Annotated in this window: 203 protein-coding genes, 3 tRNA genes, 3 rRNA genes and 4 pseudogenes (1 of these 213 running past the window's edge); 112 read left to right on the top strand and 101 right to left on the bottom strand. The window is 61.8% G+C overall.

Annotated elements, in window-relative coordinates:
- The 4 genes in view from K3F44_RS13850 to K3F44_RS13865 are tightly spaced (at most 54 nt apart) and all read left to right on the top strand, a layout consistent with a single transcriptional unit that may run on beyond the window.
- A protein-coding gene (locus K3F44_RS13850; protein ID WP_181089951.1) for a TRAP transporter small permease crosses the window boundary here: on the top strand, positions 1-63 show its final stretch. Its footprint begins 465 nt before the window's first position; the window shows 63 of its 528 coding nt (coding positions 466-528); its start codon lies beyond the left edge, outside the window; it ends in the stop codon at positions 61-63.
- Positions 64-1,344: a TRAP transporter large permease gene (locus tag K3F44_RS13855; protein ID WP_101321779.1), complete on the top strand. Its 1,281-nt coding sequence runs from the start codon at positions 64-66 to the stop codon at positions 1,342-1,344.
- A 54-nt stretch (positions 1,345-1,398) separates the two neighbouring features.
- Positions 1,399-2,325: an EamA family transporter gene (locus K3F44_RS13860; protein WP_101321780.1), complete on the top strand. Its 927-nt coding sequence runs from the start codon at positions 1,399-1,401 to the stop codon at positions 2,323-2,325.
- Positions 2,326-2,354: 29 nt separating this feature from the next.
- Entirely contained in the window at positions 2,355-3,227 is an 873-nt protein-coding gene (locus K3F44_RS13865; protein WP_220632439.1) for an aldose 1-epimerase, read from the top strand.
- Here K3F44_RS13865 and K3F44_RS13870 read toward each other — a convergent pair.
- The 10 genes from K3F44_RS13870 to K3F44_RS13915 all read right to left on the bottom strand — a co-directional run bounded on the left by K3F44_RS13870 (position 3,220) and on the right by K3F44_RS13915 (position 14,861).
- A complete protein-coding gene (locus K3F44_RS13870; RefSeq protein WP_220632440.1) occupies positions 3,220-4,119 on the bottom strand; it encodes a LysR family transcriptional regulator in 900 nt (299 codons plus the stop codon). The genes K3F44_RS13865 and K3F44_RS13870 overlap by 8 nt on opposite strands.
- A 69-nt stretch (positions 4,120-4,188) precedes the next feature.
- Positions 4,189-6,219, bottom strand: coding sequence for a pyridoxamine 5'-phosphate oxidase family protein (locus tag K3F44_RS13875; protein ID WP_220632441.1), 2,031 nt, complete (start codon positions 6,217-6,219; stop codon positions 4,189-4,191).
- Positions 6,220-6,249: 30 nt separating this feature from the next.
- Positions 6,250-6,879: a glutathione S-transferase family protein gene (locus K3F44_RS13880; RefSeq protein ID WP_150570956.1), complete on the bottom strand. Its 630-nt coding sequence runs from the start codon at positions 6,877-6,879 to the stop codon at positions 6,250-6,252.
- Positions 6,880-7,023: 144 nt separating this feature from the next.
- Positions 7,024-7,578 carry a UPF0149 family protein gene (locus tag K3F44_RS13885; protein WP_150570957.1) on the bottom strand — a complete coding sequence of 185 codons (555 nt, stop codon included), beginning with the start codon at positions 7,576-7,578 and terminating at the stop codon, positions 7,024-7,026.
- 182 nt (positions 7,579-7,760) lie between these two features.
- Complete coding sequence (locus tag K3F44_RS13890; RefSeq protein ID WP_101321786.1) at positions 7,761-9,404, bottom strand: acetolactate synthase large subunit; 1,644 nt, start codon at positions 9,402-9,404, stop codon at positions 7,761-7,763.
- 293 nt (positions 9,405-9,697) lie between these two features.
- Positions 9,698-9,813 (bottom strand): 5S ribosomal RNA (gene rrf / locus K3F44_RS13895).
- Positions 9,814-9,939: 126 nt separating this feature from the next.
- Positions 9,940-12,832: ribosomal RNA gene (locus tag K3F44_RS13900) — 23S ribosomal RNA — on the bottom strand.
- Between the two features lie 240 nt (positions 12,833-13,072).
- Positions 13,073-13,148, bottom strand: a tRNA-Ala gene (locus K3F44_RS13905).
- Positions 13,149-13,160: 12 nt separating this feature from the next.
- A tRNA-Ile gene (locus K3F44_RS13910) sits at positions 13,161-13,237 on the bottom strand.
- A gap of 87 nt (positions 13,238-13,324) precedes the next feature.
- Positions 13,325-14,861 (bottom strand): 16S ribosomal RNA (locus K3F44_RS13915).
- Together the 16S, 23S and 5S rRNA genes with 2 tRNA genes alongside form the textbook arrangement of a ribosomal RNA operon.
- Before the next feature lie 540 nt (positions 14,862-15,401).
- On the opposite strand from K3F44_RS13915, the gene K3F44_RS13920 reads away from it, so the two are divergent.
- Complete coding sequence (locus K3F44_RS13920) at positions 15,402-16,295, top strand: formate/nitrite transporter family protein (RefSeq protein WP_220632442.1); 894 nt, start codon at positions 15,402-15,404, stop codon at positions 16,293-16,295.
- 3 nt (positions 16,296-16,298) lie between these two features.
- Here K3F44_RS13920 and K3F44_RS13925 read toward each other — a convergent pair whose 3' ends face one another.
- Entirely contained in the window at positions 16,299-17,393 is a 1,095-nt protein-coding gene (locus K3F44_RS13925; RefSeq protein WP_220632443.1) for an MBL fold metallo-hydrolase, read from the bottom strand.
- 125 nt (positions 17,394-17,518) lie between these two features.
- Between K3F44_RS13925 and K3F44_RS13930 the strand changes: the two genes are divergently transcribed.
- Positions 17,519-18,595 carry a diguanylate cyclase gene (locus K3F44_RS13930; protein WP_220632444.1) on the top strand — a complete coding sequence of 359 codons (1,077 nt, stop codon included), beginning with the start codon at positions 17,519-17,521 and terminating at the stop codon, positions 18,593-18,595.
- A gap of 12 nt (positions 18,596-18,607) precedes the next feature.
- Here K3F44_RS13930 and K3F44_RS13935 read toward each other — a convergent pair whose 3' ends face one another.
- The gene (locus K3F44_RS13935; RefSeq protein ID WP_101321790.1) at positions 18,608-18,928 is read right to left on the bottom strand and encodes a DUF2025 family protein; all 321 of its coding nucleotides are present in this window, start codon (positions 18,926-18,928) and stop codon (positions 18,608-18,610) included.
- A gap of 185 nt (positions 18,929-19,113) precedes the next feature.
- On the opposite strand from K3F44_RS13935, the gene K3F44_RS13940 reads away from it, so the two are divergent.
- Entirely contained in the window at positions 19,114-20,331 is a 1,218-nt protein-coding gene (locus K3F44_RS13940; protein ID WP_220632445.1) for an ATP-binding protein, read from the top strand.
- Positions 20,332-20,420: 89 nt separating this feature from the next.
- Here the strand turns inward: K3F44_RS13940 and ccoM are convergent, their stop codons facing one another.
- From ccoM to K3F44_RS13955, 4 genes are all read right to left on the bottom strand, one after another.
- Positions 20,421-20,537, bottom strand: coding sequence for a cytochrome c oxidase subunit CcoM (gene ccoM, locus K3F44_RS24975; RefSeq protein WP_275967712.1), 117 nt, complete (start codon positions 20,535-20,537; stop codon positions 20,421-20,423).
- Between the two features lie 136 nt (positions 20,538-20,673).
- Positions 20,674-20,835 (bottom strand): hypothetical protein, encoded by a 162-nt coding sequence (locus tag K3F44_RS13945; RefSeq protein ID WP_188035409.1) that lies wholly within the window; start codon positions 20,833-20,835, stop codon positions 20,674-20,676.
- A 60-nt stretch (positions 20,836-20,895) separates the two neighbouring features.
- The gene (locus K3F44_RS13950; RefSeq protein ID WP_101321792.1) at positions 20,896-21,222 is read right to left on the bottom strand and encodes an aspartate-semialdehyde dehydrogenase; all 327 of its coding nucleotides are present in this window, start codon (positions 21,220-21,222) and stop codon (positions 20,896-20,898) included.
- Between the two features lie 89 nt (positions 21,223-21,311).
- Positions 21,312-22,007: a M949_RS01915 family surface polysaccharide biosynthesis protein gene (locus tag K3F44_RS13955; protein WP_101321793.1), complete on the bottom strand. Its 696-nt coding sequence runs from the start codon at positions 22,005-22,007 to the stop codon at positions 21,312-21,314.
- A 122-nt stretch (positions 22,008-22,129) separates the two neighbouring features.
- On the opposite strand from K3F44_RS13955, the gene rapA reads away from it, so the two are divergent.
- Together rapA and K3F44_RS13965 are read left to right on the top strand one after the other, a co-directional pair.
- On the top strand, positions 22,130-24,976 hold the full coding sequence (gene rapA, locus K3F44_RS13960; protein ID WP_101321794.1) for an RNA polymerase-associated protein RapA: 2,847 nt from the start codon (positions 22,130-22,132) through the stop codon (positions 24,974-24,976).
- A gap of 199 nt (positions 24,977-25,175) precedes the next feature.
- Entirely contained in the window at positions 25,176-27,440 is a 2,265-nt protein-coding gene (locus K3F44_RS13965) for a bifunctional diguanylate cyclase/phosphodiesterase (protein ID WP_220632446.1), read from the top strand.
- On the opposite strand, the gene K3F44_RS13970 is transcribed toward K3F44_RS13965, so the two are convergent.
- Together K3F44_RS13970 and K3F44_RS13975 are read right to left on the bottom strand one after the other, a co-directional pair.
- Positions 27,340-28,227: an NAD(P)-dependent oxidoreductase gene (locus K3F44_RS13970; protein WP_220632447.1), complete on the bottom strand. Its 888-nt coding sequence runs from the start codon at positions 28,225-28,227 to the stop codon at positions 27,340-27,342. The two genes, K3F44_RS13965 and K3F44_RS13970, sit on opposite strands and share 101 nt — an antisense overlap.
- Positions 28,228-28,449: 222 nt before the next feature.
- Positions 28,450-28,761: a DUF2288 domain-containing protein gene (locus K3F44_RS13975; protein ID WP_101321797.1), complete on the bottom strand. Its 312-nt coding sequence runs from the start codon at positions 28,759-28,761 to the stop codon at positions 28,450-28,452.
- Positions 28,762-29,117: 356 nt separating this feature from the next.
- Between K3F44_RS13975 and K3F44_RS13980 the strand changes: the two genes are divergently transcribed.
- The 7 genes from K3F44_RS13980 (at position 29,118) to K3F44_RS14010 (ending at position 36,609) form a co-directional block, all read left to right on the top strand.
- Positions 29,118-30,233 (top strand): branched-chain amino acid ABC transporter substrate-binding protein, encoded by a 1,116-nt coding sequence (locus K3F44_RS13980; RefSeq protein ID WP_101321799.1) that lies wholly within the window; start codon positions 29,118-29,120, stop codon positions 30,231-30,233.
- A gap of 224 nt (positions 30,234-30,457) precedes the next feature.
- The gene (livH, locus tag K3F44_RS13985) at positions 30,458-31,381 is read left to right on the top strand and encodes a high-affinity branched-chain amino acid ABC transporter permease LivH (RefSeq protein ID WP_101321800.1); all 924 of its coding nucleotides are present in this window, start codon (positions 30,458-30,460) and stop codon (positions 31,379-31,381) included.
- Positions 31,378-32,634 (top strand): high-affinity branched-chain amino acid ABC transporter permease LivM, encoded by a 1,257-nt coding sequence (locus K3F44_RS13990; RefSeq protein ID WP_101321801.1) that lies wholly within the window; start codon positions 31,378-31,380, stop codon positions 32,632-32,634. The genes livH and K3F44_RS13990 overlap by 4 nt, the downstream gene beginning before the upstream one ends.
- Complete coding sequence (gene livG / locus K3F44_RS13995) at positions 32,631-33,398, top strand: high-affinity branched-chain amino acid ABC transporter ATP-binding protein LivG (RefSeq protein WP_101321802.1); 768 nt, start codon at positions 32,631-32,633, stop codon at positions 33,396-33,398. Before K3F44_RS13990 ends, livG begins: the two co-directional genes overlap by 4 nt.
- The gene (locus K3F44_RS14000; protein ID WP_101321803.1) at positions 33,398-34,099 is read left to right on the top strand and encodes an ABC transporter ATP-binding protein; all 702 of its coding nucleotides are present in this window, start codon (positions 33,398-33,400) and stop codon (positions 34,097-34,099) included. Before livG ends, K3F44_RS14000 begins: the two co-directional genes overlap by 1 nt.
- A 120-nt stretch (positions 34,100-34,219) precedes the next feature.
- Positions 34,220-34,894, top strand: coding sequence for a COG3650 family protein (locus tag K3F44_RS14005; protein WP_101321804.1), 675 nt, complete (start codon positions 34,220-34,222; stop codon positions 34,892-34,894).
- Positions 34,895-34,998: 104 nt separating this feature from the next.
- A complete protein-coding gene (locus tag K3F44_RS14010; RefSeq protein WP_101321805.1) occupies positions 34,999-36,609 on the top strand; it encodes an NAD(P)/FAD-dependent oxidoreductase in 1,611 nt (536 codons plus the stop codon).
- A gap of 69 nt (positions 36,610-36,678) precedes the next feature.
- On the opposite strand, the gene K3F44_RS14015 is transcribed toward K3F44_RS14010, so the two are convergent.
- The 6 genes from K3F44_RS14015 to dinG form a co-directional block, all read right to left on the bottom strand.
- Entirely contained in the window at positions 36,679-37,140 is a 462-nt protein-coding gene (locus K3F44_RS14015) for a glycine zipper 2TM domain-containing protein (RefSeq protein WP_150573613.1), read from the bottom strand.
- Between the two features lie 933 nt (positions 37,141-38,073).
- Positions 38,074-38,721: a pyridoxamine 5'-phosphate oxidase gene (gene pdxH / locus K3F44_RS14020; RefSeq protein WP_150570554.1), complete on the bottom strand. Its 648-nt coding sequence runs from the start codon at positions 38,719-38,721 to the stop codon at positions 38,074-38,076.
- Between the two features lie 19 nt (positions 38,722-38,740).
- Positions 38,741-39,730, bottom strand: coding sequence for an OmpA family protein (locus K3F44_RS14025; RefSeq protein ID WP_150570555.1), 990 nt, complete (start codon positions 39,728-39,730; stop codon positions 38,741-38,743).
- 98 nt (positions 39,731-39,828) lie between these two features.
- Positions 39,829-40,974, bottom strand: a complete 1,146-nt coding sequence (locus K3F44_RS14030; protein ID WP_101321809.1) for a serine hydrolase domain-containing protein — start codon at positions 40,972-40,974, stop codon at positions 39,829-39,831.
- A gap of 133 nt (positions 40,975-41,107) precedes the next feature.
- Complete coding sequence (locus K3F44_RS14035; RefSeq protein ID WP_220632448.1) at positions 41,108-43,345, bottom strand: beta-agarase; 2,238 nt, start codon at positions 43,343-43,345, stop codon at positions 41,108-41,110.
- Between the two features lie 81 nt (positions 43,346-43,426).
- Positions 43,427-45,571 (bottom strand): ATP-dependent DNA helicase DinG, encoded by a 2,145-nt coding sequence (gene dinG, locus K3F44_RS14040; protein WP_101321811.1) that lies wholly within the window; start codon positions 45,569-45,571, stop codon positions 43,427-43,429.
- Positions 45,572-45,668: 97 nt separating this feature from the next.
- On the opposite strand from dinG, the gene K3F44_RS14045 reads away from it, so the two are divergent.
- Positions 45,669-46,133, top strand: a complete 465-nt coding sequence (locus K3F44_RS14045; protein WP_101321812.1) for a CopD family protein — start codon at positions 45,669-45,671, stop codon at positions 46,131-46,133.
- Between the two features lie 41 nt (positions 46,134-46,174).
- Here the strand turns inward: K3F44_RS14045 and K3F44_RS14050 are convergent, their stop codons facing one another.
- The 3 genes from K3F44_RS14050 to K3F44_RS14060 all read right to left on the bottom strand — a co-directional run bounded on the left by K3F44_RS14050 (position 46,175) and on the right by K3F44_RS14060 (position 48,122).
- A complete protein-coding gene (locus K3F44_RS14050; RefSeq protein ID WP_150572242.1) occupies positions 46,175-46,933 on the bottom strand; it encodes a collagen-like protein in 759 nt (252 codons plus the stop codon).
- Positions 46,926-47,201 (bottom strand): DUF1145 domain-containing protein, encoded by a 276-nt coding sequence (locus K3F44_RS14055; protein WP_101321814.1) that lies wholly within the window; start codon positions 47,199-47,201, stop codon positions 46,926-46,928. The genes K3F44_RS14050 and K3F44_RS14055 overlap by 8 nt, the downstream gene beginning before the upstream one ends.
- A 228-nt stretch (positions 47,202-47,429) precedes the next feature.
- A complete protein-coding gene (locus K3F44_RS14060; RefSeq protein ID WP_101321815.1) occupies positions 47,430-48,122 on the bottom strand; it encodes an OmpA family protein in 693 nt (230 codons plus the stop codon).
- A gap of 158 nt (positions 48,123-48,280) precedes the next feature.
- Between K3F44_RS14060 and K3F44_RS14065 the strand changes: the two genes are divergently transcribed.
- The 10 genes from K3F44_RS14065 (at position 48,281) to pdeM (ending at position 59,717) form a co-directional block, all read left to right on the top strand.
- On the top strand, positions 48,281-48,775 hold the full coding sequence (locus K3F44_RS14065) for a DUF6231 family protein (RefSeq protein WP_101321816.1): 495 nt from the start codon (positions 48,281-48,283) through the stop codon (positions 48,773-48,775).
- A gap of 4 nt (positions 48,776-48,779) precedes the next feature.
- Complete coding sequence (locus tag K3F44_RS14070; protein ID WP_101321817.1) at positions 48,780-49,256, top strand: YchJ family protein; 477 nt, start codon at positions 48,780-48,782, stop codon at positions 49,254-49,256.
- Between the two features lie 2 nt (positions 49,257-49,258).
- A complete protein-coding gene (locus tag K3F44_RS14075; protein WP_259406995.1) occupies positions 49,259-49,732 on the top strand; it encodes an LEA type 2 family protein in 474 nt (157 codons plus the stop codon).
- Positions 49,733-49,738: 6 nt separating this feature from the next.
- Complete coding sequence (locus tag K3F44_RS14080) at positions 49,739-49,942, top strand: SEC-C metal-binding domain-containing protein (RefSeq protein ID WP_101321819.1); 204 nt, start codon at positions 49,739-49,741, stop codon at positions 49,940-49,942.
- Between the two features lie 118 nt (positions 49,943-50,060).
- Positions 50,061-52,499 (top strand): penicillin acylase family protein, encoded by a 2,439-nt coding sequence (locus K3F44_RS14085; RefSeq protein WP_220632450.1) that lies wholly within the window; start codon positions 50,061-50,063, stop codon positions 52,497-52,499.
- A 115-nt stretch (positions 52,500-52,614) separates the two neighbouring features.
- The gene (locus K3F44_RS14090; protein ID WP_103438348.1) at positions 52,615-53,625 is read left to right on the top strand and encodes a ligase-associated DNA damage response exonuclease; all 1,011 of its coding nucleotides are present in this window, start codon (positions 52,615-52,617) and stop codon (positions 53,623-53,625) included.
- Entirely contained in the window at positions 53,622-55,280 is a 1,659-nt protein-coding gene (locus K3F44_RS14095; RefSeq protein ID WP_150570559.1) for an ATP-dependent DNA ligase, read from the top strand. Before K3F44_RS14090 ends, K3F44_RS14095 begins: the two co-directional genes overlap by 4 nt.
- A gap of 99 nt (positions 55,281-55,379) precedes the next feature.
- A complete protein-coding gene (locus K3F44_RS14100) occupies positions 55,380-56,495 on the top strand; it encodes a succinylglutamate desuccinylase/aspartoacylase family protein (RefSeq protein ID WP_220632451.1) in 1,116 nt (371 codons plus the stop codon).
- Between the two features lie 61 nt (positions 56,496-56,556).
- Positions 56,557-59,034: a ligase-associated DNA damage response DEXH box helicase gene (locus tag K3F44_RS14105; RefSeq protein ID WP_150570561.1), complete on the top strand. Its 2,478-nt coding sequence runs from the start codon at positions 56,557-56,559 to the stop codon at positions 59,032-59,034.
- 26 nt (positions 59,035-59,060) lie between these two features.
- Entirely contained in the window at positions 59,061-59,717 is a 657-nt protein-coding gene (gene pdeM / locus K3F44_RS14110; RefSeq protein WP_150572235.1) for a ligase-associated DNA damage response endonuclease PdeM, read from the top strand.
- Here the strand turns inward: pdeM and K3F44_RS14115 are convergent, their stop codons facing one another.
- Complete coding sequence (locus K3F44_RS14115; protein ID WP_101321826.1) at positions 59,718-59,948, bottom strand: hypothetical protein; 231 nt, start codon at positions 59,946-59,948, stop codon at positions 59,718-59,720. It lies immediately after the preceding gene.
- 97 nt (positions 59,949-60,045) lie between these two features.
- A complete protein-coding gene (gene dcd / locus K3F44_RS14120; RefSeq protein ID WP_101321827.1) occupies positions 60,046-60,612 on the bottom strand; it encodes a dCTP deaminase in 567 nt (188 codons plus the stop codon).
- Between the two features lie 325 nt (positions 60,613-60,937).
- Here dcd and K3F44_RS14125 point away from each other — a divergent pair, with 325 nt between their 5' ends.
- Positions 60,938-61,147, top strand: coding sequence for a cold-shock protein (locus tag K3F44_RS14125; protein WP_101321828.1), 210 nt, complete (start codon positions 60,938-60,940; stop codon positions 61,145-61,147).
- Positions 61,148-61,255: 108 nt separating this feature from the next.
- Here K3F44_RS14125 and apbC read toward each other — a convergent pair whose 3' ends face one another.
- A complete protein-coding gene (apbC, locus tag K3F44_RS14130; protein WP_220632452.1) occupies positions 61,256-62,350 on the bottom strand; it encodes an iron-sulfur cluster carrier protein ApbC in 1,095 nt (364 codons plus the stop codon).
- A gap of 230 nt (positions 62,351-62,580) precedes the next feature.
- Between apbC and metG the strand changes: the two are divergent.
- From metG to K3F44_RS14145, 3 genes and pseudogenes are all read left to right on the top strand, one after another.
- Positions 62,581-64,550 (top strand): annotated as a pseudogene (gene metG, locus K3F44_RS14135) (methionine--tRNA ligase).
- 97 nt (positions 64,551-64,647) lie between these two features.
- Complete coding sequence (gene nth, locus K3F44_RS14140; protein ID WP_220632453.1) at positions 64,648-65,286, top strand: endonuclease III; 639 nt, start codon at positions 64,648-64,650, stop codon at positions 65,284-65,286.
- A gap of 104 nt (positions 65,287-65,390) precedes the next feature.
- Complete coding sequence (locus K3F44_RS14145) at positions 65,391-65,570, top strand: PA3496 family putative envelope integrity protein (protein ID WP_101321832.1); 180 nt, start codon at positions 65,391-65,393, stop codon at positions 65,568-65,570.
- A 36-nt stretch (positions 65,571-65,606) separates the two neighbouring features.
- On the opposite strand, the gene K3F44_RS14150 is transcribed toward K3F44_RS14145, so the two are convergent.
- Positions 65,607-66,233 carry a response regulator transcription factor gene (locus tag K3F44_RS14150; RefSeq protein ID WP_101321833.1) on the bottom strand — a complete coding sequence of 209 codons (627 nt, stop codon included), beginning with the start codon at positions 66,231-66,233 and terminating at the stop codon, positions 65,607-65,609.
- A 371-nt stretch (positions 66,234-66,604) separates the two neighbouring features.
- On the opposite strand from K3F44_RS14150, the gene K3F44_RS14155 reads away from it, so the two are divergent.
- Entirely contained in the window at positions 66,605-67,087 is a 483-nt protein-coding gene (locus K3F44_RS14155; RefSeq protein ID WP_150572233.1) for a hypothetical protein, read from the top strand.
- Positions 67,088-67,118: 31 nt separating this feature from the next.
- Here the strand turns inward: K3F44_RS14155 and K3F44_RS14160 are convergent, their stop codons facing one another.
- Positions 67,119-68,336 carry an argininosuccinate synthase gene (locus tag K3F44_RS14160; protein WP_220632454.1) on the bottom strand — a complete coding sequence of 406 codons (1,218 nt, stop codon included), beginning with the start codon at positions 68,334-68,336 and terminating at the stop codon, positions 67,119-67,121.
- A gap of 137 nt (positions 68,337-68,473) precedes the next feature.
- Positions 68,474-69,409, bottom strand: a complete 936-nt coding sequence (locus K3F44_RS14165) for an OmpA family protein (protein ID WP_220632455.1) — start codon at positions 69,407-69,409, stop codon at positions 68,474-68,476.
- 130 nt (positions 69,410-69,539) lie between these two features.
- Between K3F44_RS14165 and pyrC the strand changes: the two genes are divergently transcribed.
- Positions 69,540-70,586: a dihydroorotase gene (pyrC, locus tag K3F44_RS14170; RefSeq protein ID WP_101321837.1), complete on the top strand. Its 1,047-nt coding sequence runs from the start codon at positions 69,540-69,542 to the stop codon at positions 70,584-70,586.
- Positions 70,587-70,642: 56 nt separating this feature from the next.
- Entirely contained in the window at positions 70,643-71,245 is a 603-nt protein-coding gene (gene rnt, locus K3F44_RS14175; RefSeq protein WP_189691781.1) for a ribonuclease T, read from the top strand.
- 86 nt (positions 71,246-71,331) lie between these two features.
- On the opposite strand, the gene K3F44_RS14180 is transcribed toward rnt, so the two are convergent.
- On the bottom strand, positions 71,332-71,934 hold the full coding sequence (locus K3F44_RS14180; RefSeq protein ID WP_101321839.1) for a peroxiredoxin: 603 nt from the start codon (positions 71,932-71,934) through the stop codon (positions 71,332-71,334).
- Between the two features lie 210 nt (positions 71,935-72,144).
- On the opposite strand from K3F44_RS14180, the gene K3F44_RS14185 reads away from it, so the two are divergent.
- Positions 72,145-72,366, top strand: a complete 222-nt coding sequence (locus K3F44_RS14185) for a bacterioferritin-associated ferredoxin (protein ID WP_101321840.1) — start codon at positions 72,145-72,147, stop codon at positions 72,364-72,366.
- 202 nt (positions 72,367-72,568) lie between these two features.
- On the top strand, positions 72,569-73,042 hold the full coding sequence (bfr, locus tag K3F44_RS14190) for a bacterioferritin (RefSeq protein WP_103438360.1): 474 nt from the start codon (positions 72,569-72,571) through the stop codon (positions 73,040-73,042).
- A gap of 89 nt (positions 73,043-73,131) precedes the next feature.
- Here the strand turns inward: bfr and grxD are convergent, their stop codons facing one another.
- Positions 73,132-73,470, bottom strand: a complete 339-nt coding sequence (gene grxD, locus K3F44_RS14195) for a Grx4 family monothiol glutaredoxin (protein WP_101321842.1) — start codon at positions 73,468-73,470, stop codon at positions 73,132-73,134.
- 108 nt (positions 73,471-73,578) lie between these two features.
- Positions 73,579-75,687, bottom strand: coding sequence for a molybdopterin oxidoreductase family protein (locus K3F44_RS14200; RefSeq protein WP_150570566.1), 2,109 nt, complete (start codon positions 75,685-75,687; stop codon positions 73,579-73,581).
- A gap of 360 nt (positions 75,688-76,047) precedes the next feature.
- On the opposite strand from K3F44_RS14200, the gene argF reads away from it, so the two are divergent.
- Positions 76,048-76,968 carry an ornithine carbamoyltransferase gene (gene argF, locus K3F44_RS14205; protein WP_101321844.1) on the top strand — a complete coding sequence of 307 codons (921 nt, stop codon included), beginning with the start codon at positions 76,048-76,050 and terminating at the stop codon, positions 76,966-76,968.
- Positions 76,965-78,074, top strand: a complete 1,110-nt coding sequence (locus K3F44_RS14210; RefSeq protein ID WP_220632456.1) for an ABC transporter ATP-binding protein — start codon at positions 76,965-76,967, stop codon at positions 78,072-78,074. The genes argF and K3F44_RS14210 overlap by 4 nt, the downstream gene beginning before the upstream one ends.
- Positions 78,075-78,123: 49 nt before the next feature.
- On the opposite strand, the gene ybaK is transcribed toward K3F44_RS14210, so the two are convergent.
- Entirely contained in the window at positions 78,124-78,594 is a 471-nt protein-coding gene (gene ybaK, locus K3F44_RS14215; RefSeq protein WP_101321846.1) for a Cys-tRNA(Pro) deacylase, read from the bottom strand.
- A gap of 304 nt (positions 78,595-78,898) precedes the next feature.
- On the opposite strand from ybaK, the gene K3F44_RS14220 reads away from it, so the two are divergent.
- From K3F44_RS14220 to K3F44_RS14270, 11 genes are all read left to right on the top strand, one after another.
- The gene (locus K3F44_RS14220; RefSeq protein ID WP_220632457.1) at positions 78,899-79,750 is read left to right on the top strand and encodes an MIP/aquaporin family protein; all 852 of its coding nucleotides are present in this window, start codon (positions 78,899-78,901) and stop codon (positions 79,748-79,750) included.
- A gap of 68 nt (positions 79,751-79,818) precedes the next feature.
- Positions 79,819-81,318 carry a glycerol kinase GlpK gene (glpK, locus tag K3F44_RS14225; protein WP_181107674.1) on the top strand — a complete coding sequence of 500 codons (1,500 nt, stop codon included), beginning with the start codon at positions 79,819-79,821 and terminating at the stop codon, positions 81,316-81,318.
- 147 nt (positions 81,319-81,465) lie between these two features.
- Entirely contained in the window at positions 81,466-82,221 is a 756-nt protein-coding gene (gene glpR, locus K3F44_RS14230) for a DNA-binding transcriptional repressor GlpR (protein WP_101321849.1), read from the top strand.
- A 175-nt stretch (positions 82,222-82,396) separates the two neighbouring features.
- Positions 82,397-83,935 (top strand): glycerol-3-phosphate dehydrogenase, encoded by a 1,539-nt coding sequence (gene glpD / locus K3F44_RS14235; protein WP_150570568.1) that lies wholly within the window; start codon positions 82,397-82,399, stop codon positions 83,933-83,935.
- Between the two features lie 391 nt (positions 83,936-84,326).
- Entirely contained in the window at positions 84,327-85,241 is a 915-nt protein-coding gene (locus tag K3F44_RS14240; RefSeq protein ID WP_101321852.1) for a glutamate/aspartate ABC transporter substrate-binding protein, read from the top strand.
- A 97-nt stretch (positions 85,242-85,338) separates the two neighbouring features.
- Positions 85,339-86,085 carry an amino acid ABC transporter permease gene (locus K3F44_RS14245; RefSeq protein WP_101321853.1) on the top strand — a complete coding sequence of 249 codons (747 nt, stop codon included), beginning with the start codon at positions 85,339-85,341 and terminating at the stop codon, positions 86,083-86,085.
- On the top strand, positions 86,085-86,756 hold the full coding sequence (locus tag K3F44_RS14250; protein WP_101321854.1) for an amino acid ABC transporter permease: 672 nt from the start codon (positions 86,085-86,087) through the stop codon (positions 86,754-86,756). The genes K3F44_RS14245 and K3F44_RS14250 overlap by 1 nt, the downstream gene beginning before the upstream one ends.
- Positions 86,753-87,487 (top strand): amino acid ABC transporter ATP-binding protein, encoded by a 735-nt coding sequence (locus K3F44_RS14255; RefSeq protein WP_101321855.1) that lies wholly within the window; start codon positions 86,753-86,755, stop codon positions 87,485-87,487. The genes K3F44_RS14250 and K3F44_RS14255 overlap by 4 nt, the downstream gene beginning before the upstream one ends.
- Before the next feature lie 68 nt (positions 87,488-87,555).
- Complete coding sequence (locus K3F44_RS14260; RefSeq protein ID WP_101321856.1) at positions 87,556-89,460, top strand: ATP-binding protein; 1,905 nt, start codon at positions 87,556-87,558, stop codon at positions 89,458-89,460.
- 13 nt (positions 89,461-89,473) lie between these two features.
- Positions 89,474-90,802, top strand: a complete 1,329-nt coding sequence (locus tag K3F44_RS14265) for a sigma-54 dependent transcriptional regulator (protein WP_101321857.1) — start codon at positions 89,474-89,476, stop codon at positions 90,800-90,802.
- Positions 90,803-90,835: 33 nt separating this feature from the next.
- Positions 90,836-91,162: a GlpM family protein gene (locus K3F44_RS14270; protein ID WP_178080841.1), complete on the top strand. Its 327-nt coding sequence runs from the start codon at positions 90,836-90,838 to the stop codon at positions 91,160-91,162.
- 13 nt (positions 91,163-91,175) lie between these two features.
- Here K3F44_RS14270 and K3F44_RS14275 read toward each other — a convergent pair whose 3' ends face one another.
- Complete coding sequence (locus K3F44_RS14275) at positions 91,176-92,174, bottom strand: alpha/beta fold hydrolase (protein ID WP_150570569.1); 999 nt, start codon at positions 92,172-92,174, stop codon at positions 91,176-91,178.
- 207 nt (positions 92,175-92,381) lie between these two features.
- Here K3F44_RS14275 and metR point away from each other — a divergent pair, with 207 nt between their 5' ends.
- A complete protein-coding gene (metR, locus tag K3F44_RS14280; protein WP_101321860.1) occupies positions 92,382-93,299 on the top strand; it encodes a transcriptional regulator MetR in 918 nt (305 codons plus the stop codon).
- Here metR and K3F44_RS14285 read toward each other — a convergent pair.
- Positions 93,283-93,696, bottom strand: a complete 414-nt coding sequence (locus K3F44_RS14285; protein WP_101321861.1) for an NUDIX domain-containing protein — start codon at positions 93,694-93,696, stop codon at positions 93,283-93,285. The two genes, metR and K3F44_RS14285, sit on opposite strands and share 17 nt — an antisense overlap.
- Before the next feature lie 122 nt (positions 93,697-93,818).
- On the opposite strand from K3F44_RS14285, the gene K3F44_RS14290 reads away from it, so the two are divergent.
- The 5 genes from K3F44_RS14290 to K3F44_RS14310 all read left to right on the top strand — a co-directional run bounded on the left by K3F44_RS14290 (position 93,819) and on the right by K3F44_RS14310 (position 104,484).
- Positions 93,819-98,099, top strand: coding sequence for a DEAD/DEAH box helicase (locus K3F44_RS14290; RefSeq protein ID WP_220632458.1), 4,281 nt, complete (start codon positions 93,819-93,821; stop codon positions 98,097-98,099).
- A gap of 87 nt (positions 98,100-98,186) precedes the next feature.
- Positions 98,187-99,806: an FMN-binding glutamate synthase family protein gene (locus K3F44_RS14295; protein ID WP_101321863.1), complete on the top strand. Its 1,620-nt coding sequence runs from the start codon at positions 98,187-98,189 to the stop codon at positions 99,804-99,806.
- Between the two features lie 130 nt (positions 99,807-99,936).
- Entirely contained in the window at positions 99,937-103,056 is a 3,120-nt protein-coding gene (locus K3F44_RS14300) for a transglycosylase domain-containing protein (RefSeq protein WP_220632459.1), read from the top strand.
- A gap of 136 nt (positions 103,057-103,192) precedes the next feature.
- Positions 103,193-103,723: a PadR family transcriptional regulator gene (locus K3F44_RS14305; RefSeq protein WP_150570572.1), complete on the top strand. Its 531-nt coding sequence runs from the start codon at positions 103,193-103,195 to the stop codon at positions 103,721-103,723.
- Complete coding sequence (locus K3F44_RS14310; protein WP_220632460.1) at positions 103,723-104,484, top strand: siderophore-interacting protein; 762 nt, start codon at positions 103,723-103,725, stop codon at positions 104,482-104,484. The genes K3F44_RS14305 and K3F44_RS14310 overlap by 1 nt, the downstream gene beginning before the upstream one ends.
- Positions 104,485-104,659: 175 nt before the next feature.
- On the opposite strand, the gene K3F44_RS14315 is transcribed toward K3F44_RS14310, so the two are convergent.
- On the bottom strand, positions 104,660-105,304 hold the full coding sequence (locus tag K3F44_RS14315) for a Pr6Pr family membrane protein (RefSeq protein WP_101321867.1): 645 nt from the start codon (positions 105,302-105,304) through the stop codon (positions 104,660-104,662).
- Positions 105,305-105,526: a VF530 family DNA-binding protein gene (locus K3F44_RS14320; protein ID WP_101321868.1), complete on the bottom strand. Its 222-nt coding sequence runs from the start codon at positions 105,524-105,526 to the stop codon at positions 105,305-105,307.
- Between the two features lie 128 nt (positions 105,527-105,654).
- Here K3F44_RS14320 and K3F44_RS14325 point away from each other — a divergent pair, with 128 nt between their 5' ends.
- The 5 genes from K3F44_RS14325 (at position 105,655) to K3F44_RS14345 (ending at position 114,826) form a co-directional block, all read left to right on the top strand.
- Positions 105,655-107,691 (top strand): TonB-dependent receptor, encoded by a 2,037-nt coding sequence (locus K3F44_RS14325; protein ID WP_220632461.1) that lies wholly within the window; start codon positions 105,655-105,657, stop codon positions 107,689-107,691.
- A 253-nt stretch (positions 107,692-107,944) separates the two neighbouring features.
- Positions 107,945-109,291, top strand: a complete 1,347-nt coding sequence (locus K3F44_RS14330; RefSeq protein WP_150570576.1) for a carbohydrate porin — start codon at positions 107,945-107,947, stop codon at positions 109,289-109,291.
- A gap of 25 nt (positions 109,292-109,316) precedes the next feature.
- A complete protein-coding gene (locus K3F44_RS14335; RefSeq protein ID WP_220632462.1) occupies positions 109,317-111,728 on the top strand; it encodes a glucose/quinate/shikimate family membrane-bound PQQ-dependent dehydrogenase in 2,412 nt (803 codons plus the stop codon).
- Between the two features lie 163 nt (positions 111,729-111,891).
- Positions 111,892-114,312 (top strand): endopeptidase La, encoded by a 2,421-nt coding sequence (lon, locus tag K3F44_RS14340; RefSeq protein ID WP_188036576.1) that lies wholly within the window; start codon positions 111,892-111,894, stop codon positions 114,310-114,312.
- 121 nt (positions 114,313-114,433) lie between these two features.
- Positions 114,434-114,826: a protease inhibitor I42 family protein gene (locus K3F44_RS14345; protein WP_220632463.1), complete on the top strand. Its 393-nt coding sequence runs from the start codon at positions 114,434-114,436 to the stop codon at positions 114,824-114,826.
- 6 nt (positions 114,827-114,832) lie between these two features.
- On the opposite strand, the gene K3F44_RS14350 is transcribed toward K3F44_RS14345, so the two are convergent.
- Together K3F44_RS14350 and K3F44_RS14355 are read right to left on the bottom strand one after the other, a co-directional pair.
- Complete coding sequence (locus K3F44_RS14350; RefSeq protein WP_220632464.1) at positions 114,833-115,771, bottom strand: alpha-xenorhabdolysin family binary toxin subunit B; 939 nt, start codon at positions 115,769-115,771, stop codon at positions 114,833-114,835.
- Between the two features lie 14 nt (positions 115,772-115,785).
- On the bottom strand, positions 115,786-116,982 hold the full coding sequence (locus tag K3F44_RS14355; protein WP_220632465.1) for an alpha-xenorhabdolysin family binary toxin subunit A: 1,197 nt from the start codon (positions 116,980-116,982) through the stop codon (positions 115,786-115,788).
- Positions 116,983-117,240: 258 nt separating this feature from the next.
- Between K3F44_RS14355 and cmoA the strand changes: the two genes are divergently transcribed.
- From cmoA to K3F44_RS14375, 4 genes are all read left to right on the top strand, one after another.
- Positions 117,241-117,984 carry a carboxy-S-adenosyl-L-methionine synthase CmoA gene (gene cmoA, locus K3F44_RS14360; RefSeq protein WP_220632466.1) on the top strand — a complete coding sequence of 248 codons (744 nt, stop codon included), beginning with the start codon at positions 117,241-117,243 and terminating at the stop codon, positions 117,982-117,984.
- Positions 117,981-118,937, top strand: coding sequence for a tRNA 5-methoxyuridine(34)/uridine 5-oxyacetic acid(34) synthase CmoB (gene cmoB / locus K3F44_RS14365; protein ID WP_150570582.1), 957 nt, complete (start codon positions 117,981-117,983; stop codon positions 118,935-118,937). Before cmoA ends, cmoB begins: the two co-directional genes overlap by 4 nt.
- A 180-nt stretch (positions 118,938-119,117) precedes the next feature.
- On the top strand, positions 119,118-119,792 hold the full coding sequence (locus K3F44_RS14370) for a heavy metal response regulator transcription factor (protein WP_101321878.1): 675 nt from the start codon (positions 119,118-119,120) through the stop codon (positions 119,790-119,792).
- On the top strand, positions 119,789-121,174 hold the full coding sequence (locus K3F44_RS14375; protein ID WP_220632467.1) for a heavy metal sensor histidine kinase: 1,386 nt from the start codon (positions 119,789-119,791) through the stop codon (positions 121,172-121,174). Before K3F44_RS14370 ends, K3F44_RS14375 begins: the two co-directional genes overlap by 4 nt.
- Positions 121,175-121,180: 6 nt before the next feature.
- On the opposite strand, the gene pdxJ is transcribed toward K3F44_RS14375, so the two are convergent.
- From pdxJ to rpoE, 10 genes are all read right to left on the bottom strand, one after another.
- A complete protein-coding gene (pdxJ, locus tag K3F44_RS14380) occupies positions 121,181-121,903 on the bottom strand; it encodes a pyridoxine 5'-phosphate synthase (RefSeq protein WP_219855757.1) in 723 nt (240 codons plus the stop codon).
- Between the two features lie 61 nt (positions 121,904-121,964).
- Positions 121,965-122,648 (bottom strand): DNA repair protein RecO, encoded by a 684-nt coding sequence (gene recO / locus K3F44_RS14385; protein ID WP_101321881.1) that lies wholly within the window; start codon positions 122,646-122,648, stop codon positions 121,965-121,967.
- Between the two features lie 54 nt (positions 122,649-122,702).
- Positions 122,703-123,605: a GTPase Era gene (era, locus tag K3F44_RS14390; RefSeq protein ID WP_101321882.1), complete on the bottom strand. Its 903-nt coding sequence runs from the start codon at positions 123,603-123,605 to the stop codon at positions 122,703-122,705.
- A complete protein-coding gene (rnc, locus tag K3F44_RS14395; protein WP_101321883.1) occupies positions 123,598-124,287 on the bottom strand; it encodes a ribonuclease III in 690 nt (229 codons plus the stop codon). The genes era and rnc overlap by 8 nt, the downstream gene beginning before the upstream one ends.
- A 176-nt stretch (positions 124,288-124,463) precedes the next feature.
- Complete coding sequence (gene lepB, locus K3F44_RS14400; protein ID WP_101321884.1) at positions 124,464-125,318, bottom strand: signal peptidase I; 855 nt, start codon at positions 125,316-125,318, stop codon at positions 124,464-124,466.
- Between the two features lie 5 nt (positions 125,319-125,323).
- Entirely contained in the window at positions 125,324-127,123 is a 1,800-nt protein-coding gene (gene lepA, locus K3F44_RS14405; RefSeq protein ID WP_103438390.1) for a translation elongation factor 4, read from the bottom strand.
- A gap of 192 nt (positions 127,124-127,315) precedes the next feature.
- Positions 127,316-128,716, bottom strand: a complete 1,401-nt coding sequence (locus K3F44_RS14410; protein ID WP_371918946.1) for a DegQ family serine endoprotease — start codon at positions 128,714-128,716, stop codon at positions 127,316-127,318.
- A 202-nt stretch (positions 128,717-128,918) separates the two neighbouring features.
- The gene (locus K3F44_RS14415; RefSeq protein WP_101321887.1) at positions 128,919-129,884 is read right to left on the bottom strand and encodes a MucB/RseB C-terminal domain-containing protein; all 966 of its coding nucleotides are present in this window, start codon (positions 129,882-129,884) and stop codon (positions 128,919-128,921) included.
- A gap of 12 nt (positions 129,885-129,896) precedes the next feature.
- Complete coding sequence (locus K3F44_RS14420; RefSeq protein ID WP_101321888.1) at positions 129,897-130,487, bottom strand: RseA family anti-sigma factor; 591 nt, start codon at positions 130,485-130,487, stop codon at positions 129,897-129,899.
- Positions 130,488-130,518: 31 nt separating this feature from the next.
- Positions 130,519-131,100: an RNA polymerase sigma factor RpoE gene (rpoE, locus tag K3F44_RS14425; protein WP_011535354.1), complete on the bottom strand. Its 582-nt coding sequence runs from the start codon at positions 131,098-131,100 to the stop codon at positions 130,519-130,521.
- Positions 131,101-131,538: 438 nt separating this feature from the next.
- On the opposite strand from rpoE, the gene nadB reads away from it, so the two are divergent.
- Complete coding sequence (gene nadB, locus K3F44_RS14430) at positions 131,539-133,143, top strand: L-aspartate oxidase (protein WP_220632468.1); 1,605 nt, start codon at positions 131,539-131,541, stop codon at positions 133,141-133,143.
- 6 nt (positions 133,144-133,149) lie between these two features.
- Here the strand turns inward: nadB and K3F44_RS14435 are convergent, their stop codons facing one another.
- Both K3F44_RS14435 and K3F44_RS14440 read right to left on the bottom strand, forming a co-directional pair.
- Positions 133,150-133,599 carry a protein YgfX gene (locus K3F44_RS14435; RefSeq protein WP_220632469.1) on the bottom strand — a complete coding sequence of 150 codons (450 nt, stop codon included), beginning with the start codon at positions 133,597-133,599 and terminating at the stop codon, positions 133,150-133,152.
- The gene (locus tag K3F44_RS14440; protein WP_101321895.1) at positions 133,583-133,837 is read right to left on the bottom strand and encodes a succinate dehydrogenase assembly factor 2; all 255 of its coding nucleotides are present in this window, start codon (positions 133,835-133,837) and stop codon (positions 133,583-133,585) included. Before K3F44_RS14440 ends, K3F44_RS14435 begins: the two co-directional genes overlap by 17 nt.
- Before the next feature lie 133 nt (positions 133,838-133,970).
- Here K3F44_RS14440 and K3F44_RS14445 point away from each other — a divergent pair, with 133 nt between their 5' ends.
- Positions 133,971-134,912 carry a folate-binding protein YgfZ gene (locus K3F44_RS14445; RefSeq protein WP_220632470.1) on the top strand — a complete coding sequence of 314 codons (942 nt, stop codon included), beginning with the start codon at positions 133,971-133,973 and terminating at the stop codon, positions 134,910-134,912.
- 51 nt (positions 134,913-134,963) lie between these two features.
- Complete coding sequence (locus tag K3F44_RS14450) at positions 134,964-135,770, top strand: HDOD domain-containing protein (RefSeq protein ID WP_220632471.1); 807 nt, start codon at positions 134,964-134,966, stop codon at positions 135,768-135,770.
- Between the two features lie 21 nt (positions 135,771-135,791).
- On the opposite strand, the gene K3F44_RS14455 is transcribed toward K3F44_RS14450, so the two are convergent.
- Positions 135,792-137,195 carry a sensor histidine kinase gene (locus tag K3F44_RS14455; protein ID WP_188036584.1) on the bottom strand — a complete coding sequence of 468 codons (1,404 nt, stop codon included), beginning with the start codon at positions 137,193-137,195 and terminating at the stop codon, positions 135,792-135,794.
- Positions 137,188-137,859, bottom strand: coding sequence for a response regulator (locus tag K3F44_RS14460; RefSeq protein ID WP_101321899.1), 672 nt, complete (start codon positions 137,857-137,859; stop codon positions 137,188-137,190). The genes K3F44_RS14455 and K3F44_RS14460 overlap by 8 nt, the downstream gene beginning before the upstream one ends.
- Positions 137,860-138,069: 210 nt before the next feature.
- Here K3F44_RS14460 and K3F44_RS14465 point away from each other — a divergent pair, with 210 nt between their 5' ends.
- From K3F44_RS14465 to K3F44_RS14485, 5 genes are all read left to right on the top strand, one after another.
- On the top strand, positions 138,070-139,359 hold the full coding sequence (locus K3F44_RS14465; protein WP_101321900.1) for an OprD family porin: 1,290 nt from the start codon (positions 138,070-138,072) through the stop codon (positions 139,357-139,359).
- Between the two features lie 31 nt (positions 139,360-139,390).
- Positions 139,391-140,371, top strand: a complete 981-nt coding sequence (locus K3F44_RS14470; protein WP_150570590.1) for a tripartite tricarboxylate transporter substrate binding protein — start codon at positions 139,391-139,393, stop codon at positions 140,369-140,371.
- Between the two features lie 130 nt (positions 140,372-140,501).
- On the top strand, positions 140,502-140,960 hold the full coding sequence (locus tag K3F44_RS14475) for a tripartite tricarboxylate transporter TctB family protein (protein WP_101321902.1): 459 nt from the start codon (positions 140,502-140,504) through the stop codon (positions 140,958-140,960).
- 3 nt (positions 140,961-140,963) lie between these two features.
- On the top strand, positions 140,964-142,478 hold the full coding sequence (locus K3F44_RS14480; protein WP_101321903.1) for a tripartite tricarboxylate transporter permease: 1,515 nt from the start codon (positions 140,964-140,966) through the stop codon (positions 142,476-142,478).
- Positions 142,471-143,508 (top strand): AbrB family transcriptional regulator, encoded by a 1,038-nt coding sequence (locus K3F44_RS14485; RefSeq protein ID WP_220632472.1) that lies wholly within the window; start codon positions 142,471-142,473, stop codon positions 143,506-143,508. The genes K3F44_RS14480 and K3F44_RS14485 overlap by 8 nt, the downstream gene beginning before the upstream one ends.
- Before the next feature lie 42 nt (positions 143,509-143,550).
- Here the strand turns inward: K3F44_RS14485 and ung are convergent, their stop codons facing one another.
- On the bottom strand, positions 143,551-144,240 hold the full coding sequence (ung, locus tag K3F44_RS14490; protein WP_220632473.1) for a uracil-DNA glycosylase: 690 nt from the start codon (positions 144,238-144,240) through the stop codon (positions 143,551-143,553).
- A 130-nt stretch (positions 144,241-144,370) separates the two neighbouring features.
- Here ung and K3F44_RS14495 point away from each other — a divergent pair, with 130 nt between their 5' ends.
- A complete protein-coding gene (locus tag K3F44_RS14495) occupies positions 144,371-145,477 on the top strand; it encodes an enoyl-CoA hydratase/isomerase family protein (RefSeq protein ID WP_220632474.1) in 1,107 nt (368 codons plus the stop codon).
- A gap of 9 nt (positions 145,478-145,486) precedes the next feature.
- Here the strand turns inward: K3F44_RS14495 and K3F44_RS14500 are convergent, their stop codons facing one another.
- Positions 145,487-145,930: a hypothetical protein gene (locus K3F44_RS14500; RefSeq protein WP_220632475.1), complete on the bottom strand. Its 444-nt coding sequence runs from the start codon at positions 145,928-145,930 to the stop codon at positions 145,487-145,489.
- A gap of 212 nt (positions 145,931-146,142) precedes the next feature.
- Between K3F44_RS14500 and K3F44_RS14505 the strand changes: the two genes are divergently transcribed.
- The 5 genes from K3F44_RS14505 to K3F44_RS14525 all read left to right on the top strand — a co-directional run bounded on the left by K3F44_RS14505 (position 146,143) and on the right by K3F44_RS14525 (position 150,017).
- Positions 146,143-147,633: a diguanylate cyclase gene (locus tag K3F44_RS14505; protein ID WP_220632476.1), complete on the top strand. Its 1,491-nt coding sequence runs from the start codon at positions 146,143-146,145 to the stop codon at positions 147,631-147,633.
- On the top strand, positions 147,626-147,847 hold the full coding sequence (locus K3F44_RS14510; RefSeq protein ID WP_188036588.1) for a cysteine-rich CWC family protein: 222 nt from the start codon (positions 147,626-147,628) through the stop codon (positions 147,845-147,847). Before K3F44_RS14505 ends, K3F44_RS14510 begins: the two co-directional genes overlap by 8 nt.
- A 32-nt stretch (positions 147,848-147,879) precedes the next feature.
- Entirely contained in the window at positions 147,880-148,569 is a 690-nt protein-coding gene (locus tag K3F44_RS14515) for a pseudouridine synthase (protein ID WP_150572206.1), read from the top strand.
- 335 nt (positions 148,570-148,904) lie between these two features.
- The gene (locus tag K3F44_RS14520; RefSeq protein WP_220632477.1) at positions 148,905-149,789 is read left to right on the top strand and encodes an alpha/beta fold hydrolase; all 885 of its coding nucleotides are present in this window, start codon (positions 148,905-148,907) and stop codon (positions 149,787-149,789) included.
- Between the two features lie 154 nt (positions 149,790-149,943).
- Positions 149,944-150,017, top strand: a tRNA-Gly gene (locus K3F44_RS14525).
- A 49-nt stretch (positions 150,018-150,066) separates the two neighbouring features.
- On the opposite strand, the gene K3F44_RS14530 is transcribed toward K3F44_RS14525, so the two are convergent.
- The gene (locus K3F44_RS14530) at positions 150,067-150,234 is read right to left on the bottom strand and encodes a hypothetical protein (RefSeq protein WP_220632478.1); all 168 of its coding nucleotides are present in this window, start codon (positions 150,232-150,234) and stop codon (positions 150,067-150,069) included.
- Here K3F44_RS14530 and K3F44_RS14535 point away from each other — a divergent pair.
- The 3 genes from K3F44_RS14535 to K3F44_RS14545 all read left to right on the top strand — a co-directional run bounded on the left by K3F44_RS14535 (position 150,233) and on the right by K3F44_RS14545 (position 153,524).
- Entirely contained in the window at positions 150,233-151,936 is a 1,704-nt protein-coding gene (locus K3F44_RS14535) for a SulP family inorganic anion transporter (protein ID WP_101321912.1), read from the top strand. The two genes, K3F44_RS14530 and K3F44_RS14535, sit on opposite strands and share 2 nt — an antisense overlap.
- A gap of 154 nt (positions 151,937-152,090) precedes the next feature.
- Positions 152,091-153,107: a DUF4917 family protein gene (locus tag K3F44_RS14540; protein ID WP_101321913.1), complete on the top strand. Its 1,017-nt coding sequence runs from the start codon at positions 152,091-152,093 to the stop codon at positions 153,105-153,107.
- A 51-nt stretch (positions 153,108-153,158) separates the two neighbouring features.
- Entirely contained in the window at positions 153,159-153,524 is a 366-nt protein-coding gene (locus K3F44_RS14545; protein WP_150572204.1) for a DUF4880 domain-containing protein, read from the top strand.
- A 10-nt stretch (positions 153,525-153,534) separates the two neighbouring features.
- On the opposite strand, the pseudogene K3F44_RS14550 reads toward K3F44_RS14545, so the two are convergent.
- The 4 genes and pseudogenes from K3F44_RS14550 to K3F44_RS14565 form a co-directional block, all read right to left on the bottom strand.
- Positions 153,535-153,774: pseudogene (locus tag K3F44_RS14550) on the bottom strand (hypothetical protein); the annotation flags it as partial.
- A 314-nt stretch (positions 153,775-154,088) separates the two neighbouring features.
- A complete protein-coding gene (locus K3F44_RS14555) occupies positions 154,089-155,315 on the bottom strand; it encodes an SAM-dependent methyltransferase (RefSeq protein ID WP_220632479.1) in 1,227 nt (408 codons plus the stop codon).
- Between the two features lie 97 nt (positions 155,316-155,412).
- Entirely contained in the window at positions 155,413-156,030 is a 618-nt protein-coding gene (locus tag K3F44_RS14560; RefSeq protein ID WP_188036595.1) for a hypothetical protein, read from the bottom strand.
- Positions 156,031-156,110: 80 nt separating this feature from the next.
- Positions 156,111-156,266, bottom strand: coding sequence for a hypothetical protein (locus K3F44_RS14565; RefSeq protein ID WP_220634220.1), 156 nt, complete (start codon positions 156,264-156,266; stop codon positions 156,111-156,113).
- Here K3F44_RS14565 and bglX point away from each other — a divergent pair.
- From bglX to K3F44_RS14595, 6 genes and pseudogenes are all read left to right on the top strand, one after another.
- On the top strand, positions 156,250-158,541 hold the full coding sequence (gene bglX, locus K3F44_RS14570; protein WP_220634190.1) for a beta-glucosidase BglX: 2,292 nt from the start codon (positions 156,250-156,252) through the stop codon (positions 158,539-158,541). The genes K3F44_RS14565 and bglX overlap by 17 nt on opposite strands.
- 102 nt (positions 158,542-158,643) lie before the next feature.
- Entirely contained in the window at positions 158,644-160,401 is a 1,758-nt protein-coding gene (locus K3F44_RS14575; protein WP_220632480.1) for an ATP-binding protein, read from the top strand.
- Positions 160,395-161,729: a sigma-54 dependent transcriptional regulator gene (locus K3F44_RS14580; RefSeq protein ID WP_220632481.1), complete on the top strand. Its 1,335-nt coding sequence runs from the start codon at positions 160,395-160,397 to the stop codon at positions 161,727-161,729. The genes K3F44_RS14575 and K3F44_RS14580 overlap by 7 nt, the downstream gene beginning before the upstream one ends.
- Before the next feature lie 269 nt (positions 161,730-161,998).
- Positions 161,999-163,318, top strand: a complete 1,320-nt coding sequence (locus K3F44_RS14585; RefSeq protein ID WP_150570604.1) for an MFS transporter — start codon at positions 161,999-162,001, stop codon at positions 163,316-163,318.
- A gap of 310 nt (positions 163,319-163,628) precedes the next feature.
- Positions 163,629-163,952 (top strand): annotated as a pseudogene (locus K3F44_RS14590) (heme utilization protein); the annotation flags it as partial.
- 266 nt (positions 163,953-164,218) lie between these two features.
- Positions 164,219-164,830, top strand: coding sequence for a flavin reductase family protein (locus tag K3F44_RS14595; RefSeq protein WP_101321922.1), 612 nt, complete (start codon positions 164,219-164,221; stop codon positions 164,828-164,830).
- Here the strand turns inward: K3F44_RS14595 and K3F44_RS14600 are convergent, their stop codons facing one another.
- Positions 164,831-165,064 (bottom strand): hypothetical protein, encoded by a 234-nt coding sequence (locus K3F44_RS14600; protein WP_188036598.1) that lies wholly within the window; start codon positions 165,062-165,064, stop codon positions 164,831-164,833.
- A 42-nt stretch (positions 165,065-165,106) separates the two neighbouring features.
- Entirely contained in the window at positions 165,107-165,403 is a 297-nt protein-coding gene (locus K3F44_RS14605) for an antibiotic biosynthesis monooxygenase family protein (RefSeq protein ID WP_101321924.1), read from the bottom strand.
- Between the two features lie 202 nt (positions 165,404-165,605).
- On the opposite strand from K3F44_RS14605, the gene K3F44_RS14610 reads away from it, so the two are divergent.
- The gene (locus K3F44_RS14610) at positions 165,606-166,517 is read left to right on the top strand and encodes an AraC family transcriptional regulator (RefSeq protein WP_220632483.1); all 912 of its coding nucleotides are present in this window, start codon (positions 165,606-165,608) and stop codon (positions 166,515-166,517) included.
- Positions 166,518-166,529: 12 nt separating this feature from the next.
- Here K3F44_RS14610 and K3F44_RS14615 read toward each other — a convergent pair whose 3' ends face one another.
- Complete coding sequence (locus K3F44_RS14615; protein WP_220632484.1) at positions 166,530-168,167, bottom strand: 5-guanidino-2-oxopentanoate decarboxylase; 1,638 nt, start codon at positions 168,165-168,167, stop codon at positions 166,530-166,532.
- Positions 168,168-168,281: 114 nt separating this feature from the next.
- On the opposite strand from K3F44_RS14615, the gene K3F44_RS14620 reads away from it, so the two are divergent.
- Positions 168,282-169,154, top strand: a complete 873-nt coding sequence (locus K3F44_RS14620) for a LysR substrate-binding domain-containing protein (RefSeq protein WP_220632485.1) — start codon at positions 168,282-168,284, stop codon at positions 169,152-169,154.
- Between the two features lie 6 nt (positions 169,155-169,160).
- On the opposite strand, the gene K3F44_RS14625 is transcribed toward K3F44_RS14620, so the two are convergent.
- A complete protein-coding gene (locus K3F44_RS14625) occupies positions 169,161-170,030 on the bottom strand; it encodes an oxaloacetate decarboxylase (protein ID WP_101321928.1) in 870 nt (289 codons plus the stop codon).
- Between the two features lie 368 nt (positions 170,031-170,398).
- Between K3F44_RS14625 and K3F44_RS14630 the strand changes: the two genes are divergently transcribed.
- Positions 170,399-171,850, top strand: coding sequence for an MDR family MFS transporter (locus K3F44_RS14630; protein ID WP_220632486.1), 1,452 nt, complete (start codon positions 170,399-170,401; stop codon positions 171,848-171,850).
- Positions 171,851-171,920: 70 nt separating this feature from the next.
- Here the strand turns inward: K3F44_RS14630 and K3F44_RS14635 are convergent, their stop codons facing one another.
- Positions 171,921-172,553 (bottom strand): TetR family transcriptional regulator, encoded by a 633-nt coding sequence (locus K3F44_RS14635; protein WP_101321929.1) that lies wholly within the window; start codon positions 172,551-172,553, stop codon positions 171,921-171,923.
- 256 nt (positions 172,554-172,809) lie between these two features.
- Between K3F44_RS14635 and K3F44_RS14640 the strand changes: the two genes are divergently transcribed.
- The 6 genes from K3F44_RS14640 (at position 172,810) to K3F44_RS14665 (ending at position 181,799) form a co-directional block, all read left to right on the top strand.
- The gene (locus K3F44_RS14640) at positions 172,810-173,964 is read left to right on the top strand and encodes an efflux RND transporter periplasmic adaptor subunit (protein WP_150570609.1); all 1,155 of its coding nucleotides are present in this window, start codon (positions 172,810-172,812) and stop codon (positions 173,962-173,964) included.
- Between the two features lie 3 nt (positions 173,965-173,967).
- Positions 173,968-177,120: a multidrug efflux RND transporter permease subunit TtgB gene (ttgB, locus tag K3F44_RS14645; RefSeq protein WP_150570610.1), complete on the top strand. Its 3,153-nt coding sequence runs from the start codon at positions 173,968-173,970 to the stop codon at positions 177,118-177,120.
- On the top strand, positions 177,117-178,571 hold the full coding sequence (locus K3F44_RS14650; RefSeq protein WP_101321932.1) for an AdeC/AdeK/OprM family multidrug efflux complex outer membrane factor: 1,455 nt from the start codon (positions 177,117-177,119) through the stop codon (positions 178,569-178,571). The genes ttgB and K3F44_RS14650 overlap by 4 nt, the downstream gene beginning before the upstream one ends.
- 233 nt (positions 178,572-178,804) lie before the next feature.
- On the top strand, positions 178,805-180,058 hold the full coding sequence (locus K3F44_RS14655; protein ID WP_220632487.1) for an OprD family porin: 1,254 nt from the start codon (positions 178,805-178,807) through the stop codon (positions 180,056-180,058).
- Between the two features lie 154 nt (positions 180,059-180,212).
- Positions 180,213-181,172 (top strand): LysR family transcriptional regulator, encoded by a 960-nt coding sequence (locus K3F44_RS14660; RefSeq protein ID WP_220632488.1) that lies wholly within the window; start codon positions 180,213-180,215, stop codon positions 181,170-181,172.
- A gap of 102 nt (positions 181,173-181,274) precedes the next feature.
- Complete coding sequence (locus K3F44_RS14665) at positions 181,275-181,799, top strand: DUF962 domain-containing protein (protein WP_220632489.1); 525 nt, start codon at positions 181,275-181,277, stop codon at positions 181,797-181,799.
- A gap of 51 nt (positions 181,800-181,850) precedes the next feature.
- Here K3F44_RS14665 and pcaC read toward each other — a convergent pair whose 3' ends face one another.
- The 9 genes from pcaC to pcaR all read right to left on the bottom strand — a co-directional run bounded on the left by pcaC (position 181,851) and on the right by pcaR (position 191,434).
- Positions 181,851-182,243 carry a 4-carboxymuconolactone decarboxylase gene (pcaC, locus tag K3F44_RS14670; protein WP_101321936.1) on the bottom strand — a complete coding sequence of 131 codons (393 nt, stop codon included), beginning with the start codon at positions 182,241-182,243 and terminating at the stop codon, positions 181,851-181,853.
- Between the two features lie 10 nt (positions 182,244-182,253).
- A complete protein-coding gene (gene pcaD, locus K3F44_RS14675; protein WP_220632490.1) occupies positions 182,254-183,045 on the bottom strand; it encodes a 3-oxoadipate enol-lactonase in 792 nt (263 codons plus the stop codon).
- A gap of 10 nt (positions 183,046-183,055) precedes the next feature.
- Positions 183,056-184,420: a 3-carboxy-cis,cis-muconate cycloisomerase gene (locus K3F44_RS14680; RefSeq protein ID WP_150570612.1), complete on the bottom strand. Its 1,365-nt coding sequence runs from the start codon at positions 184,418-184,420 to the stop codon at positions 183,056-183,058.
- 9 nt (positions 184,421-184,429) lie between these two features.
- Entirely contained in the window at positions 184,430-185,719 is a 1,290-nt protein-coding gene (locus tag K3F44_RS14685; RefSeq protein WP_101321939.1) for an MFS family transporter, read from the bottom strand.
- 196 nt (positions 185,720-185,915) lie between these two features.
- Positions 185,916-187,121 carry a 3-oxoadipyl-CoA thiolase gene (pcaF, locus tag K3F44_RS14690; protein ID WP_181107725.1) on the bottom strand — a complete coding sequence of 402 codons (1,206 nt, stop codon included), beginning with the start codon at positions 187,119-187,121 and terminating at the stop codon, positions 185,916-185,918.
- Positions 187,118-187,897, bottom strand: coding sequence for a CoA-transferase subunit beta (locus tag K3F44_RS14695; protein WP_101321941.1), 780 nt, complete (start codon positions 187,895-187,897; stop codon positions 187,118-187,120). The genes pcaF and K3F44_RS14695 overlap by 4 nt, the downstream gene beginning before the upstream one ends.
- A complete protein-coding gene (locus K3F44_RS14700) occupies positions 187,894-188,754 on the bottom strand; it encodes a CoA transferase subunit A (protein ID WP_101321942.1) in 861 nt (286 codons plus the stop codon). The genes K3F44_RS14695 and K3F44_RS14700 overlap by 4 nt, the downstream gene beginning before the upstream one ends.
- A gap of 177 nt (positions 188,755-188,931) precedes the next feature.
- Entirely contained in the window at positions 188,932-190,278 is a 1,347-nt protein-coding gene (locus K3F44_RS14705) for an MFS transporter (protein WP_101321943.1), read from the bottom strand.
- A gap of 286 nt (positions 190,279-190,564) precedes the next feature.
- Positions 190,565-191,434 (bottom strand): pca regulon transcriptional regulator PcaR, encoded by an 870-nt coding sequence (pcaR, locus tag K3F44_RS14710; protein ID WP_101321944.1) that lies wholly within the window; start codon positions 191,432-191,434, stop codon positions 190,565-190,567.
- Positions 191,435-191,987: 553 nt separating this feature from the next.
- Between pcaR and K3F44_RS14715 the strand changes: the two genes are divergently transcribed.
- Both K3F44_RS14715 and K3F44_RS14720 read left to right on the top strand, forming a co-directional pair.
- Positions 191,988-192,188: a hypothetical protein gene (locus K3F44_RS14715; RefSeq protein WP_101321945.1), complete on the top strand. Its 201-nt coding sequence runs from the start codon at positions 191,988-191,990 to the stop codon at positions 192,186-192,188.
- Between the two features lie 299 nt (positions 192,189-192,487).
- Positions 192,488-193,960, top strand: a complete 1,473-nt coding sequence (locus K3F44_RS14720; RefSeq protein WP_101321946.1) for an inorganic phosphate transporter — start codon at positions 192,488-192,490, stop codon at positions 193,958-193,960.
- A 70-nt stretch (positions 193,961-194,030) separates the two neighbouring features.
- On the opposite strand, the gene K3F44_RS14725 is transcribed toward K3F44_RS14720, so the two are convergent.
- Positions 194,031-195,506: a helicase HerA-like domain-containing protein gene (locus K3F44_RS14725; protein WP_220632491.1), complete on the bottom strand. Its 1,476-nt coding sequence runs from the start codon at positions 195,504-195,506 to the stop codon at positions 194,031-194,033.
- Positions 195,507-195,672: 166 nt separating this feature from the next.
- Here K3F44_RS14725 and K3F44_RS25130 point away from each other — a divergent pair.
- From K3F44_RS25130 to K3F44_RS14745, 5 genes and pseudogenes are all read left to right on the top strand, one after another.
- Positions 195,673-196,689, top strand: a pseudogene (locus tag K3F44_RS25130) (cache domain-containing protein); the annotation flags it as partial.
- Between the two features lie 93 nt (positions 196,690-196,782).
- Complete coding sequence (locus K3F44_RS25135; RefSeq protein ID WP_371411621.1) at positions 196,783-197,547, top strand: methyl-accepting chemotaxis protein; 765 nt, start codon at positions 196,783-196,785, stop codon at positions 197,545-197,547.
- Positions 197,548-197,744: 197 nt separating this feature from the next.
- Entirely contained in the window at positions 197,745-198,866 is a 1,122-nt protein-coding gene (locus tag K3F44_RS14735) for a glycosyltransferase family 1 protein (protein ID WP_220634191.1), read from the top strand.
- Positions 198,859-199,623 carry a DUF2334 domain-containing protein gene (locus K3F44_RS14740; protein WP_220632493.1) on the top strand — a complete coding sequence of 255 codons (765 nt, stop codon included), beginning with the start codon at positions 198,859-198,861 and terminating at the stop codon, positions 199,621-199,623. The genes K3F44_RS14735 and K3F44_RS14740 overlap by 8 nt, the downstream gene beginning before the upstream one ends.
- Positions 199,620-200,615 carry a lysylphosphatidylglycerol synthase transmembrane domain-containing protein gene (locus tag K3F44_RS14745; protein WP_101321951.1) on the top strand — a complete coding sequence of 332 codons (996 nt, stop codon included), beginning with the start codon at positions 199,620-199,622 and terminating at the stop codon, positions 200,613-200,615. The genes K3F44_RS14740 and K3F44_RS14745 overlap by 4 nt, the downstream gene beginning before the upstream one ends.
- Here the strand turns inward: K3F44_RS14745 and K3F44_RS24845 are convergent.
- Both K3F44_RS24845 and purU read right to left on the bottom strand, forming a co-directional pair.
- A complete protein-coding gene (locus K3F44_RS24845) occupies positions 200,518-200,757 on the bottom strand; it encodes a hypothetical protein (RefSeq protein ID WP_101321952.1) in 240 nt (79 codons plus the stop codon). The genes K3F44_RS14745 and K3F44_RS24845 overlap by 98 nt on opposite strands.
- Before the next feature lie 15 nt (positions 200,758-200,772).
- Positions 200,773-201,624, bottom strand: coding sequence for a formyltetrahydrofolate deformylase (gene purU, locus K3F44_RS14750; protein WP_101321953.1), 852 nt, complete (start codon positions 201,622-201,624; stop codon positions 200,773-200,775).
- 300 nt (positions 201,625-201,924) lie between these two features.
- On the opposite strand from purU, the gene mvaT reads away from it, so the two are divergent.
- Positions 201,925-202,302, top strand: coding sequence for a histone-like nucleoid-structuring protein MvaT (mvaT, locus tag K3F44_RS14755; RefSeq protein ID WP_101321954.1), 378 nt, complete (start codon positions 201,925-201,927; stop codon positions 202,300-202,302).
- 66 nt (positions 202,303-202,368) lie between these two features.
- Here the strand turns inward: mvaT and sbcB are convergent, their stop codons facing one another.
- From sbcB to K3F44_RS14770, 3 genes are all read right to left on the bottom strand, one after another.
- The gene (sbcB, locus tag K3F44_RS14760; protein ID WP_220632494.1) at positions 202,369-203,799 is read right to left on the bottom strand and encodes an exodeoxyribonuclease I; all 1,431 of its coding nucleotides are present in this window, start codon (positions 203,797-203,799) and stop codon (positions 202,369-202,371) included.
- An 89-nt stretch (positions 203,800-203,888) separates the two neighbouring features.
- On the bottom strand, positions 203,889-204,251 hold the full coding sequence (locus tag K3F44_RS14765) for a PilZ domain-containing protein (RefSeq protein WP_101321956.1): 363 nt from the start codon (positions 204,249-204,251) through the stop codon (positions 203,889-203,891).
- A 124-nt stretch (positions 204,252-204,375) separates the two neighbouring features.
- Positions 204,376-204,756, bottom strand: a complete 381-nt coding sequence (locus K3F44_RS14770) for a hypothetical protein (protein WP_101321957.1) — start codon at positions 204,754-204,756, stop codon at positions 204,376-204,378.
- A gap of 181 nt (positions 204,757-204,937) precedes the next feature.
- Here K3F44_RS14770 and pyk point away from each other — a divergent pair, with 181 nt between their 5' ends.
- A complete protein-coding gene (gene pyk / locus K3F44_RS14775) occupies positions 204,938-206,392 on the top strand; it encodes a pyruvate kinase (RefSeq protein WP_101321958.1) in 1,455 nt (484 codons plus the stop codon).
- 298 nt (positions 206,393-206,690) lie between these two features.
- Here the strand turns inward: pyk and K3F44_RS14780 are convergent, their stop codons facing one another.
- Positions 206,691-207,611, bottom strand: a complete 921-nt coding sequence (locus K3F44_RS14780) for an iron-sulfur-binding ferredoxin reductase (protein WP_220632495.1) — start codon at positions 207,609-207,611, stop codon at positions 206,691-206,693.
- 236 nt (positions 207,612-207,847) lie between these two features.
- Here K3F44_RS14780 and K3F44_RS14785 point away from each other — a divergent pair, with 236 nt between their 5' ends.
- Positions 207,848-209,371 (top strand): fumarate hydratase, encoded by a 1,524-nt coding sequence (locus K3F44_RS14785; RefSeq protein WP_220632496.1) that lies wholly within the window; start codon positions 207,848-207,850, stop codon positions 209,369-209,371.
- 123 nt (positions 209,372-209,494) lie between these two features.
- On the opposite strand, the gene K3F44_RS14790 is transcribed toward K3F44_RS14785, so the two are convergent.
- The 6 genes from K3F44_RS14790 to colR form a co-directional block, all read right to left on the bottom strand.
- Entirely contained in the window at positions 209,495-210,085 is a 591-nt protein-coding gene (locus tag K3F44_RS14790; RefSeq protein WP_150570620.1) for a GNAT family acetyltransferase, read from the bottom strand.
- Positions 210,086-210,216: 131 nt separating this feature from the next.
- On the bottom strand, positions 210,217-210,444 hold the full coding sequence (locus K3F44_RS14795; RefSeq protein ID WP_101321962.1) for a hypothetical protein: 228 nt from the start codon (positions 210,442-210,444) through the stop codon (positions 210,217-210,219).
- Entirely contained in the window at positions 210,444-211,142 is a 699-nt protein-coding gene (locus K3F44_RS14800; RefSeq protein ID WP_150570621.1) for a lipopolysaccharide kinase InaA family protein, read from the bottom strand. Before K3F44_RS14800 ends, K3F44_RS14795 begins: the two co-directional genes overlap by 1 nt.
- A gap of 5 nt (positions 211,143-211,147) precedes the next feature.
- Positions 211,148-211,828, bottom strand: a complete 681-nt coding sequence (locus K3F44_RS14805; RefSeq protein ID WP_220632497.1) for a class I SAM-dependent methyltransferase — start codon at positions 211,826-211,828, stop codon at positions 211,148-211,150.
- A 115-nt stretch (positions 211,829-211,943) separates the two neighbouring features.
- A complete protein-coding gene (locus K3F44_RS14810; protein ID WP_101321965.1) occupies positions 211,944-213,251 on the bottom strand; it encodes a HAMP domain-containing sensor histidine kinase in 1,308 nt (435 codons plus the stop codon).
- On the bottom strand, positions 213,241-213,924 hold the full coding sequence (gene colR, locus K3F44_RS14815; RefSeq protein ID WP_101321966.1) for a two-component system response regulator ColR: 684 nt from the start codon (positions 213,922-213,924) through the stop codon (positions 213,241-213,243). Before colR ends, K3F44_RS14810 begins: the two co-directional genes overlap by 11 nt.
- 178 nt (positions 213,925-214,102) lie before the next feature.
- On the opposite strand from colR, the gene K3F44_RS14820 reads away from it, so the two are divergent.
- Positions 214,103-214,819 (top strand): phosphatase PAP2 family protein, encoded by a 717-nt coding sequence (locus K3F44_RS14820; RefSeq protein WP_220632498.1) that lies wholly within the window; start codon positions 214,103-214,105, stop codon positions 214,817-214,819.
- A 191-nt stretch (positions 214,820-215,010) separates the two neighbouring features.
- Here the strand turns inward: K3F44_RS14820 and groL are convergent, their stop codons facing one another.
- The 5 genes from groL to K3F44_RS14845 all read right to left on the bottom strand — a co-directional run bounded on the left by groL (position 215,011) and on the right by K3F44_RS14845 (position 219,627).
- Complete coding sequence (gene groL, locus K3F44_RS14825; protein ID WP_101321968.1) at positions 215,011-216,654, bottom strand: chaperonin GroEL; 1,644 nt, start codon at positions 216,652-216,654, stop codon at positions 215,011-215,013.
- Positions 216,655-216,702: 48 nt separating this feature from the next.
- A complete protein-coding gene (locus tag K3F44_RS14830) occupies positions 216,703-216,996 on the bottom strand; it encodes a co-chaperone GroES (protein ID WP_053280666.1) in 294 nt (97 codons plus the stop codon).
- A 263-nt stretch (positions 216,997-217,259) separates the two neighbouring features.
- Positions 217,260-217,721 (bottom strand): FxsA family protein, encoded by a 462-nt coding sequence (locus tag K3F44_RS14835; protein WP_101321969.1) that lies wholly within the window; start codon positions 217,719-217,721, stop codon positions 217,260-217,262.
- A gap of 65 nt (positions 217,722-217,786) precedes the next feature.
- Complete coding sequence (locus K3F44_RS14840) at positions 217,787-218,530, bottom strand: HugZ family protein (RefSeq protein WP_220632499.1); 744 nt, start codon at positions 218,528-218,530, stop codon at positions 217,787-217,789.
- Positions 218,531-218,619: 89 nt separating this feature from the next.
- Entirely contained in the window at positions 218,620-219,627 is a 1,008-nt protein-coding gene (locus tag K3F44_RS14845) for a DUF481 domain-containing protein (RefSeq protein WP_150570625.1), read from the bottom strand.
- Between the two features lie 153 nt (positions 219,628-219,780).
- On the opposite strand from K3F44_RS14845, the gene K3F44_RS14850 reads away from it, so the two are divergent.
- Together K3F44_RS14850 and K3F44_RS14855 are read left to right on the top strand one after the other, a co-directional pair.
- Positions 219,781-220,134 (top strand): MGMT family protein, encoded by a 354-nt coding sequence (locus tag K3F44_RS14850; RefSeq protein ID WP_101321972.1) that lies wholly within the window; start codon positions 219,781-219,783, stop codon positions 220,132-220,134.
- A gap of 43 nt (positions 220,135-220,177) precedes the next feature.
- Positions 220,178-221,725, top strand: coding sequence for an AmpG family muropeptide MFS transporter (locus K3F44_RS14855; RefSeq protein WP_101321973.1), 1,548 nt, complete (start codon positions 220,178-220,180; stop codon positions 221,723-221,725).
- Between the two features lie 47 nt (positions 221,726-221,772).
- On the opposite strand, the gene K3F44_RS14860 is transcribed toward K3F44_RS14855, so the two are convergent.
- From K3F44_RS14860 to K3F44_RS14870, 3 genes are all read right to left on the bottom strand, one after another.
- Entirely contained in the window at positions 221,773-223,017 is a 1,245-nt protein-coding gene (locus K3F44_RS14860) for an MFS transporter (protein ID WP_150570626.1), read from the bottom strand.
- A 183-nt stretch (positions 223,018-223,200) separates the two neighbouring features.
- Positions 223,201-224,043 (bottom strand): mechanosensitive ion channel family protein, encoded by an 843-nt coding sequence (locus tag K3F44_RS14865; RefSeq protein WP_150570627.1) that lies wholly within the window; start codon positions 224,041-224,043, stop codon positions 223,201-223,203.
- A 109-nt stretch (positions 224,044-224,152) separates the two neighbouring features.
- On the bottom strand, positions 224,153-224,638 hold the full coding sequence (locus K3F44_RS14870; RefSeq protein WP_101321976.1) for a YajQ family cyclic di-GMP-binding protein: 486 nt from the start codon (positions 224,636-224,638) through the stop codon (positions 224,153-224,155).
- 103 nt (positions 224,639-224,741) lie between these two features.
- On the opposite strand from K3F44_RS14870, the gene K3F44_RS14875 reads away from it, so the two are divergent.
- The 3 genes from K3F44_RS14875 to K3F44_RS14885 are packed head-to-tail and all read left to right on the top strand — an operon-like array spanning position 224,742 to position 228,297.
- Complete coding sequence (locus tag K3F44_RS14875) at positions 224,742-225,659, top strand: putative 2-dehydropantoate 2-reductase (protein WP_220632500.1); 918 nt, start codon at positions 224,742-224,744, stop codon at positions 225,657-225,659.
- Between the two features lie 39 nt (positions 225,660-225,698).
- Entirely contained in the window at positions 225,699-227,729 is a 2,031-nt protein-coding gene (locus tag K3F44_RS14880) for an ATP-binding protein (RefSeq protein WP_101321978.1), read from the top strand.
- Between the two features lies 1 nt (position 227,730).
- Positions 227,731-228,297, top strand: a complete 567-nt coding sequence (locus tag K3F44_RS14885; RefSeq protein WP_150570629.1) for a cob(I)yrinic acid a,c-diamide adenosyltransferase — start codon at positions 227,731-227,733, stop codon at positions 228,295-228,297.
- Positions 228,298-228,413: 116 nt separating this feature from the next.
- On the opposite strand, the gene K3F44_RS14890 is transcribed toward K3F44_RS14885, so the two are convergent.
- Positions 228,414-229,358, bottom strand: a complete 945-nt coding sequence (locus K3F44_RS14890) for a Nudix family hydrolase (RefSeq protein ID WP_101321980.1) — start codon at positions 229,356-229,358, stop codon at positions 228,414-228,416.
- 65 nt (positions 229,359-229,423) lie between these two features.
- Positions 229,424-230,641: a bifunctional glutamate N-acetyltransferase/amino-acid acetyltransferase ArgJ gene (gene argJ, locus K3F44_RS14895; protein ID WP_101321981.1), complete on the bottom strand. Its 1,218-nt coding sequence runs from the start codon at positions 230,639-230,641 to the stop codon at positions 229,424-229,426.
- Positions 230,642-230,686: the final 45 nt, after the last annotated feature.

Here is a 230,686-nt window from a genome sequence, read left to right on the forward strand (position 1 = left end):
GATCAGAGCCATCGCCAGGTGATGCGCTTCGATGTCGTCGAAGAAAGCGAAGGAGCTGCATAAATGGATGCGTTCATTTTGTTGGGCAGCTTCATCGCCCTGATCCTGCTGGGCATGCCGGTGGCGTATGCGTTGGGCCTGGCCGCTCTGGTCGGGGCCTGGTGGATAGATATTCCACTGCAGGCAATGATGATTCAGGTTGCCAGCGGGGTTAACAAGTTCTCGCTGCTGGCGATTCCGTTCTTCGTGCTGGCCGGCGCAATCATGGCCGAGGGTGGCATGTCGCGGCGGCTGGTGGCGTTTGCCGGGGTGCTGGTGGGGTTTGTCCGTGGCGGCCTGTCGCTGGTCAATATCACCGCCTCGACCTTCTTTGGCGCGATCTCCGGTTCGTCGGTGGCCGACACCGCATCGGTCGGTTCGGTGCTGATCCCGGAAATGGAGCGCAAGGGCTATCCGCGTGAATTTTCCACGGCGGTGACCATCAGTGGCTCGGTGCAGGCACTGCTGACTCCGCCCAGCCACAACTCGGTGCTGTACTCGCTGGCGGCCGGCGGCACGGTATCGATTGCCTCGCTGTTCATGGCCGGGGTCATGCCAGGGCTGTTGATGAGCGCGGTGTTGATGGGCCTGTGCCTGATCTTCGCCAAGCGCCGCAACTACCCCAAGGGTGAGGTGATCCCGCTGCGCCAGGCGCTGAAAATCGCCGGTGAAGCGCTGTGGGGCCTGATGGCGATGGTGATCATCCTCGGCGGCATTCTGTCCGGGGTGTTCACCGCGACCGAGTCGGCGGCGATTGCCGTGGTCTGGTCGTTCTTCGTGACCATGTTCATCTACCGCGATTACAAGTGGCGCGACCTGCCGAAGTTGATGCACCGCACGGTGCGGACCATCTCGATCGTGATGATCCTGATCGGCTTTGCCGCAAGCTTTGGCTACGTGATGACGCTGATGCAGATCCCGTCGAAGATCACCACGCTGTTCCTGACCCTGTCGGACAACCGTTACGTGATCCTCATGTGCATCAACTTCATGCTGCTGCTGTTGGGCACGGTGATGGACATGGCGCCGTTGATTCTGATCCTGACGCCGATCTTGCTGCCGGTGATCACTGGCATCGGCGTCGACCCAGTGCATTTCGGCATGATCATGCTGGTCAATCTGGGCATTGGTTTGATCACGCCGCCGGTGGGCGCGGTGCTGTTCGTTGGCTCGGCCATCGGCAAGGTTAGCATCGAGGCGACGGTCAAGGCACTGCTGCCGTTCTATGTGGCACTGTTCCTGGTGCTGATGGCAGTGACCTACATCCCGGCTATCTCGCTGTGGCTGCCGAGCGTGGTGCTGTAACTGTGACAGGCGGGCCTGCGGGCCCGCCCTCCCCCTGCAAATGGATTTGTGCACATGGCTGTCGCCTCCTCTTCGAATACCTCACTCTTCCCGCGCAAGCTGGCGGTGGCGCTGTTAGCGCTGCTGGCTTGTGCCTTTGCCGGCAACCACATCGCCGCGCGGATCGCCTTTGATAACGACACCGGCGTGCTGCTGGCGATTCTGTGTCGCTCGGGCATCACCCTGCTGGCGTTGGCGGCGCTGGTGCTGTGGCAGCGCCAGTCGCTAGGCCTGCCCGCAGGTTCGCGACGCTGGCAACTGCTGCTGGGCCTGCTGATTGCTACCCAGAGCCTGTGCCTGTACTCGGCGGTGGCGCGGATCCCGGTGGCGCTGGCGCTGCTGGTCGGCAACACCTTCCCGATTCTGTTGGCACTGCTCAGCTGGGCCCTCGGCGGGCCGCGACCGACGCGGCGCACCGTGCTGCTGATGGGGCTGATTCTGCTCGGTCTGGTGCTGGCGCTGGATGTGCCGTCACGCCTGGCCGACAGCGCTGAGGCCAACCCGGACTGGACCCTCGGCGTGAGCCTCGCCTTCTGCGCTGCCTGTGTGTTTGCCTGTGCGTTGTGGATCACCGATCACAAGCTGGCCGGCGTACGCGGGCCGGTGCGTAGCTTGCTGACCTTGATGATCGTGTTCGCCAGCATGCTGGTAGCCGGGGTCGGCGGCTGGGTGCCGGCGGGCTTGTCGCTGCCCAGCAGCAGCGCTGGCTGGATCGCTCTGGCCAGCCTGGTGGTGCTGTATGGCGTGGCGTTTACTCTGCTGTTCGTCTGCGTGCCGCGGCTGAACATGGCGCAGAACGCGCCGGTAATGAATATCGAGCCGATTGCCACGCTGTTGCTGGCCTGGGCCTTGCTCGATCAACGCCTGAGCGGCATGCAGTTGATCGGTGGCGCGGTGGTGGTCTGCGGGATTGTACTGCTGACCTATCGGCGCTCGGCCTGATCATCGTGTTTGCACCTGGAGCTTGCTGAATGGCTTTATTCGAACTGCATCTTGAAGACCGTCTGACACGCCTGAGCCTGGCCCCGGAGCTGGGCGCCAGCCTGGTCAACTGGCAGGTCAAGGACAGTGGCCAGGCGTTGCTGCGCCATAGCGATCAAGCGGCGCTGGACAGCGCTACGCCAAGGCGCCTGGGTTGTTATCCGCTGGTGCCGTGGTCCAATCGCATCGACAGCGGTGGCTTTGCCCGCCCTGATGGCTGGCTGGCATTGGCCGCGAACACCGAGCACTCGCCCTACGCGATCCATGGCAGTGCCTGGCAGCAACCTTGGGTGGTGACTCATCAAGGCACTGATCATGCTTGCCTGACGCTGGACAGCGAGCTGCCTTTTGCCTATCGGGCGGTAATGCATGTCAGCCTCGACGAGGGCTGCCTGAGCCTGGATCTGCAGGTTACGCATCTGGATGAATTGCCCTGCTGGCATGGGCTTGGACTACACCCGTACTTGCCTCGCCATGCTGATACCTTGCTGCTGGCACCGGCGCGTCAGGTATGGGTAGGCGACGAGGGTTGCTTGCCATCGCGTCAGGTTGAAATCCCGCCCGAATGGCGCTTCGGGCAGTTGAGTGAGCTGCCAACGACAGTTGTCGATCACGCCTTCAGCGGCTGGCAGGGGGAGTGCACGATTGTCCAGCCGGCAGACGGCTATCAATTACGCTGCAGCGCCAGCGGAGCCGACCATTACCTGTTGTTCTGTCCGCAGGACCAGCCGTTCTTCTGCTTCGAGCCGGTCAGCCATCCGATCAATGCGCACCATTTGCCTGGGCGCCCAGGCTTGCGCCTGCTGCACAAAGGCGAGCACGTCAGCCTGGGTTTCAGAATGCAGTATCAAGCGCTCAATTGAGGTAGTGGTGCGCGCGAAGGTTACTCGCCAGCCGGTCGATGAACGCCCGCACCTTGGTCGAGCCGTATTTGCTTTCGCGGTGCAGCACATGGATCGGCCACGGCACTTGCTCGTAATCCTCGAGCACCACCTGCAAGCGCCCCGCCGCCAGCTCCGCTGCCACTTGATACGACAGCAGCCGGGCGATGCCCAGACCTGCCGTGGCGGCGACGATTGCCGCGTCGTTGCTGGTCACCGTCAGCCGGGGCTTGATCCGCACCTGCACAGGCGCCTGCTCAGGGCCAAACGTCCAGTCCAATCGCGGTGACACGCCGCTGGCTGCGATCATCGTATGCTCGGCCAGCTCGGCGGGATGCTGCGGTTTGCCGTGGCGCTGTAGATAGTCAGGCGAAGCGCACAACAACCGGCGCACCTGGCCGACGCGCACAGCCTTCAGCCCCGAATCGGGTAATGGCCCGATGCGCACGGCAACGTCCATGCCCTCCTCCACCAGATTGACTACCCGATCGAGAAAGTAGGCGGACACGTCCACCTCAGGGTAAGCCTGCAAGTAGTCAACGATGCACGGCATGACAAAGGCTTTACCGAACAGCAGTGGCGCGGTCACCGACAGATTGCCTTTGGGTGCGGCGTTGATCCCGGCCGCCGCCTCGTTGGCCTCGTGGATACTGGCGAGGATATTGCGACTGTCTTCCAGGTAGCGGCTGCCGGCCTCGGTCAGGCGCACATTGCGCGTGGTGCGCTGCAGCAGCTTGACCCCGAGCGCCTCTTCCAGGGCACTGACCGCCCGCGTCACTGCCGCCGGCGACAGGCCGAGCTTGCGCGCCGCTGCGGCAAAGCTTTCCAGCTCACCCACCGCAATCAGCACCTTCATCAGATGGATCTGATCCATGCCCCGCCCCCGTATCAATCCTGCTGCGATTATTCCCGGGGCGGGCGGCTGATCACAAGGGCGCATCGATCAAAGATCCAGCACCAGCGGCTGGCCGCCGTCATCTGCCGGTACAGCGCAGCAGATCAGCACGCTGCCGCTCTCGGGCAGCTCGGCGGGCGGCTGCGGGTAATGCACCTGGCCGCTGACAATGCGCGTCTTGCAGGTGCCGCAGGAACCGCCACGGCAGCTGAACTCAGGCGTCAGCCCGCGGCGCTCGGCCAGTTCCAACAGGCTGCCGGAGCCAGGCGTCCAGCGCGCCTCCTTGGCCGAGCCGGCAAAATTCACCGGTACCGGCTGATTGGCTGCAGGTGGCTGCTGCAGCGCAGGCTGAGCACCGTCGCCGTGACGAGTCAGCGTCGACGGGCCAAAGGCCTCGGCATGGATGCGCGCGTCCGTCACGCTCAACCGGCGCAGGCCGTCATAAATATCCTGGGTGAAGCTGGCCGGGCCGCAAACGTAGAAGTCGTAGTCATCCAGCGCCAGGCGCGCTTTGATCTGCTCGATGCCCAGCCGACCGGCCATCTCGAAGTCCTGGCCTAGTACCGCTTGAGCTTCGGGCTGGCTGAGCGCTCGGTACAGGTGCAGGCGATCGCCGGCCTGCTGTTGCAATGCACTCAGTTCCTGGCCAAATGGCAGCTCGGCCAGGCTACGGGCGCCCTGGAACAGATAGATCGACCGCCTTGCACTGAGCGCCAGCTGCTCGCGCAGCATCGCCAGCAGCGGTGTAATGCCGACCCCTGCCGCGATCAGCACCAATGGTCGCTCGCTACTGCTGTCGAGCTTGAAGCTGCCCATCGGCTGGCGCACGTGCAGCACATCGCCGACGCCCACCTGCTCATGTAGGTAGCGCGACGCTGCGCCCTGCTGCTTGACGCTGATGCGCAGGTAGCCGTCCGAGGGCGCGCTGGACAGGCTGTAGGTGCGGATCACGGAGGATTGCGCATCAAGCGGCAAGCGCAGTGGGATGTGCTGCCCAGGCGCGAAAGTTATTGCTGAGCCATCTGCGGGTTGCAAATAGAACGAGCGGATATCACGACTCTCCTGCTCGACCCTGCTCACCCGCCAGCCGAGCCAGTCCTGCTGGCGCTGGGCCTGTTGCAGGCGTTGCTGCGCTTCAGCCCAGGTGCCAGTGGCCAGGCTGGTTGGCGCATAGGCCTCGAAGTCCCAGCGCAGCGACACTGCCGCGGGGCGTCGTACTACCTGCTCGACCTCAAGTACCCACAGCCGCTCGGCGCCTTCGAATGCCTCGGTCAGCGGGCTGTCCAGCAGCAACTCGGTGCGCCCTGACAGCTGCAGCACGTCGCCACTGGCATAATCCACGAACAGCAAGCCGGCGCGTGGATTGACCAGTAGATTGCCCAGGGTATTGAAGTGCAGGTTGCCAGCGTAGTCCGGGATGGTCAGGCGATTGCCCTCGACCTTGACGAAGCCGGCCCGCCCGCCACGGTGGGAAACATCCACCGAACGCTGACCGTCGGCATGCTCGACATAGCTGGCGACGAACAAGGTGTCGGCGGCTTCGATCAGTGCTGTGGCCCATGCGTCCAGCGAGGTCGCGTCCTCGCGGGGCTGCGCGGCCCCTTCGACACGCCGATAGTTGCGCAGCTGGATATATTGTGGGCAATTGCCGAAGGCGTGCTCGACCTGCACGTCAATTTGACCAGCTAGCGCCGTTTGAATCACGCCATTGATACGGTTGCGCCGACGCGTGTGCAGCTCGATGCCGAGCATGCCAACCGCCTGCCCGGCGGCCAGCCCAGCGGCGGCTGGATCATCCTTGGCAAGCTTGGCGGCCAGGCGCAGCTGACGCGGATCAGGCGAACTGACAAAGCCGTCCGCTCCTTCGATCAAGGTCGCCCAGGGCCGGCCCTGAGGGTCAACGCTGGCGGCAATCATGAACGGCAGTTGCTGGTAGAACTGGCGGTGCTGGTCGGGCATGTAGTCACGAATGACCTTCTGCCCGAACACTGCCATCCGCTCGGCGACGCCGGCCTTTTCTTGCAGGGCTCTCTCGCCGGCGTGCCAGGGCGAGCTCGGCTCATTGGATTGCGTATGCATGACGGCGTCCCTCGGAGGGCTTGGGCCAGATCAGTCGGCGCTGTGCAGGCCGGCGGCAGTGCGCGGCATGGCGACAAAGCCGGGCAGCGCTTCGATGCGGGCCAGCCAGGCGCGGACGTTGCCGTACGGCTCCAGCGACACATTGCCCTCGGGGGCGTGGGCGATGTAGGAGTAGTTGGCGACGTCGGCGATGGTCGGGCTGGTGCCAGTCAGGAAGGGTTGGGTGGCCAACTCCTGGTCGATCACGGCGAGCAGGTTGTGTGCGCGGCCGATCACTTCCTCCGCATTGAAGGAAGCGCCGAAGACGGTAATCAACCGCGCCGCAGCGGGGCCAAAGGCCAAGGGGCCGGCGGCAACCGACAGCCAGCGCTGCACCTTCGCCGCGGCCAGAGGTTGCTCAGGCAGCCAGTTACCCTGATCGTAGGTCTTGGCCAGGTACACGAGGATGGCGTTGGAGTCGGCGATGACCGTACCGTTATCGTCGATCACCGGGACCTGGCCGAACGGGTTGATGGCGAGAAACGCGGGCTGCTTGTGCTCGCCCTTGGCCAGGTCGACGAAGATCAGTTCAGTCGGCAGGCCGAGCAACGACAGCATCAGCTCGATGCGGTGGGCATGGCCGGACTTGGGGAAGTTGTAGAGCTTGATAGGGGCTGGCATGGTCCTGACTCCGTGGTGGGTTGATGACGCAGACAATCCTGCGCCCATCCGCCAGCCAATAGAATCAGTGCCCGTGACAATCCATAATTTCGCCAGGCGAAATAATCGTTCAGTTGATCACGGGCCTGCCGCACACCATGGGCATTAGTGGCGATGTTGCTTCTGATAGCGATACAAGCCACGCGCGGCGTCGATCACCAGTGGCACGCAGGCCTGAAGTTCATCGAAACTCATCGAGTCGAGCAGTTCGAAGTTGTCCTCCAGGCCATGCAAGGAAATGGCCTTGAGCAAGGCGTCCTGCTCTGGGGGCAGCTCGCCCCACTGCGCGACTTGCGTGCCGCGCATGTAGCCGAAGCACCACTCTTCCAGAATGATCGCTACGCCCTCTTCGCCTTCACTCTCTTCGAACAACGGCTCGAAGTCATCCAGCTGCTCGGCCAACTCCGCAGCCACGTCGTTGCAATAGCGCAACATCAGCGCGGTGTAGGCTTCTTCATGGGCTGGACGCTTGAACTTCGGCACCTTGCCGCCGCTGACTGCCGGCAACCACTGCTCAGGGTTGACCTTGACCGGGGAACTGGCCAGTGCGGTGAAAAAGCCATTGAGCTCGGCCAGGTTCAGCACCGAGAAATCGTTGCCGTAGGTGATCAGCAAATCTTCGAGGCGGGCGAGTTCTTTTTCTTCAAGACGGGGCAGCATGGTTCGGTGGATTCCTGCACTACGGGATATGCAGGCACCCTAGCATAGCTAGCCGGCTTTGGTGGCAGGTTGCGGCATGTGCCGCAGGCTGATCAGGACCACTGCGCAGTGGAAGAAGGGCATATGCACCTTCTTCCACGTGTCAGCGCTGTTTACTGATAAGCGTGGATTTGACCCAGCCCTTACACCGCCAGCGCGCGCTCACGCAGCTCGCTGTTGAGGATGCGGTCGTTCTCGCTGTAGTCGACCGGGCAGTCGATCACGTGCACGCCTGGGGTCTTGATGCAGTGCTCGAGCAGCGGCAGGAAGCCTTCGGCGCTTTCTACGCGGTGGCCATTGGCACCATAGGCTTCGGCGTATTTGACGAAGTCGGGATTGCCGTAGTCCAGGCCGTAGTCGGTGAAGCCCATGTTGGCCTGCTTCCAGCGGATCATGCCGTAGCCGTCGTCACGCAGGATCACCACGGTGATGTGCATGCCCAGGCGTACCGCGGTTTCCAGTTCCTGGCTGTTCATCATGAAGCCGCCGTCGCCGCACACGGAAATCACCGGGCGGTCCGGGTAGACCAGGTGCGAGGCCATCGCCGATGGCAGGCCGGCACCCATGGTTGCCAGGGCATTGTCGAGCAAGACGGTGTTGGGCTTATGCGCCTTGTAGTTGCGGGCAAACCAGATCTTGTAGATGCCGTTGTCGAGGGCAACGATCCCTTCGGACGGCAGCGCGCGGCGGATGTCGGCGACCAGGCGCTGCGGGTATACCGGGAAGCGGTCGTCGTCGGCGCCTTCGGCGATCTGGGCTTCGTTGGCCTCGCGAATGGTCAGCAGACGGGTGAAGTCCCAGTGGCTGGTATCGGTCAAGGCTTCGCCGATCTGCCAGACGGCGTTGGCGATGTCACCGATCACTTCGATCTGCGGGAAGTACACCGCATCGACTTCGGCAGAGCGGAAGTTGATGTGGATGACCTCGGTGCCGCCACGGACCATGAAGAACGGTGGCTTCTCAATGACGTCGTGGCCGATGTTGATGATCAGGTCGGCGGCTTCGACGGCGCGATGGACAAAGTCTCCCGACGACAGCGCGGCGTTGCCGAGGAAGCGTGGGTGGCGCTCGTCGACCACGCCTTTGCCCATCTGAGTGGTGATGAAAGGAATGCCGGTCTTGTCGATCAGTTGCTTGAGGACCTTGGCGGTCATCTTGCGGTTGGCACCGGCGCCGATCACCAGGATCGGGCTGCGCGCGTTCTGCAGCTTCTCGACAGCGGCTTCAACGGCCTTGTGCTCGGCCAGCGGACGGCGGCTCAGGCTTGGCGGGATCGGCATGCTGTCGGTTTGCTCGGCAGCGATGTCTTCAGGCAGCTCGAGGTGCACAGCGCCGGGCTTTTCTTCTTCCGCCAGACGGAAGGCTTCGCGCATGCGTGCTGGGATGTTGTCGGCCGAGGCGAACTGATGGGTGTACTTGGTGATGGGTGCCATCATGCCGCACACATCGATGATCTGGAAGCGACCCTGCTTGGACTTCTTGATCGGCTTTTGGCCGGTGATCATCATCATCGGCATACCGCCCAGGTAGGCGTAGGCACTGGCGGTCACCAGGTTGGTCGCGCCAGGGCCGAGGGTCGACAGGCTGACGCCGGTCTTGCCGGTCAGACGGCCATAGGTGGCGGCCATGAAGCCTGCGGATTGCTCGTGGCGAGTCAGTACCAGCTTGATCTTCGACTTGCGCAGGGATTCGAGCAGGTCGAGGTTTTCCTCACCAGGGATGCCGAATACATACTCGACACCTTCATTTTCCAGGCATTGCACAACGACATCGGCGGCCTTAGCCATCTTGCTTGTTACCTCAAGTAATTGGACGCCGGGGACGTCCAGGACGGTCAGCACAGGGGTGCTGAAAGAGTCTTTGCACAGGCGCAAGGTGCCCGTGGGTTAAGTCTTGACGTTGAGGGTGCAGGAGAAAGTCACGTCATCAAAGTGCAATATTGTCGCACCTTCGAGGTGGGGTATGTCGAGGCGTTTGGCAGGGAGGTAGATTTGGGTGCCAGATGCAGCCGCAGTTTTCCGAATCGCAGAAAAGACAAAACCCCTACCTGCTCGCGCAGATAGGGGTTTTGCGAAATGAATCTTGACGATGACCTACTCTCACATGGGGAGACCCCACACTACCATCGGCGATGCATCGTTTCACTACTGAGTTCGGGATGGGATCAGGTGGTTCCAATGCTCTATTGTCGTCAAGAAATTCTGTAGCCAGAACGTCCAGATGAACGGCCCAGCAAATTCGGATATGTGATGTTTGTGTACGAATCTTCAGCGTTTCGTCTTCACCACCGCAATCTTCATGAGCAAATTGCTTGGGTGTTATATGGTCAAGCCTCACGGGCAATTAGTATTGGTTAGCTCAACGCCTCACAGCGCTTACACACCCAACCTATCAACGTCGTAGTCTTCGACGGCCCTTCAGGGGATTCTAGATCCCAGTGAGATCTCATCTTGAGGCAAGTTTCCCGCTTAGATGCTTTCAGCGGTTATCTCTTCCGAACATAGCTACCCGGCAATGCCACTGGCGTGACAACCGGAACACCAGAGGTTCGTCCACTCCGGTCCTCTCGTACTAGGAGCAGCCCCTCTCAAATCTCAAACGTCCACGGCAGATAGGGACCGAACTGTCTCACGACGTTCTAAACCCAGCTCGCGTACCACTTTAAATGGCGAACAGCCATACCCTTGGGACCGGCTTCAGCCCCAGGATGTGATGAGCCGACATCGAGGTGCCAAACACCGCCGTCGATATGAACTCTTGGGCGGTATCAGCCTGTTATCCCCGGAGTACCTTTTATCCGTTGAGCGATGGCCCTTCCATACAGAACCACCGGATCACTAAGACCTACTTTCGTACCTGCTCGACGTGTGGGTCTCGCAGTCAAGCGCGCTTTTGCCTTTATACTCTACGACCGATTTCCGACCGGTCTGAGCGCACCTTCGTACTCCTCCGTTACTCTTTGGGAGGAGACCGCCCCAGTCAAACTACCCACCATACACTGTCCTCGATCCGGATAACGGACCTGAGTTAGAACCTCAAAGTTGCCAGGGTGGTATTTCAAGGATGGCTCCATGAGAACTGGCGTCCCCACTTCAAAGCCTCCCACCTATCCTACACAAGCAAATTCAAAGTCCAGTGCAAAGCTATAGTAAAGGTTCACGGGGTCTTTCCGTCTAGCCGCGGATACACTGCATCTTCACAGCGATTTCAATTTCACTGAGTCTCGGGTGGAGACAGCGCCGCCATCGTTACGCCATTCGTGCAGGTCGGAACTTACCCGACAAGGAATTTCGCTACCTTAGGACCGTTATAGTTACGGCCGCCGTTTACCGGGGCTTCGATCAAGAGCTTCGCTTGCGCTAACCCCATCAATTAACCTTCCGGCACCGGGCAGGCGTCACACCCTATACGTCCACTTTCGTGTTTGCAGAGTGCTGTGTTTTTAATAAACAGTCGCAGCGGCCTGGTATCTTCGACCGGCAAAAGCTTACGGGGTAAACCCTTCACCTTCGCCGGCGCACCTTCTCCCGAAGTTACGGTGCCATTTTGCCTAGTTCCTTCACCCGAGTTCTCTCAAGCGCCTTGGTATTCTCTACCTAACCACCTGTGTCGGTTTGGGGTACGGTTCCCGATTGTCTGAAGCTTAGGAGCTTTTCTTGGAAGCATGGCATCAACCACTTCGTCGCCTAAAGGCAACTCGTCATCAGCTCTCGGCCTTGGGATCCCGGATTTGCCTAAGATCCCAGCCTACCACCTTAAACTTGGACTACCAACGCCAAGCTGGCCTAGCCTTCTCCGTCCCTCCATCGCAACAATCGGAAGTACAGGAATATTAACCTGTTTTCCATCGACTACGCTTTTCAGCCTCGCCTTAGGGACCGACTAACCCTGCGTCGATTAACGTTGCGCAGGAAACCTTGGTCTTTCGGCGTGCAAGTTTTTCACTCGCATTGTCGTTACTCATGTCAGCATTCGCACTTCTGATACCTCCAGCAAGCTTCTCAACTCACCTTCACAGGCTTACAGAACGCTCCTCTACCGCATCACCAGAAGGTGATACCCGTAGCTTCGGTGCATGGTTTGAGCCCCGTTACATCTTCCGCGCAGGCCGACTCGACTAGTGAGCTATTACGCTTTCTTTAAAGGGTGGCTGCTTCTAAGCCAACCTCCTAGCTGTCTAAGCCTTCCCACATCGTTTCCCACTTAACCATGACTTTGGGACCTTAGCTGACGGTCTGGGTTGTTTCCCTTTTCACGACGGACGTTAGCACCCGCCGTGTGTCTCCCATGCTCGGCACTTGTAGGTATTCGGAGTTTGCATCGGTTTGGTAAGTCGGGATGACCCCCTAGCCGAAACAGTGCTCTACCCCCTACAGTGATACATGAGGCGCTACCTAAATAGCTTTCGAGGAGAACCAGCTATCTCCGAGCTTGATTAGCCTTTCACTCCGATCCACAGGTCATCCGCTAACTTTTCAACGGTAGTCGGTTCGGTCCTCCAGTTAGTGTTACCCAACCTTCAACCTGCCCATGGATAGATCGCCCGGTTTCGGGTCTATACCCAGCGACTAAACGCCCTATTAAGACTCGCTTTCGCTACGCCTCCCCTATTCGGTTAAGCTCGCCACTGAATATAAGTCGCTGACCCATTATACAAAAGGTACGCAGTCACCTAACAAAGTAGGCTCCCACTGCTTGTACGCATACGGTTTCAGGATCTATTTCACTCCCCTCTCCGGGGTTCTTTTCGCCTTTCCCTCACGGTACTGGTTCACTATCGGTCAGTCAGTAGTATTTAGCCTTGGAGGATGGTCCCCCCATGTTCAGACAAAGTTTCTCGTGCTCCGTCCTACTCGATTTCATTGATAAGAGATTTTCGTGTACGGGGCTATCACCCACTACGGCCGCACTTTCCAGAGCGTTCCACTAATCTCAAACCAACTTAAGGGCTGGTCCCCGTTCGCTCGCCACTACTAAGGGAATCTCGGTTGATTTCTTTTCCTCAGGGTACTTAGATGTTTCAGTTCCCCTGGTTCGCCTCTTGCACCTATGTATTCAGTACAAGATACTCAGCTTATGCTGAGTGGGTTCCCCCATTCAGAGATCTCTGGATCACAGTCTGTTTGCCGACTCCCCAAAGCTTATCGCAGGCTACCACGTCTTTCATCGCCTCTGACTGCCAAGGCATCCACCGTATGCGCTTCTTCACTTGACCATATAACCCCAAGCAATCTGGTTATACTGTGAAGACGACATTCGCCGAAAATTCGTACTGCCCTTTCGAGCATTCACAAATTTTACCTTAGCCTGATCACACACCAGTGAAAGTGCATGTCAGTCTATTTCTATCACATATCCGAATTTTTAAAGAACGATCTGACAAAAGTCAGAAATCAACATTCATCAACGAATGTTCATTTCTAAGTTCTGACAAGCTGTGAAGCATGAAGCAAAATGGTGGAGCCAAGCGGGATCGAACCGCTGACCTCCTGCGTGCAAGGCAGGCGCTCTCCCAGCTGAGCTATGGCCCCGTGTATCTGCAATGGTAGGTCTGGGCAGATTTGAACTGCCGACCTCACCCTTATCAGGGGTGCGCTCTAACCAACTGAGCTACAGACCTATAACAGGGTCACGTTACAGCATCGTCTTTATACAAGTGAATCAAGCAATTCGTGTGGGAGCTCATCAGCAGGCTGATGTCTTCGATTAAGGAGGTGATCCAGCCGCAGGTTCCCCTACGGCTACCTTGTTACGACTTCACCCCAGTCATGAATCACACCGTGGTAACCGTCCTCCCGAAGGTTAGACTAGCTACTTCTGGTGCAACCCACTCCCATGGTGTGACGGGCGGTGTGTACAAGGCCCGGGAACGTATTCACCGCGACATTCTGATTCGCGATTACTAGCGATTCCGACTTCACGCAGTCGAGTTGCAGACTGCGATCCGGACTACGATCGGTTTTGTGAGATTAGCTCCACCTCGCGGCTTGGCGACCCTCTGTACCGACCATTGTAGCACGTGTGTAGCCCAGGCCGTAAGGGCCATGATGACTTGACGTCATCCCCACCTTCCTCCGGTTTGTCACCGGCAGTCTCCTTAGAGTGCCCACCATAACGTGCTGGTAACTAAGGACAAGGGTTGCGCTCGTTACGGGACTTAACCCAACATCTCACGACACGAGCTGACGACAGCCATGCAGCACCTGTGTCAGAGTTCCCGAAGGCACCAATCCATCTCTGGAAAGTTCTCTGCATGTCAAGGCCTGGTAAGGTTCTTCGCGTTGCTTCGAATTAAACCACATGCTCCACCGCTTGTGCGGGCCCCCGTCAATTCATTTGAGTTTTAACCTTGCGGCCGTACTCCCCAGGCGGTCAACTTAATGCGTTAGCTGCGCCACTAAAATCTCAAGGATTCCAACGGCTAGTTGACATCGTTTACGGCGTGGACTACCAGGGTATCTAATCCTGTTTGCTCCCCACGCTTTCGCACCTCAGTGTCAGTATCAGTCCAGGTGGTCGCCTTCGCCACTGGTGTTCCTTCCTATATCTACGCATTTCACCGCTACACAGGAAATTCCACCACCCTCTACTGTACTCTAGCTTGCCAGTTTTGGATGCAGTTCCCAGGTTGAGCCCGGGGCTTTCACATCCAACTTAACAAACCACCTACGCGCGCTTTACGCCCAGTAATTCCGATTAACGCTTGCACCCTCTGTATTACCGCGGCTGCTGGCACAGAGTTAGCCGGTGCTTATTCTGTCGGTAACGTCAAAACAGCAAGGTATTCGCTTACTGCCCTTCCTCCCAACTTAAAGTGCTTTACAATCCGAAGACCTTCTTCACACACGCGGCATGGCTGGATCAGGCTTTCGCCCATTGTCCAATATTCCCCACTGCTGCCTCCCGTAGGAGTCTGGACCGTGTCTCAGTTCCAGTGTGACTGATCATCCTCTCAGACCAGTTACGGATCGTCGCCTTGGTGAGCCATTACCCCACCAACTAGCTAATCCGACCTAGGCTCATCTGATAGCGCAAGGCCCGAAGGTCCCCTGCTTTCTCCCGTAGGACGTATGCGGTATTAGCGTTCCTTTCGAAACGTTGTCCCCCACTACCAGGCAGATTCCTAGGCATTACTCACCCGTCCGCCGCTGAATCGAAGAGCAAGCTCTTCTCATCCGCTCGACTTGCATGTGTTAGGCCTGCCGCCAGCGTTCAATCTGAGCCATGATCAAACTCTTCAGTTCAATACTGCTTGGATTTTTAAGAAACCCTAAACTTGGCTCAGCAATCTCAAATGACTACTATGATTTCTCATGTGGCCACTTGTGATGCTGATAATCTTGGCGACTATCAAACCATACTCACAAGCACCCACACGAATTGCTTGATTCAATTTGTTAAAGAGCGGTTGGTTGAGCGTTTCGTCTCAACCGAGGCGCGCATTCTACGCTTTCCTCTGCGTCTGTCAAGCGTTTATTTCGAAGTATTTTGCGAGAAACTCGTTCAACTTCAAACACTTGACTCGCTTGCGATCTCTCGTAGCGGGAGGCGAATTCTACAGCGTTACAACCTGCTGTCAACTGCCCTTTTGCTACTAACAACCTCAAGCGTTTAACACTTGCCTCGCTGCGACTGCATCGCTGCGAGGTGGCGAATAATACGCGATCTGAATTTGGAGTCAACACCTTGATCTGAAAAAACTTTCGCGCTGATAACGGCCTTCCCGGCAACTAAACGGCAGCGCAATTGATCTGTAGAGAAACACCCTGAGGAGCACAGCGGTAATGAGCGATGCGCACAGCGACAAAACCCCTGGCCTGTCGGCGGATGAAGAACAGGAAATCAGCCATAACCAACCGCCCCGGGCCGCGGTGCTGCACGAGATCATCCGCGCCCAAGGCGATCAGGAGCTGGAGCGAACCCTCGCCGCGCTGTGGTGGTCGGCACTAGCCGCCGGCCTGAGCATGGGCCTGTCGTTGATGGCTATGGGCTTGTTCTATGCCCGCCTGCCAGAGGGTGACAGTGCACAGGTCATCGCCAGCCTTGGCTACTGCGCCGGGTTTCTCGCTGTGATCCTGGCGCGGCAGCAGTTGTTTACCGAAAACACGCTCACTGCCGTGCTGCCAGTGATGACTACCCCGACCTTGGGCAACCTCGGCCGCTTGTTGCGTTTATGGAGCGTGGTGCTGCTGGGCAATATGGCCGGCACGCTGCTGGTGTCCTGGGTCATGCTCGAGCTGCCGATTTTCGACAGCAAGGCAGACGTGGCATTCCTGGAGATAGGCCGCAAGGTCATGCACAACGACATCAGCCAGATGTTTGCCAAAGGCATCATATCGGGCTGGATGATCGCAACCATGGTCTGGATGATCCCGGCAATGGAGAACGCCAAGATCTGGATCATCCTCCTGATCACCTACATGATGGCCCTCGGCGACTTCACCCATATCGTGGTGGGCTCGGTTGAGGTTTCCTACCTGGTCTGGGCTGGCGATGAAACCTGGCAGGCTTTTGTGTTCGAGTTTGCCCTGCCTACCTTGGCCGGCAACATCATCGGTGGCAGCTTCATCTTTGCCTTGATCAGCCACGCCCAGGTGCGCAGCGACAGCGGCAAGCCACCGTCCAAGCTGTTAAAAGAAGCCAACCCAAATAACGATCGCCAAGAGCCGCGTCTTTAATAGCTAACGCGAGACAACTGAACTGGGTTGCGCCCTGCCCTGCTGACGCAGGGGGCGCGGTTGCCACCAGTTCTGCCCGGCGTGGGGTGAGTCGAGGCTGACACGCTCGCCCATCTGCGGCGTGCTCAGCTTGACGTGAGCAGCGCCGGCCAGCGCGAGAATACGTTCGAACGGCTCCTGCCAGGTATGGGTAGACAAATCAAAGGTGCCATTGTGGATAGGCAGCATCCAACGCCCACGCAGATCCAGGTGTGCTTGCAAGCTTTGCTCGGGCTGCATGTGCACGCTGGGCCAGGCCAGGTTGTAGGCGCCGGTTTCAATCAGCGTGAGGTCGAACGGACCGTAGCGCTCGCCTATCTGACGAAAGCCATCGAAGTAACCGGTATCGCCACTGAAAAACAGCCGCAGCCCGTCATCGATAATCACCCAGGACGCCCACAACGTCTGATTGCTGTCGAACAGACCGCGCCCGGAGAAGTGCTGCGCAGGTGTGGCGGCAAAGCGCACGCCCGCCACCTCCGCCTCCTGCCACCAATCGAGTTGGCGCACCTTGCCAGCTGGCACTCCCCACCCGATCAGGCGGTCACCAACTCCTAGCGGCACCAGGAAAACATCCGTGCGCGGCGCCAACTGGCGAATGGCATGCTCGTCGAGGTGATCGAAGTGATCATGGGACAGGATCACGGCTGCCAACGGCGGAATCTCGTTGGTCGCCAACGGCGAAGGGTGAAAGCGCTGCGGCCCGGCCCACTGCACCGGCGAGGCGCGCTCGGCAAACACCGGGTCGGTGAGGAAAAAGCACCCACGCAGCTTGAGCAGTATCGTCGAATGCCCCAGCCGCCACAGACTGTGGTCTGGCGAATCAAGCAACTGCTGCCGGCTCATCGGCTGCAAGGTAATAGCCGTCGCAGGCCGCGTTTGCGGTGGTTTGCGCAAGAACAGGTATTTGAGACCAATGCGCAGTTTTTTCAGCATGCCGTCCTGTGGCAGGGCCGCCTGGTTGTGGAAGCGCCCATCCTGATAACGCGCCGGTTCACCGGCAGGGGAGTCCGTGGGCAGCATGAACAGGAGCGCTCCGTAGAGAAACAAGGCCTTCATATTACCCCACAGCGTCGGATCAACCGTGAAATGGCTTGTAAGGTCATTTTTCGCTGAGGTGAGTCTGTTGAACAATATTCACCCGATTTATGCGATAAACGGCGCCCCACGGAAGAACCACGATCATGATCGACAACAGAAGCGGCAAGGGACTCTCATTCGCCAGGCGCATCTACCTGCCCAGGATTCTCGGCATGGGCATCGGCCTGTTCAGCGTGATGGCCGCCATGGCACCGCTGCATCCTCCCGGCTGGATCTGGGCGTTGATGCTGGTTAATGGCTTGCTGTGGCCACACGTTGCTTATCTATGGGCCAAGCATTCCACTGCGCCCTACCGCGCCGAACAACGTAACCTGCTGCTGGACTCACTGATGGGCGGCTTCTGGGTGGCGGCCATGCACTTCAATCCTCTGCCCACGGTGACCATCCTGTCGATGATGACCATGAACAATGTTGCCGCCGGCGGCAAATCCCTGCTGGCGCGAGGGCTGCTCGGGCAATTAGCCGGGATGCTGCTCGCCAGCGCGATGCTGGGCAGCGGCCTGCAGTTGCAGACCAGCGCCCTGCAGGTCTGGGCATGCCTGCCAATGCTGGCCCTGTATCCCGTAGCACTTGGATGGGTGTGTTATCGCCTGGCGATCAACCTGGCCGACCATAAACGTCAGCTCAGCGCACTGAGCCGTACCGACAGCCTGACTGGTTTGCTCAATCACGGTTCATGGAAGGACCTGCTCCTGCTCAAGTTCCAGATCAGCCGCCAACAGCGCCTGCCGGCAATGATCGCCCTGATCGACATCGACCATTTCAAGGCCATCAATGACACTTATGGTCACGTCGTCGGCGACTGCGTGCTGCGCCACTTGAGCCAGGAACTGCAGCGCAGCCTTGGCCCGGATGATCAGGCCGGGCGCTACGGTGGCGACGAGTTCTGCGTGATATTCCCAGGGGCTGACCAAGCCCGGGCTGGGCTGGCGATGGAAGCGCTGCGTGAGCGGGTCAATGCCTACCGCAACCCGCAACTACCCATGTTACGGATCAGTCTGAGCATTGGTCTGGCAGCCTATGATGAGCTTTTGAAGTCGCCGGAGCACTGGCTGGAACACGCCGACAAAGCACTATATGCCGCCAAACATCAGGGCCGCGACCAGGTCAGCTTCAATCATGGGCCTGCTGCCCCGCTCAGGCTGGCATACCCAGACTGAGCGGGGCCACATTCAACGCAGACGGCGCTCGGCAACGATCTCCGGCAGATCGCTGCGCTGCAGATAGATGCGCAACGGCTCGGCGATATTCAGGCGGTCGTCCACATGCTGGCCGAGCAGCAGGGCCAGGCGCTCACGGCACAACGCCATGCGCTGCCCGGACTCGGCCCGCCAGACGAATTCGCTACACGGTGTAATGCTGTCGTCCGCTACATCCATGCCAAACGCATCTTCGGAAAAGCGCACGATATGACTGCCGCGCTTGGCGTGATAACCGACAAAGCCATTGAGCTGGTCGGCGGCGCTGCAGATGTCTTGAGAAGTAATGGCCATGGCGTACCTCGCTAGTTAAGAGAGTGACGCACGCAAAGCCTGCGGCGGCCTCTGGCGGGCCACGCGCAGCTTTCAGCCTAGCGCAACTGGCCAGCGCTTCGCCAAGCTTTTTGATCTGCTCCTGGCAAGCCCGCTAGAATACCCGGCAAATCATTGATGTGGCCCAAGGGGCCGTGGAACCCTGCATGAACAACGCGGTAAGTTCCGACATCGCCACTATTGGTCGCATCAGTGCCGTGCCGGCGATTCTTCAGGTTATCTGCCAGAGCACCGGTATGCGCTTTGCTGCAGTGGCGCGGGTCACCGAGCACAGCTGGACCGCCTGTGCGGTGCTGGACGGCCTCGGGTTCGGCATGGATGTAGGCGGCGAGCTGGACATCGCCACTACCTTTTGCAATGTAATCCGCAGCTCACATCAGGCGATCGTGATCGACAAGGCCAGTGAAGACCAGCTCTACTGCCAGCACCCCACCCCCAAGCAATACAAGTTCGAGAGTTACATCTCTGTGCCGGTGTACCGGCAGGACGGCAGTTTCTTCGGCACCATCTGCGCGCTTGATCCCGAGCCATTTGCGCTGAAAAACAGCGCAGTACAGCCAATGGTCGAGGGCTTTGCCCGCCTGCTGTCGGTGCAGATAGAACATGAAGAACAGGCGCAGCGTACCGAACACGCCCTGCAGCAGGAGCGAGCGATGGCAGAGGTGCGCGAGCAGTTCATTGCCGTGCTGGGCCACGACCTGCGCAACCCGCTGTTTGCCATCACCGCCGGCGCAGAGCTGCTGGTGCAGCGCCTGACCGAGCAAAAACACCAGGCACTGGCCAAGCACATCCTCACCTGCGGTCAACGGGCGAGCAATCTTGTGCGTGATGTGCTGGACTTCGCCCGCGGCCGCCTGGGCAGCGGTATCGCCCTTGCGCAGCAACCGTGCCATGACCTGGCCGAGGTACTGCGGCACGTTGCCTCGGAACTGCAACGCGTCCATCCACAGCGCCTATTGCAGCTGCAACTGGGCGAGATCGACGGTTTGTATTGTGACCCTGAGCGGATTGCCCAGTTGTTATCCAACCTGATCGCCAACGCCCTGGTGCATGGTGACCCGCAGGGTGTGGTGACGGTTGGTGCAAGCATTCATGACGGCCACTTCCTGCTGAGCGTACATAACCTGGGCGAACCGATCCCCGCGCAGACCCTCGCTCAGCTGTTTCAGCCCTTTACCCGAACACGCGCCACAGCCCATCAACAAGGCCTGGGCCTCGGCCTGTACATTGCCAACCAGATCGCCCTCGCCCACGGCGGGCACATGCAAGTGGCATCAAGCCTTGCGGGCGGAACTGTGTTCAGCTTTCACCTGGCCGTTGATCGGCCTGAGACGGCTGTTCAAGCACTGTTGCCGGAACAGTAAGCCGCGCTGCGCCAGCAAGAAAATCCAGACAAAAAAATGGGCGACCGAAGTCGCCCTAAATGCCTTGCGTGCTCATGAATCGGGAAGGATCAGCGCTGTTTGCGCTTGTGCGAATCCTTCCAGATGAAAATGCCCAGACCGGCGAAGAAGACCAGCATCAATCCGACCGTCACAACACCTGCGATAACCACATTGTCGAAGAACATGTCGGCGCTCCCTGTTTATCTGCCGTCGTCCGATGGATGTAAGGTAGCGAATAGGAGCAGGGAGGAAATTGACCGGGGTCAATAGTGCCCGGGACCGGGCACTGGAGGCGGGCGCAGGGTTGACCTGCGTCAAGTTTCAGCGCTTTTTGGGTTTGTTCTTGGGCTTTTTCTTTTTACCAGCCGTCAGCGGCATGGCTTGCTCGAAGGCCTGGCGCATTTCATCGAGGCGCTTGTCCTTGAGGTCATGGATACGTTTGGCGCGCTCGGCGCCGAAGTCGATCAGGTTGTCTTCACTCATGGGCGGGCCCGGCTGTCAGCAGATAAGTGCATGATGCCGCCAGGCGTCGATGTTGGCCAGTCAGACTTCGATATCGACCAGCAAACCCTGGCGCGGACGTTCGCCCAGGGGCGCTACAGGCACGGTGTTGTCGGCATTGAGTTCCTCACCGGCGAGTGCCTCGTAACGCTCGTCATCCTCATCGTGGCGGCGCTGATGCTGGCGGCGCTGCTCTTCACGCAGGAGCAAGGCCTGCTCGTTAGGGTCGCGCTGCTGCTTGAGGTTGATCGAGCTGTCGTCGGGAGCTGGCTGCGCAGGGACAACCGGGCGGATGTCCGGTGTCTGTTTGACCGGATCGTGCTGGGTGGTCACGGGCATGGCACTGAGTGGAATGATCGGCGGCAGCATTGAGGTTCTCCTGTCACTACTGTATCGGCCGGTGTGAACCGGCCTTGAGTGCCTCACTACGGGAAGCGAGCGCCGCCAGCCAGGCTTGCTTAATCGGGTAGATCGTCATCTGCATCATCCGGCTCGGGGCTGACTTCGCTCCACGGCCGTTTGTAGACCTTCTGCCACACCGCATCCAGATGATCACGCAGGACCTGCGCGGCATTCTTCAGTGAGGCGCTATCAACCCGCTCACCGCCGATAGGTTGTTCTCCTGCCGGGCTGATCAAGGACTGACCGGTGATGCTGTAGACCGAAGCACCTTCACGCAGTTCGATTGCAATGTCGTGCGGGTCAATACCACCGCCGCAGAATGCGTGGCTGGCCACTGTCACTTCGGCGACACCGTCGCCATTCAGATCGCTGACGTCACTGACATCGGTATAGAAGTCGACATCCAGGTCCAGCCCCGGGCAGGTGGTCTCTTGCTCGATCTGCCAGCGCGGCTTGAACGCTTCGCTGCCGGCAGTGCGCCCGTACAGGGTGGCTTTGAGCACCACCTTGTCGACTTCCTGCTCGCTCTCGGGGTCACTGGCCTGGCCATCGGTACGGCTCAACACCAACAGCCCCTCGCCGTCGCGGTCGCGAAAATGCACGCTCTTGATCGGTGTACGCACACCAAGCACCTCGAGCTGCTCGGCGGCGATCGGCGCCAAGGACTGGAAATTGTTCTGCTCGCAACCGGCCATCAGCAGCAAGCTGCCCAGGCCCATGGAAGCGGTCAACCAACGGTACTTGGCAGGCATTGGGCTGGGTATCCTCGTCGCTGCGGGTGGGCGTCGATGAAACGGCTAGTCTGTTAACTCTTTGGTCTGCCCGGTCTATCCGTTAACATAGCCGGCTTTTCATCGGCGGGAGTTCAGGCAGTATGGCGCAGCAGTATCAACCGGGGCAACGCTGGATCAGCGACAGCGAAGCCGAGCTCGGCCTGGGTACCATCCTGGCACAGGATGGCCGCTTGCTGACCGTGCTGTACCCGGCCACTGGCGACACCCGTCAATATTCCCTGCGCAATGCGCCGCTGACCCGCGTGCGCTTCTCGCCGGGCGACCAGATCACTCATTTCGAAGGCTGGAAGCTGACCGTGCGCGAGGTCGATGACGTCGACGGCTTGATGGTCTACCACGGCCTCGACGCACAGAACCAGCCGCGCACCCTGCCGGAAACCCAGCTGTCCAACTTCATCCAGTTCCGCCTGGCCAGCGACCGCCTGTTCGCCGGGCAGATCGACCAGCTGGCGTGGTTCTCGCTGCGTTACAACACCCTGCAGCACAACAGCAAACAGATGCTGTCGAGCCTGTGGGGGCTGGGCGGCTGCCGCGCGCAACCGATCGCGCACCAGCTGCATATCGCCCGTGAGGTCGCTGACCGGATCGCCCCGCGCGTTCTGCTGGCCGATGAAGTAGGCCTGGGCAAGACCATCGAAGCAGGCCTGGTGATTCACCGCCAACTGCTCACCGGCCGCGCCAACCGGGTGCTGATCCTCGTTCCAGAAAATCTCCAGCACCAGTGGCTGGTAGAGATGCGCCGGCGCTTCAACCTGCAGGTAGCGCTGTTCGACGCCGAACGTTTCATTGAGAGCGATGCCAGCAACCCATTCGAAGACGCCCAGCTGGCGTTGGTCGCGCTGGAGTGGCTGGTCGAAGACGAGAAGGCTCAGGACGCGCTGTTCGCCGCCGGCTGGGACCTGATGGTGGTCGATGAAGCGCATCACCTGGTCTGGCACGAAGAAAACGCCAGCGCGGAATATTCCCTGGTCGAGCAACTTGCCGAGGTCATCCCTGGCGTGCTGCTGCTGACCGCGACCCCCGAGCAACTTGGCCAGGACAGCCACTTCGCGCGCCTGCGTCTGCTCGACCCGCATCGTTTCCACGACCTGGCAGCCTTCCGCGCCGAGAGCGAGAACTACCGCCCGGTCGCCGAAGCAGTGCAGGAGCTGCTCGAACAAGGCCGCCTGTCGCCCAAGGCCCACGCCACTATCCACGGTTTCCTCGGTGCCGAAGGCGAAGCCTTGTTGACTGCGGTCAACGATGGCGACAGCGAAGCCAGCGCACGCTTGATCCGCGAGCTGCTCGATCGCCACGGTACCGGCCGCGTGCTGTTCCGTAACACCCGTGCTGCCGTGCAAGGCTTCCCCGAGCGTCATCTGCATCCCTACCCGCTGCCTAACCCTGAGCAGTACAGCGCACTGCCGGCTGGCGAGCGCGCCGAGCTGTATCCGGAAGTGGCCTTCCAGGCCCAGGGCCCAGGCGATGACGAGCAACGCTGGTGGCGCTTCGACCCACGGGTCGACTGGCTGATCGACACGCTGAAAATGCTCAAGCGCACCAAGGTCCTGGTGATCTGCGCCCACGCCGAGACCGCGATGGACCTGGAAGACGCCCTGCGCGTGCGCTCCGGCATCCCAACCACGGTATTCCATGAAGGAATGAGCATCCTCGAACGGGATCGCGCGGCAGCCTACTTCGCCGATGAAGAGTTCGGCGCTCAAGTACTGATCTGCTCGGAAATCGGCAGTGAGGGCCGCAACTTCCAGTTCGCTCATCACCTGGTGATGTTCGACCTGCCAGCCCACCCCGACCTGCTCGAGCAGCGCATTGGCCGTCTCGACCGGATCGGCCAGAAGCACACCATCGAGCTGCATATCCCGTACCTGCAGGACAGCCCGCAAGAGCGCCTGTTCCAGTGGTACCACCTGGCACTGAATGCGTTCCTCGCCACTTGCCCGACCGGCAACGCCCTGCAACATCGCCACGGTTCGCGCTTGCTTTCGCTGCTCGGCGATGGCGAAGCCAGCGCCTGGAATACCCTGGTGGACGAAGCCCGCGCTGACCGCGAGCGCCTCGAGTCCGAACTGCACAGCGGCCGCGACCGCTTGCTCGAGCTCAACTCCGGCGGTGCTGGCGAAGGTCAGGCACTGGTCGAGGCGATCTTGGAGCAGGACGACCAGTTCGCCCTGCCTATTTATATGGAAACCCTGTTCGATGCCTTTGGTATCGACAGCGAGGACCACTCGGAAAACGCCCTGATCCTCAAGCCGAGCGAAAAGATGCTCGACGCCAGCTTCCCGTTGGGTGACGACGAAGGCGTGACCATCACCTACGACCGGGCCCAGGCATTGTCGCGCGAAGACATGCAGTTCCTCACCTGGGAACACCCAATGGTACAGGGCGGCATGGACCTGGTGCTGTCCGGGTCGATGGGCAACACCGCCGTAGCGTTGATCAAGAACAAGGCGCTCAAGCCAGGCACCGTCCTGCTCGAACTGCTCTACGTAAGTGAAGTGGTCGCGCCTCGCAGCCTGCAACTTGGCCGTTACCTGCCGACCGCTGCCCTGCGCTGTTTGCTCGATGCCAACGGCAACGACCTCGCCGCACGGGTGGCCTTCGAGACGCTCAACGAGCAGCTCGAAAGCGTGCCGCGGGCCAGCGCCAACAAGTTCATCCAGGCGCAGCGCGATGTATTGGCCCAGCGCATCAGTGGTGCCGAAGCCAAGATCGAGCCGGTGCACGTCGAGCGCGTGGCCGAGGCGCAGCGTCGCCTGGCTGCCGAAGCGGATGAGGAGTTGGCACGCCTGACCGCACTCAAGGCCGTCAACCCGACGGTACGTGACAGCGAAATCGATGCGCTGCGTGCACAGCGTGAGCAGGGCTTGGCCATGCTCGACAAGGCGGCTTTGCGTCTGGAAGCGATTCGGGTGCTGGTCGCGGGCTGAGTAGTCCAAGCACGACTCGCAAGCAGTAAAAACCAGGGCGCCTTACGGCGCCCTTTTTTATTTCCGCCCGCTATCAGCCTGATAACCAAATCGTAGCAACCAAATAGCCATTAATCAGGAAGGCTTAACTACCTTTTCCTATACTGCGTGTTCATGAGTCCCCGTTGGGGACGGATGCAGGGCACCACGGAGAGGCGCGATGGAGTGGCTGGGACTGCAATTGTTCGCCGAGCTACCGGCAACCGGACAGATCGTTATCGACTGCCGTCACGAGCCATTGCTGATCATTCTGGCCTATATCGTCGTCAGCGCTGCGGCGTTTGCCACCCTGGATATGGCTGAGCGCCAATGCCACAGCGAGAACGACAATGCTCGCCGGCAATGGCGGATCCTCGGCGCATGCTGCCTGGCAGGCGGTATCTGGGCCTTGCATTTCATCAGCATGCTGGCCTTTCACGCGCCGCTGGAAACCCACTATGACGCCGCGCTGACAGGGTTGTCGTTGCTGCTTGCCCTACTCGCCTCGTGGTTCGCCATGCACAGCCTTGAGCGCCATGTGATGAGCCCGCTTCATTACCTGCAAGCAGCCACATTCATCGGCCTCGGTGTGACCTTGATGCACTACGTCGGCATGGCGGCAATGAAGACCAGCGCCGTGCAGTACTACCAGACCAGCCTGCTGCTGGCCTCGTTGCTGATTGCCATTGTCGCCAGCCTGCTGGCGCTGGTCATGGCGCGTTACTTTCGCAACGGCAGCGGCACCCTGCATCTGGCCATGAAGTACGGCGCCAGCCTGCTGATGGCCGGCGGTATCGTGGCTACCCATTTTACCGGCATGGCGGCCATGACCCTGGTGATCCCGGCAGACGCTGCGCTGAGCCTGCCATCCACTGACAACAGCCTGCAGTTGGGCCTGACCGTTGCCTGCATCACCCTGCTGATCAGCGCCAGCAGCATCAGCGCGGCGCTGGCCGACAAAAAACTGCAAAGCAAGGAGCACGACCTGCGCCGGGTCAGTGTGCTGCTCAGCCAGCTTGACCAGGCCCGGGTGTCGCTGCAGCAGGCCGCGCACTACGATGCACTGACCAACCTGATCAACCGCCGCGGTTTCAACCAGGTGTTTGCCGAACGTCTCGCCGAGCACGCCGCAAATGAAGGCATGCTGGCGGTGATGTTCCTCGACATCGACCACTTCAAGCGGATCAACGACAGCCTCGGCCACGCCGCCGGCGATGATCTGCTCAAGGTCATCGCCGACCACATCAAAGCCGCAACCCGCAGCCAGGATCTGGTGGCGCGGTTTGGCGGCGACGAATTCTGCATCGTCACCAGCCTGCACAGCCGCGACGAGGCCCGTCACCTGGCGCAGCGGATCATGCAGCGGATGAAAGAGCCGATCGACCTGGGCGGACGGCGTATGGTCATGACCACCAGCATCGGCATCAGCATCTATCCGGACGACGGCCGCAATGCCGAAGAATTGCTGAAAAACGCCGACTTGGCGCTTTATCAGTCCAAAGGCTGCGGACGCAACAACCTCAACTTCTTCAATAGCAGTCTGCGTGTTCGCGCGACCCTGGAACTGCAGTTGGAGGAAGAGCTGCGGGTTGCCTTGCTCGAAGAACGCGGCCTGTGCGTGCACTACCAACCGATTTTCGACGTACGCAGCGGTCAAGTGGCCAAGCTGGAAGCGCTGGTGCGCTGGCAACACCCGCAGCACGGTCTGCTCGGGCCGGACCGCTTCATCGGCATCGCCGAAGCCAACGGGCTGATCGCCGAGCTGGATCTGTGGGTGCTGCGCCGCGCCTGCGCCGACCTTGCCCGGCTCAATCAGCATGGTTACGCCAGCCTCAAGGTCACGGTCAATTGCTCGGCGCTGACCCTGGCCCGCGAAGAGCTCCCAGATGACGTCCAACAGGCCTTGTTCCAGGCTGGCCTGGCGCCGCGACAACTGGAACTGGAGGTCACCGAAAACGCCCTGATGGGCGACATTCAGCAGGTCATCAACCTGCTCAAGCGGATTCGCGGGCAAGGCGTGGCGCTGTCGATCGATGACTTCGGCACTGGCTATTCGTCGCTGGCTTACCTCAAACGCCTGCCGCTGGACGTACTGAAGATCGATCGTTCATTTATCCAGGAAGTCCCGGTCAGCCAGAAAGACCGTGAGATCGTCCAGGCAATCATCATGATGGCCCACACCCTGCACCTGCAGGTAGTCACCGAAGGCGTCGAAACCGTGGAGCAGCAGCAGTTTCTGGTCAGCCATAGCTGTGATTACCTGCAAGGCTACCTGCTCAGCCGACCGGTGCCGTTGACCGAGCTGTACCCGGTACTGCAGCGCCTCGACCGCCAGCAACCGGCGCTCACGGCAGATGCCGATACAGCTCAACCAGAGTTGCCGGATCTTTTTCCAGGCAGCCCTGGCTACCGTGCAAGCGCATCAGTTGCGCGGCGAGGCCACTGATCGGTGCGGCCGAGCCCTGCTCGTGGGACAGTTTGACGGCGCCATCGAGGTCCTTGAGCAGCGTGCGTACATGCCACTTGACCGGTTCGAACTCGCTCGCTGCCATCTGCGGCGCAAGTATCTGCAGCGGCTTGGAATCGGCAAAGCCACCGGCCAGCGCTTCGGCGATCAAACTGGCATCGACGCCGGAGCGCTCGGCGAGGGCGACCACTTCGGCAATCACCAAGGCATTGCAGGCAACGATCATCTGGTTGCAGGCTTTGGTGACCTGGCCCGCGCCTACCGCGCCCATGTGAGTCACGCGCTGACCGAGCTGCATCAGCACCGGCCGTGCCCGGGCCAGATCCTGCGCTGCGCCGCCAACCATGATTGCCAGGCTACCGGCGGTAGCCCCGGCTGTGCCGCCCGACACTGGCGCATCCAGCCAGGCCATGCCACAACGCGCTGCCAGCTCGGCTGCCATTGCCCGCGTCGCACTGGGCTCAAGGCTGGACAGGTCGACCAACAACTGCCCGTGCCGACCGCCTGCGGCCACCCCCTGTTCACCAAACACCACCTCGCGGACCACGCGGGTGTCCGCCAGGCACAACAGCACCATATCGCTGTACTGGCTCAGCTCTGCAGGGCTCGCCGCCAGCCGGGCGCCGGCAGCGACCAACTCGGCGCACTTGTGCGGGCTGCGGTTCCATACCGTCAATGGATAACCGGCAGCCAACAGGCGACGGCACATCGGTAGGCCCATCAAGCCAATCCCAGCGAAACCCAACGCAGGCAATGCAGTACTCATAGCAACTCCATCAACGGTGTGTGCAACAGCAACCAGCAAGTGACAGTGCCACCCTGGCCTCGACTTGAGCGCAGTGGCGAGCGCCCTGCACCTTTATTACGCATTCCGTAAACTGTTACCGCTGTGCCGAACGAGGCTCGCGGTGTTACTTACTTCTACCTTACGTGCACGTCAACGCGCACCATAAGCAGCCGCCTGCCTGTTTCTACGCACCAAAAAAGCTCACTGATTTGTAGCGGGCTTTGTCTGCATGAGCACGAATGGCGAAACCACCACAGCCCAGATTTGCGGATCACGGGCCTGCATGTCTAGCGCCTGCTCTGCCGATACCGGGCCGACAGTGCCATCCGCCCGCCATTTGGCGAACATTTCACCTTGGTTTTCGGCCATCGCCGCAGCAACGGTAATCAGGTCCAGATCGGGATCGACCCAAATCAGGTCACCCTTTGCCCAGAAACGCTCCAGCGCCTTCCACTCAATGATTGCAGTCTCACCAAGCAATTTGGCATAGAGGGTGCTTGTTTGATCAGTCATGGGTTCCTACCAGCAAGAATCGGCCAACTTAAAGGCCGCTATTTTTGCAGAAAAACCCGGTTGCAAATATGTAATTTGCTCGACGGCTCCCGAGTATGGGGGATGCATCGCTGAATAGAGGCTATTTGATGGCGCTATTCTGTATGTTTATGTCGATCACGCGACACCCCGCGAAACAGACGCTTTTTGATGGCTTTTCAAGCGTCGAGCCAGCGCTCTACACTGTACCGGTACAGTTCCGGGACATGTTCCGGGGGAAGGTGGGCGTGCATATGGCGTGGCCATTGCACATCCCGCCCGGTCTGTAGCCCTGACCGCCAGGACTATAAGAATTACAACAGAATGAGTGGAGCACTATGATCAAGATTTCCAAGCTGTTCGCTGCAATGGTACTGGCCGGCGTAGCCAGCCATTCGTTTGCTGCCGATACCATCAAGATCGGTATCGCCGGCCCGAAAACCGGTCCCGTCACCCAGTACGGCGACATGCAGTTCATCGGCGCCAAGCAAGCTATCAAGGACATCAACGCCAAGGGCGGCGTCGATGGCAAGATGCTTGAGGCCAAGGAATATGACGACGCTTGCGACCCTAAACAAGCAGTGGCCGTAGCCAACAAAGTGGTCAACGATGGCGTCAAGTACGTAATCGGTCACCTGTGCTCCAGCTCCACCCAGCCTGCATCCGACATCTACGAAGACGAAGGCGTGATCATGATCACCCCGGCTGCCACCAGCCCGGAAATCACCGCCCGTGGCTACAAGATGATCTTCCGCACCATCGGCCTGGACAGCGCGCAAGGCCCGGCTGCTGGCAACTACATCGCCGACCACGTCAAGCCTAAGGTCGTTGCAGTACTGCACGACAAGCAGCAATACGGTGAAGGCATCGCTACCGCGGTCAAACAGACCCTGGAAAGCAAAGGCACCAAAGTTGCCGTGTTCGAAGGCCTGAACGCGGGTGACAAGGACTTCTCCTCGATCATCCAGAAGCTCAAGCAGAACAACGTCGACTTCGTTTACTACGGCGGCTACCACCCAGAACTGGGCCTGATCCTGCGCCAGGCGCAAGAAAAGGGCCTGAAAGCCAAGTTCATGGGCCCGGAAGGTGTCGGCAACGACTCCATCTCGCAGATCGCCCAAGGCGCTTCGGAAGGCCTGCTGGTGACCCTGCCGAAGTCGTTCGACGCTGACCCTGCGAACAAGGCCATTGCCGATGCCATCAAGGCTGACGGCAAGGACCCAAGCGGCCCGTTCGTGTTCCCGGCCTACTCCGCTGTGCAGTTGATCGCTGACGGTATCGTTGCGGCCAAGTCCGAAGACGCCGAGAAAGTGGCTGCAGCGATCCACGCTGGCACCTTCAAGACCCCGACCGGCGACCTGTCGTATGACGCCAAGGGCGACCTGAAAGACTTCAAGTTCGTGGTTTACGAATGGCACTTCGGCAAGCCGAAGACTGAAGTCTCCCCGCAGTAACTGCGTGATCAATAGCTGACCGAAAAGCCCACTGTGCGAGCAGTGGGCTTTGTTTTACGAGGTTCATGAGAACGATTGCCGTGATCCGGCAGCCGCCTCACCTGAAAATCTTAAAACCGTCACCCGCGGTTCACTGGCCGAGCCCTGCCATCGTCGCACAGACCACGAGGCGCGCCGGGTTACCCCCCGCCAGCGAATGCAATCAGGTTTTTAGGAGCGCTGTAATGCCTGAGATCTACCATTTCTTCCAACAACTGGTTAATGGATTGACCATCGGCAGCACCTATGCCTTGATCGCCATCGGTTACACGATGGTGTACGGCATCATTGGCATGATCAACTTCGCCCACGGCGAGGTGTACATGATCGGGTCCTACGTGGCATTCATTGCACTCGCCGGGCTGGCCATGATGGGCATCCATTCCCTGCCGATACTGATGACCGTGGCCTTTATCGCCACGATCTGCGTAACCAGTGCCTACGGCTACAGCATCGAGCGCGTTGCCTACCGCCCGTTGCGCAACAGTAACCGTCTGATCCCGCTGATCTCTGCCATCGGCATGTCGATCTTCCTGCAGAACACTGTGCTGCTGTCACAGGATTCCAAGGACAAGTCGATCCCCAACCTGATCCCTGGGAGCTTCTCCTTCGGCCCGGGCGGCGCAGAGGAGGTGCTGATTTCCTACATGCAGGTACTGGTGTTCGTCGTCACCCTGGTGGCCATGACCCTGTTGACCCTGTTCATCTCCCGTTCCCGCCTGGGCCGCGCCTGCCGCGCCTGTGCCGAGGACATCAAGATGGCCAACCTGCTCGGTATCAACACCAACAACATCATTGCCCTGACCTTCGTCATTGGCGCCGCACTGGCGGCAGTGGCAGCCGTGTTGCTGAGCATGCAATACGGGGTGATCAACCCCAACGCCGGCTTCCTGGTGGGCTTGAAAGCCTTCACCGCGGCAGTCCTGGGCGGCATCGGCAGTATTCCGGGCGCCATGCTCGGTGGCCTGGTGCTGGGTGTGGCCGAAGCCTTTGGCGCCGATATCTTCGGTGACCAGTACAAGGACGTCGTGGCGTTCGGGCTGTTGGTTCTGGTGCTGTTGTTCCGGCCGACCGGCATTCTGGGCCGTCCGGAGGTTGAGAAAGTATGAACAAGAATATCAAACAAGCGTTTTTCAGCGCCCTGCTGGTCTGGGCTGTGGCCTTCCCGGTACTTGGTCTGAAGCTGAGCATAGACGGCATCAACCTGATCGTGCATAGCCAGGGGCCGTTCACCATCACCGTGATTGCGGTGTGTTCGGTGTTGATGTTCCTGCGGGTGTTGTTTGACAAGCAGTGGAGCGCAGTCACTGCCCGTGGCTCGGACCGCAAGTTGATCTCGCCAGCGGTGAGCAACTTCCTGACCTTGCCCAAGACCCAGCGCTGGATCATCCTCGGCCTGATCGTGGTGGCATTGGTCTGGCCGTTCTTCGGCTCGCGCGGCGCGGTCGACATTGCTACGTTGATCCTGATCTACGTGATGCTCGGTCTGGGGCTGAACATCGTCGTCGGCCTGGCCGGCCTGCTCGACCTGGGTTATGTCGGCTTTTACGCAGTGGGTGCCTACAGTTACGCCATGCTGTCGCACTACTACGGGCTGAGCTTCTGGATCTGCCTGCCGATTGCCGGCTTGATGGCAGCCACCTTCGGCTTCTTGCTGGGCTTCCCGGTATTGCGCTTGCGCGGTGATTATCTGGCGATCGTGACCCTCGGTTTCGGTGAGATCATTCGGCTGTTCCTGCGTAACCTGACCGACCTCACCGGCGGCCCCAACGGCATCAGCAACATCCCCAAGCCAACCTTCTTCGGGCTGTCGTTCGAGCGTCGCGCGGCTGAAGGCATGCAAACCTTCCACGAGTACTTCGGCATCGAGTACAACTCGATCAACAAGGTCATCTTCCTCTACTTGGTAGCGTTGTTGCTGGCCTTGCTGGCCTTGTTCGTGATCAACCGGCTGCTGCGCATGCCAATCGGGCGGGCGTGGGAGGCACTGCGTGAAGACGAGATCGCCTGCCGTGCGTTGGGCCTCAACCCCACCGTGATCAAGCTCTCGGCATTTACTCTGGGCGCCTGCTTCGCCGGTTTTGCCGGCAGCTTCTTCGCCGCACGGCAAGGGCTGGTGACACCGGAGTCGTTCACCTTCATCGAGTCGGCAATCATCCTCGCCATCGTTGTGCTGGGCGGTATGGGTTCGCAGTTGGGCGTGATTCTCGCGGCCATCGTGATGATCCTGCTGCCGGAGCTGATGCGTGAATTCAGCGAGTACCGCATGTTGATGTTCGGTGCGCTGATGGTGTTGATGATGATCTGGCGTCCGCAGGGCTTGCTGCCTATGCAACGACCACATATGGAGCTGCGTCGATGAGCCGCGAAATTCTGCAAGTCAGCGGCCTGAGCATGCGCTTCGGCGGCTTGTTGGCGGTCAACGGCGTGGCCCTGACCGTCAAGGAAAAACAAGTGGTGGCGCTGATCGGCCCGAACGGCGCCGGCAAGACCACGGTGTTCAACTGCCTGACCGGCTTCTACAAGCCAAGTGGCGGCACCATTCTGCTCGACGGCCAGCCGATTCAGGGCCTGGCCGGCCATCAGATCGCCCGCAAGGGTGTGGTGCGGACCTTCCAAAACGTGCGTCTGTTCAAAGAGATGACCGCGCTGGAAAACCTCCTGATCGCCCAGCACCGGCACTTGAACACCAACTTCTTTGCCGGCCTGTTCAAGACCCCGAGCTTTCGCCGCAGCGAACACGAAGCCATGGAGCGCGCGCAGTACTGGCTGGACAAGGTCAACCTGACCGAGTTCGCCAACCGCACTGCCGGCACCCTCGCTTACGGCCAGCAGCGCCGCCTGGAGATCGCCCGCTGCATGATGACCCAACCGCGGATCATCATGCTCGACGAACCTGCCGCCGGCTTGAACCCCAAGGAAACCGAAGACCTCAAGGCATTGATCGGCTACCTGCGCGAATCCCACAACGTGACTGTGCTGCTGATCGAGCACGACATGAAACTGGTGATGAGCATCTCCGACCATATCGTCGTGATCAACCAGGGCACGCCCCTGGCCGATGGTACCCCGGAGCAGATCCGTGACAATCCTGATGTGATCAAGGCCTATTTGGGGGAAGCGTAATGCTCAAGTTCGAAAACGTTTCCACTTTCTACGGCAAGATCCAGGCGCTGCATGGCGTCAATGTCGAGATCAACCAGGGCGAGATCGTCACCTTGATCGGCGCCAACGGTGCCGGCAAGTCGACCTTGCTGATGACCCTGTGCGGCTCGCCGCAGGCGCACAGCGGCAGCATCAAATACCTTGGGGAAGAGCTGGTCGGCCAGCCGTCTTCGCACATCATGCGCAAGAGCATCGCCGTGGTACCCGAAGGCCGCCGCGTGTTTGCCCGTCTGACTGTCGAAGAGAACCTGGCCATGGGCGGTTTCTTCACCGACAAGGGCGATTACCAGGAACAACTGGACAAGGTCCTGCAGCTGTTTCCGCGCTTGAAAGAGCGCTACTCACAGCGTGGCGGGACCATGTCCGGTGGCGAACAGCAGATGCTGGCGATTGGTCGTGCGCTGATGAGCAAGCCCAAGTTGCTGCTGCTCGACGAACCGTCGCTGGGGCTGGCGCCGATCATCATCCAGCAGATCTTCGACATCATCGAACAACTGCGCCGTGATGGTGTGACGGTATTCCTGGTCGAGCAAAACGCCAACCAGGCACTCAAGATCGCTGACCGTGCCTATGTATTGGAGAACGGTCACGTGGTCATGCAGGGCACTGGCGAAGCATTGTTGAGTGACCCGAAGGTGCGAGACGCTTACCTCGGCGGTTGATCCTTCGTGTAATCCATTGGGGCCGCCTTGCGGCCCCAATCGTTTCACCCCCCCCTTGTGATCCCGGGTACTGCTCGGTAACGTGCGCACTTCACCCGCCGCGTCCCCGGAGCCTCACCCATGCGTTGCACCCCTCCTCTGCTGCTCGCCACCCTGCTGCCACTGTTCGCCGGCTGCCAGATGCTGGCCGACAAACCGGTCGACCCTGACCTTGGCACCACGCGCATGCAGGGCGAACTGAGCGCCAGCGGCGGACATCTGCTGTTCAAACCTTGCAGCGAAAGCCGCTCGTTCGTGGTCAATGATGCCGGCGCCACGGGCATCCTGCAGGAAGCCTCGAGCCTGGCCCACGGCGCTGGCGACAAGCTGTTTGCCGATGTCCGCGGGCGCCTTGCCGGCAGCAAGCAGGCCAACAGCGACGGCCAGCTGGATGTGCGCCGGCTGTATCGCCTGGAGCCTTCGGCCAGTGCCTGCGACGACCCCAACTTCAAGCAACTGACCCTGCGCGCCGGCGGCCATGCGCCGGAATGGGACATCAAGGCCAGCGGCAAGGGCATGGTCCTCAACCGCGCCGGCCAGCCGCCGCTGCCACTGCCGTTCCTTGAAGAGCAGATGCCCGGCGGTGGCCTCAACCTGTCCAGCGAAGCCAATGGCCAGCGCATCGAACTGTGGCTCGCTCCGCAGCGCTGCGTCGACAGCGTCACCGGCGCCGTGCGCCACCTGCGTGCCGAGCTGCGCGTCGATGGCCAGACCGTGCACGGCTGCGCTTACTACGGCGGCGCCCGCGACAACTGATCGCCTAGTGGTTTTTATCCTGCCTTTGAGCCCGGCGAACAGCTTATACTTGGCGGTTTGTGTAAAGCCGCCGGCCGCCAGAGGCCGGGATACTGGACCCTGCCATGCTACGAATCACTGAACTGAAGCTGCCCCTGGACCATCCTGACGAAGCCCTGCGCGAGGCCATCCTCCAGCGCCTGGGTATTGCCGATGACCAGTTGCTGAGCTTCACCCTGTTCAAGCGCAGCTACGATGCTCGCAAGAAGAACAGCGAACTGCTGTTCATCTACACCATCGACCTGCACGCCAGCAACGAAGCCGAACTGCTGCACAAATTCGCCGACGATCACAACATCAGCGTTGCCCCCGACGTCAGCTACAAGTACGTCGGCCAGGCTCCTGCCGAGCTGCAGGAGCGGCCTCTGGTAGTCGGCTTCGGCCCGTGCGGGATCTTTGCCGGGCTGTTGCTGGCGCAGATGGGCTTCAAGCCGATCGTGCTCGAGCGCGGCAAGGAAGTCCGCCAGCGAACCAAGGACACCTGGGGCCTATGGCGCAAAAGCGTGCTCAACCCCGAGTCCAACGTACAGTTTGGCGAAGGCGGCGCCGGGACCTTCTCCGACGGCAAGCTGTACAGCCAGATCAAGGACCCGCTGCACCACGGCCGCAAAGTGCTGGAAGAGTTCGTCAAGGCCGGTGCGCCAGACGAGATCCTGTTCATCAACAAGCCGCACATCGGTACCTTCCGCCTGACCGGCATGGTCGAGAACATGCGCGAGCAGATCATCGCCCTCGGTGGCGAAGTGCGCTTCGAGCAAAAAGTAAGCGACTTGCTCCTCGACGGCGAACAGCTCACCGGTGTGGTCCTCGACAGCGGCGAACAGCTGCACGCGCGGCACGTGGTGCTGGCTCTGGGCCACAGCGCGCGTGACACCTTCCGCATGCTGCACGCCAAGGGTGTGTTCATGGAAGCCAAGCCGTTCTCGGTCGGTTTCCGCATCGAGCACCCACAGACCTTGATCGACAAGGCGCGCCTGGGCAAATACGCCGGCCACCCGAAACTCGGCGCCGCTGACTACAAGCTGGTCTATCACGCCAAGAACGGCCGCTCGGTGTACAGCTTCTGCATGTGCCCGGGCGGCACTGTGGTTGCGGCAACCAGCGAGCCTGGCCGAGTTGTGACCAACGGCATGAGCCAGTACTCGCGTAACGAGCGCAATGCCAACTCGGGCATCGTCGTCGGCATCGATCCAGAACGGGATTACCCGGGCGGACCGCTTGCCGGCATCGAGTTGCAGGAGCGGCTTGAGACACTCGCCTATGAGCTGGGCGGCAGCAATTACCAGGCGCCGGCGCAACTGGTTGGCGACTTTGTCGCCGGTCGGCCTTCGACCGCGCTGGGCAGTGTCGAGCCTTCGTACAAGCCGGGCGTGACCTTGGGTGACCTGGCGCTGAGCCTGCCCGATTTCGCAATCGAGGCCATCCGCGAGGCGCTGCCGGCGTTCGATCGGCAGATCAAGGGCTACAACCTGCACGACGCAGTACTGACCGGGCTTGAGACGCGGACTTCCTCGCCGCTGCGCATCACCCGTGATGCCAGCTTCCAGAGCATCAACGTCAAGGGCCTGTTCCCGGCCGGTGAAGGTGCAGGTTACGCGGGTGGTATTCTGTCGGCAGGTGTCGACGGCATTCGCATCGCTGAAGCCGTAGCGCGGGATATTCTCGGGCTGCAGTGAGCTGAAACCCAGGCGTAAAAAAACCCCGGTCGGCACTGCCGATCGGGGTTTTTACATTCAGCGCGGCTGTCAGTGGGTGACGCGGCTGGTGCCATCTACAGTCATGATGCGGACACGCTCGCCCACGCGGAAGATTTCATTCTCCTGCACGGCCTGTACGTAGGCGCGGGTGCTGCCGTCATCTTCGCGTACGGTGACTTCGACGCCCTGGGTGCGGGTGATACCTTCTTCAGCAGCCGAACCTGCCAGGCCACCGGCTACAGCACCGATCACAGCGGCAACGATGCTGCCGCGACCGCCGCCAATGGCGCTACCGGCCACGCCGCCGACTACAGCACCGGCGCCGCCGCCGATTGGGGTCTTGGTGCCTTCGATTTTCACCGGACGCAGGGCTTCGATGGTACCCATGCGTACGGTCTGCACGCGGCGGGCTTCATCACGGGAGTAGCTGTCACCGGTCAGGCTCGAGGCACAACCGCCGAGCAGCAGCGACATGGTGGTGAACGCCACCACCAGAACAGATTTACGCATGGGTTGTATCTCCATAAGACAGGTGACCATTAGACGCTGCAGGTTGACGGCTGTCACGGTGCATACGTAACAAAAATGCATTCATTCAGCGTCGGTACAGGGTGTGTGCTGACGCTTGATTGTCAGACCTTGGATCGGCTTGGATTACTGCATTGGGTTTGGGATTGGTTGGGGCGATTTTTGGGGGATTGGGGGCTTATCCATTTTGTGTGGTGGCAGTAATGGCCCCTTTCGCCCTTACGGCGAGTCACTTTTTTGGCAAACGCCCCAAAAAAGTAACCAAAAAAGGGCTCGCTCCTACATACGGCCCCTTCGCTGCGCTACGGGGTTCCCTCGCTCCGGCCTTGCTCCCGGGAGGACCGCGCTGTACGGGCCATCCTGGCCCGCAGCGCTTGACGGCCATCCATGGCCGTCACCTCCCTCCGCAAGACCTGCGCTCGGCCTCCTGAAGTCGCAGGTAGATCAAGATCAAGAGCACGCCTCGCTGCGCTGGCGCAAAGCGGGATCGGGGTGACTGCTGGATTTGGGTACGAATGAGATTGCTGCGGCACGGCACGACACAAGCTTTTGACTTTGCCTCTAGCTCTTGATCTGCGCCAGCGCAGCGAGGCGTGCCTTTGATCTTGATCTGCTTTTGATCTTGATCCACCGGCGACTCAGGAGGCCGAGCGCAGGTCTTGCGAAGGGAGGTGCCGGCCATGGATGGCCGTCAAGCGCTGCGGGCCAGGAGGCCCGTACAGCGCGGTCCGCCCGGGAGCAAGGCCGGAGCGAGGGAACCCCGCAGCGCAGCGAAGGGGCCGGATGTGGAGCCAAGCCCTTTTTTGGTTACTTTTTTGGGGCGTTTGCCAAAAAAGTGACTCGCCGTAAGGGCGAAAGGGGCCTGATCAGCCACCACAAAAAACGGATAAGCTCACAAAACAGCGAAAACCAACCTCAGGGAGCCAACCGCTCCCGAGCCCAATCCCCCGCCACCAGACGATAATTCAGCCGATCATGCAACCGGCTAGCCCTACCCTGCCAAAACTCAACCCGCTCCGGCAGCAAACGATACCCCCCCCAATGCTCAGGACAATGCGGCTGAGTCTGCGAAAACCGCTCTTCAGTAGCCTTGACCAAAGCCTCCAGCTCTTCACGCCCAGCAATCACCCGACTCTGCGGCGAAGCCCAAGCCCCAAGACGACTCCCCAGCGGGCGCACCTGGTAATAGTCATCGGACTCCTGCGCAGTAACCTTCTCAACCCGCCCCTCAATCCGCACCTGACGCTCCAGCGCCGGCCAGAAGAAGGTCATCGCCGCAAACGGGTTAGCCTGCAAATGCTGCCCCTTCGCGCTGTCATAGTTGCTGAAAAAGGTGAATCCCTGAGCATCCAGGCCCTTCAACAGCAACACCCGGCAATGCGGTCGTCCATCGGCATCGACCGTAGCCAGCGTCATGGCATTGGCCTCGACCGGCGCCTGTTCGGTTTTTACAGCATCGGCAAACCACTGGTGGAACAGCGCAAACGGCTCATCCGGCGCCTGGCTTTCGGCCAGGCCATCACGGGTGTAGTCGCGGCGCATATCGGCCAGAGATTGAGTCATGACAGCACTTCCTTGACGATCAGTTGGTCTTCGCAGGGCTGTTGGCAGCGACTTTCTTGTCGGCCGTGGTTTTTTTCGCGGCCGGCTTGGCGGCCGGCTTCTTGGCAGCAGTCTTGGCTGCGGCCTTCTTGACCGGGGCTTTGGCCACGGCTTTCTTCGCCGCAGGCTTGGCAGCGGCCTTGGCTGCAGGCTTGCTGGCTGCAGGCTTGGCCACCGGGGCCTTGCTGTCTTGAGTGGCGACCACAGCGGCCGGGGCCGGCGCCAGGTTCGGCTGCTGGTATTTGGCCAACAGGGCCAGCATGGTGTTCTGCGGCGTCATCAGCAATTCGACGCGGCGGTTCAAGGCGCGGCCTTCGAGGCTGTCGTTGGCGGCGCGTGGCATCACCGAGCCCATACCTTTGAGGCTCAAACGGTCGCGTTGCAGACCACTCAGGCGGAAGATAGCCGAGACCGAGGCAGCGCGCTCAAGGCTGAGCTTCTGGTTAACGGCAGCGGCACCGCTGCTGTCGGCGTGACCGAGAATCAGCACGGCAGTTTTCGGGTCGACTTCAATGGCCTTGGCCAGACGGGTGATCGGCCCCAAACTCGCCGGCAACAGCATGTTCGGGCGGTCCGGGTTGTACGAGCTGTCGACCGGAATGGTCACGGCCAACAGGTCTTCGCGGCGCTCCACTTCAAACTTGCTGTCCTTGACCGCTTCACGCAGCTTTGGCTCGTACTGGTCAAGCCAGGCCTGGGTGGCCTTGTGATCAATCTTGGGAACGACCGGCCCCTTGGCCTGGGTCTCTTCAGAGCCGAACGGCCACCACCAGCGGCTGCTGCTTTCGGACTTGGCGTCGGCTTTGGCAACTTTCTCGGTCACCGCCTGCTTCACTTCCTGATCGGCAACCTTGTCCGAGCCAAACGGCCACCAGCTGTGTCCGCTAGTCGAGGAGGCATCCTGCGATTGGCTGGCACAACCGGTCATGGCCAGGCACAGGGCGAGTGCTAAGGTTTTTTGTGAAGACATCAGCGATACACCATGAAATTGAAGGAAATTTTGCCTGCAGCAGCAGGCATTGGAATTGAGCATAGTCAAACCGCACGGGCATTACCCGCACTAGCCGATCAAAGGCAACTGGCGAGCACCCGCACCAGCTTCTGCGCTCTTGGGTCCATCAGCACGTAAGGGCCGAGGGTATTGGTGACGAAGCCAAAGGCAACATCGTGCTCGGGGTCGGCGAAACCGACCGAACCACCGGCGCCCGGGTGACCGAATGCGCCAGCACCGAGGCCGAAGGTGGCGTTGGCTACGGTTGGCTGGTCCAGCATGCAACCCAGGCCGAAGCGGGTCTGGGTCAGCAAGGTACGGTCTTCACCGAGACTGTGCTCGCGGGTCAGTTCATCCAGCAACTCCGATTCGAGCAAGCTGCCGTCGAGCAGGCCGGCATAAAAACCGGCGAGGCTGCGCGCGTTGCCGTGGCCGTTGGCCGCAGGTTGCTGCATGCGTCGCCATTCGGGCTTGTTGGTACTGGTCAGGATTGCTGGTGGGTTGGTGAACGCTCGGGTTGAAAGCGCCTCTGGCTCGCGCATGGTGACCTGCAGCAGGCGCTGCGCAGCCGCATCGCCTGAATTGCCCTTGCCGCGGGCGATATGCGCCACACGGTGGAATTCTTCATCTGCCAGGCCAATGTGAAAATCCAGCCCCAACGGCTTGGCCGTGCGGGCGACGATCGACTCACCCGGACCGCGGCCGTCAGCTCGGCGAATAAGCTCGCCGATCAGCCAGCCATAGGTGATTGCCGCGTAGCCATGCTCGGTACCTGGGGTCCACCACGGCGTTTCTGCGGCCAGCGCGGCAGTCATCGCTTCCCAGTCGTACAACGCCTCGGCGGGGAGCAGCTCACGGATGGCCGGCAGGCCAGCGCGGTGGCTCAGTAACTGACGCAGGGTCACGGCTTCTTTGCCGGCTTGAGCGAACTCCGGCCAATAGCGTGCTACCGGGGCATCCAGCGCCAGCTTGCCCTCGCCCACCAGTTGCAGGGCAGTCACGGCGGTGAACGTCTTGGTGCAGGAGAACAGATTGGCGATGGTGTCGCTATGCCAAGCCTGCTGCCCATCCTTGTCGGCACTGCCGGCCCACAGGTCGATCACGGTGTCGCCACCGACCTGGATGCACAACGCCGCACCGCGCTCCTGGGAATCCTCGAACAAGGCGGCGAATGCTTCACGCACCGCCTCGAACTTCAGCTCATAGTGACCCTGAATCTGCACCGCCAGCTCTCCGTACGACTCGAGTTTGCAAAGGCGTGCATTGTTTCAGTAGTTGACCATTTTGCCTACTGAATGTGGCCGGATGGTTGTCAGGAAACGTCGCCAAACAGCTCTGCAACCAGCCCCAAGCGCCTCATGGCACCGGCTTGCTGACCACCGTGCGCAGCTCGTCGATTACCTGCTGATTACTCCGCCGCACCGCCTCGACAAAGCCCGGATAGGCCACATCGGTGATCGCCACCAACCCAAGATGGCCGTTTTCGCCATCGAGCAGGCGGCCACTGGCAGGCTGATCCAGATACTGGAACCAATGCGCACCGACGATCATCGGCTGGGCCATGGCGGCCTTGAGGAAGTTGGCATAGGCCGGGCCACGGTCCTCCTCGCGCGCCAGTTCCACCGGCCCCGGCCAGAACGGCCCACGGTCGCGCGAACCGAACTGGAATTCGGACACCAGCACCGGCTTATCCAGCTCGGCCAGGCGAGCAAAGTCGTAGCCGTCGTCAGGCTTGAGGGTATAGAAGTTGAAACTGAGCACATCGCAGAACTCGGCGCAGGCCTTGACCGCCTGTGGGCTGCTCAGGGCAAAGCGGCCTCCGAGCAACAGGTGGTTGGGCGCATGCCAGTTGAGCGAATCGGCGATGGTCTTGAAATAGGTGTCGGCGAACACCTGTTGGAAGTACTGGTAATCGCGTTCGATTTCCGGGTGTTCGGGGTTGGGCAGCGGGGCTTCGAAGCCTGGGTCTTCCATTAGCTCCCACGCCTGCAGCTCGATGCCCCAGGCCTTGGACAGCCCTTCCTGATTGCGGTACTTGTCGCGCAGCTGCTTGAGGAACGCGCGCTTGGCCGGCACGTCGGTGGTCAGGCGCAGGGTGCCGAAAGCGAGGCCATAGCGGGCCCGCGGATCATCACCGGGTGCGGCCCAGGCCAGCTCGTTGTCGGCAAAGTAACCGATCAGCCACGGGTCATCGCGGTGATCACGGGCAGCAATCGCTACAGCACGTTCGGTGGCCATGGCAAAGCGTGGGTCGAACGGATCGGGCATGCGCCCCCACCAGTCCATGCCCGTGCTGATGCTGGCGTAGTCGCCAACGATCGACAACGGCAGGGTGTAAGGCACCCGTTTGGCCAGGCCCAGTTCAGGATCGCTCCAGTTGCCGAGGGTATTGAAGCCCCACGCCTGCAAGCGATCCAGAGCATGCGCCTGCCAGCGGCCGGCATCGATCGCCATCGGCAGGCACGCCTGGCTGGTCGGTTCGGCGGCGGCCGGGGCACAGCTGTGGCCATGGCTGCGTTGCAGGTTGGCTGCGTAGAAGTCGAACCAGCGGCCCTGCTTGAATGCGCGCCCCTGCGAAGACGCATTGCCATCATCATTGTTGCCTTCCCCGTAGAACGCGGCGAAGGGCTCGTTGACGCCGGGCAACGCGGTAAACATGCCCTCGCGACCAGCAACATAGGTACGCCCGCCATCAGCGGCCACAGCGTTTACGCCCAACGAGAAGAACGGATGGCCGTCAGGCGTCACCAGGAACCAGCGGCCATCGCGTTTCTCTGTACGGAAGAAGCCCTGAGCCTCGAATGCAGGCCCGGCCAGCAGCCCACCGTACGGGTCAAGCGCTTGCTTGCCGCGCTCTGCCAGCCAGGCCTTGAGCTGCGCCTGCTCGCGGCTATCGGCAGCTTTGAGCTGGTCATCGCTGACGATTCGCTCCGGCCAGCGGCCCCGCGTCGACTGGCCATAAGCGTCGATCAGGCCGGCATAGGCTGCCTTGAAGGCGAGATCGTCATCTTGTAGGCCGACCTTCTCGATCAGCAGGCTTTGCGCCACGTTGGGCTTGGGGATGCTCAGAGTCACCGAGCTGATCTGCTTTAGGTCCACCTCACCGACGCTGCTGGTCAGCAGCAAGCGCTGGCCGTCGTAGGTCCATGGCATCGGTGGGCCGGCACGCATGCCTTGGCTCAGCGGCGAGCTGGCGGTAAGCGGCACCATTACCGTTTGCGCAGGCCCGGCCGGCAGGTCGATGCGGCTGGTGAGGGTGCGGCCATCGCTGCTCTGCACTGTGACGTCGACCGTCAGCGCCCAATCCATCGCACTTTGCAGGCGCAAGGTGAGGGCCTTGCCGGCCGACCAGTCCCACGCCCCACCTTGCGGGCTCAGGCCCAGGCTTGGGCGTTCGACCGGATTGAACACGACGCGGCGCAGTACCTCGCCCTCTGCGGTCTGTTCGGCGTTGTATTGCGGCATGCCGGCGTCGGCGGTGATGACATTGACCACCGAGGCCGGCCGCACGAAGCTGAACAGCGTCTGCTGCCCAGCCAGCAAGGGTGAGCAGAACAGCAGCGTGAAGACTGCGGACAAGGTGCGTCGAATCATAGAACTGGAGCTCTCCTTCAGGGCCGCGGGGAGCCCGTGACTGAGTAATGGACAACAGGCCGGAGCTGCACGCTCCAGCCGTCAGGAAATTTCCCGCCGGAACGGCGGTAGCGCGTTGAGGATAGCCTTGCCGTAGCGCTGAGTGACCAGGCGCCGATCGAGCAAGGTGATCACGCCGCGGTCCTGCTCGGTGCGCAGCAGGCGACCACAAGCCTGGATCAGCTTAAGCGAGGCGTCGGGTACGGCGATTTCCATGAATGGATTACCTCCGCGCGCTTCGATCCACTCGGCCAGAGCGGCTTCGACCGGGTCATCCGGCACCGAGAACGGGATCTTGGCGATCACCACGTGCTCGCAGTATGCGCCAGGCAGGTCGACCCCTTCGGAGAAACTGGCCAGACCGAACAGCACGCTGTGCTGGCCGTCGTCGACCCGCGCCTTGTGCTTGTTCAGGGTTTCTTGCTTGGACAGATTGCCCTGAATCAGCACCAGCTTGCGCCAGTCACGATCAAGGCCATCGAATACGTCCTGCATCTGCTTGCGCGACGAGAACAGTACCAGCGCACCCCGCGCCTCTTCGAGCATCGCCGGCAGTTCGCGGATGATCGCGGCGGTGTGCCCGGCAGCATCGCGCGGATCGGCGCCCAGATCAGGCACCCGCAGCAACCCGGCATCGCCGTGCACGAACGGGCTCGGCACCACACAGGTTACTGCGTCCCTTGGCAGGCCGGAGCGCATGCGGAAGCGGTCGAACTTGCCCAGCGCGGTCAGCGTTGCCGACGTCACCAAGGCGCCGTGGGCAACGCTCCACAGGCTGCGCCGGAGCATCTCTGCTGCGAGGATCGGGCTGGCGTTTACCTCGATGTCGAACAGCGCACCGGTCTCGGCCAGGGTCAGCCAACGCGCCATCGGCGGGCTGTCTTCCGGGTCCTCGGCGGTGAACGCCGTCCACAGCTCCCAGTTGCCCTGAGCCCGAGTCACCAGGCTGCCGAACAGCGGGTACCACTCTTCGGCCTGGTGGCTGGCGATACCGATGTTCTTCTCGCCATCCATGCCTTCCTTGAGCAGGTCTGCAAGGCGCGTGAACAGGTCATTGAGCTGGGAAAAACCCTTTTTCAGCTCGATGCCGACTTCGCGGATATGCTCCGGCACCACCCCGCCCTCAAAGCGGTAGCGTGGCCGCTCGCGGCCTTCAGTGTCTTCACCGGGCTTGAAGTCTGCAATCTGCTCGCAAAGGGTAAACATGAACTGCTGCTGGGTGCGGATTTCACGCGCCAGCTCCGGCACCTGTTCGATGTACTTGCCCAGATCGCCCGGCAGCGGGTGCTGGGCGAGCAGCTTGGTCAGGTTCTTGGCCGTCTGCTCAAGCCAGTCGGCGGTCGAGCGCAGCCGCGAATAATGGGCAAAATGACCAATCGCCTTGTCCGGGAGGTGATGGCCTTCGTCGAACACATAAATGGTGTCGCGTGGGTCAGGCAGCACCGCGCCGCCGCCCAGGGCCAGGTCAGCCAGGACCATGTCGTGGTTGGTGACGATCACATCGACCTTGCCCATGCCTTCTCGGGCCTTGTAGAACACGCACTGCTGGAAGTTTGGGCAGTGACGGCCGGTACATTGGCTGTGGTCGGTGGTCAGGCGCGCCCAGTCCGGGTCTTCGATGGTTTCCGACCAGCTGTCACGGTCGCCATCCCAGCGGTTGCCGGCGAGCTTCTCGATCATGCTGTTGAACAGCTTCTGGCTGCGCTCGTCGACTTCGATATGGAAGCCTTCTTCCTCGAACAGCTGCGCAGTGGCCGACTGGGCGTGGCCTTCCTGCAACAGTACGTCGAGCTTGGACAGGCACAGATAGCGGCCACGGCCCTTGGCCAGGGCAAAGCTGAAGTTCAGACCACTGTTGCGCATCAGGTCAGGCAGATCCTTGAAGACGATCTGCTCCTGCAGCGCCACGGTGGCGGTGGCAATCACCAGGCGCTTGCCGGCGACCTTGGCGGCGGGGATGGCCGCCAGGGCGTAGGCGACTGTCTTGCCGGTACCAGTGCCCGCCTCGACGGCAACCACGGCGGGGTCACCCGAGCGTCGACCTTCGTCGTCGCAGGCAATATCGCCGAGCACTTTCGCTACTTCGGCAATCATCAGGCGCTGGCCGTAACGTGGCTTGAGGCTCTTGGCTTCGAGAAAACGCGAATAGGCGCCCTGGATGGTGGCTTTGAGTTCGTTGCTGATCATGGTCTGCAGGCGCCCGAAGGGCTGGATATATTTTCAGTGTTTTGCATGGGCGGCTATCATACCCCGCTCGCGCCCTTTATGCCGCATGGAGATCCCGATGCTGAGCTTCACCCTACCCTACACCCTGCATGTGCTAGCCGCCCTGGTCTGGGTCGGCGGGATGTTTTTCGCCTGGCTGATCCTGCGCCCGGCAACGGTTGCAGCCCTGGAGGGGCCGGCACGGTTGCGCTTGTGGCTGGAAGTTTTCCGACGCTTCTTTGTCTGGGTCTGGGTCGCTGTGGCGATTTTGGCGATCAGTGGTATCGGTATGTTGCACATGCGCTTCAGCGGTTTCGAAACTGCGCCCAAGTACGTGCAACTGATGATGGGCGGGGCGATCGTTATGTTTGCCTTGTTCCTGCGCGTGCAGGCCTTGCTGCTGCCTGACTTGCGTGCCGCAGTGCAGGCCGAGGATTGGCCGGCAGGTGCTGCTGCGCTGGGGCGGATTCGCCGGCTGGTGGGTATCAACCTGCTGCTGGGGCTCGCCGTGGTAGCGGTTGCCAGCCTGCGTCTGCCGCTCTGAACGATGCGCCGCGCAGGCAAACTGCGCGGCGGCAAGCCCGGTTACAGGCGTCGCAGAATCAACTCACCCTCTGCGCCCGCCAGGCCGGCCTGGCCTTCAACGCCCGGCCGGCCCTTGGCCCCAGCGTCGGTGCTATACACCAGGCAACCCTTGCTGGCGCCGCCTGCGCCAGGTTTGCCCGCTGCGCCAGGTTTGCCCGGCAGGCCCCCATCCAGGCGTACGACAATGCGCTGCTCGGGATAGTCAGCCGGCACCGCCAGACGAATCCGCCCGCCCGCTGCACCGTCATGGCCGTTGCCACCATTGTCGCCATCAGCGCCGCGGCTGGCCTGGCCCCAGGTGCAGCCACCGGCCTTGCCATTGGCGCCATCCAGGCCGACATAGCCCGGCGCACCGGCACCACCACGGGCGTCGATCGACAACTGCTCGGCGTCCAGTGCATGCAACTGCAGGTCAAGGCTGCGGCCGCTGCGCGCGGCGCGTTCATAGCTACCCGGCGCGCCATTGGCGCTGATCTCGCTGCCGCTGGCGAAGCGCGCCGAGGCTGCTTCGATGGTCAATTCCGTGTCGGCCGGAGCGACGGCAATGCGCGCATCTTGGCCAAGTTCCAGTTGCTCGACCTTGAGCGAGGTCAGTGACGCCGGCAACAGCAAGGTTGCCGAATCCGCCACCCGCAGGTGTTGCAGATGAACACTGCCGGCCTTGTTGGCCAGGCGCATCACCGAGTTGGCAGCAACATCCAGGCTGTCTGCCTGGGCCCATGGGCTGGCCAAGGCCACCAACAACATCAATTTACGCACGGCGGGGCGCCTCCTGAGGCTTGGGAATCGACATCACGTGAAAAATTCCTGTCAGCAAAATCTGCAGACGATCGAACCAGCGGTGGCTACGGTTGCGCAGGCTGGCGTTGAAAAACAGTACTTCGAGCATATGCAGGCCAAGCAAAAGGATGCCCGCTGCATTGATCAGGAGATTGAACGGCAGCGGCTGCGGCATCAGCAGATTGACCAGCACCACCCACCAGAACACAACCGTCAGGGCCTTGCCCAGCCCCAGGATAAATTTCATACCCCGCCCTCCTTTGCCAGTCAGTTAAGCCTGTTGGGGCCGCTGTGCGGCCCTTCGCGGGTGAACCCGCTCCCACAGGTACAGTTGCGCAATCCTGTGGGAGCGGGTTCACCCGCGAAGACCGCACAGCGGTCCACTGGCAAGCCGACATCTTCGTCCACAGTAACTTCATTGATGGGCGCCCGCCAAGCATTGCCTCAGGCCCGGCACCCAGTTGCACACCGACGGTCAACGCTCGATCTTGATCTCGGTCCGGCGGTTCATGGCACGCCCCTCAGCAGTAGCGTTGTCGGCCACTGGCTGGGTTTCGCCGGCACCGACTACCGACACCACGCTGTTGCGCGGCACGCCGCTTTCGACCAGATAGTCAGTAACCGAATGCGCGCGGCGCTCGGACAGCTTCTGGTTGTACGTGTCGGAGCCAACGCTGTCGGTGTGCCCGGTGACACTCAGTCGGGTGCTCGCCGCTTCCTGCTTGAGGCGGGTGGCGATGGTATTGAGGCGTTCCTTGTCGGCCGCAGTCAGCCGCGCAGAGTCGAACTCGAAGTGCACGTCACGGATGACGATGACTTCTTCCTTGACCACGACCACCTCTTCTACCACTGCTACCGGTTCAGGTGGGCAGCCATTGGCATCGACCTGTACCCCACGCGGGGTGCCCGGGCACTTGTCGCGGCTGTCCGGCACGCCATCGCCGTCTTCGTCACCGTCGCCATTGGCCCAGCAGTAGCCGGCGGCCAGGCCACCGCCAAGCAGCGCGCCCCAGCCGGCCCAGCTCGAGCTTTCGATAGCGCCAAGGGCGGCGCCGCCCACACCCCCGACGGCAGCACATGTCGGCCAGTCGGTTTTCTGCAAACCTGCACAACCAGTCAACACACTGGTCAGCAGCACCAAGGGTATCGCCGTGCGAACTATGCTCATCTGTTGCATCTCCTAGGGGGAATCGGCATAAGGCCGATCTGTGCCAGTAAAGACCGCGCATTCCCGATCTGCCAGCAATGAGCCATGCTGGTGTGCCACAGCCCTTTGCCGGCAAGCTCTAGCCAGCTAGGCTTGGCGACCCTGAACGGAGATAGGCAATGACCGACGGTTTTTCCCAACGCACGCCGCAACAAGCCCTCGCCGCCTTGCTCGAGCGCGTGCAACCGCAGCGCCTGCTGCTGGTGGGCACGCGCTTCCCGGCGCTGGATGCTTTTGCCCAGGCGCACCCACAGGTGGTCATCGAAGTGGCAGCGCCAGGCGTGCTGCCGGGGCCGCTTGCCGCCCAGCGTTTCGACCTGGCGGTGCTGGTCGACTGCCTTGAGCACTTGCCCAAGCGCACCGGCCTGGAACTGCTGGCAGGCATCCGCAATCTGAATGCCAGCCGCCTGGCGGTGCTGGCCGACTTGAGCGCCTGCGGCTGGCAGGACACCGAGTTTTTCTCGCTGGCGATGTCGGCCAGCGAGAAATTCGGCCGCGAGCAGCAGGTGTTGAGCCTGTTCACCTATGATCTACATGACTACAAGCAGGTCCCTGACTGGCTCAACGCCAGGTTCTGGGCCAACCCTGAAAACTTTGGCAAGTACTGGTGGTGATGTGATGAGTGTTTCGGTTTGCCCTTGCGGCAGTGGCAACCTGCTCGACGCCTGCTGCGGGCATTATCATGCCGGCACCCCGGCGCCAGACGCCCAGGCATTGATGCGCTCGCGCTACAGCGCTTACGTGCTGGGCCTGATCGATTACCTGGTCGCAACCACCCTGCCGGCTCAGCAAGATGGCCTGGACCGCGCTGCAATTGCTGCCTGGAGCGCGCAAAGCACCTGGCTGGGGCTTGAGGTGGAAAGCGCCGAGGTGCTTGGCGGTCAGCCTGAGCATGCGTTTGTCACCTTCATCGCGCGCTGGCACGACGCTCAAGGCGAACACGCCCACCGTGAGCGTTCGGCATTCGTCCAGCGCGATGGCCGTTGGTACTTCATTGACCCAACGGTCGGCCTCAAGGCCACGCGCAACGACCCCTGCCCCTGTGCCAGCGGGCAGAAGTTCAAGAAGTGCTGTTCCAGTTACGTCGGTACTTGACCGTGAACGCCCTCGCCCGCCTGCTCCTGACCAGCTGCGTCCTGCTGCTGACCGGCTGCGCAGGCTGGAGCGGCGAGCAATGGCGCGAACCACAGGTACATCTGGTCAGGGTCGAAACAGTCAAGGCGCGCCTGCTGCAACAGGAGTTCGTCATTCACCTGCGGGTCGACAACCCCAATGACAGCCGCCTGTTCATCCGCAACCTGAATTACTCGGTGCGGCTCAACCAGTTGCTGCTGGTCGAGGATGAGGCGAGCATCTGGCGCAGCGTCGCCGCCCATGAGGGGCGGACCTTCAAGATCACCGCCCGCACCAACCTGTGGAAGCAGCTCAAACCGCTGGCCAAGCTGCTCAAGAGCAGGCAACCGCTGCGCTATTCACTGCAGGCCGAGCTGAATACCGGGCTGATCATCTGGCGGGGCCTGCACTTGTCGCGCAGTGATGAGATAATGCCCGGCGATTTCTTACCGGAGTAACCTGCAATGACTCAGCAACCGCATGTTCATGGCCCTGACTGCAACCACGATCACGATCATCAGCATGATCATGACCACGGCCATGTGCACGGTCCACACTGCAACCACGGCCACCAGGAGCCGGTGCGCAACGCTTTGAAAGACGTTGGCCGCAATGACCCGTGCCCGTGCGGCAGCGACAAGAAGTTCAAGAAGTGCCACGGCGCCTGATCTTCGCGCGCTGACCGCTGCCGCAAGCAACTGCAGCCTTTGGCCGTGATTGCTTGCGGTTGATGCTTTCCGATCCAGCCAAATCCCTTTTTTGTCACACCTTGCAGGAGCCTCTTCAATGGCCGCCCCCGCTTTTCCTCCTTTGCGTCCGCGCTTCGCCAGCCTGGCGCTGCTAGGTCTGCTTGGTCTTGGCGGCTGCCAGATGAGCGCCGTGCAAGACAGCGTGCCGCCGACCACCGGCGTGCAACCGCTCAAAGGCCTCGCGCAGAACGTTTCGCTGCGGCGCAATGCCATGGGCGCACCGCTGATCGAAAGCAGCAGCTTCCACGATGCGCTGTTCACGCTGGGTTACGTGCACGCCGGCGACCGCATCGAGCAGATGCTCGGCATGCGCCTGCTGGCTCAGGGCCGCCTGGCGGAACTGGCCGGGCCAGAAGCGCTGGATATCGACCGTTTGATGCGTGCAGCCAATCTCAAGCAGAGTGCCAATGCCCTGTACGCCGACGCTTCGCCGCGGCTCAAGCGCTTCTTTGAAGTGTATGCGCGTGGGGTCAACGCCTACCTGTACCGCTACCGCGACAAGTTGCCGGGTGAGCTCGCCCGTAGCGGTTATCGCCCTGAATACTGGAAGGCCGAAGACAGCGCGCTGATCTTCAGCCTGTATGCCTTCAGCCAGTCAGTCAATCTGCAGGAAGAACTCAGCGCCCTGACCCTCGCGCAAAAAGTCGGCAGCGACAAGCTCGCCTGGCTGCTGCCGGGTGCGCCTGACGAGCCGCTGGCCGAAGGCGAAGTCGACAAACTCAAGGGCATCAACCTGGCCAGCCAACTGCCTGCCCTGCCTGCCCTGGCCAGTGCCAGCCAGAAGCTCGCCGACCTGGGCCTGCTTGGCAGCCCGGGCTCGGTCAACCTGGCCCTCGGCCCACAGCGCAGCCGCAGCGGCAAAAGCCTGCTGGCCAGTGACAGCCGCGCCGCCTGGGCCTTGAGCCCGGTACAGATCCACACCGGCAAGTACCAGGTTGCCGGGCTGTCGTTGCCGGGCCTGCCGATCGTGCTGGCCGGCTACAACGGCAAACTGGCCTGGAGCAGCAGCGCGGTCATGGCCGACAACCAGGATTTGTACCTTGAGCAACTGCGCCGCCAAGGCAGCCAGCTGACTTACCTTGCCGATGGCAAATGGCTGCCAACGCGTGCCCGCAGCGAGACCTTCTTCGCCCGCGGCCAGCAGCCACTGCGCGAAGTGCTTTACGACACTCGCCATGGCACCCTGCTCGGCCAGCCTGTCGGCAACGGCCTCGGCCTGGCCCTGAGCCTGCCGCAGCTGAAGGGTGATCGCAGCCTCGACGCCTTGTTCGACCTGACACGCGCCACCTCGGTGGAGCGCGCCTTCGACAGCACTCGCGAGGTCGGCGCAGCGGCGCTCAACTTCGTCTTTGCTGAGCCGCAGCACATCGGTTGGCAGGTCAGTGGGCGCTACCCGAACCGCCGCGAAGGCCAGGGCTTGCTGCCCTCGCCAGGCTGGGATGGGCGCTATGACTGGGACGGCTATGCCGACGCCATGCTCCACCCGTACGACCAGGACCCACCGTCCGGCTGGCTCGGCCATGCCAACGAGCGCAGCCTGGCCAAGGGTTACGGCATGCAGTTGTCCAACACCTGGTACTACCCCGAGCGCGCCGAACGTCTCGGTCAGCTGGCTGCCAATGGCCGCCACGACAGCCGCAGCGTGATGGCCCTGCAAAACGATCAGGTCAGCTTGTTTGCCGACAAGCTCAAGCAGATGTTCAGCGCACCCGGCATGGCCCAGCCGCTCAAGCAGGCGATCGCGGCACTGCCACCGGCCCAGCGCGACAAGGCCAATGCCGCGCTGGCTCGGCTGCAAGCTTTCGATGGTCGCCTGAGCCCAGTGTCGGCAGATGCCGCGCTGTATCAGCTGTTCCTCCAGGAAGTGGCCCGACAGACCTTCCTCGACGATCTTGGGCCTGAATCCGGACCTGCCTGGCAAGCCTTTGTCAGCAACGCGCAGTTGTCCTACTCGGCGCAGGCTGATCACCTGCTGGGCCGCGATGACAGCCCGTTCTGGGATGACCGCACCACCGCGCAAAAGGAAGACAAACCGGCGATCCTGGCCCGCAGCCTGGCCGCCGCGATCGACACTGGCACGGCGCTGCTCGGCGCCGACCGCAAGGCCTGGCAGTGGGGCAAGCTGCACCAGTACCGCTGGCCAGCACCGGCCTATCACGGCCTGGGTGACGCTATCAGCCGCGCGCCAATGGCGGCTGGCGGCGACTTCAGCACCCTGGCCCTGACGCCGTATGCCTGGGGCAGCAACTTCGACACGCAACTGCCAGCCTCGGCGCGGATGATCGTCGACTTTGGCCAGGCCGAACCGCTGCAACTGCTGACCAGCAGTGGTCAGTCCGGCAACCCGGCCAGTCGTCACCACAGCGATGGCCTGGACGCCTGGTTCAAAGGCCGCTTCATGAGCCTGCCGCTGCAACCGCAGAACTTCGCCCGTGCCTACGGTAGCCAGCGCCTGACCCTGGTACCGGGCAAGTAAGCCCACGTCCGACTGCCCGCACAGCCCTGGCTGTGCGGGCAACCTCAGCCAGACAATCCGAACTTCGTCGCGCCAGCAACGCTCCTAGCTATAACTCCCTAGCCAGCGGCCTGCCATGGACCTTGTGATTGCTCGCCCCGAAGGCCTGTACTGCCCACCCGGTGATTTCTACATCGACCCGTGGCGCCCGGTTGATCGCGCGGTGATCACCCACGGTCACGGTGATCACTCACGCTCGGGCAACAATCACTACCTGACCGCGGCGCCCGGTGCCGGCATCCTGCGCAGCCGGCTCGGCCAGCACATCAATCTGCAGACCCTGCCCTACGGTGAACGCCTGGAACACCACGGCGTGAGCTTGAGCTTCCACCCGGCCGGGCATGTGCTCGGCTCGGCGCAGGTGCGCCTTGAGTACCAGGGCGAGGTATGGGTCGCCTCTGGTGACTACAAAGTGGAGCCCGACGGCACCTGCGCGCCGTTCGAGCCGGTGCGTTGCCACACCTTCATCACCGAATCGACATTCGGCCTGCCGATCTACCGCTGGCCGCCGCAAGCGGTGATTTTCGCCGAGATCAACCAGTGGTGGCGGGCCAATCGCGAACAAGGCAAGGCCAGCGTGTTGTTCTGTTATGCCTTCGGCAAGGCCCAGCGCATCCTCTATGGCCTCGACGCCAGCATCGGGCCGATCCTGGTGCATGGCGCGGTCGAGCCGTTGAATCGGGTCTATCGCGAAGCTGGCGTGGCCCTGCCAGAGACCCATTACGCCGGCGACTTTGCCCGCAACGACCCGCTACTGCGCGAGGCATTGATCATGGCGCCGCCGTCGGCTGGCGGCAGCAGTTGGATGAAGCGCTTCGGCGAGTACAGCGATGCCTTCGCCAGCGGCTGGATGCGCCTGCGCGGTACCCGCCGGCGGCGCGGGGTCGATCGCGGTTTTGTGCTGTCTGATCACGCTGATTGGCCGGGGCTGTTGTGGGCCATCGCCCAGACCGGTGCCGAGCGGGTCATGGTCACCCATGGTTCGGTCAATGTGCTGGTGCGCTATTTGTCCGAGCAAGGCCTGGACGCGCGGGCCTTCGTTACCGAATACGGCGAAGAAGACGACACCCGCGAGGTTCAGCCATGAAGGCTTTTGCCGAGCTGTACCTGCGCCTGGACGGCACTACCTCGAGCAACGCCAAGTTGCTGGCCTTGCGCGAATACTTCAGCCAGGCGCCAGCGCAGGACGCTGCCTGGGCGGTGTACTTTCTTGCCGGCGGCCGGCCGCGGCAACTGGTGCCAACCCGCTTGTTGCGCGAGCTGGCCATTGAATTGTCAGGCCTGCCCGACTGGCTGTTCGAAGAGAGCTATCAGTCAGTGGGCGACCTGGCCGAAACCATTTCGTTACTGCTCCCCGACAGCGCCCATGCCAGTGATCAGGGTCTGGCTGAGTGGATCGAGCAGCATCTGCTGCCATTGCGCGGCCAGCCCCAGGAAGAGGTACGCGCGCGCCTGCCAGTGCTATGGGCGCAGCTGGACCGGCAGAGCCTGATGCTCTGCCTGAAACTGATCACCGGCAGTTTCCGCGTGGGCGTGTCGAAACTGCTGGTCACCCGCGCACTGGCGCAGTTGGCCGACCTCGACGCCAAGCGCGTGGCCCAGCGCATGGTCGGCTATACCGACCTCAGCCATAAACCGAGCCCCGCCAGCTACCTCAAGCTGATCGCCGCCGAGTCGGCCGACGAGCACAGCCAGCGCGGCGGCCAGCCGTATCCGTTCTTTCTGGCCCATGCGCTGCAAGCGCCGACCGAACAATTCGACGCCCTGCTCGGCCCGGTCAGCGACTGGCAGGCGGAGTGGAAGTGGGACGGCATCCGCGCGCAGGTGGTCAAACGCGAGGGCCAGTTGTGGATCTGGTCACGAGGCGAAGAGCTGGTGACCGATCGCTTCCCCGAGCTGCACAGCCTGGCCAGCAGCCTGCCGGACGGCACCGTGCTGGATGGCGAGATTCTGGTGTGGAAACCGGGCTCCAGCAGCGACGATGTCGCCGTGCAGCCCTTCGCCCTGCTGCAACAACGGCTCGGCCGCAAGACCTTGGGCAAGAAGCTGCTCGGCGATGCTCCGGTGGTGCTGCAGGCCTACGACCTGCTCGAATGGCAGGACCACGACTGGCGCAGCCGCCCGCAGCACGAACGGCGCGCCCAGCTGGAGCGGGTAGTCGCCGAGTACCCGCAAGTGCCGCTGCTGCTGTCACCACTACTGACCGGCGACAGTTGGGCCGACCTGGCCGAGCAGCGCGAACAGTCGCGCAACCTCGGTGTAGAGGGGCTGATGCTCAAGCAGCGCGATGCGCTCTACGGGGTTGGCCGGACCAAGGACATGGGCCTGTGGTGGAAGTGGAAGATTGACCCGTTCAGCGTCGATGCCGTGCTGATCTATGCCCAGCGTGGCCATGGCCGGCGCGCGAGCTTGTACAGCGATTACACCTTTGCCGTGTGGGACGCACCGGCAGGCACGCCTGGACGTGCGCTGGTGCCATTCGCCAAGGCCTACTCAGGCCTCAGCGATGCAGAAATGCGCAAGGTCGATGCAATCGTGCGCAAAACCACCGTGGAAACCTTCGGCCCGGTGCGCAGCGTCACCCCGACGCTGGTGTTCGAACTGGGCTTTGAAGGCATCGCGCTGTCCAAGCGGCACAAGAGCGGCATCGCCGTGCGCTTCCCACGGATGCTGCGCTGGCGCCTGGACAAGCCGGTCGAGGAAGCCGACGACCTGGCCACCTTGCAGGCCCTGCTGAGCTGAAAACCGTGATCGGGATCTGCCTGCGCGCATGCGCAACGCCGAAGTTTGTGCTTCTATCTTCAGTCGCAGCCCGATCATCAACCAGCGCCCAGGCCCCCCATGCACCACTCGACCCACAGCTTGCTCAGCCCCGCGCCCGGCATCAGCCGGCACCTGCACAGCTTCCAGTTCGGCCCAGCCGGCGCCGGCAAAGTCTACATACAGGCCTCGCTGCACGCCGACGAACTGCCGGGCATGCTGGTCGCCTGGCACCTCAAGCAGCGCCTGCTCGAACTGGAACAGCAAGGCCTGTTGCGTCAGCAGGTCCTGCTGGTGCCAGTGGCCAACCCATTGGGCATCGAGCAAGTGCTGCTGGATGCACCCATGGGCCGCTTCGAGCTGCACAGCGGGGAGAACTTCAACCGCAACTTCGTCGACCTTTCGGACACAATCGGCGACCAGCTCGAAGGCCAATTGACGCAGGACCCGCACCACAACCTTGAGCTGATCCGCGAGCACCTGCGCCGGGGCCTGGACGCGCACCCGGTACGTACCGCGCTGCAGTCCCAGCGCTTGTGCCTGCAAAGACTGGCGTGCGATGCCGACATGGTCCTCGACCTGCACTGCGACTTCGAAGCGGTCGAACACCTGTACACCACGCCGCAGGCCTGGCCGCGGGTCGAGCCGCTGGCGCGCTACCTCGGGGCGCAAGCCAGCCTGCTCGCGACCGACTCGGGCGGGCAGTCGTTCGATGAGTGCTTCAGTCTGGTCTGGTGGCAATTGCAGCAGCGCTTCGGCAAGCGCTACCCGATCCCCGACGGTGGCATTTCGGTCACGCTGGAGCTGCGCGGGCAAGCCGACGTCTGTCACGCGCTGGCGGCCAAGGACTGCCAGGCGATCATCGACTTTCTGACCCACGCGGGCGTTATCGAAGGGCAACCGGCCGAATTACCGGCGCTGCTCCATCCGGCCACGCCACTGGCCGCAGTGGAACCCGTCAGCACCCCCCAGGGCGGGCTGCTGGTATTCCACGCAAAACCCGGCCAATACCTGCAAGCCGGGCAACTGATTGCCGAGGTGATCGACCCACTCAGCGATCAGGTCAGTTCGCTGCGCAATCAACAGGCCGGGCTGCTGTATGCCCGTAGCGTTCGGCGCATGGCAACCAGCGGCATGGTCGTCGCCCATGTCGCGGGCGAGCAGATTTGCCGCAGTGGTTACCTGTTGGGCAACTAACAGGTAAACCAATCGGCACGCACGGCGGTCTGTAGAAGCACAGCCTTTGACGGATCCACGCATGCCCGCCACGACCGACCTTGCCAACGCCTGGTTTGCCACGCGTGGATTCAAACCCTTCGCCTTTCAGCGCCAGGTCTGGGCCGCCGTCGAGCGTGGCGAGTCGGGACTGGTGCATGCCAGCACCGGCTCTGGCAAAACCTACGCGGTATGGCTGGCCGCCCTGCGCGCCTATGCGCGCACGGCCAACCCGAGCGGTAAGCCGGCGCCGCTGCAGGTGCTGTGGATCACGCCGATGCGTGCGCTGGCAGCGGATACAGCACGTGCCCTGCAGGCACCGCTGGATGACCTGGAACTGAACTGGAACGTCGGCGTGCGCAGTGGTGATACCAGCTCTGCCGAGCGCGCCCGCCAAGCCCGGCGACTGCCCAGCACGCTGGTGACCACTCCAGAAAGCCTGACCCTGTTGCTGACCCGCGCCCAGGCCAATGAAGACTTTGCGCAGCTGCGCATGGTGGTGGTCGACGAATGGCACGAGTTGCTTGGCAACAAGCGTGGCGTGCAGCTCCAGTTGGCGTTGGCGCGCTTGCGCCGCTGGCATCCCGGGCTGGTGGTATGGGGGCTGTCGGCAACCTTGGGCAATCTTGAGCACGCCCGCGATGTGCTGTTGCCCGCCGGCGGCTCACTGGTCAAAGGGCGTCAGGACAAACGTTTTGTCGTCGACACGTTATTGCCGGAGGCAATCGAGCGCTTCCCTTGGGCCGGCCACATGGGCCTGAAAATGCTCAAGCAGGTCAGTGCCGAAATCGACGCCAGTGAAAGCTGCCTGGTCTTCACCAATACCCGCGCGCAAGCCGAGCTGTGGTATCAGGCACTTCTCGAGCACCGCCCTGACTGGGCCGGCTTGATCGCCCTGCACCATGCCTCGTTGGCTCGGCAGACCCGCGACTGGGTAGAGCGCAGTCTCAAGCAAGGCTCGCTCAAGGCGGTGATCTGCACGTCAAGCCTGGACCTCGGGGTAGATTTTCTGCCAGTAGAGCGGGTACTGCAGATTGGCTCGGCCAAGGGTATCGCGCGTTTGATGCAGCGTGCGGGTCGATCCGGGCATGCGCCCGGGCGCGCCTCGCGGATTACCCTGGTGCCGACCCACAGCCTCGAGCTGGTCGAGGCCGCCGCTGCTCGCCATGCCCTGGCCGCCGGCCAGATCGAGGCACGCCAGTCGCCGCGGCTAAGCATGGATGTGCTGGTGCAGCATCTGGTCAGCATGGCGCTGGGCAGCGGCTTTCGCCCGGCAGAACTGCTCGAGGAAGTGCGCAGCACCTGGGTCTTTCGCGAACTGCGCGACAGCCAATGGCAATGGGCACTGGATTTTGTCTGCCATGGCGGTAGCTCGCTGACGGCCTACCCTGACTACCAGCGCGTCGAAGCCCACGCCGACGGCATCTGGCGTGTGGCCAACGAGCGCCTGGCGCGGCGCCATCGGATGGGCATCGGCACCATCGTCAGCGATGCCAGTATTCAGCTCAAATACTGGAGCAAGGGCGGCGGCGGCAAACAGCTGGGCAGCGTCGAGGAATCATTTATCGCGCGCCTCAAACCCGGCGATACGCTGGTGTTTGCCGGCCGCGTGCTGGAGCTGGTGCGGGTCGAGAACATGACCGCCTATGTACGCCGCAGTACCGCTCGCAAGGCGGCGATTGCCCGCTGGAATGGCGGCCGTATGCCGCTGTCGAGCGAACTGGCGGACGCCTTGGTGGAGCGCCTGGATGCCGCAGCCCATGACCACTTCGACGGCCCGGAAATGCGCGCCGTGCGACCTCTGCTGGAGTTGCAGGCGACTTGGTCGGCGCTGCCCACCCAGCACACCCTGCTGGCCGAGACATTCACTTCAAGACAAGGCTCGCATCTGTTTCTGTACCCATTCGCTGGACGCATGGCCAACCTGGGCCTGGCCAATCTGATAGCGTGGCGCGTGAGCCGGGTGCAGCCATTGTCGGTGTCCATTGCGGTCAATGATTACGGCTTCGAGCTGGTCAGCCCCAGCACGGTCGACTGGGCCACGTATCTGCCGCGGGCGTTGAGCACGGATGATCTGCTCGAAGATGCACTGGCCAGCTTGAATGCGGGCGAAATGGCGCTGCGGCGCTTTCGCGAAATCGCGCAGATTTCCGGGCTGGTGTTCGGCGGCTACCCAGCCGCGCAGAAGAGCACTCGACAGATTCAGGCCTCCAGCGGATTGTTCTACGAGGTATTTCGCAAGCACGACGCCGACAATCTGTTGCTCGGCCAAGCGCGGGATGAGGTGCTGCGCGAAGAACTGGAAATCGAGCGGCTGCATCGGCAGTTGCTCAAATTGAGTACGCTGCGTCTGGATCTGCACGACCTGCGTCGCCCCGGACCATTGGCTTTCGCGCTGTTGGTAGAAGGCATGCGCGAGACCCTGAGCACAGAAAAACTGGCCGACCGCATTGCACGGATGGTGGCTGATCTGGAAAAAGTCGCCGACGCACCCAAGGGGCGAACCCGGCGCGGGAGCTGAGCCTCGCCCTGAATACAAGGACTTCTATGCAGCACCTGGAAATCGAACACTGCGGCGAAACACTCTGGCTGCTGCCGGACAAGGCCATGTACTGGCCAGCGCGGCGGGCCTTGTTGGTCGCTGATGTGCACATCGGCAAGGCGGCAAGCTATCGCGCATTGAATCAGCCAGTGCCGCGCGGCACAACCGATGCCACCCTCGCCCGCCTTGATGCGTTGCTTACCGAGCACGCTTGCGAGCAATTGATTGTACTCGGCGATTTCTTGCACGCCCGCCACGCTCAGGCGCCAGCGATCATCGCCAAGCTCAAGGCCTGGCGCGAGCGGCATGCTCAGGTGCAGATGATTCTGGTGCGCGGCAACCATGACCGCCATGCCGGCGACCCACCGACGGAACTGAACATCGAGATCAAGGAAGAACCATGGCTATACGGCCCGTTTGCCCTGCAGCACGAGCCCACGGCAAACCCTCCGCACACGGTGCTGGCAGGGCACGTACATCCGGTTTACGTACTGCGCGGCAGAGCCCGGCAGCGGTTGCGCTTGCCGTGCTTTCTAATCAACAAGGAGGTCTGCCTGTTGCCCGCATTCGGCGAATTCACCGGGGGCTGGACGGTCGAACCCGACGCAGCCACCCGCGTGTTTCTGGCAGGGGCTGAGCGGGTCTGGGCAGTGCAGCGTTAATTACGCAACAGGAGTAGGCGGTATGTCGTCCGGCAAGGTCGGTACACCCGGCTCGGTCGGTTGATGCTCACCCGGCTGAGGCGGCTGCGGGCTGTCCGGGTCCGGCTGGCCGGGCACTCCTCCTGCCTGCACAGGCAGTGGTGGCTGCGCCAACAGCGACCAGGCCAGCAGGCCGATCTGGTTAGGCTGGAGATGAGCCAGCTGGGCACTGACAGTGGTATGGAGTTTCATAGGCAGCTCCTCACGGGGGCCGGCGTACGTCATGCACGCCGCAACTGTTACCCCGTTGGAGTGCCTTGCGGGCAACTAATTCCCCGCGCTCGTCGGCTCAGGTCCGCGGCAGGGTGACCCCACGCTGGCCCTGGTACTTGCCGCCACGGTCTTTATAAGAGACTTCGCACTCTTCATCGGACTCGAGGAACAGCATCTGCGCCACGCCTTCGTTGGCGTAAATCTTTGCCGGCAAGGTGGTGGTGTTGGAGAACTCCAGGGTCACGTGGCCTTCCCACTCTGGCTCGAGCGGCGTGACGTTGACGATGATGCCGCAGCGCGCGTAGGTGCTTTTGCCCAGGCAGATGGTCAGGACGTTGCGCGGGATGCGGAAGTACTCGACGGTGCGCGCCAGGGCGAACGAGTTCGGCGGGATGATGCAGACGTCGCTTTTGACGTCGACAAAGCTGCCGGCGTCGAAGTTTTTCGGGTCGACCGTGGCCGAATTGATGTTGGTGAAGACCTTGAATTCGTCTGCGCAGCGCACGTCGTAGCCGTAGCTGGAAACGCCGAAGGAAATCACCCGGCTGGCTTCGTCACCGCGCACCTGGCGCTCGACGAAGGGTTCGATCATGCCGTGTTCCTGCGCCATGCGGCGAATCCACTTGTCTGATTTGATGCTCATGGCGGGTGTCCTGAAGGCTGCAAGGTAAAAAACGAGAAGCGCATCTTACCGGTCCCGGCCTCCGGGTTAAAGTTCCCCGGCCGTATCCCACGCCGGACGGGGCTTGCAGCCGCCGCCGATCCGATTTTGAGCAAAGCCGCGTTTGACCATTGGCAGGCTGAAGAAAGTGGGGTATGGTGACGTCACTGTGCTGCACGTGACACCGAGAACTCTAGTTAGATGCACGATCCCAATCTGCCCATCGCTGAATTTTCCGACTCTTTGCACTCAGTCCGGCCAGGGCATTTCCTGCGCCGATAATTACTTTGTCCAAGGAGACAGACACATGTCCAACCGTCAAAACGGTACCGTCAAGTGGTTCAACGATGAAAAAGGCTACGGCTTCATCACCCCTCAATCGGGTGACGACCTGTTCGTGCACTTCAAAGCCATCCAAGCTGACGGCTTCAAAACTCTGAAAGAAGGCCAAGCCGTAACTTTCGTCGCTACCCGCGGCCAGAAAGGTATGCAGGCTGAAGAAGTTCAACTGGGTTAATTCCAGCTGGCTTCAAAAAAACCCGCTTCGGCGGGTTTTTTTATGCCTGTAATTTAGCTATCAGACCAGCGCGAACGGCATCCCCACTTACGCAGGGATGCCGAGATATCAGTCTTCGCTGATGGTGATGCTCGGCATGGCCGGAGCGGCTGCTTCCTGCAGCACGATACGTGCACCGACCTGCCGCGCCAGTTCCTGGTAGATCATGGCAATCTGACTTTCCGGCTCGGCAATCGCAGTCGGCTTGCCGCTGTCAGCCTGCTCGCGAATCAGCATCGACAGCGGCAGCGACGCCAGCAAGTCGACACCGTATTGCGAGGCCAGCTTGGCACCGCCGCCCTCACCGAACAGGTGCTCGGCATGGCCACAGTTGGAGCAGATATGCACGGCCATGTTCTCCACCACGCCAAGTACCGGGATGTTGACCTTGCGGAACATCTCCACACCCTTGCGCGCGTCAAGCAGGGCCAGGTCCTGCGGCGTGGTCACGATCACCGAACCGGCCACCGGGACTTTCTGCGCCAGGGTCAGCTGGATATCGCCAGTGCCGGGCGGCATGTCGATCACCAGGTAGTCCAGATCATCCCAGGCCGTCTGGGTCACCAGTTGCAGCAGGGCGCCGGAGACCATCGGCCCGCGCCAGACCATCGGCGTGTTGTCGTCGGTCAGAAATGCCATAGACATCACTTCGACGCCGTGCGCCTTGATCGGCACAAACCACTTCTGCTCACGAATCTGCGGTCGAGTACCTTCGGCGATACCGAACATCACGCCCTGGCTTGGGCCGTAGATATCGGCATCGAGAATACCCACCCGCGCCCCTTCGCGCGCCAGCGCCAAGGCCAGGTTGGCCGAAGTGGTCGACTTGCCTACGCCACCTTTGCCCGAGGCAACAGCGATGATGTTCTTCACGTTGGCCATGCCGGGCACTTGCGCCTGGGCCTTGTGGGCGCTGATCACACAATCGATCGAGACGTTGGCGGCAGTTACGCCCTCTATGTTCTCGACAGCGGTCTGCAATACCTGCGCCCAGCCATTCTTGAACAGCCCGGCAGCATAGCCCAACTGCAGCTGCACGCTGACCTGGCTACCCTGGATGTCGATCGCGCGTACGCAACCGGCGCTGACCGGGTCCTGGTTCAGGTAGGGATCGGTGTACTGGCGAAGCGCGGCTTCGACATCGGCACGTGTGACGGCACTCATGGAGGCTCCCATAGGCAAGATCTGAAGGTGAGACAGGCGCCTATGCTAACCCGTCAATCGTCAGCAGGTACGTCGATGGGGTGAAATATATTCGCTGTCGCTTTATAGTGGCCGATCAACTTTGTATCCCGTCTAGCCAGAGTAATAGCCGAGCCACCATGTCCGAGCCACGTCAGATTCTCGTCACCAGCGCCCTGCCCTATGCCAACGGTTCCATTCACCTTGGCCATATGCTCGAGTACATCCAGACGGACATGTGGGTTCGCTTCCAGAAGCTGCGCGGCAACCAGTGCACCTATGTCTGCGCCGACGACGCCCACGGCTCGGCGATCATGCTGCGTGCCGAAAAAGAAGGCATCACCCCGAGCAGTTGATCGCCGACGTGCAGGCCGAGCACAGCAGTGACTTTGCCGAATTCCTGGTCGACTTCGACAACTTCCACTCGACCCACAGCGATGAAAACCGCGAACTGTCGAGCATGATCTACACCCGCCTGCGCGACGCCGGACACATCGCCAACCGCTCGGTCACGCAGTACTTCGACCCGGAAAAAGGCATGTTCCTGGCCGACCGCTTCATCAAGGGCACCTGCCCCAAGTGCGCGGCTGAAGATCAGTACGGCGACAACTGCGAGAAGTGCGGCGCAACCTACGCCCCGACCGAACTGAAGAACCCCAAGTCAGCGATCTCTGGCGCCACGCCAGTACTCAAGGACTCCAAGCACTTCTTCTTCAAGCTGCCTGACTTCCAAGCCATGCTGCAGCAGTGGACCCGCAGTGGCACCCTGCAGGACGCCGTTGCCAACAAACTCGCCGAGTGGCTCGACTCCGGTTTGCAGGAGTGGGACATCTCCCGCGACGCACCGTATTTCGGCTTTGAAATCCCGGATGAGCCAGGCAAGTACTTCTATGTCTGGCTGGACGCGCCCATCGGCTACATGGCCAGCTTCAAGAACCTCTGCGCACGCCGCCCGGAGCTGGACTTCGATGCGTACTGGAAGGCCGACTCGACCACCGAGCTGTATCACTTCATCGGCAAGGACATCGTCAACTTCCACGCCCTGTTCTGGCCGGCCATGCTCGAAGGCGCAGGCCTGCGCAAGCCGACCGCAATCAACGTGCACGGCTACCTGACGGTCAACGGCGCGAAGATGTCGAAGTCGCGTGGCACCTTCATCAAGGCGCGTACTTACCTCGACCACCTGGCGCCGGAATACCTGCGTTATTACTACGCCGCCAAACTTGGCCGCGGCGTCGATGACCTCGACCTGAACCTGGAAGACTTCATCCAGAAGGTCAACTCCGACCTGGTTGGCAAAGTGGTGAACATTGCCAGCCGTTGCGCAGGCTTCATCCACAAAGGCAATGCCGGTGTGATGGTCGGCGGTGATGCCGAGCCTGAGCTGACCGAAGCCTTTGCCGCCGCCGCGCCATCGATCGCCGAAGCCTACGAGGCACGCGACTTTGCCCGCGCCATGCGCGAAATCATGGCCCTGGCCGACCGCGCCAACGCCTGGATTGCCGACAAGGCCCCGTGGTCGCTGGCCAAACAGGAAGGCAAGCAGGACGAGGTTCAGGCCATCTGCGCCCAAGGCATCAACCTGTTCCGCCAGCTGGTGATCTTCCTCAAACCGGTATTGCCAGTGCTGGCAGCAGACGCCGAGGCCTTCCTCAACGTCGCCCCGCTGCGCTGGGACGATCACCAGTCACGCCTGGAAAACCATCAGCTGAATGCGTTCAAGCCACTGATGAGCCGCATCGAACCGGCCAAGGTCGAAGCCATGATCGCCGCCAGCAAGGAGGACCTGCTCGCCTCCCAGGCCCCCAGCGCCCCTGCTGGCAATGGCGAGCTGAGCAAGGATCCGCTGGCTGCGGAAATCGAATTCGACACCTTCGCCGCCGTCGACCTGCGCGTGGCCCTGATCGTCAAAGCCGAAGCAGTACCGGGTGCCGACAAGCTGCTGCAACTGACCCTGGACATCGGCGACGAGCGTCGCAACGTGTTCTCCGGGATCAAGTCGGCCTACCCTGACCCGTCGTTGCTGGAAGGCCGCCTGACCATGATGGTGGCCAACCTCAAGCCCCGCAAGATGCGCTTCGGCATCTCCGAGGGCATGGTCATGGCAGCCGGCCCTGGCGGCGAAGAGATCTACCTGCTCAGCCCTGACAGCGGCGCCAAGCCAGGCCAGCGCATCAAGTAACCGAGCAACAACGCCCCGGCCAAGTGCCGGGGCGTTGTTATGGCCAACGTGGCCAGCGACCATCGCCTCCCCGCCTCAAACGAGAGCCTAGCCTTTCATGAATGCCGCCAAACGCCTGGAGATCTTTCGTCGGCTGCACGAAGACAACCCAGAGCCCAAGACCGAACTCGCCTACACCACACCGTTTGAATTGCTGATTGCGGTGATCCTGTCAGCCCAGGCCACCGATGTCGGCGTCAACAAGGCCACGGCGCGCCTGTATCCGGTTGCCAATACGCCCGAGGCGATCTACGCCCTGGGCGTCGACGGGCTAAGCGCCTACATCCGCACCATCGGCTTGTACAACAGCAAGGCGAAAAACGTCATCGAAACCTGCAGGCTGCTGATTGAGCTGCATGGCAGCGTAGTCCCCGACAACCGCGAAGCACTCGAGGCGCTGCCAGGCGTGGGCCGCAAGACCGCCAACGTGGTGCTCAATACGGCGTTCAGGCAACCCGCCATGGCCGTCGACACGCATATTTTCCGCGTCAGCAACCGCACCGGGATCGCCCTTGGCAAGACCGTGCTGGAAGTGGAAAAAAAGCTGATGCGCTTCGTTCCCAAGGATTACCTGCTCGATGCTCATCACTGGCTGATCCTCCACGGCCGCTACGTATGCCAGGCGCGCAAGCCGCGCTGCGGCAGCTGCCGCATCGAGGATTTGTGCGAATACCGACTAAAAACCTCGGACGATTGAGCCGATAGCCAGAACACCCCCTCCCTGATTGAAAAAATCTTTTTTACCAGACCAGAGATTCTCGTTATAAGGTCGGCCAATGGCCCCTTGGCTTGGAGTAACTCATGAGCACTGACAAAGAAGACCTGGTGATCGATGACGATCTGGTACTGAGCACCGATGACGAGCCGGAGCCGCGGGTAGAAGTTGCCAAGACCAACCTGGACAAGCGTCGCACCATTGACAACTTGCTGGAGGAGCGACGCCTGCAGCGGCAACTCGCCGATTACGACTACGACCTGTAAAACCACGATCTGTAAACAGGCCGGCACCAAGCCTGCTCAGGCCAGCCCATGACGCTGGGCAAGCTCGATCAGATCGACCAGTGAGCGAGCATTGAGCTTGAGCAGCAGCCGGGTTTTATAGGTGCTGACGGTCTTGTTGCTGAGGAACATGCTTTCGGCGATATCCTTGTTGCTCTTGCCCCTGGCCAATTGCTGCAGCACCATCATCTCACGCGCAGAAAGGCGCTCGACCATTTCGGTCTCGGTCCCACGACTGATGGCGCTGCGAGCCTTGTGCAGGGCTTGATTGGGGAAATAGCTGTAGCCCGAAAGCACCGCCTTGATTGCACTGAGCAATTCGGTCAGTTCCTGCTGCTTGCAGACATAGCCGGCCGCGCCGGCCTGCATGCAGCGCATGGAGAAATGCCCTGGCGCCTGCGACGTCAACACCAGTACCTTGCTGCTGGGGCTGGCGAGGCCGATGCGGCCAATCACCTCAAGCCCATCGAGCTTGGGTATACCGATGTCCAGGACCACGATATCTGGCAGGTAGTCCCGGGTCAGCTGCAGCGCATCTACGCCGTTGTCGGTTTCTGCCACAACGTCATAACCATGCCGCTCCATCAGCATGCGCACAGCAAGGCGAATGACCGGGTGATCATCCACGATAAGCACTTTATTCATGCGACATCCATTGATTTATTTTTTTATCCAGCCGCCACCATAACCGAGCGCAACGGCAAATAGCGCGGGGGGTGGGGCCCGTAGGACACGCAGAGATGAAACCTACATTAATCAAGGAAACTTCCTACAAACAGGCATCTTAGGAAATCATGCCCCCTGCCCTCTATTCACCAGACGGCAGCCTGGCGACACAAGCGCTATTCAAGCCAGCATCATCGCTGACGCATGCAGGATCAATCAGCCCACAACGCAGGACTCGACATCAACGCTCTGATGACGCAGCGGCACTCTAACCAAGCGAGGAACTCGGCTACCTTTTCGGCGCACGCTGCGACGGGTAAACAGGAGCTATATCGACGGGGGCTGCCAACATGAAAAATGAAAAAAGTCTGAGTCCTTTGACGCTCATAGCGATTTTTGCAGGCATCGTCGAGGCATCGGCGTTGGCCTCGCTGCCGTTCCTGAGCGAGGCCAGCCAGATGATCTACACATGGTTTCTGGTCGGCTTTCCATTTTTTCTCACGGTACTGTTCTTTCTGACCCTGAACTTCAATCACCAGACCCTTTACCAGCCCGCTGCACATGAAGCGGCGCAGCAGCAGCCAACAATCGAAGCGGAGCGAATGCATGGGCAGGCCTCGGCGACCATTGCGTTTTCCGGTCCGGACGCAGGTGTTCTGATAGAACAGCATATCCACCGCACGCTGGCCGACCCAGAGCCGAGCGCGCGCAGCTGGACGCTGTACAACCTGGACGCGCACAAGCAGATCTATCTGGCCGTCGAGGCGCTCGCCGACACCCCGCAGTCAGTGCTGTTCGAGGTCGCTGGCGGGCAAAAAAAACCCCGGCGCTAGGCCGGGGTTGATCACGCCATCTGGCAGTCGATCACAGCAGCGAACGACCTTTGTTAGCGGCGATCCTCATACGCAGTGCGTTGAGCTTGATGAAGCCAGCCGCGTCAGCCTGATTGTACGCACCACCATCTTCCTCGAAGGTAGCGATGTTGGCATCGAACAACGAATCGTCGGATTTGCGCCCGACTACGGTGACGTTGCCTTTGTACAGCTTCAAGCGCACTACGCCGTTCACGTTGACCTGCGAAGCGTCGATCATCCGCTGCAGCATGATCCGCTCCGGGCTCCACCAGTAGCCGGTGTAGATCAGGCTGGCGTACTTGGGCATCAGCTCGTCTTTCAGGTGAGCCACTTCACGGTCGAGGGTGATCGACTCGATGGCGCGGTGAGCGCGCAGCATGATGGTGCCGCCAGGGGTCTCGTAGCAGCCACGCGACTTCATGCCGACGTAACGGTTCTCGACGATGTCCAGACGGCCGATGCCGTTGGCGCCGCCGATGCGGTTGAGGTCGGCCAGCACGGTAGCTGGCGACTTGTCGACGCCGTCGATGGCAACGATGTCGCCATTGCGGAAGGTCAGCTCGAGGTAGGTCGCCTGGTCAGGGGCGTTCTCTGGGGAGACGCTCCACTTCCACATGTCTTCTTCGTGCTCGGTCCAGGTGTCTTCCAGCACGCCGCCTTCATAGGAGATGTGCAGCAGGTTGGCGTCCATCGAGTAAGGCGACTTCTTCTTGCCGTGGCGCTCGATCGGGATGCCGTGCTTCTCGGCGTAATCCATCAGCTTCTCGCGGGACAGCAGGTCCCACTCGCGCCATGGTGCAATGACCTTGACGCCCGGCTTGAGCGCGTAGGCGCCGAGCTCGAAACGAACCTGGTCGTTGCCCTTGCCGGTCGCACCGTGGGAAATGGCGTCAGCGCCAGTTTCGTTGGCGATCTCGATCAGACGTTTGGCGATCAGCGGACGCGCGATGGAAGTACCCAGCAGGTACTCGCCTTCGTAGACGGTGTTGGCGCGGAACATCGGGAACACGAAGTCACGCACGAATTCTTCGCGCAGGTCATCGATGTAGATTTCTTTCACGCCCATCGCCTGAGCCTTGGCGCGGGCCGGTTCGACCTCTTCGCCCTGGCCGAGGTCAGCGGTGAAGGTCACCACTTCGCAGTTGTAGGTGTCCTGCAGCCACTTGAGAATCACCGAAGTATCAAGGCCGCCGGAATACGCCAGTACGACCTTATTTACGTCCGCCATGCCATCACTCCACGGGGTTTACGGAAAGCCGTCGATTCTACCGACCTCGCGGGCAAATTTACAGTGGGGCGACAGCTTCTGACGACAAAGCGACAAGAACTTTCGATACAGCGACCAACGGTCGCGGATCTGGCTGTTTACAGTTGCTTGGCCGCAGGCGCAGGGGCCACAGGAGCGCCAGCCGGGGAAGGCTCGAGCGCTCTTTCCGCCGGTTTGGCCACTGGCGTGACGCGATCCAGTTCGATGTTGACGCGACGGTTACGCGCCCGATTGGCCGCGCTGTTGTTCTTCGCCAGCGGGTAGCGCTCGCCATGGAAGCGCACGATGATCTGCGTTTCAGGCACACCATGTGCTACCAGGTACTCGGCAACCGCCAGCGCCCGGCGCCGCGAGTCCTCGCGATTGGCCAGACGATTGCCGCCGTTGTCGGAATGACCGTTGAGTTCGATGTGATTGACCGTCGGATCGGCCTTCAGGTAATCGAGAATCACGTCCAGCCGAGCCCGGCCATTGCTGTCCAGTTCAACCCCACGCGGGAAGGCGACCTGCGTCTGGCGAATCTGGTCGTAGTTCATCGGCAATAGCTTGCTCGCGCACAGCTGATAGTCGTTGAACGCCTTGGCAAAGCTGACGGGCAACACTCGCACTTCCATTGCTCGACCACCCTCGCCGGCATGGTTGCGCACGACCGTGCTGCGCCCATCCATCAGGCCGTTGATCAAGCGACTGGCCTGGCCTTGCGAGGACGTGAACAACACCCCACTGCGGGCCAGGCGTACGGCACCGAGACTGACATCACTGCGCCCCGGCTGCCATGGCGCAGCGGCGGCGAGCAAGGTGGCAGAGCCGGCGCCGAGCAGGTTGGTGTCCGAGCGCAGGCGGAAGGTTGGTTGCTCGCCTGCGCGACGCACGAACTCGCCACTGCCAAAGCCGTCTATCGGCTGGACCAGGCGGCATTCGAACTGATCGCCTTCGACCGTCCAGGCGATGTTCTCCATCCGGGTCTGGAAGGTCAATGCGCCTGCCGGCAGGCTGGCAAACAAGGTGAACAGGGCTAGGTAACGCTGGCGCACGGGCGGCTCCACAAATTCTGACGGCTTACCTGCAGGCTATCGGTCGCGCGCCGGAAAACTTGATAGCCGTGCTCGACCAAGGGTTTTCCGGTAGCATTCGCACTTGAGTTCGACCCGCCTGGAATCCCCAATGTCCGACCGCCTGACCCTCCTGCGTCCCGATGACTGGCATATCCATCTGCGCGATGGTGCTGTCCTGCCCCACACCGTTGGCGACGTAGCGCGTACCTTCGCCCGCGCCATTGTCATGCCCAACACGGTTCCGCCGGTGCGCGATGCCGCCGAAGCGGGTGCCTACCGCGAGCGGATCCTTGCCGCGCGCCCAGTTGGCAGCCGCTTCGAGCCGCTGATGGTGCTGTACCTTACCGACCGTACCAGTGCCGATGACATCCGCGCGGCCAAGGCCAGTGGTTTTGTCTACGCCGCCAAGCTGTACCCGGCTGGCGCCACGACCAACTCCGATTCCGGCGTGACCAGCATCGACAAGATCTTCCCGGCCATCGAAGCCCTTGCCGAAACCGGCATGCCGCTGCTGGTGCACGGTGAAGTGACGCATGCCGATGTCGATGTGTTCGACCGCGAAAAACGCTTTATCGACGAGCACATGCGCCGTCTGGTCGACCGCTTCCCGACGCTCAAGGTGGTGTTCGAACACATCACCACGGCCGATGCCGCGCAGTTTGTCAGTGAAGCACCGGCCAATGTCGGTGCGACCATCACCGCTCAGCACTTGCTGTACAACCGCAATCACATGCTGGTCGGCGGTATTCGCCCGCACTTCTATTGCCTGCCGATCCTCAAGCGCAACACCCACCAGGTGGCGCTGCTGGACGCGGCTACCAGCGGCAATCGCAAGTTCTTCCTTGGCACCGACTCGGCGCCCCACGCCCAGCACGCCAAGGAAGCCGCCTGCGGCTGCGCCGGTTGCTACACCGCGTATGCGGCGATCGAGATGTACGCCGAAGCGTTCGAGCAGCGCAACGCGCTGGACAAGCTGGAAGGTTTTGCCAGCCTGCATGGCCCAGCGTTCTATGGCCTGCCGGCAAACACCGACCGGATTACCCTGGTCCGTGAAGAATGGACTGCGCCAAGCAGCCTGCCGTTTGGCGACAACCTTGTGATTCCGCTGCGCGCCGGTGAAAAACTGCGCTGGCGCCTGCTGGAGGAAAACGCGTGAGCGAAGATCTGTACGAAGACGACCAGGAAGCTTCCAGCGGTGGCCCACGCCACCCGATGGCCGAGCGCTTCCGCGGTTACCTGCCGGTTGTTATCGATGTCGAGACCGGTGGCTTCAACAGCGCTACCGATGCCCTGCTGGAGATCGCTGCGGTCACCATCGGCATGGACGAGAAGGGTTTCCTGTTCCCTGAGCACACGCACTTCTTCCGCGTCGAGCCGTTTGAAGGCGCCAACATCGAGGCGGCGGCACTGGAGTTCACCGGGATCAAGCTTGACCACCCACTGCGCATGGCAGTGAGTGAAGAGAGCGCGCTGACCGAAATCTTCCGCAGCGTTCGCAAGTCGCTCAAGTCCAACGGCTGCAAGCGGGCGATCCTGGTCGGCCACAACAGCAGCTTTGACCTGGGCTTCCTCAATGCTGCGGTTGCGCGCAATGACCTCAAGCGCAATCCGTTCCACCCGTTCTCCAGCTTCGACACTGCTACCCTGGCCGGGCTCGCCTACGGGCAGACCGTACTGGCGCGAGCATGCCAGAGCGCCGACATCGATTTCGACGGCCGTGAGGCGCATTCGGCGCGTTATGACACCGAGAAGACTGCCGAGCTGTTCTGCGGCATCGTCAACCGCTGGAAGGATCTGGGCGGCTGGCGCGATTGATGATCAGCTTACCGCTGCTGCGTCCCGAGACGCGCAGCGGATATAAAAAAACCGGCCACCAGGGCCGGTTTTTTTATGCGTGGCGATTACAGCTTGCCGGCATTCTCGCTCAGGTAGGCAGCAACGCCTTCTGGCGAAGCGTTCATGCCCTTGTCGCCTTTTTTCCAGTTGGCAGGGCAGACTTCGCCGTGCTCTTCGTGGAATTGCAGAGCGTCAACCAGACGCAGCAGCTCATCCATGTTACGGCCCAGCGGCAGGTCGTTGATGATCTGCGAGCGGACAACGCCGTTCAGGTCGATCAGGAAGGCGCCACGGAAGGCTACGCCGCCTTCGGACTCAACGTCGTAGGCCTTGCAGATTTCGTGGGTGATGTCAGCCGCCAGGGTGTACTTGACCTGGCCGATGCCGCCGTTGTTGACCGGGGTGTTACGCCAGGCGTTGTGAGTGAAGTGCGAGTCGATCGACACGCCGATCACTTCGACGTTGCGCGCAGCGAAGTCCGGAATGCGGTTGTCCAACGCGATCAGCTCGGACGGGCAGACGAAGGTGAAGTCCAGCGGGTAGAAGAATACCAGGCCGTACTTGCCCTTGATCGCCGAAGCGAGGTTGAAGCTGTCGACGATTTCGCCGTTGCCCAGCACAGCTGGAACGGTGAAGTCGGGGGCTTGTTTACCAACGAGTACGCTCATCGTTATCTCCTGATGAAGGTGAAAAAACGTTGCCCGGCGGCAAACCCGCCAAGCATCCAGCAAAGGCTGACCATCATACACAGGTTAAGGTGACAGGCCGAATCCAACCGCCGGTCGCCCTTGCGCATTTAGTTTCAGAAACCGCTTTGACAAGCATTCTCATTACTATTACTCTCCAACGCATCGACTCAACGACGATGGTCAGCCTCTATGTATGTGTGTCTTTGTGTCGGCGTCACCGACGGACAGATTCGCGATGCGATCTACGAGGGATGCTGTAGCTACAAGGAAGTCCGGGCGGCCACCAACGTGGCGAGCCAATGTGGCAAGTGCGCGTGCCTTGCCAAGCAGGTGGTGCGTGAGACGTTGACCGACCTCCAGGTCAGCCAGCAGCCCGCCCTGCCCTACCCCGTCGAATTTAATGCAGTCTGATTTCCCCCGTATTTTGAAGAACCGGACCTTGTGTCCGGTTTTTTTATGCCTTTAATTCAATAAGTTAGCGTGCCAACGCGGTTCACAAACATTCTTATTCCGATTAAATTTCATTTATTATTCAACAACTTAGGTTTGACACTGGAAGTTGTCCGGCTCAGACTTCGGGTATTGACACACTCAACACGGCAGGAATACGGACATGAAAGGCGACGTCAGCGTCATCCAGCATCTCAACAAGATCCTCGGGAACGAGCTGGTCGCTATCAACCAGTACTTCCTGCACGCGCGTATGTATGAAGACTGGGGCCTCAACGCCCTGGGCAAGCGCGAGTACAAAGAGTCCATCGAGGCGATGAAGGACGCAGACAAGCTGATCAAGCGCATCCTGTTCCTCGAAGGCCTGCCTAACGTGCAGGACCTGGGTAAGCTGCTGATCGGCGAGCACTCCAAAGAGATGCTGGAATGCGACCTGAAGATCGAGCAAAGCGGTCTGATCGATCTCAAGGCAGCTATTGCGCACTGCGAAACTTCTGGCGACTTCGGCTCGCGGGAAATGCTGGAAGACATCCTTGAATCCAAGGAAGAGCACATCGACTGGCTGGAAACCCAGCTGAGCCTGATCGACAAGATCAGCATCGAGAACTACCTGCAGTCGCAGATGGGCGAAGAGTAACGCTCAAGCCCATACGAAAAAGCCCCGCCAAGTGCGGGGCTTTTTCATGCCTGGGCAAACAACTTTGGCTGCTTGCCCAGCAAGGTCAATCAGGCTTCGGAAGCCTTGGCAGCATTGGCAGCCGCTTCCTTGACCAGCTTTTGCAGCTCACCGTTCTCGAACATCTCGATCATGATGTCGCTGCCGCCGACCAGTTCACCGGCAACCCACAGCTGTGGGAAGGTCGGCCAGTTGGCGTACTTGGGCAGGTTGGCGCGGATTTCCGGGTTCTGCAGGATGTCGACATAGGCGAATTTCTCGCCACAGCCCATGACAGCCTGGGCCGCCTTGGACGAGAAGCCGCACTGAGGCGCGTTCGGCGAGCCTTTCATGTAAAGCAGAATGGTGTTGTTGGCAATCTGCTCTTTGATTGTTTCGATGATATCCATGAAGCACCTCGTCTGAACTTTCCGACTCGATGGTCGGCACGGTCAGCCATTGTATCGGAAAGCCCGGCCGTGGGTCGACCTGCACGCGGTCGGATCAGCAGTGCGCGTTCAAACGGCCGCGACCCGCACCGGCACACCATTCAACGCTGCATTACCCGACACGGCGTCACGCTGCAGCTCGTCGGTAAGATCATTGGCACTGACCCCTGGCTGCTCAGCGGCGATCTGCAATTGCGCGCCCTGGCGGCGATGGCCGAAGCCATGGGGCAGGCTGACCACGCCGGGCATGATCTCGCTGCTGGCCTGCACGTCCACCTCGACCACACCCGTGCGCGATTGAATGCTCACGCGCTGGCCATCACTCAACTGACGCTGCTGCATATCATCGGGATGCATCAGCAACTGATGGCGCGGCTTGCCTTTTACCAGCCGATGAAAGTTATGCATCCACGAATTGTTGCTGCGCACGTGCCGGCGACCGATCAACAGCAGCTCGTCCGGCGCTGCCGGGGCCTGTCTGGCAAGGCGCTGCAAGTCTTCAAGCAGTTGCGTCGGCGCTGCCTCGACCACTTTGCCGGGGGTAGCCAGGCGTGCTGCCAGGTTGGCGCGCAAGGGCCCCAGGTCCAGGCCGTGTGGATGCTGATCCAGGGCGTCCAGTGACAACGCCCACGGCGACGCCTGGCCATAGCGGCCGTGGCGCAACGCCAGGTCGATCATCTGCGCCGGGGGCATGGTCGGCTTCAGTTCCTTCTGCGCACGCCTGGCGAACGCCTTGGCCAGACCAACGAATATCTCCCAGTCGTGCAGCGCACCGGCAGGCTTGGCCAGCACTGCCCGATTGAAACGGGTGACATTGCGCACCGCCAGCAGGTTGAAGGTGGTGTCGTAGTGGTCGTTTTCCAGTGCCGTGGTCGACGGCAAGATCAGGTCAGCGTGGCGCGTGGTTTCGTTGAGGTACAGGTCGATGCTGAGCATGAACTCAAGGCCGCCCAAGGCCTGGTCCAGTTGACGGCCATTGGGCGTCGACAGTACCGGATTGCCCGCCACGGTGATCAGCGCCCGTACCTGGTCAGCACCGGGCACGAGCATCTCCTCGGCCAAAGCGGCCACGGGTAGCTCGCCGGCGTATTCCGGCAACCCGGAGACGCGGCTCTGCCAGGCATTGAAATGGCCGCCTGAGGTTGTAGCGACCAGATCCACCGCAGGCTCGGTGCACAACGCCCCACCGACCCGATCAAGATTGCCGGTCACCAGATTGATCAGCTGGATCAGCCAATGGCAAAGGCTGCCGAAGGCCTGGGTCGAGACGCCCATGCGGCCATAACAGACCGCCCGTTCGGCTGCAGCGAAATCCCGCGCCAGTTGCCGAATCTGCTCGGCAGGCACCCCGCATACTGCGCTCATGCGCTCAACATCGAACGGCGCAATCGCTGCGCGGACCTGCTCCAGGCCATTGACCGGCAGGTGCGAGCTCTTGGCCAGATCCTCTGCAAACAGGGTATTGAGCAAGCCACACAACAATGCAGCGTCAGTGCCCGGGCGAATGAACAGGTGCTGATCGGCAATGGCGGCCGTTTCGCTGCGGCGCGGATCGATCACCACCAGTTGCCCGCCGCGGGCGTGCAGTGCTTTGAGGCGCTTGTGCACGTCCGGTACGGTCATGATGCTGCCATTGGAGGCCAGCGGATTGCCGCCCAGAATCAGCATGAAGTCGGTGTGATCGATGTCCGGGATCGGCAGCAACAGGCCGTGGCCATACATCAAATGGCTGGTCAGGTGCTGCGGAAGCTGGTCCACCGAGGTTGCCGAAAAGCGGTTGCGGGTCTTTAGCAGGCCAAGGAAGTAGTTGCTGTGGGTCATCAACCCGTAGTTGTGCACGCTGGGGTTGCCCTGATACACCGCCACCGCGTTGCGCCCGTGCGCCTGCTGAATGCTCCAGAGTTTCTCTGCAGCCAGTTCGAATGCAGTCTCCCAGGCGATCGGCTGCCAGCGCTCGCCAACCCGTTGCAGAGGTTGTCGGAGGCGATCCGGATCGTCCTGTATATCCTCCAACGCGACAGCCTTGGGGCAAATATGGCCGCGGCTGAACGTATCGAGCGGATCGCCTTTGATCGAGACGATGCGCGCAGCCGCGCCGACAGGCTGGTCGATCTCGATATTCAGGCCACAGATGGCCTCGCACAGGTGACACGCGCGATGATGCACAGTGGTGGCCATGGTCGACTCGCTCCGCTCAAGGGAAGCAGCCACTATGGGCCGGGCTGAGAGCGCTCGCCAGCGCACTTCGCCGGCTGAATCTTGCGCCATCAGGCAGGCGATTAACGACAGCAGGTTTGCCAAGCCCCTCACCCGCCGTGTAAAACCTCTGTAATGAATAAAAACGGCGCCGGGCCATAGGCTTAGGACATCCGTTGATACAGGCGCACGGTGAACCCCCTTTGTTTCACGCGACATTTAATTATAGTATTGCGCCTTTCCCTATTTCGTCCGCTCCGTGCGGCTTACGCCGCAGGTCCCTCCCGTTGTCAATTAAAGCCAACGCTGGCCTGCGAACCGTTGCAATTAAGGTAGTCAATCATGAGCGCTAGGCACTTTCTCTCCCTGATGGATTTCACTGCTGACGAATTGCTCGGCGTGATCCGTCGCGGCATCGAGCTGAAGGACCTGCGTAACCGCGGCGTGCTGTTCGAGCCACTGAAGAACCGGGTACTGGGGATGATCTTCGAGAAAGCCTCGACCCGGACCCGCCTGTCGTTCGAAGCCGGCATGATCCAGCTTGGTGGCCAGGCGATCTTCCTGTCGCCGCGCGACACTCAGCTGGGCCGTGGTGAACCGATCGCCGACAGCGCCATCGTCATGTCGCGCATGCTCGATGCGGTGATGATCCGTACCCACCACCACAGCATCCTCACCGAATTTGCGGCCAACTCGCGGGTGCCGGTGATCAACGCCCTGTCCGATGAGTCGCACCCGTGCCAGCTGCTGGCCGACATGCAGACCTTCCTCGAACACCGTGGCTCGATCCAGGGCAAGACCGTGGCCTGGATCGGCGACGGCTACAACATGTGCAACTCCTACATCGAAGCCGCCCAGCAGTTCGACTTCCAGCTGCGCATCGCCTGCCCGGAAGGCTACGAGCCTGATCCACGCTTCCTCGCCCTTGCCGGTGAGCGGGTGCAGATCGTGCGCGACCCCAAGCAAGCGATTGCCGGCGCGCACCTGGTTACCACCGATGTCTGGACTTCCATGGGCCAGGAAGAGGAAACTGCACGGCGCCTGGCGCATTTCGCACCGTATCAGGTCACCCGCGAACTGCTCGACCTGGCTGCACCCGACGCCTTGTTCATGCACTGCCTGCCCGCCCACCGTGGCGAGGAAATCAGCCTGGACCTGCTCGACGACCCACGTTCGGTCGCCTGGGACCAAGCTGAAAACCGCCTGCATGCACAAAAGGCCCTTCTCGAATTTCTTGTCGAACCGGCTTACCACCACGCATGAGTCATCCGTTATTGCTCAACCTGCGCAACCTCGCCTGCGGCTATGGCGACCAGCGCATCGTCCAGGACCTCAATCTGCACCTCAACGCAGGCGACATCGGTTGTCTACTCGGGTCATCGGGTTGCGGCAAGACCACCACGCTGCGGGCGATTGCCGGCTTCGAGCCGGTGCACGACGGTGAAATCCAGCTCGCTGGCGAAGTCATCTCGCGGGCGGGTTTTACCCTGTCACCAGAGAAGCGCCGGATCGGCATGGTGTTCCAGGACTACGCGCTGTTTCCGCACCTGACCGTCGCGCAAAACATTGCCTTCGGCATCAGCAAGCACCCGCGCCAGGCAGCTGTGGTTGAAGAGATGCTCGAGCTGGTCAAGCTCGTCGGGCTCGGTGGGCGTTACCCGCACGAGCTGTCCGGCGGCCAGCAACAGCGCGTCGCCCTGGCCCGAGCACTGGCGCCGGAGCCGCAACTGCTGTTGCTCGACGAGCCGTTCTCCAACCTTGACGTGGAACTGCGCAGGCGCCTCAGCCATGAGGTGCGCGACATCCTCAAAAGCCGTGGCACCAGCGCCATTCTGGTCACGCATGATCAGGAAGAGGCGTTTGCCGTCAGCGATCATGTCGGCGTGTTCAAAGAAGGTCGGCTGGAGCAGTGGGATACCCCCTACAACCTGTATCACGAACCGCAGACGCCGTTTGTGGCCAGCTTCATCGGGCAGGGCTATTTCATTCGTGGGCAGATGAGCAGCCATGAAGCGGTGACCACCGAGCTCGGCGAGCTGCGTGGCAATCGCGCCTACACCATGGCCGTTGGCAGTTCGGTTGACGTGTTGCTGCGCCCGGACGACATCGTCCATGCGCCAGACAGCCCCCTGCGCGCCAGCGTGGTTGGCAAGAGCTTCCTCGGTGCCTCAACGTTGTATCGCCTGCAGCTGGCGACCGGCAGCCAGCTAGAAGCGATCTTCGCCAGCCACATCGATCATCAGGTCGGCCAGGACGTCGGCATTGCAGTGAAGGCCGATCACCTCGTGCTGTTCCCGGTGCCGGGCAGCGTCGCCACCCAGCACGCTCGTCAGGAAAACGGCGTTCGCCGTTACAGCTCGGCGAACTGAGACACGGCTTGGGACACGATAACGGGTGACGGCAGCATCACCCGGCTTCTCAGCCCCGGCCGATCTCGGCAAATTTCCCTTGGGTATGCTCGGCCAATACCGCAGCAGCCAATTCGACCTCAAGTCCGCGCCGGCCAGCACTTACGTGAATGGTTGCGAACTGCTGCGCTGATTGATCGATAAAGGTGCGCAGGCGCTTCTTTTGCCCCAGTGGGCTGATCCCGCCGACCAGATACCCCGTGGCCCGCTGCGCCGCTGCGGGGTCAGCCATTTCACACTTCTTGACCCCCGCCGCGTGGGCCAGAGCCTTCAGGTCGAGCGTGCCCACCACCGGCACTACGGCCACCAACAACTCGCCCTTTTCACTGCTGGCGAGCAGCGTCTTGAACACCTGCACAGGATCGATGCCGAGCTTTTCAGCGGCTTCCAGGCCATACGAGGCCGACTTCGGATCATGTTCGTAACTGTGCACGCGGTGTTCAGCGCGGGCTTTTTTCAGCAGGTCGAGAGCGGGGGTCATGCGGGGCTCCGAGCAGAGAAGTTCGGCGGCTACTTTAGGTGAAAAGCCGCGAGCCAGCCAGCTGGTCGGTAAATTGCCAGATGCTGTCGGAATAGTCAGAGACCTCGCCGCGGGTCAAATTGTGGCTGACCGTTCACTTTCGACCTTTGACATGAGCGTTTCTTGCCTATATTTTTTCGTTTCTGAATAAATGGTGCACTCTTAAAGTGCGCTTTCGCTTATCCGCCCGGGGTCAATGGGGATCGACTCTGGGCCTTGCTGTCGAGCGCTCAGCGCCTCACAACAACAAGAACCGAGGTCATACATGACGACTGCACTACGCGAACCCACCCTTCGGGGCCAATGCATGGCCGAGTTTTTCGGCACTGCGCTACTGATATTTTTCGGCACCGGTTGCGTCGCCGCGCTCAAGGTCGCGGGCGCCAGCTTCGGCCTGTGGGAAATCAGCATTATCTGGGGGGTCGGCGTGAGCATGGCGATCTACCTCACTGCCGGTGTATCCGGCGCCCATCTGAACCCGGCAGTGAGCATCGCCCTGAGCCTGTTCGCCGGTTTCGAAAAGCGCAAACTGCCGTCCTACATCCTCGCCCAGGTAGCTGGCGCCTTCTGTGCCGCCGCGCTGGTGTACAGCCTGTACAGCACGCTGTTCTTCGATTATGAACAATCCCACGCCATGGTCCGCGGCAGCCAGGCCAGCCTGGAGCTGGCGTCGGTGTTTTCCACCTATGCGCACCCGGCGCTGTCGATCGGCCAGGCGTTTCTGGTTGAAATGATCATCACCGCGATCCTGATGGCAGTGATCATGGCCTTGACCGACGACAACAATGGCCTGCCGCGCGGAGCCATGGCACCGCTGCTGATCGGCTTGCTGATCGCGGTGATTGGCAGCGCCATGGGCCCGCTGACCGGCTTTGCGATGAACCCTGCCCGAGATTTTGGTCCAAAGCTGATGACGTTCCTGGCAGGCTGGGGTGATATCGCCTTCACTGGCGGACGTGACATTCCGTATTTCCTGATTCCGATATTCGCGCCCATTGTGGGTGCATGCCTGGGCGCCGCCGCCTACCGTGGCCTGATCGCCCGCAACTTGCCCACCGCGCAGGTTGCACTCAGGCAAACAGACGATAATTCCCAGAGCGATGCGCGGGCCTCCTGACCGGAGAGCCGCTGCCGACAGCCAGGCACAGCGCCTGGCCTCCCCCTATTTTGTGCAAGGCCACTGACATGACAGACACCCAGGACAAGAACTACATCATCGCCCTGGACCAGGGCACCACCAGTTCGCGAGCGATCATCTTCGACCGTGACGCAAACGTGGTGGGCACCTCCCAGCGTGAGTTCGTCCAGCATTATCCGCAGGCTGGCTGGGTCGAGCACGACCCGATGGAAATCTTCGCCACCCAGAGCGCGACCATGGTCGAGGCCCTGGCCCAGGCCAGCATCAGCCACGCCCAGGTCGCCGCCATCGGCATCACCAACCAACGTGAAACCACGGTGGTGTGGGACAAGGAAAGCGGCCGCCCGGTGTACAACGCCATCGTCTGGCAGTGCCGGCGCAGTACCGAGATCTGTGCCCAGCTCAAGCGCGATGGCCATGAAGACTACATCCGCGAAACCACCGGCCTGGTCACCGACCCGTACTTCTCCGGGACCAAGCTGAAGTGGATCCTGGACAACGTCGAAGGTGTCCGCGAGCGCGCCGAGCGCGGCGAACTGCTGTTCGGCACCATCGATACCTGGCTGATCTGGAAATTCACCGGCGGCAAGGTACATGTCACCGACTACACCAACGCCTCGCGTACCTTGATGTTCAACATCCACACGTTGCAGTGGGATGAAAAGATGCTCGAGCTGCTCGGTGTGCCACGCCAGATGCTGCCAGAGGTGCGCGGCTCCTCCGAGGTGTATGGCCAGACCAAGAGCGGCATCGACATCGCCGGTATCGCCGGCGACCAGCAATCGGCGCTGTTCGGCCAGATGTGCGTCGAGCCAGGCCAGGCCAAGAACACCTATGGCACCGGCTGCTTCCTGCTGATGAACACCGGCGACAAGGCGGTCAGCTCCTCCCACGGCCTGCTCACCACCATCGCTTGCGGCCCCCGTGGCGAAGTCGCCTACGCGCTGGAAGGCGCAGTGTTCAACGGCGGCTCGACCGTGCAGTGGCTGCGCGATGAACTGAAGATCGTCAATGATGCGCTCGACACCGAGTACTTCGCCAGCAAGGTCAAGGACAGCAACGGTGTCTATCTGGTGCCGGCCTTCACCGGGCTGGGCGCGCCCTACTGGGACCCGTATGCACGCGGCGCACTGTTCGGCCTGACCCGCGGGGTCAAGGTCGATCACATCATCCGCGCCGCACTGGAGTCGATCGCCTACCAGACCCGCGACGTCCTCGATGCCATGCAGCAGGACTGCGGCCAGCGCCTGAGCGAACTGCGCGTGGATGGCGGCGCGGTGGCCAACAACTTCCTCATGCAGTTCCAGGCCGACATCCTCGGCAGCTGTGTCGAGCGGCCAAAGATGCGCGAAACCACCGCCCTCGGCGCTGCCTACCTGGCCGGACTGGCCAGCGGCTTCTGGAGCAGCCTGGATGAGCTGCGCGACAAGGCTATCATCGAGCGCGAGTTCAGCCCGCAGCTGGATGAAGCGCAGAAAGAGAAGCTCTATGCCGGCTGGCAGAAAGCGGTCGAGCGTACCCGTGACTGGGAAGATCACGAGGCCTGATTGAAACTGTAGCGTTTCAGGCCCTGCCCGCTTCGGTCGCCATGTTCAGCACATGGCGACCGACTTGTTTGTACTGTGCGCACTGGCTGTCATCCCTTTCCTACGGCATCATTGCAGCATTTGTCCGGCAGCCCCCAAGGACCGCCCATGAATCTGCCCCCGCGCCAACAACAAATCCTCGAACTGGTGCGCGAACGCGGCTACGTCAGTATCGAAGAAATGGCCCAGCTGTTCGTCGTTACCCCGCAAACCATTCGCCGCGATATCAACCAGCTTGCCGAGAGCAACCTGCTGCGGCGCTACCATGGCGGCGCGGCGTATGACTCGAGCATCGAAAACACCGCCTACGCCATGCGCGCCGACCAGATGCGCGACGAGAAACAGCGCATCGCCGAAGCCGTGGCCCGGCAGATCCCGGACCATGCCTCGGTATTCATCAACATCGGCACCACCACCGAGTCGATTGCCCGCGCCCTGCTCAATCACAATCACCTCAAGGTCATTACCAACAACCTGCACGTCGCGTCGATCCTCAGTGCCAAGGATGACTTCGAAGTGCTGGTCGCTGGCGGCACGGTGCGCCGTGACGGCGGCGTGGTCGGCCAGGCCAGTGTCGACTTCATCAGCCAGTTCAAGGTCGATTTCGCCCTGGTCGGCATCAGCGGCATCGATGAAGACGGCAGCCTGCTGGATTTCGATTATCAGGAAGTGCGTGTTTCCCAGGCGATCATTGCCAATGCGCGGCAGGTCATCCTCGCTGCCGACTCGAGTAAGTACGGGCGCAACGCGATGGTTCGGCTCGGGTCGATCAATCTGGTCGATTGCCTGGTGACCGATCAGCCGCCCTCGCCGGCCTTGAACCAACTGCTCAACGACAACAAGGTCCGCCTGGAAGTGGTGTGACCTGCGCGCGGCGTCGCACTGAGCGCCGCGCCATGTTCGCTATTGTTCATTTCGCCGCGCCTATTGAAGTTTTCTATGAAGACTCGCTGGCGAATGCTTGACTGTTGCGCTAGTATTTTCGCAAACGAACATCGATGTTCATTTTCGATGGTATCAGCCTCAGGAGGCCTTGCCCGTGTCCCAGCCCGTTTCCTCCCAGCCCGTCCCTGCCGATTGCTACGATGTTGCCGTGATTGGCGGCGGTATCAATGGTGTGGGCATTGCCGCTGACGCTGCCGGGCGCGGCCTCAAGGTGTTTCTTTGTGAAAAGGACGACCTGGCGCAACACACCTCCTCGGCCAGCAGCAAGCTGATCCACGGCGGCCTGCGTTACCTCGAGCACTACGAATTCCGCCTGGTCCGCGAAGCACTGGCCGAGCGTGAAGTGCTCCTGGCGAAAGCACCGCATATCGTCAAACCGATGCGTTTCGTGTTGCCCCATCGGCCGCACCTGCGCCCGGCGTGGATGATCCGCGCCGGTCTGTTCCTCTATGATCACCTCGGCAAACGCAAGCGCCTGGGCGCCTCGCGCAGCCTGCGCTTTGGCCCGAACAGCCCATTGCAGGCTTCGATCAGCCGCGGTTTCGAATATGCCGACTGCGCCGTCGACGATGCGCGCCTGGTAGTGGTCAATGCGATGGCCGCCCGCGAACATGGCGCGCAGATCGCGACCCGTACCCGTTGCCTGCGGGCCGAACGCGTCGACGGTATCTGGCAGGTGCTGTTGCAGCATGCCGATGGCAGCCAACAGACCATCCACACCCGGGCGCTGGTCAATGCGGCCGGCCCATGGGTCGCCAGCTTTATCAAGGATGACCTAAAGCTCGATGCGCCGTATGGCATCCGCTTGATCCAAGGCAGCCATATCATCGTGCCACGCATGTACGAAGGCGAGCATGCCTACATTCTGCAGAACGAAGACCAGCGCATCGTCTTTGCAATTCCGTATCTGGAGCGCTTCACTCTGATCGGCACAACTGACCGGGAGTGGAGCGGCGACCCGTCCCAGGTCAGCATCAGTGAGGCAGAGACCGATTACCTGCTGAATGTGGTCAACCAGCATTTCAAACAGCAGCTCGGCCGCGCCGATATCCTGCACACCTATTCCGGTGTGCGGCCATTGTGCAACGATGAGTCCGACAACCCTTCAGCGGTCACCCGCGACTACACCCTGGCCCTGTCTGCCGACCACGGCCAGGCACCGCTGCTGTCGGTGTTTGGTGGCAAGCTCACCACCTACCGCAAGCTGGCCGAATCCGCCATGGCCGAACTGAAACCGTTCTTTAGCCAGATGGGCTCCAGCTGGACCGCGTCGGCGACATTGCCGGGCGGCGAGAACATGACAACAGTGCAAGCACTGGTCGACGCGCTCCGCGTCCGCCACCCGTGGCTGGCGGTAGATATCGCCAGGCGCTGGGCAGTGACCTATGGCGACCGTGTCTGGCGCCTGCTCGAAGCCGTACATGGCCCGGAAGATCTCGGCAAGGCGATCGGCGGCGGGTTGTTCGGCTGCGAAATTGATTACCTGCGCGCACAAGAGTGGGCCGTCAGTGCCGACGACATCCTCTGGCGGCGCACCAAGTTGGGCCTGTTCATCAACGCCGTCGAACAGCAAGCATTGGTGAATTACCTGCAGCAGGCCAGGCCGACCTCGGGCCAATCAGACGCCGCCTGAGTCGGCAGGTACCTGCGGTCGGGTAGCCACTCCTCAAAGTGGCTGCCCGCTGTATCCACGCCTGTTGCCCTTACCCCTCGTATGCACGCTCCTGTGCACTGATCTGCTCCAGTCTGCGCTCTCATCCCATCAGGATTCTCAATATCCGCTCCATTCGGATTTCCGAACAGCCTCGCCTTACTCATTCGGTAACCCGTCGGTAGCCTCGGGAAAATCTCGCATCACAAAAGATTAATACCCAGGCTTTTCGGGACGTTATGATCAATTACAGGGCTTGGCACGAGTCATGCTCTACACTTGGTAGCCGAATGCACTGCTTTTAGCAGTATTCGTGGAACGAAGAGTCCGCCAACGGCTCCATAAAAAAAACAAACATGTCGAGGAAAATTTGATGCGTATCGTTCGTCAATTGCTGGGCGCCGCTATCGCGGCCGCTGTTATCGCTTCGCCGGCCATGGCTGCAGAGCTGACCGGCACCCTGAAGAAGATCAATGACTCGGGCACCATCACCCTGGGCCACCGCGACGGTTCCATTCCGTTTTCCTACATTGCCGATGCCTCGGGCAAACCGGTCGGCTACTCTCACGACATTCAACTGGCCATCGTCGAGCACCTGAAAAAAGAGCTCAACAAGCCGGACCTGAAAGCCAGGTACAACCTGGTTACTTCCCAGACCCGTATCCCGCTGGTGCAGAACGGCACCGTCGATGTCGAGTGTGGCTCGACCACCAACAACGTCGAGCGCCAGCAGCAGGTAGACTTCTCGGTAGGCATCTTCGAGGTGGGCACCCGTCTGCTGTCGAAGAAAGATTCCTCCTATAAGGATTTCGCTGACCTGAAAGGCAAGAACGTGGTGACCACCGCGGGTACCACTTCCGAACGCATCCTCAAGGCAATGAACGCCGACAAGCAGATGGGCATGAACGTGATTTCCGCGAAGGATCACGGCGAAGCCTTCCAGATGCTCGAATCCGGCCGTGCAGTCGCCTTCATGATGGATGACGCGCTGCTCGCCGGTGAAATGGCCAAGGCCAAGAATCCAAACCTCTGGGCCGTGACCGGCACCCCGCAATCCTACGAAATCTACGGCTGCATGGTGCGCAAGGGTGATGCACCGTTCAAGAAAGCCGTCGATGACGCGATCGTTGCGCTGTACAAGTCGGGCGAGATCAACAAGATCTACGACAAATGGTTCACCCAGCCAGTCCCACCAAAAGGCCTGAACCTGAACTTCCCGATGAGCGATGAGCTGAAAGAGCTGATTGCCAATCCTACCGATAAAGCGGCAGACGAAAAGAAGTCCTGACCCGCAGCTAGTTAGTGTCTAACCTTTCATCCGAGGGCGCTCGCGCCCTTGGATGTTCGAAGGTGCCCGTGAAACAACGATCCGAGGGGAAATCCCGATGAATTACAACTGGGACTGGGGCGTGTTCTTCAAGTCCACTGGCGTCGGCAGCGAAACTTACCTGGACTGGTACATCACCGGCCTGGGCTGGACCATCGCCATTGCCATCTGCGCCTGGATCATTGCCTTGCTGCTGGGCTCGCTGCTCGGCGTCATGCGCACCGTACCGAACAGGCTGGTATCAGGGATCGCTACCGCCTACGTCGAATTGTTCCGCAACGTGCCGCTGCTGGTGCAGCTGTTCATCTGGTACTTCCTGATCCCTGACCTGTTGCCCGAAGGCTTGCAGGAATGGTTCAAGCAAGACCTCAACCCGACTACCTCGGCATTGATCAGTGTGATCATCTGCCTTGGCCTGTTCACCGCAGCGCGAGTCTGCGAACAGGTGCGTACCGGTATCCAGGCACTGCCACGCGGGCAGGAATCTGCCGCTCGGGCAATGGGCTTCAGCCTGGCCCAGATCTATCGCAACGTACTGCTGCCGCAAGCGTACCGGATCATCATTCCGCCGCTTACCTCTGAATTTCTCAACGTCTTCAAGAACTCCTCGGTCGCCTCATTGATCGGCCTGATGGAGCTGTTGGCGCAAACCAAACAGACCGCTGAATTCTCGGCCAACCTGTTTGAGGCCTTCACCCTGGCCACCTTGATCTACTTCACCCTGAACATGGGCCTGATGCTGCTGATGCGCATGGTCGAGAAGAAAGTGGCCGTACCTGGCCTGATTTCCGTAGGAGGCAAGTGATGGAACTGGACTTCTCGGACATCATCCCCGCGCTGCCGGGCCTGTGGAACGGCATGCTGATGACCCTGCAACTGATGGTCATGGGTGTGGTCGGCGGTATTGCCCTGGGCACCGTGCTGGCGCTGATGCGGTTGTCATCGAGCAAGCTGATGGCAAATATTGCGGGCGCTTACGTCAACTACTTCCGCTCGATCCCGCTGCTGCTGGTGATCACCTGGTTCTACCTGGCAGTGCCGTTCGTGCTGCGCTGGATCACCGGCGAAGACACACCAATCGGTGCGTTCACCTCGTGCGTCGTGGCCTTCATGATGTTCGAAGCGGCATACTTCTGCGAAATCGTCCGCGCCGGTGTGCAGTCGATTGCCAAAGGCCAGATGGGCGCTGCCCAGGCGCTGGGCATGACCTATGGCCAGACCATGCGCCTGATCATCCTGCCGCAGGCGTTTCGCAAGATGACCCCACTGCTGTTGCAGCAGAGCATCATCCTGTTCCAGGACACTTCGCTGGTTTACACCGTGGGCCTGGTCGACTTCCTCAACTCGGCCCGTGCCAGTGGCGACATTGTCGGCCGCGCGAATGAATTCCTGCTCTTCGCCGGTCTCGTCTACTTCATTATCAGCTTCTCCGCTTCATGGCTGGTCAAGCGCCTGCAAAAAAGGATCACCGTATGATTTCCATCAAGAACGTCAACAAGTGGTACGGCGACTTCCAGGTGCTCACCGACTGCACCACCGATGTCAAAAAGGGTGAAGTGGTCGTGGTCTGCGGGCCTTCCGGTTCGGGCAAGTCGACCCTGATCAAGTGCGTCAATGCGCTGGAGCCGTTCCAGAAAGGCGACATCGTCGTCGATGGCACCTCGATCTCCGACCCGAAGACCAACCTGCCCAAGCTGCGCTCGCGAGTCGGCATGGTGTTCCAGCACTTCGAGCTGTTCCCGCACCTGACCATTACCGAGAACCTGACCATCGCGCAGATCAAGGTGCTTGGCCGCAGCAAGGAAGAAGCCACCAAGAAAGGCCTGGCCCTGCTTGAGCGCGTTGGCCTGTCAGCCCACGCCCACAAGCACCCTGGCCAGCTCTCCGGCGGTCAGCAGCAACGTGTGGCGATTGCCCGCGCCCTGTCGATGGACCCGATCGTCATGCTGTTCGACGAACCAACCTCGGCACTTGACCCGGAAATGGTCAGCGAAGTGCTCGACGTAATGGTCCAGCTTGCCCACGAAGGCATGACCATGATGTGCGTGACCCACGAGATGGGCTTTGCTCGCAAAGTGGCCGATCGGGTTATCTTCATGGACAAGGGCAACATCGTCGAAGACTGCACCAAAGACGAATTCTTCGGTGATCAGACCGCCCGCGACCAGCGCACTCAGCACTTCCTCAGTAAAATTCTGCAACACTAAGCCGGCTGCAGCGCCCCTGGTTCGGTCCGATCCGGGCTGGGGGTGCTGGTCGTGACAAGGCCACTGTGATGAAATGCGACCCCTCGCTCCTGCGCCCTGCCCTGCCTGCCGTGAAATCCCGTCTGATCCGCCAACTGCTGTTACCACCTCTGATCATCCTGCTGATGGTCGGCCTGGGCCTGATCGGCTACGTACTCAGTGACAACAGCGGTATTCGTATCCTCAGCGAAAACGGCGAACGGCAACTCGAGCTGCACGCGCGCACAGTCGAGAGTGAAATCAGCAAGTACACCTATCTGCCGAGCCTGCTTGAGCTGGAAGACAGCGTATCGCAACTGCTCAGCGAGCCTGAGGGCGGTGCGCGGCAGAGCGTCAACGAATACCTTGAAGGGCTCAACCGTCGTAGCCGCAGCCGGGCCATCTTCGTCCTCGATACCAGTGGCCGAGTCCAGGCGACCAGCAACTGGCGCGACGCTGATTCATTTCTGGGTGAAGACCTGTCTTTCCGTGCCTATTTCCAGGACGCGGTGCGGGGCGAGCCTGGGCGTTTCTACGGCATCGGCAGCACCACCGGCGAAGCCGGCTACTACCTGGCTCACGGCCTGGAAGAGCACGGCAAGATCATCGGCGTGGCCGTGATCAAGGTCCGCCTGGACACCCTCGAAGAGCGCTGGCAGCGTGCCCGCCTCGAGGCTTTTGTCAGTGATGAAAACGGCATCATCATCCTTTCCAGCGACCCAGCGAGGCGGCTCAAGGCAGTCCGTGCACTGAGTCCGCAGACTAAAGAACGCCTGGCGCGCAGCCTGCAATACTACTGGTGGCCACTGAACGAGCTGGAGCCGCTGGCCCGCGAAACCCTCGCCGATGGCGTCGAGAAACTGACCTTCCCGGCCAATAGCGAAACCGCCCAGGGCAAACTGCACGAGGTCACCTACCTGGCGCAGACCCGTCGCCTGGCTGATACGCCGTGGCACTTCACCCTGCTCACGCCACTGCAGGACCTGCGCCGCGAGTCGATGATCCAGGGCGTGCTGGTCGCGGTGGCCTTCGCCTTGCTGACCATCCTTGGCATTGCCTGGAACGAACGGCGCAAGGTCATCGCCACGCGCCTGGCCGCACGTGAGGCGCTGGAAGAAGCCAACAGCCACCTTGAACGCAAGATTGCCGAGCGCACGGCGGACCTGCGCGCCAGCAACGAACGCCTCAAGGGCCAGATTCGCGAGCGCCGGCATGCTGAACAGACCCTGCGCCAGGCGCAGGACGAGCTGGTCCAGGCCGGCAAGCTGGCGGCCATCGGGCAGATGTCGACCAGCATCGCCCACGAACTCAACCAACCGCTGGCAGCGCTGCGCACGCTGTCGGGCAATACCGTGCGTTTCCTTGAGCGCGGCGCACTGGAAACTGCCAGTGCCAACCTGCAGACCATCAACGGCCTGATCGACCGCATGGGGCGGATCACCGCCAGCCTGCGCTCGTTCGCCCGCCGCGCCGATGACGGTGGCCAGGCTTCGCTGGCACAGGCCGTGGAGGCCAGCCTGCAGGTCTTGGCCAACCGGATTGCCGGCAGCCATGTGCAGCTGCACAATCTGTACGAGGATCAGTTGCTGGCCATCGATCAGACCCGCCTCGAGCAGATTCTGGTCAACCTCATCGGCAACGCGCTGGACGCCATGGCCAGCCAGCCGCAGCCGCAGCTGTGGCTGGAAGGTGAACTCCAGGCCGACAAATACCGGTTGCTGGTGCGCGACAATGGTCACGGTATCGATGACGATACGCGCAAGCACCTGTTCGAGCCGTTTTTCACGACCAAACCGGGCGAACACGGCCTGGGCCTGGGCCTGACCTTGTCGGCAAGCCTCGCAGCTGCCGCCAAAGGTTCACTCAGCGTCGAGCACCCCGCCAGCGGCGGTACGGCGTTCGTCCTCGCCCTGCCGCTGGTCAACGCCCCCACACAACCGCCACAGCAGCCATGAGCGAAGGGTCCCCATGAACCAAGCACCCTTGACCGTCCTGATCGTCGAAGATGACCCGCATGTACTGCTCGGCTGCCAGCAGGCGCTGGCTCTGGAAGACATCGCCTGCGAAGGCGTGGGCAGCGCCGAGCTTGCCCTGGAGCGCATCGGCGACGACTTCGCCGGCATCGTGGTCAGCGACATTCGCCTACCCGGCATCGATGGCCTGGAGCTGCTGAGCCGGCTCAAGGCCCGTGACCGCGGCCTGCCGGTGGTGCTGATCACCGGCCACGGCGACATCGACATGGCTGTCGGCGCAATGCGCAACGGCGCCTACGACTTCATGGAGAAACCGTTCTCGCCCGAGCGTCTGGTCGAAGTGGTACGCAGGGCCCTGGAACAACGCGGCCTGGCCCGCGAGGTGGTGTCATTGCGCCGCCAGTTGGCCAGCCAGAGTACGCTGGAGGGCCGCATCATCGGCCGCTCGCCGGCCATGCAGGAGCTGCGCGAACTCATCGCCAATGTCGCCGACACCTCGGCCAATGTGTTGATCGAAGGTGAGACCGGCACCGGCAAGGAACTGGTCGCCCGCTGCCTGCACGACTTCAGCCGGCGCCAGGCGCAACCGTTCGTCGCGCTCAACTGCGGCGGGTTGCCGGAGAACCTCTTCGAAAGTGAAATTTTCGGCCACGAGGCCAATGCCTTCACCGGTGCTGGCAAGCGCCGCATTGGCAAGATCGAGCATGCCAACGGCGGTACGTTGTTCCTCGACGAAGTCGAGAGCATGCCGATCAACCTGCAGATCAAGCTGCTGCGCGTGCTGCAGGAGCGGACCCTGGAGCGGCTGGGCTCGAACCAGAGCATAGCAGTGGATTGCCGCCTGATTGCCGCGACCAAGTCTGATCTGAATGCGTTAGGCCAGAGCGGCCAGTTCCGCAGCGACCTGTATTACCGGCTCAATGTGGTTACCCTTGAGCTGCCGCCGCTGCGCGAACGACGTGAGGATATCCTGCAGTTGTTCGAGCACTTTCTACAGCAATCGGCGCTGCGCTTTGACCGCGAAACACCTGAGCTGGACAGCCACACCCTGTCGCGGTTGATGTCCCACGACTGGCCAGGCAACGTTCGCGAGCTGCGCAACGTCGCCGAACGCTATGCGCTTGGCTTGCCGGCATTCAAGAAAACCGCCAGCGGCGGCGCCAGCCAGGGCCTGGGTTTTGCCGAAGCGGTGGAGGCATTCGAGCGCAACCTGCTCAGTGATGCGCTGCAACGCAGCGGCGGCAACTTGAGCCAGGCCAGCCTGGAGCTGGGCATGGCCAAGACCACGCTGTTCGACAAGGTGAAAAAATACGGCCTCGGCTGACCTCAATCGCTACGGGAAAATTCTGTGGACCTGATATTGAAAGCGGCACTCGGCGCGGGTGTGGTGATTCTTCTGGCAATCCTGTCAAAGACCCGCAATTACTACATTGCCGGGCTGGTGCCGCTGTTTCCGACCTTCGCCCTGATCGCTCACTACATTGTCGGCAAGGGCCGCTCGATTGAGGACCTGAAAACCACCATCGTGTTCGGCATGTGGTCGATCATCCCCTACTTCGTCTATCTGCTGACGCTGTATGTGCTGGTCGAGCGCATGCGCCTGGAGGCATCGCTGGCGCTGGCCACGCTGGCCTGGCTGATCGCCGCGACCTTGCTGGTGACCGTATGGGTGCGCCTGCACTGAGCACTCCCCGCTATTACAGTGTGGCGAGGTGAGAGGGTTTCTCACGCTGGGCTTTCAGGTATGGCAAGACCGCGCCCAGCAGAGGCGCCTTGAACGGCGCTTGAAAACGATGCGCAAGCCCCGGAATCAAGCGCAACTGGCTGCCCTGGATATGCGCCGCCAGGTGCACGCCGTGCATCACCGGTAGCAGCGGGTCTGCGGTACCGTGCACCACCAACGTCGGCACGCGCAGCTGATTGAGCAGCTCGACTCGGCTCGGCTCAGCCAGAATCGCCAGAATCTGGCGCTTGGCGCCTTGCGGATTGAATGCCCGATCATAGGCCTGCGCCGCCTGTTGAATCAGCTCCTGGCGCTCATCCTGCACCTGCGGGCTGCCCAATGCGGCGAGCATGTCAGCCTGCTGCTCAATGGCCACAGCACGGCTCGGAGCACTGCGCCGCGCCAGCAACTGCAGCAACGCTGCGCTGGGTTGCGGTAGGCCGGCGGCGCCGGAGCTGGACATCACCAGGGTCAGGCTGCGCACCCGCTGCGGCTGCATGGCGGCCATATGCTGGGCAATCATGCCGCCCATGCTCACCCCCAGTACATGAAACTGCTCGATGTGCAGTGCGTCCATCAGTTGCACGCCATCCTCGGCCATATCGGTCAAGCTGTAAGGCGCCGATACGCTCAGACCAAGTTTGTAGCGCAGCGCCTCGAACGTCAGGTTGGCCGAGGCCGGCGCTGTATTCCAGCGGGTCAGACCAACGTCGCGATTATCGTAGCGGATCACCCGAAAGCCCTGTCGGCACAGGGCTTCCACGACATCGTCGGGCCAGTGGATCAGTTGACCGCCCAGCCCCATGACGAGCAACAGCGCAGGATCTGACGGCGCGCCGACGCTTTGATAGACCATGCTCAGCGCCCCCAGGTCAGCGCGCTGCAGTGCCACACTGGCATCGCAGCGCGCCATGGCAATGGTGCTCGGCGCAGCGCCCCATAGCATCAACACAAACAATAAAAAACGCATCAAGCAACACCAGCACGCAAAGCCCAATTAGTCCGCCAGTCTGATCAACTTGATTGAAAAGCGCTGCCACACTTGCGTGACAATTTGATGAACCCTGCCAGGCGGCCACTCAGGCAACATTAAGACCGCCTGGGCCACACCTGCAGATCGACAAACCGCGCCAACATGAGCCAAACTCACGCACTATCGCGTTTAGCTCCGGAGTTGGTCGTGCTTGAAATTCGTCACCTGAAAACCCTTCATGCACTGCGCGAATCAGACAGCCTGGTCGAGGCCGCCGAGCGCTTACACCTGACCCAGTCGGCACTTTCGCATCAGTTCAAGGAACTTGAAGAGCGCCTGGGCATGCCGCTGTTCGCGCGCAAGACCAAGCCGATTCGCTTTACCAGCGCTGGCCTGCGCCTGCTGCAACTGGCGGACGCCACTCTACCCTTGCTGCGCGGTGCCGAACGCGACATCGCGCGGCTGGCCGGTGGTACTGCAGGGCGCCTGCACATGGCGATCGAATGCCACAGCTGCTTCCAATGGTTGATGCCGACCATCGACCAGTTCCGCGATGCCTGGCCGGAAGTCGAACTGGACCTGGCCTCTGGCTTTGCCTTTGCCCCGCTGCCGGCGTTGGCCCGTGGCGATCTCGACCTGGTGGTGACCTCCGACCCGCTCGACCTGGCCGGGATCACTTACGTGCCGCTGTTCACCTACGAGGCAATGCTGGCGGTAGCCAACCAGCATGCGCTGGCGAGCAAGCCGTACATCGTGCCGCAGGATCTGGTCGACCAGACCCTGATCACCTACCCGGTGGAACGTGACCGTCTCGACATCTTTACCCGCTTTCTCGAACCCGCCGACATCGAGCCCGCCGCCATCCGCACCTCGGAGCTGACGGTGATGATGATGCAGCTGGTGGCCAGCGGTCGTGGCGTCTGCGGCATGCCGCACTGGGCCCTGCACGAATACAGCTCGCGCGGCTATGTGAAGGGCAAGCGCTTGGGCGAAAAGGGACTGTTTGCCACGCTCTACGCCGGGGTGCGCACCGACATGCTCGATGCGCCGTACATGCGTGACTTCCTGCTAACCGCCAAGGACACCTCGTTCGCCACCCTTGATGGGGTCAGCGCGGTGCGTTGAGCAACCGGCGGTACAGCGGCAGAATCAGGTCGCGGGTCAGCGGCGCCAGCAGTGGTGCCGACGGTTGCTCGGCGGTCATCCACAGCACTTCTTCGATCTCCGCTGCGGGCGCTACGGTGGTGGCACAGTCGACGCGAAACAGCTCGCACTGAACCTCGAAGCCCGGTTCGTTCGCTGCCGGCGCGCTGAACTGGCCCAGGTACTCGGCCGCAGCGGCATCGATGCGCAGGCCGAGCTCTTCTTCCAGCTCACGGCCCAATGCTGCCAGCGGCGTCTCCCCTGCATCGATCTTGCCGCCTGGCTGCATGAACGCCTGAGTGCCGCGCTTGCGCACCAGCAGCGTGCGCCCTTGCGGGTCGATGAGCAGAGCGGCGGCGATGCGGATGATGTTCGGCATGGATAACTCGGGGCAGGATTAAGCCGGCGAGGATAGCCGATCCAACCTCCCCGCGTATCAAGCAAACGCCGCTAGACGAACGGCCCCTTGCCAAGTGCGCGTTCGAGCGCCATAACCAGAACATGAACCTGCCTACCTCGCAGCACCCTGCCCTCGCGCTGTTTCATCCCGCCGTCAGCAGCTGGTTCCGCCAGCGCTTCGCCACGGTTACCGACGCCCAGGCCCGCGCTTGGCCGCTGATTCATGCCGGCCAATCGGTACTGCTGACAGCGCCGACCGGCTCGGGCAAGACCCTCAGCGCCTTTTTGGCGGTACTCGACGAGCTGTTCCGCGAGGGTCTGGCCAATGACGGTCAATTGGCTGAGCAGACTCAGGTCATCTACGTGTCGCCACTCAAGGCACTGTCCAACGACATCCGCCTGAATCTGCAGGCGCCGCTCGAAGGCATCAGCCAGGTGATTCAGGCGCAGGGGCTACAGGCGCCGCAGATCACCACCGCGGTACGCACCGGCGACACCCCGCAAAAAGAGCGCGCAGCGATGCGCCGGCGCGCACCGCATATTCTGGTGACCACGCCTGAATCGCTTTATGTGCTGCTCGGCTCGGCGTCCGGGCGCGCAGGTCTGGGCAGCGTGCACACGGTCATCGTCGACGAGATCCACGCCGTGGCCGGCAACAAGCGCGGCTGCCATCTGGCGCTGACGCTGGAGCGCCTGCAAGCCCTGACCGGCAAGCCATTACGCCGCATCGGCTTATCAGCTACGCAGCGCCCGGTCGAACGCGTGGCGCAATTTCTGGTCGGCCAGCAGCGGCCCTGCGCCATCGTCGATGTCGGCCACGCGCGCCAGCGCGACCTGGCCATAGAGGTGCCGCCGGTGCCGCTCGGCGCGGTGATGTCCAGTGATGCCTGGAATCTGGTCTACGACCGCCTGGCCGAGCTGGCCGGCGCCCATCGCACGACTCTGGTGTTCGTCAATACGCGCCGACTGGCCGAACGCCTGACTCGCCACCTCGGCGAGCGGCTTGGTCAGCAGGTGGTTGCCGCGCACCACGGCAGCCTGGCCAAGGAGCACCGCCTGCTGGCCGAGCAGCGCCTGAAGGCTGGCGAGCTGCAGGTGCTGGTCGCCACAGCATCGCTGGAACTGGGCATCGATATCGGCGAGGTCGAGCTGGTCTGCCAGATCGCGTCGCCGGGTTCGATCGCGGCGTTCATCCAGCGCGTTGGCCGCTCTGGCCACCAGGTCGACGGCACGCCCAAGGGGCGCCTGTTCGCCACCTCGCGCGACGACTTGATCGAATGCGTGGCGCTGCTGGAATGCGTGCGCCGCGGCGAACTGGATGAGCTGCACATACCCAAGGCGCCGCTGGATGTGCTGGCCCAGCAGATCGTTGCCGAAGTCAGCAACCAGCCCTGGTCGGAGCAGGGCTTGTTCGATTGTCTGCGCCAGGCCGCACCATTTGCCGCGCTGGAGTATGAGCACTATCAGGCGCTGCTGCGCTTGCTTGCCGAAGGCTACAACGGCCGCCTCGGCGTGCGCGGTGCGTATGTTCACCGTGACGCGGTCAGCGGCATGTTGCGCGGCCGCCGCGGCAGCCAGCTGACGGCGTTGACCAGTGGCGGCACCATCCCCGAGAACGCCGATTACAGCGTGCTGCTCGAGCCCCAGGCGCTGAACATCGGCAGCGTCAACGAAGACTTCGCAGTAGAGAGCATCACCGGCGATATCTTCCAGCTCGGCAATGCCTCCTATCGCATCCTACGGGTCGAGGCCGGCAAGGTACGGGTCGAGGATGCGCGCGGGCTCCCGCCGACCATCCCGTTCTGGCTCGGTGAGGCGCCCGGGCGCAGCGATGAACTATCGGCGGCAGTCGCACGCCTGCAAAGCCAACTCGATCAGCAGTTGCAAGCCAGCCAGGGTGCGTTTGAACCGGTCAGTCAGTGGCTGGCAACTACGTACCAGCTAGATGACGCCTGCGTCAGCCAACTGATCGATTATCTGGGGCGCACCTGGCAGGTGCTGGGCGCTTTACCGTCCCAGCAGACGCTGATCATGGAGCGCTTTTTCGATGAGTCCGGCGGGACTCAGCTGATCATCCACTCGCCCTACGGCAGCCGCATCAATCGCGCCTGGGGGCTGGCCCTGCGCAAGCGCTTTTGCCGCACTTTCAACTTCGAGCTGCAGGCGGCGGCCAGTGAAGACGCGATCGTGCTGTCGCTGTCTGCTGGCCACAGCTTCGAGCTGGATGAAGTGTGGCGCTATCTCTCGAGCAACAGCGCCGAGGCGATCCTGATCCAGGCGGTGCTCGACGCGCCCTTGTTTGGCGTGCGCTGGCGCTGGATTGCCTCGGTCGCGCTGGCCTTGCCGCGCTTTGTCGGCGGGCGCAAGGTGGCCCCGCAAATCCAGCGGATGAAGAGCGAAGACCTGGTCGCAGCAGTATTCCCCGACCAACTGGCCTGCCTGGAAAACATCGCCGGCGAGCGGCAGATTCCTGAGCATCCGCTGGTTGCCCAGACCTTGCACGACTGCCTGCACGAAGCCTTGGACAGCGACGCCTGGCTGGCCCTGCTCAAACGCATGGAAGGCGGCCAGTTACGCCTGATCAGCCGCGACCTGCCGGCACCTTCGCCGCTGGCAGCGGCCATTCTCAATGCCCGGCCCTATGCGTTTCTGGACGATGCACCGCTGGAAGAGCGGCGTACCCAGGCGGTGCTCAACCGGCGCTGGAGCGAGGTCGACAGCGCCGATGATCTCGGCGCGCTGGATGCCGACGCCATCACCGCGGTGGCCCAGGAAGCATGGCCGCAACCGAGCAACAGCGACGAGATGCACGAGGCGCTGATGAGCCTGGGTTGCATCAGCCAGGCCGAGGCAGCGGCCAATCCGGGCTGGCTGGCGCTGCTGCAACGGCTGGCCAAGAGCGGTCGCAGCAGCCGTCTGAACGGCCCCGAGCAGCCGCTGTGGGTGGCCCGTGAGCGCTTGAACCTGTTCAACGCGCTGTACCCGCAGGCACTGTTCGAGCCGGCCGTGACCTTGTTACCGGGCTTCGATACACCGGTCGATGCCGACAGCGCCCTAGGCGAGCTGCTGCGCTCTCGCCTGAGCGGATGCGGCCCGCAAAGCCGTGAGCAGATAGCCGCATCACTGGGCCTGCCGCCGGCGCAGATCGAGCAGGCCCTGGCCGCCCTTGAACAACAAGGCGTGCTGTTGCGCGGCTATTTCAGCCCAGGCGCGCAGGCGCTGCAGTGGTGTGAGCGGCATCTACTGGCGCGCATCCATCGCTACACGGTCAAGCGGCTGCGCCGGGAGATCGAACCGGTCAGCCTGCAGGACTACATGCGCTTTCTGTTCGACTGGCAACACCTGGCGCAGGATCAGCGTATGCGCGGCCGCGAGGCGCTCGGCGAAATACTCGGCCAACTGCAAGGGTTCCCCGGCGGCGCCGGTGCCTGGGAGGCCGACCTGCTGCCGGCGCGCATCAGCGATTACAGCCCGCAATGGCTGGATGAGGCCTGCCGCAGCGGCCAATGGGCCTGGAGCAGGCTGGCGTCGACTGCGGCCAGCAGCACCTTGGCGAGTACGCCACTGGCACTGTTGCCACGCGAGCATCTGAGTCTATGGCGCAGCCTGACCAGCACACCTGAGGTCGCCAGCCTCGGGCCGCGGGCGCAGCGTGTGCATGCCGCACTGCAGGCGCAAGGGGCGTTGTTTTTCGAGGAGCTCTCACAGGAGGCGCATCTGCTGCCCAGTGAGCTGGAAACCGCATTGCAGGAATTGGTCGGGGCCGGCCTGGTCGGCGCCGACAGTTTCATCGGCTTGCGCTGCCTGATCAGCCCCGCCGCCAAGCGCAAACCGCGTATCAGCCGGCGTGGTCGGCCAGCGTTGTTCAGCGACATGGCCCATGCCGGGCGCTGGGCACTGCTCCGGCGCACCAGCGACGAACCCGATCACGACCTGCGCCTCGAATACATTGCGCGGGCGCTGCTGCGCCGCTACGGGGTGATCTGCTGGCGTCTGCTGACGCGTGAATCGGACGCGCTGCCAAGCTGGCGTGAGCTACTGCGCTGCTACCAGCGCCTGGAGGCCCGCGGCGAAATCCGCGGCGGGCGGTTTATTGCCGGGCTGGCCGGCGAACAATTTGCCCTGCCGGACGCAGTCGGGCTGCTGCGCCAGGTCAGGCGCAGGCCGCTGGATGGCGAGCTGGTGCTGATCAGCGGCAGCGATCCACTGAATCTGCTTGGCACCCTGCTGCCAGGCGGAAAACTGCCGGCAGTGGCCGGTAATCGGCTGCTGTACAAGGACGGTGTGCCCGTGGCAACGCGGGTCGGCGGGCGCTATGTGGTTCTGCTCGAGGCAGCTGCCGAGGAGCAGGATGGCTGGCGGCAAAAGCTGCTGCGCGGCTGACTGCGCTGGCCATGTGCCGGGCGTTAGCGCTATGGTCGTGGTTTGCCCCAGGCCCTGAGCCTGACCGAGCCATCGCAAGGATTTCGTATGAGCCTGTCACTTCTCAGCCGCTATGCATTTTTCGCCGCATGCGTCCTCTTCACCCTCGCCAGCCTGCCGTTCATCCATCATGAATGGCTCTGGCCGCTCACCCTGACCAGCGCCGTACTGAGCCTGATCGGCGTGTTCGACCTGCTGCAAAAGCGCCACGCGGTGCGCCGCAACTACCCGATCCTGGGCAATATTCGCTACCTGGTCGAGGCCATTCGCCCGGAAATCCGCCAGTACCTGCTGGAATCCGACAGCGACGCCCTGCCATTCTCCCGCGCGCAGCGCTCGCTGGTTTATGCGCGGGCCAAGAACGAGGCTTCGGACAAACCCTTCGGCACCCTGATCGACGTTTACCAGTCGGGCTTCGAGTTCATCGGCCATTCGATGCGCCCGGCGCCGCTGGCGGACCCTGCGAGCTTTCGGATCATCATCGGCGGCCCACAGTGCACCCAGCCGTACTCGGCATCGATCTTCAACATCTCGGCGATGAGCTTTGGCTCGCTTAGCGCCAACGCCATTCGCGCACTCAACCAGGGCGCCAAGCTGGGCAACTTTGCCCATGACACCGGCGAGGGCAGCATCAGCCCGTATCACCGCGAACACGGCGGCGACCTGACCTGGGAGCTGGGCAGTGGCTACTTCGGTTGCCGCACCGCCGATGGCCGTTTCGACCCCGAGCGCTTTGCCGAGCAGGCGCGCAATCCGCAGGTGCGGATGATCGAGATCAAGATGAGCCAAGGCGCCAAGCCGGGCCATGGCGGGATCCTGCCCAAGCACAAGGTCACCGCCGAAATTGCCGAAACCCGCGGCATTCTGATGGGTGAAGACTGCATTTCACCGTCCCGTCACAGCGCCTTCTCGACGCCTATCGAGTTGATGCAGTTCATTGCCCAACTGCGCCAGTTGTCCGGCGGCAAGCCGGTTGGTTTCAAGTTCTGCCTGGGGCACCCGTGGGAATTCATGGGCATCGCCAAGGCCATGCTCGAGACCGGCATCCTGCCCGACTTCATCGTCGTCGACGGCAAGGAAGGCGGCACCGGCGCCGCGCCGGTGGAATTCACCGACCATATCGGCGTGCCCCTGCGTGAGGGGCTGCTGTTCGTGCACAACACCCTGGTCGGGCTGAACCTGCGAGACAAGATCAAGCTCGGCGCCAGCGGCAAGATCGTCAGCGCCTTCGACATCGCCAGCGTGCTGGCCATCGGTGCCGACTGGGCCAACTCGGCGCGTGGCTTCATGTTTGCCATCGGCTGCATTCAGTCGCAAAGCTGCCACACCAACAAGTGCCCGACCGGGGTCGCTACCCAGGACCCACTGCGCCAGCGGGCGCTGGTGGTGCCGGACAAAGCCAACCGCGTCCTCAACTTCCACCACAATACCCTGCGCGCGCTGGCCGAAATGCTCGCGGCGGCTGGCCTGGAGCACCCGGCGCAGTTGGAGGCCAAGCACTTGGTACGGCGGATTTCGGCAACCGAAATCAAGCTGTTCTCGCAGATGCACGTGTTTCTCAAACCGGGCGAGCTGCTCACCGGCGAGGTCGATGGGCAGTTCTATTCGCGGATGTGGCAACTGGCTCGGGCCGACAGCTTCGAGCCCCACAGCGAGCAGGCCGCCTAAGCGTTTGCAGCAGGTGTCGGCAGTGTCAGCGCGGCATGCCGCCGATGCCGCTCACAAAATTTTCACCTGCTGCGGTCAGCGTCTAAGCTTCAGACACGCAAGACGAAATTACTTGGCCGGATAGATGACTATGGGCGCACAGTGGCAATCGGAACCCTCCAGCACCCAAGCACCTGAAGCAGGTCTGGATAATGCTCCGCCGCCAAAACCACCTCGTCAGCGCAGGTTGTGGTGGCGGTTGATCATTCTCGTCGTGCTGCTGGCGATGATTGCCATCGGCTTTGCGGCCTATGACGAAATGCAGACCTCGAACCTGCAATCGCGCGAGTTCAGCCGCCTGGCCGCGACCTTGACCTACAGCTTGGAGCCAGGCCCCAGCGATGCCATCGTCTACCCCGGTGAAGGGCCTTTCGACAAGCGCCTGGGCTACAGCGCGCTGGGTGAGTTTCTGCCGCGTCTGCTCAAGCGCGATTACCTGATCAGCGAGCAGGTCCGGTTTTCTCCGGCATTGATGGACTATGTCGACCACGGCCTGTTTGTGCCTTTTGTCGAGAAAATCCAGGCGGGTTTGACCATCACCGATTGTCGCGGCGACATGCTCTACCAGTACAACTACCCGCAGCACCTGTACCCGGACTTTGCCGCGATACCACCGGTGATGGTCAAGAGCCTGCTGTTTATCGAGAACCGCGACCTGCTCGACCCGGCCGACCCGCGCAACAACCCGGCAGTGGACTGGCCACGCTTCGCCAAGGCCGCCTACAGCCAGATTGCCAAGTACTTCGCCCTGCCCGGCCAGTCGGCCGGCGGCAGCACGCTGGCCACCCAGCTGGAGAAATACCGCCATTCACCGGACGGCCTGACCGTTTCGGGGAGCGAAAAACTGCGCCAGATGCTCTCGGCCAGCGTGCGCGCGTACAAGGGCGGCCCTGATACCACCGAGTCGCGCCAGCGCATCGTGCGTGATTACCTCAACAGCGTGCCGCTGTCGGCAGTACCTGGCCACGGCGAAGTGCACGGCATGGCCGAAGGTTTGCGCGTCTGGTATGGCGCGGACTTCGATCAGGTCAACCGCGCCCTCGCCTCGACTGCCACCGATGCCGACAGCCTTGTCGAGCGGGGCCTGGCCTTGCGCCAGGTGCTGTCGTTGATGATCGCCCAGCGCCGCCCTTCGCATTACCTGTCCAAAGGCCGCATCGAGCTGGCCGAACTGACCGACTCGCATATTCGCGTGCTGGCTGCGGCGAATATCATCGAGCGGCCACTGGCGGATGCCGCGTTGGCCAGCAAAGCGCGCTATCGCGATTGGGTAGCGCAGCCGACCATCGTCCCGATCATCACCAACAAGGGCATCAGCCTGGCCCGCAACCGCCTGGCCGGGATGCTCAACCGGCCTCTGTATGACCTCGACCGCCTCGACCTGTCGGCCACCAGTACCCTGCAGGGTGATCTGCAGAACCAGGTCAGCGACTATCTGAAAAAACTCTCCGATCCAGCTTTTGCCGGGGAGATGGGCCTTATCGGCGAGCGCTTGCTGACCAGCAAGACTACCGATCAGGTGCGCTACAGCTTCACTCTGTTCGAACGTACCGCCGATGGCTCGCGGGTTCGTGTGCAAACCGACAGCACCGACCAGGCCTTCGATATCAACGAGGGCAGCAAGCTCGAGCTGGGCTCCACCGCCAAGCTGCGGGTGCTCACCACCTACCTGCAGATCATCGCCGAGCTGCACGACAAGTATGCCGGCAAGCCAGTCAGCGAGCTGAAGAAGGTGGATGTCGCCGAGCTTGACCGGTTGACCCAATGGTCGCTGGAATGGCTGACCCTCAACAGCAAGAATCAAAACCTCGATGCGATGCTCGACGCAGCGCTTGAGCGCAAATACTCGGCCAATACCGGTGAGGCATTCTTTACCGGCGGTGGCATGCATGTGTTCAACAACTTCCGCAAGGAAGACAACGGTCGTAACCCGACCCTCAAGGACGCACTGCGCGAGTCGATCAACCTGCCGTTCATTCGCCTGATGCGCGACATCGTCCGCTATGTCACCTACCAGCAACCGTTCAACCGGGCGATGCTGCTCAAAGACGATGGCGACCCGCGCCGGCAGGAATACCTGGCACGCTTTGCTGATCGCGAAGGCAGCAACTACCTCATGCGCTTCTGGAAAAAGTACCAGCGCAAGACCTCGCAACAGCGCCTGGATACCTTCCTCGACAGCATGCGGGTCACCCCGCAGCGGCTGGCAGCGGTGCACCGCTATCTGTTCCCGGAAGCCTCCCAGGAAACTTTCAACGCCTTCGTCCGCGCGCACAGCAAGGGCGACAAAAAGGCCTTGGCCAAGCTCGACGATGGTCGCCTTTCGCAGATGTACGACAGTTACGGCCCCGGCAAATACGACCTGCCCGACCAGGGCTTTATCGCCAAGGTGCACCCGCTTGACCTGTGGCTGCTCGGTTACCTGCTGAAAAACCCCGGCGCGAGCCTGAGCGAGATGCTCAATGCCGGTCGGTTCGAGCGCCAGGAAGTCTATGGCTGGTTGTTCAAGAGCCGCCACCAGGGTGCCCGTGACAGTCGTATCCGGACCATGGTCGAGATCGAGGCGTTTCTCGATATACATCAACGCTGGAAGCAGGTCGGCTACCCGTTCGATCATCTTGTGCCATCCCTGGCCACCGCCATCGGCAGCTCGGGCGATCGTCCGGCAGCGCTGTCCGAGCTGGTCGGGATCATCCAGAACGACGGTGTGCGCTTGCCGACACTGCGCCTCGACACCCTGCACTTTGCCGCCAATACGCCGTATGAGACCAAGCTGATCAGCGATCCGGACCGCGGCAAGCGGATTCTGCCGGTTGAAGTCGCACGCGCGCTTAAAGGCGCCATGTCGCAAGTGGTAGACGCCGGTACGGCAAGGCGTATCTCCGGCAGCTTCAAGCTGCACGATGGCACGCCACTGGTGATGGGCGGCAAGACCGGTACCGGCGACAACCGCATCGAGAGCTTTGGCGCTGGCGGTCGGCTGATCGGTTCGCGCTCGCTGAACCGCACCGCAACCTTCGTGTTCTTCCTGGGCGACAACCACTTCGGCACTCTCACCGCCTTTGTGCCGGGGCGCACGGCAGAGGCCTTCACCTTCACTTCGGCATTGCCAGTGCAGGCGCTTAAAGGCATGGCACCGATCCTGATGCCGTATCTCGAACCAGGCAGTAGCACCGAGTGCAAACCACCTCAGTTAGCGGCCAATCACTGACAGCACAGTCACCGCCCGGACAGCCCGGGTGGTGACTGATCGAATAACCAAATGAGAATCATCACTATCTTTGGCTTGTCTTAAGATATATCTTGAGTAGTATCTAACGATATATCGCAGACAGAGCCTTTAGACCATGCGTGATCACGATCCCTTCGACCGCCGCCCCGCCCGCGGCGAGCGCGGCCCGCGGGTATTTGCCCCCGGCGACCTGAAATTGCTGCTGCTGGCCATGCTTGCCGAACAGGCCGGCCATGGCTACGACCTGATTCGCCAGATCGAGACGTTGTTCGATGGCAGCTACAGCCCGAGCCCCGGCGTGATCTATCCAACCCTGAATTTCCTTGAAGAAGCCGAACTGATCAGCGGCCAGGTCCAGGGCAGCAAACGCCTTTACGCCATTACCGATGCCGGGCGCACTGCCCTGACCGAGCAAGCCGTCGCCGTCGATGGTGTGCGCATGCGCATCGAAGTCAGCAAGCGGGCACTGCGTGGCCATGATCGCCCACCGGAAATTCATGAGGCCGTGGGCAACCTGCGCCATGCCCTGCATATGCACAGCGGCCGCTGGAACAGCGCCGAGATCGAGCGGGTCAGCAATCTGCTCAACGACACCGCCAAGGCCATTGCCGCCGGCCCGGCCGATTCCGTCACGGAGAACACTTGATGAACAACAGCATTCACCGCGTCAATCACGAAATCAAACAGCGTCGGCTGCAGGTACTGCGGGTGACCGATCTGACTCCGCGCATGCGCCGCATCACTCTTGGCGGGCCGGAGCTGGCAGGCTTTGTCAGCCTCGGCAGCGACGACCATATCAAGCTGTTGTTCGGCGTGACTGCTGCCGAACAGGCGGCCATCGATGCGCGCCAGTCGGGCCGCGACGGTGGCGCTCGGCCGACCATGCGCGAGTACAGCCCGCGCCGCTATGACCTGGCCAGCGGCGAGCTGGATATCGACTTCGTCCTGCATGGCGACGGCCCTGCATCGACCTGGGCTGCTCAGGCTGAACCGGGCCAGGTGTTGAACATCGCCGGGCCAAGGGCTTCGCTGGTGGTGCCGGACATTTTTGACAGCTACCTGCTGATTGGCGACGAGACGGCGATCCCGGCCATCGCCCGGCGCTTGCACGAGTTGCCGGCAGGTCGCCGGGTGCTCGCGCTGATTCAGATTGCCGACGACCAGGAACGCCAGCCGTTGCCGAGCCAGGCTGAGGTCGAGGTGATCTGGGTGCAACGAGACAAGCAGGACCTGCTGGCAGTGATCAGCGAGTTGCCTTTGCCGGAGGGCGAGCTGTACAGCTGGGTCGCGCTGGAGAAGTCTTTGACTCGACAGGCCAAGACCTTGCTGCTGGAAAAAGGCGTTCATGAGGATGCCTTGAAAGCCGCCGCCTACTGGCGCGCCGATGGGAGTACTGACGACGAGTAGTCTCAGTCGAGATACGGGGCTGCGGCCCTGTAGCAGCGGCCTTGTGTCGCGATAGGCCAGCGAAGCTGGCCCGGCGATATCAGCGGCGAAGCTGAAAATGTGGGGCCGCTTCGCCGCCCTTTCGCGACACAAGGCGGCTCCTACAGGAACCGCGCATGACCCAGGAATGACGTGGTCAGGGTAGCGGCTGCGTCCTTCGCCGCCCCTGCCAGCGATCCAGCGCCAGCAATACCAGCCCGATCGCCCAGAACGCGACCAACACCACCAGCGCATTGATCATCACCTGCCCATAACCAAGGCTGGCGACATCAATGAACGGATAGGGATAAACCCCGATTTGCTGCCCACGCCACAACGTATAGGCGAAATACACCGCCGGATACAGGCTCCACCAGCCCAGGTCAGACAGGCGCAGCTGCCCCTTGGGCACCACTCGCCACCAATACACTACAAACAGCAGCGGCATCACATCGTGCAGCAACTCGTCCGCAAGCCATTGCCAGCCCTGGGGATGCCACAAGTGGCGCAGCAGCAAGCTGTAGGCAATCGACACCAGCACAATGCTGGCAGCAATGCCTGAGCTGACCCGCGCAGACAAGAACCAACGCCGTGCCGCCGCGGCGTGGCCAAACGCCGCGTAGCTCAGCACGGTCGCCACCAGCGTATTGCTTAAGACGGTGAAAAAGCCGAACAGATTGATCAGCCCGCCAATCAGGCTGGCCTGCTCCTGCCAGCGCGCCAGCAACACCAGGTACAGCTGCACACTCAAGCCGAACCAGCCCAGCAGCGCAGCCAGGCTCAGCCATGGATGACGAGCCATTCAGCCTTTGCGCTGCAGCTTGATGTACAGGTACTCGACCTTCTCTCGTGCCCACGGCGTCTTGCGCAAAAAGGCCAGGCTCGACTTGATCGACGGGTCGCTCTTGAAGCAGCGCACGTCGATGCGTTCGGCCAAGCCTTGCCACTGGTAGTGAGCGACCAGCTCGGTGAGGATCTGCTCGAGCGTCTTGCCGTGCAATGCGTTGTGGTTGGCCGTGCTCATGCGGAGCTCCTGCGGTGAAAAGAGGCGCAGATTACACGAGTGTAGAAGCAAAAACCTCTGGCCAGCACTCAGCCAAGCAATGTTATAGTGTAACAATACTAATACCTTGCCAAGGAACGCTTGATCTCATGTTGCCGCTACCGCTGCGCCTTTCCCCGCTTGCCGCTGCCCTTTGGCTGGCCTCCCCCGCCAGCCACGCCGTTGAACTGCAGCCACAGGTTATTACTGCCAATCCGCTGGGCAGCGCTCAACTTGCCGCGCCAAGTACAGTGCTCGAAGGCGACGCGTTGCTGCACCAGCAGCACGCCAGCCTCGGTGAAACCCTCAACAAGCAGCCCGGGGTCGCCTCAACCTGGTTTGGCCCGGGCGCCAGCCGCCCGGTGATCCGCGGCCTGGACGGAGATCGCATTCGTATCCTGCGCAATGGCGTCGGCGCGCTGGATGCTTCGTCGCTGTCGTACGACCATGCGGTGCCACTGGACCCGGTCACCGTCGAGCGGGTTGAAATCGTCCGCGGCCCAGCGGCGCTGCTGTATGGCGGCAATGCCATCGGCGGCGTGGTCAACACCTTCGACAACCGCATCCCCGATGCCCCCATCGACGGCACTCACGGTGCGGGTGAGCTGCGCTACGGCGGCGCCGACACCACCCGCAGCAGCGCCGGCAAGCTCGAAGCCGGTGACGGCAACTTCGCCTTGCACCTGGATGCCAACAGCCGCCACTTCAATGACCTGCGCATTCCTGGCTATGCGCGCAGCGGCAAGGTGCGCGACAGTGCCGAGCCGGGCAGCAAACACCGCCTGGAGAACAGCAACGGTCGCCAGGACGGCGGCGCTATTGGCGGCGCCTATCACTGGGAGCACGGTTACAGCGGGTTATCCTACAGCCGTTACGACAGCAACTACGGCTCGGTTGCCGAGCCCGGCGTGCGCCTGGACATGCAGCAGGACCACTACGGTTTCGCCTCTGAACTGCGCGATCTGGACGGCCCGTTCAGCTCGGTCAAGGTCGACGCTGGCTACACCGATTACCAGCACCGCGAGATCGAAAGCGGCGAAGTGCACACCACCTTCAAGAACAAAGGCTACGAGGCGCGCATCGAGGCCAGGCATCAACCGCTGGGGCCAGTGGAAGGGGTGATCGGCGCGCAGGTCAGCCGCAATCAGTTCTCCGCGTTGGGTGAAGAAGCCTTCGTGCCCTACACCGACACCGACAGCCTGGCGCTGTTTCTGTTAGAGCAGTGGCAGGCCAGCGAGCGCCTGAACCTGAGCTTCGGTGCACGTCTGGAACACACCCGGGTAGACCCGGATGCCAAGGGCAACGAGGACTTCGCCGCCGCTGACAGCACCAGTACCTTCAATGCCGTGAGCCTGTCTTCAGGCGCGGTGTATCAGCTTGACCCGATCTGGTCGCTGGCGGCCAACCTCGGCTACACCGAGCGCGCGCCGACCTTCTATGAGCTGTATGCCAATGGTGCGCACGTGGCGACCGGCGCCTATGAAGTGGGTGATGCCAGCCTGAACAAGGAAAAGGCGATCGCCGCCGACCTGGCCCTACGGTTTGACAATGGCACGCACAAGGGCAGTGTCGGCGTGTTCTATAGCCACTTTCGCAATTACATTGGCCTGATCAGCAGCGGCAATCTGCGTGAAGGGCATCATCATGATGGCGATGATGATCACGATCATGACCACGGTGATATTCCCGAATACCTGTACCAAGGTGTGCCTGCGCGCTTCTATGGCATCGAGGCGCAGGATCGCTGGCAGTTGCTGGAAAACCGCTACGGCAGCTTTGCCCTGGAACTGTCAGGCGACTACACCCGCGCCAATAACCTCGACACGGGTGAGCCGCTGCCACGGATTGCGCCGCTACGCCTCAACAGCGGCCTGCTCTGGTCGCTGGACCGCTGGCAGGCGCGCGTCGATGTACAGCATGCAGCCTCGCAGCAACGCAAGCCGTCCAACGAAACCAGCACTGACGGCTACACCACCTTGGGCGCAAGCGTCGGCTACCGCTTCGATGTCGGCCAGAGCCAATGGCTGGCGTTTGTCCGCGGCGAGAACCTGACCAATCAGACGGTGCGCTACGCCAGTTCGATCTTGCGCGACATTGCCCCAGCGCCTGGGCGTAGTGTCGAGGTTGGCCTGCGTACAAGCTTCTGAGGAACCGCACTGGGGCATTATGGCTGGCACGATTGAGCTGGCCATGGTGACCACAGCCATAGCGCTAGGCCCATTGTTGCTGCAGCAGTAACAATCAAGTGCGACATTTTGTCTTTTTTTATTACCCCTTCCGCTATATCCTGCCGCCGCACTGAATCGCTTCAGCCCATATTCCCACAGCCATACGCCATCGAAGAGCGTGCTTTTCGATGCGCTTGGGTATTTTTCGTCAATCCAAAGATAGCGCTATCTCATGTTCCAGCTACCCCGTAGTCGTTATGCCGCCTTAGGCCTGTCCACACTCCTCTGTGGCGTTACGCCCGCCACGCTTGCCGGTGAAATGTTCGCCAGTGACTCGCCGTGGATGCTTGGCGACTGGAACGGCAGCCGCAGTGACCTGCGCGAGCGCGGCTACGACTTCACCCTCGGCTACACGGGTGAAATGGGCAGCAACCTGCATGGCGGCTACGACCATGACCGCAGCGCGCGCTACAGCGACCAGTTCACCTTTGGCAGCCACCTTGATCTGCAGAAGATCCTCGGCTGGAACGCCACCGAGGTGCAGTTGACCGTGACCGAGCGCCACGGCCAGAACATCAGCAATGACCGCATCAACGACCCGCGCGTAGGGGGTTTTACCTCCGCCCAGGAAGTCTGGGGTCGCGGCCAGACCTGGCGCCTGACTCAGCTGTGGATCAAGCAGAAGTACTTCGATGGCGTCCTCGACGTGAAATTCGGCCGCTTCGGCGAAGGCGAAGACTTCAACAGCTTCCCCTGCGACTTCCAGAACCTGGCGTTCTGCGGCTCGCAGGTCGGCAACTGGGTTGGCGGCATCTGGTACAACTGGCCGGTCAGCCAATGGGCCCTGCGCGTGCGTTACAACCTGAGCGATACGCTGTACGCCCAGGTCGGCGTGTTCGAGCAGAACCCTTCCAACCTCGAGTCGGGCAATGGCTTCAAGCTCAGCGGCAGCGGTACCCAGGGCGCGGTGATGCCGATCGAACTGGTCTGGAGCCCACAGGTCAATGGACTTGCAGGGGAATATCGCGCCGGCTACTACTACAGTAATGCCAAGGCTCAGGACGTACTGCGCGACAGCAGTGGCCAACCCGCCGCCATCAGCGGCGCTGCCTACCGCAGCCGCTCGAGCAAACACGGTTTCTGGCTCGGCGCGCAGCAGCAGGTGACCTCGCAGGCGTCCGACCAGTCACGCGGCCTGAGCTTGTTTGCCAATGCCACATTGCACGACAAGAAGACCAATGCCATCGACAACTACGTTCAGGCAGGTGTGCTGTACAAGGGGCCATTCGATGCCCGGGCCAAGGACGACATCGGTTTCGCCCTCGCCCGCGTGCACGTCAACCCCGGCTACCGCAAGAACGCCCGCCTGGCCAATCAGGCGGCCGGCATCAGTGATTACGACAACCCAGGCTACCTGCCTGTGCAAGACACCGAATACAGCGCCGAGCTCTACTACGGCGTGCACCTGGCCGACTGGCTCACCGTGCGTCCCAACCTGCAGTACATCCGCCATCCAGGCGGGGTATCGGCAGTCGACGACGCACTGATCGCCGGCCTGAAGATTCAAAGCAGTTTCTGACCTCAACTTTCACGGAGTACCTTTGATGAGCACTGACGGTGCCAAAACCGGAACCCGCTGGCTACCGCGCCTGCTAGGCGTGCTGCTGTTGCTGATGGGCCTGGCCCTGCTGGCCGGCGGTATCAAGCTCAGCCAGCTGGGCGGATCGCTTTACTACCTGCTGGCCGGCATCGGCTTTGCCGTCAGCGGCATCCTGCTGTTGGCCAAACGGCAGATCGCCCTTGGTGTCTACGGCGTGGTGCTGCTGGCCAGCACCGCCTGGGCGCTGTGGGAAGTTGGCCTGGACTGGTGGCAACTGGTGCCGCGCCTGGCGATCTGGTTCGCCCTTGGCGTAGTCCTGCTGCTGCCGTGGACACGCCGCCCGCTGCTTGGCCCGGCCTCCCGAGCCAACACCGCGCTGCTCAGCGTTGCAGTAGTTGCCGCCGGCGCCACCGCTCTGGCCAGCCAGTTCACTCACCCGGGCGAGATCCGCGGCGAGTTCAACCGCGACAGCAGCGAAATGGCCAGCACCGCCCCGGCCATGCCTGACGGCGACTGGCAGGCGTATGGCCGTACCGAGCACGGCGACCGCTACTCGCCGCTGCGCCAGATCACCGCGCAGAATGCCTACCGCCTGGAAGAAGCCTGGCGCATCCGCACCGGCGACCTGCCCACTGAAAACGACCCGGTCGAACTGACCAACCAGAACACGCCGCTGAAGGTCAACGGCATGCTCTACGCCTGTACTGCGCACAGCAAGCTGCTGGCGCTGGACCCGGACACCGGTGCCGAAATCTGGCGCTTCGACCCGCAAGTAAAGAGCCCGGTGGGTACCTTCAAGGGCTTCGCCCATATGACCTGCCGGGGTGCGTCCTATTATGACGAGAACCGCTACGTCAGCCGTGACGGCAGCCCGGCGCCGAAAATTTCCGATGCTGGCCAGGTCGTTGCCCAGGCATGCCCGCGCCGCCTGTACCTGCCGACCGCCGATGCGCGCCTGATCGCCATCAACGCCGACACCGGCAAGGTCTGCGAAGGCTTCGCCAACCAGGGCGTCATCGATCTGACTACCGGCATTGGCCCGTTCACCGCAGGTGGTTACTACTCGACGTCGCCTGCAGCGATTACCCGCGATCTGGTGATCATCGGCGGCCATGTCACCGATAACGAGTCAACCAACGAACCGTCCGGGGTGATCCGCGCCTATGACGTGCACGATGGTCATCTGGTATGGAACTGGGACAGCAACAACCCGGATGACACCAAGCCACTGGCACCTGGCAAGACCTACAGCCGCAACTCGGCCAACATGTGGTCGATCGCCAGCGTCGATGAAGACCTGGGCATGATCTACCTGCCACTGGGCAACCAGACCCCTGACCAGTGGGGCGCAGATCGCACCCCGGGCGCCGAGAAGTACAGCGCCGGTATCGTTGCCCTGGACCTGGCCACCGGCAAGGCCCGCTGGAACTACCAGTTCACTCACCACGACCTGTGGGACATGGACGTCGGCAGCCAGCCGACCCTGATGCACCTGAAGACCGATGACGGCATCAAGCCAGCGGTGATCGTGCCAACCAAGCAGGGCAGCCTGTATGTACTTGACCGTCGCGACGGCACGCCGATTGTGCCGATCCGCGAGATCCCGGTGCCGCAGGGCGCGGTCAAGGGTGACCACACCGCCCCGACCCAGGCCCGCTCCGACCTCAACCTGCTGGGCCCGGACCTGACCGAACAGGCCATGTGGGGCGCCACCCCGTTTGACCAGATGCTCTGCCGCATCCAGTTCCGCGAACTACGCTACGAAGGCCAATACACCCCGCCGTCGGAACAGGGCAGCCTGATCTACCCCGGCAACGTCGGTGTGTTCAACTGGGGCAGCGTGTCGATCGACCCGGTGCGCCAATTGATGTTCACCTCGCCCAACTACATGGCCTTCGTGTCGAAGATGGTGCCGCGCGAGCAAGTCGCTGCCGACAGCAAGCGCGAAAGTGAAACCAGCGGCGTGCAGCCCAACAGCGGTGCTCCGTACGCCGTAATCATGCACCCCTTCATGTCGCCACTGGGCGTGCCATGCCAGGCACCGGCCTGGGGTTATGTAGCCGCCATCGACCTGTTCACCAACAAGGTGGTGTGGAAGCACAAGAACGGCACCACCCGTGACAGCACGCCGATCCCGATCGGTATGCCGGTCGGTGTGCCGAGCATGGGCGGCTCGATGGTCACTGCGGGCGGTGTCGGCTTCCTCAGCGGCACCCTCGACCAGTACCTGCGTGCCTATGACGTGCACAACGGCGCCGAACTGTGGAAGGCGCGCCTGCCAGCAGGTGGCCAGGCCACGCCGATGACCTACACCGGCAAGGACGGCAAGCAGTATGTGCTGGTCACCGCCGGCGGCCACGGCTCGCTGGGCACCAAGATGGGTGATTACATCATCGCTTACAAACTGGCCGACTAATCCTCGCGCCAGTGCATCACCTGCATAAAAGAAGCGGAACCTGTACGGTTCCGCTTTTTTTTGGTCCCTTATAAATAGCGCGCTAACCTCTTCATCTACGCTGGCTTGAAACCCATTGGCCTTTACCCCATCTAAGCACCATAGTCATTAACTCAGGTGCCTCATGAGCGACCAGCAGGATCATTCGGAACAGCCCGACGAACATAGCGAAATCGAACACCTCGAAGGCGCCGCAATCCCTGGCCATGCCCTGGCCCTGCCCGGCCAACAGCTGCCAGACAAAGTCTACGTCATCCCGATTCACAACCGCCCATTCTTCCCGGCCCAGGTGCTGCCGGTGATCGTCAACGAAGAGCCATGGGCAGAAACCCTCGACCTGGTGGCCAAGACCGATCACCACTCGCTGGCGCTGTTCTTCATGGATACGCCCCCCGAAGATCACCGTCACTTCGACACTTCGGCATTGCCCGAGTACGGTACCCTGGTCAAGGTCCACCACGCCAGCCGCGAGAACGGCAAGCTGCAGTTCGTTGCCCAGGGCCTGACCCGGGTGCGCATCCGTACCTGGCTCAAACACCATCGCCCACCTTATCTGGTCGAAGTCGAGTACCCGCGCCAGTCGACCGAGCCGACCGATGAGGTCAAGGCGTACGGCATGGCCTTGATCAACGCGATCAAGGAGTTGCTGCCGCTCAACCCGTTGTACAGCGAAGAGCTGAAGAACTATCTCAACCGCTTCAGCCCCAACGACCCGTCGCCGCTGACCGACTTTGCTGCGGCACTGACCTCGGCCACCGGCAAGCAGCTGCAGGAAGTGCTCGACTGCGTGCCCATGCTCAAACGCATGGAAAAAGTCTTGCCGATGCTGCGCAAGGAAGTGGAAGTCGCCCACCTGCAGAACGAGATCTCGGCAGAGGTCAACCGGCAGATCGGCGAGCACCAGCGCGAGTTCTTCCTCAAGGAACAGCTCAAGGTCATCCAGCAGGAACTTGGCCTGACCAAGGACGACCGCAGCGCCGACCTTGAGCAGTTCAAGCAGCGCCTGGAGGGCAAGACCCTGCCTGCCACCGCGAAAAAACGCCTTGATGAAGAGCTGGGCAAGCTGGCGATCCTGGAAACCGGCTCGCCGGAATACGCCGTTACCCGCAACTATCTGGAATGGGCCAGCGCCCTGCCCTGGGGCGTTTACGGCAAGGACAAGCTCGACCTCAAGCATGCACGCAAGGTGCTTGATCAGCATCACGCCGGGCTGGATGACATCAAGGAGCGGATTCTCGAGTTCCTCGCCGTCGGCGCCTGGAAAGGCGAGATCAGTGGCTCGATCGTGTTGCTGGTTGGCCCGCCCGGGGTGGGCAAGACCAGCATCGGCAAGTCCATCGCCGAATCGCTCGGCCGGCCGTTCTACCGCTTCAGTGTCGGCGGCATGCGCGACGAGGCCGAGATCAAGGGCCACCGCCGCACCTACATTGGCGCCCAGCCGGGCAAGCTGGTGCAGGCGCTGAAAGATGTTGAGGTGATGAACCCGGTGATCATGCTCGACGAGATCGACAAGATGGGCCAGAGCTATCAGGGCGACCCGGCCTCGGCGCTGCTGGAAACCCTCGATCCAGAGCAGAACGTCGACTTCCTTGATCACTATCTGGACTTGCGCCTGGACCTGTCCAAGGTGTTGTTCGTGTGTACCGCCAACACCCTCGACTCGATACCCGGACCGCTGCTCGACCGCATGGAAGTGATCCGCCTGTCTGGCTACATCACCGAAGAAAAACTGGCCATCGCCAAGCGCCATCTGTGGCCCAAGCAGCTGGAAAAAGCCGGGGTGGCCAAGACCAGCCTGAGTATCAGCGACGCTGCGCTGCGCCTGGTAATCGATGGCTATGCCCGCGAAGCGGGTGTGCGCCAATTGGAAAAGCAATTGGGCAAGCTGGTGCGCAAGGCGGTCATGAAGCTGCTTGAAGACCCGCAGGCCAAACTCAAGATAGGCCCCAAGGATCTTGAAGCGGCACTGGGTATGCCGGTGTTCCGCAGCGAACAGGTGCTGGCTGGCAAAGGTGTGATAACCGGCTTGGCCTGGACCAGCATGGGCGGTGCCACGCTGCCGATCGAAGCCACGCGCATTCATACGCTCAACCGCGGCTTCAAGCTGACCGGCAAACTGGGTGATGTCATGAAGGAATCTGCTGAAATTGCCTACAGCTACGTCAGCGCCAATCTTAAGCAGTTTGGCGGCGACCCCGGTTTCTTCAACGAGGCTTTCATTCATCTGCATGTGCCTGAGGGTGCCACGCCCAAGGACGGTCCGAGTGCCGGCGTAACCATGGCCAGCGCACTGTTGTCGCTGGCTCGCGATCAGGCGCCGAAAAAAGGCGTGGCCATGACTGGCGAGCTGACCCTGACCGGCCAGGTCCTGCCGATCGGCGGTGTGCGCGAGAAGATCATCGCCGCCAAGCGGCAAAAACTCTTCGAGCTGATCCTCCCCGAAGCCAACCGCGGCGACTTCGAGGAACTGCCGGAGTACCTGCGCGAAGGGCTTACGGTGCATTTCGCCAAGCGCTTTACCGACGTGGCCAAGGTATTATTCTGATCTGAGGGCGTTCGACCCCGTGCTGCCAGTCACGGGGTCGAACAGCCGAAAACACCAGCAGGCTGGACAGACCTGCAAGTGCTTCGGTTATGCTCGGTCATCGCCCGTTTCCGGAGCCAACATGACAGCCACCCGCCTCCTTGTCGCCTCAAGCCTGACCCTGATCACCGCCTGCGCCCAGCAGCCCCCGCAGAACGTCGACCTGGACGCGAAACATGAATGTCCGGTCCGCCTGCAACTGGGTCAGAGCCTGACGTTGAGTCTCCCGAGCAACCCGACCACCGGCTACCGCTGGCGGGTCGACAACGCTGCACCTGAAGTCCTCCGAGTGCTGAGCCCGGAGGTGTACAGCCAGCCGGAAGCGGCCGGCCTGGTCGGCAGCGCTGGCGTCTCGACCTGGCGCTTCCAGGCCAAGGCTGTCGGAGCAGCCCAGCTGACTCTGGTCTACCAGCAGCCCTGGGCACCAGAAGTACGGCCAGTGCAAACCTTCGATTGCGCCATTTCGGTCAGGTGATGCTGATCACCCACCCTCGAATTGCCGGCGCACCTGCAACAGGTAGTCGTGGATGTTGCGCAACGCAGTCAGCAGCTCACGTCGCTCGACGGTATTGATTGCCAGTTGCTCCAGAGGCTGCCAACCGCTGGTGAGTTTGGCCGCCTCCTGCAACCATTGACCGTGCAGCGTGCCCAGTTCATCCAGCCCGTCGTACTGCGCAAGTTCCTCCTGACTCCTGGCCAGACGCGCCTGAGTCTTCGCGAGACTCTCGTGCTGTTCCTTCAGACGTTTGTCCAGGACACCCACCGCCTTGACCAGATCGGCAAACTTGCGTGCGGCAGCCAGTTCGTCGATCCCTTCGTTGAGTCTGCGAATGCCGGCCTTGATCACGGCTGGATCGAGGCTCGGGTCCTTGAACAGAGCCAGGGCGGCATCAACATCCTGCTCTTTGGGAATAAGGCCTTTGAACGCTTTGCTCATCGAGGGCTTTTCCAAGGCATTAATGAGCTGGTGAATGTCGTCCAGGCGCTGCTGCTGTTTCGCCAGCGTTTCTTCAAGACCACTGATCGCTAATTGTTGCGCGCTGATCGACGACCTGAGTTCCCCCCGTACCACTGCAGCGTCAGGTGACGGGTGACTGCTGACGTCGGCGATGGCGCCGCTTGCCTGGGCCATCGCCTGCTGCACAGTACCTCGCGCCCGCAGCAACTCCTGCCCGTTCTCTTCACTTTCATCCTCCTGGGCGTCCTCCAGCGGCTCCTTTAATGCAACCCACGCCGCGAGGATTTTTGTCCGAAGTACCTTGTTAGCGTGTTCGATACGTTTCGACAGATCGCCAATCTGCTCGCGCAGGGCGGGCAGCATCAATGTGGCTTCACCGTGAGCGATATCGTTGACTCGCGTCTCAACCTTCAGCATGTTCGCAATATCGGGCAACAGCGACGCCGTGTTTTTCATGTCCATAACCCAACCTTCCCTTAAGAGACTATCGTTTCATTGAACAACTTTGAAATTGTCTTGGAGATTCCCAGGATGTCTTTCCAAGGACTGATCACTCGCTGAAACTGCCGCACAAATTTTTTCAGCATTACCTGGGTGTCAACTTTTTCGAGCTGCGCCAACGATTGCTCAACGTAGACTTCCAGCAACACCCAGACATCTTCGAGATTCTTGACGGCGGTCCTGACCTCGACCAGACGGAACTGCAAGTCCATGATCAGTCTCTTGGTCAATTCAAAGCTTTCAGACTGCGCGAGCAACTTGCTCTTACGAACAGCCGACGCTTCCCGTCTGGCGATCAGCGTATTCTTCTCGGCCCGCACTTCCTCGGCTTGAGCACCGTAGATGCCACCGGTAATCAAGAGCCCTACCGGCCCGAAAACAAGGCCATAAAAGGAAGCGCCGACCAGACCGTTATACTCGTCAAGCTTGCGCTCGATCGCGTTATCCAGCTCCGTCAACTCCAGGTCGATTTTCTGCACTTCAAGGGAAACGTCTTTCTTGTTCATCGCCTTGAGCAAACCGTCCGCAGTCGGCTTAAGGTGACTGCCAATGACATCTGCAAACCTATCGGTGAGCGCTTTGACATGCCGGATCGACTTCAATCGCTCCTTGATCTGCGATTCAATGTCTTTCAGGTAACTGTCCACGCCCTCCTTAAAGGTCGCCGTGTCCTTGCGGGACAGCGGAACAGGCGGTGTTTTTTCCAGATCAATATCATTGAGTGACGTGTTTTCCAACGATGCCCACGCGTCAGTCGATTTCAACTCGGCAATAAAAGCTACCCCTTCAGTGAACAAGGTCTCGGCGAATACCTGCAGTTCGCTGCCCATCTTCTTGCACGCATCTTCGATGTCATCCCATCCGTTGACATGCGTGCGCAGGTTGTCGTAGAAACGGTGCACGTCGTCAATCTCTAACCCCACGGCGGCAAAATCCAGCGTACCGGCCAGTTCCTCGCGAGAGGAGGGCAATCGGCGCACGGCCGCTTCGTAACGCTTTATCATCAGCAGGTTGTCCTTGCTGAAAATGAAAGCCGGTTCGTCTTTCTTCAAATCGAAGATCTGTTGGGGAATCCGCTCAGCCCGCTCACTCGGCGTCAGTTCTTCAAACGTCGGGGGGCGAACCGCGTCTGCTGCGCCCGACTGCACCGGGGTTTCAGTGTTCTCACTCATCGCTGTTCTCCACGCAGTGTCAATTGGCAACACGGGATCATGGCCTTGACTGCGACTAAGAGCCTAAGCCTGTGACCACCCGACCGAAGTCGGCACAACGTTGAAGCACTGACAGAAATGTCAACGCTCGACGCCAGAACGCTGAGAAATGGAATCATTGCCACCGGTCCCCGATTTGCGCTGTCTGGCCCTGCTACATAGGCAGCGACGACCGCGTTAGCTAGAATACTGCCCCAACTTTTTTCCCAAGAGCCCGCAGTGAGCCAGACACCCGACCGCCTGTTTGCAAGGCCCCTGGACCAGGTGCCCGACTTCGTCTTCAACGAGGACGTGGTGCGGGTGTTCCCGGACATGATCAAGCGCTCGGTGCCCGGTTACCCGACCATCGTCGAAAACCTTGGCGTGCTGGCCGCACGTTTTGCCCAGCCACACTCCGCGCTGTATGACCTCGGCGCCTCGCTGGGCGCGGTTACCCAGTCGTTGCGCCGCCACGTGCGCAGCGACGGCTGCCGGGTGATCGCCGTGGACAACTCGGCAGCCATGGTCGAACGCTGTCGCCAGTACCTCACCGCGCAAGACTCGATGTTCCAGGAACTGCTCCCGGTCCAGGTGCTCGAGGCGGATATTCTGGCCCTGCCATTCGAGCCAGCCTCGGTGGTGGCGATGAATTTCACCCTGCAGTTCATCGCCCCCACCCAGCGCTTCGAACTGCTCAGCCGCATCCGCCAGACACTGCTGCCGGGCGGGGCGTTGATCCTCTCGGAAAAACTCTGCTTCGCCGATGACCAGGAACAGGCACTCCTGAACGAACTGCACCTGGACTTCAAACGCGCCAACGGCTACAGCGAACTGGAAATTGCCCAGAAGCGCAGCGCCATCGAACACGTAATGAAACCCGACACCCTCGAGACCCACAAGGCGCGCCTGCATGCGGCCGGTTTCAGCAAGGTCGTGCCGTGGTTCCAATGCCTAAACTTCGCCTCACTGATAGCCCTGCCATGATCGATTTGTCCCCCCTGGTCCGCCGTCTGGCGGGCACCCCCCTGGCCACCTGGTCACAAGGCCTGCAAGCCCAACTGGCCAGCAAGATGGAAAAAGGCCACGGTGACCTTGAGCGCTGGCATGGCGCCCTCGAGGCGCTGCCTGAGCTGGTGCCGAGTGAAGTTGACCTGGTCAATGGCCTAAGCCTGCACAGCCCCTGCGATGAGGCAACGCGCGCTCAGCTGCAGCAGGCCTTGATGGGCCTGTCGCCTTGGCGCAAGGGCCCATTCGAGTTGTTTGGCGTCCATGTCGACACCGAATGGCATTCGGACTGGAAGTGGGCGCGGGTCAGCCCGCACCTGGACCTGACCGGCAAGCGTGTGCTGGATGTCGGCTGCGGCAACGGCTACTACCAATGGCGCATGCTCGGCGCCGGCGCTGACATGGTGGTCGGAGTCGACCCCAACTGGCTGTTCTTCTGTCAGTTCCAGGCGGTGCACAAGTACCTGCCCGAGCTACCGGCGTGGCACCTGCCATTCGCCCTCGAGGAACTGCCGGCCAACCTCGAAGGCTTCGACACGGTGTTTTCGATGGGTGTGTTCTATCACCGTCGTTCGCCCATCGAGCACTTGCTGGCGCTCAAGGACTGCCTGGTAAAAGGCGGTGAGCTAGTGCTGGAAACTCTGGTCATCGAAGGCGACGAGAATCAAGTGCTGGTTCCCGAAGACCGCTATGCGCAGATGCGCAATGTCTGGTTCTTGCCTTCGGTAGCGGCACTGGAGCGCCTGCTGCGGCGCGCCGGTTTCAGTGACGTGCGCTGCGTCGACGTCAGTGTCACCAGTGTCGAGGAGCAGCGCAGCACCGAGTGGATGCGCTATCAGTCTCTGAGCGACTTTCTCGACCCGCAGGACCACAGCCGCACCATCGAAGGCCTGCCCGCCCCGCGGCGGGCGACGATCCTGGCGCGCAAGTAAACCCGGCCGCAACCATCCTGTCTGCTCAGCGCGTCGTCTGGCTAACCGCCAGATGACGCGCTGATTACAAATCCGTTATCCACGCCGATCCACCCCAGGCTTGGCGTACTATCGCGCGCTTGACCTTGATCCAGCTTCAGGGTCGACAATCCCTCTCCCGAATTCTGCCTGAGCCCGAGCATGCGCCTACTGATCATCGAGGACGAACTGCGGACTGCCGATTACCTTCAGCAAGGACTGCGCGAAAACGGCTATGTCGTGGATTGCGCACACACTGGCATCGACGGCCTGCACATGGCCCGCCAGCAGGCCTATGACCTGGTCATTCTGGACGTCAACCTGCCGGAACTGGACGGCTGGGCCGTACTGCAACGGCTACGCGCCGAGTCGGCCACGCGAATCATGATGCTCACCGCTCACGGTCGCCTGTCTGACCGGGTCAAGGGCCTGGATCTGGGCGCGGATGACTACCTGCTCAAGCCATTCGAATTTCCCGAATTGCTGGCGCGGATCCGCAGCCTGTTGCGGCGCAACGATCAGCAGGTACAGCCGAGCACATTGCGCGTCGCCGACCTGGAGCTGGACCCTGGCCGCCACCGGGCCTGGCGTGGCAGCACACGTATCGACCTCACTGCCAAGGAGTTCTCGCTGCTGCACCTGCTGATGCGCCAGAGCGGCGAGGTGCTGTCACGCACGCAGATCATCTCGCTGGTGTGGGACATGAACTTCGATTGCGACACCAACGTTGTCGAGGTGTCGATCCGGCGCTTGCGGGCCAAGATCGACGATCCCTTCGAAGACAAACTGATCCACACCCTGCGCGGTGTTGGCTACGTGCTCGAGGCGCGCCGTTGAAACCCGCCAGCCTGTCTCTGCGGCTTGGTCTGAGCGTGACCCTGATGGGCGCCGCGCTGGTGCTGCTGTTGGCCTGCCTGGCGGTGTTTGCCCTCGACCATGAGCTGGACAGCCGCGCGCGCAAGGACCTCGCGCGCAAGATGCTGCAGGTAGAACACAACCTGCGGGTCGACCTGCGTAGCGCTGACCTGGCCAGCCGCGCCCACCCACTGCTCGACCTGGTCATGGGCCATGACAACCTAAGCCTCAGCGTGATTGCTCTTAATGGCCGCCATGCAGCCTTGCTCAGCCTGGGCCCGGCGCTGCAGTCACAGCGCCTGCGCGAGCTGCCGTGGAGCGACGGCCAGACCTTTGAGGAATGGAAGGACAGCAGCGGAGCACAGTTTCTCAGCGTGACGCAGGCGATGCGGCTGCGCGATGACACCCCGGTGCGGGTAATGATGACCCTCAATCGCGCCGACGATCACTACCTGTTGCACGCCTACCTGCGCTCGACTCTGCTGGCCTTGCCATTGTTACTGCTGCTGATTGGCGTCTGTGCCTGGAAGCTGGTGCAGCGCAGTTTGAAACCACTGAGGCGGTTTCGCCGGATCGCCGGCCAGGTGTCTGCGCAAGCGCTCGACCATCGACTGCCCTCCAGCGGCCTGCCGCAGGAACTGGCCGACCTCGCCCGCTCGATCAATGTGATGCTTGATCGGCTCGATCAGGGTGTGCGCCAGTTGTCGCAGTTTTCCGACGACCTCGCGCATGAGCTACGGACGCCCCTGAGCAACCTGATGGGCAAGGCCCAGGTTACCCTCGCCCGCCCACGCGACAGCGGCGATTATCGCGAGGTGCTGGAAGACAGCATCGAAGAACTGACTCGGCTCAACCGCATCATCAACGACATGTTGTTTCTCGCGCAGGTCAGCCAGCCGCAGGCCCAGGTCGAGTTCAAACCGCTGGCGCTGGCCGACGAAGTCGTGCGCGTCAGCGAGCTGTTTGCCATCAGCGCCGAAGTGAAGGATATCGAGATCAGGCATCAAGGCTGGGCCACCGCCCTGGGCGACCGGCTGATGTGCCAACGGGCCTTGTCCAACCTGCTCAGCAACGCACTAAGACATGGCCCCGAGGGCAGCGTTGTAACCATTGGCATTGGCCGCCATGCACAGCAGGCCTGGGTATGGGTTGAGAACCACGGGCCGGGGATCGCTGACGAGCACCTGCCACACCTGTTCGAAAGGTTCTACCGGGCCGACAGCGGTCGCTCGCGGCTCGATGGCGGCACTGGCCTGGGGCTGGCGATCGTGCAGTCGATCATGCAACTGCACGGCGGCCGGGTCGAGGTCAGCAGCCAGGCGCATGGGCCAACCCGGTTTACCTTGCTGTTTCGTGCCGAGTGACGCCGATCAGCGCGAGGCCTGCAGGATCAACGCTTTCATTTCAGCCACGGCGGCCTTGAAGCCGACAAACAGCGCATGCGCCACCAGCGCGTGACCGATGTTCAGCTCGTTGATGCCCTTGATCGCCGCGACCGCCTCGACGTTGTGGTAATGCAGGCCGTGGCCGGCGTTGACGATCAGGCCCTGGCCGACGCCAAACGCGACGCCGTCGGCGATGCGCTTGAGCTCATCGGCCACCTCGGTTGGGGTCAGCGCATCGGCATAGCGACCGGTGTGCAGCTCGATGGCCGGCGCGCCGACCCGTCGCGAAGCTTCGATCTGGCGCTCGTCGGCATCGATGAACAACGACACTTCAGCGCCGGTGCGGGCCAGGCGCTCGACGGCCGCCTTGATCCGCGCTTCCTGACCGGCCACATCGAGGCCGCCTTCAGTGGTCAGTTCCTGACGGGTTTCCGGGACCAGGCAGATGTGCGCCGGGCGAATCTGCTCAGCGAACAGCATCATCTCTTCGGTAACGCCCATCTCGAAGTTCATCCGCGTCTGCAGCACGTCCTTGAGCAACAGCACATCGCGCTCCTGGATATGCCGGCGGTCTTCACGCAGGTGTACGGTAATGCCGTCGGCGCCCGCTTCTTCGGCGTCCAGCGCGGCCTTGACCGGATCTGGATAGCGGGTGCCGCGGGCCTGGCGCAAGGTCGCCACGTGGTCGATGTTGACGCCGAGAAGCATGCGGTTGCTATGAGTCACGAAAGGCTCTCCTGAAGATGTAGCCGCACAGCATACGACGTGCTCAGCGCTTGCGAAACAACTCCCGACTCACCAACGGTTTTGGCCCCAGGTGGACGGCCAGGGCCTGGCGCATCAGTCGCTTGGCTGCCAGCAATGCGCCAGGCGCTTCCCACTCGGCGTGGGCCAGTGCGAGCAGTTCATCGCCCCTGAACAACCCTGGCTGGAACAGCTCCACCCGCTCAAGCCCGGCGTCGACCTGCAGGCGGTACAGACCAGTGGCGGCGATAGGCTCGGCGTTGACGTCGTGATCCAGGGCAAAGGCGTAACCGAGCTGCTCCAGCAGGCGCCATTCAAAGGCCCGCAGCAACGGCTCCAATGGCCGGCCCTGGCCCAACGCCTGCAGGGTCAGGGCATAGTGCTCGAACAGCGCTGGGTATGGCGCCTCGGCCGGCAGCAGGCGCATCAGCAGTTCATTCAGGTACAAGCCGCTGAACAGTGCATCACCATTGAGCCAGGCGGCAATGCCGGCGCTGTCGAGGCGGTTGACGTTCTTCAGCTCGCCGCGTCCACGCAGCTCGACTTCCAACGGCACGAACGAGCGCACCAGGCTGCCACCCTTGCCCCGCGCCCGGCGCAGCACCGCACGCACGCGACCTTGCGGCGTGAAAAAGTCCACCAGCGCGCTGGTCTCGCGGTACGCACGGCTGTGCAGCACGTACGCCGGCTGACCTTGAGGTTGTTCCATGGGGAAGGCCCGGATGCAGAACGGCCCGGAACAATCCGGGCCGTTGGGGGTGTGTTACAGGTCGCCGTAGCCCAGCGAGCGCAGGGCGCGCTCATCATCGGACCAACCGCCTTTGACCTTGACCCAAAGGTTGAGCATGACCTTGGCGTCGAACAGCGTTTCCATGTCCTTGCGCGCGTCGGAGCCGATGCGCTTGATACGCTCGCCTTTGTCGCCAATGATGATCTTCTTCTGGCCATCACGCTCGACGAGGATCAGGGCATGGATGTGCAGCACATGGCCTTGCTGCTTGAACTCTTCGATCTCGACAGTGATCTGGTACGGCAGCTCGGCACCCAGTTGGCGCATGATCTTCTCGCGGACCAGTTCGGCGGCGAGGAAGCGGCTGCTGCGGTCGGTGATCTGGTCTTCCGGGAAGAAGTGATCGTTCTCCGGCAGCTGCTTGGCGATCAGTGCTTCCAGCGCTTCGAGGTTGTGCCCCTGCTGGGCGGAGATCGGCACGACTTCGGCGTTCGGCAGTTGCTCCTGCAGCCATTTCAGGTGCGGGATCAATTCGGCCTTCTCGTCCATCCGGTCGGTCTTGTTGACCGCGATGATCAGCGGACCGGTAACGTACTGGACACGCTCGAGCACCAGTTGGTCCTCGTCGGTCCAGCGGGTACGGTCAACCACGAAGATCACCACGTCGACGTCCTTGAGGGCGGCCGAAGCGGTGCGGTTCATGTAGCGGTTGAGCGCCTTGTCGTTGGCCTTGTGCATGCCTGGGGTATCGACGTAGATCGCCTGCACGTCACCCTCGGTCTTGATCCCGAGCATGTTGTGGCGGGTGGTCTGCGGCTTGCGCGAGGTGATCGCCAGCTTTTGCCCGAGGATATGGTTGAGCAAGGTCGACTTGCCCACGTTGGGGCGGCCGACGATGGCTACGTAGCCGCAACGGGTTGGGTTGTTCTCAGTCATTACCATTCTCCACGCCCAGGGCGATCAGTGCAGCGGCGGCGGCGACTTGCTCGGCAATACGCCGGCTTACGCCCTGGCCACGGCTCTTGTTGTTCAGCAGGACCACTTCGCACTCGACGAAGAAGGTCCGGCAATGAGGTTCGCCCTGGATATCGACCACTTCATAACGCGGCAAATCGCAACCACGCGACTGCAGAAACTCCTGCAGGCGGGTTTTCGGGTCTTTATTGGTGTCGACCAGTGTCAGGCTCTCGAACTCATCGGTCAGCCAGGCCAGAATGCGCTCGCGCGCGGTCTGCATGTCGGCATCCAGATAGATGGCGCCAATCAGCGCCTCGAGGGCATCGGCGAGGATCGATTCGCGGCGAAAACCACCGCTTTTCAGCTCACCCGAACCCAGTCGGAGGAATTCTCCCAAGTCGAATCCACGCGCCAGCCGCGCCAGAGTTTCACCCTTGACCAGGCGTGCGCGCAGGCGCGACAGCTGGCCTTCGCGGGCCTGCGGGAAGCGCTCGAACAGCGCCTCGCCGGCGACGAAATTGAGGATGGCGTCGCCAAGAAACTCCAGGCGCTCGTTATTGCGTCCGGCATAGCTGCGGTGGGTCAGGGCCAGCAACATCTGGTCCTGATCCTTGAAGGTATAGCCGAGCTTGCGCTCCAGGCGTGCAAGGGAAGCAGTCATGCGGCCACCCGTTTGTTGTTCAACGCGTTGTTCAAATCAACATCCTGAAAAGACGGTATGGCTGTGAATCGCTGCCAGTTGGTAGCGCCCCCGTGTTTCAAGACGCTCTCGACCTTGAGTACACAGCCTATGTCAGAAAAGCATTCGGCGCTGTCTGCAGACAGCGCCGATGGGTATCAATGGATCAGGCCGACCCGCGACAGGTTGGGCAGGTGGCTGAGCTTGGGCTCTGGCCAGCTCATCCAGACTGCAAACGCCTTGCCGACGATATTGCGGTCCGGAACCATGCCATGCAGTTCCTTGGGAATGTTTGGATCATCCCAGAAACGGCTGTCGTTGGAGTTGTCGCGGTTGTCACCCATCATGAAGTAATGGCCGGCGGGTACCGTCCATTGCTGGTCAGGCGGCATGCGGTAGCGGCTCATTTCCTTGCGGATCATGTGCTCGGCCGCGCCCAATTGCTCCTTGTACAGCTCAGCGCTGCCCAAGGTGCCTGGTTCGCTACCGACCAACTGCTCGGCGACCTGCTTGCCATTGACGAACAGGCGCTTGTCGCTGGTGTAGCCGATCTGGTCGCCCGGCAGGCCAACCACACGCTTGATGTAGTTGACGTTGGGGTCGCTCGGATAGCGGAACACCATCACGTCGCCCCGCTGCGGCTGACCAATCTCGATGACCTTCTTGTCGATCACCGGCAGGCGAATGCCGTAGGAGAACTTGTTCACCAGGATGAAGTCGCCCACTTCCAGCGTCGGTTTCATCGACCCGGAAGGAATCTGGAACGGCTCTACCAGGAACGAACGCAGCACCAGCACGATGAACAGCACCGGGAAGAACGACTTGCCGTACTCAACCAGCAACGGCTCCTTGTTCAGCTTCTCGACCACGGCCATTTCTGGCTGGCTGACGCTGCCCTGATAGGTGGCAATCGCCGCCCGCCGGCGCGGAGCCAGGAACAGCAGATCGATCAGAGCCAACAAGCCACAGACGGCAACGGCGATGACGAGCAACAGCGGGAAATTTAGCGACATAGGACCTAGCTATCCAACCTGAGCACGGCGAGGAAGGCTTCTTGTGGAATTTCCACGTTACCGACCTGTTTCATGCGTTTCTTACCGGCTTTCTGCTTTTCGAGCAGTTTGCGTTTACGGCTGACGTCGCCGCCATAACACTTGGCCAGTACGTTCTTTCTGAGCGCCTTGACAGTGGTCCGGGCGACGATCTGCCCGCCGATGGCGGCCTGGATCGCGACGTCGAACATCTGCCGAGGAATCAGTTCTTTCATTTTCTCGGTCAGCGCGCGCCCTTTGTAGTGGGCGTTGTCGCGGTGCACGATCAGCGCCAGCGCATCAACCTTGTCGCCGTTGATCAACACGTCCAGCTTGACCAGGTTGGCCGACTGGTAACGATCGAAATGGTAGTCCAGCGACGCGTAACCGCGGCTGGTCGACTTCAAACGGTCGAAGAAGTCCAGTACCACCTCGTTCATTGGCAGATCGTAGCTTACCTGGACCTGAGTACCGAGGAACTGCATGTCACGCTGAACACCGCGCTTCTCGATGCACAGGGTAATGACGTTACCCAGGTGTTCTTGCGGCACCAGGATATTGGCGCGCACGATTGGCTCACGGAAGTCTTCGACTGCTGATACATCCGGCAGTTTCGACGGGTTGTCGACGTGAATGGTTTCACCGGTCTTGAGCTTGATCTCGAAGATCACGCTCGGCGCCGTGGTGATCAGGTCCAGGTCATATTCGCGCTCGAGGCGCTCCTGGATGATCTCCATGTGCAGCATGCCGAGGAAGCCACAACGGAAGCCAAAGCCCAGTGCATCCGAGCTTTCAGGCGCGTACTGCAGCGACGAGTCGTTCAGGGTCAGCTTTTGCAGCGCATCGCGGAAGTCTTCGAAATCATCGGAAGACACCGGAAACAGGCCAGCGTAGACCTGTGGCTGAATACGTTTGAAGCCTGGCAGCACTTCCACCTCGGGGGTGGAGCTCAAGGTCAGGGTGTCGCCGACCGGCGCGCCGAGAATTTCCTTGATGCTGGCAATGATGAAGCCCACTTCGCCTGCTTTGAGATCGGCGGTCTGGGTGTGCTTTGGCGTGAACACGCCGACGCTGTCGACCAGGTGAACCTTGCCGGTCGACTTGACCAGAATCTTGTCGCCCTTTTTCACGCGGCCGTGGCGCACGCGAACCAGGGACACGACGCCCAGGTAGTTGTCGAACCAGGAGTCGATGATCAGCGCTTGCAGTGGTGCATCGATGTCACCGGTTGGCGCCGGGATCTGCTGCACAAGGCGCTCGAGCACCTCGTCCACGCCCATGCCGCTCTTGGCGCTGCAGGCTACGGCGTCGGCCGCGTCGATACCGATGATCTTCTCGATTTCGTCCTTGACGCGGTCAGGATCGGCCTGGGGCAGGTCCATCTTGTTCAGTACCGGCATGACCTCAAGGCCCTGCTCGATAGCGGTGTAGCAGTTGGCCACGGACTGGGCTTCGACACCCTGGCCAGCATCGACCACCAACAACGCGCCTTCACAGGCGGCCAGCGACCGGCTGACTTCATAGGTGAAGTCTACGTGGCCGGGAGTGTCGATGAAGTTCAGCTGGTAGGTCTTGCCGTCCTGCGCCTTGTAATGCAGCGTGACGCTATGGGCTTTGATGGTGATGCCGCGCTCGCGCTCCAGATCCATCGAATCGAGCACCTGGGCTTCCATTTCGCGCGCCGAGAGGCCACCGCACATCTGAATGAAACGGTCGGCCAGCGTCGACTTGCCGTGGTCGATGTGGGCGATGATGGAGAAATTGCGGATATGACTCAAATCACTCACGGGTCACTACTCGAAATGGCTGCGAGCCGGACGCCCGCCGAAAAATAGCCGGGAATTGTACCTTAAGCCGCAGCCTTGTGGGAGATTCCTGATCGGCTGCAATCCCGCGTGGCTTGGCAGGCCGCCATGAAATTTTCATCCGTTTACAAAAAAGGGCAGCCGAAGCTGCCCTGTATTGCGCTGCCGCTATGCTTATTCAGCCAGCTTGAAGGTGATGAAGCTGGCGCGCCCTTGGCGCAGCACTCGCATCGACACCGAGCGATTCTTCGGCAGGTCCTTGGCGATCTCGGTGAACTCTTTGGCCGAGCCAATGGCCTGGTTGTTGAGGTGGCTGATGACGTCACCCGGACGCAGACCGATCAACGCCGCCGGACCATCCAGCACTTCCTTGATGACCACGCCCCCCTTGAGTTCGAGGGCTTTTTTCTGCTCGGCGGTCAGGTCCGAAACCGCTACACCGAGGCGGTTGCTGCTGCGCTCGGCACTGCCCTGGCCAGGTGTGGTGATATCGGCATCTTCATCAGGCAAAGCGCCGACAGTGACGTCGAGGTTCTGCCGCTTGCCGTTGCGGATGATCTCAAGCTTGGCCTTGGCGCCATCCTTGAGGCTGCCGACCAGGTGCGGCAGGTCGGCCGACATGACGATCGGCTGGCCATTCATGCTGAGGATGACATCACCGACCTGCAAACCGCCCTTGGCCGCTGGACCGTCTTCCAGCACCTGAGCTACCAGGGCGCCGGCAGGCTTGTCCAGACCGAACGACTCGGCCAGGTCCTTGTTGACCTCCTGGATCACCACACCCAACCAACCGCGATTGACCTTGCCGTCTTTCTTGAGCTGATTGGAGACATCCAGCGCCACGTCGATCGGGATCGCGAACGACAGGCCCATGAAGCCGCCAGAGCGGGTGAAGATCTGCGAGTTGATGCCGACCACTTCGCCTTTCATGTTGAACAGCGGGCCGCCGGAGTTACCCGGGTTGATCGCCACGTCGGTCTGGATGAACGGCACGTAGGTGTCGTTGGGCAGGGTCCGGCCTTTGGCGCTGACGATGCCTTTGGTTACCGAGTGATCAAAGCCGAACGGCGAGCCGATAGCCAGTACCCATTCGCCGACTTTGAGTTTCTCCGAATCGCCCAGCTTGACGATCGGCAGATCCTTGCCTTCAACCTTGAGCAAAGCGACGTCGGTGCGCGGGTCGGTGCCGACCAGCTTGGCCTGCAGCTCGCTGCGGTCGGACAGGCGCACGATGATCTCGTCAGCGTCGGCGACCACATGGTTGTTGGTCAGCACATAACCATCGCTGGAAATGATGAAGCCCGAACCCAGCGATTGCGCTTCCCGCTGGCGGTCGCCGCGCGGCGAACGCGGCTGTTGTGGCATGTTGCGCTCGAAGAATTCACGGAACATCGGCGGCAGGCCTTCAAGATCAGGCATCTGCCCGGCAGCAATGCGCCGATCAGGCAGCTTCTGCTTGGTACTGATGTTCACCACCGCCGGCGAAGCCTGCTCGACCAGCGTAGTGAAGTCCGGCAGTGCTTCTTCAGCCTGGGCCGTCAGCACCTGGCCGAGCATCAGCACGGCGGCGAACATGGAGAGATAGGGTTTCAAGCGTGGTATTGACATACGGCTCCCGTCACAACGAGCGTAAATTGCATTAAGACCCCTGCAGATGCAGGAAAGGCCAGACCCCGAGGACTCTGACCTATAGAAAATTTACGAAGGGATTGCAAATGACATTGCGTTAATTTCATTTCAGCCGATTACGTGAAGGGCTGCAAACGCAGGCGCGCCGCTACTGGCTGGCCTGGGCATCCTGAGCACGCATGGACAATGCAACGCGCTCGGCAGTACCCAACGGGATCTCGCCAACCACCGTGACGATGACCTTACCCTTGGGAGTATTGAGGTAGCGCGAGACAGCCACGGTCGGACCAAGCTGCACGCGGGTATCGTTACCTGAATCATCCTTGACCGGCTCCAGAAATACCGAAAAACGAGTCAGCCCATCGTCATACATCAGACTGCTGACAGTGGTCTTGCGCGAAACATCACTGCGTACCGAGCTGTTGACCAACTCGAAACCGGGCGGCAACCAATCGGAGCGCCAACCACCTACTGCCGGCAACGGCGAAGCTGCAACTGCATGCTCTACAGGCTTGCACGCATCACTTGGGCGCATCGCTTGCTCGGTTGGCGGTGTGGTATCCAGACGAGTCATCTGGAAACGCTCCAGCAATTGACCCTTGTCGTTGAGCATCAACGAGCGCAGGGGCAATGCGGTCTGGCGGTCCAGATGCAATTCGAAGGCGTAGCGATGCTGGTCACGGGGGGTCAGGGTGATAATCACCGCATCGCGCCCGGCAACCCGCGACTTGCCGGCAACGCTCAAGTCGTACCAACTCATCAGTTTGAGGGGGTCCAGCACCCGCGGGGCAGAGCTGGGCGGCGTCGAGACGCCACTCACCAGATCGCCACTGACGCACTGCACCTGACCGTCCACGCGGACGATCTCCTGAGCCGTACCATCGAGCTGCAACAGCCGCTCGCTGACCGATCCATTGGCAACGCGGTGCCAGATGTCGTGGGAAGAGAAGCTGCCGTTGCGTTCGTAAACGAACGAACCCTGGTAGCTCTGGGATTGCTCAGCTCGTGCCAGCTTGTTCAGCCACTCATTCGCCTGAGGCGAAGAGTTGGCTGCCAACGCTGGCACCATCATGCAACTGCCTACCAGCAGTGACAGAAGAGGTAGCGCGCGCATGATGCTCCTTAACTAGCGGTTTTCCAGGCTAGCGGCGCGGGCGTATGGCAGTGCGGTTTCAGTGCCCTTGAGCGCTGATTCCTGAGCGTGCTGCTTCAAGTAGCCCGGCAGACGCTTGTCCCAGCCTTCCTGGCTCTGCAAGACACCATTGGCCATCGGCCCGGTGGTCTGCTCGCTGCTCTCGCTGTAGCCAGCCAGAACTGCCGGACCTTGCGTTTGCGGCATGGTCAGACCTTGCTGAGCAGGCTGTTGCGCAGCCAGTTCGCTACCGGTGATTTCGTCCTGGTTATACAGACGCACGCCGGCCAGTACTGCAACGGTTACCGAGGCAGCTACGGCCAAACGGCCGATGCTACGCCAAGGGCCTTGCTTGACCTTGGCTGGCACAGCCTCATCGGCCAGTGCAGCAGAGACCGCCGCAGCGATGTCCAGCTTGGGCAGCAGCAGTTCCTTGTGCATGGCTGCACGGGCAACCTGGTAACGCGACCAGGTAGCACGGGTGTCGGCGTCATCAGTGGCGCTCAAAACACGACGCAGCTCCAATTCATCCGCTTCGTTGTCCATTACGGCGGACAGCGATTCCTGCAAAGCTTCACGACTCATGGCGGTTCCTCTCTTGGCTGTAGCCGCTGTCTCAGGATTCCTGCAGCAACGGCTGCAAGGCTTTATCAATGGCCTCCCGAGCGCGGAAAATCCTTGAGCGCACGGTCCCCACCGGACATTGCATGACGCTCGCAATGTCTTCATAACTCAGACCATCAAATTCGCGCAAAGTTAGTGCCGTGCGCAGATCTTCTGGCAGTTGCTGGATGGTCCGATGGACGGTACCTTCGATCTCATCCCGCAACAACGAGCGTTCTGGGGACTCGAGATCCTTGAGACCATGATCGCCGTCATAGAACTCCGCATCCTCGGAGCTCACATCACTGTCGGGTGGCCTTCTACCGCGGGACACCAGATAGTTTTTCGCCGTGTTGATGGCGATGCGGTACAGCCAGGTATAAAACGCGCTGTCACCGCGGAAATTGCCTAGCGCTCGGTAGGCCTTGATGAAGGCTTCCTGCGCCACATCCTGGGCTTCATGGGTGTCGTGTACAAAGCGCACGATCAACCCGAGAATCTTGTGCTGATACTTCAGCACCAACAGATCGAACGCTCGCCTGTCGCCGCGCTGCACGCGCTCGACAAGCTGCTGATCCTCTTCCTGGGTTAGCATGAATACTCCTCAGTGAACTTGAAGGAGCATTGCAACAGCCACCGTTCAGGCTTGCAAACATAGACTCGGGCTTTGCGCAAAAGTTCTCCCCTCCAAGCAAGTTTCCTGCGGCCTCTGGTCGGCTCGCACGAAAAAGACGCAGTACGGTCACGGCCGGCCGCGTCATTGATCTGGTCTTGATTTACGCAGGTATCAGCCCATTTCGAGCTACTGCCCTGCGTCGCCTTGGCATTCGTGGCGTATGGGCAGCCTTCATAGGATTTCCAGCCAGACTGGAAAGTTCCCGGAAGATCGCCGTTGCGTGACAAGCGCCATTGGAAATCAGGCACCCGGGGCTGCTATAAAGGCATCCCGGCAACGTTTTCACGATAGTTTCACAATGCCATCTGCGCATCGCTATTGTGCCGTTCCCCTCCCCTAGATTACTAGTGCCCCGACATGAGCAAACAATTCCAATACGATGTCCTGGTGATCGGCAGTGGGGCCGCAGGCCTCAGCCTGGCACTCAACCTTCCGGATCACCTGCGCATCGCTGTGCTGAGCAAGGGTGACCTGGCCAATGGCTCGACCTTTTGGGCCCAGGGCGGCGTTGCCGCCGTGCTTGACGACACCGACACTGTGCAGTCGCATGTCGAGGACACCCTCAATGCCGGCGGCGGACTGTGCTCGGAAGAAGCGGTGCGGTTTACCGTTGAGCATAGTCGCGAAGCGATTGAGTGGCTGATCGAACAAGGCGTGCCATTTACTCGCGACGAGCACCCACCGGGTGATGACCGCAGCTTCGAATTTCACCTGACCCGCGAAGGCGGCCACAGCCACCGGCGCATCATCCATGCGGCCGACGCTACCGGTGCGGCGATCTTTACCACCCTGCTGCAGCGCGCCCGGCAACGGTCCAACATCACCCTGCTGGAGCAGCGCGTCGCCGTCGACCTGATCACCGAGCGCCGCCTTGGCCTGGACGGCGAGCGCTGCCTCGGCGCCTACGTACTGAACCGCAACAGCGGCGAGGTGGATACCTTCGGCGCACGCTTCACCGTGCTGGCAACCGGCGGTGCAGCCAAGGTCTACCTCTATACCAGCAACCCCGACGGCGCCTGCGGCGATGGCATTGCCATGGCCTGGCGCGCGGGCTGCCGGGTCGCCAACCTTGAATTCAACCAGTTTCACCCGACCTGCCTGTACCACCCGCAGGCCAAGAGCTTCCTGGTCACCGAGGCCCTGCGCGGCGAGGGCGCCCTGCTCCGCCTGCCCAATGGCGAGCGCTTCATGCCGCGCTTCGACCCGCGCGAAGAACTGGCACCACGGGATATCGTTGCACGCGCCATCGACCACGAAATGAAGCGCCTGGGGGTGGACTGCGTCTACCTGGACATCACCCACAAGCCAGCCGAGTTCATCAAAAGCCACTTCCCGACCGTGTACGAGCGCTGTCTGACCTTCGGCATCGACATCACGCGCCAGCCGATTCCGGTGGTCCCGGCTGCGCACTACACCTGCGGCGGGGTGATGGTCGACGATCGCGGTCACACCGACGTGCCCGGCTTGTATGCCATTGGCGAGACCAGCTTCACCGGCTTGCACGGCGCCAACCGGATGGCCAGCAACTCGCTGCTGGAGTGCTTTGTTTATGGCCGCTCGGCGGCTGCCGACATCGAAGCGAGCCTGGACCGGGTCGAAATGCCGCAGGCTCTGCCTTGCTGGGATGCCAGCCAGGTTACCGATTCGGACGAAGACGTGATCATTGCGCACAACTGGGACGAACTGCGGCGCTTCATGTGGGACTACGTCGGGATCGTGCGCACCAGCAAGCGCCTGCAACGGGCTGAACACCGTGTACGCCTGCTGCTGGATGAGATCGACGAGTTCTACAGCAACTACAAGGTCAGCCGGGATTTGATTGAGCTGCGCAATCTGGCCCAGGTAGCCGAATTGATGATTCGCTCGGCGATGCAGCGCAAGGAAAGCCGCGGCCTGCACTACACCCTGGACTATCCGGCGATGCTGCCCGAAGCGCGCGATACCATTCTCAGCCCGCTCTGAGCGGGCTCAAGAAGGCTGCGCCCAGCGCCTGCGACTGAACTTCAAGCGCAGGCGCAGGCGCCGGTGTTGCTCCAGCGCCAGCGCGTCTGGACAAACGCACTGACTTTCGCTGAAGCGCCTGCCCGCTCGCACAAAACGCAATACCACCAGCCCCGGCAGAGCCATGCTGTCCGGCAGCAGGCGCACCGCCTGCCAGCCCTGGCTGCGGCTGTACAGCTGCCAGCCTTGGCTGTCGCGGCGCAGGCCGGTGATGGCGTCAGGATGAGTAAGCAGGATGCGCCGGGGAATGACCCAGCAGGCGTGGCTAAGGCAGCCCGCGGCGAGTGGCAGCAGCCACCAGCGCGGCTCGCTCAGCCAAAGCGCCAGCAATGCCAGCGCCAGACTCGCCAGATAGGCCGTCAGCAGCCGGCGTGAGCCCTGCCAGCGGCACTGGAACTGCTCACTTGGGCTGGACACGGTCCAGAATGATCCGAACCATGCGCTGCAGCTCAGGGTCTTCAGACTCGCTGCGCTCCATGAACCAGCCGAACATGTCCTGGTCTTCACAAGCCAGCAAGCGCACGTAAAGCTCGCGGTCCGCTTCGTTCAGGGTGGCGTAGACTTCCTGGGTGAAGGGCACCAGCAGCACGTCGAGCTCCAGCATGCCGCGGCGGCTGTGCCAGAAAAGCCGGTTGATTTCAGTTTGTTCGACCATGGGACCCTCCTCGAATGGGCGGCGAGTATACCGCGCCGGGCACACGGCGGCACAAGGCGTTGGTCTAGTCACCTACCTATTTTGTTACCAGCGTTCTATGATGGCTACCAGTCTCAAGCAACCGCGATGACCCATGGCCGACTCTGCTTTCTATTGCTCCCTTGCCCACGAGGGCATCCTCGCCGTTCGCGGCTCCGACGCTGGCAAGTTTCTGCAAGGCCAGCTGACCTGTAATCTCAACTACCTAAGCCAGGAGCAATCGAGCCTGGGCGCGCGCTGCATGGTCAAAGGCCGTATGCAGTCGAGCTTCCGTATCGTGCCCGAGGGCAACGGCTTGCTGCTGGCGATGGCCCGCGGCCTGATCGATGCACAGCTGGCCGACCTGAAAAAATACGCGGTATTTTCCAAGGCCACGCTGACCGACGAAAGCGCCAGCTGGGTCCGCTTTGGGCTGGAGCACGCTGAGCAGGCCTTGCTCGCACTTGGCCTGGATGTGCCCGCTGAAGATGGCGCAACGGTCCGTGAACATGGCCTGATCGCTATCCGCGTTTCGCCCGGCCGCGTCGAACTGTGGGTCCCGGCTGAACAGGCGCGCAACGTGCAGCAGGAACTCGCTGGTACGCTCAGCGAAGGCAGCCTCAACGATTGGCTACTGGGGCAGATCCGCGCTGGCATTGGCCAGGTTTTCGAGCAGACCCGTGAACTGTTCATTCCGCAGATGATCAATCTGCAGGCGGTGGGCGGCGTGAGTTTCAAGAAAGGCTGTTATACCGGCCAGGAAATCGTCGCGCGCATGCAGTACCTGGGCAAGCTCAAACGCCGTCAGTACCGGCTGGCTCTGGCCGTTGCCGATGCACCTGCGCCCGGCAGCCAGATCTTTTCGCCCACCCACGGTTCTGCGGTTGGCGAAGTCGTGCTGGCAGCTGCCTGTGAACAAGGCTGCGAACTGCTCGCAGTGATCAGCGCCGACGCGGTAGAAGATGACAACCTGCACCTGCTCAGCCTCGAAGGCCCACGCCTGACCTTGCTGAGCCTGCCTTACGAACTGGACCGCGACCGGGAAATCCAGCGCTGACCAGCCTGCCCCGCACCGTGCGGGGCTGCCACACTGCGGTAGAGAATCTCCATGAACAGACTGGCCGAGATGGTCCAGGCGCAATTACTCACTGCCATCGCCAATGACGACCTGGTCCTGCCGACCCTGCCGGAAGTGGCACTGAGCATCCGCGAGGCTGCTGAAAACAGCGAGATCAGCGTTTCGGCCCTGAGCAGGGTGATCGGCCGCGATGCCGCGCTATCTGCGCGCTTGATCAAAGTGGTCAACAGCCCCCTGTTGCGCGCCGCCGTCGAAGTCACCGATCTGCACACGGCGATTACCCGGCTGGGCATCAACTACAGCTGCAACCTGTCGATCGGGCTGGTAATCGAGCAGATCTTCCATGCCCGCTCGCCTGCGGTGGAGCAAAAGTTGCGCGATATCTGGGCCACCAGCCTGGAAGTTGCCGGCATCAGCTATGAGCTGTGTCGCCGCTACACTGACCTAAAGCCCGATCAGGCGACCCTCGGTGGCCTTGTTCATCAGATCGGCGCGCTGCCGGTGCTGATCTATGCCGAAGAGCACAACGAGTTGCTGTCCGACCCGGTCTGCCTGAACTATGTGATCGAGCAGATCCAGCCGGTCCTGGGTGACAAGATCCTCAGTGACTGGGAGTTCCCCGAGCAACTGGTCAAGCTGCCTGGGCTAATCCAGGATCTGGATCGGCGCACCGACAAGGTCGATTACATCGACGTGGTGCAAATCGCCCGCTGCCTGAGCCAGCGCGGCCGCAGCCGGCCCCTGGCGGCACTGCCCGCCTATCGGCACCTCGGCCTGCCGCAGGGCACGGAACTGGAAGTAGCAGAGCTGCTCGAAGCGCGAAGCATGTTGCGCTGAGGGCTAGTGGCCGGGAAAGGGCTAAAGGTTCACGCGATCCAAGCCCTGGTCAGCAATAAAGCTGACCCTGACCTTCAAGCCTCCATTTTCGCCGTCATGCAAACTGATCTGGGCCAGATGGGCCCGACAGATTTCCCCGACAATCGCCAACCCCAGCCCACTGCCTTGAGCACTACGCCGGTAAAAGCGCTCGAACACCCGCTCACGCTCAGCTTCAGGAATGCCCGGGCCATCATCTTCGACCTCGAGCACCGCCGGCGCCAACACACGCAAGATCACATTGCCGCCAACCGGCGTGTGCGCCAGCGCGTTATCGATCAGGTTGCTGAGCAGCTCGTTGAGCAAAGTCGGCTCGCCCTTGAGCCAGACCGGCGACTCAGCTTCCAGCGCCAACAACACACCACGGGCATGCGCCAACGGCGCCATGGCCATCCCCAACTCCCGGCTCAGCTGGCTCAGATCAAGCCGCTGCGCCCCGCCCTCGGCAATCGCCCGCGCGCCGTTTTCAACGCGCGCCAACGACAGCAACTGGTTGGCCAAATGGGTCAGCCGGTCAGTACCTTGTGCAGCCGACTCAAGGGTCTGCCGCCACTCCTGCGGGTCCTGCGAGCGCAGGCCCAACTCGACCCGCGCCTTGAGCGCTGCCAGCGGCGTACGCAGTTCATGCGCGGCATCGGCAATAAACTGCGCCTGGCGCTCGAACTGTGCGCGCAGCCGCTCGGTAAAGTGATTGAGCGCACGCACCAATGGCCCCAGCTCATGCTGCACCTGCACTGTTGGCAAGGCGCGCAGGTCGTCCGGCTGGCGCTCCTCTACCGCACTGCGCAAGCGCTCGAGCGGGCGCAGCGCTGCACTGACCGCAAACCAGACCATGACCAGCGCCGCCAGCGCCAGCATCCCCAGCCGCAACAGGGTATCGGCCATCAGCCCACGGGCCATGCTCACCCGCGCCTCTTCGGTTTCAGCCACGCGAATCTCGGCCATGCCGTTCATGTTTGGCTCGCTGACCGCCTTGAGCAGGCTGACCACACGTACATCCTGGCCAAGGTAGGAGGCATTGTAGAAACGCGCCAAGGCCGGATAGTCGTCAGTGCGAGGCGTGCCGGGCGGTGGTGGTGGCAGCTTTTCGTACCCCGAGATCAAGCGCTGGTTGATGTCCAACACCTGGTAGTAAATGCGGCCGGCACTGTCGTAGGCGAAGGTGTCCAGCGCCACATAGGGCACATCGGCACTCAGTGTGCCGTCGCGCTGGGACAAGCCCGCAGCAATGGTCCGCGCCGACGCCAGCAGCGTACGGTCATAGGCAGTGTCGGCGGCTTCGCGGCCGTTCCAGTAGGCGCTCAGGCCGCTGGCCAGCATCAGTACCACCAGCAGCAGCGCAAGATTGCCCAGCAGCCGCCCGCGCAGGCTGGCGCCATCACGCATCACGGTGCTCCAGCAGGTAGCCAAGACCGCGGAAGGTGACGATGGCAACCGCATGGCCGTCGAGTTTCTTGCGCAGCCGGTGCACGTAGATTTCGATGGCATCAGGGCTGGCTTCTTCGTCGAGGCCAAACACCTGCGCCGCCAGTTGCTCCTTGCTCATCACTCGTCCGGGCCGGGCAATCATTGCCTGCAGCACACTTTGCTCGCGCGAGGTCAGGGTCAGGTGCTCGTCACCCAGGCTGAAACGGCGGGTGTCGAGGTCGTAGACCAGCGGACCACAGCGCTGCTGGCGTTCGCCACCAAGCACACTGCGCCGCAGCAGGGCCTTGACCCGCGCCTCCAGCTCAGTCAACTCGAACGGCTTGGCCAGGTAATCGTCGGCGCCCAGGTTGAGCCCGTGCACACGATCCTTGACGTCACTGCGGGCAGTCAGCATCAGCACCGGCAAGGTCTTGCCGCGGCCGCGCAGCCGCGCCAGCACTTCAAAACCGTCCATCCGCGGCAGGCCGACATCGAGCACCGCCACCGCGTATTCCTCGCTGGTCAGCGCCAAGTCAGCGGCGATGCCGTCGTGTAGCACGTCCACAGTCAGGCCCTGACTCTTGAGCGCCTGAGCCACGCTTTCGGCCAGTTGCAGGTGGTCTTCAACCAGCAGCACTCGCATCGGTTTCTCCCTTCGGTGAAGTGGGGGCGCGTTAGTTGGCGCGGAGTGTACCGCCGTCGGCACACCTGTGAAGCCCCAATATGACAAACCTTTCATGTTGAAAGGTTAGCGAAAGGTTGGCCGCCTAGCATCGGATCAAGAATGCCCCGAGCGTTCATAAGCACCAGCAAGGTGCAGACCAATAAAAACAATAAACGGAGTCACTCGACGATGCTGTCATCACAGCCGCAGGCGTTCGCGCCTACCCGTTCCATTCGTCCACGCCCCACTGCCATTGCCAGCGCCCTTGCGCTCGCCGGTATCGCGCCTGTCAGCCAGGCGGCCTTCTTCGAAGACAGCAGCGCCACCTTCGAAACCCGCAACATGTACTTCAACCGTGATTTCCGTGACGGCACCAGCAGCCAGCAGTCCAAACGTGACGAGTGGGCGCAGGGCTTCATGCTCAATTTCGAATCCGGGTACACCGAAGGCACTGTCGGCTTTGGCCTGGACGCACTGGGCATGGTCGGGATCAAGCTCGACTCCAGCGAAGACCGCACCGGCACCGGGCTGTTGCCGACCCATGATGACGGCAAGGCTGCCGACGAGTACTCCAAGCTCGGTCTGACCGGCAAGGTGAAGATTTCCAAGACCGAGCTCAAAGTGGGTTCGCTGATCCCTGAACTGCCGACCCTGCAGCCCAACGATGGGCGGATTCTGCCGCAGACCTTCGAGGGTGGCTTGCTGACCTCCAACGAAATCAGCAACCTGACCGTTACCGCCGGACGTCTGGAAAAAGCCAAGGACCGCAACGACACCAACTGGGAAGACATCGCCCTCAACAACAAGAACGGCCGTTTCGGCGGAACCTTCGCCGCCGACAACTATGACCTGGCCGGCCTTGACTACAAATTCACCGACCGCATCACCGGCAGCTATCACGTTGCCCAACTTGACGACATCTACCGTCAGCACTTCGTTGGCATGGTCGCGACCCAACCGTGGGGCCCGGGCACCTTTGGCGCCGACCTGCGCCTGGCGATAAGTGACGATCAGGGCCAGGCCCGCGCCGGCAAGATCGACAACACCACCGCCAACGGCATGCTCAGCTACGCCCTCGATGGCCACAAGCTCAGCGGCGCCTATCAGCACGTCTCGGGCGACAGCGCCTTCCCCTACGTCGATGGCGCCGACCCGTACCTGGTCAACTTCGTCCAGATCAACGACTTTGCCGGTGCCGACGAGCACTCCTGGCAGCTGCGTTACGACTACAACTTCGCCTCTCTGGGCATTCCCGGCCTGACCTTCATGACCCGCTACCTCAGTGGCGACAACGTCAGCCGCGCCGATGGCAGCGAGGGCAAGGAGTGGGAACGCAACACCGAGTTCAAATACGTAGTACAAACCGGGCCGTTGAAAAACGTCGCGGTGCGTCTGCGTAACGCCACCTTCCGCTCGAATTTTGCCCGCGACGCCGACGAAGTGCGGCTGCTGGTGAGCTACAGCGTGGCCCTGTGGTAACCCATAACAACAATATTTACGGAGATAGACGATGACCTTTTCCCTGCGCCGCCTCGTCCTCGCTACCGGTTGCCTGCTGTTGGCCGGTCAAGCCCTGGCTGCTGAACCGAAACGCCCTGAATGTATCGCTCCAGCATCGCCCGGCGGCGGCTTCGACCTGACCTGCAAGCTGGTGCAAAGCGCCCTGGTCAACGAGAAGATTCTCAGTAAACCGATGCGCGTCACCTACATGCCTGGCGGCGTTGGTGCGGTTGCCTACAACGCTGTGGTTGCCCAGCGCCCGGGCGATGCCGGCACCCTGGTGGCCTGGTCCAGTGGCTCGCTGCTGAACCTGGCCCAAGGCAAGTTCGGCCGTTTCGATGAAAACGCAGTGAAGTGGCTGGCGGCCGTGGGCACCAGCTATGGCGCGATCGCGGTGAACAAGGATTCGCCTTACAAAAACCTGGCTGACCTGGTTGCTGCGCTGAAAAAAGACCCGAGCAAAGTGGTGATCGGCTCCGGCGGCACCGTCGGCAGCCAGGACTGGATGCAGACCGCGCTGATCGCCAAGGCCGCCGGGATCAACCCGCGTGACCTGCGCTACGTCGCCCTGGAAGGCGGCGGCGAAATCGCCACTGCACTGCTCGGCGGGCACATTCAGGTCGGCTCCACCGATATCTCCGACTCCATGCCGCACATCCAGAGCGGCAACATGCGCATCCTTGCCGTATTCGCCGAGAACCGTCTCGATGAGCCGGAAATGAAGGACATCCCAACTGCCAAGGAACAGGGCTACGACATCGTCTGGCCAGTGGTACGTGGCTTCTACCTCGGGCCAAAAGTCAGCGACGAAGACTACGCCTGGTGGAAAGCCGCGTTCGACAAGCTGCTGACCTCCGAGGAGTTCGCCAAGCTGCGTGACCAGCGCGAGCTGTTCCCGTTCGCCCTGACCGGGCCGGAGCTGGACGCCTACGTCAAGAAACAGGTTGCCGACTACAAGACCCTGGCCCGGGAATTCGGCCTGATTCAGTAACAACGTACTGCTGCAGCACCTGTTGAAGCAGGTCAGCCCGCGCAAGCGTCGGTGTCATCACCAACGCCTGCGCGGGTAGAACCGCTCGCGCAATAAACTGCAGCAAGGCAGCCCTCTCGAGGATTTCCCCATGATCCTGCAACGCATTTTTGCCCTGATCCTGCTGGCGGTGTGCGCCGTCCTGGCAGTGATGGCCTGGCCTTACCAGGCCGCGTTTTCCTACGAACCGGTGGGCCCGCGCGCCTTCCCGTTGTTGATGCTTGGCCTGATGGGCCTGGCGTTGCTGTACCTGGCGATTCGGCCGACGCCGATCGTGCATAAAGAGGACGAGCCGCCGCTGGATCGCCCGACCCTGATCAAGATTGCGATCTGCACCGGTCTGTTGATCCTGTTCGCCGCCACCTTCGAAAGCCTGGGCTTCATCGTCAGTGCGGTATTGATCGGCGTGCCGATGGCGCGCCTGTATGGCGGCCGCTGGCTGCACAGCGCAGTGGTGGTGGTGGCGATGAGCGTGCTGCTGTACTGGCTGTTCGATCGCGTGATGGACGTACCCCTGCCCCTTGGCCTGCTTGACGTGCTGGAGAACTGACAGATGGATACTTTAGGCTATCTCAGCCAGGGCTTCGGCGTCGCCTTGAGCCCGTACAACCTGGTTACCGCCCTGTGCGGCACCCTGATCGGCACCGTGGTCGGCCTGCTGCCGGGCCTGGGCCCGATCAACGGCGTGGCGTTGCTGATCCCGATCGCCTTTGCCCTCGGCCTGCCGCCTGAATCTGCCTTGATTCTGCTGGCCGCGGTGTATCTGGGTTGTGAATACGGCGGCCGGATCAGCTCGATCCTGCTCAACATCCCGGGCGAAGCCTCGACCGTGATGACCACCCTCGACGGTTACCCAATGGCTCGCCAGGGTCTGGCTGGGGTCGCGCTGTCGCTGTCGGCGTGGAGCTCGTTCATCGGTGCCTTCATCGCCACCTGCGGCATGGTCCTGTTCGCGCCGTTGCTGGCGAAGTGGGCGATTGCCTTCGGACCCGCTGAATACTTCGTGCTGATGGTGTTCGCCATTGTCTGCCTGGGCGGTATGGCCGGCGACAAGCCACTGAAGACATTTATCGCGGCGTTGATCGGTCTGTTCCTGTCGGCAGTCGGTATCGATGCCAACAGCGGCGTTTACCGCTTCACCGGCGACAGCGTGCACATGGCCGACGGCATTCAGTTCGTGGTGCTGGTGCTGGGCCTGTTCTCGATCAGCGAGATCCTCCTGCTGCTGGAGAAAACCCATCATGGCCACCAGGCGGTAAAAGCCACCGGGCGCATGCTGTTCAACTTCAAGGAAGCGGCTTCGGTATTCGCGGTGAACATCCGTTGCGGCCTGCTCGGCTTCATCATGGGTGTACTGCCCGGCGCCGGTGCCACCCTGGCCAGCGCGGTTGCCTACATGACCGAGAAGAAAATCGCTGGCACCAGCGGCAAGTTCGGCAAGGGCGATGCACGTGGCCTGGCAGCACCGGAAACCGCCATCGGCGCTTCCTGCTGTGGCGCACTGGTGCCAATGCTGACCCTCGGCGTACCCGGTTCGGGCACCACTGCGGTAATGATCGGTGCACTGACCCTGTACAACATCACCCCTGGGCCGATGCTGTTCGAACAGCAACCCGACATCGTCTGGGGTCTGATCGCCTCGTTGTTCATCGCCAACATCATGCTGGTGATCCTCAACATCCCGATGATCCGCATCTTCACCCGCATCCTCGCCGTGCCGAACTGGGCGCTGGTGCCGGTAATCGCCATCATCACCGCGATCGGCGTGTACGCTGTGCATGCGACCACCTTTGACCTGTTCCTGATGGTCGGTATCGGCATCATGGGTTACATCCTGCGCAAGCTGGACTTCCCGCTGTCGCCGATCCTGCTCGGGTTCATCCTCGGCGGGCTGATGGAGCAGAACCTGCGCCGCGCCTTGTCCATCTCCAACGGTGAGCTGGGCATTCTCTACTCGAGCCCGATCAGCATGAGCGTATGGGGCCTGACCATCTGCATGATGTGCCTGCCGCTGCTGCGCAGCTGGCGCCGCCGCAGCCTGCAACGTCGGGCTGTTGCGGATGCCTGATCGATCGTTGCCGCTGTTCTGGGCAACCGGGCTGGTCGGCCTTGTTGGCGGATTTCTCGCCAGCAAGGTCGGCTGGCCTTTGCCGTGGATGGTCGGCTCGTTGCTGGCGATCATCCTGGTGCGTTGCCTGACCCCCTGGCAGTTGCCGGAAATCCCCAACGGACGTAAATGCGGCCAGTGGATCATCGGCGTCGGTATCGGCCTGCACTTCACCCCGGCGATCCTCGAACAAGTGTCCGGGCATTTCGGCTTGATTCTGTTTGGTGCGCTGTTCACCACCGCTTCCAGTGTCATCAGTGTATGGCTGCTACGGCGCAGCGGTGAGGATCGCGCGACCGCCTTTTTCGCCAGTATGCCGGGCGGTTCCGGCGAAATGGTCAACCTCGGCGCACGCAATGGCGCGGTGCTCAGCCAGGTCGCCGCGGCGCAGAGTCTGCGTGTGCTGGCGGTGGTGCTGTGCGTGCCGGCACTGTTCAAGTTGCTGCTCGGTGATGGCGTGCCGGTCAGCCATGCCAGCAGTGTCAGCTGGGGCTGGCTGGCGGTGATCACGCCGATGGCGGTGTTGGTAGGTTATGGCTGGCAGCGCTTGCGCCAACCCAACCCATGGTTGTTCGGGCCATTGCTGGTGGCGGCAACGGTAAGCCTGGCGGCTGATTTGCAGATCACCCTGCCGGAGGGCGCCAGCCAGATGGGCCAGTGGTTGATCGGCAGTGGCCTCGCCTGTCACTTCAACCGGGCATTCTTCCGCCGCGCGCCGTCGTTTCTCGGCCGCACCTTGCTGGCTACCGCCTTGAGCATGGTGATTGCAGCGCTTGCGGCGTGGGGTTTGAGCAACCTGAGCCAGCTGGACTTGCGTTCACTGACGTTGGGCATGATGCCTGGGGGGATCGCCGAGATGAGCCTTACGGCGGAGACCCTGCAGTTGTCGGTGCCGTTGGTGACAGCGATGCAGGTAATGCGCTTGTTGTTTGTGCTGTTTCTGGCAGAGCCATTGTTTCGGCTGTGGAATGCGCGGGATCAAAACCAGTAAGGGGGCGCAGCACACGCCCCCAACCAAGGCCCCTCAACAGAGTCACTGAGGCAGCGCCCACTCCACAGGTTTCATGCCGTGCTGCTGCAGGAAGCGGTTGGCATGGCTGAAATGCCCGCAGCCGATAAAGCCCCGGTAGGCCGACAACGGCGACGGATGCACCGACTTGAGCACCAGGTGCTTGGTGCCGTCGATCAACTTCTGCTTGCTCTGGGCATGTGCGCCCCACAGCAGAAAGACCACATTCGATTGCCGCTCGCTGACCAGCTGGATGATCCGGTCAGTGAACGACTCCCAGCCTTTCTTGGCATGCGATGCGGCATTGCCCCGCTGCACGGTCATGGTCGTGTTGAGCAGCAGCACGCCCTGCTCTGCCCAGCTCTGCAGATAGCCATGGACAGGAATCGGCAGGTTCAGGTCACGCTGCAATTCTTTATAGATATTCACCAGCGATGGCGGTGTCGGAACGCCCGGCTGTACCGAGAAGCACAGGCCATGCGCCTGACCTGGCCCGTGGTAGGGGTCCTGGCCGAGGATGACCACTTTGACCTGGTCCAGCGGCGTGCTGTTAAGGGCGTTGAAGATCAGCGGGCCAGGTGGATAAATCTCTTTGCCGGCGGCGTACTCCTGGCGCAGGAACTCGCGCAGCTGCTGCATGTAGGGCTGTTCGAACTCGGCGCGCAGCGCCTCCTTCCAGCTGGGCTCAAGCTTGATGCGGTCGTCGTCGGTCATCGGTGTGGTCCTGAAACTGAGGGGCGCGACACTAGGAAAGCTGCCCGAGCTTGTCAATCGATCCGACCGACGACCGGCAGCCTGCGGCAGAGCCGACCATACTGAGCCGATGACCTGTGCGAGGTAGTTCATGGCCGTAACCAGCGAAGTACTTACCGGAGTGGACGGTGCGCGAATCGGCATCGCCACACTGGATGCAGCGAAATCCCTCAACGCGTTGAGCCTGGCGATGATCGAGCAGCTCGAGGCGCTGCTCCAGGCGTGGGCGAGGGATCCTGGTGTCGTCTGCGTGCTCTTGCGGGGCAGCGGTGCCAAGGCGTTTTGCGCGGGTGGCGATGTTCGCGCGCTGGTCGATCAATGCCGCGCACAACCTGGCCAGGTGCCAGCAATGGCCAGACAGTTCTTCGCTGCCGAGTACCGCCTGGACTATGCCCTGCACTGTTATCCCAAGCCTTTGCTGTGTTGGGGTCATGGCCATGTGCTGGGCGGCGGCATGGGCCTGCTACAGGGCGCAGGGATACGCATCGTGACCCCGAGCAGTCGGCTGGCCATGCCGGAGATCAGCATAGGCTTGTACCCGGACGTAGGCGCCAGTTGGTTCCTCAGCCGTCTGCCAGGCAAGCTGGGGTTGTTTCTCGGCCTGACAGGATCGCCGATCAACGCCCGTGATGCGCTGGACCTGGGTCTGGCGGATCGTTTTCTTGGCGAGCAGCAGCAGACGGCATTAATTGATGAACTGCTGCAATTGAACTGGCAGGAACAGACCACCCTGCAGTTGAACAGCCTGCTCAAGTGCCAGCAGCACCGCGCCCTTGCAGACCTGCCACAGGCGCAGTGGTTGCCGCGGCGAGCACTGATAGATGAGGTGCTGGATGTAGCAGATCCGGTTGCCGCCTGGCGCGCCATCGCCAGCCTGCGCCAGCACGGCGACCCGTTGTTGGCGGCTGCAGGGCAGCGCCTGCACGACGGTTGCCCGCTCAGCGCACATCTAGTGTGGGAGCAATTGCAGCGAGCCCGGCACATGTCGCTGTTGCAGGCGCTGCAGATGGAATATGCGATGAGCCTGAATTGCTGCCGGCATCCTGAATTCAGCGAGGGCGTGCGTGCGCGGTTGATTGAAAAAGACAACACGCCGCGCTGGCACTGGCCTGATGTGGCTCAGGTGCCAGCGGCGGTGGTTGAGGCGCACTTTGCCAAAGCCTGGGAGGGCCGCCATCCGCTGGCCGATCAAGTTTAGGGCAGGACCTCAGCGATGCCGATTGCGATCATCGCGCCCGCCATCCGGGCGGCTATCACGGTCGCCATGGCCCCTTGAATGCCAACGCCCTTCCTGCGATCGGCGGTCATCGTTGCGGTAATCATGCCGCTCTCGATCACGACGGTATTCGTAGCGCTGCCGATTACCGTAATCGTTGCGTGGATTGCCATACCACTGCTGGTTCATCCCTGGACGCGGTTGCGGCCGATAGTGCGGCGCCGGTGCCGGCCGGTAATAGCGCGGTGCAGGCTGATAGTAGTAACGGGGCTGCGGCACCACGTAATAGTCACGCTCATAGCGCTGATAGCCGGGATACCCGTAACGCTCGCCACTGTAGTACTGCGAGCGAGAATACCCGCCACCGGCGTAATAAGGGGTACAGGCACTGGTCAACATTGCGAGCAGGACGATGATTGGGATTCGATAGGACATGGCGGCCTCCTGGACCGCTGGGGTGCCCGGCACAGCGGCGCTGGCGGGCGTCGATCGGCAAACGAATATCGACATGGGTTAAGACACTCGCCAGCCGATCCAGTGCCGTATGTGTAAAGATTTGCAACAACTCAGGTAACCCTGAAAAACATGCAGTTATTTTCCCGCCAGCTCTCTAGAATGTCGCCACTGGCACACATCACGGGAAGATCATGCCGTCACGTTCCGCCCTGTTCTCGCAGCGCTCGCTGATCCTCGCGCTGCTGATCCTGCTGGCCTGCGGTTTTCTTGCCACGTCTCTGCTCGGCTACTTTTCCTCGCGTGGCGCAATCCGTGATGGCATCGTCAATACCGAACTGCCGCTCACCTCAGACACCGTCTACTCGGAAATCCAGAAGGATCTGATCCGCCCGGTGCTGATCTCATCGATGATCGCGCAGGACACCTTTCTGCGCGACTGGGTGCTGGCCGGCGAGCAGGAGCCAGAGCGGATCACTCGCTATCTGGATGAAATCCTCAGCCAGCAGAACACCTGCACCGCGTTTTTCGTCTCCGAGCGCAGCCGTACCTATTACCAGGCCAAGGGCGTACTCAAGCAAGTCAAGCCGGATGCCTGGCGCGATGCCTGGTATTACCGCGTGCGCGAATCGCAGGCGCCGTACGAGATCAACGTCGATCTGGACATGGCCAACCATGACAGGCTCACGGTGTTCATCAATTACCGCGTGCTCGATTATGACCAGCGCTTCATCGGCGCAGCCGGGGTCGGCCTGAGTGTCGAGTCGGTGGTCAAATTGATCGACGCTTATCAGCAACGCTATCAGCGCGCCGTGTTGTTCACCGATGCCAACGGCAAAGTCATCCTGACCGGCTCGGACGGCAGCATGCATGGCCTGCGCGCAGGCCAGCAACTGGCCGACAGCAAAGCGTTCGAGACGCTGCTGGCGCGCATGCCGGTACCCTCGCCTGGCAGCCACGAATATCAGGACGAGGCAGGCCACAGCCACTTTCTCAACGTGCGGCCCATCCCCGAACTGGACTGGTACCTGTTGGTCGACAAACGTGAGAGCGGCGCGCTGGACCGGGTGCGCCAGTCGCTGTACCTGAACCTGGCGATCTGCGCCATGATCACCCTGGTGGTGTTGTCGCTGCTGCATGCGATGGTCAAGCGCCATCAGCAAAGCATTGAGTCGCTGGCCACGCTGGACAGCCTGACCGGCCTGCCCAACCGCCGCAGCTTTGACCTTTTGGCCGGGCAGGCACTGCAGCAAGCCAAACGCGAGAATGCGCCACTGGTTGCCCTGCTGATCGACCTTGATCACTTCAAGCTGCTCAATGACACCCATGGTCACCTGGCCGGCGATGAAGTGCTGCGCCAGTTTGCCAACGTACTGCAAGGCAGCCTGCGCCAGTCGGATATCCTTTGCCGCTGGGGCGGTGAAGAGTTTATCGTGCTGCTGCGCGAGACCGAGGGCCGCCAGGCCATCGATGTCGCCGAGAAGGTGCGCCGCCGCACCGAGCAGTTGATCTTCAGCTACAACGACCAACCGCTGCGCCTGACCACCAGCATCGGGCTCAGTGCACTGCAACCCGACGACAGTTTGCACAGCTTGCTGACCCGTGCCGACCATGCCCTTTATCGAGCCAAGCAGGGCGGACGCAATCGAGTCTGCAGCGAGATGCCCGGAGCAGTCCATGCCTGACCCACAATCCTGCCCCGCCTGCGGCGCAAGCAACGGCTGCAGCCTGGCTGATCCACGCAGCGCCACGCAGAACTGCTGGTGCTTCAGCGTCAGCATCGAGCCGGCGGTACTCGCCGCCCTGCCCGCCGAACTGCGCAACAAAGCCTGCCTGTGCCCCCGCTGCGCAGCCGTGGACGACCAGCTCAAAGCGGCGCAACAGCCGCCAATTGGGTAAACTGCGCGGCCAATTCCTGTGCTGTTGCCGCCATGCGCCTTGATCGCTTCCTCGCCAATCTGCCCTGCTACAACCGCCAGCAGGTGCGCCTGCTGCTGGCCCAGCAGCGTGTGCGCGTGGATGGCCAGGTCAGCAAGGACCCACTGCACGAGGTTCGCGAGTTCAGCCGGGTCGAGGTCGATCAGCAGGTGCATCAGGTCGGTCGCTCGGCGCGCTACCTGATGCTGCACAAGCCGGCCGGCTGTGTCAGCGCCACTCATGACCCGCAGCACCGGACCGTGCTCGACCTGCTCCCGGCCGAGCTGCGCGCTGACCTGCATATTGCCGGGCGGCTGGACTTCAACACCACCGGGCTGCTCCTGCTGACCAATGACGGCCAGTGGTCACGGCGCTTGACGCAACCAAGCACAAAACTGGCGAAGGTCTATCGCGTCGAAACCGAAGACGAGATCGGTGCGCACTACCCGGCCAAGTTCAGCGAGGGCTTCTACTTCGCCTTCGAAGACCTTACCACCCTACCCGCCCAGCTGGATGTGCTCGGCCCTCGACTGGCCAGGCTGGCGATTGTCGAAGGTCGCTATCACCAGGTGAAGCGCATGTTTGGCTATTTCCAGAACAAGGTCGTTGGCCTGCATCGCGAGTCGATGGGCGGCATCCATCTCGACCCCACGCTGGCCCCTGGCGAATTCCGGCCACTGACAGCCGACGAAATCGCTCTGTAAACAGCAAGCATCTCCAGCGCAGACCGCCGAGCGATTTTATTCACCAATTGCTCAATGGCACTTGCGGGAATGACGTCGGGCTGCTTGAATCGAAATCGTCAGTCCGCATGTGACTCACCAGTCACACCTGCAGTCCAAGACACCTATTTGCTGGCCACCCCAGGTCTCGCTACCTTGGGGGCACGGCAGATTGCCCCGCCTACAACAACAGCGTCGACACGTGTGCGAAGGATCGACACCGGGCTCTGCAACCTCTTCAGGCGTATGCCTACCTGTCATAAAGAACGTGCACCCTAGGTGACGCGAATACCCTTTTTGCGCCAGGAGTCGATGACATGAGGCCAGAAATCGCTGTACTTGATATCCAAGGTCAGTATCGGGTTTACACGGAGTTGCATCGCGCCGACGGCGCCGAGAAGACGATCATCCTGATCAATGGATCGCTGGCGACCACGGCTTCGTTCGCCCAGACAGTGCGCAGCCTGCACCCGCAATTCAATGTGGTGCTGTATGACCAGCCCTATGCCGGCAAGTCCAAACCGCATAATCACCACGAGCGGCTGCTGACCAAAGAAACCGAGGCACACATCCTGCTGGAGCTGATCGAGCACTTCCAGGCCGACCATGTCGCTTCGTTTTCCTGGGGTGGCGCCTGCACCCTGCTCGCCTTGGCGCACCAGCCCCGACCGGTGAAGAAGGCCATCGTCAGCTCGTTCTCGCCGGTGATCAACGAACCGATGCGCGAATACCTCGAGCGCGGCTGCGAATACCTCGCCGCCTGCGATCGCTACCAGGTCGGCAACCTGGTCAACGACACCATCGGCAAGCACCTGCCGTCGCTGTTCAAACGCTTCAATTACCGGCACGTCAGCAGCCTCGACAGCCACGAATATGCGCAGATGCTGTTTCACATCAATCAAGTGCTGCAGCATGACCTGGAGCGGGCACTGAAGAGCGCGGCCAACATTGCCATCCCGGTGCTGTTCATCAACGGAGATCGCGATGAGTACACCACCGCCGATGACGCCCGCCAGTTTGGCCGTCATGTCGGCCAGAGCCACTTCAGCGTGATCAACGGCGCCGGGCATTTCCTCGACATGGAACACAAGACCGCCAGCGATGCACAACGCAGCGCCATGCTTGGCTTCCTCAAACCGAGCCAACGCGAGCCGCGCCCGCGCAGTCACTATGTGCAGGGCCAGCATGCATTGGCGATCTGAGCCTGCCGGCGTGCTTTTGCCCGTGCCAAAGCCACGCGCAACAAGCCGCCGGACAGCTAAATTTCAAGGCTGGGCTTTTATTCACCAGAGGGTTCTGGTACAAAGTCGAGCTGCAAAGCGCACGCCGCTTCGCTGGCAAGGATGTACGCGTAAAGCGGGTATAGTTTAATGGTAGAACAGTAGCTTCCCAAGCTTCCGACGAGGGTTCGATTCCCTCTACCCGCTCCACCTCGTCCACCGTTGCACCGCATGACATTTGCGCAATGTCATCGCCTGCCTAAAGGAGCCCCGGCTCCTTTTTTCGTTTCTGCCCTTCCATCGATTTGCTGCAGACCTTGCCGGCCCTTGGCGGCTGCAACGCGCTGCGCGCAAAAAGCTTGCACACCAAACGCAGCAGGCGGATAAGCTCGTGCATTGTGTGAAACATTTCCAAAGGACTGCGCATGTTTCTCTCCCGCTGGCTCCCGGGCCTGGCCAACCTGCTGCACTATCGCCGCGAGTGGCTGCACGCCGACATACAGGCTGGCTTGTCGGTCGCTGCGATCCAGATTCCGATCGCTATCGCCTATGCGCAGATCGTCGGCCTGCCGCCGCAGTACGGGCTGTATGCCTGTGTGCTGCCGATGATCGTCTACGCCCTGATCGGCAGCTCTCGGCAGTTGATGGTCGGCCCCGACGCCGCCACCTGCGCCATGATCGCCGGGGCCGTGGCGCCGTTGGCGCTGGGTGATCCACAGCGCATTGCCGAGCTGTCGGTGATCGTCACCGTGCTGGTCGGGGTCATGTTGATTGCCGCCGGGGTGGCGCGCGCAGGGTTCATTGCCAGTTTCTTCTCGCGACCGATCCTGATCGGCTACCTCAATGGTATCGGCCTGAGCCTGATCGCCGGGCAGCTGAGCAAAGTGGTTGGCTTCAAGATCGAAGGTGACGGATTTATCCTCAGCCTGATCAACTTCGCCCAGCGCCTGGGTGAAATCCACTGGCTGACACTGGTGATTGGCTTGGCCGGGTTGGGCCTGCTGATCGGGTTGCCACGGCGCTACCCGCGCCTGCCGGCAGCGCTGGTGACCGTAGTGCTGTTCACCTTGATTGCGGGGGTATTTGGCCTGGACCATTTTGGCGTCGCCATCCTCGGCCCGGTGCCCGGCGGCATGCCCCAACTGGCCTGGCCGCAGAGCTCTCTGGCAGAAACCAAGAGCCTGCTGCGCGATGCCCTCGGGATCGCCACCGTGAGCTTTTGCAGTGCCATGCTCACGGCACGCAGCTTCGCCGCGCGGCATGGCTATGCGATCAATGCCAATCACGAGTTCGTTGCCTTGGGCGTGAGCAATCTGGCTGCCGGGTTCTCCCAAGGCTTTGCCATCAGCGGCGCCGACTCGCGCACGGCAGTCAACGACATGGTCGGTGGCAAAAGCCAGCTGGTAGGCATCATCGCCGCGCTGGTGATTGCATTGATTTTGCTGTTCTTCACTGCGCCCATGGCCTGGATTCCGCAGGCGGTGCTCGGCGCCGTGCTGCTGATGGCCGGCTGGGGGCTGATCGATGTGCGTTCGCTGGGCAAGATCTACCGGCTCAGCCGCTTCGAGTTCTGGCTGTGCCTGCTGACCACGATTGGTGTGCTTGGTCTGGGCGTGCTGCCCGGGATCATCTTCGCGGTGACCTTGGCCATCCTGCGCTTGCTCTACAGCATCTATCAACCCACCGATGCCGTGCTGGGCTGGGCACCGGGGATCGAAGGCCAGGTCGACGTGCGCCAACACCCCGACGCGCGCACGGTAGCGGGCCTGGTGGTGTATCGCTTCGATGACGCGATCCTGTTCTTCAACGCCGACTACTTCAAGATGCGCCTGCTTGAGGCAGTGCAACGCGACAGCCAGCCGCGCGCGGTGCTGTTCGATGCCGAAGCGGTGAGCAGCATCGATGTCAGCGGTATCGCCGCCCTGCGTGAAGTACGCGACACCCTCGCCGCGCAAGGTATTCATTTCGCCATTGCGCGGGCACGTGGGACGTTTTTGCGCATGCTGGTGCGCTCAGGCATGGCCCGGGAAATGGAAGACAAGCTGCTGTTTGGCTCAGTGCGCGCCGGTATTCGTGCTTATCGCGTGTGGAGCAACCGCGAACGTCAGGCCACCGCGCAGCAGCCCTAGCCGGTGACGCAGCGTTAACTGCTGCAACCGGCGGTGCACTGGGAAGCTGCAATACCCTCACAGTTGCGCAGCGCACGGTGCCGCAGGGCGAATACAGCACATCGCCGGAGCATGCTAAAGTCGCGGCGTTTCCCTGCCAAACCACGGACCCCGCATGCCCCCAGTTGACGCCCACCTGACTTCCTGGCCCGAGCTCGAGCAACGCCAGCCGTGCCAGGCCCTGCTCCTGGGCAACGGCGCCAGCCGTGCACTGTGGAAGCCGTTTGGTTATTTTTCGTTGTTCGAGCAGGCACAGAAGGTTCGTCACAAAGGCCTGGGCGTCAGTGACCAGGCCTTGTTCAAAGCCTTGGCCAGCGAGCTGTTCGAGCCGCTGCTGAGCACGCTCAATACTACCGTGCGGGCCAACGCCGCGCTGGCGATCAATTCGACTGCGCCGCTCAATCGCTATTACTCGATCAAGGAAGCATTGATTCACGCGATCCGCTCGGTGCACATCCCGTGGCCGCTGCTGCCCAGCGCCAACCTGAGTGCGATCAATCAGGCGCTCAGGGCCTACCGCAGCGTCTACACCAGTAACTACGATCTGCTTGTGCCTTGGGCAGTACGACAGGCGCCCGAAGGATTTGCTGCACTGTTCGACGAAGAAGGTTTTTTCGATGTCCGCCGCACTCACGCCGAGGGCACCCGGGTATTGCACCTGCACGGCGGCCTGCACCTGCTCAAGCTGCCAGACGGCAGCACGCGCCAGCGCAGCGCCGAAAACGGTGAGTTGCTTGACGGCTTTGCCGTAAATATTCCCGGCGAGGTGCCGCTGTTCATCAACGAAGACCGCAGCGAGCACAAGCTGCGCGCCATTCGCAGTTCGGATTACCTGAGCTGGGGCCTTGGCCAGCTGGCAAGCGAACGAGAGGGCCTGTGCCTGTTCGGCCAGCATCTGGACAGCACGGATCAACACCTGCTCGATGCCATCCGCCAGGCCCGCCCGGCTCATCTGTGCATTGCCATTCGGCCATTGAGCGAGGCGTCGATCATCAACCAGAAGCAGCACTTTCTGCAGCGTTTCGGCGATATGCACGAGACCTCGTTGCATTTCTTCGACGCCAGCAGTCATCCTCTCGGCGCCCCAGACCTGGCAGTCGAAGTGCCTGCCGACTTTGCCCGCCGGCGCTGACCGGCGAGCGCACGGTAGCGGTAAACAGTAACGAGCGCAGGAACCCGGCAGATGAACCCGCTAGACGATTTCGAGGCAGACTCGATCGATGCTCAGGCCGCAGGCTGGCTGGTGCGCAATCGCTATGACTCATCAAGGCATAATCGCAAGGCGTTCAAGCAGTGGCTGCGCGACCCGGAGCATGCCCGCGCCTATCGCCAGCTCGAACACCTGTGGCAGGACCTGGAAGCGCTCAAGCACGCCGCCCATCCGCCCGCGCCTGTGGCGCAGCGATCACCACGGCGGCTGGTGATGATTGCTGCAGTGGGCGTGGCCTGTGCCGTTATGACCGCAAGCCCGGAAGCCCACGGGCTTTTTTTACAGAGCGCAGACATCCGGGCAAGTCAGTTGCCCGCAAAGGCTAGTTCAGCTGATTAAAGGGCTAGGCGCTTTGCCGAGACACGCCGACAACCTGCGCGACATCGGTTAACCCAACCAGGTCGGGAGTTACTTCCACAAGATGGGCTTGAGGGACGGCTCGCTGCACGTCCGCAAGGGCGCTATGCACTGCATCCTGAGCGGATCCCGCCTCGCGTGCGAACTCCAGCGCCAGCCGGCCTGGCTGGCCGACTCCGACAATAGCGTCATCACATCCCGACGCGCCTAGACGCTCCAGCAGACCATCCATGTCCTGATCGTGGGTGAACTGGTATCTGAGCGTGAAGATATATTCCGTCACTTTGACTCTCTCCCTGCGTGATCAATGCTGCGACGATGAACAACGCAGTTGTCGACGATTCGTCGTATCTGACGCGCAAACGTGTCTGGATTCTTGGGTGTACTCCAGATACATGCCACGCAGAATTCACCGCACCGACACTCATCGCTGTTGTCATTGCCGTGATCACATTACAGTGAGAAAACCGAAGCAGGGTCGTAGCAAGTCAGCTCAGGAACGGTCCTACGCAGTGTCAGGATGCTTCGGACACAGCCAATTGTTGGTTATTCCCCCACAACAGCAATCAACCCATCGGCCTGCAACAACGTCTCCAGGCAGTGCTCCTTGACCCCATAAAAGCGCTTGAGCTCGGCAATTTTCTCCAGCAACACCGTGGCATCCACCGGCTGCTTGCGCTTGACCGCAAGGATCATCTTGTTCTTGTTGGTGTGTTCCAACGAGATGAACTCGAACACCTTGGTCTCGTAGCCGCAGGCTTCCAGGTACAGCGCGCGCAGGCTGTCGGTGAGCATCTCGGCCTGCTGGCCGAGGTGCAGGCCGTATTGCAGCATCGGCTGCAGCAAGCCGGGGCTTTGCAGTTGTGGGCGGATCTGTTTGTGGCAGCACGGCGAGCACATGATGATCGCGGCGTTGCAGCGGATGCCGGTATGAATGGCATAGTCGGTGGCGATGTCGCAGGCATGCAGGGCGATCATTACGTCGATGGCGGCGGGCACCACGCTGCGCACGTCACCGCACTCGAACACCAGGCCCGAATGCTCCAGGCGTGCCGCTGCGGCGTTGCACAGCTCGACCATGTCCGGGCGCAACTCGACGCCGGTCACCTGCGCCTGGCGGCCAAGGGTGTTGCTCAGGTAGTCGTGCATGGCGAAGGTCAGGTAGCCCTTCCCTGAACCAAAATCGGCGACTTTCAGCGGCTGCTCGGCAGCCAGTGGTGCGCTGGTGAGGGCGTGGTCGAAGACTTCGATGAACTTGTTGATCTGCTTCCACTTGCGCGACATCGACGGGATCAACGCGGACTGCGCGTCGGTAACGCCTAGATCACGCAAAAACGGCCGGGTCAGTTGCAGGTAGCGTTTCTTCTCGCGGTCATGCCCTGCCGAGGCTGCCTCGCGTGCTGGCTGCGCGAGATGGCGCTGCAGCATCGGCTTGCCCTTCTTGCTGAAGGCCAACTGCACTTCACCTTCGCTGGTGAACAGGTGGGCGTTGCGAAAGCTCGCCGGCAGCAGCTCGGCGACCAGCGCCTGAACCTGCTGGTTGGGCAGATTGCGGGTGATGTCGCGGGTCTCATAGCGATAGACCAGGGACAGACTGGGCTGGCCTTTGATCAGCAGCGGCTTGGCAATGATCCGCTGCAGGCTTTGCTCGGCGCCAACATGCTTGGCCAGCACCAGCTTGGCCAGGCTGCCGGCCTCCAGCGAGTCGGCCAGCAGACGCAGAAACTGGGCAAGCGGATCAGCCGCAGACGAAGTGGAAGGCGTGGCAGGCATGGGACGGTGGGGCCTCGAATAACCGGGAGCGCAGTGCGCAGTGGCCGGCATTCTACGTTGCCGCCCGGCCTTCGCGAAGTTTTCTCGACAGCCGTGGTTAGTCCAGGATCACCAATCGATTGGGCAGTTGGTTACGTCGCTGGGTGGCCGGCAATGGTCGACTGAGCTGCTCGGCACAGGCGTCGATGCACTCGACAAAGCCCTGTAGGGTCTGACCCTGGCGGACCTGCTCGGTAAAGCGGGCGATCAACGCGGCGCGTACACGCGGGTCGAAGTGCTGTTCAATGCCGCGGTCGGTCAGAATCGTGACAAAGTTCTCGGCCTGACTGACAAAGATCAGCAAGCTGCTGGTGCCGTGATCACGTTGCCGTTCAAGGGCTCGAAATTGCTGGCGCGCAAGGCTCAGCGCAGTGCGCTGACACAAGCACCTGGGCATCAGCCGATGCCCCAGCCGTGGGTGGCGCAGCAGCAGGCACAGGGCGACGAAGATCACCAGTTGCGCCACCAGCAGGCCGCGCACGCCTGGCCAGCCCAGCAGCAGGTGCAGCAGCCCCGGCACCAGCAATGCCAACAGCGCCGCACAAAACAGCGGCAGGTAGGCAAACTCGTCCGCCCGCCGCGCCAGCACGCTGACCAGCTCGGCGTCGGTACGCCGTTCGGCTCGGGCTATCGCTTCGGCGACCAGCCGTTGCTCATATTCGGTAAACACACTCATGCCGTTGGTCTCTCGATCGTTCTTATAGTTGTTGTCCCGGCACCGGGCTGGCGCGAGTGTATCTCAACAACTACCAGACATCAGGCATAATCCACCGCAGCCGCCAATGCTGTAGGGCAGATCAATAAACGATCGCCTTTGGCCAAGAACAATAGCCGCCTGAACCCTTCGGCCACACGCATTCGTGTGGCCATGACCCAGGCCTCCAATACGGAATTGATGATGAAACTGTCCATGCTCGGCCTGGCCATGGCCTTCGCCAGTCAGGCAACGTTTGCCGCCACTGCTGCCCCGCCCCTGCAGGACAAGCAGGCATTCATCGAGCACTTGATCAGCCAGATGAGCGTCGACGAGAAAATCGGCCAGTTGCGCCTGATCAGCATCGGCCCGGAAATGCCGCGCGAGAAGATCCGCGAAGAGATTGCTGCCGGGCGCATCGGCGGCACCTTCAACTCGATCACCCGCGACGAGAACCGGCCGATGCAGGACGCCGCCATGCGCAGCCGCCTGAAGATCCCGATGTTCTTTGCCTATGACGTGATTCACGGCCACCGCACCACCTTTCCGATCAGCCTGGGCCTGGCGGCCACCTGGGACATGCAGGCCATCGCCAAGGTCGGCCGCACCTCGGCCGCTGAAGCGGCTGCCGACAGCATCGACATGACCTTTGCACCGATGGTCGACATCGCCCGTGACCCGCGCTGGGGCCGCACCAGCGAAGGCTTTGGCGAAGACACCTACCTGACCTCGCGGATCGGCCAGGTCATGGTCGAATCGTTGCAGGGCAGCAGCCCGGCCAACCCGGACAGCATCATGGCCATCGTCAAGCACTTCGCCTTGTACGGCGCGGTGGAAGGCGGGCGCGACTACAACACGGTCGATATGAGCCTGCCGAAAATGTACAACGACTATCTGCCGCCGTACCGCGCCGGCCTCGATGCCGGCGCAGGCGGCGTGATGGTCGCGCTGAACTCGATCAACGGCGTGCCGGCCACCTCCAATACCTGGCTGATGAACGACCTGCTGCGCAAGGACTGGGGCTTCAAGGGCGTCACCATTAGTGACCACGGCGCGATTCAGGAACTGATCCGCCACGGCGTGGCCCAGGACGGCCGCGAAGCGGCCAAGCTGGCGATCAAGGCCGGCATCGACATGAGCATGAATGACTCGCTGTATGCCGAAGAACTGCCGGGTCTGGTGAAATCGGGCGAAGTGACCCAGGCCGAACTGGACCAGGCCGTGCGCGAAGTGCTTGGTGCCAAGTACGAGATGGGCCTGTTCAAAGACCCGTACCTGCGTATCGGCCAGGCCAAGGATGACCCCAAGGACGTGTATGCCGACCAGCGCCTGCACCGTGACGCGGCTCGGGATGTGGCCCGACGGAGCCTGGTGCTGCTGGAAAACCGCGAGCAGACCCTGCCGCTGCGCAAGGCCGGCACCATTGCCGTGGTCGGCCCACTGGCCGATGCACCGATCGACATGATGGGCAGCTGGGCCGCCGCTGGCCGGCCAAACCGCTCGGTCACCGTGCGCGAAGGCCTGCGCCGCGCCGTTGGCGACCAGGCCAAACTGATCTACGCCAAGGGCGCCAACGTCAGCGGCGACAAAGCGATGGTCGATTACCTGAACTTCCTCAATTTCGATGCTCCGGAAATCGTCGACGACCTGCGCCCTGCTGCGGTGCTGATCGACGAAGCGGTCAAGGCCGCACAACAGGCTGACGTGGTCGTGGCGGTAGTCGGTGAATCGCGCGGCATGTCGCACGAGTCGTCAAGCCGCACCACCCTGGAAATCCCGGCGGTGCAGCGTGACCTGATCAAGGCGCTGAAAGCCACCGGCAAGCCACTGGTGCTGGTCCTGATGAACGGCCGGCCGTTGTCGATTGACTGGGAGCGGGAACAGGCCGACGCCGTGCTGGAAACCTGGTTCAGCGGCACCGAGGGCGGCAACGCCATCGCTGACGTGTTGTTTGGCGACTACAATCCGTCGGGCAAACTGGCGATCACCTTCCCGCGTTCGGTCGGGCAGATCCCGATGTACTACAACCACCTGCGCATCGGTCGGCCGTACACACCAGGCAAGCCGGGCAATTACACCTCGCAATACTTCGAAGAGCCCAATGGCCCGCTGTATCCGTTCGGTTACGGCTTGAGCTACACCAGCTTCGAACTGTCCGGGTTGAGCCTGAACAGCAAAACCCTCAAGCGTGGCGACACCTTGCAGGCCAAGGTCACCGTGAAAAACACTGGCAAGCGTGACGGCGAGACTGTGGTACAGCTGTATCTGCAGGACGTCAGCGCGTCGATGAGCCGCCCGGTCAAAGAGCTGAAGAATTTCCACAAGTTGCTGCTCAAGGCGGGTGAGTCGCGCACTGTCAGCTTCAACATCAGTGAGGATGACCTGAAGTTCTACAACAGTCAGTTGCAGCGGGTCGCCGAGCCCGGCCAGTTCAACGTTCAGGTCGGCCTGGACTCTGAAGCGGTGCAGCAGCAGAGCTTCGAACTGCTGTAACTCGGCCCCTGGCGCCGCGGCAACTTCACTGCATGATTACACCGCAATGAAGGCCGCCAGCGGCGACCTCTGGCTCAGCTGAACCTCTCAGGAACCGCCCCCATGCCTTCTTCGTTTCGAGCCTTGCGTCTGGGCCTGGTCGTGCTGCTGATCCTGCTCGGCACTGCCCTCAGTGCTGGCTGGGCGATGCATCACGCAAAACGCCATTCGATGCAGACCGACGCCCAGCGTGCGGCGCAACAACTGGGCCTGTATGCCAACTCGCTGCACACCCTGATCGAACGCTATCGCGCCCTGCCGGCAGTGCTGGCATTGGACCCGGAGCTGATCGCCGCGCTGGCAGGGCCGGTCGAGCCGGCGGTTCAGCATGCGCTCAATATCAAGCTGGAGCGGATCAACGGCGCGGCCGATTCCTCGACCCTGGAGCTGCTCGATCACACCGGTCTCGCCGTCGCCGCCAGCAACTGGCGCCTGCCGAGTACCTATGTAGGCTCCAACTACGGCTTCAGGCCTTACTTCAAACAGACTCGCAGCCAAGGCAGCGGGCGCTTCTATGCTGTCGGCGTCACCAGTGGTATCCCGGGCTATTTCCTCTCCAGCGCGGTCAAGGACCTGCAAGGACGTTTCCTCGGGGCGATGGTGGTCAAGCTGGAATTCCCCGAACTTGAGCGCGAGTGGCGTCAGGGCAGTGATGTGCTGCTGGTCAGCGATGCCCGCGGGATCATCTTCATTGCCAATCAGGACGGCTGGCGCTACCGCGAACTGAGCCCGCTGTCCGGGGCTGACCGAGCCGAACTGGCTGCCACCCGCCAGTACGACAAGCAGCCACTGCTGGCGCTGCAACACCAGGCACTGACCCGCTTCGACGATCACAGCCAACTGAGCCGGATGCAAGGCCCTGACGGCCCGGTCGAGTACCTGTGGCAGAGTCTGCCATTGCCCAGCGAAGGCTGGACCCTGCATTTGCTGCGCAAGCCGCAGGTCAGCGAAGACGTGCGCAATGCCGGGCTGGCCGCTGCAGCCATCTGGCTGAGCCTGGTGTTCGCGATCCTGTTCGTCAGCCAGCGTATGCGTCTGGCCCGCTTGCGTCAGCGCAGCCGCGAGGCGCTCAAGCGTCAGGTCGAAGAACGCACCCGGCAATTGCGCACGGCCCAGGAGGGCCTGGTGCAATCGGCCAAGCTGGCCGCGCTGGGGCAGATGTCGGCGGCGCTGGCGCACGAGATCAACCAGCCGTTGACCACCCAGCGCATGCAACTGGAGACCCTGCGGCTGTTGCTCGACCACGGTCGCCATGACGAAGCGCGTCAGGCGCTGGAGCCACTGGAGCAGATGCTCACGCGCATGGCAGCGCTCACCAGCCACCTGAAAACCTTCGCCCGCAACAGCCCTGGCGGCCTGCGCGAACGGCTGGATCTTGCTACGGTGGTCGATCAGGCGCTGCACTTGCTGGACACCCGCATCCGCAGCGAAGAGGTCGAAGTAGCGCTGTACCTGGCTCGCCCAGCGTGGGTACGCGGCGATGCCATTCGCCTGGAGCAGGTGCTGATCAATCTGCTACACAATGCCCTCGATGCGATGGCCGACAAACGCTACAAACGGCTGGAGATTCGCATCGAGAACCACGCCAATGACTGGCACCTGAGCGTGCTCGATTCCGGCGGTGGGATCGACTCGGCCGACCTGGCCAAGGTCTTCGATCCGTTTTTCACCACCAAACCGGTGGGCGAAGGGCTTGGCCTGGGCCTAGCCATTTCCTATGGCATCGTCCGCGAAGCCGGCGGCCAGCTACAGGTCGACAATCTGCCCGGCGGCGCTCGCTTCAGCCTGATACTGCCGCGTGACCAGGAGCCCGCATGTTGAACTCAGTGATAGTCGTCGATGACGAAGCCAGCATCCGCAGCGCGGTGGAACAGTGGCTGGGCCTGTCAGGCTTTGCCGTGCAACTGTTCGCGCGCGCCGATGAGTGCCTGGCGCAACTGCCCGAGCACTTCCCCGGGGTGATCATCAGCGATGTACGCATGCCCGGCATGGACGGCCTGCAACTGCTGGCCGAGCTGCAGGCACGCGACCCGGACTTGCCGGTGATTCTCCTGACCGGCCACGGTGATGTACCAATGGCGGTCGAGGCCATGCGCAGCGGCGCCTATGACTTTCTGGAAAAACCGTTCACCCCGCAGCATCTGCTCGGCAGCCTGCGCCGTGCCCTGGAAAAACGCCAGTTGGTGCTGGAGAACCGCCGCCTGCATGAGCAGGCCGACCTCAAGGCGCGCCTGGAAACTACGCTGCTGGGGATGTCCCAGGGCCTGCAGCAGCTGCGCCGGCAAGTTCTCGACCTGGCCAACCTGCCGGTCAACGTGCTGCTGCGCGGCGAAACCGGCAGCGGCAAGGAGCGGGTTGCCCGCTGCCTGCATGATTTCGGCCCGCGCGCGGCCAAGCCATTTGTCGCGCTCAACTGCGCGGCAATCCCCGAAGCGTTGTTTGAGGCCGAGTTGTTCGGCCATGAGAGCGGCGCCTTCACCGGCGCTCAAGGCAAACGCATCGGCAAGCTGGAATATGCCAACGGCGGCACGTTGTTTCTCGACGAGATCGAAAGCATGCCGCTGGCCCAGCAGGCCAAGCTGTTGCGGGTGATCCAGGAGCAGAAACTCGAACGCCTGGGCGCCAACCAGAGCATCAGCGTCGACCTGCGCATCATTGCCGCAACCAAGCCGGATCTGCTCGCAGAAGCCCGCGCCGGGCGTTTTCGCGAAGACCTTGCCTACCGCCTGAACGTGGCTGAACTGCGCCTGGCGCCGCTGCGCGAGCGGCGTGAAGATATTCCGCTGCTGTTCGACTTCTTCGCTCGCACAACGGCTGAGCGTCTGCAACGCAGTGTGCCGCCGTTGACCGGTGCGCAGTTGGCGCAGCTGCTCAGCCATGACTGGCCAGGCAATGTCCGCGAGCTGGCCAACGCTGCTGAACGGCATGCCCTGGGGCTGGGGTCGAGCGGGCCTGAAGGCGATGCCGTTGGCCCGTCGCTGGCTGAGCAGATAGAGGCATTCGAGGCACAGTGTTTGCGGGCGGCGCTGCGCCAGTCTGGGGGTGAGATCAAGGCAGTGATGGAGGCGTTGCAATTGCCGCGACGCACGCTCAACGAGAAGATGCAGCGGCATGGGCTGGTGCGGGAGGATTTTCTCGAACGGGGATAGGCGGAATCTTGCTTATTGGCTGCTATGGGTAGGCGTGAATCTGCCTATTCCGAGTGAGATCGGGGGCTGCTCTGCAGCCCTTTCGCGACGCAAGGCCGCTCCTACAGAAAAGCCACAAGCCTTCTGGCGCCGCCGTCTGTGGGAGCGGCCTTGCGTCGCGAAGGGGCTGCAAAGCAGCCCGAAAATTCTAACTGGCACACCTCCTGCACTACCCCTTCTCAAGCAGCGCTCCGGCGCGCTCCACAAAAACAACGAGAAGGTTACCTCTGATGGATAACGCCACCTCCCTGCCAACCGGGGCGGCCACAGCGCCAGCCGCCGAAAAAACCACCTCCAGCCGCCTCAAGTCGATCTTCAGCGGATCGATCGGCAACATGGTCGAGTGGTATGACTGGTACGTATACGCCGCATTCTCGCTGTACTTCGCCAAGGCCTTCTTCCCTGCCGGCGACACCACTGCACAATTGCTCAATACCGCTGCGATCTTCGCCGTGGGCTTTCTCATGCGCCCGATCGGCGGCTGGTTGATGGGCATCTACGCCGATCGCAAGGGCCGCAAGGCGGCGCTGATGGCGTCGGTACTGCTGATGTGCGCAGGTTCGCTGGTGATTGCGCTGACCCCAGGCTATGAAACCATCGGCGTCGCTGCCCCCATCCTGTTGGTAATCGCGCGCTTGATGCAGGGCCTGTCGGTAGGCGGTGAATACGGCACCTCGGCAACGTATCTGAGCGAGATGGCGAGCAAGGAGCGGCGCGGCTTCTTCTCCAGCTTCCAGTACGTGACGTTGATTTCCGGTCAGTTGATTGCCCTGGCGGTGTTGATCGTCCTGCAGCAGACCCTGACCACCGAGCAACTGTACTCGTGGGGCTGGCGTGTGCCGTTCGTGATCGGCGCGCTGTGTGCAGTGGTTGCGCTGTACCTGCGTCGCGGCATGGAAGAAACCGCCTCGTTCACCAAGAAAGAGAAGTCCAAAGAGAGCCTGATGCGCACTCTGATGCGCCACCCCAAGGAACTGTTGACCGTGGTCGGCCTGACCATGGGCGGCACCCTGGCCTTCTACACTTACACCACCTACATGCAGAAGTACCTGGTCAACACCGTGGGCATGAGCATCAGCGACTCGACCACCATCTCGGCCGCTACGCTGTTCCTGTTCATGTGCCTGCAACCCGTGATCGGCGCGCTGTCGGACAAGATTGGCCGACGCCCGATCCTGATCGCCTTCGGCGTGCTCGGCACGATCTTCACCGTACCGATCCTGACCACCCTGCACACCATTCAGACCTGGTGGGGCGCGTTCTTCCTGATCATGGCAGCGCTGATCATCGTCAGTGGCTACACCTCGATCAACGCCGTGGTCAAAGCCGAGCTGTTCCCGACCGAAATTCGTGCTCTGGGCGTTGGTCTGCCGTATGCGCTGACCGTATCGATCTTCGGCGGCACCGCTGAATACGTCGCGCTGTGGTTCAAGAGCGCCGGCATGGAAAGCGGCTACTACTGGTACGTAACCGCCTGTATCGCCTGCTCGCTGCTGGTGTACGCGACCATGAAAGACACCAAGACCCACTCGCGGATCACTACTGACTGATCCCGCAGCGGCAATCCAGAAAGGGCGCACCGGTAATCGGTGCGCCCTTTTTTCATGTCCACCGCTCAATGTCTTCGCGCCAGTTTCAGCCTGTTAACTCCTCATTAATCTCAGACACCTAGTCTGCACAAGCTGACCAATCACTTAAACCTGCTAGGGCCACAAGCCTGCAGGCGGTGCAAGTCGCACAAATATACATCGATTAACACGATTCAAATGTGCATATTTTTGCGCTTTTTAATCAAATTAATCGGAGTAGGATTTGATTCAAGGAAACAAAACAACCTGAAACCTACCGGAGCAACCAACCATGAAAAACAAACTGATTCTCGCCGTCGCCCTCTCCATCCTGGCTACCGGCGCTTTCGCTGAAGATGGCTTCGACCGTACCAGTGCTCATTCCTTTGCTGCCGCCAGCACTCAATCGGCAGCGTACGCAGAGGATGGTTTTGACCGCACCAACGGCGCACGCTTCGCTGAAGACGGCTTCGACCGCACCAACGGCGCACGCTTCGCCGAAGACGGCTTCGACCGCACCAACGGCGCACGCTTCGCCGAAGACGGCTTCGACCGCACCAACGGCGCACGCTTTGCCGAAGACGGCTTCGACCGCACCAACGGCGCACGCTTCGCCGAAGACGGCTTCGACCGCACCAACGGCGCACGCTTCGCCGAAGACGGCTTCGACCGCACCAACGGCGCACGCTTTGCCGAAGACGGCTTCGACCGCACCAACGGCGCACGCTTCGCCGAAGACGGCTTCGACAACACCAACGGTCATCGCTTCAGCTAAGCCCTGCTGCGGGCACCCAGCCCGGCCTTGCCGGGCTTGATCATTTGCAGCAGCGCGCAGAACCGGCACACTAGGCATCTTGTCCATCCCAGAGCGGCCCTGATCAGATGTACTACTACGAACCTGCAAAAGGCCACGGCCTGCCCCACGATCCCTTCAACGCCATCGTCGGCCCGCGGCCGATTGGCTGGATCTCCTCGCACGATAGCGAGGGCCGGCTCAACCTGGCGCCCTACAGCTTCTTCAACGCCTTCAACTACATTCCGCCGATCATCGGCTTCTGCAGTGTTGGCCGCAAAGACAGCCTGAACAACATCGAGCAGACCGGCGAATTCGTCTGGAACCTGGCCACCCGACCGTTGGCCGAGCAGATGAACCAGAGCTGCGCTGCGGTTGCAGCCGATGTCGACGAGTTTGTCCTGAGCGGGCTGACGCCGACGGCATCGCGCATTGTCGGTGTACCGCGAGTGGGCGAAAGCCCGGTGGCGTTCGAGTGCAAGGTGAGCCAGATCATCCAGCTCAAGCGCGCCGATCAGGAACTGGTACCCAGCTGGCTGATCCTTGGCGAGGTGGTGGCTGTACACATCGCCGAGCACCTGCTCAAGGACGGCATCTACGACACGGCTGCCGGTGAGCCGATTCTGCGCGGTGGCGGCCCGCAGGATTACTTCGAGCTGGGCAATCTGTTCAAGATGGCGCGGCCGCGCAACGACGGCTGATCACCAGATCAGCTCGCCCTCATCGCTCACGCCCTGCAAGCGTTCGAGCTCGGCGCAAGCGGCCTCATCGGCCGCGATTGCGCCCTTGAACAGCTGGCCATCAAGCACCTTGTGAAAACGCGGCGTACCCATCCCGGCGAGTGCCTTGACTGCGATGGCAGCGTGATAACCACCGCCCTCAACCGGGACCATCGCTGAAACCGCCTCAAACTGGGCAAATTCTCTACGTGCCATGCTGCGTTTCCTTGTCGAAAAGGCGGCATTGTAACCTGCTGATCACTCGCTGAAGGTATGCAGATCCAGGCTTGCCAGCACCTGCGCCTGCACCAGTTCGCCGAGCAGGTCGAGATTGGCCGAGGCGAAGTAGCCAGTCATTGCCTGCTGATCGTGCCAACTGCCGCTGAGCAGCCACAGGTCGTCATCGGCCTGCGAGCGCTGCACGCTGAAGCTCAGGCAGCCGGGCATGCGCAGCGACGGTTCGAGCAGGTCCCGCAGACGCGCGCCAAGCTCGGACGAGCGGCCGTTGCTGGCACGGATAAAAGCCAAGTGGGTGACCGGTTGACGTGGTGTCATGAATGCGCTCCTTGAAACAGGCCAGACGGAAGATCCAGGCGACCAAGGTTATGCCCCGCTTGACCTGCGCCGTTAGGCCATTACTGCGAGCCGCTTGCCTGATCCTGCGCCGCGGCAGGATCAGGCAAGCGACCGACAGCATTCGACTAGCGCCCAAGCTTGCCCAAACCTATCCTGCTCCCCTCAGCAGAGGAAACCCGTCATGACCACCCCATCGCCATTGGACCCCACGCTTGAAGCCCGCCGCGAGGAACTCGCCGGGTTGATCTTGCGCCATGCCGGAAGCGGGCCGTCGGCGATCGACGCGCTATACCTCAGTCGTTACGAGGAAAACCTGCGCGCAATGCCGACCCTGGCGCAGCCTGCATTGTGCATTCTGGCCCAAGGCAGCAAGACGCTGTTTCTGGGTGATGAAAGCTACACCTACGACCCTCTGCATTACATGGTGGTGTCGGTAACCCTGCCAATCACCGGCGCCAGCCTGGATGCCAGCCCGGACAATCCTTGCCTGGGCCTGCGCCTGGACCTGGACCCTGCCGAGATCAGCCAGTTGATTGCCGAGAGCGGGCCGATGCTGGTGCCCAGCCAACCGTCGGGCCGTGGCCTGTTCGTCGAGCGCAGCGATGGCGAGCTGCTCGATGCCCTGCTGCGGCTGGTGCGGCTGCTCGATTCACCACGCGATATTGCAGTACTGGCGCCGCTGGTGCGGCGCGAGCTGCTGTATCGAGTATTGCGCGGCCCGCAGGGCTATCGGCTGTATGAAATCGCCCTGTCCAACAGCCAGACCCATCGCGTGTGCCAGGCCATCGCCTGGCTCAACCGGCATTATCAGCAGCCGCTGCGTATCGAAGAGCTGGCCCGCGAGGTCAACCTGAGCACCTCGACACTGCACCACCGCTTCAAGGCCGTGACCTCGATGAGCCCGCTGCAATATCAAAAACAGCTGCGCCTGCAGGAGGCGCGCCGGCTGATGCTCAATGATGGTGTCGAGGCGGCGGTGGCGGGCTACCGTGTCGGCTATGAAAGCCCATCGCAGTTCAGCCGCGAATACAGCCGGCTGTATGGTGCGCCGCCGATTCGCGATGTCGCCCGCTTACGCGCCAGTGCCAGCTGAGCACTGCCCGAATCAATCGTGCACGGCCTGTTGCCATTGCGCCTGATCGACCTGCAGCAGCGTGGGCTTGTTGCGCTCGACGGCGCGGGCCAACGCCGTCTGCAACTGCGCGAGGTCGTTGACCTGCTCGGCGGCCGCGCCCAGGCCCTGCGCCACGGCGATGAAGTCTGGGGTATGGATATCCACCCCGACCGGCTTGATATCGCGGTTGAGCATGTACTTCTTGATCTCTTCATAGCCGTGGTTATTCCACAGCAGAACAATCAGCGGCACCTGCGCCTCCACCGCGCTGGCCAGTTCCGGCAGGGTGAACTGCAGGCCACCATCGCCAATCAGGCAGACCACTGGCGCGCGTTGTTTGATCACCGCCGAGCTGCCCAGCCAGGCCCCCATCGCTGCTGGCAACGCATAGCCAAGCGTGCCGTAGCCGGTCGAGGCATTGAACCAGCGGCGCGGCGCAGGCATGTCGAGAGTCAGATTACCGGTGTAAACCGGCTGGGTTGAGTCACCGACCAGCACCACCTCTGGCAGCGTCTGCAGCAATGTCTTGAGCAAGCGGGTCTGGCTCAGGCTGGGCTGGTCCCAGCTGGCCGCCAGGGCCTGGCGCAGTCGCGCGGCCCGAGCGGTGCCCCAACTGGCCTGACGCTGCGCTGCTGGCTGCAGCCGCACTGCAGCCAGCAAGGCCTGCGCGGCCTGCTCGGCATCGGCCACCAAGGCAAGCTCCGGCAAATAGTTGCGTACAGTCTGGTCCGGATCGATGTCGATCCGCAGCAGGCTGCCGGGAATCTTGAAACCACCCTGGAAGGTCACGTCGTAGTCGGTTTCTGCCAGCTCAGTGCCAATCGCCAGCACAACATCGGCTTCGCCGATCAGTTCACGGGTAACGGGCAGCGACTGGGTCGAACCAATCTGCAAGGGATGATCTGCCGGCACTAGACCTTTGGCATTGATGGTCAAAGCTACCGGCGCCTGCAGATGTTCCGCCAATGCGGCCAATGCCGCGCCGGCCGCGAGCGCACCGCCGCCGGCAAGGATCAATGGCCGTTGCGCCTGGGCCAGGCGTGTTGCCATCTGCGCAACGGTGGTCGGCGCCGCTGCTGCGCGGCTGACCCGGATCGGTCGGCCTGGCAACAAATGATCGGCCGGCTCGACCAGCACATCCAGCGGGATCTCGATATGCACAGGCCGTGGCCGGGCGCCATCGAACACGGCGAACGCACGCGCCAGCACCTGCGGCAAGTCATCGGCGCTCATCAGGGTTTGCGAAAATGCGCTGACTCCAGCGACCAGCCCGCGCTGATCGGGCAACTCGTGCAGCTTGCCGCGCCCGCCACCCAGGGCATTGCGCGACTGCACACTGGAGATTACCAGCATTGGAATCGAGTCGGCATATGCCTGGCCCATGGCGGTGGTGATGTTGGTCATGCCTGGGCCAGTGATGATAAAGCACACGCCAGGCACGCCGCGCGTGCGTGCATAACCGTCGGCCATGAACCCGGCGCCTTGCTCATGGCGCGGGGTGATGTGGCGAATCGTGGAGCCCGCCAGGCCGCGGTAAAGCTCGACGGTATGCACGCCGGGGATGCCGAAGACATGGTCGACGCCATAGCCTTCGAGGAGTTTGACCAGTACTTCGCCACAGGTTGCCATCGTCCGATACCCGCTTGTTGTTCAAATAATGAGCGTATTGAACCCGCGGGGCCGCTATCGTCACAATGCAAAAAAACACATACTAGCCATGACCTCAGAACATGGCTGCACACGATGAATCGACTCCCTCCCCTGTCAGCCCTGCAGACTTTTCTGATCACCGCGCAGCACTGCAACTTCACCCACGCCGGCCAGCAGTTGAATATCAGTCAAGGTGCGGTGAGTCGGCAGATCGCCGGGCTCGAGGCGCATCTGGGCTATGCCTTGTTCGTTCGGCAGGCGCGGGGTCTGCGCCTGACCCGCGAGGGCCAGGACTGGTTGCCGCGGGTACAGCAGATGTTCGCGCTGCTCGAACAGGGAGTGCGCGAAGTCGCCGTGCGCAGTGCAGTGCTGCAGCTCAAGGCGCCGACCTGTGTAATGCGCTGGCTGTTGCCGCGCTTGATCGAGTGGCAGGCGCTGCGCCCGGACATCCCGGTCGAAGTCACCAGTTCGGTCCAGCACGGGGTCGACTTTCAGCATGAACAGTTCGATGCTGCGGTGCTCTACGGGCCTGCACCCGAGCCTGGCCCGCACACGCGAAAGCTGTTTGATGAGCAACTTACGCCGGTCTGCGCGCCTTCGCTGTTGAACGGTCATTTGCCCCTGCAGCAACTTGCCGACCTGCCTGCACACATGCTGCTGCACCCGTCCCGCGACGAGCACGACTGGCGCCTGTGGTTAGCGACGGCAGGCTCGACTGAAGTGCATGGCCGACGCCAGCATTTCGAGACGCTGGACATGGCCGTGGCGATGGCTGCGCAAGGTACCGGGGTGGCGATTGGCGACTGGGCATTGATTGCCGATGATCTGCGCGAAGGGCGCTTGTGCATGCCGTTTGCCCTGAAGGTGAGCACCGGCAGCAGCTATTATCTGACCAGCCCGGACAGGCCAATGCCTGCGGGACTGATCGAGTTGCTGGAGTGGCTGCAAACACGCGCCAGGCAATAGCCGCGGTTACTCCTCGACGCTCATGTATTCCTTGGCCCAGCGGATATAGTCCTCAGGCTGGGTATAGGTGTGCGAGAGCTCGGTAGCGCTGAGGTTTTCCGACTTGTTCTGCTGGCCACGCTGCAGGCGCAGGCAATCGTAGGTGGCCTTGATCGCAGCAAAGTAGGCGGCATGGCCATCGACCACGATGCGCACGCCCAAACGCGCCAGACGCTCGTCATCGCCCAGGTTCGGGTTGCCGTAAGTCACCAGCATCAACGGCACGCTGAGGTGCTCGGAGATCTGCTCGAGGTGGTCGAAGTCCTTGACCCCGACCATGCAGATCGCGTCGGCACCGGCCTTCTGGTAGCTCTGGGTACGGACGATGATCTCTTCGGTGCTGAGTACGCCGGCGTTGGTCCGCGCGATGATCGACAGCGACGAATCGACCCGGGCTTCGAGGGCCGCGCGGATCTTGCCGACGCCTTCGTCGACCGAGATCAGGTCGGTGGACTTGCGCCCGAACTGAGCTGGCAGCAGCGTGTCTTCAATGGTCAGTGCCGCCACGCCCGCGCGCTCGAGTTCGATCACGGTGCGCATGACGTTGAGGGCATTGCCATAACCATGGTCGGCGTCGGCCATGACCGGCAGTTGCGCAACGCGGCCGATGCGGGTGGCTTGCTCGACGAACTCGCTCAGGGTGATCAAGGCAAAGTCAGGCGCAGCCAGTACCTGCAGGGAGGCGACCGAACCACCGAGAATACCCACCTCAAAGCCCAGGTCTGCCGCGATGCGCGCCGACATGGGGTCAAACACGGAAGCTGTGTGGAAGCACGAACCGGAAGCGAGCAGCTCGCGGAAGGCAAAACGTAGATCCTGGTGGGAAGCCCTGGGCATGATCACTCCGCAATAAAGTTGTAATTGAACTGGCTGAAAACCGACCCTTGAATGTGGGGTCTACCTGACCCGTTCCAACCGTCGCCATCTGGGCGGTCATGCTCGACATGCAGGCAGAGGAATAAAAGGCGTGGGCTACAGCGGCGCGGAATACTGCGACTATTTGCTGCACCATGCTGGTGCAAAGCCCCGTAATCAGCCACTGCGGCTCCGCCACGATATCACGCAGCCACTTCGGTTCGGTCGAAAGCGCGTATGCCGATCGTGCATAGGTGATGCACATACTGGATAGGAAGCTACCTAAGTCAGGTTACACTTGGCTTGCGCCTGATGGCCCTGACCTGGACATTTTCATACAAGGTATGACCGTGACTGCCGCACTCCCTCCTGCTGCCCTGCGCCGCGTGCTGACCGCCCTGATGCTGGCGATCTTTCTTGGTGCCCTCGACCAGACCATCGTTGCCGTGTCGCTGCCGGCGATCTCGGCGCAGTTCAATGACGTCGAGCTGCTGGCCTGGGTGATTGCCGGGTATATGGTAGCGATGACCGTTGCGGTGCCGATCTACGGCAAGCTGGGTGACCTGTACGGGCGCCGCAGAATGATCCTCACCGGCACCGCGCTGTTCACCCTGGCCTCGGTGTTCTGTGCACTCGCGCAGAATATCGAGCAGTTGATCCTGGCCAGGGTGCTGCAGGGCATCGGCGCCGGCGGCATGGTCTCGGTCAGCCAGGCGATCATTGGTGATTACGTGGCACCGCGCGATCGCGGCAAGTATCAAGGTTATTTCAGCAGCATGTACGCCCTGGCCAGCGTGGCCGGGCCGGTCCTGGGCGGCGGCTTGACCGCTTACTTGTCGTGGCACTGGGTGTTCTGGATCAATCTGCCGCTGGGGCTGCTGGCGCTGTGGGTCATCGGTCGAGCGCTGAACGGCATGCCGAGCCGCCATCGCGCGGCGAAGGTGGATTATCTGGGGGCACTGCTGCTGATCGTCGGCCTGGGCAGCCTGCTGCTGGGCATCACCCTGATCGGCCAAGGGCATGCCTGGCTGTCGATGCCGGTAGTGGCTTTGTTCGGCTGCGCCAGCCTGGGTCTGCTGCTGTTGATTGTTCAGGAACGCCGCTGCGCCGAGCCGCTGCTGCCGCTCAAGCTGTTCGGAAACCGCGTCGCGCTGGCCAGTTGGGGGGTGATCTTCTTTGCCAGCTTCCAGTCGATCTCGCTGACCATGCTGATGCCGCTGCGCTTTCAGAGCATTACTGGCGCCAGCGCCGACAGCGCTGCGCTACACCTCTTGCCGCTGGCTATCGGCCTGCCGCTGGGGGCATTTTGCGGCGGTCGGCTGACCAGCCGTACTGGTCGCTACAAGCCGCAGATCCTCGCCGGCGCCGTGTTGATGCCTATGGCAATCCTGGTAATGGCGCTGACTCCACCTGACTCAGCGCTGCTCAGTGCGCTGGCGATGATTCTGGTCGGGGTTGCTGGCGGCCTGCAGTTTCCGACATCGCTGGTGGCCAGCCAGAGTGCAGTGCAAGCGCAGGATATCGGCGTGGTGACCAGCACTACCAACCTGTTCCGCTCGTTGGGCGGCGCGGTGGGTGTGGCGTGCATGTCCAGCGTGCTGCTGGCATTGCTGCATATGGGTGGGATTGAGTTGCTGGGCAATCCATTGCTGGCGAATGTGCAGCCGGGAACGGCCGACCCGCTGCACCAGGCACAGCTGCTGCAGACCTTCAGCTATCTGCTGATGGGCAGTGCCGCCGTTGCGCTGCTGGGTCTGATTGCCGCAGTGGCATTGCCCGACCGACAACTGCGCGGGCATTGAACCCGCGCCCGGCTGTTAATCGCCGGTTAATCCGTGCCTCACAAGCTCGCGCACAATCCTTCACAAAGTCTCATTTGCGCAAGGCCGGGCTCAGGCGCAGCATGTCCAGGCCCGTGTCGACCCAGCGTTCGGCATTGCCCAGCAGATCGAAGCTGTCTGGCAGCAACAACCAGCGACCGATCAGACCGTCGATGTAGGCAAAAATCGCTACCGCAGCATGGTCGACCAATAGGTCGGCAGGCAACTGTTCGCGCCGTACTGCATTGCCCAGCGCCAGCACGATACTTTGGTGGCAATCGGCAATGGCCCCTTGGCGCTGCTGGCGGATTTCACACATCTCATCGGTGAACTCGCACTTGTGATGCAGGATCTCATTGATACGCCGGGTCCGCGCGTCCAGCACCAGGTCGTTGAGCACCTGCAACAGCAGTGTGCGCATGCAGCCGAGCGGATCGAGCTCATCCTCGCTCTCGCTGGCGCGAGCCAGATGGTCGTGGCTCTCGTGGACACTGTCGAGCAGCGCCTGGACCAGCTCGGCCTTGTTGCTGAAGTGCCAATAGATAGCGCCACGGGTGACCCCCGCCTGCTGCGCAATATCAGCCAGGGTAGTGCGCGCAACCCCGCGCTTGTAGAAAGCCCGCTCCGCAGCCGCAACGATCTGGGCGCGGGTTTCCTGGGCTTCCTCTTTGGTTCGACGGACCATGGCAGCTCAACCTCATCAAAACCCCAGCGCATGATCTGTGCCAGGGTGGCCAGCGTGGAACACCTCTGGATGGGCGTTTCTCAACACGATTCTGGTCTGTGCTGTGGCAACAGACCGCTACAAATGACTATTTACAAACAACCATGAATGTAAGTATATTCGTTAGTAAGCTACTTATCCAGCCGAATGATTTATTCTGACAAGACTCTTCCATTACTCTTGAGCATCTCCCAGCTCTAGCGACCCGAGGATCCTCATGCAATTCAAGCCAGCTGTCACAGCCCTGGTTTCCGCCGTCGCCCTGGCAACCCTGCTCAGTGGCTGCAAGAAAGAAGAAGCCGCGCCTGCACCGCAGGCTCCTCAGGTCGGCGTTGTAACCCTGCAACCGCAAGCCTTCACCCTGACCTCGGAACTGCCGGGCCGCACCACTGCATTCCGCGTTGCCGAAGTGCGCCCGCAGGTCAATGGCATCATCCTCAAGCGCCTGTTCAAAGAAGGCAGCGACGTCAAGGAAGGCCAGCAGCTCTATCAGATCGACCCTTCTGTTTACGAAGCGACCCTGGCCAACGCCCAGGCCAACGTGCAAGCGACCCGCTCGCTGGCCGATCGCTACAAGCAGCTGATCGATGAGCAGGCCGTATCCAAGCAGGAATACGACGATGCCAATGCCAAACGATTGCAGGCTGAAGCAACGCTCAAGAGTGCCCAGATCGACCTGCGCTACACCAAGGTGCTGGCGCCGATCAGCGGCCGTATCGGTCGCTCGGCGTTCACCGAAGGTGCATTGGTGAGCAACGGCCAGGCCGACGCCATGGCCACTATTCAACAGCTTGATCCGGTCTATGTCGACGTCACCCAGTCCACCGCCGAGCTGCTCAAGCTGCGCCGCGAGCTGGCCAGTGGGCAACTGCAGAAATCCGGTGAGAATTCCGCTCAGGTCGAGCTGATTCTGGAAGATGGCAGCACCTTCGCGCAAAAAGGCCGCCTGGAGTTCTCCGAGGTGTCGGTCGATGAAACCACCGGTTCCGTGGTGCTGCGTGCCGTGTTCCCCAACCCCGACCACACCCTGCTGCCGGGCATGTTCGTCCACGCTCGCCTGCAGTCCGGGGTCAATGCCAATGCCATCCTGGCGCCGCAGCAAGGCGTCACCCGCGACCTCAAAGGCACGCCTACGGCACTGGTCGTGAACAAGGACAACAAGGTCGAACTGCGCGAGCTCAAGGCCAGCCGGACTCTGGGCAGCGACTGGCTGATCGAGGAAGGCCTCAACCCGGGCGACCGTCTGATCACCGAGGGCCTGCAGTACGTGCGCCCTGGCGTCGAGGTCAAGGTCAGCGAAGCGACCAACGTCAAGTCTGCGGCTAACCCCAACCAGGCCAACGCGGCGAAAGCTGACGCCAAAGCGGAGTAAACCATGTCGAAGTTCTTTATCGATCGCCCGATCTTCGCATGGGTGATTGCCCTGGTGATCATGCTGGTCGGCGCCTTGTCGATCCTCAAGCTGCCGATCAACCAGTACCCAAGCATTGCCCCGCCTGCCATCGCGATTGCCGTGAGCTACCCGGGTGCCTCGGCGCAAACCGTGCAGGACACCGTGGTCCAGGTGATCGAGCAGCAGCTCAACGGTATCGACAACCTGCGCTATGTGCAGTCGGAGAGCAACTCCGACGGCAGCATGACCATTACCGCCACCTTCGAGCAGGGCACCAACGCTGATACCGCGCAGGTGCAGGTGCAGAACAAGCTCAACCTGGCCACCCCGCTGCTGCCGCAAGAAGTGCAGCAACAGGGTATCCGCGTGACCAAGGCAGTGAAGAACTTCCTGATGGTGATCGGCTTGGTGTCCGAGGACGGCAGCATGACCAAGGATGACTTGGCCAACTACATCGTCTCGAACATGCAGGATCCGGTTTCGCGCACCGCGGGTGTGGGTGACTTCCAGGTGTTCGGCGCCCAGTACGCCATGCGTATCTGGCTCGATCCGGCCAAGCTGAACAAATTCCAGCTGACCCCGGTCGACGTGCGCACCGCAGTCACCGCGCAGAACGTGCAGGTTTCCAGCGGTCAGCTGGGCGGCCTGCCAGCACTGCCGGGCACTCAGCTCAACGCCACCATCATCGGCAAGACCCGCCTGCAGACTGCCGAGCAGTTCGAGAAGATCCTGCTCAAGGTCAACAAGGACGGCTCCCAGGTGCGCCTGGGCGATGTCGCCAAGGTCGGTCTGGGCGGCGAGAACTATTCGGTAAGCGCCCAGTTCAACGGCAAGCCGGCTTCGGGCCTGGCGGTCAAACTGGCCACTGGCGCGAACGCCCTGGATACCGCCAAGGCGCTGCGCAAGACCATCAGCGACCTCGAGCCGTTCTTCCCGCCTGGGATGAAAGCGGTGTTCCCGTATGACACCACGCCGGTGGTGACAGAGTCGATCAGCGGGGTTATCCACACCCTGATCGAAGCGGTGGTGCTGGTGTTCCTGGTGATGTACCTGTTCCTGCAGAACTTCCGCGCCACAGTGATCACCACCATGACGGTGCCGGTGGTATTGCTCGGCACCTTCGGCATCCTTGCCGCAGCCGGCTTCAGCATCAACACCCTGACCATGTTCGCCATGGTTCTGGCCATCGGCTTGCTGGTGGACGACGCCATCGTTGTGGTGGAGAACGTCGAGCGGGTGATGTCCGAAGAGGGACTACCGCCTAAAGAGGCGACCAAACGCTCGATGGAGCAGATCCAGGGCGCGCTGGTCGGTATTGCCCTGGTGCTGTCGGCGGTACTGCTGCCAATGGCCTTCTTCGGCGGCTCGACCGGTGTGATCTACCGGCAGTTCTCGATCACCATCGTCTCGGCCATGGGCCTGTCGGTACTGGTCGCGTTGATCTTCACCCCGGCCCTGTGCGCCACCATGCTCAAGCCGGTGAAAAAGGGCGAACACCATGTCGCCAAGCGTGGCTTCTTCGGCTGGTTCAACCGCAACTTCGACCGCAGTGTGCAGGGCTACGAGCGTAGCGTCGGCACCATTCTGCGCAACAAGGCGCCATTCCTGCTCGCTTACGCCCTGATCATCGTCGGCATGATCTACCTGTTCATGCGCATCCCGACGGCGTTCCTGCCTGAAGAAGACCAGGGCGTATTGTTTGCCCAGGTACAAACCCCGGCCGGTTCCAGTGCCGAGCGCACCCAGGCCGTCGTCGACCAGATGCGTGAGTACCTGCTCAAGGACGAGGCCGACACCGTGTCGTCGGTGTTCACCGTTACCGGCTTCAACTTCGCCGGCCGTGGGCAGAGCTCGGGTATGGCCTTCATCATGCTTAAACCGTGGGGTGAGCGTACGGCTGAAAACAGCGTGTTCGGCCTCGCTGGCCGGGCTCAGCAGCACTTCTTCACCTTCCGTGATGCGATGGTGTTTGCCTTTGCCCCGCCTGCGGTACTGGAGCTGGGTAACGCCACCGGCTTTGACGTGTTCCTGCAGGACCGTGCCGGTCTTGGCCACGAAAAACTCATGGAAGCGCGCAACCAGTTCCTGGCCAAGGCGTCGCAGAGCAAGATCCTCACCCAGGTCCGCCCTAACGGCCTGAACGATGAGCCGCAGTATCAGCTGATTGTCGACGACGAGCGCGCCAGCGCGCTGGGCGTGACCATCGCTGATATCAACAACACCCTGTCGATCGCCCTCGGCGGCAGCTACGTCAACGACTTCATCGACCGTGGTCGGGTCAAGAAGGTCTACATTCAGGGCGAGGCAGGTGCCCGGATGAATCCTGAAGACCTGAAGAAGTGGTACGTGCGCAACAGCCAGGGTGAGATGGTACCGTTCTCCTCCTTCGCCTCCGGCGAATGGTCGTTCGGCTCGCCAAAACTGTCGCGTTACAACGGCGTGGAAGCGGTCGAAGTTCTGGGGGCACCGGCACCTGGCTACAGTACCGGTGAAGCCATGGCTGAGGTCGAGCGCATTGCCGGCGAACTGCCTACCGGCATTGGCTACTCGTGGACGGGTATGTCCTACGAGGAGAAACTCTCCGGTTCGCAGATGCCAGCCTTGTTCGCCCTGTCGCTGCTGTTCGTGTTCCTCTGCCTGGCAGCGTTGTACGAAAGCTGGTCGATCCCAATCGCGGTCGTGCTGGTAGTACCGCTGGGTATCATCGGTGCACTGGTTGCCACCAGCCTGCGCGGGTTGTCCAACGATGTGTACTTCCTGGTTGGCCTGTTGACCACCATTGGCCTGGCGGCGAAGAACGCGATCCTCATCGTCGAATTCGCCAAAGAGCTACATGAACAAGGCAAAAGCCTGTACGACGCGACCATCGAAGCGTGCCGCATGCGTCTGCGCCCGATCATCATGACCTCGCTGGCGTTCATCCTCGGCGTGGTACCGTTGACCATCGCCAGCGGCGCAGGCTCGGGTAGCCAGCACGCCATTGGTACCGGTGTGATCGGCGGCATGATCAGTGCGACCGTGCTGGCCATCTTCTGGGTACCGTTGTTCTTCGTCGCAGTGTCGTCGCTGTTCGGCAGCAAAAAGCCGGAAGCCGATGCCACCCCTGAAACTCCACGTATCGAGGCTGGGCAATGACCAAGTCTTTGCTGTCCCTGGCGGTCACCGCGCTGATTCTCAGCGGCTGCTCGCTGATTCCTGATTATGAAACCCCGGATGCTCCGGTGGCAGCGCAGTGGCCGCAAGGCCCTGCCTACTCGCCGACCGAGTCGGCAGAAGTGGCAGCAGCCGAGCAAGGCTGGCGCCAGTTCTACACCGATCCGGCGCTGCAACAGCTGATCCAGACTTCGCTGGTGAACAACCGTGACCTGCGCGTTGCTGCGTTGAATATCGACGCCTACCGCGCCCAGTACCGCATCCAGCGTGCTGACCTGTTCCCGGCAGTTTCGGCAACCGGCAGCGGCAGCCGTCAGCGCGTCCCTGCCGACATGTCGCAAACCGGCCAGGCCGGCATTACCAGCCAGTACTCGGCCACCGTCGGCGTCAGCGCCTACGAGCTGGACTTGTTTGGCCGCGTGCGCAGTCTCAGCGAGCAGGCCTTGGAGACTTACCTCTCCAGCGAGCAGGCGCGGCGCTCGACGCAGATCGCGCTGGTCGCCAGCGTGGCCAATGCCTATTACACCTGGCAGGCCGATCAGGCGCTGCTGAAGCTGACCGAAGAAACCCTCAAGACCTACGACCAGAGCTTCAACCTGACCCGTCGCAGTAATGAGGTTGGCGTGGCTTCGGCGCTCGATCTGAGCCAGGCGCGCACTGCTGTAGAAGGCGCCCGGGTCAAGCTTGCGCAGTACCAACGCCTGGTCGCGCAGGACCTCAACAGCCTGACCGTGCTGCTCGGTACCGGCATCCCGGCCAACTTGCCGACACCGCTCAAGCTCGACGCCGACCAGTTGGCCGAAGTGCCAGCGGGCCTGCCGTCCGACTTGCTGCAGCGCCGGCCGGACATCCAGGAAGCCGAGCATCTGCTCAAGGCGGCCAACGCCAATATCGGCGCCGCCCGTGCAGCGTTCTTCCCGAGCATCAGCCTGACCGCCAATGCCGGCACCCTCAGCCCGGACATGAGCGGGCTGTTCAGCGGTGGCTCGGGTACCTGGCTGTTCCAGCCGCAGATCAACCTGCCGATCTTCAACGCCGGCAGCCTGCGCGCCAGCCTGGATTACTCGAAAATCCAGAAGGACATCAACATCGCGCGTTACGAAAAGACCATCCAGACCGCCTTCCAGGAAGTCTCCGATGGCCTGGCCGCACGCAAGACGTTTGAAGAGCAGTTGCAGGCGCAGCGCGATCTGGTTGCAGCCAACCAGGATTACTACCGCCTGGCCGAACGCCGCTACCGCATCGGGATCGACAGCAACCTGACCTTCCTCGATGCCCAACGCAACCTGTTCAGCGCCCAGCAGGCGTTGATCAGCGATCGGCTGTCGCAGCTGACCAGTGAGGTCAACCTGTACAAGGCACTGGGAGGCGGCTGGTACGAGCGCACCGGCGAGGCCAACCAGCAGGCGTCGCTGCAATCGCCTAAAGGCTGATCGCCAAGGCACTGCAACAAGCCCACCCTCGCGGTGGGCTTTTTTGTGGCCGCTGCCAACTCACTTCGGCATTATGCGAAAATTAACTAGCTGGAACATTCCGTTCGATAACCGCCCAATACCGCCTGCGACGAATTGCCCCGGCCCTGACATGCGCCGCAACATCTTCCCCGTACCCGGACACGATGTTTCCAAGCACCGGCTCAACCATAAAAACAAGAGATCTCCAACAGATGAGCACTTCGCACTCCGCACGCCAGCTGCTGCCCGGCCTGTTGGCCATGACCTGCGCCCTGCCCGCCTTCGCCGCCGAAAGCGGTTTTCTGGAAGGCGCCAAGGCCAGCCTCAACCTGCGCAACTTCTACATCAACCGCAATTTCGTCGACCCTGCCAACCCGCAAGGCAAGGCCGAGGAGTGGACGCAGAGCTTCATCCTCGATGCGCGCTCCGGCTTCACCCAAGGCACGATCGGCTTCGGCGTCGACGTCCTCGGTCTGTATTCGGTCAAACTCGACGGCGGCAAGGGCACCGGCAACACTGCCCTGCTGCCGATCCACGACGATGGCCGCCCAGCAGATGACTTCGGCCGCCTCGGGGTTGCCTTCAAGGCGCGCCTGTCGCAAACCGAGCTGAAAGTCGGCGAGTGGATGCCGGTACTGCCGATCCTGCGTTCGGACGATGGCCGCTCACTGCCGCAAACCTTCCGCGGTGGCCAGATCACCTCCAAGGAAATCGACGGCCTGACCCTGTACGGCGGCCAGTTCCGCGGCAACAGCCCGCGTAACGACGCCAGCATGGAAGACATGTCGCTGAACGGCCGCGGGGCGTTTGTCTCCGACCGCTTCAACTTCGCTGGCGGTGAGTACACCTTCAACGACAAACGCACGATGATCGGCCTGTGGGATGCCCAGCTCAAGGACATCTACCGCCAGCAATACCTGAACCTGAGCCACAGCCAGCCCATCGGCGAATGGACCCTCGGTGCCAACCTGGGTTACTTCATCGGCAAGGAAGATGGCGCCGAACGTGCCGGCGAACTGGACAACCGCACCGCCTCGGCCATGCTCTCGGCGCGTTACAAAGGCAACACCTTCTACGTCGGCCTGCAGAAGGTCAGCGGCGATGATGGCTGGATGCGGGTCAACGGCACCAGCGGCGGCACCCTCGCCAACGACAGCTACAACTCAAGCTTTGACCAGGCCAAGGAGCGCTCCTGGCAGGTGCGTCATGACTTCAACTTCACCAGCGTCGGCGTGCCTGGCCTGACCTTGATGAACCGCTATATCAAGGGTGACAACGTGCACACCGCAACCGTCGATGACGGCAAGGAATGGGCCCGTGAGAGCGAACTGGCCTATGTAGTCCAATCGGGAACCTTCAAGGACCTGACCATGAAGTGGCGCAACTCGACCATGCGCCGCGACTACAGCACCAATACCTTTGACGAGAACCGGGTGATCGTCAGCTATCCGCTGAACCTGCTGTAAAGCCGCACGCGGCCTCTGCGTGATCAACAGCATCGCGCAGAGACCGTAGCGCTTATCTATAGAACGCAAAGATCTATATATCAGCGCCGACCATCATTGACGGAATATGTAACAAAAGCTAAAAAGATCCATCCCGCCCGCCGCAGAGCTCGACATGGATCTTCGCCAACTGCGCTACTTCATTGCCCTCAACGAATACCGCAGTTTCGTCCGTGCCGCCGAAGCCATGGGCATTACCCAACCTGCATTCAGCCGGGCCATTCAAGGCCTTGAGCAAACCCTCGGTTGCTCATTGGTTGACCGCGCCAGCAAGACGCTGCAGCCAACCCCGGAAGGCCTGGTGGTACTGCAGCATGCCCGCCGGCTGGTCCAGGGCGCTGCCCAACTGAGCATTGATGTCTCACAGATGACCAAGCTCGACGCGGGTGAGCTGCAGTTTGGCTGTGGCTCGGCACTGGCTGTGCAACTGGTGCCCGACGCCTTGCAGCAGTTCATCAAGTTGCATCCCGGTATTCGCACTGCGCTGCAGGTCGACAATGGCGAACGCCTGGGACAAGCCTTGCGCCGCGAGCAGATCGAGTTTTTTATCGATGATGTACGCCCATTCGAGGCCGATCCGTACTTTCATACCGAACCTCTCAAACCACGCCCGGGGCTGTTCTTCTGCCGTGCCGGCCACCCCTTGCTAAGCAAGGACAGCTTGTCTACCAATGACCTGTTCGCCTACCCGCTGGCCAGCGCCCTGCTCGCTCCCGGTGTGCGCAAGCGTCTGGCCAACCTCAGCGGGCGCAGTGACTTCAGCGCGCATTTGCAGACCGAGCATCTACCGGTGCTGCGCAGCGTAGTGCTGGGCAGCGACACGATTGGCGCGGCCAGCGAGGAGGCAGTGGCTGAAGACCTCAATGCGGGGCGCCTGGTGCGGCTGCACTGGCGCAACCTGCCACCGGGTCTGGAGGTGCTCAGCGTGCGTTGCGGTATCGTCAGCCGCAGTGGCTACCGGCTGTCAGCTGCAGCCAGGGCGATGATCGATATGCTGATCAGTCTGGATCAACCAGAGCTGCCTGCCCAGCGGGCACCTGACGTCGGTCTGCGCGCCACTCATTCGCCGCACTGATAACAGCGCATCAACCGTACTCGGTTCCGGCGTTCGGCTTCAGGGGCTATGCTGGCAGACACTGATTGACCATCAGCAAGGCGCCGCCACGGAGCGATAACAATGAAAAGCCTCGTCGAACACCTCAGCCAGTACGCCAACTACCATCGCGACCCGCGCAACATCGCTACCCATTTCGTCGGTATCCCGCTGATCGTGCTGGCGGTGACCGTGCTGCTGTCGCGGCCCGGTTGGGAGCTGGCGGGCGTGTGGCTGTCACCGGCTTTGCTGGCAGCGGCGGTGTCGGTGTGGTTCTACCTGCGTCTGGACCTGCGCTTCGGCCTGGTGATGGGGCTGCTGCTGGGCTTGTGCCTGTGGCTCGGTCAGGCGCTGGCGGTGCAGAGCACCGGCGTGTGGCTGAGCGCCGGGCTGGGCACGTTCGTGCTGGGCTGGATCATCCAGTTCGTCGGGCATTACTACGAGGGGCGCAAGCCGGCGTTTGTCGATGACCTCAGCGGCTTGATCATCGGGCCATTGTTCGTGGTAGCGGAAGCGGCGTTCATGCTCGGGCTGTGCCCGCAATTGAAACAAGCCGTGGAGGCGAATGCCGGGCCAGTCGCCATCCGCCAGAAAAAGGCGGCGGCGTAACAGCCGGTGCAGCTTGCCTCGGGGTGAGGCAAGCCAGCTCAGGTCAGGCGCTTACTGACGCGACTCGACGCCCAGCTCATCCCACACCGACTCGGCCAGGTGGAAAGTGGCATTGGCCGCCGGAATCCCGCAATAGATCGCGCTCTGCATCAGCACTTCCTTGATTTCTTCACGGGTCACACCGTTGCTCGCAGCGGCACGCAGGTGCAGCTTGAGCTCGTCGGTGCGGTTCATGCCGATCAGCATGGCGATGGTGATCAGGCTGCGGGTGTGCCGTGGCAAGCCAGGACGGGTCCAGATATCACCCCAGGCGTGGCGGGTGATCATCTCCTGGAACTCGCCGTTGAAGTCGTTGAGTTTCTCCAGGCTGCGGTCCACATGGGCATCGCCGAGCACGGCGCGCCGCACCTGCATGCCAGCGTCGTAACGTTGTTTTTCGTCCATGGTGCGCTCCTCAGCGGGCCAGCAGAAAGTCGAGTACACGGGCCGTGAACGGCGCGCCAATTTCGACGTTGGAAAGGTGTGCCGCGGCGAATTCGACGTACTCCGCGCCGGCGATGGCGTTCTGCATGAAGCGGCCGTGCTCAGGCGTGGTGACCACATCGGCAGTGCCGGCAACGATCAGGGTCGGCACCTTCACCGCCGTCAGTTGCTCGCGGTAATCGGCATCGCGCACAGCGGCGCAGTTGGCGGCGTAGCCTTGCGGCGAGGTCTGCGCGAGCATCTCGGTGATGCGCTGCGCCTGCGCTGGCTGGGTCTGGGCGAAATCTGCAGTGAACCAGCGGGCGATCGACGCATCACGCAGGTCGAGCATGGCCTGACGGCCCTGCTTGAGGACCATTTCGATACGGGGATTCCACACTTCATCGCTGCCGATCTTGGCCGCAGTGTTGCACAGGGTCAGGCTGAGCAGACGCTCGCCGGCATTGATCCCCAGCCACTGGCCGATCAGCCCGCCCATCGACAGGCCGACAAAGTGCGCCTGGCGGACGTCCAGTGCATCCAGCAGCGCCAGTACATCGGCGCCCAGTTGCTCGATGCGGTACGGGCCGTCTGTCACCAGCGAGCCACCGTGGCCGCGAGTGTCGTAGCGCAGCACCCGGAAATGCTCGCTCCAGGCCGGGATCTGCGTGTCCCACATGCCCAGGTCGGTGCCCAGCGAATTGGACAGCACCAGCACCGGAGCGCCTTCGGGGCCATCGAGTTGGTAGTTCAGTACGCCATCAGCCAATTGCAAATGCGCCACAGCGGTCTCCTCAGGCAATGAATTGTTGGTGTTCAGCCACGGCACGCGCCACCCAGACGCGGGCCTGACCAAGGTAATGAGCGGGGTCGAGCAGGCGGTCGAGCTCTTCGCCGGACAACTCGGCGCTGATCTGCGCTTCGTCGCCGAGCACGGCGCGCAAGTGGCGCTGTTCGGCAACCGCACGCTGGCAGCACTGTTCGAGCAGATGATGCGCGCGGTCACGGCCCAGGCGCTGCGCCAACACAATACTCACCGCCTCGGCCAGCACCAGGCCTTGGGTCAGGTCGAGGTTGCGGCGCATGCGCTCGGCATCGACCTGCATGCCGTCGGCAATCACTTGGGCCTGGCGCAGGGCGCCAGACACCAGGCAGCAGATATCCGGCAAGGTCTCCCATTCGGCGTGCCACAAGCCGAGGCTGCGCTCGTGCTCTTGCGGCATGGCAGCAAACAGCGTGCTGAGCAGGCCCGGCACGCGTGTGGCCGCGCCGATCAGCACCGCGGCGCCGACCGGATTGCGCTTGTGCGGCATGGTCGACGAGCCGCCTTTGCCAGGCGCCGAGGGTTCGAACACCTCGCCGGCCTCGGTCTGCATCAGCAGGCTGATATCACGGCCAAACTTGCCCAGGCTGCCAGCCACCAGGCCCAGCACCGAGGCGAACTCGACCAGCCGATCACGCTGGGTATGCCACGGCTGCTCAGGCAGGTTCAGCCTGAGCTGCTCGGCCAGCGCTTCGGCCACCGGCAGCGCTTTGCTGCCCAATGCCGCAAGGCTGCCCGAAGCGCCGCCGAACTGCAGGCACAGCAAGCGCGGACGCAGCTCCTTGAGCCGTTGCCGATGGCGGGTCAGTGCGCCGAGCACCCCGGCCAGCTTCATGCCCAGAGTGACCGGCGTGGCGTGCTGCAGCCAGGTTCGGCCAACCAGCGGCGTGTCGGCATGCTGCAGCGCCTGGCGAGCGAGGCTGTCGGCCAGGCGGGCCAGATCGGCCTCGATCAACGTCAATGCATCGCGCAGTTGCAGGACCAGACCGGTGTCCATGGCGTCCTGGCTGGTGGCGCCAAGGTGCACATAACGCTCGGCCTCGGGTACGCCGCTGGCGACCACCTTGCCCAATGCCTTGACCAGCGGAATCGCCGAATTGCCCGCAGTGGCGATGGCATCGGCCAGCGCATGGGCATCGTAGCGTTCCGCCTTGCACGCCGCCTCGATCGCCGGCACCGCCGTGTGCGGCACCAGCCCGGCGCTGGCCTCGGCGCGCGCCAGGGCTGCTTCGAAGTCGAGCATGCCCTGCAGACGGCCACGGTCAGAGAAGATCTCGCGCATGGCCGGCGCGGTGAAGTAGGCGTCGAACAGCTGGTTGTCCGCTCGGTGGGTCATTATCGATCCTTAGTCATCGTGGTGCAGGTACGCCGCTTGCTTGGGCAGGCGCAGGCTGAACAGGAAGGCAATCGCCATCATTGCCGTGACGTACCAGTAGAAGGTGTTTTCCATGCCCAGAGTCTTCAAGCCCAGGGCAACGTACTCGGCCGAACCGCCAAACAGCGCGTTGGCCACCGCATACGCCAGGCCGACGCCAAGGGCGCGTACCTGCGGCGGGAACATCTCGGCCTTCACCAGGCCACTGATGGAGGTGTAGAAGCTGACGATACACAACGCCAGGGTAATCAGCACGAAGGCCATGAACGGGCTGGTGACGGTTTTCAGCGCCATCAACAGCGGCACGGTGAACACGGTGCCCAGGGCGCCGAACAGCAGCATCGAGTTGCGCCGGCCGATCCGGTCGGAGAGCATGCCGAACACCGGCTGCAGGATCATGAACAGGAACAGCGCCCCGGTCATGACGAAGCTTGCGCTCTTGGCGTTCATCCCCGCGGTGTTGACCAGGTACTTTTGCATGTAAGTGGTGAAGGTGTAGAAGATCAGCGAGCCACCGGCGGTGTAACCGAGCACGGTGATGAACGCCGCAGCGTGGTTGCGGAACAGGCCTTTGACGCTACCTGCATCCTTGTCCTGACGCGCCTCGGCAGTGCTGGTTTCGTGCAGCGAGCGGCGCAGCATGAGCGAGATCAACGCCGCAACGGCACCGACCACGAACGGGATGCGCCAGCCCCAGGCACGCAGCTCATCTTCGCTGAGCAACTGCTGCAGGATTACCACCACCAGCACTGCCAGCAACTGGCCGCCGATCAGGGTCACGTACTGGAACGAGGCAAAGAAGCCGCGCTGGCCGCGCAATGCCACTTCGCTCATGTAGGTAGCCGTAGTGCCGTATTCACCGCCTACCGACAGGCCCTGGATCAAGCGCGCCAGCAACAGCAGCGCCGGCGCCCAGGCGCCGATACTGGCGTAGGTAGGCAGGCAGGCAATGATCAACGAGCCGAAGCACATCATCAGCACAGAGATCATCAATGAATGCTTGCGGCCTTTGCGGTCGGCCAGCCGACCGAAGATCCAACCACCGATTGGCCGCATCAAGAAGCCCGCAGCGAATACCCCGGCCGTGTTCAGCAGCTGCACCGTGGGGTCATCGGAGGGGAAGAAGGCTGGCGCAAAATAGATTGCGCAGAAGGCGTAGACGTAGAAGTCGAACCACTCCACCAGGTTGCCTGATGATGCACCGACAATGGCAAAAATGCGCTTGCTGCGCTCTTCACCGGTGTAATGAATTGAGGTCATGGTGGGATTACTCCTGAGGGTTACCGTTGAATCTAGACATACTTAGTAACACTCATGTTCCGCCAGCCCGGCTTTGGTCGGGGTTGAAAGGCAGTCTGGCCGCGTTGCGAACCCAGACCAGCAGTGCTCAGGTTGCGTGGACCTGAGCACTGCTGGCACGCTGGCACAAAACGGCCAGGCTGCATGTTGCGCTTGCTCAGACCCGCTCGATAGCCAACGCCAGGCCTTGGCCGACGCCTACACACATGGTCGCCAGGCCTTTGCGCCCGCCGGTTTTTTCCAGCTGATGCAGCGCTGTCAGCACCAGGCGTGCGCCGCTCATGCCCAGTGGGTGGCCAAGGGCGATAGCACCACCGTTCGGGTTGACCTGCGGCGCGTCATCCGCCACACCCAGCTCACGCAGGACCGCCAGGCCCTGGCTGGCAAAGGCTTCGTTCAGCTCGATGACATCAAAATCTGCCACGGCGATGCCCAAGCGCTCGGTCAGCTTGCGTACCGCAGGCACCGGGCCGATGCCCATTACCCGCGGGGCAACGCCAGCGCTGGCCATGCCGAGTACGCGCGCGCGTGGGGTCAGGCCGTGCTTCTTGACCGCTTCGGCCGAGGCCAGAATCAGCGCCGCAGCACCGTCGTTGACGCCCGAGGCGTTGCCGGCGGTGACGGTCTTGTCCGGGCCGTTGACCGGTTTCAGCCGGGTCAGCGCTTCAAGGGTGGTGTCGGGGCGCAGGTGTTCATCCTGCTCGACCACGGTCTCGCCCTTCTTGTGGGCGATGCGCACCGGCACGATCTCTTCAGCGAAGAAACCCGCCGCCTGCGCGGCACCGGCCTTCTGCTGGCTGCGCACGGCGAAGGCGTCCTGATCGGCACGCGATACCTGATAATCGTCGGCAACGTTGTCGGCGGTCTCGGGCATCGAATCGACGCCGTACTGGCTCTTCATCAGTGGATTGACGAAGCGCCAGCCGATGGTGGTGTCTTCCAGCTTCATGTTGCGCGAGTAACCGCTCTCGGCCTTGCCCATGACGAACGGCGCACGCGACATCGACTCGACGCCGCCGGCAATCGCCAGCTCCATTTCGCCGCTGGCGATGGCGCGGAAGGCAGTGCCGATGGCGTCCATGCCCGACGCGCACAGGCGGTTCAAGGTTACCCCGGGAATGCTCGCCGGCAAGCCGGCCAGCAGCAGCGCCATGCGCGCAACGTTGCGGTTGTCTTCACCGGCCTGGTTGGCGCAGCCGAAGAACACCTCGTCGACCTGATCCCATTGCACCGACGGGTTGCGCTCGATCAGCGCCTTGAGCGGCACTGCCGCGAGGTCGTCGGCACGCACGCTGGCCAGGGCGCCGCCGAAGCGGCCGATGGGGGTGCGGATGGCGTCGCAGATGAATACTTCACGCATCACGCTTCTCCTGGCTTCTGGCCGTGGGCGGCAGCGGTGCGCTCTTCCAGATCACGCAGCGCGGTCAGTTCCAGCTCGGTCGGCGCAGCGGTAGTCTGCGCGTCGTCGGCAAAACGAATGGCCCAGCCGGTGGCGGCGATGATCTGCTCGCGGGTCACGCCTGGGTGAATCGAGGTGACCACGAATTCGTTACTGCCAGCTTCCGGCTCCATGATGCACAGGTCGGTGATGATCCCGACTGGGCCTTCACCGGGCAGACCGAGACGCTTGCGCGAGTCGCCGCCTTCACCGTGGCCGACCGAGGTGATGAAGTCGAGCTTGTCGACGAATGCACGCGGCGACTGCTTGAGGATGATCAGCACCTGTTTGGCGGAACCGGCGATTTCCGGTGCGCCGCCGGCACCTGGCAAGCGCGTGCGCGGGGCGTGGTAGTCACCGACGACGGTGGTGTTGATGTTGCCGAAGCGGTCGACCTGAGCAGCGCCAAGGAAGCCCACGTCAATGCGCCCGCCCTGCAGCCAGTAGCGGAAGATCTCGCCAGTCGGCACCACGGTGTCGGCCGTTTCGGCCAGCTCGCCATCACCAATCGACAGCGGCAGTACGGTTGGCTTGGCGCCAATCGGGCCAGATTCGTAGATCAGCACCACGTCAGGCGACGAGGTCAGGCGCGCCAGGTTGGCGGCCTTGGACGGCAGGCCGATACCGACGAAGCACACCGCGCCATTGCGCAGCCGGCGGGCGGCGGCGACGGTCATCATTTCGGAAGTGGAGTAGCTCATTGTGCGGCCTCCGTGGTGCTGGCCAGCTTGGCCTTGAATTCGCTGAAGTCGGCGGTGCCGCGGATGTATTGGTCGATCCAGGCGGTAAATGTCGCGCGGTCACGGGCGATCGGGTCCCAGGCCTGGTAGAAGCGGTTGTCGCGCTCGTAGTAACCGTGGGCGTAGGACGGATGCGCGCCACCTGGCACCAGGCACACGGCAGACAGCGCCCAGGTCGGCAGCACGCAGGCGTTCATCGGCGCCTGCAGGTCGTCGACGATTTCTTCGACGGTGACGATGCAACGCTTGGCGGCGAGGGCTGCTTCTTTCTGTACGCCGAGGATACCCCACAGCAGGACGTTGCCCTTGCGGTCGGCCTTCTGCGCGTGAATCACGGTCACGTCAGGGCGCACCGAAGGCACCGCTGCCAGGACTTCGCCGGTGAACGGGCAGGTAACGCTCTGGATCAGCGGGTTGACCTTGGGCAGGTCGGAACCGGCATAAGCACGCAGTACAGCAAAGGGCAGGCCCGAAGCGCCGGCGACGTAGGCGTTGGCCAGGTCGGCGTGGCTGTGCTCTTCGATCTCGATCGCGTGCGGCCATTGTTTTTCCACGGCGTCACGCAGGCGGTGCAGCGAACCGACACCTGGGTTACCGCCCCAGGAGAAGATCAGCTTGCTGGCGCAACCGGCGCCGATCAACTGATCGTAGATCAGGTCCGGGGTCATCCGCACCAGGGTCAGGTCACGTTTGCCCTGGCGAATGATCTCGTGGCCCGCGGCGGTCGGGATCAGGTGGGTGAAGCCTTCGAGAGCGACGGTGTCGCCGTCCTGGATGAACTGCTTCACGGCCTCGTGAAGCGAGAGGATTGCTGCCATTGGAGACTCCTGGTCAGGATGCTGCGTTGAGCTCAGATTAAGCAAGCAGGACACGTCGCACAATCCGATAATCGATTACTCGTTCGATTATCGAACATTTTGTTGTTGTGCTATCCATTGCTATTCAATGCCGCAAAGCCGCTGTACGAGCGGCCTGCGGTCGTTGCCCAAGCTACATCAGGTTGCGTCGGCGTGGCTTACCAAGCCTTTGATGATCACAGCGACCGTGGCCAGCGCCGCAGGCACCAGCAGCGCAGTCAGCACCTGCTCGAAGTTCCAGCCCAAGCCGAGCAAGGTCGCCCCGCTCCATGCCCCGAGAATCGCCCCGAAGCGGCCGATGCCGAGCATCCACGATACCCCGGTAGCCCGCGCCTGGGTCGGATAGAAGCGCGCGGCGAGGGACGGCATGGCCGATTGCGCGCCGTTGACACACATACCCGCGACCAGCACCAGCGTTGCCAGAATGGTGATGTTGCCCAGGCTCTGGCCAACCGCGTAGGCAAACACCCCGGCCAGCAGGTAGAACACGCCGATGACCTTGTGCGGGTTGTAACGGTCCATCGCCCAACCGACACCGACCGCACTGAGCACACCGCCAAACTGGAACAGCGCGCCGATGAACGCCGCCTGCTCCAAGCTCGCGCCACTGTCGCGCATCAGCGTCGGCAGCCAGCTGGTCAGCAGGTAGACGATGACCAGACCCATGAAGTAGGTCATCCACAACAGCATGGTGCCCACCCCATAGGTGCCGGAGAAGATCACCGCAAACACGCTGCGCGCGGCGACCACTTTCTGTTCCGGCACACTGAAGCTGGCAGCCTTGGCCACGATTGCCGGCGCAATCGGCGCCAGGGTCTTGCGGATCTTGTCGATACTGCGGTTGCGCACAACCAGAAAACGCGCCGACTCCGGCAGCCAGAACAGCAACACCACTGCCAGAATCAGCGGCAGCACGCCGCCAACAACCAGCAGGCTGTGCCAGCCATAGGCCGGGATCAGTTTCGCCGACATGAAGCCGCCCCCGGCCATGCCCAGGTTGAAACCGCAGAACATGCTGGTCACCAGCAGCGACTTGAGCCGTTCCGGGGTGTATTCAGACAGCAGAGTGGTCGCGTTGGGCATGCCAGCGCCGAGGCCAATGCCGGTCAGAAAGCGCAGGATCAGCAACTGGTCGACATTGGTCGCGTAGGCCGAAGCCAGGCTGAAGCCGCCGAACACCAAAACGGCAGCGACCAGCACACCCTTGCGGCCGAAGCGGTCAGCCAACGGGCCTGAGCCCAGCGCGCCGAATACCATGCCGATCAGCGCGGCGCTCATGACCGGCCCGAGGCTGGCCCGGTCGATACCCCACTCTTGTGACAGCGCCGGAGCGATAAAGCCCATGGCGGCAGTATCAAGGCCATCGAGGAAGACAATCAGGAAGCACAGGATCACCACCCGCCATTGATAGCGCGACAGCGGCTGCTGATTGATAAAGGACTGAACGTCGAGGCAGCTGCCGACGTTGGTTTGCGGTTTGTTCATTGTTGTTATCCAGAAAATCGGCGCAAGCAAAACCCTGGCGCACTGTTGCCGCGGGTTGCGAAAAGACGGTTACGGCCTGGCGTCAGCCTGGATACAACGACACTGGATGCGGGTACGCCCGCAGCTCAGAAAAGACAGTGATCATGGTGTTGCCTCGCATGTTGTTCTTGTTCGGTCGGCACAGCCGACCGTTGCGAGAAACATTAATCAGCACGCGATGGCTGCGCAATTCGTTGGCCGCAAGTATGGGCGTTTATCGAACAGTAGATTGCGCAGCTCTCGCGGCTCAGCCAAACAGTTGGGTGCACAGATCCCGACTCGAGGCGAGCAGGATCGGCAAGAACCGCTGCTCAAGCTCGCTGCGGGTGACCCGGCCGACATGCGTACTGACGTTGAGCGCCGCGAGTACCTGCCCCGAGGCATCGTAGATAGGCACGGCAATCGAACGCAGGCCCTGCTCCAGCTCCTGATCAACCACACACCAGCCCTGCGCGCGAACCTGCTGGATGCAGGCGAGCAGCGACTCCTTGTCATGCAACGTGCGGCTGGTACGGGCCTTGAGATCGGCGCGATCGAAGTATTCGTGCAGGCTGGCGTCGTCCAGCGCGGCCAGCAGAATCCGCCCCATCGAGGTGCAATAGGCGGGCAGCCGGCCACCCACCGAGAGGTCGACCGAGATCAACCGCTCGACCGTGGCCGAGCGGGCAATATAGAGGATGTCATCGCCTTCGAGGGTGGCCATGTTGGCGGCTTCGTGCAGTTGGTCGCTGATGCGGTCCAGATAAGGCTGGGCCGACATCGCCAGCGGCGTCGAAGACAAATAGGCATGGCCAAGCGTGAGCACCTTGGGCAGCAAGGAATAGGTCCGCCCATTGGTGGTGGCGTAACCCAGCTTCATCAGCGTGTGCAGGCAGCGCCGCACCGCTGCACGGGGGATCTCGGTACGGTGGCTGATCTGCGCGATGGTCAGGTGCCGCTTGCGCTCCTGGAACGCCTGAATCACCGCCAGGCCGCGCGCCAGTGAGGTCATGAAGTCCGGATCACCGGTGAAGGCCTGAATGCGTTTGGCCGGTGAGGCAACGATGGGCGGCGCCATCGCTGCAGAGCCAGTGCGCTCGGGCATCGGGGAAACGGTGGGCAAGCTTTCGTCGCTCATGGCTGACCTCGAAAAATAATGGGCGCTTCGTGCGATTATCGAACGAACGGCCGATAATCGCAATTGACCGCTGACACTTTTGCTTATACCTTTCCCCTGCCACATGTGGCTTCTTTGGAGAGACTGGTCAGGTACCCACCGTAGAAGTCCCCAGGCACGGCCTCGCTGACGCGGGGCCGTTTATTATTCCTTCTGTGCTGCAATACGAACTTAATCGTTTATCTCCACTCCAAGTTCTTGCAGTACAAATGATGAAATCACCTGCTACTTGCTCATCGTCAAAGTCTTGCTTCACTATCAGTGAAGACCGATGATCAAACTTCAGCCGGTTGCTACAATTGAATCATTTGAATCACTGCTCGAGCATGCCAGATCGGCGATAGCCGGCTCCCCGCCTCCCTATATAGCCTTGATCCTAACATCGCATGCTCTGATGCCCTTGCTTGCTTGAACCCTGTCGCTGCGACAGCACACTCGCTCTGGTTGCGTGGCCGCATGCCCGATACTGCATGTCGAAGCCGGAGTCTTTACTCTAACTAGTCAGGTATTTACTGTGACGAAAGATGAACTGCGCGCCGAGCTCGAGCGCCAGGCCGAACGCTTCAAGGATGTGTACGGTGGTGAAGTCACCACCTACGCCGCTCAATCCGAACCCGAGCGCAAACCATGGCGCAAACGCGCGACTGTCCAGGACCAGGTATTCGCCCAGGAACTGGAAAAGATGGAAAAGGACCTGCGCGGCGACGAGGCCTGAGCATTCAGGCAAGGCATTGACTGTGTCGAGTAGCGCCAAGGCAGCGTCCTAACTGCCCATGAAATGGAATTACACAAATTTCATACAGACGTTTGAATGAGTGTGACGGTACGCGCTTTGCGTGAATTCGCCGGCGTTTAGGGCAATTGGCGGAATTTACACCAAAAAATATCGCTCCTTGTGCAGCGCACTGGTAACCGTACCGGGCTTTTTTTGCTGCCATCGGTCTGCCGGGGGTGCATCGGCTGCCATGGTTTTCTGGCATAATCCGGCCCCCCTACGACCGCCAGAAAACCTTCATGATCGATTTATTCAGCGGATTGGATGCCTGGGTAGTAGTGAGCCTGGTGCTCGCGCTCACCTTTGTACTCGCATTCGAGTTCATCAATGGCTTTCATGACACCGCCAACGCGGTAGCTACTGTCATCTATACCAAAGCCATGCCCCCGCACCTCGCCGTGTTCTTCTCTGGCGTGTTCAACTTCCTCGGCGTGCTGCTTGGCGGCGTTGGCGTGGCCTATGCCATCGTCCACCTGTTGCCGGTGGAACTGCTGATCAATGTGAACACCGGTCACGGCCTGGCCATGGTCTTCTCGTTGCTGGCCGCGGCCATCGCCTGGAACCTGGGCACCTGGTACTTCGGTATCCCGGCCTCGAGTTCGCACACCCTGATCGGCTCGATCCTCGGTGTCGGCCTGGCCAACGCGCTGATCAGCGACATCCCGCTGGGTGATGGCGTCAACTGGCAGAAGGCAATCGACATCGGTATGTCGCTGGTACTCTCGCCACTGGCCGGCTTTGCCGTGGCGGCGCTGGTTCTGCTGGGGCTGAAGTGGTGGCGCCCGCTGTCGAAGATGCACAAGACACCGGAGCAGCGCCGCAAGCTCGACGACAAGAAGCATCCACCGTTCTGGAACCGCCTGGTACTGGTGATCTCGGCCATGGGCGTGAGCTTTGTGCACGGCTCCAACGACGGCCAGAAAGGTATCGGCCTGATCATGCTGGTGCTGATCGGCATCGTCCCGGACAAGTTCGTACTCGACCTGAACAGCACCACCTACCAGATCGAACGCACCCGGGATGCAACCCTGCACCTGAGCCAGTTCTACCAGCGCAATGAAGCGATGCTGGGCGAGTTCCTGGCGCTGGGCAAAGCCCAGGCGGGCGATCTGCCGGAGAAGTTCAGCTGCAACCCGCAGCAAACCGAACCGACCATTGCCGCGCTGCAATCGTCGCTGCAAGGCGTGACCGACTACCGCGCGCTGGGCGCCGAGCAGCGCGTCGAAGTGCGCCGCTACCTGCTGTGCCTGGACGACACCGCGAAAAAGGTCGGCAAGCTGCCGGGCCTTGAGCCGCGTGAGAAGTCCGACCTGGAAAAACTGCGCAAAGACCTCACCGCCACCACTGAATATGCACCGTTCTGGGTGATCGTCGCGGTTGCGCTGGCCTTGGGCCTGGGCACCATGGTCGGCTGGAAACGCGTGGTACTGACTGTCGGCGAGAAGATCGGCAAGCAGGGCATGACCTATGCCCAAGGCATGTCGGCGCAGATCACCGCGGCCTGTGCGATCGGCATGGCCAACGTGTTCAGCCTGCCGGTATCGACCACCCATGTATTGTCTTCGGGCGTAGCCGGGACCATGGTCGCCAACAAGAGCGGCCTGCAAGGCGGCACCGTCAAGACCATCCTGCTGGCGTGGGTACTGACCCTGCCGGCAACGGTCGGTCTGGCTGCCGGGCTGTTCTGGCTGGCCACCAAGGCGATCAGCTGAAGCACATTGTGATGATCTGAAAAAGGCGCCTGCGGGCGCCTTTTTCGTTGTTGCCGACCGCAAGCGAGGATCAACGCCGCTTGTTGCCCAGCAACGAGCCCATCAGCCCACGCATCAGCTGCCGGCCTAGTTGGTTGGCCGCCTGACGCACTGCCGACTTGATCGCCTGCCCCGCCGCACCTTGCAAAAACTCCCCTGCCTTATCGGCGAAGCTGTCCTGCTCAGGCTTGGCCTGCGGCACCGGCTCGGCCGGTTCACCTTTACGCTGGGTGAGCATTTCATAGGCAGACTCACGGTCAATCGGCTGGTCGTAACGGCCCCGCAGGCTGGAGGCTGCGAGCAATGCATCGCGCTCGGCACTGCTCAACGGCCCGATCCGCGACTGTGGTGGGGCGACCAGCACGCGCTGGACCATCGCCGGCGTGCCCTTGTCCTCCAAGGCGCCGACCAGCGCCTCGCCTATGCCCAACTCGGTGAGCACGCCAAGGGTGGAAAAAGCGGGATTCGCTCGAAAGCCATCGGCAACCGCCTTCAACGACTTCTGCTCCTTGGCGGTGAATGCTCGCAGGCCATGCTGAATACGCAAGCCGAGCTGGGCCAGCACTGCATCAGGCAGGTCCGCGGGCGACTGGGTGACAAAGTACACCCCAACGCCCTTCGAGCGAATCAGCCTCACCACCTGCTCCAAGCGATCCTGCAGCGCCTTGGGTGTGCCATTGAACAGCAAGTGCGCCTCGTCGAAGAACAGCGCCAGCAGTGGTTTTTCCGCATCCCCGCGCTCGGGCAACTGCTCGAACAGCTCAGCCAGCAGCCACAGCAGGAAGGTCGCGTAGACCTTGGGCGCTTCATGCACCAAGCGGCTGGCGTCAAGTAGATGAATGCGCCCACGGCCATCAGCCGTCGGCTGCAGCAGGTCTTCAAGCTGCAAGGCCGGCTCGCCGAACAATGCCTCGGCGCCCTGCTGCTCAAGGGTCGCCAGGCGCCGTAACAACGCCTGGGTAGAGCTGCTGGTCATCAGCGCACTGTCGTCACCAAGCACCTGCGGATTGTCCTTGAGGTGATTGAGCAGGGCTTTGAGGTCTTTCAGATCGAGCAACAGCAAACCATCCCGATCTGCCACCTTGAACGCTGCGTACAAGGCAGCCTGTTGGCTGTCGGTCAGCTCCAGCAGGTTGCCCAGCAGCAGGGGGCCCATTTCACTGAGCGTGGTACGCAACGGATGGCCAGACTTGCCGGCAATATCCCACAGGGTCACCGGATACGCCTTCGGGCTGTGCCCCAGCCATGGCATCCCGGCAATGCGTTCGGCAACCTTGCCCTGCGGCGTCGCGGCGGCACCGAGGCCGCACAGGTCACCCTTCACGTCGGCAGCGAATACGGCCACGCCCGCGTCACTGAAGACTTCTGCCAGGCGCTGCAGGGTTACGGTCTTGCCTGTGCCGGTGGCACCGGCCACCAGACCGTGGCGGTTGGCCAGGCGCATGGCCTGGCTGACAGGCTGGCCGTCAGCTCCCGCCCCTACAACGATTTGCGAAGAATCTGACATGTTGTTTCATCCTCTCCTCAAGCTTTGCCGAATAACGGCCGATATGTCTTGGTGATAATTGCCTTAAAGACAGGAACATCCCAAAAGTGACTTGCGGGACTAGTTGCACTGTTTTCAGCGCTTTGTGCGAACGACCCGATATCACCTTAGCGGAACCGATCACGCCATGAACAAAAGCCTTCGTTTCAGCCACAAGATCCTTATTGCCGCATCGCTTATCGTGATACTCGCGTTCAGCTTGTTCACCCTTTACAACGATTACCTGCAGCGTAATGCGATTCGCCAGGATCTGGAAAACTATCTGACAGAGATGGGCGCATCGACCTCGACCAACGTGCGCAATCTATTCGATGGCCGGATCAAGCTGGTAGAAAACCTGGCGCAGAACATCGCCCAGGCGCCCGCCGACGCAGAGACCTTGCTCGGCCAGAATGCCCTGATCTCAAGCTTCCTCACAGTCTATGTGGGCAAGGTCGATGGCGGTTTCAGCGTGCGCCCCGACTCGCCGATGCCGGCTGGGTACGATCCGCGTGTGCGGCCCTGGTACAAGGATGGCATGGCTGCTAACGGAGCGATCCTGACCGAGCCGTACATCGACATGGCCACCGAGAAGATGGTCATCGGCATCATCAGCAAGGTTTCGACCAGCGTCGGCGTGGTTGGCGGCGACCTGGCGCTCGACGGCCTGGTCGAGATCATCAACTCGCTGAACTTCGGCGGCATGGGTTACGCCTTCCTGGTCAACGACCAAGGCAAGATTCTGGTTCATCCGGACAAAGACCTGGTCATGAAGCCGCTGTCGGATCTGTTCCCGCAGAACACACCACGGCTTTCCGCTGAACTGACCGAAGTCAGCGCTGACGGCAAGGACCGCCTGGTCACCTTCACCCCAATCAAAGGCCTGCCTGCGGCCAACTGGTACATCGGCTTGTCGGTCGACAAAGACAAAGCCTTCGCCATGCTCAGCACCTTCCGCACCTCGGCGGTGATCGCCACGGTCGTCGCGGTTGTGATCATCATTGCCCTGCTCGGCCTGCTGATTCGGGTGCTGCTGCAGCCACTGCACACCATGACCCGCGCCATGGAAGACATTGCCCAGGGCGAAGGTGACCTGACCAAGCGCCTGACCATTCACAGCCAGGATGAATTCGGCGTACTCGGCAGCGCCTTTAACCGCTTTGTAGAACGTATTCACAGCTCGATCCGCGAGGTGTCCTCGGCGACGGAACAGGTCAACGAAGTGGCATTGCGAGTGATCAGCGCCTCCAACTCGTCGATGACCAACTCCGACGAGCAGTCCAACCGCACCAACAGCGTTGCCGCCGCCATCAACGAGCTGGGCGCTGCCGCCCAGGAAATCGCCGGCAATGCTGCCCAGGCCTCGCAGCACGCGACCTCGGCGCGGCATCTTGCCGAAGAAGGTCAGCAGGTGGTCGACCGCAACATTGCCGCGATGAACCGCCTGTCGGAGTTGATCGTTGGCTCCAGCGCGCAGATCGAAACGCTGAACAGCAAGACCGTCAACATCGGCCAGATCCTCGAAGTGATCACCAGCATTTCGCAGCAGACCAACCTGCTCGCGCTCAACGCCGCCATCGAGGCTGCCCGCGCGGGCGAAGCCGGCCGCGGCTTTGCCGTCGTCGCCGATGAGGTGCGCAACCTCGCCCACCGCACCCAGGAGTCGGCGCAGCAAGTTCAGGGCATGATCGAGGAGCTGCAGGTCGGCGCCCGGGAGTCGGTCGAGACCATGGGCCAGAGCCAGCGTCACAGCCAGGACAGTGTGCAGATTGCCAACCAGGCCGGGGAGCGCCTGGAAAGCGTGACTGTGCGCATCGGCGAAATCGACGGCATGAACCAGTCGGTGGCCACGGCAACCGAGGAGCAGACGGCGGTGGTCGATTCGATCAACATGGACATCAGCGAAATCAACATGCTTAACCAAGAAGGTGTGGAAAACCTGCAGGCTACTCTGCGCGCCTGCTCGGATCTGGAGCAGCAAGCCAGCCGCTTGAAACAGTTGGTGGGCAGCTTCCGCATCTGAACTCCGGGTGCAACCCTCCCCGCAGCCATTTCGATACTGGCGGCGGGGCCTTGGCCACGGGCTTGCCGGCAATAATGCCGATGCGCGCCCGGGCCAACCTCGATCGAACAAACTATTCTTCCTGAAGGTCAACCTCTAGGCATGTCATCGCCGCTTTGTTACCGCGCATGACAGACCTGAAGTCGATCCCCGGAGGGATGCTGATCGTGCACATTGCCGACATCACCATGTTCTACGCACCCGCCAGCGGTGGCGTGCGTACCTATCTTGATGCCAAACACCGCCGTCTCGACGCCATGACTGGCGTTCACCACAGCCTGCTGATCCCTGGCGCCAGCGCCAGCCACGCCGATGGCGTCTACCGGGTGCCGTCCCCGCCACTGCCGTTCGGCAAGGGCTATCGCTTCCCGGTCCGCCTGGCGCCGTGGTGCAAGGTGTTGCGCGAGCTGCAGCCTGATCTGATCGAAGTCGGCGACCCGTATCTGACTGCCTGGGCAGCGCTGGAAGCGCGGCGCAAGCTGGATGTGCCGGTAATCGGCTTCTATCACTCCGACCTGCCGCTGCTGGTGGGCAATCGCATGGGCAACTGGTTCACGCCCAACGTCGAGGCCTACGTCAGCAAGCTCTATGGCAACTTCGACCGGGTCCTGGCGCCAAGCCAGCTGATGGCCGACAAACTGCGTCGGCTGGGCGTGCGCGACGTGCATGTGCAGCGGCTGGGCGTAGATTTGAGCACGTTCAACCCGGAGCAGCGCGACAACCGCTTGCGGGCTGAACTGGGGATCCCCGACACCACCCGCCTGCTGGTGTTTGCCGGGCGCGGCTCGCGCGAGAAGAACCTGCCGGTATTGCTCGACTGCATGCGTCACCTCGGCCCTCACTATCACCTGCTGCTGGTGGGTTCGGCCATGCCCAGCAACGTGCCTGCCAACGTCAGCGTGATCAATCACTTCTGCCCCTTGCCGGAAGTCGCGCGGCTGATGGCCAGTGCCGACCTGCTGGTGCATGCCGGTGATCAGGAAACCTTTGGCCTGGTCATTCTCGAAGCCATGGCCTGTGCCACCCCGGTTGTCGCAGTGCGCGCCGGCGCGTTCAGCGAAATAGTCACCGAGCAATGTGGCCGCCTGTGCCCGCCAAACGACGGCCAGGCCATGGCCGCCACCGTACGCGAGGTATTCGAGGACGGCGTGCGCCGGCTTGGCCAGCAGGCACGCCGGCATGTCGAGCAGCATTACTCTTGGGACAACGTGGTCAACGGCCTGCTGCAGCACTACCAAGCCGTGCTCGGCCATCAGCCACTGGTGCGTGCACATGCTTGAGGACACTACCGAGCAGCGCAGCGTGATGCTGGTGCTGCACGACGTGGCGCCGGAGACCTGGCCTGACTACCAGCCGTTTGTCGAGGCGGTCGACCAGCTGGGCAACGTGCCGATGACCTGGCTGGTGGTGCCCGACTTTCATCAGCGCAATGCCCTAGAGCGCTCGCCGACCTTCTGCCGTCTGCTAGATTGGCGCCTGCAGCAGGGCGACGAGCTGGCGCTACATGGCTATTACCACGCCGACCTCGGGCCGACGCCACGCACGCCGCGGGACTTCTTCATGCGCCGGATCTATACGCATGAAGGTGAATTTTATGCGCTGGAACAAGCTCAGGCGTTGCAGCGCCTGCAAGCGGGCCTGCAGTTGTTCAATAGCCAGGGCTGGCCGGTGGCGGGCTTCGTCGCCCCGGCCTGGCTGATGAGCGAGGGCACCCGCCAGGCCCTGCGCCAGTTGCCATTGCGCTACACCAGCACGCCTCAGCACCTCTACCGGTTACCAGAATTCACCGCGATAGACGCACCTGGCCTGGTCTGGAGCGCCCGCAGTGCCTGGCGTCGGGGTTTGTCGCGGGCACTGTGCAATTCGCAGCTGCAACGCTGGCAAAGTGCGCCAACCTTGCGCCTGGGCCTGCACCCAGTCGACATGCGCCATCGCAGCTCTCGCGATTACTGGCTGCAAACGTTGAAAACGCTCATCGAACAAGGCCGCGAGCCTCTGACCAAGTCAGCCTGGCTGGACCGCCAGGTCGCGGCATGAAGCGCTATGCCTGGCTTGGGCTGGCCCTGGTGCTGGCCCTGCTGGTGCCGGCATTGCTCGGCGGCGCCGAGCTACTGCCCAGACTGCAGAGCTTCTCCCCGAGCCTGATGGCGACCCTGCTGGGGATGATCCTGCTGTGCTGGATCATCAATGCGGCACGTCTGCGCCTGCTGCTGGGTGAGCAAGGTGCGCAATTGGGGCGTTGGCGCAGTCTTGGGGTGATCATGGCCACCGAGTTTGCCATCTGCACCACCCCAGGCGGTAGCGGTGGGCCATTGGCGCTGATGGCGCTGTTGGCGCGCGAGCGCATCGGTGCGGCCCGCAGCGGCGCGGTGTTCGCTATCGATCAATTGAACGATCTGCTGTTTTTCTTCTGCGCCATGCTCGCCGTTGCCGGCTACGCGCTCAGCCACAGCCTGGGCCGCAGCCAACAAGGCATGCTCATGGGCAGCGCAATGATGCTGTGTGCAGCCTTGGTGCTGATCGTACTGTTGCTGCGCTATCGGCGGCAGATCATGCGGCTCAATGGCCGCCTGCTGCGCAGGGTCGGCATGGGCGAAAAACGTCGGCGCCGCTGGGCGCGCAAGCTGCTGAGCTTCATCAAGGCTTTGGCGCAGACCTGGCGGCTGCCAAAACGTACGTTAGCGCTGGTATTCAGCCTGACGTGCCTGCACTGGAGCCTGCGCTTCAGCGTGCTGTATCTGGTGATTCGCGGGCTTGGCGTGGAGCTGGCGTGGATACCCAGCTTTCTGGTGCAGATGCTGGCGCTGAGTGCTGGTCAGTTCAGCCTGTTGCCGGGCGGGGCCGGCGCTGCCGAACTGACATCGGCGAGCTTGTTGACACCACTGGTGGGAAGCTCGACGGCGGCAGCGGCGATCTTGCTCTGGCGCGCTGTTACTTATTACTTTTACCTACTGGCCGGGGGGCCGGTGTTTGTCTGCCTGCTGGGGCGACCGCTACTCCAGCGCTGGCGCCGTCAGCAAATGGATTGAGCAGCTGCCGCCAGAGTTCGGCGGCACCGACAAACTCGGTGCCGTGCTCGTCGCTCATGGCGTCAGGATCGAAGCGAGCCAGGCAGCCCTCACCCAGCGTCGGCAGCGCACTGGCCGCGGCCTTGTCGAGTGGATCCGCCATTGGCCTGCCCTCCTCTCAGTCGAACACCACGGTCTTGTTGCCGTGCACCAACACACGGTCTTCGAGGTGATGACGCAGGCCACGGGCAAGCACCATCTTCTCCACGTCGCGACCGAAACGCACCATGTCTTCGATGCTGTCGGCATGGCTGACGCGGACCACGTCCTGTTCGATGATCGGGCCGGCATCCAGCTCTTCGGTGACGTAGTGACAGGTCGCACCGATCAGCTTGACGCCACGCAGGGCGGCCTGGTGGTAAGGCTTGGCACCGACGAACGAAGGCAGGAAGCTGTGATGAATGTTGATCACTTTTTCGGCATAGGCCTGGCACAGCTGTGGCGGCAGGATCTGCATGTAGCGCGCCAGCACCACGACATCGGCACCATGGCTTTCGACCAGACGCGAGACTTCGGCAAACGCCGGCTGCTTGTCTTTCGGGTCGACCGGCACATGGTAGAACGGGATGCCATGCCATTCGACCATGCTGCGCAGGTCATCATGGTTGGAAATCACGCAAGGGATATCACAGTCCAGCTCATCGGTATGCCAGCGATGCAGCAGATCCGCCAGGCAGTGCGATTCGCGGCTGGCCATCAGCACCACGCGCTTCTTTTGCGCCGAGTCGGTAACCCGCCAGATCATCGAGAATTCTTCGGCAATCGGCGTGAATGCTTCACGGAAGGCCTCGATCCCAAACGGCAATGACTCGGCGCGGATCTCATGGCGCATGAAGAACCAACCGCTCTGCTCGTCCGAGTGGTGGCTGGCTTCGTTAATCCAGCCGTTGTACAGAGCCAGGAAATTACTGACTTTCGCCACGATGCCGACACGGTCGGGGCAGGCAATCACCAGTCGATAGGTGCGCATGAATGAGACTCCAGGAACTTCGCAAAGGCGCATATTCTAGCGAGCTGGCAGAAAAAACACAGTAATCATCAGCAGCTGCCGTACGGGCCGCGCCGCGCAGCAATTGTTCAGCCATCGCTGCGGCGCCGAGCATGACAGCGGCGGACGCCGCCAGTGATATGTAAATTTTTCTTAACCTGAATACATTGTTAACACTCGCCTATTTAAGCGAGCGTGCCTTGATTATTGTTTACTTGAGACTAGCGGCTGTCTATTATTAGCCCACTGACTCCCTGTACATGCACTATTAAGGAACACTTCATGTCTCTGATCAACGAATACCGCGCCACAGAAGAAGCCATCAAAGAACTTCAAGCTCGTCTGGCCAACCTGTCGCAAGACGACAAGCTGAAGAAAGAGCTGGAATTCGAAGGCAAGCTGCGCACCCTGATGGGCGAATATTCCAAATCGCTGCGTGATGTGATTGCCCTGCTCGACCCGGAATCGAAACTGAGCAAGGCCCCACGTGGCGGCGTCAAGACCACCACTACCAAGCGTGCGCGCAAGGTCAAGCAATACAAGAACCCGCACAATGGTGAAGTTATCGAAACCAAAGGCGGCAACCACAAGACCCTGAAAGAATGGAAAGCCAAATGGGGTGGCGATGTGGTTGAAGGCTGGGCAACCCTGCTGGACTGATAAGTCCGCTTTGCTGCCTTGAATAAAACGCCGGCTATTGCCGGCGTTTTTTATTGTCTGGACACATTACAGTACAAACGACTGCTGCAGTTTCTCGGCATGCTGCTGCCAGGCAAGCAGTACCTGCCGCCCGCCTTCGTCAGCTGTTGCCCATGCGCTTTGCAGGGCCTTTTCGAAACCCTCCAGGGTAATCGGCGCGCCCGCCGCAGGGTCGCCAAGACGTTGCTGGCAGAACTGCAGCCAGCGCTGTCGCTCTGGCTCATCCAGGGTCTCGGGGAAGTTTCGCGCCCGGTAGCGGAATAACAGTTCAGGCAGCCGTGGATCATCGAACATCCATTGTGATCGGCCAAGTTGCGCCGGGTCGACCACGCGCACCTGTTCGCACAGACGGCGGTCACGGTCGCCAATAAAGCCTGCATATAACTGCTGCTCGGGGTCGTCGCTTGCGCCAAATTCTTCGGCGCTGTAAATCGCGGCGAGTTTGTCTTGCCAGACGTTTTGTTGCTGTGCCAGTTGCTCGCCGCGTGCTTGCAGCAGGGACAGATCAATCCCCAATCGTTGTTGGTCAACCGGGCGCAATACCGACAGCGGTGCCAGTACCGGGCAGCGGTTGACTTGCACCAACTTGAGCGGCACCGGTAATTGCATGTCGGACAATTCGTCACGCCGAGTGTACAAACGCTTGCGTAATGTTTCGGCGCTTTCATCGAGTAGCGGAGAGCTTTCCAACTGCAGGTCGCACACAATCAATGCGTTGCGGTTCCGTGGATGCCAGGCCAGCGGCAGTACCACGCCGAGGTAATTTCGCTCAGCGGAGAAACGCCCGGAAATATGTACCAATGGCTGCAATAGCCGAATCTGCTCCATGACTTTATGCTTGCTGCGCAACTGAAATAACCAGTCATACAACTTTGGCTGTTTATCCCGAATCAATCGCGCCAGAGCGATGGTCGCCCGCACGTCGGAAAGCGCTTCGTGAGCATGCCCATGATCGATGCCATTGGCTTTGCTGAGCAATTCCAGACGCAGGCTGGTGCGCCCGTCCTGCTGCGGCCAGACGATGCCTTCAGGGCGCAGGGCATAGGCCGTGCGCACCACATCGATCAGATCCCAGCGGCTGTTGCCGCCCTGCCACTCGCGAGCATAGGGGTCAAAGAAGTTGCGATAGAGGCTGTAACGGGTCACCTCGTCGTCAAAGCGCAGGGTGTTGTAGCCGGCGCCACAGGTGCCAGGCCGCACCAGTTGCTCGTGCACACGGGTCATGAACTCGGCTTCACACAGGCCATTGCTGGCCAGTTGCTCGGGGGTGATGCCGGTGACCAGGCAGGCCATTGGATGCGGCAGGATGTCTGCCGACGGTTGGCAGAACAGATTGACCGGTTCTTCGATTTCATTGAGGTCGAAGTCGGTGCGCAGCCCCGCCAGTTGCAACGGCCGGTCGCAACGCGGGTTGATACCAGTGGTTTCGTAGTCGTGCCAGAAGATGCTGGAGCTCACGGGTTCGTCCTGTAGCTAGGTCGACCGTGAGTCTAGCGGCCCGGGCGGGCAGTTCGCACCTCTAAAGCAGGCAGAATGTGTCGCCAGGGTCAGGCAGAAGCGTTGGCGGCAGGGCGGAAGCTGAAGAAGTCACGCAATGAATGCACGAACTCATCGTACTCGCGCGGTGCCTGTAGCAGCATGAAGCCTGAGTCGTAATGCATGGGCGTCTGGTCTTCGCGGCACCACAGGCAGCTTGCCGACAGGTTGATAAACTGCCAGGCGCCGCCGGGCAAGGGCACGCGCAGCTGCAGTTCGTAGTCGGGCCCGACCAGCACCGGCAGCGAGCTGATCAGCATCAAACCGTCTTCGGAGGCATTGCCAAGGTAGCCGATCTGCTGATCGGTAAAGCGGTTGTAGACCTTGAGTACACAAGGCAACTGGTGACGCTGGATGTGGCGCTGGATAAACATGATGACAGGTAGTGTCCCGTTTCCGCGGCCAGGAATACGAGGTACTGGCGGTTGCTGTTACAGCTAAGATACAGCTTAGCCCAGCCGCTGTGGCGAATCTCGTGAAATCAATGACACCTTGGTATTAGCGCCAAGGCGTGGTGTGCACCGGACTGGCCACGGCAGGCTGGCGATAGTGGCCGAGCTTTTCCAGCGTCAGCAGACGCGCACGGGCGCGGTAGGCGTACTCATTTTGCGGGTAGCGTTGAACCAGGTACTCGTAGGTCTGCGCAGCATCGACGTAGAGCTTTTGCCGCTCCAGGCATTGGCCACGCAGCAGGGCCACTTCAGGATGGATGAACGGCCGCGCGCGGCTGGTCCGATCGACCTGGGACAGCTCGAGCATCACCCGCTGGCAATCGCCACGATCATAGGCGCGGTAGGCGTTGTTCAGGTGATGGTCCATCGACCAACGGGTGCAGCCAACGACGCTGGCGGCAATCGCCAGAACGATCAGGGTTCGCATGGGGATTCTCCTTTGATAGGCAGTGTATCGGCCCGACGCGGCAAATCTTCACACGCTTTTGCAAGCATAGCGCGACCGTACAAATGCCACCCCCGCAAGACGCAAGGTAGTGCAACGGAACAATGACTACAGCGCAATTGAGGAGTAGCCTCTCGCTGCGCTTCACTACAGGAGTCTATGCATGACCATCCGCCGTACCAAAATCGTTGCCACCCTTGGCCCTGCCAGCAACTCGCCAGAAGTGATCGAACAACTGATCCTTGCCGGCCTCGACGTTGCCCGCCTGAACTTCTCCCACGGCACGCCGGACGAGCACAAGGCTCGCGCCCGCCTGATCCGTGAGATCGCCGCCAAGAACGGCCGTCACGTCGCACTGCTGGGCGACCTGCAGGGTCCGAAGATCCGCATCGCCAAGTTCAGCAACAAGCGCATTGAATTGAAGATCGGTGACAAGTTCACCTTCTCCACCGTGCACCCGCTGACCGAAGGCAACCAGGATATCGTCGGCATCGACTACCCCGACCTGGTCAAGGATTGCGGCGTGAACGACGAGCTGCTGCTCGACGATGGCCGTGTGGTCATGCGCGTCGAGACCGCTACCGCCGACTCCCTGCACTGTGTGGTGTTGGTTGGCGGCCCGCTGTCTGACCACAAAGGTATCAACCGCAAAGGTGGCGGCCTGACCGCACCGGCCCTGACCGAGAAAGACAAGGCCGACATCAAGCTGGCTGCCGAGATGGACCTGGACTACCTGGCCGTGTCCTTCCCGCGTGATGCCAAGGACATGGAATACGCACGCAAACTGCGTGACGAGTCCGGCGGCAGCGCCTGGCTGGTGGCCAAGATCGAACGCGCCGAAGCGGTTGCCGACGACGAAACCCTCGACGCCCTGATCGCTGCCTCCGACGCCGTGATGGTTGCCCGTGGCGACCTCGGCGTGGAAATCGGCGATGCCGAGCTGATCGGTATCCAGAAGAAGATCATCCAGCACGCCCGCCGCAACAACAAAGCGGTGATCGTCGCGACCCAGATGATGGAGTCGATGATCCAGAACCCGATGCCGACCCGCGCCGAAGTTTCCGACGTGGCCAACGCCGTGCTGGATAACACCGATGCGGTGATGCTGTCGGCTGAAAGTGCTGCCGGTGCTTATCCGATCGAAGCCGTACAGGCCATGGCGCGGATCTGTCAGGGCGCTGAAAAGCACCCGACCAACCAGCGCTCCAGCCACCGTCTGCACACCACCTTCGAGCGTTGCGACGAGAGCATCGCCCTGGCGGCGATGTACACCGCCAACCACTTCCCCGGCGTCAAGGCGATCATCGCCCTCACCGAAAGTGGCTACACCCCGCTGATCATGTCGCGCCTGCGCTCGCATGTGCCGATCTACGCGCTGTCTCCGCACCGCGCGACCCAGGCACGTGCCTCGATGTTCCGTGGCGTCTACCCGATCGCGTTCGACCCGGCCTCGCTGCCGGCCGACAAGGTCAGCCAGGCGGCCGTCGACGAGCTGCTGCAGCGCGGTTTGGTTGAGCAAGGCGACTGGGTGATCCTGACCAAAGGCGACAGCTACCACACCATCGGTGGCACCAATGGCATGAAGATCCTGCACGTCGGTGATCCGCTGGTTGGTTGATGCCTAAGTTGTAGCAACTTCAGGCCATCAGGAAAGACCGCTCCCCGGAGCGGTCTTTTTTTGCCTACGTCAGGCCATGGCGCTGCCAGAACGTCAGGGGCGGTTTCAGAGACCGAGTGCAACGTGCCGGGTAAGGAGCTTGCGCCTGGCACCGTTTAATTCATTTATCAGGCAGCTTTTGCTGGGTCGGCCGTTGCTTGGTGGGTCCTCGATGTAGCAGCGCTGGTTGGCCAGGTTGATTTCACTGATACCCGGCGTTACCGGATCGCTACCGCGCAGCTGTATACACCGCAGTGACTCAGGCGTGTTCGACGAACACATCGGCCAGGACCTGGTTACGCGGTACGCCGGCGATGAACAGGCGTTTGGCAAAACGCTCGACGCTGCTCGGCGAGCCGCAGAGCAATGCCATGGTCTGGCGCGATGTCGGCCGCAATTGAGCCAACGCACTGTCCAGATGCTCGGCGAGCACCTGTTCAACTGCAAGCCCGGGCAAACCCTGCAGGGCGTCGGCAAGATAATGGCCGGCGTCACTGGCAGCTACATGCAATACTTTGATTTCACCCGTGTGCCCCTGACGCAGGGCCTCACGGGCAACGGCCCAGAGCGGCGCAAGGCCGGTGCCGGAGGCCAACAACCAGAGCGGCCGGGCCTGCCAGTCCGGGTCGTAATGCAAAGCACCATCACGCAGCTCGCCCAGGCGCAGATTGTCTCCCACCTGTAACCGCCGTAGCTGATCGCAGAAAGCTCCAGGGCGCCGGCAGTCGATGTGAAACTCCAGAAAATCGTCTTCACCCGGCAGGCTCGCCAGCGAATAAGGCCGTGCGACCCCGCCGAGCCACAACAACAGATGCTGACCGGCGCGATAGCGCAACGCCCGCTCCGGCAACAAACGCAGGCGCAACACCTCGCCCAGCCAGTCCATCGCGCAGACGCTGGCAGGCAGACCGTCCAGACGCGGGTCGAACAATGCCACCTGCAGGTCACCCAGCACGCTGCACTGACAGGCCAGGCGCCAACCTTGCTCACGCTTGGCCACGGGCAGCGCATCGGGCAAAGCGTCCGCTACAGCGCCATCCACACAGCGCACCATGCACGCATGGCAGCTGCCGGCGCGGCAACTGTAGGGCACATTGAAGCCTGCGCCATTGAGGGCATCGAGCAAATTGCTGGCGGCAGGCACGCTGATTCGCTGCGCGCCTACGTAGACATCGGGCATGGTTCAGAGGCCTCCGGGGTTATACGGGTATTGTACAGAACACACGCAACATCACTGCCAACCCGCTTCAGACCTTGGTCCCGCGCATGCGGTGGTGTGTCGCACCGGTATGCGCGCTATACTGCCGCGCCTTTTTTGCGTCGGCCTGACCTGCCGCCGCGTTGCCAGGCGTTTCGCCACGCTGGTGGTCGAAAAGCCTTTTACCGATGTTCCCGTCTTCAAGAGGAGCGCGCTGCATGACCGTGATCAAGCAAGACGACCTGATTCAGAGCGTCGCCGATGCCCTGCAATTCATTTCGTACTACCACCCCGTTGACTTCATCCAGGCGATGCACGAAGCCTACCTGCGTGAAGAATCGCCGGCTGCCCGTGACTCGATCGCGCAGATCCTGATCAACTCGCGCATGTGTGCCACAGGCCACCGCCCGATCTGCCAGGACACCGGTATTGTCACCGTGTTCGTGCGCGTGGGTATGGACGTGCGCTGGGATGGCGCCACCATGAGCGTCGACGATATGATCAACGAGGGCGTGCGCCGCGCCTATAACCTGCCGGAGAACGTCCTGCGTGCTTCGATCCTGGCCGACCCGGCCGGGGCGCGCAAGAACACCAAGGACAACACCCCAGCTGTCATCCACTACTCGGTAGTGCCAGGCGACAAGCTGGAAGTCGACGTCGCAGCCAAGGGCGGCGGCTCCGAGAACAAGTCGAAGATGGCCATGCTTAACCCGTCCGATTCGATTGTCGACTGGGTGCTCAAGACCGTGCCGACCATGGGCGCTGGCTGGTGCCCGCCTGGCATGCTCGGCATCGGCATCGGCGGTACTGCCGAAAAAGCTGCGGTCATGGCCAAGGAAGTGTTGATGGAATCCATCGACATCCATGAGCTCAAGGCCCGTGGCCCGCAGAACCGCATCGAAGAGATCCGCCTGGAGCTGTTCGACAAGGTCAACCAGCTGGGCATCGGCGCCCAGGGCCTGGGCGGCCTGACTACCGTGCTCGACGTCAAGATCATGGACTACCCGACCCACGCCGCTTCGCTGCCGGTGTGCATGATCCCCAACTGCGCGGCTACCCGTCACGCCCACTTCGTGCTTGACGGCTCCGGTCCTGCAGAGCTTGAAGCGCCGTCGCTGGACGCCTACCCGGAAATCGTCTGGGAAGCCGGCCCAAGCGCGCGCCGCGTCAACCTCGACGAGATCACCCCGGAAGAAGTCGCCAGCTGGCAGCCAGGCGAAACCATCCTGCTCAACGGCAAGATGCTCACCGGCCGCGACGCCGCGCACAAGCGCATGGTCGAGATGCTCAACCGCGGTGAAGAGCTGCCGGTCGATCTGAAAGGCCGCTTCATCTACTACGTCGGCCCGGTCGATCCGGTCGGTGACGAAGTGGTCGGCCCGGCCGGCCCGACCACCGCCACGCGGATGGACAAGTTCACCCGGCAGATCCTCGAGCAGACCGGCCTGTTGGGCATGATCGGCAAATCCGAGCGCGGCCCGACTGCGATCGAAGCGATCAAGGACAACAAGGCGGTGTACCTGATGGCCGTGGGTGGCGCTGCCTACCTGGTCGCTCAGGCGATTCGTAAATCGAAAGTGCTGGCCTTTGCCGAACTGGGCATGGAAGCGATCTACGAGTTCGAGGTCAAAGACATGCCGGTTACCGTTGCGGTCGACAGCAATGGTGAGTCAGTGCATATCACTGGGCCTGCGTTGTGGCAGAGCAAGATTGCCCAGAGCCTGGCGGTTGAAGTGAAGTAACCTTCACTGCGTCAATAAAACGCCCGGCATTTGCCGGGCGTTTTGTTTTCACATGTCAGGCCTTGGCGCAGCCTGGGTTGCCGAAGGTATTGCTGACGCTCTACAGAGCCTCATAGAAACACTTCACTTCAACAATGCCTTGAGCCAGAACGCCATGATCTTTTCACTCGTCTGCTGCTCATCCAGGTCACGCCAGACGCAGCCTGAGCGCAATGACGGATCTCGCAAAAAGCCGCGGTTGCGCCAGAAGCCATGCAACGGTCGGTAGTCGGCGGGCCGCAATGGATGAACGCCCGGCCGCTCCACGCTGCAGAACGCGCAGAAATCGAAATCGGCCAGCTTATGGGCGTAGGACTCGCGCTCGATAAAAAACCGCACACCCAGGCCTTGTCCGCGATAGGCCGGCAACACCAACGATTGAGCGAAGTAGAAGATTTTGGCCGGATCCTGGCCGCGCGTCACAAATGGCTCCTGTAGCGCTTGCGCCGCATCGGCCAGAGGCAGACCAATGGATGCACCCACTACCTGCCCATGCGCTTGAGCGAGTACCAACAAGCTGCGCTCGGAACGGGTAAGGTCTGCGAGATAATCAGCGTCTTCTTCTGCGGTCCCGTCATACAGAAAGGGGTACTCCCGCAACACCTCCAGGCGTAATTGCCCAAGCTCTGCGATAAAGGGTGCGATAGCGGCGCCGTGCAGCAGGCGGATTTCCATAGTGAGTGCTTCGTCCTGACGTTAGGGATAGGCACACGGACGGACCGGGCTCGAAGCAAGACCGTATCACCCCTCCCCCGTGTGCGCCTTTCCCCTGCACGACAGTTACATCACCAACACCGCAGTATGTTTCAACCGAACGGTCGCACGCCCTGGCGCAGGCCAAACAACAGCAGCAACAAGTCCTGATCCGGCTGTACCGTGACCTGGGCTTTCACATTGCGCGGTGGCGGGCATTGGCTGAGCAGATCCGATTTGCTGAAAACCGTAGGCCGCGGCTGCTCCCAAGCGGCGAAAGCAACCGTGGTCACTACCAGCGACGACACCAGGAACAAAGTTCGAGCGATTTCTAGTTTCATTACCCTAAACCTTTGACTGCGCTGCCAAACGCCGTCTGATAAAAGTAGAGCAATGTTTGCCATTCAGTATCGTTGAGTGACGAATGGCGCCGTAGCTGACCAAGATCGTTGAGTGCCGCGCGCTGGCGACTGATGCGTCGGCGGCACTTCTCCAGGTCAAGCAAGGCGACTTCGGCGGTAGCCTGCTCACCTTCGCCATTGACCTTGATGAATACATGCTTGCCATACAGGCAACCGTGCTGCCAATGGCCGTGGTGCATGCGCGCGAGGTTCTCGGCCAGGTCCTTGAGCATGCGTTCGTGGAGGACTGCTGGATACGCTTGGCGAGCGCCGTTGGCGTACCAGGTCTCCATGTCGACAAAACCATCCAGCGCTTCGCTGACCAGCAGCGCACGCCACTGGTGCTCCTCATCGCGTTGTGCACCGCAATAGACTATACGTGGCACGCGCACGCCAAGCTGCTCGAAGCTGTGCAGCGCATCCAGCTCACGCAGCACTGTCGGCCGGCCAAACGGGTGCAGCAGGCTGCGGTAGGTATGGCCGATCTGGCGCTTGGCATACAGCAGTTGGCCGCTGGCGTCGTTCAGACGCTGCACTCCGCTTTCGCCACCGCGGCGCTGATTGGGCTCCTCGACCCACTCGCCCTGCTGCTGCCAGTAGAAATCGAATTGCGATTCACGGCCCTGAGTCACCACCATATTCTCTACCCCTTGCGTAACACGTAGACCCGCCACATGGCGTAGAGCGGCAGGAAATCCAGGCGCTCCTGGATACGAAAGCCGGCCGCAAGAAACTCCTGCTCAACTGTGTCAGCAGGTAACACGAAACGATTCTGGTAACTGTCCTTGTCGGCTATGTTGTTGCGGCGCTTTTCCAGCTTTTTGCGCCGCCAAGCCTTGAAGTTGCCATCCACCCACAACGAAACGATCACGCTGTCGCGACTAACCCGATGAAATTCCGAGAGAATCGTGCGCCGATGGCTGGCTTCACCGATGTGGTGAAACAGCCGCATGCAGAAAATGCTGTCTACTGCGTTGTCCGGCAGATCAATGGCGAAAGCAGAAGTCTGCAAGGGCCGTACCCGCGCCACTACGGCTGGCGGTTGCGCGGCACAGGCTGTCTCGATCATCGCCTTGGAGTTGTCTGCACCGATGATCACCCGATTGGCTTTTTCGGCCAGCAATGGCCAGAAGCGCCCTGCCCCACTCGGCAGATCCAGCACCAGACCAGGGTCGCCAGCCAGTGTCAGCGCACGCCGAGCCAACTGCTCGTCGCGCAGATGGGACAGCCGCCGGGCAAAACCGTTCTGATGCTTGTAAAGGTAATCCTGCGCGTGTTGTTGGTCGTACTTTTCGGAAAACTCGAGTTTTATCGGGCTGCGCATCGGGCATCTCCTGAGCTGATGCGCGCAATTTAGAAAGACGCGCGTCGGGCTCAGGTGATGCAGATGTGAAAAACTTGTAAGCCTTTTCCTACATCATTACAAGCGATTACCGATATCAGGCGATATCGTCGGGCGGCGTATCTACACCACCGGGGCTAAGATCGACCTGGAAGCGGCAGCCATGTGGCGCCGTCGCCGTCAGCGTCACCTGCCAGCCCTGGTCGTCACAAATACGCTGCACCAGCGACAGGCCCAAGCCCAGGCCTTCGCCACGACGTTCACCGCCGCGCACGAACGGCTTGAACATTTCTTCGCGCTGTTCTTCGGGGATGCCCACACCGCTATCCTCGACGCTGAAACCCTGGGCGTCGAGCGTCAAGCGGATGTAACCAGAATCGGTGTAGTGCGCTGCGTTGCGCAACAGGTTACCCATCACTGATTGCAGGAAGGTCGCGTTGTACAAGACCGGGCTGGCGTTGGCACGCCCGTCATAGTGCAGGGTCAGGCCCTTTTGCTCGATAGTGTCGCGCCAGACACCGATCAAGTCATCGCCGACTTCGCGCAGGCTGGCCCGCGAGGCCACGGCGCCCTCGTCATGCTGCGCCCGAGCGAGCATGAGGAAAGTCTTGACCAGCTCCTGCATCTCTTCGGTGGCGCGGGCGATGCGTTCCACTTGCGCCCGCGAACGGGTGTCCAGGCTCGGGTTCTCGATCAGCAGTTCACAGGAGGTCGCCAGGACCATCAATGGCGTGCGCAATTCATGACTGACGTCACTGGTGAACAGCCGCTCGCGGTTGAGGGCATCGCGCAGACGGCCAAGGGTATCGTCGAACGCCACTGCCAGCTGCCCTACCTCATCGGCGGCATAGTCCGGCGCCAGCGGCGGGGCCAGGCCCAGCAACTGGTCACGATGGCGCACCTGCCGTGCCAGGCGGATGACCGGCGCCATCACTCGGCGCGCCAGCAGCCAGCCGAGGAATACTGCCAGTACCAGGCTGAGCACAAAACCTACCACCACCACTGCAAACAGCAGTCGCTCGCGCTCTTCGAAATCGCTCTGGTCCTGCAGCAGTACATAACGGCGGCCGTCTACAACCTCGACCATCGCATGGTAGGAAAGCTGATCACGAAATACTTCATGAAAGCCAGGTTCGAGGTGATGCAGGTCCTTGGGTAGCTCGAAGTCATCGCGCCCGCCGCTGAAATAGAACAGCTGGTCGGGCCGTGGTCGATGGCTCCAGTCACTGACGCTGTCCATGCGCAGCAGGCGCTGCAGGTCACCGCCGAGCACGGTTGAAATCAGCCGCTCCTCGACCAGGTGTACGGTCGCCACGATGCCGAAGGCGAAGGCGCCTGCGACTAAAGCACTCATCAAGGCAAAGGCGATGATGATGCGCTGGGCGAGGCTTTGCTTAAACTCCATCGCGACCCTCGGCGAGGCGGTAGCCAACGCCATGCACGGTGTGCAGCAGGGGCTTTTCGAACGGTTTGTCGATCACTTGGCGCAACTGGTGCACATGGCTGCGCAGGCTGTCGCTGTCGGGACAGTCATCGCCCCACAGGGCTTCTTCGAGAACTTCCCGGCGCAGTACGTGGGGGCTCTTCTGCATCAGTACCGCGAGCAGCTTGAGGCCGACCGGGTTGAGTTTGAGCAGCTTGCCCTCGCGGGTGACCTCAAGGGTGTCGAGGTCGTAACTGAGGTCTGCCACCTGCAGCGTACGCCGGCCACCGCCCTGCGCGCGGCGCAGAACTGCTTCGATACGCGCCGCCAGCTCCGACAGCGCGAACGGCTTGAGCAGGTAGTCGTCGGCGCCCGAGCGAAAGCCCTGCAGACGATCATCGAGCTGATCGCGAGCCGTGAGCATTATCACCGGGGTATCGCGCCGGGCATCTTCGCGCAGGCGCTTGCACAGGGTGTAGCCATCGATGCCGGGCAGCATGATGTCGAGCACAATCAGGTCATAGTGCTCAGTTGCGGCCAGGTGCAAACCGGACAGACCGTCCTGGGCGCAATCGACCGTGTAGCCTTTCATACCCAGATAGTCAGCCAGGTTGGCGAGGATATCGCGGTTGTCTTCAACCAAAAGAATGCGCATCGGTTTCTCCTGTGCGGCGCTTTCGCAGTGCGCGGCAGGCGCAGCTTACGGACATCGCTGGCGCGGCGCCAGCCTTGCCGGCTGATCACTGCTGCTGACATATTTTTCACCAAAACTTCACAGCGCAAATATAGCCCCAGGCAGACAATCGCCGCCTTTTTCTGCGCCTGGAGTCACCATGCCCCCCGCCGTCCGCCCGCGTCCGCTGAATCTGTGGTTATACCTGGGGATCCCCTTGGGCTGCGCACTCGCACTGCTGCTGCTCGAATCGACATCACTGGATATGTCCCTGGCCGCCCTCGCCTTCGATCCGGGCGCCGGGCAGTTCATCGGTCGCCACAGCTATGTCCTGGAAAACATCCTCCATGATGGGGTCAAGCAGGTGGTCATTGGCTTGGCGCTGGTGGCGGTGCTGGCGTTTTTTGCCAGCCTGTTCTGGCAGCGGCTGTTTGCCTGGCGCAGAGAGCTGGGCTGCCTGGTACTGTCGCTGGCCCTGTCGACCAGTTTTGTCACCCCGCTCAAGGTTGCCACGGCGGTGCAGTGCCCGTGGAGCCTTAGCCAGTTTGGCGGTGAGCAGACCTACAGCAAATTGCTCGAAGCCAGGCCGCAAACCGACAAACCCGGACGCTGCTGGCCCGGAGGCCATGCGGCGACCGGTTTTAGCCTGTTTGCGTTGTTTTTTGCATTGCGTGATCGCCGACCGCGGTTGGCCCGAGGCGCTTTGCTGCTGGCGTTTACCCTCGGCAGCGTGCTGTCGCTTGGGCGGATGCTGCAGGGCGCGCATTTCTTTTCACACAATGCCTGGACAGCGGTGTTCTGCTGGTTGATTGGCTTGGCGTGTTACTACGTGGTGCTCTACCGTCCAAGCCTCTCCAGGCAAACGCGCTCTGTGTAGGAGCGGCCTTGTGTCGCGAAAGGCCAGCAGAGCTGGCCCGGCAATTTCAGCGGCGAAGCTGGGAATCTGGGGCCGCTACGCGACCCTTTCGCGACACAAGGCCGCTCCTACAGTCCGGTGCCGTTCTAAGTACCCACAAAAAAGCCCCGCACTAGGCGGGGCTTTTTGGTACAGCAGGCGCTAAGGCAGGCTTACATCATGCCGCCCATGCCACCCATGCCGCCCATGTCTGGCATACCACCGCCAGCTGGCTTGTCTTCCGGAGCATCAGCAATCATCGCTTCGGTAGTGATCATCAGACCACCGATCGAAGCAGCAGCTTGCAGTGCCGAACGGGTGACTTTGGCTGGGTCGAGGATACCCATTTCGATCATGTCGCCGTATTCACCGGAAGCGGCGTTGTAGCCGTAGTTGCCCGAACCCTGCTTGACCTTGTCGGCCACGACGCTTGGCTCGTCACCGGCGTTGGCAACGATCTGACGCAGTGGCGATTCAACCGCACGGCGCAGCAGCGCGATACCGACGTTCTGGTCTTCGTTGTCGCCTTTGAGGTCGATGATAGCGCTCAGGGCACGGACCAGAGCAACACCACCGCCAGGTACTACGCCTTCTTCAACGGCTGCACGGGTAGCGTGCAGGGCGTCTTCAACGCGGGCTTTCTTCTCTTTCATTTCAACTTCGGTGCCAGCACCGACCTTGATCACGGCAACACCGCCAGCCAGCTTGGCCAGACGCTCTTGCAGTTTTTCACGATCGTAGTCGGACGAAGTCTCTTCGATTTGAGCGCGGATTTGCTTAACGCGAGCCTGGATGTCGTCTTCAACACCAGCGCCATCGATGATGGTGGTGTTTTCTTTCGACAGGATGACGCGCTTGGCGTTACCCAGGTTTTCCAGGGTAGCGGATTCCAGCGACAGGCCGATCTCTTCGGAGATGACGGTACCGCCAGTCAGGACAGCGATGTCCTGCAGCATGGCTTTGCGACGGTCGCCGAAGCCTGGTGCCTTGACCGCTGCAACCTTGACGATGCCGCGCATGTTGTTGACTACCAGGGTAGCCAGGGCTTCGCCTTCAACGTCTTCAGCAACGATCAGCAGTGGACGGCCGGCCTTGGCAACAGCTTCCAGAACTGGCAGCAGCTCACGGATGTTGGAGATCTTCTTGTCGACCAGCAGCAGCAGTGGGCCGTCGAGCTCGGCGACCATGGTGTCCGGCTTGTTGACGAAGTACGGCGACAGGTAGCCACGGTCGAACTGCATGCCTTCGACAACCGACAGTTCGTTTTCCAGGCCCGAGCCTTCTTCAACGGTAATGACGCCTTCTTTACCGACTTTTTCCATGGCTTCGGCGATGATTTCACCGATGGAGCTGTCGGAGTTGGCAGAGATGGTACCGACCTGAGCGATGGCCTTGGAATCGGAGCAAGGCTTGGACAGGTTCTTCAGTTCGGCAACGACGGCGATGGTGGCCTTGTCGATGCCGCGCTTCAGGTCCATCGGGTTCATGCCGGCAGCGACGGCTTTCAGGCCTTCGTTGACGATGGCTTGAGCCAGAACGGTCGCAGTGGTGGTGCCGTCACCGGCAGCGTCGTTGGCCTTGGAAGCAACTTCCTTGACCAGCTGAGCGCCCATGTTTTCGAAAGCGTCTTTCAGTTCGATTTCTTTGGCAACCGATACACCGTCTTTGGTGATGGTTGGCGCGCCGAAGCTCTTGGCCAGGACAACGTTACGGCCTTTCGGGCCGAGGGTGGCTTTGACAGCGTCAGCCAGAACGTTGACACCAACGAGCATTTTCTTGCGGGCGGAATCGCCGAATTTTACGTCTTTAGCAGCCATGATCGTTTAATCCTTGAAATACTTTGGAGTAACGGGAAGTCGGGAAAATCAGCCTTCGACGACAGCGAGAATCTCGTTCTCAGCCATCACCAGCAGATCTTCGCCATCGACTTTCACGGTGTTGCTGCCCGAGTACGGGCCGAAGACCACTTTGTCACCCACTTTCACGGCCAGCGCGCGAACTTCGCCGTTGTCCAGGATGCGACCGGTACCGACGGCAACGATTTCACCGCGGTTTGGTTTTTCAGCGGCCGAACCTGGCAGAACGATACCGCCAGCGGTTTTCGATTCTTCTTCGCTGCGGCGGATTACGACGCGGTCATGCAGAGGACGAAGCTTCATTGTCGATCTCTCCCAATTAGTGGTTTTCATCGGCCGGTGTCGAGACCGGCGGGTTGATGCATTCCGGCGTTGCCGGTAGGGGCCCGCATTCGGCGAACCCCTTTGTCTTGTCTGGCGTTGCCACCAGAAACCTTGCGGTGACCACATAGATGAGGCCGAGCGAAACGATTACAAGGGCTTACCTGTGAAATTTTTTTCAACAGCTACCCGCGCAAATGCAAACGGCCCCTCACGGGGCCGCTTTGCACACAAACTGCACAGGGTTACTGATCGCGACGCTGGTACTCGCCTTCGATCACGTTTGGCCGGTGGCCACCTTCGGGCGGCCGTGCTGCGAATGGATCATCCTGGAATGCACGCTGGCGCATTGCCTGCGCCTCGGCCCGCTGACGCAACTTGCGCGCGGCAAAATGACGGGTGAACGGCATCAGGCAGATCAGGCCGAGCACGTCACTGATGAAGCCCGGAATCAGCAACAGCACACCTGCCACTGCCAGCATCAGGCCCTGGAACATGTCTTCAGCGGGCAACTCGCCTCGCTGCAGACTCTCACGGGCACGCAGTGCGGTGGCGATACCGGCCACCCGCATCACCAGCAAGCCCAACGCGGAGCCGCCGATAATCAGCAGCAACGCCGGAAAGAAACCGATCGCGGCGCTGACTTTGACGAACACGAACAGCTCGAGCACCGGAAACAGCAGCAACAACAATAAAAAAACACGCATCAAGGGTTCCTCGACGGAAGACAACCTTCCACTAGGACAACAGATGGATGCGCAAGGTCGCTATTTCAACCCTGAGTTTCATCCACAGCCGGCCATTTGTCGGCGCGGGCCAGTAATACCAAGGCCTCGCGCACTTGTGTCGGCGTATTGCAAGTCTTCGGGAATGGGAGCCAATAGATAGCCTGACCAATGCGCAGATGCAGCCCTTCGCTGTCGATACCTGCCAATTCAGCGGCAGGCGTATCTGGCAGATCGCTCAGGGCGACATAGTGAGCGATGGCCGCTGCGTGGTCGCTGTTCATGTGTTCGACCATGCTGGCCTCGGCGGCGCCAGCAAACGGGTTGGCCATCGTCACCTGATCGAGCCAGTGAATCGCACCAAAACCGCCAATGTAGCGATGGCGTACCGGCCGCAGGCACCAGAAGTCGAAGTCATGGGCCTTGTGGTAATTGGCGGCGTCCGGGAAGTAGCGGTAGTAGCGAGCCGCCGCCGCTTCGATGGCTTCGACGTCGATCAGCTTGTGCGCCTCGGCCATCACCGTCAGCCGGCCGACTGCCTGCACATCGAGCGCCTCGCGCTCGCCCACCAGCAACGAACACTTGGGGTCTTTCTGCAGATTGTGGGTGTGCTGGGCGATGCGGCTGATCAGGATCAGCGGCTGACCCTCGGCATCCAGGCAGTACGGCACAACGGAGCCGAACGGGAAGCCGGGCATCGACTTGGAATGGGTCGAGAGGACGCCGCGGTATTCCTTGAGCAGGAGTTCGCGGGCGGGACGAAGGGCGGTGTTGGTAACGACGTTACTCACAACAGATGCTCCTGGCGGCAGGCGGGTCAGCTGACAAGATAAGCATTTATCAGCCGTGACCGCCACGCCAGAAGTGCAACAGAGCGGTTTTACCAGGCGACACCAAAGCCCGCTGTGTAGCGGGTCTTGTCCAGGTCACTGTTGCTGGTGCCCTGGATCATTTCCTTCTCGGCCTTGAGATTGAGCGAGGCCCACTCGGTGACCTTGTAGCGCAGGCCGACTTCGGCATCCAGCGAGTAATCGGCAACCCCACCCAGCGGTTTGCCCAGTTCACCATTGGTGAACAGCTGGACGTTCTTGCCGATCAGGTAGCGGGTGTAATCCCACTTCATGGCAGCCGAGTAGAAATTGTCCTTGCCGCCATCGCGGTACTGATAGTCGGTGCGGTTGAGCAGCGAGCCGAGCGAGAACGCCCCCAACTCGTCGTCCCAGAACTGGTAGCCCGGGCCGGTACCGACCGTGCGCTGGCGGGCCAGGTCTTCAATATGATCACGCTTGTATTCGAGACGCCCCTGCCAAAACCACTTGTCAGTGATGAAGCGGTCAAGCGCGTATTCACCACTCCAGTTGTTGGTGGTGGTGACGTCGTCCTTGCTCTCGCGGTTGTATTCGCCCTGGGCATTGTGCCGCCAGCGGCCATGACGCGCCGAGGTCTTGAAACCGACATCGTAATCGTCGGTGTCGTTTTCGGCGCGCTTGAAGTCCATGGCCAGGTCGACGTTACCTTTCCAGACCAGATCCTCAACTACTGGCCGCGGCTTCATGATCTGCTCGATGCTGGCCAGCTCGACGGTTTTCGGCGCCTCGCCATTGGCCAGGGTCACCTTGCCCGGCTCGGCTGCCTGCAGCGACTTGGCCTTTTCGCCGGTGTAGGCATCCTGTTTGACCAGCAGCTCCTGATCGCTTTCGAGGGTCTGTACCTGTTTCCAGTCCAGCGCGATGGAGCCACCATAGGGCGTTTCCAGCAGCAGCTTGCCGCCATCGAAGACTTTGATCTTGCCACTGAGCTTGTCACCGTTCTTCATCCAGACGGTGTCGGCGAACGCTGGGGTACACAGGGAAGCGGCGAGAAGGCAGAGCAAGGTTCTAGAATACATAAGCTGACTACGGGCTCGGTTTGCGGAAAAAAGCCGGGCATTATCCAGATACGCGCGACCAGAGCAAGGACAGACCAAACGGATGCCAATGAGTTCAACTCTCATCTATAAGCCACTTCGCCGGCAATCTCGCCGATCGCCGGGCTGCGCCTGATGTCTGGCGCTGCACGCCTTTCGGCAGAGGATGCCGAAGCCCGACGAACGGCGCTCTATACCGCCCTCGGGCAAGTGCCCGAGGGTAAGGTCGTCAGTTATGGCCAGTTGGCGGATTTGGCTGGCCTTGGCCGGGCCGCACGCTGGGTCGGGCGCACGCTGGGCCAACTGCCGCAGGGCAGCCGCCTGCCCTGGCACCGGGTGATCGGCGCGAGTGGTCGATTGAGCCTGCAGCCGGGCACACCTTCAGGCGACGAACAACGCGCTCGGCTACGCGCCGAAGGCGTCAATGTAGCCAATAATCGTGTGGATATGTTGCGCCATGGCTGGCGCCCGATGGAGCACAGCGGTTAGAGTGCGCGCTTTGTTTTCGTAACCTTGAGGCAGATGTTGGCCCATGCCCCGTAAAACCTGGCGCGCTGCGCTCGCTGCCTATGCCAGCCCGTCAACTCTGGTGCTGTTGCTGCTGGGCTTCGCTGCCGGCCTGCCCTACATGCTGGTGTTCTCAACCCTTTCAGTGTGGCTGCGCGAGGCCGGTGTGGCCCGCGAGACAATTGGCTATGCCAGCCTGATCGGCCTGGCCTATGCCTTCAAGTGGGTCTGGTCGCCACTGCTCGACCAATGGCGCCTGCCGCTGCTCGGCGGGCTTGGCCGACGTCGCTCCTGGCTGCTGTTGTCGCAAGTACTGGTGGTCATCGGCTTGGTCGGCATGGGCCTGTGCGATCCGCAAAAACACCTGTCCTGGCTGATCGCCCTGGCGGTGCTGGTGGCCTTCGCCTCGGCAACCCAGGACATCGCCGTCGACGCCTACCGCCTGGAAATCGCCGATGACCAGCGCCAGGCTGCGCTTGCCGCCAGCTACATGGCCGGCTACCGGGTTGCCGCCCTGCTGGCCACGGCCGGCGCGCTGTTCTTCGCTGAATGGTTCGGCTCCACTGGCTTCAGCTATCTGCACCAGGCCTGGACCGGCACCTATGTGCTGTTCGGCGTGATCATGCTACCCGCCGTGTTCACCACGCTGATCATGCGCGAACCGCCAGTGCCGCTGCGCACGCAGCTGTCGGCTGCTCGCTATGGCTTGAGCCATCAGTTGGCGTCAGTATTCGTGCTGATCATTCTGCTGGTGTCGGTGCCGGCCAGCTTCACCCAGCTGTACAACACCGACTGGGCCAGCGTGGTGTTTGGCGACTCGACCGTGGTGCAACTGGTGCTGGAGGACCGCGCCTTCATGCGCCTGGTCCTCTACGCACTGTTGACCTGGGCCTGCCTGTCATCGCTCGGCCGCCGTGGCCTGGCGCCGGTGCTGACGCCGGTAAACGACTTCATCGCCCGCTATCGCTGGCAGGCGTTGCTGCTGCTCGGGCTGATCGCTACCTATCGCATGTCCGATACGGTCATGGGCGTGATGGCCAACGTGTTCTACATCGACATGGGCTTCACCAAGGACCAGATCGCCAGCGTCAGCAAGATCTTCGGCCTGATCATGACCCTGCTTGGCGCCGGCGCCGGCGGTTTGCTGATCGTGCGTTTCGGCATCATGCCGATCCTGTTCATCGGCGGCGTCGCCTCGGCCAGCACCAACATCCTGTTCCTGATGCTGGCCGACATGGGGCCGAACGTGGAGATGCTGGTGGTCACCATCTCGCTGGACAACTTCAGTTCCGGGATGGCCACTTCGGCGTTCGTTGCCTACCTGTCGAGCCTGACCAACCTGAAGTTCTCGGCCACCCAATACGCCCTGCTGAGCTCGATCATGCTGCTGTTGCCGCGGCTGATCGGGGGTTACTCAGGTGTAATCGTGGAGAAGTTTGGCTACCACGACTTCTTCCTGATTACCGCGCTGCTGGGCGTGCCTACGTTGATCCTGATCCTCCTGCAGTGGCGCCAGGAGGCACGGCGCGGCAAGCTGGAGCCGGTGCCTGGCCCTACCGCGGACCAGCCCTGACAGAGCGTTGCGCCGCTGTCGCCTGCACCGGCACAGCGGCGCTCGCTTCACTGCGCGACGGTCGCGCCAGCGCCCTTGCCACCCACCACAAACCACAGCGGCACCAGCGCCAGCGCCCCGGCTATGCCGGCGAGGACGGCGAAGTGCAGCAAGCTGGCGCCAGCGCCAATCATCGCCAGCAGCGCGCCACCCAGACCCAATACGGCAATGGTGATCATGCCGAGCATGGCTGAAACCAGGCCCTTGCTCTGCTCGCTGGCGAACAAGGTCATGCGGTACAGCACAGCATTGGCCACGCCCAGCCCCAGCGCATACAGGGTCATGCCCGCAACCACGCTGGTAACTGACGGCCACAGCCACGTAGCCAGCATCATCAGGCCCAACCCCGCCAGATACGGCCACAGTGCGCCGCGCACCAGCGCAGGCAATGGGTAGCGCTCAGCGATGCTGTTGATGATCAGGTTGCCCGCGATCAAACCACCGAACACCGGCAGTTGCCACAAGGCATAGGCCATCTTGCTCAGCCCCTCGTCGTGAATCAGCAGCACCGGCGACAGGCCGATCCAACCGATCAGCGGCAAGCCGACCAGGCCCAGCGCAGCGCTGCCGGCGACGAAGCGACGATTGCTCAGCAACTGGACATAACCAGACAACAGCGGCAGCAGGTGAATCGGCGTGAACGGCAGGCGGCTACCGTCGCGGCGCTCGACGCCGAGGGTTTCCGGCATGAAGCGATACAGCAGCCCGAGGGTCAGCAGCGCACCCACGGCAAAAGCCACGAACAACCAGCGCCAGTCCAGCCACTGCAGCATCAACGTGCCCACCAGCGGCCCGAGCAAGGGCGAAAGCAAGGCGATATTGGCCAGCAAGGCCATCATGCGTACGGCATCGGCCTCGCTGAAAGCCTCGTTCAAGGCCGGGTAGCTGACGGTGACGACAAAGCCCAGGCCGATCCCCTGCAACAGCCGCAGCAGGTTGAACAGGCCGATGTCCTGCACCCAGAAGGTCGCCAGGCAGGCTACACCAAAGATCACGCAGCCAGCGAGCAGCAAGGGCCGCCGGCCATAGCGGTCGGCCAGCGGACCGATCAGCCATTGCAGGACCACCCCACCCAGCAGGTACAGGTTCAGCGCGTGCGGGATAAATTCCGGACTGGCGTTCATCTCGGTGACCACATCCGGCATGGCCGGCATGACCGCATCGCTGGCCAGGTAGGTGAGCAGCTCGAACAAGGCCAGGGTCAGACCAAACAGCAAGGCACGGGCCGGGGTGATATACAGCAGTGGTTTCATGGCAGACATCAGTGGATACGAAAGGGGTCAGGTTATATGCCAGAAATGGCACGTCCTGGCTGTGAACAAGTGTAATTAGGGACAAAACAAAACGCGGGCTTGCCCGCGAATGCCCAGCGCCAGCAACATCGTTGCGGCGGGTACACCCGCGGAACAAGCCCGCGCAGTTACAGCGAACGCGGTTTACTGCGCGGCAGTCTCCTGCACCACGCGGATCACCCGTTGCGGGAACGGGATATCGATCCCTTCTGCCTTGAGCCGGTCGCGAGTGCGCTCGTTGAGCATGAACATCACGTCCCAGTAGTCGGCCGTTTTCGTCCACAGACGCAGGGATACCGTGATCGAGCTGTCGCCCAGGGTGGAGATCACCGCCTGCGGCGCCGGGTCCGGCAGCACGCGCGGGTCGTTGGCCAGCTCCAGCAGCACATTGCGCGCCTTCTGCAGGTCAGCTTCGTAATCAACGCCCACATCGAACACCACCTTGCGCGTCGGCTGACGGTTGGTGTTGGTAATGATGCCATTGGACAAGCTGCCGTTCGGCATGATCACGGTCTTGTTGTCACCGGTGCGCAGCACTGTGTGGAAGATCTGGATGCTGTCGACAGTACCGCTGACGCCTTGCGCCTCGATCCAGTCGCCGATGCGGAACGGGCGGAACAGCAAGATCAGCACACCACCGGCGAAGTTGGCCAGGCTACCCTGCAACGCCAGGCCAATGGCCAGGCCGGCAGCACCAATGGCCGCGACGAACGAGGTTGTTTCGATGCCGATCATCGAAGCGACGCTGACCAGCAGCAAGATCTTGAGGATGATATTTGCCAAGGTACTGATGAAGCCCTGCAAGGCCAGATCGGCGTTGCGCAGCCCAACCAGCTTGCCCAGGCGGGCGCTGAGCTTGTTGGTAATCCACCAGCCAACCGCCAGGGTCAGCAGCGCCAGCAGCAGACGGCTGCTGTATTGCATGATCAATGGCAGCCAGGTTTGCGATTGGCGAACCAGTTGATCGACCTCATTGGTCAAATCCATAACTTTCTCCTGATGCCAAACGGCATGTACACAGTGAAGCAGGCCGCAGACAGGCCGCGGCGAGGAGCCCCATGGACCTCAGTGTGGCAATGGGGTTCCTGCAGCCAGGTCAATCGCGGAAGTTGTTGAACTGCAGCGGCATGTCGAATTCCTTGGCGCGCAGTGCGGCGATCGCTTCTTGCAGGTCGTCACGCTTCTTGCCGGTGACGCGTACCTGCTCACCCTGGATGGCGGCCTGGACCTTGAGCTTGGCGTCTTTGATGTGGGCGACGATCTTCTTCGCCAGCTCCTTGTCGATGCCTTCGCGGAAGGTCGCTTCCTGTTTCATTTCCTTGCCCGAGGCATAGGCGTCCTTGACCTCCAGGCACTTCACTTCGATCTTGCGCTTGACCAATGCGCTGCGCAGGATTTCGACCATCGCCTCGAGCTGGAACTCGGCCTCGGCGGTCATCAGCACGGTCTGGTCCTTTTCCTTGAATTCGAAGCTACCCTTACCTTTGAGGTCGTAGCGGCGGTCCAGCTCCTTGATGGCGTTGTCGACTGCGTTCTGCACTTCGTGCTTGTCCAGTTCCGATACCACGTCGAACGAAGGCATGGTTGTTCTCCAATGTGAAAGCGCCGCGCTCAGCGTGAAGATGGAGCGCGCAGGGTTTGATGGTTAAAATGCGGGACACATTATAACGGGTTGCGAAACGTAGATGAGCAGCACCTGGCATATTCTCGGCGCCGGCAGCCTGGGCAGCCTCTGGGCCTGCCGGCTGGCCCGCGCAGGCAAGGCGGTCCGTTTGATCTTGCGCGACCCGCAGCGCCTGGCGGCGTACCAGGCCGTCGGCGGCCTGACCTTGATCGAGCAAGCGCACAGCAGCTTTTTTGCCATCCCCGCCGAAGCCGATGAAGCGCACGCGCCGATTCATCGCTTGCTGGTGGCCTGTAAAGCCTACGATGCCGCCCCTGCCCTGGCCAGGCTGGCCCCGCGCCTGGCTGTGGGCGCCGAGCTGATTCTGTTACAGAACGGCCTTGGCAGCCAGGACGAGGTGGCCGATCAGGTGCCCCATGCGCGCTGTATCTTTGCCTCCAGTACCGAAGGCGCGTTTCGTCCGGCGGACTGGCAGGTGCAGTTTGCCGGGCATGGCTTCAACTGGTTGGGCGACCCGCTTAACCCCGCCCCGGCCGAGTGGCTCAGTGACCTCGAGGAGGCCGGCATCCCCGCCCAGTGGACGCTGGACATTCTCAGCCGGCTGTGGCGCAAGCTGGCCCTGAACTGCGCGATCAACCCGCTGACCGTACTGCACGACTGCCAGAACGGTGGCCTGCTCGAACACTTGAGTGAGGTGGATGCGCTGTGCGCCGAGCTGGCGCAACTGCTGCACTGCTGCGGCCAGCCGCAAGCGGCCGAGGGCCTGAACGAAGAAGTGCAGCGGGTGATTCTAGCGACTGCAGCCAATTATTCTTCCATGTATCAAGACGTGCGCCATGGCCGCCGCACCGAGCTGCATTACCTGCTCGGCTACGTCTGCCGCGCCGCCCACCGCCATGACCTGGCCCTGGTGGAGCTGGAACACCTGCGCCAGCGATTGGTCGATAACCTGCAGGCACGCGGCCTGCCCAGTGACTGATCGCTGCCCTCTGACCCGAATACGGACACTGCCTTGCCCATGAAACTGCGCCAACGCCTGGATAACCTCCCGGTCGGGCAGAAACTGCTTGCGGCCCTGCTGGTACTGCTGATCACCATCCTGCTGGTGGCCAACCTGGCCTTTATCAGCGCGGCCTACTGGATCACCCAGGAAAGCATGGCGCCACAGGCGCTGCAAACCATCGGCAGGCTGGTCGCCAACCCGCAGCTGTCGGCCCGCGCCGGTGATTCCAGCGATAACGCCAACGCCCTGCTCAAGGAACTCGACAGCTACACCCCACTGCGCGCCGCAGCGGTCTACGGCAGCGACGGGCGCATGCTCGCGCAACTGCAGCACGGCGAACCGCTGGCCCTGCCCAAGCGCTATCGCAACATCGACGGTTGGCGCCTGATGGAGTTTCGCAGCACTCAACTGATTCGCCTGCCGCGTCCGGGCAACCCGCCGGCGTTTCTCCTTCTGGTAGCCAGCAGCGAGCTGCCCACCGCGTTCTACACCGGCACGCTGACCGCCAGCCTGGCGATTCTGGTGTTCAGCATCCTGCTCTGGCTGGTGATCGCCCGGCAGATCAAGCGGCTGATCACCCAGCCGATCAATCAGCTGGAAGAACTCAGCCGCCAGGTCACCCGCGAAGAGAGCTATGCCATGCGCGCGCAGCGCGGCAACGACGATGAGATCGGCAGCCTGGCCAACGCCTTCAATACCATGCTGTCGCGCATCGAGGCCCGCGAGCAGCAGCTCAAGCGCACCCGCGACGAATTCCAGACCGCCTACGACCAGGCCCAGGGCCTGGCCGAAGAAACCCGCAATACCAACCGCAAGCTGGAGCTGGAGGTTCAGGTTCGCAGCAAGATCGAGAAGAAGCTCACGGGTTTCCAGAACTACCTCAACAGCATCATCGATTCGATGCCATCGGCGCTGATAGCACTCGATGAGCAGTTGTACGTGACTCAGTGGAACCAGGAAGCCAGCGCCCTCTCCGGCACGCGCCTGGACGAGGCGCTGAACCAGCCGATCTTTATCGCCTTCGAGCCGCTCAAGCCGTTCTTGCCGCAACTTAAAGACACCGTCGAAAAGCACCGGGTGACCAAGATCGAGCGGGTCACCTGGCCCAAAGGTGACGACGCCCGCCATTACGCGCTGACCTTCTACCCACTGACCGGCGGTGGCGGCCGCGGCGTGGTGATCCGTATCGATGACATCACCCAGCGCCTGTCGCTGGAAGAGATGATGGTGCAGTCAGAGAAGATGCTCTCGGTGGGCGGCCTCGCCGCAGGCATGGCCCACGAGATCAACAACCCACTCGGGGCGATCCTGCACAACGTGCAGAACATCCGCCGGCGCTTGTCGCCCGACCTGCCGCGCAACCAGGAACAGGCCGCCGAGCTTGGCCTGGACCTGGCCGAGATCAACCGCTACCTGCACAGCCGCGAAGTGCCGCAGTTGCTCGACGGCATCCAGCAGGCGGGAGCCCGTGCGGCCAAGATCGTCACCCACATGCTCAGTTTCAGCCGTCTCAGCAATCGCCAGCTGGCCCCCTGCAGCCTGCCCGCGCTGATCGACCAGGCGGTGGAAATTGCCGGCAACGACTTCGATCTGGCAATTGGTTTCGACTTCAAGGGCCAGGCCATCGTCCGCCAGTTCGACCCGCAACTGGGGCCGGTGCCATGCACCGCCAACGAGCTTGAACAAGTACTGCTCAACCTGTTGAAGAACGCCGCCCAGGCGATCCACCTGCGCCCGCAACCGAGCGAGCCAGGCCGTATCATCCTGCGCACCCGGCTCAATCCGCCGTGGGCGGAAATTCAGGTAGAGGACAACGGCATCGGCATGCCCGAAGCGGTGCGCAAGCGTACCTTCGAGCCGTTCTTCACCACCAAGGAGATCGGCCAGGGCACAGGCCTGGGCCTATCGGTTTCGTATTTCATCATCACCAACAACCACAAGGGGCAGATGGAGGTGCAGTCCTCGCCCGGCCAGGGCACCTGCTTCACCCTGCGCCTGCCCCTCGGCTCGCCCGTGCCTGCGGCACCGGCCCCAACGGAGACATGACATGGGCTTTCGCCTGTCGAAAATCTACACCCGCACCGGCGACAAAGGCGAAACCGGCCTCGGCGACGGCCGCCGTGTGCCCAAGGACCACCCTCGGATCGAGGCGCTTGGCGAGGTCGACACCCTCAACAGCCAGCTAGGCGTGCTCTTGGCAGGGCTGAGTGAGGCCGGGCTGAGCGAGTTGAGCGAGGTGCTCGCGCCTTGCCAGCACCGCTTGTTCGACCTTGGTGGCGAGCTGGCGATGCCTAGTTATCAGGCGCTGAACCAGGCTGAAGTCGAGCGCCTTGAAGCAGCCATCGACCTCTGGAACGACGAACTTGGGCCGCTGGAAAACTTCATCCTGCCCAGCGGCTCGGCCTTGATCGCGCAAGCCCACGTGTGCCGCAGCCAGGCGCGCACCGCCGAGCGCCGCTGCCAGGCGCTGAATGCGCTGGAGCCGCTGGAAGGGGTTGGCTTGGCGTATATCAATCGGGTGTCGGATTTGCTGTTTGTTGCAGCGCGTATCATTGGCCGCCGTCAGGGCGTTGCAGAAGTGCTGTGGCAGGCGGCGAAAAAGCCTGAGGCTTGATCCTGCAATCCAGTTGCTGATTTGGGGCTGCTTCGCAGCCCTTCGCGGGCAAGCCCGCTCCCACAGGACCTTGTGGGAGCGGGCTTGCCCGCGAAGGGCCGCAAAGCAGCCCCTGTTTAAAGCTCAGGCCAGAACGCGCGGATACCCGCCACACCTTGGGCGCCTGCCTGCCAGGCAAGCTCACGGTCTGCCGCGCTGACGCCGCCCAGCAAGAACACCGGGAAGCTGACGCTGTCAATCAACGCCGCGGCCTGCTCCCAACCCAATGGCAGTGCATCGGGGTGGGTCTGAGTCGCCTGGACTGGCGACAGAGTGACGAAGTCGACCCCCATCTGCGCCGCCAGGGCCAACTCTTCGGCATTGTGGCAAGACGCTGCCAACCAACGGTGCTCCGGGAACGGCCGGCCCTTGGCGGCATACTTGCGCAATTGCGCGGCAGTCAGGTGCCAGCCGGCCGAGGGGAAGTCGCCCAACCATTCCAAAGGACCTTTGAGCATCAATTGAGCTTTGCCCGCACACAGTCCAGCCGCATCTACCGCGACATCACGGTACTTGGGGTCGTACATGTCCGGCGCGCGCAGCTGAACCAGCTTGATGCCGTTGGCCACAGCCTTCTGGATACCGCGCAACATCGGCGGCACTTCGAGGCCATCAGGGGTGATCAGGTACTGATCCGGCAAGCGTGCAGCGGCGACGATGGGCTTGTTTGCCGCAGGGAACTGGTACTGGTGCAGGTCACGCGGCGCGACCCATTCCAGCGGCTGACCTTCGGCGCCATGTGGCTCGCCGCTGAATGCGTCAACCTCACGCACGTCGAGCAGGATTTGCTTGTCCGGGTAGTCATGGCTGATCTTGATCAGCGGCCGTGATCCGCTGACCTCGATACCGAGCTCCTCGCGCAGTTCACGGGCCAGCGCTGCTTCGACGCTTTCGCCGGCCTCCACCTTGCCCCCGGGAAACTCCCACAGGCCGCCCTGATGCTGGCTATCGGCGCGACGGGCGATGAGGATCCGCCCGTCGCCACCGCGGATAACCGCCGCTACTACATGAATCCGCTGCACCTTGTACCCTCCGTTGCTGCGTCAGGCGCCCCGGCCAGTGGCCAGACCAGGGCGCAGGCCAATGATCAGGTCCGGTATTCGGCGTTGATCTTGACGTACTCGTGGGACAGGTCGGTGGTCCAGATGGTCTCGCTGCACTGGCCGCGACCCAGTTCGATGCGGATGGTGATCTCTTCTTCAGCCATCACCTTGGAGCCTTGCTCTTCGGTGTAGCTTGGGCTGCGCCCGCCTTTGCTGGCGATGCACACGTCACCGAGGAAAACGTCGATCAGGCTGACGTCCAGCTCAGGCACGCCAGCGCGGCCGACGGCAGCGAGGATACGGCCCCAGTTGGGATCGGAGGCGAACAGCGCAGTCTTGATCAGCGGCGAATGCGCCACGGCATAACCAACGTCGAGGCATTCCTGATGATTGCCACCACCGTTGACCTGCACGGTAACAAACTTGGTCGCGCCTTCGCCGTCACGCACGATCGCCTGGGCGACTTCCATGCACACTTCGAACACTGCCTGCTTCAAGGCGTCGAACAGCTCGCCCTTGGCTTCGGTCACTTCAGCGACTTTGGCCTGGCCGGTAGCAATCAGCATGCAGCAGTCGTTGGTCGAGGTGTCGCCATCGATGGTGATGCGGTTGAACGACTTGTTGGCGCCGTCAAGGATCAGGTCCTTGAGCACCGCCGGAGCGACCTTGGCGTCGGTAGCGATATAGCCAAGCATGGTCGCCATGTTCGGGCGAATCATGCCGGCGCCTTTGCTGATGCCGGTGACGGTGATGGTCTGGCCATCGAACTGGAACTGACGGCTGGCACCCTTGGGCAGGGTGTCGGTGGTCATGATGCCGGTAGCGGCTTCAGCCCAGTGATTTTCCGAAAGGTTGTCCAGTGCAGCCTGCAGCGCGGCCTCGATCTTCTCGACCGGCAGCGGCTCACCGATCACACCGGTGGAGAACGGCAGCACTGCCTGGGCGTCAACGCCGGTCAGCTCGGCCAGCTTGGCACAGGTGCGCTCAGCGGCGGCCAGGCCTGGTGCGCCGGTACCGGCGTTGGCATTGCCGGTATTGGTCAGCAGGTAACGCACGGTGCCCTGCACGCGTTGCTTGGCGAGGATCACCGGCGCCGCGCAGAACGCGTTGAGGGTGAACACGCCAGCCACGCTGGAGCCTTCGGCGCAGCGCATTACCACGACGTCCTTGCGCCCAGGGCGCTTGATGCCCGCCGAAGCGATGCCAAGTTCAAAACCGGGAACCGGGTGCAGGGTGGGCAAAGGACCAAGACCAACAGCCATTAGAGCGCTCCTAGATAAAAACAGATAGGTTCCATGAAACAAAGC

Source organism: Pseudomonas sp. S07E 245 (assembly GCF_019599025.1).
Taxonomy (GTDB): Bacteria; Pseudomonadota; Gammaproteobacteria; order Pseudomonadales; family Pseudomonadaceae; genus Aquipseudomonas; species Aquipseudomonas shirazensis.

Bases quoted from the DNA above. Each gene is read 5' to 3' on its own strand.
- cmoB (WP_150570582.1), top strand. From the start codon at position 117,981: ATGATCGATTTGTCCCCCCTGGTCCGCCGTCTGGCGGGCACCCCCCTG.
- recO (WP_101321881.1), bottom strand. From the start codon at position 122,648: ATGGAACAACCTCAAGGTCAGCCGGCGTACGTGCTGCACAGCCGTGCG.
- K3F44_RS14415 (WP_101321887.1), bottom strand. From the start codon at position 129,884: ATGCGCGCGCTACCTCTTCTGTCACTGCTGGTAGGCAGTTGCATGATG.
- ybaK (WP_101321846.1), bottom strand. From the start codon at position 78,594: ATGACCCCCGCTCTCGACCTGCTGAAAAAAGCCCGCGCTGAACACCGC.
- K3F44_RS14685 (WP_101321939.1), bottom strand. From the start codon at position 185,719: ATGACCTCAATTCATTACACCGGTGAAGAGCGCAGCAAGCGCATTTTT.
- K3F44_RS14260 (WP_101321856.1), top strand. From the start codon at position 87,556: ATGAAATGCGACCCCTCGCTCCTGCGCCCTGCCCTGCCTGCCGTGAAA.
- K3F44_RS13955 (WP_101321793.1), bottom strand. From the start codon at position 22,007: ATGCCTGCCAAGTACCGTTGGTTGACCGCTTCCATGGGCCTGGGCAGC.
- K3F44_RS14210 (WP_220632456.1), top strand. From the start codon at position 76,965: ATGAGTCATCCGTTATTGCTCAACCTGCGCAACCTCGCCTGCGGCTAT.
- rnt (WP_189691781.1), top strand. From the start codon at position 70,643: ATGGCCGAGCGCTTCCGCGGTTACCTGCCGGTTGTTATCGATGTCGAG.
- K3F44_RS14495 (WP_220632474.1), top strand. From the start codon at position 144,371: ATGGCCGTAACCAGCGAAGTACTTACCGGAGTGGACGGTGCGCGAATC.
- K3F44_RS14530 (WP_220632478.1), bottom strand. From the start codon at position 150,234: ATGCGCAGTCCTTTGGAAATGTTTCACACAATGCACGAGCTTATCCGC.
- ttgB (WP_150570610.1), top strand. From the start codon at position 173,968: ATGTCGAAGTTCTTTATCGATCGCCCGATCTTCGCATGGGTGATTGCC.
- K3F44_RS24845 (WP_101321952.1), bottom strand. From the start codon at position 200,757: ATGGCGGATCCACTCGACAAGGCCGCGGCCAGTGCGCTGCCGACGCTG.
- K3F44_RS13930 (WP_220632444.1), top strand. From the start codon at position 17,519: ATGATCGACAACAGAAGCGGCAAGGGACTCTCATTCGCCAGGCGCATC.
- K3F44_RS14740 (WP_220632493.1), top strand. From the start codon at position 198,859: ATGCTTGAGGACACTACCGAGCAGCGCAGCGTGATGCTGGTGCTGCAC.
- K3F44_RS13925 (WP_220632443.1), bottom strand. From the start codon at position 17,393: ATGAAGGCCTTGTTTCTCTACGGAGCGCTCCTGTTCATGCTGCCCACG.
- K3F44_RS14770 (WP_101321957.1), bottom strand. From the start codon at position 204,756: ATGCGAACCCTGATCGTTCTGGCGATTGCCGCCAGCGTCGTTGGCTGC.
- K3F44_RS14510 (WP_188036588.1), top strand. From the start codon at position 147,626: ATGCCTGACCCACAATCCTGCCCCGCCTGCGGCGCAAGCAACGGCTGC.
- K3F44_RS14640 (WP_150570609.1), top strand. From the start codon at position 172,810: ATGCAATTCAAGCCAGCTGTCACAGCCCTGGTTTCCGCCGTCGCCCTG.
- K3F44_RS13945 (WP_188035409.1), bottom strand. From the start codon at position 20,835: ATGAGTGAAGACAACCTGATCGACTTCGGCGCCGAGCGCGCCAAACGT.
- K3F44_RS14080 (WP_101321819.1), top strand. From the start codon at position 49,739: ATGACTCAGCAACCGCATGTTCATGGCCCTGACTGCAACCACGATCAC.
- K3F44_RS14005 (WP_101321804.1), top strand. From the start codon at position 34,220: ATGCGTTGCACCCCTCCTCTGCTGCTCGCCACCCTGCTGCCACTGTTC.
- K3F44_RS14160 (WP_220632454.1), bottom strand. From the start codon at position 68,336: ATGGCGGACGTAAATAAGGTCGTACTGGCGTATTCCGGCGGCCTTGAT.
- K3F44_RS14625 (WP_101321928.1), bottom strand. From the start codon at position 170,030: ATGCCCAGGGCTTCCCACCAGGATCTACGTTTTGCCTTCCGCGAGCTG.
- K3F44_RS14665 (WP_220632489.1), top strand. From the start codon at position 181,275: ATGAAAAGCCTCGTCGAACACCTCAGCCAGTACGCCAACTACCATCGC.
- K3F44_RS14150 (WP_101321833.1), bottom strand. From the start codon at position 66,233: ATGAATAAAGTGCTTATCGTGGATGATCACCCGGTCATTCGCCTTGCT.
- K3F44_RS14200 (WP_150570566.1), bottom strand. From the start codon at position 75,687: ATGGCCACCACTGTGCATCATCGCGCGTGTCACCTGTGCGAGGCCATC.
- K3F44_RS14300 (WP_220632459.1), top strand. From the start codon at position 99,937: ATGGGCGCACAGTGGCAATCGGAACCCTCCAGCACCCAAGCACCTGAA.
- grxD (WP_101321842.1), bottom strand. From the start codon at position 73,470: ATGGATATCATCGAAACAATCAAAGAGCAGATTGCCAACAACACCATT.
- K3F44_RS14265 (WP_101321857.1), top strand. From the start codon at position 89,474: ATGAACCAAGCACCCTTGACCGTCCTGATCGTCGAAGATGACCCGCAT.
- K3F44_RS14455 (WP_188036584.1), bottom strand. From the start codon at position 137,195: ATGCGTGATGGCGCCAGCCTGCGCGGGCGGCTGCTGGGCAATCTTGCG.
- K3F44_RS14615 (WP_220632484.1), bottom strand. From the start codon at position 168,167: ATGGCAACCTGTGGCGAAGTACTGGTCAAACTCCTCGAAGGCTATGGC.
- purU (WP_101321953.1), bottom strand. From the start codon at position 201,624: ATGCGCACCTATCGACTGGTGATTGCCTGCCCCGACCGTGTCGGCATC.
- K3F44_RS14025 (WP_150570555.1), bottom strand. From the start codon at position 39,730: ATGTCTTCACAAAAAACCTTAGCACTCGCCCTGTGCCTGGCCATGACC.
- K3F44_RS14515 (WP_150572206.1), top strand. From the start codon at position 147,880: ATGCGCCTTGATCGCTTCCTCGCCAATCTGCCCTGCTACAACCGCCAG.
- K3F44_RS25135 (WP_371411621.1), top strand. From the start codon at position 196,783: ATGACCAACTCCGACGAGCAGTCCAACCGCACCAACAGCGTTGCCGCC.
- K3F44_RS14865 (WP_150570627.1), bottom strand. From the start codon at position 224,043: ATGGATTTGACCAATGAGGTCGATCAACTGGTTCGCCAATCGCAAACC.
- K3F44_RS13870 (WP_220632440.1), bottom strand. From the start codon at position 4,119: ATGGATCAGATCCATCTGATGAAGGTGCTGATTGCGGTGGGTGAGCTG.
- K3F44_RS14065 (WP_101321816.1), top strand. From the start codon at position 48,281: ATGACCGACGGTTTTTCCCAACGCACGCCGCAACAAGCCCTCGCCGCC.
- K3F44_RS14085 (WP_220632450.1), top strand. From the start codon at position 50,061: ATGGCCGCCCCCGCTTTTCCTCCTTTGCGTCCGCGCTTCGCCAGCCTG.
- K3F44_RS14860 (WP_150570626.1), bottom strand. From the start codon at position 223,017: ATGAAACCACTGCTGTATATCACCCCGGCCCGTGCCTTGCTGTTTGGT.
- K3F44_RS14655 (WP_220632487.1), top strand. From the start codon at position 178,805: ATGAGCACTTCGCACTCCGCACGCCAGCTGCTGCCCGGCCTGTTGGCC.
- livG (WP_101321802.1), top strand. From the start codon at position 32,631: ATGAGCCGCGAAATTCTGCAAGTCAGCGGCCTGAGCATGCGCTTCGGC.
- K3F44_RS14295 (WP_101321863.1), top strand. From the start codon at position 98,187: ATGAGCCTGTCACTTCTCAGCCGCTATGCATTTTTCGCCGCATGCGTC.
- K3F44_RS13885 (WP_150570957.1), bottom strand. From the start codon at position 7,578: ATGCTGCCCCGTCTTGAAGAAAAAGAACTCGCCCGCCTCGAAGATTTG.
- ccoM (WP_275967712.1), bottom strand. From the start codon at position 20,537: ATGTTCTTCGACAATGTGGTTATCGCAGGTGTTGTGACGGTCGGATTG.
- K3F44_RS14765 (WP_101321956.1), bottom strand. From the start codon at position 204,251: ATGTTTATCCAGCGCCACATCCAGCGTCACCAGTTGCCTTGTGTACTC.
- K3F44_RS14420 (WP_101321888.1), bottom strand. From the start codon at position 130,487: ATGAGTCGTGAAGCTTTGCAGGAATCGCTGTCCGCCGTAATGGACAAC.
- K3F44_RS14330 (WP_150570576.1), top strand. From the start codon at position 107,945: ATGTTCCAGCTACCCCGTAGTCGTTATGCCGCCTTAGGCCTGTCCACA.
- pyrC (WP_101321837.1), top strand. From the start codon at position 69,540: ATGTCCGACCGCCTGACCCTCCTGCGTCCCGATGACTGGCATATCCAT.
- mvaT (WP_101321954.1), top strand. From the start codon at position 201,925: ATGTCTCTGATCAACGAATACCGCGCCACAGAAGAAGCCATCAAAGAA.
- apbC (WP_220632452.1), bottom strand. From the start codon at position 62,350: ATGAGTGCCGTCACACGTGCCGATGTCGAAGCCGCGCTTCGCCAGTAC.
- nth (WP_220632453.1), top strand. From the start codon at position 64,648: ATGAATGCCGCCAAACGCCTGGAGATCTTTCGTCGGCTGCACGAAGAC.
- K3F44_RS14055 (WP_101321814.1), bottom strand. From the start codon at position 47,201: ATGAAATTTATCCTGGGGCTGGGCAAGGCCCTGACGGTTGTGTTCTGG.
- K3F44_RS14855 (WP_101321973.1), top strand. From the start codon at position 220,178: ATGCCCCGTAAAACCTGGCGCGCTGCGCTCGCTGCCTATGCCAGCCCG.
- rpoE (WP_011535354.1), bottom strand. From the start codon at position 131,100: ATGCTAACCCAGGAAGAGGATCAGCAGCTTGTCGAGCGCGTGCAGCGC.
- K3F44_RS14105 (WP_150570561.1), top strand. From the start codon at position 56,557: ATGCCCGCCACGACCGACCTTGCCAACGCCTGGTTTGCCACGCGTGGA.
- K3F44_RS14460 (WP_101321899.1), bottom strand. From the start codon at position 137,859: ATGCGAGTGCTGCTGGTTGAAGACCACCTGCAACTGGCCGAAAGCGTG.
- K3F44_RS14345 (WP_220632463.1), top strand. From the start codon at position 114,434: ATGACAGCCACCCGCCTCCTTGTCGCCTCAAGCCTGACCCTGATCACC.
- K3F44_RS14880 (WP_101321978.1), top strand. From the start codon at position 225,699: ATGAAACTGCGCCAACGCCTGGATAACCTCCCGGTCGGGCAGAAACTG.
- ung (WP_220632473.1), bottom strand. From the start codon at position 144,240: ATGACCGACGACGACCGCATCAAGCTTGAGCCCAGCTGGAAGGAGGCG.
- K3F44_RS14745 (WP_101321951.1), top strand. From the start codon at position 199,620: ATGAAGCGCTATGCCTGGCTTGGGCTGGCCCTGGTGCTGGCCCTGCTG.
- K3F44_RS14240 (WP_101321852.1), top strand. From the start codon at position 84,327: ATGCGTATCGTTCGTCAATTGCTGGGCGCCGCTATCGCGGCCGCTGTT.
- K3F44_RS14155 (WP_150572233.1), top strand. From the start codon at position 66,605: ATGAAAAATGAAAAAAGTCTGAGTCCTTTGACGCTCATAGCGATTTTT.
- dcd (WP_101321827.1), bottom strand. From the start codon at position 60,612: ATGAGCATCAAATCAGACAAGTGGATTCGCCGCATGGCGCAGGAACAC.
- K3F44_RS14305 (WP_150570572.1), top strand. From the start codon at position 103,193: ATGCGTGATCACGATCCCTTCGACCGCCGCCCCGCCCGCGGCGAGCGC.
- K3F44_RS14000 (WP_101321803.1), top strand. From the start codon at position 33,398: ATGCTCAAGTTCGAAAACGTTTCCACTTTCTACGGCAAGATCCAGGCG.
- K3F44_RS13980 (WP_101321799.1), top strand. From the start codon at position 29,118: ATGATCAAGATTTCCAAGCTGTTCGCTGCAATGGTACTGGCCGGCGTA.
- glpR (WP_101321849.1), top strand. From the start codon at position 81,466: ATGAATCTGCCCCCGCGCCAACAACAAATCCTCGAACTGGTGCGCGAA.
- K3F44_RS14650 (WP_101321932.1), top strand. From the start codon at position 177,117: ATGACCAAGTCTTTGCTGTCCCTGGCGGTCACCGCGCTGATTCTCAGC.
- K3F44_RS14310 (WP_220632460.1), top strand. From the start codon at position 103,723: ATGAACAACAGCATTCACCGCGTCAATCACGAAATCAAACAGCGTCGG.
- glpK (WP_181107674.1), top strand. From the start codon at position 79,819: ATGACAGACACCCAGGACAAGAACTACATCATCGCCCTGGACCAGGGC.
- K3F44_RS13935 (WP_101321790.1), bottom strand. From the start codon at position 18,928: ATGGCCATTACTTCTCAAGACATCTGCAGCGCCGCCGACCAGCTCAAT.
- K3F44_RS14185 (WP_101321840.1), top strand. From the start codon at position 72,145: ATGTATGTGTGTCTTTGTGTCGGCGTCACCGACGGACAGATTCGCGAT.
- K3F44_RS14805 (WP_220632497.1), bottom strand. From the start codon at position 211,828: ATGCGCAGCCCGATAAAACTCGAGTTTTCCGAAAAGTACGACCAACAA.
- K3F44_RS14695 (WP_101321941.1), bottom strand. From the start codon at position 187,897: ATGAGCTACTCCACTTCCGAAATGATGACCGTCGCCGCCGCCCGCCGG.
- K3F44_RS14500 (WP_220632475.1), bottom strand. From the start codon at position 145,930: ATGTCCTATCGAATCCCAATCATCGTCCTGCTCGCAATGTTGACCAGT.
- K3F44_RS14465 (WP_101321900.1), top strand. From the start codon at position 138,070: ATGCTGTCATCACAGCCGCAGGCGTTCGCGCCTACCCGTTCCATTCGT.
- K3F44_RS14100 (WP_220632451.1), top strand. From the start codon at position 55,380: ATGCACCACTCGACCCACAGCTTGCTCAGCCCCGCGCCCGGCATCAGC.
- K3F44_RS14180 (WP_101321839.1), bottom strand. From the start codon at position 71,934: ATGAGCGTACTCGTTGGTAAACAAGCCCCCGACTTCACCGTTCCAGCT.
- K3F44_RS14370 (WP_101321878.1), top strand. From the start codon at position 119,118: ATGCGCCTACTGATCATCGAGGACGAACTGCGGACTGCCGATTACCTT.
- K3F44_RS14735 (WP_220634191.1), top strand. From the start codon at position 197,745: ATGCTGATCGTGCACATTGCCGACATCACCATGTTCTACGCACCCGCC.
- K3F44_RS14660 (WP_220632488.1), top strand. From the start codon at position 180,213: ATGGATCTTCGCCAACTGCGCTACTTCATTGCCCTCAACGAATACCGC.
- K3F44_RS13875 (WP_220632441.1), bottom strand. From the start codon at position 6,219: ATGCATACGCAATCCAATGAGCCGAGCTCGCCCTGGCACGCCGGCGAG.
- K3F44_RS14605 (WP_101321924.1), bottom strand. From the start codon at position 165,403: ATGACACCACGTCAACCGGTCACCCACTTGGCTTTTATCCGTGCCAGC.
- K3F44_RS14475 (WP_101321902.1), top strand. From the start codon at position 140,502: ATGATCCTGCAACGCATTTTTGCCCTGATCCTGCTGGCGGTGTGCGCC.
- K3F44_RS13940 (WP_220632445.1), top strand. From the start codon at position 19,114: ATGAACAACGCGGTAAGTTCCGACATCGCCACTATTGGTCGCATCAGT.
- K3F44_RS13990 (WP_101321801.1), top strand. From the start codon at position 31,378: ATGAACAAGAATATCAAACAAGCGTTTTTCAGCGCCCTGCTGGTCTGG.
- K3F44_RS14580 (WP_220632481.1), top strand. From the start codon at position 160,395: ATGTTGAACTCAGTGATAGTCGTCGATGACGAAGCCAGCATCCGCAGC.
- K3F44_RS14790 (WP_150570620.1), bottom strand. From the start codon at position 210,085: ATGGAAATCCGCCTGCTGCACGGCGCCGCTATCGCACCCTTTATCGCA.
- K3F44_RS13965 (WP_220632446.1), top strand. From the start codon at position 25,176: ATGGAGTGGCTGGGACTGCAATTGTTCGCCGAGCTACCGGCAACCGGA.
- K3F44_RS14635 (WP_101321929.1), bottom strand. From the start codon at position 172,553: ATGGTCCGTCGAACCAAAGAGGAAGCCCAGGAAACCCGCGCCCAGATC.
- K3F44_RS13950 (WP_101321792.1), bottom strand. From the start codon at position 21,222: ATGCTGCCGCCGATCATTCCACTCAGTGCCATGCCCGTGACCACCCAG.
- K3F44_RS14845 (WP_150570625.1), bottom strand. From the start codon at position 219,627: ATGTATTCTAGAACCTTGCTCTGCCTTCTCGCCGCTTCCCTGTGTACC.
- K3F44_RS14060 (WP_101321815.1), bottom strand. From the start codon at position 48,122: ATGAGCATAGTTCGCACGGCGATACCCTTGGTGCTGCTGACCAGTGTG.
- K3F44_RS14325 (WP_220632461.1), top strand. From the start codon at position 105,655: ATGTTGCCGCTACCGCTGCGCCTTTCCCCGCTTGCCGCTGCCCTTTGG.
- bglX (WP_220634190.1), top strand. From the start codon at position 156,250: ATGATGAAACTGTCCATGCTCGGCCTGGCCATGGCCTTCGCCAGTCAG.
- K3F44_RS14785 (WP_220632496.1), top strand. From the start codon at position 207,848: ATGACCGTGATCAAGCAAGACGACCTGATTCAGAGCGTCGCCGATGCC.
- K3F44_RS14700 (WP_101321942.1), bottom strand. From the start codon at position 188,754: ATGGCAGCAATCCTCTCGCTTCACGAGGCCGTGAAGCAGTTCATCCAG.
- K3F44_RS14285 (WP_101321861.1), bottom strand. From the start codon at position 93,696: ATGCCGAACATCATCCGCATCGCCGCCGCTCTGCTCATCGACCCGCAA.
- K3F44_RS14450 (WP_220632471.1), top strand. From the start codon at position 134,964: ATGAACAGACTGGCCGAGATGGTCCAGGCGCAATTACTCACTGCCATC.
- K3F44_RS14795 (WP_101321962.1), bottom strand. From the start codon at position 210,444: ATGAAACTAGAAATCGCTCGAACTTTGTTCCTGGTGTCGTCGCTGGTA.
- pdxJ (WP_219855757.1), bottom strand. From the start codon at position 121,903: ATGCTTCTCGGCGTCAACATCGACCACGTGGCGACCTTGCGCCAGGCC.
- K3F44_RS14835 (WP_101321969.1), bottom strand. From the start codon at position 217,721: ATGCGTGTTTTTTTATTGTTGTTGCTGCTGTTTCCGGTGCTCGAGCTG.
- K3F44_RS14830 (WP_053280666.1), bottom strand. From the start codon at position 216,996: ATGAAGCTTCGTCCTCTGCATGACCGCGTCGTAATCCGCCGCAGCGAA.
- K3F44_RS14610 (WP_220632483.1), top strand. From the start codon at position 165,606: ATGACCACCCCATCGCCATTGGACCCCACGCTTGAAGCCCGCCGCGAG.
- K3F44_RS14595 (WP_101321922.1), top strand. From the start codon at position 164,219: ATGTACTACTACGAACCTGCAAAAGGCCACGGCCTGCCCCACGATCCC.
- lepB (WP_101321884.1), bottom strand. From the start codon at position 125,318: ATGTCGCTAAATTTCCCGCTGTTGCTCGTCATCGCCGTTGCCGTCTGT.
- K3F44_RS14545 (WP_150572204.1), top strand. From the start codon at position 153,159: ATGAACCCGCTAGACGATTTCGAGGCAGACTCGATCGATGCTCAGGCC.
- K3F44_RS14600 (WP_188036598.1), bottom strand. From the start codon at position 165,064: ATGGCACGTAGAGAATTTGCCCAGTTTGAGGCGGTTTCAGCGATGGTC.
- K3F44_RS14035 (WP_220632448.1), bottom strand. From the start codon at position 43,345: ATGATTCGACGCACCTTGTCCGCAGTCTTCACGCTGCTGTTCTGCTCA.
- K3F44_RS14070 (WP_101321817.1), top strand. From the start codon at position 48,780: ATGAGTGTTTCGGTTTGCCCTTGCGGCAGTGGCAACCTGCTCGACGCC.
- K3F44_RS14780 (WP_220632495.1), bottom strand. From the start codon at position 207,611: ATGCCCGATGTCTACGTAGGCGCGCAGCGAATCAGCGTGCCTGCCGCC.
- K3F44_RS14125 (WP_101321828.1), top strand. From the start codon at position 60,938: ATGTCCAACCGTCAAAACGGTACCGTCAAGTGGTTCAACGATGAAAAA.
- rnc (WP_101321883.1), bottom strand. From the start codon at position 124,287: ATGACTGCTTCCCTTGCACGCCTGGAGCGCAAGCTCGGCTATACCTTC.
- rapA (WP_101321794.1), top strand. From the start codon at position 22,130: ATGGCGCAGCAGTATCAACCGGGGCAACGCTGGATCAGCGACAGCGAA.
- K3F44_RS14095 (WP_150570559.1), top strand. From the start codon at position 53,622: ATGAAGGCTTTTGCCGAGCTGTACCTGCGCCTGGACGGCACTACCTCG.
- K3F44_RS14480 (WP_101321903.1), top strand. From the start codon at position 140,964: ATGGATACTTTAGGCTATCTCAGCCAGGGCTTCGGCGTCGCCTTGAGC.
- K3F44_RS14045 (WP_101321812.1), top strand. From the start codon at position 45,669: ATGCTGAGCTTCACCCTACCCTACACCCTGCATGTGCTAGCCGCCCTG.
- K3F44_RS14440 (WP_101321895.1), bottom strand. From the start codon at position 133,837: ATGGTCGAACAAACTGAAATCAACCGGCTTTTCTGGCACAGCCGCCGC.
- K3F44_RS14875 (WP_220632500.1), top strand. From the start codon at position 224,742: ATGAGCAGCACCTGGCATATTCTCGGCGCCGGCAGCCTGGGCAGCCTC.
- K3F44_RS14220 (WP_220632457.1), top strand. From the start codon at position 78,899: ATGACGACTGCACTACGCGAACCCACCCTTCGGGGCCAATGCATGGCC.
- K3F44_RS14535 (WP_101321912.1), top strand. From the start codon at position 150,233: ATGTTTCTCTCCCGCTGGCTCCCGGGCCTGGCCAACCTGCTGCACTAT.
- era (WP_101321882.1), bottom strand. From the start codon at position 123,605: ATGACTGAGAACAACCCAACCCGTTGCGGCTACGTAGCCATCGTCGGC.
- K3F44_RS14585 (WP_150570604.1), top strand. From the start codon at position 161,999: ATGGATAACGCCACCTCCCTGCCAACCGGGGCGGCCACAGCGCCAGCC.
- argF (WP_101321844.1), top strand. From the start codon at position 76,048: ATGAGCGCTAGGCACTTTCTCTCCCTGATGGATTTCACTGCTGACGAA.
- K3F44_RS14810 (WP_101321965.1), bottom strand. From the start codon at position 213,251: ATGGAGTTTAAGCAAAGCCTCGCCCAGCGCATCATCATCGCCTTTGCC.
- K3F44_RS14885 (WP_150570629.1), top strand. From the start codon at position 227,731: ATGGGCTTTCGCCTGTCGAAAATCTACACCCGCACCGGCGACAAAGGC.
- nadB (WP_220632468.1), top strand. From the start codon at position 131,539: ATGAGCAAACAATTCCAATACGATGTCCTGGTGATCGGCAGTGGGGCC.
- K3F44_RS14520 (WP_220632477.1), top strand. From the start codon at position 148,905: ATGAGGCCAGAAATCGCTGTACTTGATATCCAAGGTCAGTATCGGGTT.
- argJ (WP_101321981.1), bottom strand. From the start codon at position 230,641: ATGGCTGTTGGTCTTGGTCCTTTGCCCACCCTGCACCCGGTTCCCGGT.
- K3F44_RS14555 (WP_220632479.1), bottom strand. From the start codon at position 155,315: ATGCCTGCCACGCCTTCCACTTCGTCTGCGGCTGATCCGCTTGCCCAG.
- K3F44_RS14010 (WP_101321805.1), top strand. From the start codon at position 34,999: ATGCTACGAATCACTGAACTGAAGCTGCCCCTGGACCATCCTGACGAA.
- K3F44_RS14015 (WP_150573613.1), bottom strand. From the start codon at position 37,140: ATGCGTAAATCTGTTCTGGTGGTGGCGTTCACCACCATGTCGCTGCTG.
- K3F44_RS14540 (WP_101321913.1), top strand. From the start codon at position 152,091: ATGCCCCCAGTTGACGCCCACCTGACTTCCTGGCCCGAGCTCGAGCAA.
- K3F44_RS14315 (WP_101321867.1), bottom strand. From the start codon at position 105,304: ATGGCTCGTCATCCATGGCTGAGCCTGGCTGCGCTGCTGGGCTGGTTC.
- livH (WP_101321800.1), top strand. From the start codon at position 30,458: ATGCCTGAGATCTACCATTTCTTCCAACAACTGGTTAATGGATTGACC.
- K3F44_RS14410 (WP_371918946.1), bottom strand. From the start codon at position 128,716: ATGTTCGCCGCCGTGCTGATGCTCGGCCAGGTGCTGACGGCCCAGGCT.
- K3F44_RS13970 (WP_220632447.1), bottom strand. From the start codon at position 28,227: ATGAGTACTGCATTGCCTGCGTTGGGTTTCGCTGGGATTGGCTTGATG.
- K3F44_RS13890 (WP_101321786.1), bottom strand. From the start codon at position 9,404: ATGGCTAAGGCCGCCGATGTCGTTGTGCAATGCCTGGAAAATGAAGGT.
- K3F44_RS14720 (WP_101321946.1), top strand. From the start codon at position 192,488: ATGATCGATTTATTCAGCGGATTGGATGCCTGGGTAGTAGTGAGCCTG.
- K3F44_RS14115 (WP_101321826.1), bottom strand. From the start codon at position 59,948: ATGAAACTCCATACCACTGTCAGTGCCCAGCTGGCTCATCTCCAGCCT.
- K3F44_RS14725 (WP_220632491.1), bottom strand. From the start codon at position 195,506: ATGTCAGATTCTTCGCAAATCGTTGTAGGGGCGGGAGCTGACGGCCAG.
- K3F44_RS14355 (WP_220632465.1), bottom strand. From the start codon at position 116,982: ATGAGTGAGAACACTGAAACCCCGGTGCAGTCGGGCGCAGCAGACGCG.
- K3F44_RS14350 (WP_220632464.1), bottom strand. From the start codon at position 115,771: ATGGACATGAAAAACACGGCGTCGCTGTTGCCCGATATTGCGAACATG.
- pcaC (WP_101321936.1), bottom strand. From the start codon at position 182,243: ATGGACGAAAAACAACGTTACGACGCTGGCATGCAGGTGCGGCGCGCC.
- K3F44_RS13880 (WP_150570956.1), bottom strand. From the start codon at position 6,879: ATGCCAGCCCCTATCAAGCTCTACAACTTCCCCAAGTCCGGCCATGCC.
- K3F44_RS13860 (WP_101321780.1), top strand. From the start codon at position 1,399: ATGGCTGTCGCCTCCTCTTCGAATACCTCACTCTTCCCGCGCAAGCTG.
- K3F44_RS14575 (WP_220632480.1), top strand. From the start codon at position 158,644: ATGCCTTCTTCGTTTCGAGCCTTGCGTCTGGGCCTGGTCGTGCTGCTG.
- pdxH (WP_150570554.1), bottom strand. From the start codon at position 38,721: ATGACTCAATCTCTGGCCGATATGCGCCGCGACTACACCCGTGATGGC.
- K3F44_RS14680 (WP_150570612.1), bottom strand. From the start codon at position 184,420: ATGACCCACCGAGCGGACAACCAGCTGTTCGACGCCTACTTCACCGCG.
- K3F44_RS14705 (WP_101321943.1), bottom strand. From the start codon at position 190,278: ATGAACAAACCGCAAACCAACGTCGGCAGCTGCCTCGACGTTCAGTCC.
- K3F44_RS14245 (WP_101321853.1), top strand. From the start codon at position 85,339: ATGAATTACAACTGGGACTGGGGCGTGTTCTTCAAGTCCACTGGCGTC.
- K3F44_RS14485 (WP_220632472.1), top strand. From the start codon at position 142,471: ATGCCTGATCGATCGTTGCCGCTGTTCTGGGCAACCGGGCTGGTCGGC.
- K3F44_RS13920 (WP_220632442.1), top strand. From the start codon at position 15,402: ATGAGCGATGCGCACAGCGACAAAACCCCTGGCCTGTCGGCGGATGAA.
- K3F44_RS14470 (WP_150570590.1), top strand. From the start codon at position 139,391: ATGACCTTTTCCCTGCGCCGCCTCGTCCTCGCTACCGGTTGCCTGCTG.
- K3F44_RS14145 (WP_101321832.1), top strand. From the start codon at position 65,391: ATGAGCACTGACAAAGAAGACCTGGTGATCGATGACGATCTGGTACTG.
- K3F44_RS14620 (WP_220632485.1), top strand. From the start codon at position 168,282: ATGAATCGACTCCCTCCCCTGTCAGCCCTGCAGACTTTTCTGATCACC.
- dinG (WP_101321811.1), bottom strand. From the start codon at position 45,571: ATGATCAGCAACGAACTCAAAGCCACCATCCAGGGCGCCTATTCGCGT.
- K3F44_RS14505 (WP_220632476.1), top strand. From the start codon at position 146,143: ATGCCGTCACGTTCCGCCCTGTTCTCGCAGCGCTCGCTGATCCTCGCG.
- K3F44_RS14820 (WP_220632498.1), top strand. From the start codon at position 214,103: ATGCCCCCCGCCGTCCGCCCGCGTCCGCTGAATCTGTGGTTATACCTG.
- K3F44_RS13855 (WP_101321779.1), top strand. From the start codon at position 64: ATGGATGCGTTCATTTTGTTGGGCAGCTTCATCGCCCTGATCCTGCTG.
- K3F44_RS14335 (WP_220632462.1), top strand. From the start codon at position 109,317: ATGAGCACTGACGGTGCCAAAACCGGAACCCGCTGGCTACCGCGCCTG.
- K3F44_RS13975 (WP_101321797.1), bottom strand. From the start codon at position 28,761: ATGACTGATCAAACAAGCACCCTCTATGCCAAATTGCTTGGTGAGACT.
- K3F44_RS14320 (WP_101321868.1), bottom strand. From the start codon at position 105,526: ATGAGCACGGCCAACCACAACGCATTGCACGGCAAGACGCTCGAGCAG.
- lon (WP_188036576.1), top strand. From the start codon at position 111,892: ATGAGCGACCAGCAGGATCATTCGGAACAGCCCGACGAACATAGCGAA.
- colR (WP_101321966.1), bottom strand. From the start codon at position 213,924: ATGCGCATTCTTTTGGTTGAAGACAACCGCGATATCCTCGCCAACCTG.
- groL (WP_101321968.1), bottom strand. From the start codon at position 216,654: ATGGCTGCTAAAGACGTAAAATTCGGCGATTCCGCCCGCAAGAAAATG.
- K3F44_RS14850 (WP_101321972.1), top strand. From the start codon at position 219,781: ATGTCTGGCGCTGCACGCCTTTCGGCAGAGGATGCCGAAGCCCGACGA.
- pdeM (WP_150572235.1), top strand. From the start codon at position 59,061: ATGCAGCACCTGGAAATCGAACACTGCGGCGAAACACTCTGGCTGCTG.
- K3F44_RS14445 (WP_220632470.1), top strand. From the start codon at position 133,971: ATGGCCGACTCTGCTTTCTATTGCTCCCTTGCCCACGAGGGCATCCTC.
- K3F44_RS13865 (WP_220632439.1), top strand. From the start codon at position 2,355: ATGGCTTTATTCGAACTGCATCTTGAAGACCGTCTGACACGCCTGAGC.
- K3F44_RS14255 (WP_101321855.1), top strand. From the start codon at position 86,753: ATGATTTCCATCAAGAACGTCAACAAGTGGTACGGCGACTTCCAGGTG.
- K3F44_RS14290 (WP_220632458.1), top strand. From the start codon at position 93,819: ATGAACCTGCCTACCTCGCAGCACCCTGCCCTCGCGCTGTTTCATCCC.
- K3F44_RS14565 (WP_220634220.1), bottom strand. From the start codon at position 156,266: ATGGACAGTTTCATCATCAATTCCGTATTGGAGGCCTGGGTCATGGCC.
- pcaR (WP_101321944.1), bottom strand. From the start codon at position 191,434: ATGAGCGACGAAAGCTTGCCCACCGTTTCCCCGATGCCCGAGCGCACT.
- K3F44_RS14560 (WP_188036595.1), bottom strand. From the start codon at position 156,030: ATGAGTGTGTTTACCGAATATGAGCAACGGCTGGTCGCCGAAGCGATA.
- K3F44_RS14870 (WP_101321976.1), bottom strand. From the start codon at position 224,638: ATGCCTTCGTTCGACGTGGTATCGGAACTGGACAAGCACGAAGTGCAG.
- K3F44_RS14090 (WP_103438348.1), top strand. From the start codon at position 52,615: ATGGACCTTGTGATTGCTCGCCCCGAAGGCCTGTACTGCCCACCCGGT.
- pyk (WP_101321958.1), top strand. From the start codon at position 204,938: ATGACCATCCGCCGTACCAAAATCGTTGCCACCCTTGGCCCTGCCAGC.
- K3F44_RS14800 (WP_150570621.1), bottom strand. From the start codon at position 211,142: ATGGTGGTGACTCAGGGCCGTGAATCGCAATTCGATTTCTACTGGCAG.
- K3F44_RS14250 (WP_101321854.1), top strand. From the start codon at position 86,085: ATGGAACTGGACTTCTCGGACATCATCCCCGCGCTGCCGGGCCTGTGG.
- bfr (WP_103438360.1), top strand. From the start codon at position 72,569: ATGAAAGGCGACGTCAGCGTCATCCAGCATCTCAACAAGATCCTCGGG.